Raw genomic sequence first — 227,899 nt, 5'->3', positions numbered from 1 at the left:
GTTGAAGTTGAAGTCGGGCGGCTCGTAGTGGAAGGCGTTCTCGGCCGCCCCGCAAAGCGCCATGATGTCCTCGCCGGCCTTGAACCACATCTCCTTCTCGCCACCGAGGACCAGGGTCAGTCCGAGCGCGATCTGGCCCTGGTTCTGCAGGACCACGCCCAGCCGGGCGACGCCGTACTTGCTGCGGAAGTTGTAGACCATGTCGGAGTCGATGTCGGCGCCGACGTACTCCGAGAGCAGGTCGAAGGCGACGGCCGGGGCAGGGTCGGTGAACGAGGGACGCCACTCCAGGGCGGTGGCCGCGGGGTACCCGGTCGTCGGCGCCAACGCCACGAGAGCGGACTTGGCCTTCTCCGCCTCCTGTCCGAAGCGGGCGTGGTCGGGGAGGGTGTCCCAGCCCTCGAGGATGGACTCGATCCGCTCCAGCCACGGCTGGTAGCAGGAGGTCCAGGGGTCGACCTGGCAGATGTAGCCCGGCAGGTTGTTGATCTCCTCCTCGCGCACCAGCGTGGTGCCGGGCGGGAAGCTGGCGGAGGTGAGGGCCGCGCCGTCCTCGCGGTCCCACTGGCCGTGGGCGTTCATCGACACCCCGGGCACGAAGAACTGGACGATGCCGGTCGGGCCGCTGACCGGGGGCAGGGTGTTCCCCGCGAGGGAGGGGTACGGGATCATCGACCCCTGGTTGAACCCGGTCGCGGCGTCCCCCTCCCAGCCGACGCCCTTCTCCTCGAACATCATCTTGATGGCGTTGTGGGCGATCGTCTTCTTGTAGTCGGTGATCGCCTGGCTCGAATAGGTCGGCGGCATGGGGGCTCCTCCGGTCGGGTTGCCTTGACTGCTGCCCGACAGGGCCGTGGCGAAACACCGGAGTTCGCGCAGGCGTTCGCTGACAGCGGACGGATCAGGGTCCCTGGGCCGGAACGCGTAGGGTGTGAGCGGGGTTGTAACCCGTGAACGACCCCGTGTGACGTGTGAGGAGCGTGCAATGTTCGAGCGGTTCACAGACCGTGCCCGCCGGGTGGTCGTGCTGGCCCAGGAAGAGGCCCGCATGCTCTCCCACAACTACATCGGGACCGAGCACATCCTGCTCGGCCTCATCCACGAGGGCGAGGGTGTCGCCGCCAAGGCGCTCGAGTCGCTGGACATCTCGCTGGAGGCCGTGCGCGCCCAGGTCGAGGAGATCATCGGCCAGGGCCAGCAGGCGCCGTCGGGCCACATCCCCTTCACCCCCCGCGCCAAGAAGGTCCTCGAGCTGTCCCTGCGCGAGGCGCTGCAGCTCGGCCACTCCTACATCGGCACCGAGCACATCCTGCTCGGCCTGATCCGCGAGGGCGAGGGTGTCGCCGCCCAGGTCCTGCAGAAGCTCGGCGCCGACCTCAACCGGGTCCGCCAGCAGGTCATCCAGCTGCTCTCCGGCTTCCAGGGCAAGGAGGGCACGGCCGCGGCTGCCAGCACCGGCAGCTCCGGCGGCGGCGACACGCCGTCGTCCTCGCTGGTGCTCGACCAGTTCGGCCGCAACCTGACCCAGGACGCCCGCGAGGGCAAGCTCGACCCCATCATCGGCCGCGCGCAGCAGATCGAGCGCGTGATGCAGGTGCTGTCGCGGCGCACCAAGAACAACCCGGTGCTCATCGGCGAGCCCGGCGTCGGCAAGACGTCGATCGTCGAGGGCCTGGCCCAGGACATCGTCAAGGGCAATGTGCCCGAGACGCTCAAGGACAAGCAGATCTACACCCTCGACCTGGGCGCGCTGGTCGCCGGCTCCCGCTACCGCGGTGACTTCGAGGAGCGCCTCAAGAAGGTGCTCAAGGAGATCCGCACCCGCGGCGACATCGTGCTGTTCATCGACGAGATCCACACCCTCGTCGGCGCCGGCGCGGCCGAGGGCGCCATCGACGCGGCCTCGATCCTCAAGCCGATGCTGGCCCGCGGCGAGCTGCAGACGATCGGCGCGACCACCCTCGACGAGTACCGCAAGTACCTCGAGAAGGATGCCGCGCTCGAGCGCCGCTTCCAGCCGATCCAGGTCCCCGAGCCGTCGATCGCCGACACGATCGAGATGCTCAAGGGCATCCGCGACCGCTACGAGGCGCACCACCGGGTGACCATCACCGACGAGGCACTGGTCTCCGCGGCGACGTTGGCCGACCGCTACATCTCCGACCGCTTCCTGCCCGACAAGGCGATCGACCTCATCGACGAGGCCGGCTCGCGGCTGCGCATCCGCCGGATGACCGCCCCCGCCGACCTGCGCGAGTACGACGACAAGATCGCCGACGTCCGCCAGCGCAAGGAGGCGGCCATCGACGGTCAGGACTTCGAGGCGGCCGCGCGCCTGCGCGACGAGGAGAAGCAGCTGATCCTGACCAAGTCCGAGCGCGAGAAGCAGTGGCGTGCCGGTGACATGGACGAGGTCGCCGAGGTCGACGAGGAGCTCATCGCCGAGGTGCTCGCCGTGGCGACCGGCATCCCGATCGTGAAGCTCTCCGAGGAGGAGTCCACGCGGCTGCTCAAGATGGAGGACGAGCTCCACAAGCGGGTCATCGGCCAGGAGGAGGCCGTCAAGGCACTCTCGCGGGCGATCCGTCGTACCCGCGCGGGGCTCAAGGACCCCAAGCGCCCCGGTGGCTCCTTCATCTTCGCCGGCCCGTCGGGTGTCGGTAAGACCTGGCTGTCCAAGACGCTCGCGGAGTTCCTGTTCGGCGACGAGGACGCGCTCATCCAGCTCGACATGTCGGAGTTCGGCGAGAAGCACACCGTCTCGCGGCTCTTCGGGTCGCCTCCGGGCTACGTCGGCTACGAGGAGGGCGGTCAGCTCACCGAGAAGGTGCGCCGCAAGCCGTTCTCCGTGGTTCTGTTCGACGAGGTCGAGAAGGCCCACCCCGACATCTTCAACAGCCTGCTGCAGATCCTCGAGGAAGGTCGCCTGACCGACTCGCAGGGTCGGGTCGTGGACTTCAAGAACACCGTCATCATCATGACCACCAACCTCGGCACCCGCGACATCGCCAAGGGCATCAACCTGGGCTTCAACCAGGCCGGTGACGCGGCGGGCTCCTACGAGCGGATGAAGGGCAAGGTCTCCGAGGAGCTCAAGCAGCACTTCCGCCCCGAGTTCCTCAACCGGGTCGACGAGATCATCGTCTTCCCGCCGCTCTCGCCGGAGCAGATCGTCGCGATGGTCGACAACATGATCGCGGCGGTCGAGGTCCGGATGCGCGACCGCGACATGCGCCTCGAGCTGACCCAGAAGGCCAAGAACCTGCTCGCTGAGCGGGGCTTCGACCCGGTCCTGGGCGCCCGGCCGCTGCGCCGGACCATCCAGCGCGAGATCGAGGACGTGCTGGCCGAGAAGATGCTCTACGGCGAGGTCGGTCCCGGCCAGATCGTGCTCGTGGACGTCGACGGCGAGGGTCCGAACGCGACCTTCACCTTCGAGGGGCAGAAGGTCGGCGAGCTGCCGGACCTGCCGCCGCTCGAGACCGTCGCCGAGACGATCGCCGCCGAGACGGTCGCCGACGCGGGTGACGCCACGGAGGGCGACCTGCCCGCCACCGGCAACGACTGACCCGTCGCATCTGTACGCCTGATCCGCATCGACCCGTCGCGTTTGAACGCGACGGGTCGATGCGGAATTACGGAAGGGCGTAGCGGCCGTCGGGGTGCACCGCGACCAGCCCGTCGGCAATGAGGGAGGCCAACGCCCGCTCGCGCTGCTCCGCCTGGTCCCAGGCCGCGTCGAGACGACTCTTCGCCACCGCGCCGGGGGCGTCGCGGAGCACCGCGAGGAGCCGGCCGCGGCACTGGCGGTCGGTGCCGGCGTAGGCCTGCACGGGGCGCGGCGGACCGTCGTACGCCGGGGCGCCGGCCCGCTGCCACGCGCACCGCTCGGCGACCGGGCAGCCGCCGCAGCGCGGCCGGTCGGCCGTGCAGACGAGGGCGCCGAGCTCCATCACCGCCACTGACCAGGTCGCGGCGGTCGGCGGGTCCGTCGGGAGCAGTTCGGCGCCGAGGTCGCGTTCCGCGCGGGTGACCGAGCGGGGCGGGAACTCGGTGCCGGTCACCGTCCGGGCCAGCACCCGGCGCACGTTGGTGTCGAGGACGACCTGGCGCTGTCCGTACGCGAACGCCGCGACCGCCGCGGCGGTGTAGTCGCCGATGCCCGGCAGCGCCAGCAGGTCGTCGTAGGCCGACGGGACCTCACCGCCGTGCTGCTCGGTGATCGCGGCGGCCGCCGCGTGCAGCCGCAGCGCCCGGCGCGGATACCCCAGCCGACCCCAGGCCCGGACCGCCTCGCCGGACGTCTCGGCGGCCAGGGCGGCCGGCGTCGGCCAGCGGGTCAGCCAGGCCTCGTGGACGGGCAGCACCCGGGCCACCGGCGTCTGCTGCAGCATGAACTCGCTGACCAGCACCGACCATGGCGTCGCATCCGGGCGGCGCCAGGGCAGGTCGCGGGCGTGCTCGTCGTACCAGCGCAGGATCGGCTCGACCAAGGTGCTCGTCGTCATAGTGGGTCTATGGTGACCTGTCGCTCACAGCCCCTCGGCACGAGCCTCGGCGGGTCAGCGTGGATCGCGGGCCGCGGCTGACTACGGTCGTGTCATGCCGTCCAGGTCTGGGTCCCGCCGCCCGAGCCCCGCTCGCGGTACGGCGGCCCGCCGGTCGCTCCCGGCCGGCGTGTACTGGCGGCGACGGGTGTTCGTGCTCGGCGTCGCGTTCGCCCTCGTCTTCGTGACCGCCCGGCTGCTCACCGCAGGCAGCGACGCCCGCTCCGGCGACCAGGCGGCCGCGGAACAGGCCGGCGGCCGGGTCGGGGCGGGCTCGACCGAGTCGACCGAGTCGACCGGAGCGGACGGCGCCGGGGAACAGGCCGGCCAGCAGGGCGAGGGGGCCGAGGCCGGCGACGGGACCGGCGCGACCGCGCCGACGGAGCCGGTCACGCCGGCGCTCGCCGAGCCGCAGGGTGAGTGCGACCCGGCGGACGTCATCGTCACCCCGTCCGTGGCCGAGGGAGCCGTGGCCGGTCGCGACGTACCGGTGATCCTGACCCTGCAGACCCGCGAGTCGCCGGCCTGCACCTGGCAGGTCAACGCCAGCACGGTGGTGGTCAAGGTCGCCCGCGACAGTGGCGACGTGTGGACCACCCGGCAGTGCCCGCAGGCGCTCGCCGACCAGCCGGTCGTCGTACGGCAGGCGGTGACCGCCACGGTCCAGGTGATCTGGGCCGAGGCGCGGGAGTCCACGGACGGCTGCACCCGTCGCGCGGGCTGGGTGAAGCCGGGCAGCTTCACCGTGGCGGCCGCGGCGCTCGGCGGCGAGCCGGCCCACGCGGACTTCGCGCTGGGTGCGCCGGCTCCGGAGACCATCCAGGTCACGCCGAAGGCGAAGCACACCAAGAAGGCCAAGCAGCCGAAGACGCCGACCAACTGACCTGCCCCTTCCGCTGTTTGGGGGGCGGGCGAGCGGGGAGGACCGGCACGTGGACCTCTCACGGATTCTCGGGACCGGAGCAGCCGCGCTGCTGCTCGCCACCACCCTCACCGGATGCGGCGGCTCGCCGGGTGACGCGAGCACGGAGGACTTCTGCGCGGTCTGGGCAGGAGGCTCCGGCAACAGTGTCGACGCCGCGCACGACCGGGCGGCGGCGCTCGACGAGGTCGGCACCCCCGACGACATCGACGGCGACGCGCGGTCCGGGTTCGAGGTCTTCGTCGAGCAGCTCGGCGAGGTCGACGAGGCGCAGCTGCGGGAGCTGGACCAGGTCGCGGCCGAGGCCGCCAGCCTCGCGGAGGTCTACGGGATCGACGAGGACGACGCCGCCGACGTCCTCGCCTTCTTCAGCTACGCGAACCGGGCCTGTGCGAGCTCGACCGACCGAGCTGGCTCACCGCCCGCCGATTCTTCTCCCGCCGGTCCTTCTCCCGACGACTCGGACGGTGCCGCCGAGGAGGCGCTGACCACCTTCGCCGAGAGCTATCTCGCGGCCCTCACCAAGCCGGACAGCGCCGCCGCGGACCAGCTCGCCTGCGACGGGACCTCGACGCTGCACGATGTCGTCTCCGCCGTCGAGGGTGGCGACTGGGAGCTCGGCCCGGTCAGCGTCGCCGGCGAGGACCGCGGGTTCGCCGAACTGCGTGAGACCGTCGGGGACACGGCCCTGGGGGTGCAGGCGGAGCTCCGCGACGGCGCCTGGTGCGCCGTGCAGTGACCGGCGGCTGTGCCACCGGCCTCTGCGGGACTACACGTAGCGCTCGAGGATGGTCGACTCGGCCAGCCGGCTGAGCCCCTCGCGGACACTCCGGGCGCGGAGCTCGCCGACGCCCTCGACCGCCTGGAGGTCGTCGATGCCCGCGGAGAGCAGCTTCTGCAGGGTGCCGAAGTGGTCGACCAGGCCCTCCACGACGCTGGCCGGCAGACGCGGCACCTTGGTCAGCAGACGGTACCCGCGCGGGGCGACGGCGCCGTCGAGGTGCTCGCCGGTGCCGATGCCGAGCACCTTGGCCACCGCCGACGGATCGACCAGGTCGGTGGAGGAGAGCTGCTCCAGCTTCGAGAGCAGGTCGCCGGGCTCGCGACTGCGGCGCCGGGACGGGACGTAGTCGCGGATCACCAGGGCGCGCTCGGTGTCGACGCCGGTCACCAGCTCCTCGAGCTGGAGGGCGAGCAGCCGGCCGTCGGTGCCGAGCTCGAGCACGTAGTCCTCGATCTCGCGGGCGATCCGGCTGACCATCTCCAGGCGCTGGGCGACCACCGCGACGTCGCGGACCGTCACCAGGTCCTCGATCTCCAGCGCCGACAACGTGCTGGAGACCTCGTCGAGGCGCAGCTTGTAGCGCTCCAGGGTCGCCAGCGCCTGATTCGCGCGGGACAGGATCTGGCCGGAGTCCTCGAGGACGTGACGGGTCTCCCCGACGTACGCCGCGATGATCTGCATCGACTGCGACACCGAGATCACCGGGTGGCCGGTCTGTTTCGCGACCCGGTCGGCGGTGCGGTGGCGGGTGCCGGTCTCCTCCGACGGGATCGACTGGTCGGGCATCAGGTGCACGGCCGCGCGGACGATCCGGTTGACCGGGCCGTCGACGATGATCGCGCCATCCATCTTGGCCAGCTCGCGCAGGCCGGTCGCCGTGAAGGGGACGTCGAGCTCGAAGCCGCCGGTGCACAGGCTGTCGACCAGCCGGTCCTGGCCGAGCACGATGAGCGCGCCGGTGCGGCCGCGCAGGATCCGTTCGAGGCCATCGCGAAGGGGAGTGCCGGGGGCGATGGACGCGAGCGCCTCGCGGAGTCGGAGATCGGCCGACGTGACCACTGGTGGTGCTCCCTGCTCGTGTGCTGCCCGGACGAGGTCACCCTATCCGCGCCGAGCCTGCCTCATGCCTGGATATTCGACAGCCGGCCTCGTCGGTGGGGTGTGTATGGGTCCTACTCGACCACCTCCAGCGCGTGCTTCGTCCGCTGGTCGAGGTGCAGCACGCGCAGCGCGGCGCCGACGTCGGGCACCTCGACCACGCGCATGCCGTCGACGGTCCGCTCGCTCCCGGTGCGTCGCACGCCCTGCGCGGTGCCCGGGTCGGCAGGGACCACGGCCATCGCGAAGCCCAGCCGAGCGGCCTCGGCGAGTCGCTGCGGGAGATCGCGGACCCGGCGCAGCTCGCCCGACAGCCCGATCTCGCCGAGCGCGACCACGCCGGCCGGAGGCGCGCTGACGAAGTGGGCCGACGCGATGGCGATGGCCAGGGCGAGGTCGGCCGCGGGGTCGCTGAGCCGCGCGCCGCCGACCGTGGAGGCGAAGACGTCGTGCTGGTGGAGCCGGAGCCCGCAGTGCTGTTGGAGGACGGCGAGGACCATCGCGAGCCGGGAGCCGTCGATGCCCGAGGTGGTCCGGCGCGGGCGCTCGGCGGGCGAGAGCGTGACCAGGCCCTGCACCTCGGCCAGCAGCGGCCGCCGGCCCTCCATGGAGACCGCGACGCAGGTGCCGGGAACCCGGCCGTGGTGACGCTCGACGAAGATGCCGGTCGGGTCGTCGACGGTGCGGATGCCGTCGGGGCCGAGGTCGAAACAGCCCACCTCGTCGACCGGGCCGAACCGGTTCTTGACCGCGCGCAGCATCCGGAACCGGGAGTTGCGCTCGCCCTCGAAGTGGAGGACGACGTCGACGAGGTGCTCCAGGACCCGCGGGCCGGCGATCGCGCCGTCCTTGGTGACGTGCCCGATCATCACCACGGTGATGTCGCGGCTCTTCGCCATCCGCACCAGCGCCTGGGCCACCTCCTTGACCTGGGTGACGCCACCCGGCACCCCGTCGACCCCGGAGGCACCGATGGTCTGCACGGAGTCGATCACCACCGTGCTGGGCCGGACCTGCTCGATGTGGGTGAGCACCGCACCGAGGTCGGTCTCGGCGGCGAGGTAGAGCTGGTCGTGGATGCCGCCCGTGCGGTCGGCGCGCAGCCGGACCTGCGCGGCCGACTCCTCGCCGGTGACGTAGAGCGTGCGCTGGCGGGTGCCGGCGGTGCGGGCGGCCACCTCGAGCAGCAGGGTCGACTTGCCGACGCCGGGCTCGCCGGCGAGGAGCACGGCGGCACCCGGCACCAGGCCGCCGCCGAGGACGCGGTCGAGCTCGGGCACGCCGGAGCGGTGGTGGACGGCGCGCTCCGCCGAGACCTGCCCGATCGGGATCGCGGCACTCGTGACGGGCGCGGCCGTCGTACGACTCGAGGACGTGGCGCTCGCGACAGCCGTCTCGGACACCGAGCCCCACGCCTGGCACTCGCCGCAGCGGCCGACCCAGCGCGCAGTGGACCAGCCGCACTCGCTGCAGCGGTAAGTCGAACGTGTTTTCGAACCAGCCATGGCACGACAGTAGAGCAGGGGGCCGACGCATCCACCCTGGCGCGCGGTGGCGGTGGAGAACGACATGGGAGAATCGCGTGATGGACGTCCCCCGACCGCCGGCCACCCTCGCCGACGTCGCCGAGCGGGCCGGCGTCTCCCGGCAGACGGTCTCCAACGCCATCAACAACCCTGATCTGCTGCGGCCCGACACCCTCGTCCGCGTGCAGGAGGCCATCGAGCACCTCGACTACACGCCCAATCAGGCGGCCCGGCACCTGCGGACCCGCTCCTCGCACCTGGTCGGTCTGCGGCTGAGTCCGCCCCAGGAGTTCACCGCCAACATGGCGATGGACCGGTTCGTGCACGCGCTCGTGGAGGCCTCACGTGAGGCCGGCTACCACGTGCTGCTGTTCTCAGGCGGCCGGGTGGCGGAGGGGGAGCGGCCCGATCCGCTCGGCGGCTACGACGACCTGCTCCGCTCGACCGCCGTCGACGCGTTCGTCGTGACCGACACCTACCTCGGCAACCCGCAGACGATCGGGCTGGCGCAGCGGCGGGCTCCCTTCGTGGCCTTCGGGCGGCCCTGGGACGACCCGGCGGCGAGCCACCCGTGGGTGGACGTCGACGGCGCGGCCGGCGTCCAGGCGGCGACCGAGCACCTGCGCGGCCAGGGCCACGAGCGGATCGCGTGGCTGGGCTGGCAGCCGGGCTCACGGATCGGCGAGGACCGGAGGTCCGGCTGGCACCGGGCGATGGCCGCCCTCGACCTGCCGACGGCCGGTCTGGAGGCCGCGGTCGAGGACGACGTGCTCGCCGGCGGCCGGGCCGCGGCGTCACTGCTCGAGTCGAGCGCGCCGACGGCGTTCGTCTGCGCGTCCGACACGCTCGCGGTCGGCGTGCTCGGCGCCCTGTCCGACCGGGGCCTGGCGCCCGGCCGCGACATCGCGGTCGTCGGCTTCGACGACTCCCAGGTCGCCCAGGTGATGGGGCTGTCCTCGGTACGTCAGCCGCTGGAGGAGGTCGCCGTCCACCTGGTGGCCGCGCTGCGGGTCCTGCTCGCGCCCGCGCACGCCACCGCCGACGGCGTGCTGTTGCAGCCGGAGCTGCAGATCAGGGCGTCGAGCACGCGGTAGCCGTGCCGGCGCGAGCCGTGGGCAGCGAGGTCCGTGCGGCGCCCTCGATCGGCGACACGCTCGGCCGATTCAACTCAGAACGTCCTCGACCAGAGGTTGACCGCGTAGTCCACCTCGAGCCCGTCGTGCTCGCGCAGCAGCTCGTCGGCGATCTCGCGGGTGAACTCGATACGTACGACGGCCTCCAGGTCCGCGCGGGACGCGAACCGCCAGCCCATGTCCACCCGGTCGAGGGTCCACCCGCGCAGGCGCCAGAACCGCTCGGTCTCGGCGGGCGGGTCGAGGTGGGGATAGCCCCGGCGGAACCAGCCGCCGAAGGTGGAGCGCGAGCCGTCGTTGTCGATGACCAGCGCGACGCCGCCCCGTCGTACGACGCGGTCCAGCTCGGCGAGCCCGGGCTCGCTGCCGCGGCCGAAGAAGTAGGCCCACCGGGCGTGCACCACGTCGACCGACGCGTCCGGCAACGGGACGGCCTGGGCCGTGCCGCGCAGCACCTCGCCGTGCGCGACGCCGCGGGTGCGCAGCCGCCGTGTCGCGAGCTTGGCGAGACCGGCATGGGGCTCGACGCCGATCACCCGCGCCGCCGTCTCGGCGAACCGCGGGAGGTGGAAGCCGGTGCCGCAGCCCAGGTCGAGCACGACCCGGTCGGCCCAATCCGCGCGCTCGCGCATCGCCGCCCAGAGTCGGCCGTCGGGATCGGCGGCGCGGTTCTCGATCTCGTAGGTCGCCGTGTGGTTCCAGATGTTGGGGCTCGGGATCGTGCCCCGGGGCTGCATCGGCAGGATCAGATGCGGACGACGCCGCCGGGCGTCAGCACCTGCGCGGCGAGGATGCCGGGCGTGCCGTGCGGGGCGACCCACTCGACCTTGACGTCCTCCAGCGGCGCCTCGACGGTCTCGCCGAGCCACTCGCTGACCCGCTGCGGGTCGCCGGCGATCTCGATGCCCGCCAGCGACAGGGTGCCGTCGGCGCCGGTCGAGGGGTGCAGGTCGGACGGGATGTCCCACTGCAGGAAGAACGGCAGCTGCGGGTCGGCGATGAGGCCGTTGATGCCGATCTGCTTCCAGCGCAGCTCGGTGCCGTCGGGGCGGTGCCGCGAGCCGGGGACCGCAGGGCGGCCCAGGCGCTCCTCGACGACGGCGATGTCCGGGACCGCCACGGCCCAGCCGAGCCACCCGCCACCGAGGGCGGAGCGGGCCTTGACGGCCTGGCCGAAGGGCGCCTTGTCGGACGCCGGGTGGTCGAGCGCCTCGACGACCTCGAGATAGGTGCCGTCGGTCAGCGGGAGGATCATGTTGCGGGTGCCGAAGCGGGGGTGGACCCCGCCGTCGAGGAACTCCCTCCCGATCGCCGCGCCCAGGCGAGCGGCCGTGCTCGCAAGTCCGTCGGGGCCGGCGGCATAGGAGAGATGATCCAGGTGCATGCCAGACATTCTGAGCATGCCGGGAGAGGTCCGACGAATCGGGGTCACTGTCTCTTGATGTCGAGACGTGGAGGCGGTGCTGCCGGAGCGCTTGTAACTAAGGGTTACAGCGCCGAAATCACCGCAATAGCGCCGAGGTAGTGGGCATAGCGCCCGGGTAGATGACTTGGGACCCGGGATTGCGCCCTCGGGTGCCTGTCGAGCGCCTCGGTGCGGGCGTCGAGGCATCTACCCGGGCGCTATGACCACTACCCGGGTGCTGTTGCACCCAAATGCGCGCTGTAACCCTTAGTTACAAGCGCGGGGCAGCGGGGGTCAGCGGGGGTCAGCGGGGTGCAGGGCGAGTGCCGAGCGCGAGCGCAGGTGGGCCTCGCAGTGGCGCACCAGCTCGTCGTACGCCTCCTGCCCCATGAGGGCGACGAGCTCGGGCTCGTTGGTGACGTAGACCGGCTCGACGCCGACATGGGCCTCGGTGTTGCCGGAGCAGTACCAGTCCAGGTCGTGGCCGCCGGGGCCCCAACCGCGCCGGTCGTACTCGGTGATCGTCACCTCGACGTACGACGTGCCGTCCATCCGCTCGATCTCGCGGAAGGTGCGCCGGATCGGCAGCTGCCAGCACACGTCCGGCTTGGTCTCCAGCGGGTTGCGCCCGAGCTCGAGGGCGAGGCCGTGCAGGGCGCAGCCGGCGCCACCCGCGAAGCCCGGCCGGTTGGAGAACACGCACGAGCGCTGGCCGTCGACCTCGTGCATCCGGGTCTTCCGCTCGCCGTCCTCGTCCTTCTCGATCCAGTCCTTGCGCTTGACCGGGCGGCCCGGATGGGCCTGCCAGTGCTCCGGCGTCAGCTGGTCGACGAAGGCCTTGACCCGCAGCTCGTCGTCCTTGTCGGCGAAGTGGGCGCCGAGGGTGCAGCAGCCCACGTCGGGGGAGTCGGCGTAGATGCCGGCGCAGCCGCTGCCGAAGATGCAGGTGAAGGACGACGTGAGCCAGGTGAGGTCGCACTTGAGGACCTCGGACTCGTCGGCCGGATTGGTGAACTCCACCCACGCACGGGGGAAGTCGAGCGAGACCTCGGGCACTTTCGTCCTCTCTGGGATCAGACCGACCAACGATAGTCGAGTGCCCGACGGTCGAGAGGACCGACCGACCTCCACCGTGTGACGGTCAGTGGTGAAGGACGCGGGCGGGTGCGACGTCTTTCGGCCACCCCACAATGGAGGGCGGCAGCTCGAGGACGTTCGAGTTCTGGAGATAGGAGGTGGCCCGCATCCGCACGGGGTTTCCACTCGGGCCCAAGGAGCCGGCGCATCCGTTGGGAATCCTGATGGTCACCCGATGGCGGCGCACCTGGGCGTTGATGCCGGGACAGTCATCCGGCCCGGCGGATCCCCACCTGGTGGAGTAGAGGCGAGCACTCGGCCGTCCCTGGACGTCGAAGGCCACCGCGCCGTACCAGTCTTCGGCACAGGGCTCGGCGCTGAAGCCGCACTTCGTGACGTGCAGATCGATCCCGACGCGCGGGCTTCGCCTCAGTTTGGGGATGTGGACGACGGCCTCGTAGTAGGTCGGCTCGCTCACGTAGCGGACCGATCGAATATCGATGATCCGGCGCACGCCCTCACTGGGGTCGCGGTCACGGACGGTCTTCTGCTCGGCGTCGGCCGGCGCGGGTACGGCGAGGAGCAGGGTGACACAACTGAGCAGGGTGATGAGGACGCGGGTCGGGGCGCGGAGCGGGAGCGGCACCCTGCCACTCTAGGTGTCACGAGCTCCGGCTGTTCGCGGCTAGTACCGTGGTCGTATGCGTCTGGGTGTGCTCGACATCGGCTCGAACACCGGCCACCTCCTGGTGGTCGACGCCCACGGCGGTGCGGCGCCGCTCCCGGCGTACTCCTACAAGGAGCCGCTGCGCCTCGCCGAGCACCTCGACGTCGACGGCGACGTGTCGCCCACCGGCATCGCGGCACTGACCGCGTTCACCGCGCAGGCCCTGGTCGTGGCGGAGGAGAAGGGCTGCGAGGAGATGCTGCCGTTCGCCACCTCCGCCGTGCGCGACGCCGGCAACTCCGAGGCGGTGCTGGCCCACGTCGAGGCCCAGACCGGCGTTCGGATCGCGGTGCTGCCGGGCGAGGACGAGGCACGGCTGACCTTCCTCGCCGTACGCCGGTGGTTCGGCTGGTCCGCCGGGCGGCTGGCTGTCTTCGACATCGGCGGCGGCTCGCTGGAGATCGCGGCGGGATCCGACGAGCGGCCCGACGTCGCGTGGTCGCTGCCGCTGGGCGCGGCGCGTCTGGCCCGTGCGGAGTTCGCCGCGCAGCCCGACGAGGACCAGCTGCGCCAGATCCGGCGCCGCATCCGCGCCGACATCGCGCGCGACGCGGGCCACCTGCTGCGCGCCGGTACGACGCACCGTGCATCCGCGACCTCGAAGACCTTCCGTTCCCTGGCCCGGATCTGCGGCGCCGCACCGTCCGGTGACGGGCCTCTCGTGGCGCGGACGCTGCCGCTGACCGAGCTGCGCCAGTGGATCCCCAAGCTGGTGGCCATGACTCCGGAGGAGATGGCCGCGCTGCCGGGCGTCTCCTCGGATCGCGCGCACCAGATCGTGCCGGGCGCGCTCGTCGCCGAGGCGTGCATGGACATCTTCGACCTCGCCGAGCTGGAGATCTGCCCGTGGGCCCTGCGTGAGGGCGTGATCCTCGAGCGGATCGACAAGCTCAGCGTCAACGACCCGTCATGACCGCGGGGGCTCCGGGCCGTCCCCGGATCGGGCTCTCCACGAGCTCGGTCTACCCTGAGTCGACGGCCCACGCGTTCGGGTACGCCGCCGCGGTCGGCTACGAGGCGGTCGAGGTGATGGTCGGCATCGATGCGCTCTCGCAGCAGGTCGACGCCGTCCGACAGCTCTCCGAGCACCACGAGATCCCGATCAACGCCATCCACGCGCCCTGTCTGCTGTTCACCCAGCGGGTCTGGGGGGTCGAGCCGTGGGGCAAGCTCGAGCGCTCCGCCGCCATGGCGCGCGCCGTGGGCGCCGAGGTGGTCGTGGTGCACCCGCCGTTCCGGTGGCAGCGGGAGTACGCCCGCGACTTCGTCAACGGGATCGCCGCCCTGGAGGAGTCCTCCGGCATCGCGTTCGCGGTGGAGAACATGTACCCGTGGCGCGCCTCGCGGCGCCGGATGGAGATGTACCTCCCCGGTTGGGATCCCTCCGCGGAGCCCTACGCCAACACCACGATCGACCTGTCCCACGCGGCGATCGCCCAGTCCGACCCGGTCGCGATGGCCGAGCGGCTCGGCCCACGGCTGCGGCACGTCCACCTGACCGACGGCACCGACTCCGCCAAGGACGAGCATCTCGTCCCGGGCCGCGGCACCATCGGCGCGGACGTCTTCCTTCGGCATCTCGCGGCCACCGACTTCGCGGGCGAGGTCGTGCTGGAGATCAACACGCGTCGCTGCACCACCCGGGAGGAGCGGGAGGCCGACCTGCGCGCGTCCCTCGAGTTCGCGGTCGAGCACCTCGCCGGCGTACCGGTGGCGCCGGCCGACGCGGGGGACGGCGCGTGACGGCGTCGGTGCGGGGGCGGCGCCGCGGCAGTCCCGACACGCGCGCGGCCATCCTCGCCGCGGCCCGGGAGCGATTCGCGGAGGCGGGCTTCGCCGGTACGACGATCCGCGGTGTCGCCGGCGCCGCGGGTGTGGACCCGGCCTTGGTGCACCACTACTTCGGGTCGAAGGACGACCTGTTCGTCGCGGCGCTCGAGCTTCCCGTGGACCCGCGAGCGGTCCTGGCCGAGCAGGTCGTCGGGCCCGTCACGGGCGCGGGCGAGCGGCTGCTACGGGCGCTGATCGGCGTCTGGGACGACCCAGCCGTGCGGCCGGCGCTGCTGGCGATGGTGCGCCGGCTGATCGAGCCCGGCGGGGAGGCGCTGTTCCGCGGTGGTTTCCTGCCCGTCGTCCTGGTGCCGCTGGGTGAGGCGCTCGGCATCGACGCGCCCGAGCGGCGCATGCAGCTGGTCGCGAGCCAGGTGATCGGTGTGATCGTGATGCGCTACGTGGTCCGCGCCGAGGCGATCGTCGCGATGGACGTCGACGCGCTGGTAGCGGCGTACGCCCCGGTGCTGGACGGGTTTCTCTCCGGCCCGCTGTAGTCGGTCCGCAGTAACACGCCGTCCACCCGACTACCTGGCGGTCATCAGCAGGAACACGGCGGTCGGAACGTTCCCATGACGCGTGGACGGCGTGTTACTTGCCCGGTCGGGGCTTGCACATCCGCCCGTGCAGGCGCATTATTCAACACATGATGAATTCGGTCGTGGTGATCGAGGGCCTCCGCGTCGTCCGAGGCGGCCGGACGGTGCTCGACGGCCTCGACCTGCGGATCGGCCCCGGCGTGACCGGGCTGCTCGGACCGTCCGGCTGCGGCAAGTCCACGCTGCTGCGGAGCATCGTCGGCGTCCAACGGGTCGCCGCGGGCACGGTCACGGTGCTGCGCGAGCCGGCGGGCAGCGCGCCGCTGCGCGACCGGGTCGGCTACCAGACCCAGTCCGCCAGCACGTACGACGACCTGACGGTCCTCGAGAACCTGCGCTTCTTCGCGCGAGTGCTGGGACTGCCGACCGCCGCGGCCGAGGAGAGCCTGGCGGCGGTGGATCTGACCGGTCACCGCGACGCGGTGGCCGGCCGGCTCAGCGGCGGCCAGCGCTCGCGTGTGGGCCTGGCCGTGGCCCTGCTGGGCACCCCCGCACTGCTGGTGCTCGATGAGCCGACAGTCGGACTCGACCCAGTGCTGCGTCGCGACCTGTGGGCGCTCTTCCACCGGATCGCCGACGCCGGGACGGCGGTCCTCGTCTCCAGCCACGTCATGGACGAGGCGGAGCGCTGCGACGCACTGCTGCTGATGCGGGAGGGCCGGATCATCGCCCACGGCACGCCCTCCGAGATCAAGGAGTCGCAGGGCGCTGTCGACATCGAGTCGGCGTTCCTCGCCCTCGTCGAGGGCGCGGCGGGCGGGGACGCGGCATGACGCCCCGGGTGACCCTGGCGATCGCCGTCCGCGTCCTCACCCAGCTGCGTCGCGACCACCGCACGCTGGCGATGCTGCTGGTGCTGCCGTGCCTGCTGCAGGCGCTGCTGTGGTGGATCTTCCAGGACACGCCGTTGGTGTTCGACCGGATCGGCCCCGCGCTGCTGGCGATCTTCCCGTTCTTCGTGATGTTCCTCGTCACCAGCATCACCACGCTCCGGGAGCGTTCCGGCGGCACCCTGGAGCGGCTCTTCACGATGCCGATGGGCCGCCTCGACTTCCTGGTCGGCTATGCGCTGGCCTTCGGCGCGATCGCCGCCGTGCAGGCGGCCCTCGCCGCCGGTGTCGCGATCGGGTTCCTCGACCTCGACCTGCGCGGACCGGACGCGCTGCTGGTGGTGGTCGGCGTCGCCGACGCGGTGCTCGGCACGGCGCTCGGGCTGTTCGTCTCGGCGTTCGCCCGGACCGAGTTCCAGGCGGTGCAGTTCCTGCCGGCCGTGGTGGTGCCGCAGATCCTGCTCTGCGGGCTGATCGTCCCGCGGGACCGGCTGCCGGAGGTGCTCGAGGCGGTGGCCAATGTGCTGCCGCTGACCTGGGCGGTCGACGCGATGGAGCATCTCGCCACGACCACCCGCACCGGTGAGGTCTGGCGCGACGTCGGCATCGTGATGGCCTTCGCCCTCGCGGCGCTCGCGCTCGGCGCCGCGACCCTGCGACGTCGTACCGACTGAGCCGTGCCGCCGGAAACCCGTAGTTTTGGGCCATGCGACCGCTGCAGGGCTCCCTGACGCTGCTGTCCCGCAGCGCGGCGGTCGGCCGGATCGGACGGCGGTTCGTCGCGGGTGAGCGGGTCGAGGACGCCGTCGGCGTCGCCGCCGGGCTGAGGGTGGACGGCTTCGAGGTCGGCTTCGACCACCTGGTGGCCCCGGCGCGGTCGGAGGCGCAGACGGTCGCGGCGGTCGCGGCGTACCGGACCCTCATCGATCGGCTCGCCGACGCCGGCCTCGCGGCCGGTGCGGACGTGACCCTCCGCCCGGAGGTGCTCGGTGAGCCGCTGCTCGACAACGCCCGGAAGGTCTGCCGCACCGCGCACCGAGCGGGCGCCACCGTGACCGTCGCGCGGCCCGAGCCGGGGAACGTCGACGCGGCTCTCGTCCTCGTGGCCGAGCTGCGACAGGAGTTCCCCGACGTCGGGGTGACCCTCCGCGCCGCAGAGCCACGGACCGAGGACGACTGCCGGGCGCTGTCGGGCCGCGGCAGTCGGGTGCGGCTGGGGCGCGGCTCGGGCGACGACCCGGCCGAGGTCGACACGGCCTACGTCCGCTGCCTCAAGGTGCTGCTCGCCGGCGACGGCTACCCGATGATCGCGACCCACCACCCGCGGCTGATCGAGATCGCGGGCGCACTCGCGAGTCGCTACGGCCGCGCACCGGCGACCTACGAGCTCCAGCTGCACTACGGCGTCCGGGCAGTCGAGCAGCGGCGGTTGGCGGCCAGCGGGAGCAGGTGCGGATCCAGCTGCCGTACGGCGCCGAGCGGTACGCCGACCTGATGCGGCGACTGGCGGAGGGCCCCGGCAACCTGAGACTCTTCCTCACGTCGTTGGTCCCAGGACGGTGACCACCCAGGACAGGAATGAGCAGGGCGTGGGCGAGAAGCGGACCGCTGTCATCGGCGCGGGTGTGATGGGGGAGACCCTGCTGTCCGGCCTGATCCGGGCCGGCCGGAGCGTGGCGTCGCTCGTGGTCGTCGAGAAGCGAGCCGAGCGCGCGGCCGAGCTCGCGGAGCGGTACGCCGTCCGCGTGGTCGACGACATCACCGCCGCCGCGGCGGCCGACACCGTGCTGCTCGTGGTCAAGCCACAGGACATGGCCGACGTCCTCACCGAGCTCGGCCCGGCCCTGCGCCCCGGCCAACTCCTGGTGTCCCTCGCCGCCGGCATCACGACCGGCTTCGTCGAGTCCCGCGTCCCCGACGGCGTCGCCGTCGTCCGGGTCATGCCGAACACGCCCGCGCTCGTCGACCAGGGCATGGCGGCGATCTCGCCCGGCACCCACTGCGACGACGGCCACCTCGCCGAGGCCGAGGAGCTGATGGCCTCGGTCGGCCGCGTCGTGCAGGTGCCCGAGAAGCAGCAGGACGCCGTCACGGCGATCAGCGGCTCCGGGCCGGCGTACGTCTTCTTCATGGTCGAGTCGATGATCGAGGCGGGCGTCCACCTGGGTCTGCCGCGCACCATCGCGCAGGAGCTGGTGATCCAGACCCTTGTGGGCTCGGCCACCATGCTGCGCGAGACCGGTGAGCATCCCGCGGTGCTGCGCGAGCAGGTCACCTCGCCCGGAGGTACGACGGCCGCGGCTCTGCGCGAGCTCGAGGTGCACCGGGTCCGGGCGGCCTTCCTGGCCGCGCTGGAGGCGGCGCGGGATCGCTCGCGCGAGCTCGGCAGCTGACTCGATCCCGAAGGTCGGTGGCTCAGGCGACCTCGGCCAGGCTGCGCACGGTCCGCACGCGGATGCCCGTACGCCGGGCGTCGTGGCGGCCGTAGCGGTCGAGCAGCCGGGCCTGCAGCCCGGCCCGCTGCGCACCGACCACGTCGTGGCGCAGCGAGTCGCCGACCATGAGCGTCGTGGCGGGTGCGGCGCCCAGGCGCGCGCACGCGGCGAGATAGGAGCGCGGGTCGGGCTTGGCTGCCGGCAGCGCGGAGGAGGCGAACACCGGCACGTCGGAGCGGAGCAGGCCGGTGCGGCGCAGCTTCTCGGTCTGGACGGCCAGCTCGCCGTTGGTGAGGATGCCGACCGGGAGCCCGGCCGCCCGAGCGCGGGCGATCGCCGCGGCCGCGTCGTCGAAGGCCCGCCAGGCGGCGCGGTAGTAGCCGAGGAAGCCGGCGTAGACGTCGTCGGCGAGCGTGTCGTCGGACAGGTCCCAGCCCGGCAGGAAGTCGCGGATCCGGGCCCGGCGGTGCTCGGTGTAGCTCACCTCGCCGCGCTGGGCCCGCTCGTAGTGGCGCGCCTCGAGCACGAACCAGCGCTCGACATGGGCCTCCAGGTCGGTCGCCGACTCCGCCAGGCCGAGCCCGGACAGCCACGAGCGAAGCCCGCGGTCGGCCGCGCCCCGGTGGTCGACCAGGGTGTCGTCCAGGTCGAGGAGCAGCGCCTGGAACGTCATGCGGAGCAGTCTGCCAGCGGCCTCCGACAGCTCTCACAGCCCCATCGCGCTCCTCGCCGCGGCGACCACGGGGGCGGTCACCTCGCGGCACCGCTCCGCCCCGCGGGCATACACCTCGGTCACGTGGACCGGGTCCGCGGCGAGGGCGCGGTAGCGCTCCTGGAGCGGCTCCAGCTCGGCCACCACCGCGTCGGTCACGGCCGCCTTGAGGGCGCCGTAGGTCGTGATCGCGTCCGCCGACCCGCCACAGGCGACCAGGATCTCGATCAGGTTGGTGACGCCCGCCTTGGCCTCCCGGTCCGCGCGGACGGCGCCCGGCCCCGTCTCGGAGTCGGTCACGGCGCGGGCGACCTTCCGGCGGACGACGTCCGGCGGGTCGAGCAGCGCGATCGACCCGGCGTCGGGACCCGACTTGCTCATCTTGCGGGTCGGCTCGGCGAGGTCCATCACCCGGGCGCCGGCGGGCGGAACGGTGATCTCGGGGAGCGCGAACACCTCCCCGTAGGTCGTGTTGAACCGCTGGGCGAGGTCGCGAGCGAGCTCGAGGTGCTGGCGCTGGTCGTCGCCGACCGGCACCTGTGCGGGCCGGTAGAGCAGGATGTCGGCCGCCATCAGGACGGGGTAGGTGAACAGCGAGGTGCGCACCGACTCCTGACGGCGCGACTTCTCCTTGAACTGGATCATTCGGCCGAGTTCGCCGGTGGTCGCGACGCACTCGAGCAGGTACGCGAGCTCGGTGTGCGCCGGCACCCGGCTCTGCCGGAACAGCGTGCTGTCGTCGAGCCCCGCCGCCAGCATCAGCGTCGCCTGCTCGGTGATCGCGGCGCGCAGCGTCTCGGGGGAGCGCGGCGTCGTGAGCGCGTGCAGGTCGGAGATGCCGTAGAAGCAGTCGGCCCCGGCCTGGGCGGCGCGCATCGGGCGCAGGGCGCCGAGCAGGTTGCCGAGGGTCAGCCGACCACTCGGGGTGAGGAGGGACAGACGTCGGGACATGGGTGCTCCTGGGGATGAGGCCCACAGGCGCCGGCACCGTCCGGAGGAGTACGACGGCCGCCCGTGGGCGGCCGGTGGTGAAGGTGTCGAGGGGCGGCCGCCGTCAGGCGGGCCACCAGGTGAAGGTCATCGGGCTCGACACCCGCACAGTGTCGCAGATCATCGCGCGGCCCGCAGCGCGTCGACGTCGGGGACCACCTGGCCCGCCGGGGTCAGCAGACCGAGCATCGTCGCCGCGATCGCCCGGGCGGCGTCGGCGGCAGGCAGTTCCTCGGCGTACACCGACGTCGCGGCGGCGTGGGTGACGGTGTGCATCGCCGTCACCAGCCAGGACACCGGGAGATCGGTGCGGAACCGGCCGAGCTCGCGGCCGTGGTCGATCAGCCGCCGGGCCCGCTCGCGGGGCTCGCTGTGGGCCGCGGCCATCTCGGCCACCGGCATGCTCTTCTCGGCGGCGACCACCAGGGCCCCATACCGGAGGGTGACCTGCCAGGTCGCGTCGATCAGTCGGACCAGGGCGGCGGCCGGGTCGCCCGCGAGGTCGACGTCGCGTAGCGCCGCCTCCGACTCCCGCATCGCCCGCTCCACGACGGCGGCCACCAGGACGCCGCGGTTCTCGAAGTGCCCGTAGAGGGTCACCCGGCCGACGCCGGCGGCCTTCGCGATGTCGTTGATGCTGGCGTCCGGGTCGCGGGCGAGGGTGGCGGTGGCGGCGTCGAGGATCGCCTCCACGTTGCGGCGCGCGTCGGCACGGAGGGGGCGGGTGGTCACGAGGCCATCATCGTGGACGCCCGGTCGGGCCCGTCGCGGCGCGGGGCGTGGCAGCCGGCGTACTCCTGCCAGCGCCAGGCCATCGCGGCCAGCATCAGCACGAACATCGCGACGTGGCCGACCAGCATCAGCCCGCCCCCGTCGAGGACGCCGGCCCAGTGGAGGGGCAGCGCGACCGCGAAGCCGGCGTACATGACGGCGCACATCTCGACGACCGGCGCCCAGCGATGGCCCCGGAAGCGCATCCAGCCGGCCATGGGGAGTGCCATCGTCGTCGCCATCACGAGGGTCTCGACGCTCGCCGAGCGGAGCCAGGACCCGTCGCCCGCGGCGCCGGTCGCGAGCATCCAAACCGGCCAGAGCAGCATCATGCCGATCAGCATCGCGGCGACCATCTCGCCGTAGTGGAGCGCGAACCTGCGGATCTGTCGGGTGCTCATCAGTGCAGACCTCCGGTGGGGTGGGTGGCGCCGGGCGAGCGCCCGGGCACGGACACGAGGCAGAGCGGTGCGGCGACCGCCGCGACGCCCGCGGCCACGGCGAACCCGTGGACGAAGCCGGTGGTGGTACTTCCGGCGATGCTGGCCGCGGCGACGCTCGAGATCACCGCGGCACCCAGTGATGCGCCGAACTCGTGGAACGTGCTGACGATCCCCGAGACGATCCCGGACTCGTGGGCCTGGACGTGCCCGAGCGCGGTGGCGGACGCGGCGACGAACAGGGCGCCCAGGCCGAGCGCGGCCCCGGTGATGCCGAGGACCACGGCGGCCGACCCGTCGACCAGCGCCGGTACGGCGAACCCGGTCCCCGCGACCACGAAGCCCGCCGTCGCGAGCGCCCGGGCGCCGACCCGACCGATCAGCCGTCCGCCGGCCGTGGCACCGACGACGGTGGCCACCGCGATCGGGAGGAACAGCAGGCCGGTCACGAGTGCGCCCCGACCGGCGTGGTGCTGGAGGTAGAAGGTGCCGAGGAAGAAGCCGGCGACCATCAGCGCGGTCGCCGCCACGATGAGGAAGGTGCCGCTCGCGACGGGGCGCCGGGTGAGCAGGCGCAGGTCCATCAGGGGAGAGGCGGCGGTGTGCTGGCGCAGCCCGAACAGCACGTAGAGCCCGACCGCACCGGCCAGCAGGCCGAGCGTGCGACCGCTGAGCCAGCCATGGTCACCCGCGCCGATGAGGGCGTAGATCGCGGTGCCGGTCGCCGCGGTGACCAGCGCTGCTCCGAGCAGGTCGAGCCGCGCGGGGGCCGCTGTCGTCGTACGGGTGGGGGTGGCGGGAAGGCGCCGGGCCAGGCCGAGGGCGACCACGATCCCGATCGGGACGTTGACGAAGAAGACCCACGGCCAGCCAGGACCGGCGGTCAGCACACCGCCGAGGAGGACGCCGAGGGCGGCGCCCCCGCCGCCGAGCGCCGACCATACGCCGAGGGCCCGGTTGCGCTCCTCGCCCTCGAAGAGCCGCAGCACCGCGGCCAGGGCGGCTGGGGAGAGCAGCGCCGCGCCGAGGCCCTGGGCGATCCGGCTGCCGACGAGTACCTCGGCGGAGTCGGCCAGGCCGGCGGCGAGGGAGGCCGCGGTGAACAGGGTGAGTCCGGTGAGGACCACCGGCCGCGAGCCCAGCAGGTCGGTGACCCGGCCGCCGAGCAGCATCAGGCCGCCGAACGCGAGCGTGTAGGCGCTGATCACCCAGGTCGTGGCGGCCCGGGAGAGGTCGAGGTCGGTGCCGACGTGGGGGAGCGCGATGGCGACGACGGTCACGTCGACGATCAGCATCAGCTGGGCGGCGCCCAGGAAGGCGAGCGTGCTCCAGCGGCGGGGATCGGGCGTTCCGGTCCCCGGCGTCGGGGCGGTGGCGGTGGCGTGGGACATCCGGACTCCTAAATTGAACAGTGACGTTCAAGATCATAAGTCGAACATGTGTGTACGACAAGGCCCCGGCGCGCGGGCGTATGCGCCCCGGGGTACTCCGGGCCGCGCCAAGCGCCCAGGGTGGCGCCGACGGGGGAGCGGGAACGGTGTGCCAGATGTGGTCGGGACGACGTCCCGGGCCAGGCTCGGGTCAAGCCGACACGCCGGGCCGAGAAAGTTTCACTGGCGAATCTCTTCCCCACGAGTCACATCTGGCCCTATTGTCACGCAAGTGGCGTCCGGTGTTCACAGCTGGGGAAGGCGGTGACGGGCGCTCAACAGAAAGCGTGGTTGGTCATGGCTCCTACGTCGCGCGAGCGCGCCGAGTCCCTCCCGGACCCGAAGTTCCTCACGATCGCCGAGGTCGCCTCGGTCATGCGCGTCTCCAAGATGACGGTCTACCGCCTGGTGCACGGTGGCGAGCTCCCGGCCGTCCGGGTCGGTCGCTCGTTCCGCGTCACCGAGGAGGACGTCAACGAGTACCTGCGCAAGTCCTTCTACTCGGCCGGGTAGCCGAGCGCGTCGCCCTATCGAGGCCGTCGCACGGGCGGTGGATCGGGGCGACGTGGCGGTACGCCTGGCCGGGCGATGTCGGTGGCCGGTGCAGGAATCGCCGGTCGACCGGTTGTTCCTGCACTTGTCGGGCGTTGCAACGGCCGCCAAGTGCAGGTTTCGCCGGTCGACCGGCGATTCCGCACCCGGCGGACCGGCCCGCGAGCGGTGCGATCTTCGTCCCATCTCCCGCGCTGATTCTCCGCGCTCACGCCGGTCCGGATAGGCTGACCGATGCTCCGGGGTCTCCCGGGGCGTCGTACGTCACGCCGGGAGCGAGTGCGCCCGGCGATCTGGAGAGGTTCCACGTGGGTTCTGTCATCAAGAAGCGCCGCAAGCGCATGGCGAAGAAGAAGCACCGCAAGCTGCTGAAGAAGACGCGCGTCCAGCGTCGCAAGCTCGGCAAGTGACCCGAGCGAGCCAGTAGCTCACGCAGTCTCGCCTCGTCGGCGCCCGGGTGCGCCGGCCTGATCCGAGGAGTCGGTGGAGATGGGCGCCGGACGCACGGTCCTGGTCACAGGGGTCTCGCGAGACCTCGGCCGCACCCTTGCGCGCACCCTGGCCACCGATCCCGGGATCGATCGGGTCATCGGCGTCGACGTCATCCCCCCGCGGGGCGACCTCGGCGACGTCACGTTCGTGCGCGCCGACATCCGCAACCCGGTCATCGCGAAGGTCATCGCGAAGGAGGACGTCGACACCGTCGTCCACATGAGCGTGATCGCGACCCCCGGCTCCGCCGGTGCCCGCGGCACCATGAAGGAACTCAACGTCATCGGGACGATGCAGCTCCTGGCGGCCTGCCAGAAGGCCGAGGGACTGCGCACCCTGGTGGTGAAGTCCTCGACCACGGCGTACGGCGCCAGCAGCCGCGACCCGGCCATGTTCACCGAGGACATGGAGCCGCGCCGGCCCGCGCGCACCGGCTACGCCAAGGACGTCGTCGAGGTCGAGCAGTACGTCCGCGGCTTCGCCCGCCGCCGTCCCGACGTGACGGTCACCCTGCTGCGCTGCGCCAACGTGATCGGCCCGCGGGTGGTGAGTCCGCTGGCGTCGTACTTCCGGCTGCCGGTGATCCCCACGGTCCTCGGCTTCGACCCGCGGCTGCAGTTCCTGCACGAGACGGATCTCTACCGCGTGCTGCGTCACGCGGTCCGCGAGGACCGCGGCGGCACCTTCAACGTCGCCGGCGACGGCCTGCTCATGCTCTCCCAGGCGCTGCGCCGGGCCGGCCGCCCCAATGCTCCGGTCCCCGGGTTCGCCTTCGGCAGCCTCGGCTCGGCACTGAAGTCGGTGCGCCGCGCCGACCTGTCGCCCGAGCTGGTGGCGTTCCTGACCTACGGCCGGGGGGTCGACACCACGCGGATGCGCAGCGAGCTCGGGTTCGAGCCGCAGTACACCACCTCCTCCGCCTTCGCCGAGTTCGCCGCCTCCCTCCCACCGCCGGCGCGCCGTACCGAACGCGCGCTCGGCTCGCTCGCCGAGCGGCTCCCCGCGGTCGACGACGACCGTCCCGCCCGGCTCGCGCTCGCTGGAGGCACGGATGGCTGACGCCGAGATCATCCCGATCGGCACCCGCGGCCAGCCCGGCCGCGGCACCGGCAAGCGGCCCTCCGCCGCGGCCCGCGGCCTGGCGCCCAAGTCCGGTACGCCACGCAAGGCCCCGGCCCCCAAGCCCGAGCCCGCAGAGCTCCCTGACGCGGCGACCCCTGACCGTGGCGCGGACGAGACGGTGGCCGAGCAGCCGGTGCCCGCGCCGGCACAGCCCCCGGTGGCCGAGCCGGCACCTGAGCAGCGCCCCGCCGCGCGCGCCGAGGAGCGCGGCCTGAGCCCGCTCGCGGGGATCCCCGTCGGCGACTGGCTCGCCGCCTTCCAGCACGCCAGCAAGGAGCTGTTCGGCGACCAGTGGGAGCCCCAGCTGGCCCGCTTCCTCGCCTTCCTGCGGCGCCGGCTGACCGGCGAGTACGCCGTGGACGAGTACGGCTTCGACGCCGAGGTCACCGAGCGCTTCTTCATGGCGGCGCTGCGGCCGGTGGCGCAGAAGTGGTTCCGGATCGAGGTGCGCGGGATCGACAACATCCCGGCGGAGGGCGGCGCCCTGGTCGTCTCCAACCACTCCGGAACCATCCCGGTCGACGGCCTGATGACGATGGTGTCGATCCACGACCACACCGGCCGATTCCTGCGGCCGCTCGGCGCCGACCTGGTGTTCCGGCTGCCCCTGGTCGGCTCCGTGGCCCGCAAGGGTGGCGCGACCCTGGCCTGCAGCGAGGACGCCGAGCGGATGCTGCGCGGCGGCGAGCTGGTGGGCGTGTGGCCCGAGGGCTTCAAGGGCATCGGGAAGCCGTTCTCCGAGCGCTACAAGCTCCAGCGCTTCGGCCGCGGCGGCTTCGTGTCCGCCGCCCTGCGCACCGGCGTCCCGATCGTGCCGCTCTCGGTGGTCGGCGCCGAGGAGATCTATCCGCTGGTCGGCAACATCCCGTCGCTGGCCCGCCTGCTCGGGGTGCCGTACATCCCGATCACGCCGCTCTTCCCGCTCCTCGGCCCGCTCGGGCTGGTGCCGCTGCCGTCGAAGTGGCTGCTCGAGTTCGGCGAGCCGATCCGCACCGACGAGTACGACGCCGGCGCGGCCGAGGACCCGATGCTGGTCTTCAACGTGACCGACCAGGTCCGCGAGACCATCCAGCAGACGCTCTACAGCCTGCTCATGCAGCGCGAGTCAGTCTTCCGCTGAGATTCTCTCCTGCGCTCGCACTCCGCGGGCTGGGACGGGCTGTAACACGCCGTCCGCGCGACGAGGTGTCACTTCTCCGCACGAACGGGCCGAAAAGCGGCCGATACCTGCTGAAACGCGACGGGTAGTCGGGTGGACAGCGTGTTACAACTGCCCGGCCCGGCCCGGCCCGCGCGCCAGCGGAGCGTCAGGGCGTGGTGCCGAGGAGGCCGCCGAGCAGGCCGCTGACGCCCTCCACGAGCCCGCCCAGCAGGCCGGGGTCGGTGACCCCGTCGGTCGGCTGGGGCTGCCCGTCGAGCCCGAGGGTGCCGGTGAGGCCACGGGTGACCTCCTCAACCGTCTTGCCGACGGTCTTGGTGGGCTTGGGGTTGTCAGGCGGCTTCGGCTGCGTCGTCTCCGGAGGAGGCGGCGGCGGGACCTGGCCCGGCGGAGCGGTCGCGGTGGCCGGCGGCGGCGTGGTCGCAGCGGGCTCGTCCTTCTTCGCGGCCGGCGGCGGCAGCACCTGGGTCGCCGAGGCGCTGATGTCGCCGCTGAGCACCGCGCTGAGCGGCAGGGTGGCGAAGGAGGGGATCTCGGCGACGCCACCCTCGGCGCAACTCGGGCAGGCATTCCAGGCGGCGGCGTCGATCTGGCGGATCGTCTGGGTCGCGGTGATCAGGATCGAGCGGCTGTCGGAGGGGACGACCGGGCCGAGGTCGCCGAGCACGTCCATGCTGTCGCCGGCGAAGGCGCGCAGGTCGGCGATCCGGTCGGCCTTGCCGGTGGCGGCGTAGTCGTCGAGTGCGAACTCGGACGCCTGGCGCGCCTGGTCGGTGAAGTCCTGGAGCGTCTTGTTGATCGCGTCGGCGCTCGCGTCACGCGCCACCAGCGAGCGGAACTCGCCGAGGCGGGACTCGGCGTGGGAGATGAGAGCCTCGGCCTTGGCGGCGCCGTCGGGCTGGAGGTTGGTCTGCGCGTTCTCGATCGCCCGCTTGACGGGGTAGAGGACGTCGCCGGGAAGCGCGTCCTGCGAGGCCATCGCCATCGACCCGGTGGCGGACACCACGGCGAAGCCGCCGATCACGGCGGCGAGGCGACGCTCGCGGGAGCCGCGGCGCTGGCGCGGGGTGAGCCGGACGGCCAGCGCCTCCTCGGCCCGGGCCGGCTCCCTCTCGGCGGCCGCGACCAGCTGGGAGCGCAGGGAGGACACGAACTCGGGACGCGCGGTGACCGGCGGGACGGCGCGCAGGGCGGCGACGAGCTCGAGCAGCTCGGCCTGCGTCTCGTGGTCGGCCGCGGCGTCCGCGCCGCGACCGGAGACCAGCGCGTCGAACTCCTCCGCGCCGCGCGACCAGCCGTTGCCCCGCATCACCATGACCGTCCTCGTGTCGGGAGGGTCGCCAGGGCCCTCGAGCTCTCTCGGAGGTCCAACGACGGGTCGGTCCCGGTGGTTACGGTCCGGACGGACGGAGCGGAGTAGTCCGAATTGACCAGGCGCCCGATCATCGGATCCCCTCCGGCATCAGCTTCGCCAGGTTGCGCACGCCACGCAGCTGGAGCTGCTTGATGGCGCCGTCGCTGCGGCCGAGCGCCGCGGCCGTCTCGGCGATGCTCAGGCCCTGCAGGAAGCGCATGATGAGACAGTCGCGCTGCTCGTTGGGGAGCTTGGTCAGCGCATCGAGCAGGATCTCGTTGGTGAGGCTGGCGAGGACGGCGTTCTCGGGGCCCTCGGTGGCGTCGTCGTGCTGGCCCATGTCCTCGGTGGTCAGCTCGAGGCGGGTCCGGCCGGCCTTGAAGTGGTCGGTCGCGAGGTTGCGGGCGATGGTCATCAGCCAGGCGCCGAAGTCCTTGCCCTGCCACCGGAAGGACGACATGTTGCGCAGCGCGCGGAAGAAGGTCTCCGAGCAGAGATCCTCGGCCACGACGACCGACCGGGTGCGGTAGTAGAGGAAGCGGTAGACCGACGGCTGGTAGTGGTCGTAGAGCAGCCCGAACGCTTCCGCGTCGCCGCCGCGAGCCAGCTCGACCAGCCCGATCAGGCGCTCGCGGGCCTCGGGGGAGTCCTCCGACGAGGTCGCCAGCGTGGCGTCGCCGAACTCGCCCGAGCCGTCGCGATCGAAGCCGTCGGTCCCGGTCGGTCCGGCGGAGGTCTCGGCGCTCGCCTCGCTCAGCAGTCGGTGGTCGCGTCGGGCCGGCGCGCCGAACGGTCCGGCCGCGGGGAGTCCGGCCGCGGGGAATCCGGCCAGGGCCGGGATCGGGTCCGGGGACAGCGCAGCGAGCACGGCCACGCGCAGGGCCTCGAGCCCTCGCGACAGGTCAGTGCGCTGCCAGGTCATGCTGGTTCCCTCCCAACTGCCCCCGGTGGGGATCCTACGGTGGATCCGCCGACCGTGGTACCGGAACGCCAGAACCGGTCCGGGCGAGCCCTCATCGCCCCACTTACCGGAAGGTTACCGTCCAGTAAGGAGGATCGCCATGGTTCGCCCGAAACGGTCAGGGGCGCAGCCGTTGGCGACGTACGACGGCCCCCGCGATCGCGGCGCCGGCGGCGGCCGATCCCACCACGATGCCGGCGCGGGCGGCCTTGCGGCCGGTCCGGTAGTCGCGGATCCGCCAGCCGTGGGCGCGGGCGTGGGCGCGCAGCTTGGCGTCGGGGTTGATGGCGCACGGGTCGCCGACCAGGCTGAGCATGGGCAGGTCGTTGGCGGAGTCGCTGTAGGCCGAGCAGAGCGAGAGGTCGAGGCCCTCGCGCTCGGCGAGCGCGGTCACGGCGACCGCCTTGGCCGGCCCGTGCAGCATGTCGCCGACCAGCCGGCCGGTGTAGACGCCGTCGACGTGCTCGGCGACCGTGCCGAGGGCCCCGGTCAGCCCGAGCCGGCGCGCGATCAGGCCGGCGATCTCGATCGGGGCCGCGGTCACCAGCCAGACCCGCTGCCCCTGGTCGAGGTGCATCTGGGCGAGCGCGCGGGTGCCCGGCCAGATCCGGTGCGCCATCGCCTCGTCGAAGATCTCCTCGCCGACGTCCTCGATCTCCTGCACGGTGTGCCCGGCGATGAACGCGAGCGCGGAGTTGCGGGCCTCGGCGACATGCTCGGGGTCCTCGACGCCGACGATGCGGAAGTACGCCTGCTTGTACGCCGCCCCGAGGATGTCGCGCGTCGTGAAGAACTTGCGCCGGTAGAGACCCCGGGCCAGGTGGAAGATGCTCGCGCCCTGCATGACGGTGTTGTCGACGTCGAAGAACGCCGCCGCCCGTGGATCGGTGGGGTGGGCCAGCGCGGTCTCGACCTCGGCGGCCGCGGCCGCCGCCTCGCCCGCCAGGCGCGACCGTTGCTGCAGGTTCAGCCGTCGGGGACGGTCGGCGGGCGGCACCATGGGCCCACCCTAGAAGAAATGCACCCGCGTAGGATCCCTCCATGTCGTTGTCGGACGAGACGAGCGCCGCTCCCGACGTGGCTGCCCTCGTCGCGTCCGCCGCCGTCGAGCATCCCGAGCGGCTCGCTGTCGTCGAGGCCGGCGGTCGCGGCCTGACCTGGGCCGAGCTCGAGGACGAGGTCGGCCGGCTGGCGACCGGGCTCGGCCGCGCCGGCGTCCTCGCCGGGCACCGGGTGCTGCTGGTCCTCGGCAACCGGCTCGAGTTCGTGACCTCCTATCTCGGCGTGCTGCGCGCCCAGGCCGTCGCGGTGCCGGTCAACCCGGGCTCCACGCCCGCCGAGCTCGCGGCGATGCTGGTCGACTGCGGCGCCCGGTTGGCGGTGGCAGACGGGCAGACGGCCGGTGCGGTGCGGGACGCCGCCGGGCGGCCCGAGGTCGCCGCGGCCGCCCGCGACGAGCAGCGGCCGGAGCCGCGCGTCGTCCTCGTCGGCGCCGACCCGCACGACGGCGAGAGCCGGTACGACGACCTCCGCGCCGAGCCCGCCGTCCCGGTGCCACCACTCCAGGATCCCGAGAAGCTCGCCGTCCTGCTCTACACGAGCGGTACGTCGGGGCGCCCGCGTGCGGCGATGCTCACCCACCGCGCCCTGCTGGCGAACGTCGACCAGGTCGCCGCCGTACGCCCGCCGATGATCCACTCCGACGACGTCGTGCTCGGCGTGCTGCCGCTGTTCCATGTCTACGGGCTCGGGGCGGTGCTGGGCGGGGTGATCCGGCACCGCGCCAAGCTGGTGCTCACGGAGCGGTTCGACCCGGAGGGGACCCTCGACCTCGTCGAGGACGAGGCCTGCAGCGTCGTTCCGGTCGCGCCGCCGGTGTTCGCGGCCTGGCGGGGCGTGGAGGCACTCGCCGAGCGGCTCGGCCCGGTCCGGATGATCCTGTCCGGCTCGGCGCCGCTCGCCGCCGAGACCGTCGAGGAGTTCGGCGCGCTGACCAAGGTGCCGATCCACCAGGGCTACGGCCTGACCGAGGCGTCGCCCGTGGTCACCAGCACCCTGCGCTCGGCCGAGATCAAGCCGGGTTCCGTGGGCGCGGCGCTCGACGGCATCGACATCCGGCTGGTCGACGACGAGGGCCGACCGCTCGAGGAGGCGGCCGCCGACGACCCCGGCGAGATCCAGATCCGCGGCCGCAACCTGTTCAGCGGCTACTGGCCCGACGGCCAGGACGGCCCCGCCGACGACGGCTGGTGGTCCACCGGCGACGTCGGCTTCCTCGACGCCGACGGCGACCTGTTCCTGGTCGACCGGGTCAAGGAGCTGATCATCGTGTCCGGCTTCAACGTCTACCCCACCGAGGTCGAGGCGATCCTCGAGGAGGTCCCCGGCGTGCGCCAGGCCGCGGTCCTCGGGGTGCCCGACGAACAGACCGGCGAGGCCGTCGTCGCCTACGTCGTGCCCGACGCGGGCGTCGTCGCCGGCGCCGCGGCCGACACCGTGGTGGCCGCGGCCGAGGCGGCGGCGCGGGAGCGGCTGGCGCCGTACAAGCGGCCGGTCCGGGTCGAGGTCGTCGACGCTCTGCCCCGGACCGTGACCGGCAAGATCCGCAAGGGCGTGCTGCGCGGCGCCGAGCGGCGCAAGGCCCTGGGGATCCTGGAGTGAGCGGCGTGAGCGACGTGCGCGCCGCCCGGGTGACCCTCTACGGCCGCTCCGGCTGCCACCTGTGCGACGACGCCCGTGCGGTCATCGAGGCTGTGTGCGCCGAGCTGGGGGAGAGCTACGAGGAGCTGTCGATCGACGACGACCCCGAGCTCGCCGACAGGTTCGCCAACGAGATCCCGGTGACCTTCGTCGACGGTCGCCAGCACGACTTCTGGCGGGTCAGCGCGGACCGGCTGCGCGCGGCGCTGCGCGGCTGATCTGGTTTCTGCGGTTCAACTACCGAGTTTGTCGTCAACCCGCGCGCACGACGACGAATTCGGTAGTTGAACCGCAAATCGACCCGCCCCGAGCCGGTCCCGGTGTGACGTACCTGTCGCCCCGTCGAGTTGCGCTTCCGCCCATTTTGTTCTCACGTTCACAAACTCCTACAGTGATCGAGCCGCGCCACTGACGTTCGGTAGAGCGGCTGGAAAGTGGAGCTGTGACCACACGTAGTTCGACGGATGCCGCCCGGGTCATCCCGGAGGCCACGGTCGCCCGCCTGCCCGTCTACCTGCGGGCGCTGACGGCGCTGGCCGACAACGGGATCCGCACCTGCTCGAGCGAGGACCTCGCGACCGCCGCGGGCGTCAACAGCGCCAAGCTGCGCAAGGACCTGTCCTACCTCGGCAGCTACGGCACCCGGGGCGTCGGGTACGACGTCGACTACCTCCGCTACCAGATCGCCCGCGAGATCGGTGTCACCCAGGACTGGCCGGTCGTCATCGTCGGCATCGGCAACCTCGGTCACGCCCTCGCCAACTACTCCGGCTTCCGCAGCCGCGGCTTCCGGGTCGTGGCGCTGCTCGACGCCGACCCGGGCCTCGCCGGGCAGACCGTGGCGGGCGTCGTCGTCCGCCCCTTCGACGACCTCGAGGAGATCGTCCGCGAGCACGACGTCGCGATCGGCGTGATCGCCACCCCTGCCGTCGCCGCGCAGGACGTCGCCGACCGGATGGTCGCCATCGGCATCACCAGCATCCTCAACTTCGCCCCGGCCGTCGTGGCCGTGCCTGAGGGCGTCGACGTGCGCAAGGTCGACCTGTCGATCGAGCTGCAGATCCTCGCCTACCACGAGCAGCGCAAGGCCAACGGCGCCGACGCAGCGGCCGCGGTCGAGACCGGGGGAGGCGCGGCATGAGTGTGCTGGTCGTGGGCATCTCCCACAACTCCGCCCCGGTCTCCCTGCTCGAGCGTGTCGCGCTCGACCACGACGGCGTCCAGAAGCTGATCGCCGACGCCGCGTCGTGCGAGCACGTCAGCGAGGCGACGGTCATCGCCACGTGCAACCGGCTCGAGATCTACACCGAGGTCGAGCGCTTCCACGGCAGCATCGAGCAGATCTCGCGACTCCTCGTCGACCGTGCAGGCGAGTCGACCGAGGCGATGCTCCCGCACCTCTACGTCCACTATGACGACGGGGCGATCTCCCACCTGTTCCAGGTGGCCGCGGGCCTGGACTCCATGGCGGTCGGCGAGGGCCAGATCCTCGGCCAGACGCGGGAGGCGCTGCGGCGCGGCCAGGAGCTCGGCACCGTGGGACCCGCGCTCAACCTGCTCTTCCAGCAGGCCCTGCGGGTCGGCAAGCGCACCCGCGCCGAGACCGAGATCGACCAGGTCGCGCCGACCCTGGTCAGCGCTGCCCTGGATGAGACGGCCAAGCTGGTCGGGACCGTCGAGGGCAAGCACGTCGTCGTGGTGGGGGCCGGCGCGATGGCCGGGCTCGCGACCGCGACCGCCAGCCGCCTCGGCGCCGGGCGGCTCTCGATCGTCAATCGGTCCGTGGACCGGGCGGTGCGCCTGGCCGTGCAGTACGCCGGCGAGGCGGTCCGGCTGGCCGATCTCGGCGACGAGCTGGCCCGCGCCGACATCGTGATCAGCTGCACCGGATCGTCCGGAACGATCATCGACCGCGCGCTGATGACCCGGGTCCGCCGCGGCGCCGGGCGCCCGCTCGCGCTGATCGACCTCGCGCTGCCCCACGACATCGCTCCCGACGTCGCCGACCTGCCCGACGTCCGTCTGGTCGGCCTGGCCGAGCTCGCCGAGCTGCTCCACGGCGGAGCGACGGGCCGCGAGGTCCAGGAGGTGCGCCGGATCCTCGGTGAGGAGGTCACGGCCTTCCTCGCCGCGCGCCGCCAGGCCAGCGTCACGCCCACCGTCGTCGCGCTCCGCTCGATGGCCACCAACGTCGTCGACGCCGAGATGACCCGGCTCGAGGGCCGGCTGCCCGAGCTCGACGAGGCGACCCGCGAGGAGATCCGGCACGCCGTCCGCCGGGTCGCCGACAAGCTGCTCCACGAGCCGACCGTCCGGGTCAAGGAGCTCGCCAACGAGCAGGGCGCCGTCTCGTACGCCGCCGCGCTCGCCGAGCTCTTCGCGCTCGACCCCGACGCGGTCGACGCCGTCACCCGGCCCGTCGTCAGTGAGGAGGGGCGCTCATGACCGCCACGCCGCCGCTGCGCATCGGCACCCGCCGCAGCGCCCTCGCGACGACCCAGTGCGGGCACGTCGCGTCGGCCATCGAGGCGCTGGGCGTCGCCACCGAGCTGGTCGAGATCACCACCGACGGCGACCGCAGCCAGGCCACCGGCACGCCGCTCGCGGGCGGCTCGTCGACCGGGGTCTTCGTCAGCGCCCTGCGCGACGCGCTGCTGGCCGGCGAGGTCGACGTCGCCGTCCACTCCCTCAAGGACGTCCCGACCTACCTCACCGAGGGCATCACGCTGGCCGCCGTACCCCCGCGGGAGGATCCGCGCGACGTCCTCGTCGCCCGCGACGGACTCACGCTCGGCGAGCTGCCGCCCGGCAGCAAGGTCGCCACCGGGTCGCCCCGCCGGGTCGCCCAGCTGGAGGCGCTCGGCCTCGGCATCGAGCTGGTCGGGGTCCGCGGCAACGTCGACACCCGGATCGGCCGCATCCGCGAGGGCGGGTACGACGCCGTGGTGCTCGCCCGCGCCGGCCTGGCCCGGCTCGGGCGACTCGACGACGTCACCGAGGTCCTCGACCCGCTGCGGGTGCTGCCCGCCCCGGGCCAGGGCGCCCTGGCCGTGGAGTGCCGCAGCGACGACAGCGCCACGCTCGCCCTGCTCGCCCGGCTCGACGACGGCGCGACCCGCGCCGCCGTCACTGCCGAGCGGACCCTGATGGCCCGGCTCGAGGGCGGCTGCACCGCACCGATCGGCGCCCTCGCCGAGGTCGCCGAGGGCGATGCAGGCCCCGAGCTGTGGCTGCGCGCCGTCATCCTGTCCGAGGACGGTGTGCTCGCCGTACGCCGCTCCGCCTCCGTCGCCCTCGATGCCGACCCGGCGTCCTGGCCCGCCACCGCCGCCCAGCTCGGCGGCGACCTCGGCGCCGAGATGCTGGCCGACGGCGCCGACGAGCTGATGGCCCAGCTCAACCGCTCCACCGACTCGAACGCCCACCCGTCCGCACGATCTGCAGAGGTGCCCAACCCATGACGCGAGCCACGCCAGCCAAGAAGGCTGCTTCGACTCCCGCCGCCGTCCAGGTCCAGCCCGGAGGCCCCGGCTTCACGGCCTTCGTCGGTACCGGTCCCGGCGACCCCGACCTGCTCACCGTGCGCGCCGTCAGGTTGATCCAGGACGCGGACGTCGTCATCACCGAGGATCCCCGCCACACCGACCTGGTCGCCGTGGTGCGGGCCCGGGCCGAGCGGGTCGGCGACGAGGTCGTCGCCGAGCCGGAGATCATCGACGGCGGCTTCGGCGAGGACGGCCAGCCGCTCACCCACGCCGCCCGCGCGAAGGTGGTCGTGAAGCAGGCCAAGCGCGGCCTGCGGGTGGTCCGGCTCCTCGGCGGGGACCCGTTCCTCTACGCCTCCGGGCCCGAGGAGGCCCAGGCGGTCGCCAAGGCCAACCTCGCCTTCGAGGTCGTCCCGGGCGTCTCGTCGGTCGGCGCCGTGCCCGCGTACGCCGGCATCCCGCTGACGACCAAGGACCACCGCGAGATGGCCGTCGTCACCTGCGGCGAGAAGGTCGACTGGACCCGGTACGCCGACACCCCGACTCTCGTCCTGCTCTCGGCCGTCGGCCAGATCGGCGACATCGCCAAGCAGCTGATCGCCAACGGCCGATCGCCGCAGACCCCCGTCGCGATGACCCGGGTCGGCACCACCACCGAGCAGCAGACGATCACCTCCACTCTGGAGCGGATCGCCGCCGACGCCCGCGCCGCCCGGATCGCCCCGCCGGCGATCACGGTCATCGGCGCCGTCGTCGACCTGCGCGAGAAGCTGTCCTGGTTCGAGACCAAGCCGCTGTTCGGCTGGCGGGTGCTGGTGCCCCGCACCAAGGAGCAGTCCGCGTCGCTCTCCGAGCGGATCCGCGAGTTCGGCGGCGTACCGGAGGAGGTCCCGACGATCTCCGTCGAGCCGCCGCGCAACCCGCAGCAGATGGACAAGGCCGTCCGCGGCCTGGTCGAGGGTCGCTACGAGTGGATCGCGTTCACGTCGGTCAACGCGGTGAAGGCCGTCCGCGAGAAGTTCGAGGAGTACGGGCTCGACGCGCGCGCGTTCTCCGGGCTCAAGATCGCAGCGGTCGGCGACAAGACCGCCCAGGCGATCGCCGACTGGGGCCTGCGGGCCGACCTCATCCCCTCCGGTGAGCAGTCCGCCGCGGGGCTCCTCGCGGACTGGCCGGAGTACGACGAGCAGCTGGACCCGATCAACCGGGTGTTCCTGCCGCGCGCCGACATCGCGACCGAGAACCTCGTCGCCGGCCTGATCGACCTCGGCTGGGAGTGCGACGACGTCACGGCGTACCGCACCGTGCGGGCCGCCCCGCCGCCGGCGCCGACCCGCGACGCGATCAAGACCGGCAAGTTCGACGCGGTCGTGTTCACGTCGTCCTCGACCGTGCGCAACCTGGTCGGCATCGCCGGCAAGCCGCACCCGTCGACGATCATCGCGGTGATCGGGCCCGCCACGGCCAAGACGGCCGAGGAGCACGGCCTGCGGGTCGACGTCCTGGCGCCCAAGCCGGACGTCGAGCTGCTCGTCGAGGCGCTGGCCGGCTTCGGCGCCAGCCGCCGGGTCGCGATGCTGGAGGCCGGCGAGCCGGTCACCAAGCCGAGCGACCGCAAGCCGTCGTCGCGTCGCAAGAAGGCCTGATCGAGCGGGGCACGTTCATGTAACTAAGTGTTACAGCACGGTTATCCACCACAGGGGCCCCATGCGTCCCAAATTCGTGCTGTAACCCTTAGTTACAAGCGATCCGCGTGCAACCTGGGCGCGGGGTCACTGCGTTGAGGCGGTCATGGAGCGGATGACCGATGCGTGACGAGGACGAGTTCGTCGCCTTCGCCCAGGGGGCGCGCGACCGGTTGCGCCGTACGGCGTACCTGATGTGCGGTGACTGGGAGCGGGCGGCGGACCATGTCCAGGACGCGCTGATCCGGGTGTACGTCGCCTGGCCGCGGCTGACCCGGGCCGGACGCGAGTACGCCTACGCCCGCCGGGCCCTGGTGAGCGTCGTGCTCGACCACACCCGGCGGCGGTCGAGCACGGAGCTGGTCGTCGCGGCCGATCCCCGGCGACCGGCCGATCTCGACGTCGCCGAGCTGGTGAGCGCCCGCGCGACCCTGCTGCAGGTCATGGCCGAGCTGCCGCCCCGGCAGCGGGCGTGCGTCGTGCTGCGGTACTTCGACGACCTCAGCGTCGCCGACACCGCACGGGCGCTGGGCTGCAGCGAGGGCACCGTCAAGAGCCAGACCGCGCGTGCGCTGGACCGGCTCCGCTCCGTGTTCGAGGACTCGTCGCTCGGCGAGCTGACCCTGGGATCCGGAAAGTGGTGACGACCGTGGAGCTGACCGTGGAGATGACATGGTGAACGAGATGCGTGCCCTGCTGCACGAGGCGGCGTCGACGCCGCCGGCCGACGACATCGACCTGGCCGCGGTCCTCAGCGGCGGCCGGCGCCGGGTACGCCGGCGCCGGGCTCGGTTCGCGGGCGGCCTCGCGGTGGCCGTGGTCGGCGTGGTGGCCGCCGGCGGCCTGGTCAGCCAGGGGGCCGACGGTCGGGACACGCCGGCCGCGAGCGTCGTACCCCGCCCCGACGGACCGGTGGTCCGGCTCTCCGACGCGCGGCAGGCGCAGGAGGGGACCGACTACGACCTCCTGACGAGCTACACCAACGAGGACCTGGACGCGGCGAACGGGCAGTACTACGACGGCGTCACCGACGACGGGCTGATCCTGTTCCGCGACGGGCCGCACGGCCCCGAGAACAAGATCCGCTACGCCCTGCTCGACCCCGCCACGGGCGAGAAGGACTGGCTGCCGCCGATGGGCTTCGCCGACCAGATCTGGCCGGCCGAGCTCGGCGCTGACCGGCTGGTGCTGACCTCCACCCGGGCCGGCGACGGCGCCGATCTGAGCGGCCGGCTCCAGGCACACGTCTACGACCGCTCGACGCGTTCCTGGTCGAGCGTCACCTGGCCCGGACTGCCCGACATCACCGGGCTCCAGAGCCCGGTGCCGGGTCCCGGCGGCCGGTTGTACGTCGGCGCGCCGGCGACGAAGGGCTCGCCGCCGCCCGGCGGCTGGCCGATGGGGCCCGATGGCGAGGCGGACGACGCGGGGGCGGAGGGCGACACCTACGACCTGTGGTCGGTGTCGCCGACGGACCCGGCCGACGTACGCGACGAGGGCCTGCGGTTCGGTGCAGTCGCGTTCACCGAGGACGCGATGGTCTGGACTGCCCGGACCAACGGCAAGAACGACCGGATCCACGTCCGCGACCTGGCCACCGGTGCCGAGCACGACTTCGACCCGCGGTCGGGGGAGCGGTGCAACCTGCTCGGCTTCGGGGCGCTCGACGACCGGATCGTGCTCAGCCAGTACTGCGGCACCTACGACAACGGCCGCGACGACCGGATCCAGATCCTCACGACCGACGGGGACCTGGTCACCACGATCCAGGACGACGGCGTCAGCGGCTGGGTGACCGGTGGCGTGGTGCGGGTGGCGTCCTACGCCCGGAAGCGGGCCGGGACGTACGTCTACGAGCCCGACTCGGGGAGCTTCGCGCGGGTCTCCGATGCCAACTCGTCGTACGGGCTCGGCGGTCCGACGCCGGACGGCTATCTCCTGTGGGACACCCCGGTCGGCGAGGCGGCCGGCCCGCAGGAGCCGATCCCCGGCGCGACCCAGTGGCTCGCGCGCTGGCGCTGAGCCCGCGCCGAGGGGCCTGCGCGACAATGGGGACGTGAACCACCCCACGAAGTTCTGCGCCTCCTCCGCTGCGCTCCTCCGTCGCACAACGTCGCGGGGACCCCGATGAACGAGAGCCTGCGCCCCATCGTCCGTCCCCGACGCCTGCGGACCACGGCGGCGACGCGCGACCTCGTCGCGGAGACGACGCTGCGACCCAGCCAGCTGGTGCTGCCGGCCTTCGTCCGCGAGGGCGCCGCGGAGCCGATCCCGATCGGCTCGATGCCGGGCGTCGTCCAGCACTCCCGGGACTCGCTGCGCAAGGCGGCGGCGGAGGCGGCGGAGGCCGGGCTGCGCGGCATCATGCTGTTCGGCGTACCGGAGACCAAGGACGCGACCGGCACCGGCGCCACCGACCCCGACGGCATCCTCAACGTCGCCATCGCCGACATCGTCGGTGAGGTCGGCGACGCGCTGGTCGTGATGGGCGACCTGTGCCTCGACGAGTTCACCGACCACGGCCACTGCGGCGTCCTCGACGCGACCGGCCGGGTCGACAACGACGCGACCCTGGAGCGGTACGCCGACATGGCGGTCGTGCAGGCGCGCGCCGGTGCCGGCATGGTCGGTCCCAGCGGCATGATGGACGGTCAGGTCGCCGTGATCCGCGACGCCCTGGACCGAGCTGGGTTCACCGACACGGGGATCCTCGCCTACTCCGCGAAGTACGCGTCGGCCTTCTTCGGTCCCTTCCGCGAGGCCGTCGACAGCGCGCTGCAGGGCGACCGCCGGACCTATCAGCAGGACGGCCGCCGCAACGCGGGCGAGGGCGTCCGTGAGGCGCTGCTCGATATCGAGGAGGGCGCCGACATCGTCATGGTGAAGCCGGCCCTGGCCTATCTCGACGTGCTGCGCAGGGTGGCCGACGCCGTGTCCGAGCTCGGCGTGCCGACGGCGGCGTACAACATCTCGGGTGAGTACTCCATGCTCGAGGCCGCCGCAGCCCGGGGCTGGATCGAGCGCGAGCCGGCCATCCTCGAGACGCTCACCTCGATCCGGCGGGCCGGCGCCGACATCATCCTCACCTACTGGGCCACCGAGGCCGCAGGGATGCTGCGTTAGATCGGCCGAGCGTGTCGCCTATCGAAGGCCGCGCACGGACCCTCCGGGCCCATGCTCGCCTCCGATGCGCTGCGCGCGGGCGCCACGCTGCCGGCCACGCGGTCGAGTCGCGTAGGTCCACCGTCCGCCTGGCGGCACGACGGGTCGTCTGGGCCGAGCGGGTCGCCTATCGAAGGCCGCGCACGGACCCTCCGGGCCCATGCTCGCCTCCGATGCGCTGCGCGCGGGCGCCACGCTGCCGGCCACGCGGTCGAGTCGCGTAGGTCCACCGTCCGCCTGGCGGCAAGACCGAGTCGTTGGGGCCGAGCGTGTCGGAGATCGAGCCCTACCGGTCGCGCCGGCCGGTGAGCCGGCGCAGGGGCGCGGTGAGTCGCCAGGAGCGCGACGCCCGCAGGGTCGCCAGCTCCTCGGCCAGGGCGGCGTTGCTGCGGCGCAGCCGAGTCGTGCGGCGCCGCAGCTTGCGGATCCGGGCTCGCCGGCGCAGGCTCACCTGTCGCTGACGTCCGGCCTCCTCACCGGCCCCCACGAATGCCGCGTGGGTGGCTTCGAGCTGCGTCGTGAGGTGGGCGATCTCGGCGACGGCACGGTCGTGGGCGTCGTGCAGCTGGTCGCGGTGGGTCACCGCGGTGTCCAGATGCGTCCACAGGTCGGCGATCGCACGCTGCCGGAAGTCGTCACGGGCCCCCGCCGAGCCGAGCAGCCCGGCGGCGACCCGCCGGCTCTCCGCGGCACGCTCCGCCAGGTCGGCGTCGGTGCGCTCGGCAGCCGGCAGGCTGACGCCCTGCACCGAGAACCGGGTCGCCAGCCGGAGCCCGGGGGTGTCGAGGAAGGCCCGCCACATGTACAGGTCGCTCCACAGGTCCGGTGGCGCGGGCTCCCAGCCGTGGACCAGCCGGCGGTACGCCGCGAGGCGATAGCCCGCCACACTCGGGCCGAAGAAGTTGAACCGCTCGGTGCGCATCCGCTCCCGGGTCCGCGGGTCGGCCAGGTCGCCGTGGTGCACCGCCACGGCCCCGTCCGGTGTCAGCCGCGCCTGCAGCAGGTTGCCGAAGTCGACCTCGGCCAGCAGCCGGTCGAGCTCGGCCAGGTGCTCGGGGAACCACAGGTCGTCGTCGGCGAGCTGGGCCACCAGCGGCCGCTCCACCTCGTCGGCCTCCGCGAGCACCCGGTGCCGGTGCGCCTCGCCGTGACGCTCGCCCTTGGGCAGGTCGAGGACCCGGACCCGGACGTCGCGGGCGGCGTACTCCGCGGCGCAGGCGGCGGTCTCGGGCGGAGCGCCGTCGCAGATCACCACGAGGTCGAAGTCGGTCACCGTCTGGGCCAGCACCGACTCGATCGCCAGCGGCAGCATCGCCGGCGGACGGTGGACGGGTAGCAGCACGGTGAAGCCGCTCAACAGGTCGCTCCGGAGAGCCCGGCCATGGTCCGCAGCGTGGCGATCGCGCGGACGACGGACAGGGCGTCGGCCGCGCTGGAGCGGGGTGGCGGCCCGCCCGCCAGGTGCTCGAGGAAGGCCCGCAGCTCCGCCTCCAGCGGGAGCTCGGCGCCGACCGCGCGCTCGCGGTTGTCGGGGGTGATCTCGACGCCGTCGACGGTCCCGGCCAGCAGGATCCGGTCGTCCCAGGAGTCCGCGAGCTGGCCGGAGCCGTGCTCCCCGACCACGACGACCGTGCGCCGGTTGACCGGGTGGGCGGCGGAGACCTCGCAGGTGACCAGCGGGCCGTCCGCGTCGCGCAGCACCGCCAGCAGTCCGCTGCCCGCGGCGTCCGGCGCCGCCGCATAGCGCGGCTCCGGGAGCGTGCCGAGGATCTCGACCGCGATCGACAGGTCGTGGGGGAGCAGGATCCACACGGCATCGACGTCCCGGTGGGGATTGCCCCAGCCGAGTCGGTGGCTGGTGACGCTGCGGATCGGGCCGAAGGCGCCGGTCCGGGCCAGCCGGGCGAGCTCGACGATCCCGGGGTGGTAGCGCCACTTGTCCATCACGAAGATCCGCTCGCCCGCCGTCGCGACCAGCTCGGCGGCCGATACCGGGTCGGCGGTGAGCGGCTTCTCCACGAACATCGGGCGGCCGCGGGGGAGGAGCGCCCGCACCGCCTCGGCGTGCCGGACGGTGACGGGGGCGACGACATAGCCGTCGGCGTCGGGCAGCTCGCCGGCCGTGGCGGCGACGGACACGGCCCCCGCCGCCACCGCAGCGGCCCGGGACGCCTCCGACGGTACGGCGACGTGCACCTCGGCGCCCAGGGCGCGCAGGTCGCGGAAGATCAGCCGGCCCCAGCGGCCGAAGCCGACCAGGCCGATGATGGGGGTGCTCACCGGGAGCTCGCCGCGAGGTACGCCGCGCGCATGGTCGTGAGATCCGGCGCGACCCGGTCGCGCTCGGAGAGCAGCGGCTCGCCGGCGACCGGCCAGTCGAGACCGAGCGCCGCGTCGTCGTACCGGCAGCCGAGCTCGTCGTCGACGTTCCAGTACCGGTCCACGCCGTACAGGTGCACGCTCGGCTCCGGGAACCAGAACCCGTGGCCGACGCCGGGTGGGATGGCGACGGCCACCGGGGCGTCGGCGTCGATGGTCAGCATCGAGGAGCGCCCGGTGGAGGGGCTGTCGGGCCGCAGGTCGTGCAGGCCGAGGACCAGGGTGCCGGCCAGGACGGTGAGGTAGTCGTGGTGGCTGACGTGGACGTGCACGCCGCGCATCACGCCGGCGCGCGAGCGGACCGCGTTCCACTGCACGGGGCGCAGCCCAGTGTCCCACTCGTCCCGGAACACCTCGACGAACCGGCCACGCTCGTCGGCGTGCGCGGTGAGCGGCACGATCCGCACCCCGGCCAGGCCGGTCTCCTCGCTCGTGATCGCCACCGTCGCCTCCTCGCCGTCCGCGTGACGGGTGCACACGCTAGCGGTCCGTCGGCCGGCGCGGACCAGGACCCGTGATCTCGTCCGGACAAGGCAGGAGCCCCGGGCTGGGGGGTCAGGTCCGGGGCTCCTGCGGGTCGTGCGGGGTGACTACGGCGTCTTGAGGCCGTAGCTCAGCAGGCAGTTCAGCAGCTGCACCGTCTGGGTGAGCTTCGGGAACTCCTTCTGGCAGGCGGCTGCGGCCTCCTGCTTGGTGAGCAGGCCGAGGACACCGCTGATGACGTTCGAGGTGACCGCGCCGACGCCCTCGTCGACGCCGGTGACGACATCGTCGAGCGGGGCCGGGAGCGCCGGGACCGACGGGGTGCCGGGCTTGGGCTGGGTGGGCTTCTCGCCGCCGGTCCCGCCGCCGCTGCCACCGCTGCCACCGCTGCCGGCGCCCGCGGGCGGCGCGGGGACGGTCGGGTCGGCGCTCGGGGTGCCGGTGCTGGTCGAGCCCTTGGCGCCCTTGTCCTTCGTGATCGCGCCCGGGCTGCGGACGTCGAAGCTGGGCGGCTCGGGCACGACGTAGCCCGCGGCGGTCGCGTTGTTGGGGACCGAGGTGAAGTCGCCCTCGAGGTAGGCGTTCATGATCTTGAGGACCAGGTCGACGTAGGCCTGGCTGTGGTTGTAGCGGTAGACCGCGGCACGCTGGCCGACGACCGTGGAGAGGTCGCCGTCGCCGGAGCAGAGGTAGACCGCGGCGGCGAGGGCCGCGTCGTCGATGTCCTGCGGGTTGCGGGCGGCGTCGTCGTCGGCGTCGACGCCCACGACCTGCCAGGTCGACGGGATGAACTGCATCGGGCCGACCGCGCGGTCCCACTGGGTGTCGTTGTCGTAGACGCCCGCGTCGGTGTCGGAGATCGCCTTGACGCCGTTCTGGCCGTCGAGCGCCGGACCGTAGATGCCCGGCGTGGCGACGCCGTCGTTGTCGAGGACGTTGCCGCCGACGCGGCCGTGGTTGGACTCGACCCGACCGATCGCGGCGATCAGCTGCCAGGTGATGTTGCAGGACTCGTCGGCCGAGTTGATGACGGTCTCGGCCCGCTGGTAGGCGGCCAGCGCCGCGGCGGGGATCGCGTTGGTCGACGCGGCGGAGACGATGCCCGCCTCGTTGCCGTCCTCGAGGCCCTCCACCGAGGCCGGGTCGGAGAGACTCGCCGGGTCGTCGATCGACTCCTCGGGAACGCTGGTGCCGTCGGTCACCTGACCGGGGGTCTCCGCGGCCTGGACGGGCGAGCCGACGCCGCCGATGCCGGCGACCGAGGCGGTCCAGGCTGCCGACAGCAGAGCGAGCGGAATGATGGTGGCGACGCGCTGCAGCCGCCCCAGACGCTTCCTCGACATGTCTTGACTCTCTCCCCTGGCCACGAGTGGCCCCATCGCGTGGGCTCTCCCTCAGTGCCCACCTGTGCACTGAGTCAACGAATCGTGACACACCGACGTTACGGGTGTCACATGATCCGGCGCACAACTCGGTCGACGTGCTATGGGCCGCGTCGCGCGCCGCACGCACGAAGACCGACGGCGATGACGGGTCGTTGGGACCCATCGGCGACAATGGCGCGGTGTCCGCACTCCCGACATCGACCTCCGAGGCCCTCTTCGCCCGGGCGCGTGAGGTGACCCCCGGCGGCGTCAACTCCCCGGTCCGAGCGTTCAACGCGGTCGGCGGCACGCCCCGCTTCATCCGCTCGGCGACCGGACCGTGGCTGACCGACGCCGACGGCAACGAGTACGTCGACCTGATCTGCTCCTGGGGCCCGATGCTGCTCGGCCACGGGCACCCCGCGGTCGTCGAGGCGGTGCAGGCGGCGGTGGGCCGCGGGACGTCGTACGGCACGCCGACCGAGGGCGAGGTCGCCCTGGTCGAGGCGATCGTCACGCGCACCCCGGTCGAGCGGCTGCGCCTGGTCTCGTCGGGCACCGAGGCGACCATGTCGGCGATCCGGCTCGCGCGCGGATTCACGGGCCGCGACGTCGTGGTCAAGTTCGCCGGCTGCTACCACGGTCACGTCGACTCGCTGCTGGCCGCGGCCGGCTCGGGCCTGACCACCTTCTCCATCCCCGGTACGCCGGGCGTGCCGGCCAGTTCGACCGAGCTGACCCTCGTGCTGCCCTACAACGACCGGGAGGCGGTCGCCGCGGCGTTCGCCGAGCACGGCGACCGGATCGCGTGCCTGATCACGGAGGCGGCGCCGGGCAACATGGGCGTCGTCCCGCCCGCGCCGGGCTTCAACCGGTTCCTCGCCGAGACCTGCCGGGCCCACGGCGCGCTGTTCGTCAGCGACGAGGTGATGACCGGCTTCCGGGTGTCGAAGGCCGGTCAGTGGGGCACCGACGGCGCCGTCGAGGGCTGGATCCCCGACCTGATGACCTTCGGCAAGGTGATGGGCGGCGGCTTCCCCGCCGCGGCGTTCGGCGGCCGGGCCGACGTGATGGCCCACCTCGCCCCCGAGGGCCCGGTCTACCAGGCCGGCACGCTCGCCGGGAACCCCGTCGCGACCGCGGCAGGCCTCGCGACGCTGAGCGCCGCGACCGACGAGGTCTACGCCCGCCTCGACGTCGTCGCCGACGCGCTGCGGGCCGGGATCGCCCGGTCCTTCGCCGCCGCCGGGCTGCCGCACGTCATCCAGTCGACCGGGTCCATGTTCTCGGTGTTCCTCACCGAGGACCCGGTGACGGACTTCGCGCAGGCACAGCGCACCAGCGTGCCGGCGTACGCCGCGCTCTTCCACGCGATGCTCGACCAGGGCGTGCACCTCCCGCCGTCGGCCTTCGAGGCCTGGTTCGTGTCCTCGTCCCACGACGACCGGGCCGTCCAGCGGGTCCTGGACGCCCTCCCCGCGGCCGCCCGCGCCGCCGCCGCGGCCCGTGAGGAGAACGCATGACCGCCGACACGGTCGTCCACCTGGTCCGCCACGGCGAGGTCCACAACCCGGAGGGCATCCTCTACGGGCGTCGCGACGGCTTCCACCTCTCCGCCCGCGGCCGGGCGATGGCCGATCGGGTCGCCGAGGCGCTCAAGGGCAACGACATCACCGTGATCCGGTCCTCGCCGCTGGAGCGCGCGCAGGAGACCGCCGCCCCGCTGGCCGCCGCCCTCGGCCTCGAGGTCGGGCGCGAGGCGCGGGTCATCGAGTCGGAGAACCGGTTCGAGGGGATGACCTTCGGCCGGGGCAACAACGCGCTGCGCAACCCCCTGCTGTGGCGCCACCTCTACAACCCCTTCCGGCCGTCCTGGGGCGAGCCCTACCGGGCGATCGTCGAGCGGATGATGGCCGCCGTCCACGACGCCCGCCGCGACGCCGCCGGCCACGAGGCGGTCCTCGTCTCCCACCAACTGCCGATCTGGACCACCCGCCTGGCCGCGGAGAAGCGCTCCTTCCTGCACGATCCCCGCAAGCGGCAGTGCACGCTGTGCTCGGTCACCTCCTTCGGTTTCGCCGGCGAGGACCTGGTCGAGATCTCGTACGCCGAGCCGGCGATCGACCTGATCCCGACCGGTGACATCGCGGCGCCGTTCTCCGCCGGTGACGCGCCCGAGGAGAACCGGCCCGAGGGGACGCCTCCGGCATGAGACGCGTCGCCTGTGCGGTGGCCGTCCTGGCCGCCCTGCTCCTGTCGTCCGCCTGCTCGGACCTCGGGGGCACCGGCGACCTCGACTACATCGCCGGCAGCGGGAAGGTCGTGGAGATCCCCGACGACGAGCGCGAGGCGCCGGTCGACATCAGCGGGACGACGATCCAGGGCGAGGCGCTCGACCTCGCCGACCTGCGGGGCAAGGTCGTGGTCCTCAACGTGTGGTGGTCGCTGTGCGGACCGTGCATCAAGGAGATGCCCATGCTCGTCGAGGCCGAGACCGAGCTCGGTGACGACGTCGCCTTCGTCGGCATCAACATCCGTGACCTGGCGAAGGAGAACGCCGCCGCCTTCGAGCGCGCCCGGGGCGTCGACTACCCGTCGTTCTACGACCCGGGCAGCGAGACGCTGCTCGACCTGGGTCGGTTCGCGCCGCCCTCGATGCCGGCCACCCTGGTCCTCGACGCGACCGGCCGGGTCGCGGCCCTGGTCAACGGGCCGATCCCCTCGAAGAGCACGCTGACCACGGTCGTCGAGTCCGTCCTGGCGGAGGGCGACGGCTGATGGGCGAATGGCTCCAGGAGCAGGCGGCCGCCGGCTCGCTCGGCCTCGCGGTGCCCGTGGCCGTCTTCGTCGGCCTCGTCTCCTTCTTCTCCCCGTGCGTGCTGCCGCTGCTCCCGGGCTACCTCTCCTATGCGACCGGGCTCTCCGGTGCCGACATCGTCTCCGGGGAGGCCGGCAAGCGGCGCGGCCGGATGCTGCTGGGCTCGGTGCTGTTCGTGCTGGGCTTCGCCGTCGTCTTCGTGCTCATGGGCGCCGCCTTCGGCTCGGTCGGCCAGACCCTGCGCCGCTGGGACGACGAGATCCAGATGGGTCTCGGAGTGGTCCTGGTCGTGCTCGGCCTGGTCTTCGCCGGCGCGCTGCCCTGGCTGCAGCGTGACCTGCGGATCCACCGGATCCCGGCCGTCGGGCTCGGTGCCGCGCCGCTGCTCGGCGCGCTGTTCGCGATCGGCTGGCAGCCCTGTGTCGGCCCGACCTACGGCGTCATCGTCAACCTCACCTTCGTCGACGCCACCGCGATGCGCGGCGCGCTGCTCTCCCTGTGCTACGCCCTCGGGCTCGGCATCCCCTTCATCGTCGCCGGACTCGCCTACCGCCGTACCCTCGCACTCACCGGCTTCGTCCGGCGGCACCAGAAGTGGGTGATGCGGATCGGGGGAGCGTTCCTGATCCTGATCGGCATCCTCATGCTCACCGGCTGGTGGGGCCACCTCGTCCAATGGATGCAGCTCCAGCTCGTGCAGAACTTCGAGGTCTCCGTATGAGCACCCCACGACGCCCCGACCCCGCGCGGCGCCCGGGCGAGCTGACCGCGCGCGAGCTGCTGCGCTGGGCGTGGCGCCAGGTCACCTCGATGCGGACGGCGCTGCTCCTGCTCCTGCTGCTCGCGCTCGCAGCCATCCCCGGCTCGGTGATCCCGCAGGCCGACGTCGACTCGCTCGCCGTCACCCGCTGGAAGGACGAGCACCCGAAACTGACGCCGGTCTACGAGAAGCTCGACCTGTTCTCGGTCTACAGCTCGCCATGGTTCTCCGCGATCTACCTGCTGCTGGTGCTCTCGCTCGTCGGCTGCATCATCCCGCGCCTGTTCGTCTACTACCGGGCCCTGCGCGCCGAGCCGCCGCAGGCACCGCGCAATCTCAGCCGGATGCCGGTGCAGGCGTCGTACACCACGGACCTCGCGCCGGCCGACGTCCTCGACCGGGCACGCTCGGTGCTCGGCCGGAGGCACCGGATCCGCCGGGCCGCCGTCGGCGACGACTTCGTCGCCGCCGAGCGCGGCTACCTCCGTGAGGCCGGCAACCTGGTCTTCCACCTCTCCCTGCTGATCGTGCTCGCGGGGGTCGCGATGGGCGGCCTGCGGGGCTACCAGGGCGGCGTCATCCTGGTGCAGGGCAGCACGTTCAGCAACAACCTCACGCAGTACGACGACTTCAAGCCCGGCGGCCTGTTCGGGCAGGGCCAGATGAAGAACTTCCGCTTCAGCGTCGACGACTTCTCCGTCGACTGGCTCAAGGACGGGCCGCGCTTCGGTCAGGCCCGGAAGTTCGAGGCCGCGTTGACCTATCGCGTGGGGAAGGGCGAGCCGAGGAAGTACAACCTCCGGGTCAACCACCCGCTCGAGCTCGACGGCACCGACGTCTTCCTGATCGGCCACGGCTACGCGCCGGTCATCACCATCCGCGACGGCTCGGGCGAGATCGTCTGCACCGGACCGACGGTGTTCCTGCCGCGCGACGCCAGCTTCCTGTCGTACGGCGTCGTGAAGTGCCCCGACGCCAAGCCCGGCCAGATCGGGCTCGACGGGCTGTTCTTCCCGACCTTCGACATGATCGACGGCAACCCCGTCACGGTGTTCGGCGACGACCTCAACCCGACGCTGTCGATGCTCGCCTACACCGGCGACCTGGGCCTCGACGACGGCAGCCCCCAGTCGGTCTACGTGCTCGACAAGTCGAAGGCCACCCCGATCACCCAGGAGGACGGCAAGCCGCTGCGCATCGACCTCCAGCCGGGTGGCAAGGTCGACCTGCCCGACGGGCTCGGCTCGGTCACCTTCGAGCGGGTCGACCCCTGGATCCGGGTGCAGATCAGCCAGACCCCCGGCAAGGAGATCGCGCTGCTCGGCGTGATCCTCGCGCTCATCGGCCTGTGCGGCTCGCTGTTCATCCGGCCGCGCCGGGTGTGGGTGCGGGCGGTCCCGGTCGGCCCCGGCGACCCCGGTGACCCCACGGACGCGGACGCAGGCACAATGGACGGAACCGGCGGCACTGAGCCGATGACCACCAGGGTCGAGGTCGCCGTACTCGATCGCTCCGGCAACGGTGAGATGGACGAGATCCTGACCGCCGTACTGTCGCAGCTCCAGGAGGCATCCGAGATCGTGAGGCAGTCGTGAGCAACACCGCGTGGGAGACGCTGAGCAACCAGGCCGTGGGGGCGGCGGGGATCATCTACTTCGTCGCCCTGGTCGTCTACCTCGCCGAGTGGGCCGCGCTGCGCCAGCCGGCGGCCGAGCGCGCCCTCGTCGGCGCGGGCGGACCGGACGTCGAGGGTACGGCCGCGGAGGAGGCCGGCGCCGGGGACGCGCCGTCCGCGCGGCGTACCCAGCGGGTGGCCTTCCTCGGTCGCCTCGGCGTGCTGCTCACGGCGATCGCCTGTGCGGCGCACCTCGTGGCCCTCGTGGGGCGCGGCATGGCCGCCGATCCCAACCGGGTGCCCTGGGGCAATATGTACGAGTTCACGCTCTCCGGGACGTTCGTGGTCGCACTGCTCTACCTGGTGCTCTACAAGAAGTTCGCGCTCGGCTGGATGGGACCGCTCGTCGTCGGCTTCGTCGTCGCGACCCTCATGGTCGCGGTGATCTGGCTCTACGACGCCGTTGCGCCGCTGACCGAGTCGCTCAACTCGCCGTGGCTGGTCATCCACGTCGTCTCCGCCGTGATCGCCACCGGCGCCTTCACCCTCGGCGGCATCATCTCGATCGTCTACCTCGTCCGGATGCGCGCGCAGCGCCGGGCCGCCGCCGCGGGCACCGAGCTCGGCGGCTGGCTGGCGCGGGTCCCGCAGCTCGACGCCCTCGACCGCCTGGCCTACCGCGTGCACGCGTTCGCGTTCCCCGTGTGGACCTTCGCCGTCCTCATCACCGGGCCGATCTGGGCGCACGAGGCGTGGTCGCGCTACTGGAACTGGGACCCCAAGGAGGTGTGGGCGTTCATCACCTGGGTCGTCTACGCCGGGTACCTCCACGCCCGTGCCACCGCCGGCTGGAAGGGCCGCAAGGCCGCCATGCTCGCCCTGGTCGGCATGGCCACCCTGTGGTTCAACTTCATCGGCATCAACTACTTCTCGACCACGAGCCAGCACTCGTATGCCGCCGAGCGGGTGGTCGACGCAACGACCGGATCTGTCGCAGAACCGCGGTTCTGACGACGAATCCGGTAGGTGAACCGCCGGCAGGCCGGCTCAGGCGTCCGGGCTGTCCGGCGGCTGCGGCTGGTCCTTGTGCCGCTCCTGCTGGCGGCGTCGCCACTCCAGGTCGCGCAGGAAGCCCTCGTCGTCGTCGGGGGCGACCGGACGGGTCGGCGGCTTCGGCTTCGGCGTACGCCGGCGGGCGGGCTCGTCGCCGTACCCGCGGTCCTGGAGCCAGCGGACCGCGAGGTAGGTCAGCGCCGCGAACACGAGGACGACGAGCAACAGCTTCACCTCTCCAGAGTAGGCGGTCGCCGGTTGCTTCGTGGTGGGTCCCGATGACCGCGGACGAACCGCGCGCGCCTAGGCTGGTGGGGTGAAGGAGTTCTGGATCTACACCGCCCTGCGAGCCGGCCTGTTCATCGGCGCGTTCTGCCTGGTGGCGGGGGTGTGGCTGCTGGTCGCCGACTCGGTCAACGTGCTGTGGATCATCGTGATCGCCTTCCTGGTCAGCGGTGTCGCGTCGTACGTCCTGCTGGCGCGGCAGCGCTCGGCTTTCGCCGCCAAGGTCGAGGGGCGCGCGGACCGGATCTCCCGCAAGTACGAGGAGATGCGGTCCCGTGAGGACCAAGACGACTGAGTTGGATGGCTGCGGCTTCATCACGTGATGTAGCCGAAGCGCCACTGCTGTAGTGGAACTCCGCTACAGCAGTGCGGGTTGGCCTACATACCGTGATGAAGCGGCGACCCGGCCGGCGGGCGGCCCGTGAGAGAGGTGGCCTCAGCCGACGACGAGCCCGAGGCCGGCGAGGACGGCCCAGGCCAGCTCGGCGACACCGGTCTTCTGCAGCACCGGGATGAGGGCCGGGCCCTGGGCCCCGCCGAGCACGATGCGTGCGGCCGCGATGCCGGGCAGCAGGAAGCCGAGGCCGAGCAGGGCCCACCAGGTGGTGAGCGCGGCGAGGACCACGACGGCGGCGGCGGAGAGCCCGAGGAGGACCGCGTAGAAGGCGCGGGTACGACGGTCGCCGAGTCGCACGGCGAGGGTCATCTTGCCGGCGACGCGGTCGGTGGGGATGTCGCGCAGGTTGTTGGCGACCAGGATCGCGCAGGCCAGGGCACCGACCCCGGCACCGGCGGCGACCGAGGCCCAGCCCGGGGTCCGCCAGGTCTCGGTCTGCACCCAGGTGGTGCCGACGACCGCGACCAGGCCGAAGAACACGAACACCATCACCTCGCCGAGCCCGAGGTAGCCGTAGGGCTTCGAGCCGCCGGTGTAGTACCAGGCCGCGAGCACGCTGAGCGCGCCGACGAGGACCAGCCACCACGACGTGGTGGCGGCGAGCACGAGTCCGGCCACGGCGGCGACGCCGAAGGAGAGGAACGCCGCCCGCTTCACCGCGGCGGGGGTGGCGAGCCCGGAGCCGACCAGGCGCAGGGGGCCGACCCGCTCGTCGTCGGTGCCGCGGATGCCGTCGGAGTAGTCGTTGGCGTAGTTGACGCCGACCTGGAGGGCCAGGCTGACCACGGCGGCGAGCAGCGCCTTCCACCAGACGCCGCGGTCGGCGTACACCGCGACGGCGGTGCCGACGACGACCGGGGCGACCGCTGCCGGGAGAGTGCGGACGCGGGCGCCCGCGATCCAGTGCGCTGCTGTGGCCATAGCCGTCGATTCAAGCAGGCGGCGGCGCCCGCGCGCGCAGTCGGGTGCCGTCCGGTCCCCGGACCGGCGTCGCGGTGCGGGCGATAGCGTCTGTGCGGTGGAACCCTGGACCGTGCGTGGTGGGCCCGCCGAGGTCGTCGAGCGGACCCGGCGCTGGCTCTCCGCCGACGACGACGCGCCGCTCGTGGTCGAGACCTCCGGCTCCACGGGTACGCCGAAGCGGGTGCTGCTGAGCCGCGCCGCGGTCCGCTCCTCGGTGCAGGCCTCCGCGGCCCGGCTGGGTGCGAGCGGCCCCTGGGTGCTGACCCTCCCGCCGACGTACGTCGCGGGGCTGCAGGTGATCGTCCGGTCCCTGGTCGCCGGCCACCCGCCGGCCCTGCACGACCGCGACGGCTGGCCGGCGGGCGAGGGCTGGTTCGTCTCCCTGGTCCCGACCCAGCTGACCCGGCTGCTGGCCTCGTCGCCCGACGTCGCCGCGCTCCGGCGGGCGCACACCGTGCTGCTCGGCGGCGGCCCGATCGGAGCCTCGCTGCGTGGGCGCGCGGCCGAGGCGGGGGTGCGCGTCGTGGCGACGTACGGCTCGGCGGAGACCGCCGGCGGCTGTGTCTACGACGGCCTGCCGCTCGACGGGGTCGCGGTCGCGCTGGGGGAGGGCGGCCGGATCCGGATCGCCGGCCCCACCCTCTTCAGCGGCTACGACGGGCAGCCCGACCTGACCGCCGAGGTGCTGGTCGACGGCTGGTTCCTGACCTCCGATGCCGGCCGGATCGACGAGGACGGCCGGCTGGCCGTGATCGGGCGGGTCGACGACGTCATCGTGACCGGCGGGCTCAACGTGCCGGGACCGGCGGTGGCCGAGCGGCTGCGGCAGCACCCCGACGTGGTCGCGGCCGAGGTGCTCGGCGTACCGGATGTCGAGTGGGGGAACCGGGTCGTCGCGTTCGTCGTGGGGCCGGTCGGGCCGGACGAGGCGCGGGCGTGGGTGGCCGACGCGCACCCGCGTGCCTGGGCGCCCCGGCAACTGGTCCGGCTCGACGCGATCCCGCTGCTGGCCAACGGCAAGCCCGACCGGCAGGCGCTGCTGAGGCTCGCGGAGGCGGCGCGGTGAGCGCGATCCGGGTGGTGTCCATCCCGATGCGCACGCGCTTCCGCGGCATCACCGTCCGTGAGGCGGCACTGATCGAGGGTCCGGCGGGGTGGGGGGAGTGGAGCCCGTTCCTGGAGTACCCGCCCGAGGTCGCCCAGCCCTGGCTGCGCTGCGCCGAGGAGGCCGCGGCGGGAGCATGGCCGGCACCGGTGCGCGACCGGGTCCCGGTCAACGTGACCGTGCCCGCCGTCGGGCCCGAGCGGGCCCACGAGATCGTGCTCGCCGGCGGCTGCCGCACCGCGAAGGTCAAGGTGGCCGAGCCCGGCCAGGGCACCGCCGAGGACGAGGCCCGGCTGGAGGCGGTCCGCGACGCGCTCGACGCGGGCGGGCCGGGCGGCCGGATCCGGGTCGACGCCAACGGCGGCTGGTCGGTCGACGAGGCGGTCGCCGCGATCGGCCGGCTGGACCGCGCGGCCGGCGGGCTGGAGTACGCCGAGCAGCCGGTCGCCACGGTCGAGGACCTCGCGCTCGTCCGGCGCCGGGTCGACGTACCGATCGCGGCCGACGAGTCGATCCGCCGTGCCGAGGACCCCTACCGGGTCCGGGACCTGGCGGCCGCCGACATCGCGGTGCTCAAGGTGCAGCCGCTCGGCGGGGTCCGCGCGTGCCTGGAGATCGCCGAGCGGATCGGGCTGCCGGTCGTGGTGTCGAGCGCCCTGGAGACCTCGGTCGGGATCGCCGCGGGCGTGGCGCTCGCCGCCTCCCTCCCCGAGTTGCCGTACGCCTGCGGGCTGGCGACGGTCCAGTTGCTCACCTCCGACGTGGTGGCCGCGCCCCTGCTGCCGGTCGACGGCGCGCTGCCCGTCGTCCGCCCGCTGGTGGACGCCGGGCGGCTCGCCGCCGTCGCCGCCGATCCCGCGCGGGTCCGCCACTGGGAGGCCCGGCTGGCCGCCGTACGGGCGCTGGGGAAGGATCTCGGTCCATGACGGACAGCTCGTTCGCTCTCGCGGACGCCCTCGTCGACCGGCTCCGGCGGGCCGGCGTGACCGACGTCGTGGTCGCACCCGGCTCGCGCAACGCCCCTGCCGCGATGGCGCTGTGGGCGGCCGCGCAGGCCGGCGCCCTGCGGCTGCACACCCGCATCGACGAGCGCACCGCCGGCTTCCTGGCGCTCGGCCTGACCAAGACGGGAGCGCGGGCGGCGGTCCTGACGACCTCCGGCACGGCCGTCGCCAACCTGCACCCGGCCGTCCTCGAGGCCGCGCACGCCGGGGTCGGCCTGGTCGTCGTCTCGGCCGACCGTCCCGCCCGGCTCCGCGGAACCGGCGCCAACCAGACCACCGATCAGGTCGGCATCTTCGGCGCGCTGGTCCCCTCCCACGACGTGGCGTCCGTCGCCGAGCTCTCCGTCGTCCCGCTGGCGGGGGACGCCGTGGTCCACCTCAACCTGCAGCTCGACGCCCCGCTGGTGCCGGATGTCCCCGTCGTACCGGACATTCCTGTCGCGAATCCGCCCGATTCGCGACAGGAATGTCCGGTACGACGACCCACCCGGCTGCCGCAGGGACCACGGACGGTCGTGGTGGCGGGTGACGACGCCGGGCCGCCCGCGCGACAGCTGGCCGAGGCGGCGGGGTGGCCGCTGCTGGCCGAGCCGTCGAGCGGCGCGCGGACCGGCGAGAACGCCCTGCGCACCTACCGGCTGCTGCTCGCCACCGAGCTGGGCGAGCGGATCGAGCGGGTCGTGGTGTTCGGCCGGCCGACCCTGTCCCGGCCGGTGACCCGGCTCCTGGAGCGCGCCGGCGTCGAGGTGCTCGTCGTGCCGGGACCCGGCGTGTGGCCGGTCCGGCCCGCGGGCTCGCGCACGATCGAGGCGCCGTCCTGGTCCGACGCCGCGCCCGACGACCTGGCCTGGCTCGACGCCTGGCGCACGGCCGACCGCGACCTCGGCCGGCGGGTCGACCGGCTGCTCGCGGAGCAGCCCGCCCTCACGCCGTACGACGTCGCGGCGCTCACGCACGCCGCCCTGCCCGCCGGGGGGCTGCTGGTCGTGGGCGCCTCCAGCCCGATCCGGGACCTCGATCTCATGGTCCGCCCGCCCGCCGTCGGGACCCGTCGCAAGGTGATCGCCAACCGCGGCCTGGCCGGCATCGACGGCACGATCAGCACCGCGATCGGCGCCGCGCTGGGCCGGCACGGGTCGACCAGGAACCTCGCCCTGATGGGCGACCTGACCTTCCTCCACGACCAGACCGCGCTCGTGCTCGGGCCCGACGAGCCGCGGCCGGACCTGACGATCGTCGTACCGAACGACGACGGGGGCGCCATCTTCTCCATGCTGGAGCAGGGGGCGCCGGCGCACGCCGCCTCCTTCGAGCGGCTCTTCGGCACGCCCCACGGCCACGACCTTGCGAGCCTGTGCGCCGCGGCGCGGGTCCCGCACCTGCGGGTCGCCTCGCGTCCCGAGCTCGACCAGGCGCTCGCCAGCCCCAACGGGGGCATCGAGGTGATCGAGGCCGTTGTCGGCCGCGACGACCGCCGCGACCTGGACCGGCGGATCCGGGACCTCGCGGTCACGCACTAGGCTTGCCCGGTGGCCAGCGACACCTGTTCGCCGTCGACCTCCGAGGAGCGCGAGCCGGACCTGCCGCGGGACCAACGCGTCGCCCCGCCGCTGCGGCACTTCATCCACACCGAGGCCGCGAGCGCGGGCCTGCTGGTCGTGGTCGCCCTGGTCGCGCTGGGGTGGGCGAACTCGCCGTGGTCCGACAGCTACGAGCGGCTCTGGCACCAGACGCTCGAGCTGACCTTCGCCGGCGGCGGGCTCAGCATGGACCTGCACCACTGGGTCAACGACGGCCTGATGGTCGTCTTCTTCTTCGTCATCGGACTCGAGGTGCGCCGGGAGTTCTCGGTCGGCGAGCTGACCGAGCGCAGCCGGCTCGTCGTCCCGGTCATCGCGGGCGTCGGCGGCATGGTGGTCCCCGCGCTGCTCTACCTCGCGCTCAACCCGTCCGGCGACAGCGCCGCCGGCTGGGGTGTGGTGATCGGCACCGACACCGCCTTCCTGCTCGGCACCCTCGCCCTCGTCGGGCCCAGCGTGTCGACGCAGCTGCGGATCTTCCTGCTCACCCTGACCGTCATCGACGACATCGTCGCCGTCACCGTCATCGGGGTGGTCTACTCCGACTCGATCGACCTCACCGCCCTCGCCGTCGCCGGCGGGTGCCTGGTGGCGCTGGTCGTGCTCGACCGCGTGGGGGAGTGGCGCGCGTCGCCGTACGTCGCCGCGGTGGTGGTGCTCTGGGTCGCCACGCTCGAGTCCGGCATCCACGCCTCGATCGCCGGCATGCTCTCGGGCCTGCTGGTGCCCGCGGCCGATCCCGACCGCGGGCTGGTCCGCCAGGCGGCTGAGCGGGTGCGCCGCTTCCAGCAGTCCCCGCTGCCGGAGGTGCAGCGCCAGGCCCGGCAGAGCCTCAACCGCGCGGTGTCGGTCAACGAGCGGCTGCAGGAGGTGCTGCACGGCTGGACCAGCTTCGTCATCGTGCCGGTGTTCGCGCTCGCCAACGCCGGCATCGACCTGCGCGACGGCGTCCTCGGCGACGCGCTGGGCTCGCCGGTCACCTGGGGTGTGGTCGCCGGTCTCGTGCTCGGCAAGTTCCTCGGCATCGGGGCGGGTGCCCTCGGCGCCGTCCGGCTGCGGCTGGGCGCCCTGCCCGAAGGCGTCGCCGCCGGCCACACCCTCGGCGGCGCCGCGCTGTCCGGCATCGGGTTCACCGTCTCCCTCCTCATCGTCGGGCTCGCGTTCACCGACCAGCGGCTGCAGGACCAGGCCAAGGTCGGTGTGCTGCTGGCCGCGGTGCTCGCCGCGCTGCTCGGCTGGTTGGTGTTCGCCATCGCCGCCCGGTTCTTCGACCAGCGCGACGCCGGCCTGCCGACACGCCTGAGCGAGCCGGTGGACCCGGCGGTCGACCACGTGCGGGGACCGGTCGACGCGCCGCTGACCCTCGTGGAGTACCTCGACTTCGAGTGCCCCTTCTGCGCGCGCGCCACCGGCGCCGCGCGTGAGGTGCGCGAGCACTTCGGGGACCGGTTGCGCTACGTGCCGCGCCATCTCCCCCTCGACGCCCACCCGCATGCCGTTCTGGCCGGGATCGCGGCCGAGGCCGCCGGGCGACAGGACCGCTACTGGGACATGCACGAGCTGTTGTTCACGCGGCAGGACCGTCTGGAGCGCGACGACCTGGTCGGGTACGCTGGTGAGCTCGGTCTCGACGTCGAGCGGTTCGTCGCCGACCTCGACGATCCCGCCCTCGTGGCCCACCTGCAGCGCGATCTCGCCAGCGCCGGCGCCAGCGGGGTGCGCGGCACCCCGACCTTCTTCGTGGGCGAGCGCCGTCACCAGGGTCCGTACGACGCCCGGAGCCTGATCGCCGCCCTCGAAGCCGTCGAGCACACCGGAACCCGGCCGCGGGAGGCGCGCTGATGGAGATCGCCATCTTCCTCGTCGCCATCGCGGTGACGGTGCTGGCGTTCACCGCGGTCTCCGAGCGCTACGACCTGCCCGCGCCCCTGGTCCTCGTCGTCGTGGGCGTTGGCGCGGCCTACGTGCCGGGCGTCCCGGTGGTGCACCTGGAGCCCGAGGTGGTGCTGCTGGGCCTGCTGCCACCGCTGCTCTACTCCGCGGCGGTGACCACCTCGCTCGTCGACTTCAACGCCAACCGCCGCCCGATCCTGCTGCTGTCTGTGGGGCTCGTCGCGTTCACCACCGTCGGCGTCGCGGCCGTCGTCCGGCTGGTCATTCCCGAGATCGGCTGGCCGCTCGCGCTGGCGATCGGCGCGGTGGTGGCCCCGCCCGACGCGGTCGCCGCGACGGCGATCGGCCGGCGGATCGGCCTGCCGCGCCGGATCGTCACCATCCTCGAGGGCGAGTCGCTGCTCAACGACGCCAGTGCCCTGGTCGCCCTGCGCACCGCCGTCGCGGCGATCAGCGGGACCGTGGCCGCCTGGGAGGTCGGGAGCGACTTCGCCCTGGCCGCCGGCGGCGGGGTCGCGGTCGGTCTGCTGACCTTCGTCGTGGTGGGCTTCCTGCGCAAGAAGGTCACCGATCCGCTGCTGGACACCGCGATCTCGCTGGTGATCCCGTTCGCGGCGTACCTCCTGGCCGAGGAGATCCACGCGTCCGGCGTGGTCGCGGTCGTCGTCGCCGGCCTCGCCCTCGGGCACGTCGCGCCGGTGCTGCAGTCGGCGCAGTCGCGGATCGCCGAGCGGATCAACTGGCGCACGATCGCCTACGTCCTCGAGAACACCGTCTTCCTCCTCATCGGGCTCCAGGCGGACTGGCTGTTCGGCGAGGTCGGCGAGAGCGAGTTCGGCGTCGCCACGGTGGCCACCGCCTGCGTGGCGGCCCTGGTCGCGGTGGTGCTGCTCCGGCTGGTCTGGGTGTTCGCGGCGAAGGCACTGCTGCTGCGGTCCGGACCCGATCCGGTGACCGGCGAGGTCGCCTCCTGGCGGTACTCCTTCCTCATCGGCTGGGCCGGCATGCGCGGCGTGGTCACGCTGGCGGCCGCGTTCACCGTCCCGGCCGACACCGAGCACCGTGAGATCCTGCTGATCATCGCGTTCACGGTGGTCGCCGGCACCCTGCTCGGCCAAGGCATGACCCTGCCGTGGATGGCCCGGCGGCTCCGGGTCCCCTCGCCCGACCCCCACGACGACGCGCTCGCGCGGGCCACTCTGCTCCAGCAGGCGGCCAAGGCCGGCCTGCACCGGCTCGACGAGCTCGCCGCCGAGTGCGACGACCCGCACCAGGTCCGCTCCCTGATCGTCCAGCGCATCGAGCAGCGCAACTTCGCCGCCTGGGAGCGGCTCGGCACGACCGCCGGCGAGGAGAGTCCGAGCGACCTCTACTCCCGCTGGCGCGGTGACATGATCGGGGCCGAGCGCCGGCGGGTGCTGGAGATCCGCTCCACCGGATCCGTCCCGTCCGAGATCGTCAGCGAGGTGCTCGCCATGCTCGACGTGGAGGAGTCGATGCTCGACGCCGCCGACGCCGCGCGTGCCGATCTGCGCAGCACGAGCCGGGTCCAGCGCGGCGACGGCTGCGAGCATCTTGCCGGCACACCGCTGCTGGACCCACCCGACGAGCTCGTCTGCACGGCCTGCCTCGCCGAGGGCACCCGGTGGGTCGCGCTGCGGATGTGCCTGTCCTGCGGCGAGATCGGCTGCTGCGACTCCTCGCCGAGCCGCCACGCCACCGCCCACTTCCGGGAGAGTCAGCACCCCGTCATGCGCTCGGTCGAGCCCGACGAGGACTGGCGGTGGTGCTACGTGCACCACCAGACCGGCTGAGCCGGCCCCGGACTACGGTGGGGCCATGCGCCTCACGAAGTTCGGCCACTCCGCGGTCCGGATCGAGCACGACGGGACGACGATCGTCCTCGACCCCGGCGTGTGGAGCCAGCGCGAGTCCGTCGACGGCGTCGACGCGGTGCTCGTCACCCACGAGCACCTGGACCACTACGCCCCGGAGCTGCTGCGCGCGACCGACGCCCCGATCTTCACGATCGACGCGGTCGCGGCGCAGATCCGCGACGGGGCGCCGGACCTGGTCGAGAGGGTCACGGTGGTAGCGCCGGAGCAGACCTGGTCGGTCGGCGGCATCGAGGTGCGGGCGGTGGGCGAGCTGCACGCCGTGATCCATCCGGAGCTGCCGCGCTTCCACAACAGCGGCTACCTCCTCACCGCGGGGGAGAGCACGGTCTTCCATCCCGGGGATGCGCTGACCGGGCCGGGGGTCCCTGTCGACGTACTCCTCGCCCCGGTGTGCGCCCCGTGGATGCGGGTCTCCGAGGGGGTCGACTTCGCCCGCGAGGTCGGTGCGGCCCGCAACGTCGCGATCCACGACCGGGTGTTCTCGCCCGAGGGGCTGGGCGTCGTCGACACGCAGTTCGGCCGGTTCCTCGAGGCGGCCGGGCAGGAGTACGCGCGGCTCGCCGACGGCACCGATCTCTGACCGCTCGGCGAGCGGGCCGGTGGCACGGCCGGTGGGCGGGCCGGTCAGCCGGCGCTCAGGTGGACCGGGCATGATGGCCCGATGCCGATCGCTCGATCCACCGTCGTGGGCGCCACCACCGGCGTCCTCCTCCTCGCCGGAGCCGTGGGCTTCGGCGTCGGCCTTCCCAAGGTCGTCGACGACCCGTCGGTCGCCTCCGCCGCCGACCTCCCCACGCTCCCGGACCGGCTCGACGACCGGATGGTCGCGCTGTCCGCGGTGACGGCCGAGGACGCGGGACTCACCGACCCGGCCGACCTCGAGGCGATCGAGCAGGTCAGCGACCGCGCCGCGACCGGCGACACCGAGGCGTCGAGCGACCTGTCCGCCATCTACGGCGCCGCGCGGGTCCGCGCGTACGTCGACGCCCAGGTGATGGGCCAGGCCGATGCGCAGGTGGCGCCGGCCCAGATCGCGGTCACCATCAGCGCCGGCGGGGCCGGCCTGGTCATCCCGAGCGGCCCGTTCAAGATCGACCAGCAGGGCGGATCGCACTACGAGCTGCGCGCGATCGGCGGTCACCGCTGCGCCGTCGCCTGGCAGGAGGGCGCCGATCCCACGACAGGGGCGCCCACCGCCGGCGAGGTCCCGGCGGCCAACTACCAGGCCGAGTGCCGTGCCGAGCGCGACGGCCTCAGCTACGACGTCTACGCGACCGGGCTCGCGCCCGAGGAGGTCGCGTCGTACGTCGACCGCGTGCTCGAGCTCACCGAGGAGGGCTGAGCGCGCCCATGACCCGCGCCGAGCTCGACAAGCAGCCCGCCGACGTACGACGGATGTTCGACGCCGTCGCCCGGCGCTACGACCTGACCAACGACATCCTGTCCTTCGGCCAGGACCGCCGCTGGCGCCGTGAGGTGCTCGCCGCCGTCGACCCGGCGTACGGCGACCGGGTGCTCGATCTCGCGGCCGGCACCGGGACGTCCAGCCAGCCGTTCCTCGACGCCGGCGCCGAGGTCGTGCCCTGCGACTTCTCGATCGGCATGCTCCAGGTCGGCAAGCGGCAGCTGCCCCATCTGCCCTTCACCGCCGGCGACGGCACCCGGCTGCCCTTCCGGGACGGAACCTTCGACGCCGTCACGATCTCCTTCGGGCTGCGCAATATCGTCGACCCGCTCGCCGGTCTCGCCGAGATGCGCCGGGTCACCAGGCCCGGCGGACGACTGGTCGTCGCCGAGTTCAGCCACCCCACGTGGGCCCCGTGGCGCACCGTCTACATCGAGTACCTCATGAAGGCGCTGCCGGCCGTCGCCCGCACCGTCTCCTCCTCGCCCGACGCGTACGTCTACCTCGCCGAGTCGATCCGGGCCTGGCCCGACCAGCGCGGCCTCGCCGACCTGATCGCCGAGGCCGGCTGGGATCGGCCGCAGTGGCGCAACCTGTCCGGCGGCATCGTCGCGCTGCACCGCGCGACGGCCTGACGGGACTGCCACCAACGGTCCGACGAAACCGTTACCAGCCACCCGACGAAACCGCCAGTGCCTGGTTGACGAAACCGCTATTCGCGCGTTCACACGAATTACGCAACCCTCGCATGCGCTAAATCTGCAGGTCAGCGGCGGTTTTCGCCGTTCCAGCCGTGGCTGGACCGGCATTGCCGACCCCCCTGTGCCGGCGTCCCGGATGGGTGGCAATATGTGCCTCACGCCACTAGTGATTCTGTTCACAAGATCACGAGAGGGAGGCTCATGGAGCTCTACACGCCGGTGCTGGTCCTGGCGGCGCTGGCCGCGTTGTTCGCGGTCGGGTCGGTCGTCATGAGCACGATGGTGGGGCCGCGGAGATACAACCGCGCCAAGTTCGACTCCTACGAGTGCGGCATCGAGCCCACCCCCCAGGCGCTGACGGGCCGCTTCCCGGTGAAGTACTACATCACCGCGATGCTCTTCATCGTCTTCGACATCGAGATCATCTTCCTCTACCCCTGGGCCGTCCGCTTCGACGCGATGGCCTGGTTCGGGCTGGTCGAGATGGTCCTGTTCATCGCCACGGTCTTCGTGGCCTACGCGTACGTCTGGCGTCGCGGCGGATTGGATTGGGACTGACCATGGGTGTCGAGGAGAAACTCCCCAGCGGAGTCCTGCTGAGCACGGTCGAGGGGCTGGCCGGCTACATGCGCAAGGCCAGCTTCTGGCCGGCGACCTTCGGTCTCGCGTGCTGCGCGATCGAGATGATGACGTCCGGCGGCCCGAAGTACGACCTCGCCCGGTTCGGCATGGAGGTCTTCCGGGCCAGCCCCCGGCAGGCCGACCTGATGATCGTGGCCGGGCGGGTCAGCCAGAAGATGGCGCCGGTGCTGCGCCAGATCTACGACCAGATGGCCGAGCCCAAGTGGGTGCTGGCGATGGGCGTGTGCGCCAGCAGCGGCGGCATGTTCAACAACTACGCGATCGTCCAGGGCGTCGACCACGTGGTGCCCGTCGACATGTACCTCCCCGGTTGCCCGCCGCGACCCGAGATGCTCATCGACGCGATCCTCAAGCTCCACGACAAGGTCCAGCACACGCCGCTCGGCGCCAACCGCCAGGCCCAGATCCGCGAGCTCGAGGCCGAGGGCCTCGCCGCGCTCCCGACCAGCGACATGAGGGGGATGCTGCGATGAGCGACGACAAGTCCGTCGGTCCCGACAAGGCCGTCGAGCAGCCCGCGACCGAGCAGTCGCCCGAGAACGCCCCCGAGGCCCTCGGTGAGCCCGGCCTCGAGATCCGCGCGGTCGGCGAGCGCCAGGGCATGTTCGGCGTCCAGGGATCCGGCGACACCAGCGGGTACGGCGGCCTGGTGGCCCCCGTCGTGCTGCCGGGTGCCGCGCAGCGGCCCTACGGCGGCTGGTTCGACACGGTCGCCGACGGGCTGGACCCGCTCATCGAGCAGGTCGTCATCCACCGCGGCGAGATCACCTTCCACATCCACCGCGACAACCTGCTGGCCGCGGCCCGCAAGCTCCGCGACGAGCCCGACCTGCGCTTCGAGCTGCTCTCCGGCGTCAGCGGCGTGCACTATCCGGGCGACGCCGGCCGTGAGCTGCACGCGGTCTACCACCTGATGTCCTTCACCTGGAATCGCCGGGTCCGGGTCGAGGTCAGCGCCCCCGACACCGACCCGCACCTGCCGAGCCTGGTGCCGATCTACCCCGCGGCCGACTGGCACGAGCGGGAGACCTGGGACATGTTCGGCATCCAGTTCGACGGGCACCCGGCCCTGACCCGGATCCTGATGCCCGACGACTGGCCGGGCCACCCGCAGCGCAAGGACTACCCCCTGGGCGGCATCCCCGTCGAGTACAAGGGCGCGAGCGTCCCGCCGCCGGACCAGCGGAGGAGCTACAACTGATGGCACCCCACGACGTTCTTCACCTCCTCCGCTTCGCTCCCCCGGCGAACGACGCCGCGGGGACCCCGCCACTTCAGGGGGATCTCGTATGAGCACCGACTTCTACGCCGACGGCACCGACACCGCCGAGGGCAAGGTCTTCACCGTCACCGGCCAGGACTGGGACGAGATCGCCGCCGACATGGGCGACAGCGACGCCGCGGAGCGGATCGTCGTCAACATGGGCCCGCAGCACCCCTCGACCCACGGGGTGCTCCGGCTGATCCTCGAGATCGAGGGCGAGACGGTCACCGAGGCGCGCTGCGGCATCGGCTACCTCCACACCGGCATCGAGAAGAACATGGAGTACCGCTCCTGGACGCAGGGCGTCACGTTCTGCACCCGGATGGACTACCTCAGCCCGTTCTTCAACGAGATGACCTACGTGCTGGGGGTCGAGCGGCTGCTCGACATCGAGGACCAGATCCCCGAGAAGGCCCAGATCATGCGGGTCCTGCTCATGGAGCTCAACCGGATCTCCTCCCACCTGGTCTGCATCGCCACCGGCGGCATGGAGATCGGCGCGCTGACCGTGATGACGATCGGCTTCCGCGAGCGGGAGCTGGTGCTCGACCTGTTCGAGCTGATCACCGGGCTGCGGATGAACCACGCGTTCATCCGCCCCGGCGGTGTCGCGCAGGACCTCCCGCCGGGCGCGCTCGACGAGATCCGGTCCTTCGTCGCCCTGATGAAGAAGCGCCTCCCCGAGTACGCCGCGCTGTGCAACGCGAACCCGATCTTCAAGGCCCGCCTCGAGAACGTCGGCCACCTCGACCTCGAGGGCTGCATGGCGCTCGGGCTGACCGGCCCGGTCCTGCGCAGCACCGGCTACGGCTACGACCTGCGCAAGGCCCAGCCCTACTGCGGCTACGAGACCTACGACTTCGACGTCCAGACCTGGGACACGGCCGACTCCTACGGCCGGTTCCGGCTCCGCCTCAACGAGATGCACGAGTCGCTGAAGATCATCGAGCAGGCGGCCGACCGGCTGGCCCGGCTCGAGGGTGCACCGGTCATGGTCGCCGACAAGAAGGTCGCCTGGCCCAGCCAGCTCTCCATCGGCAGCGACGGTATGGGCAACAGCCTCGACCACATCCGCCACATCATGGGCGAGTCGATGGAGGCGTTGATCCACCACTTCAAGCTGGTGACCGAGGGATTCCGGGTCCCGGCCGGCCAGGCGTACGTGCCGGTCGAGTCCCCCCGCGGCGAGCTCGGGGCGCACGTCGTCTCCGACGGCGGCACCCGCCCCTTCCGGGCGCACTTCCGCGACCCGTCGTTCAACAACCTCCAGGCGATGGGCGTGATGAGCGAGGGCGGCCAGATCGCCGACGTCATCGTCGCCATCGCGAGCATCGACCCCGTGATGGGAGGCGTCGACCGATGAGCACTCCACCGTTGGACGACAAGACACTCGCCGAGCTGCGCGAGATCGCGGCCCGCTACCCCGAGCCGCGCTCGGGCCTGCTGCCCATGCTGCACCTCGTGCAGTCGGCCCAGGGCCGGATCACGCCGGAGGGCATCGAGGCGTGCGCGGCGATCCTCGAGATCAGCGCGGCCGAGGTCAACGGCGTCGCGACCTTCTACACCATGTACAAGCGGCACGGCGTCGGCGACTACCACGTCGGCGTGTGCACCAACACGCTGTGCGCGGTGATGGGCGGCGACGCGATCCTGCAGCGGCTCAAGGACCACCTCGAGATCGGCAACGACGAGGTCGCGGTCCAGCGCCAGGGCGACTCCCACACCGTCAGCCTCGAGCACATCGAGTGCAACGCCGCCTGCGACTACGCGCCGGTGATGATGGTCAACTGGGAGTTCATGGACAACCAGACCCCCGAGTCGGCGGTCCAGATGGTCGAGGCGCTCCGAGCCGGCCACGAGGTCAGCTCGACGCGCGGACCCCGGCTGTGCACCTGGCGCGAGGCCGAGCGGGTGCTCGCCGGCTTCCCCGACGGCCGGGTCGACGAGGGACCGTCCGCCGGGCCCGCGTCCCTGGCGGGTCTCGAGATCGCCCGCGAGCACGGCTGGAGCGCACCGGACCCGGCGGCGACGCCGGCGGTCGAGGCGGCGCAGAAGGAGGAGAGCGGCGCATGACCGACGTGCTGACCCCGGTCCTGACGGACATCTGGGACGCCGAGCAGTCCTGGAAGCTGGCGACCTACGCCGGCCAGGGCGGGTACGCCGCCCTCGACACCGCCTTCGCGATGAGTCCCGACGACATCATCACCGCTGTCAAGGACAGCGGCCTGCGCGGTCGCGGCGGCGCCGGCTTCCCGACCGGCATGAAGTGGTCGTTCATCCCCCAGGACAACCCGAAGCCCAAGTATCTCGTCGTCAACGCCGACGAGTCCGAGCCGGGCACCTGCAAGGACATCCCGCTGATGATGGGCAACCCCCACGTCCTCGTCGAGGGCGTCATCATCAGCTCCTACGCCATCCGTGCCAACAAGGCGTTCATCTACATCCGTGGCGAGGTCGTCCACGTCATCCGCCGGGTGCAGGCCGCGGTCGAGGAGGCGTACGCCGCGGGTCACCTCGGCAAGGACATCCACGGTTCCGGCTACGACCTCGACGTCGTCGTCCACGCGGGCGCCGGCGCCTACATCTGCGGCGAGGAGACCGCGCTGCTCGAGGGTCTCGAGGGCCGCCGCGGCCAGCCCCGGCTGCGCCCACCGTTCCCCGCCGTGGCCGGTCTCTACGCCAGCCCGACGGTCATCAACAACGTCGAGTCCATCGCCTCGGTGCCCGCCATCGTCAAGAACGGCGCGGCCTGGTTCGGAGCCATGGGCACCGAGAAGTCCAAGGGCCACGGCATCTTCTCGCTCTCGGGGCACGTGCGGAAGCCCGGCCAGTACGAGGCACCGCTCGGCATCACGTTGCGTGAGCTGCTCGACCTCGCGGGCGGCGTACGCGAGGGTCACCAGCTCAAGTTCTGGACCCCGGGCGGGTCCAGCACCCCGCTGTTCACCGATGCGCACCTCGACGTGCCCCTCGACTTCGAGGGCGTCGCCGGTGCCGGTTCGATGCTGGGCACCCGCGCGCTGCAGATCTTCGACGACTCGGTCTGCGTGGTCCGCGCCGTCCTGCGCTGGACGGAGTTCTACCAGCACGAGTCCTGCGGCAAGTGCACGCCGTGCCGCGAGGGCACCTGGTGGCTGACGCAGGCGCTCACCCGGCTCGAGAACGGGCAGGGGAGCGAGGAGGACCTCGACCAGCTCATCGACCAGTGCGACAACATCCTGGGCCGTGCGTTCTGTGCCCTGGGCGACGGCGCCACCAGCCCGGTGACCAGCTCGATCCAGTACTTCCGCGAGGAGTACCTCGCCCACCTGAGCAACGGCGGCTGCCCGTTCGACCCCGCCCGGTCGACCGCCTGGGCCGGAACGGAGGTCTCGGCATGAGCGCCCCGGAGATCGAGCGGACCGACCTCGTCACCGTCACCATCGACGGTGTCGAGGTCAGCGTCCCCAAGGACACCCTGGTGATCCGCGCCGCCGAGCAGATCGGCGTACAGATCCCGCGGTTCTGCGACCACCCGCTGCTCGCGCCCGTCGGCGCCTGCCGCCAGTGCCTGGTCGACGTCCCCGACGCCGGCAACGGCCGCGGCTTCCCCAAGCCGCAGGCGTCCTGCACCCTTCCCGTCGCCGAGGGCATGGTCGTCAGCACCCAGGTCAGCAGCCCGGTCGCCGACAAGGCTCAGCAGGGCGTGATGGAGCTGCTGCTCATCAACCACCCGCTCGACTGCCCGGTCTGCGACAAGGGCGGCGAATGCCCGTTGCAGAACCAGGCGATGTCCAACGGCCGCGGCGAGTCGCGCTTCTCCGACGAGCGCAACCGCGGCGTCAAGCGCACCTTTCCCAAGCCGATCAACCTCTCGCCGATGGTGCTCCTCGACCGGGAGCGCTGCATCGTGTGCCAGCGCTGCACCCGGTTCGCCGACGAGATCGCGGGCGACCCGTTCATCGCCCTGGTCGAGCGGGGTGTCCAGCAGCAGATCGGCATCGCCGACGACGCGCCCTTCCTGTCGTACTTCTCCGGCAACGTCATCCAGATCTGCCCGGTCGGCGCGCTGACCTCCGAGCAGTACCGCTTCCGCTCCCGCCCCTTCGACCTGGTCTCCTCGCCCGGCGTCGCCGAGCACGACGCGTGCGGCTCCGCGATCCGGGTCGACCACCGCCGGGGCACCGTGCTGCGTCGCCAGGCCGGCGACGACCCGGCCGTCAACGAGGAGTGGATCAGCGACAAGGACCGGTTCGCCTTCGCCTATGCGCAGGCCGACGACCGGCTCACCTATCCGCAGGTCCGCGACGCCGACAGCCCCGACGGCGCGCTGCGCCCGGCGTCGTGGCCCGAGGCCTTCGCTGTCGCGGCTCGCGGCCTGGCGGCGGCCAAGGACGCCGGCGGCGTCGGGGTCCTGACCGGTGGCCGGCTGAGTGCCGAGGACGCCTACGCCTACGCCAAGTTCGCCCGGGTCGCGCTCGACACCAACGACATCGACTTCCGGGCCCGACCGCTGTCGGCCGAGGAGACGGACTTCCTCGCCTCGAACGTCGTGCTCACCGGCCCGGAGGCCGGCGGGGTCACCTACGCCGACCTCGAGTCCGCGGCCACCGTCGTCCTCGTCGGCCTGGAGCCGGAGGACGAGGCGGCGGCGGTCTTCCTGCGGCTGCGCAAGTCGGTCCGCGCCGGGGGCACCCGGGTGGTCAGCCTCGCGCCGTTCACGACCCGCGGCCTCGACAAGCTCGCGGCCCGGCTGGTCCCGACCGCGCCCGGCGACGAGCCGGCCGCGCTGCGGACCCTGGTCGGCGAGCTCGACGCGTCGTCGGTGCTGTTGGTCGGCGAGCGGATGGCCGTCGTCCCCGGTGCGTTGAGCGCGGCCGCCGAGGTCGCCGCGGCCACCGGTGCCCGGCTGGCCTGGGTGCCGCGCCGGGCCGGCGACCGCGGCGCGATCGAGGCCGGCTGCCTGCCGACCCTCCTGCCCGGCGGCCGGCCGGTCGCCGACGCCGGCGCCCGGGTCGACGTCGCCACCGCGTGGGGCGCCGCCGCGCTCCCGGAGACGCCGGGCCGCGACGCGGACGGCATCGTGGCCGCGCTCGCCGGGGGCACGCTGGGTGGTCTGCTCGTCGGCGGCGTGGACCCCGACGACACCACCGACCCGGCAGCAACCCGCGCCGCGATCGACGCGGCCGGTTTCGTGGTCGCCCTCGACCTGCGCCGCACGGAGGTCACCGACCGGGCCGACGTGGTCTTCCCGGTCGCGCCGACCACCGACAAGTCCGGCACCTTCGTCAACTGGGAGGGGCGGGTCCGCTCCTGGGAGGCGGCCCTGCACAACCCGGCCTCGCTGCCCGAGCTGCGGGCGTTGGCGGGCATCGCCGACGAGCTGGCCCAGCTCGGTCAGGGGCGTCCGCTCGGCTTCCGCACCGTCGACGAGGTCCGCGCCGAGATGGCGCAGCTCGGCCCCTGGGACGGCCCGCGCCCCGAGTCGCCTGCGACGCGCGTCGAGTCTGCGGCAACTCAACAGCGAGAAAGCGGCAACTCAACGGTCCGACTGGCCACCTGGAAGCAGCTGCTCGACAACGGGTCGATGCAGGACGGCGACAAGTACCTCAAGTCGACGGCTCGGACCCCGGTGGCGCTGGTCACCCCGGACGCCTACGACCGGTACGGACCGACCGTCACCCTGACCGGTGACCGCGGCTCGATGACCCTGCCGGCCGAGATCTGCGACGACCTCGTCGACGGCGTGGTCTGGGTGCCGGCCAACTCGGTCGGCGCCGGTGTGCTCGCCGACCTGGCGTCGCCGGGCGCCACGGTCACCATCGCGGGAGCGGAAGGAGTGCACGGGTGAGCGAGTCTCTGTCGGCCTTCGGCAACGACCCGTGGTGGGTCATCGGCCTCAAGGCCCTGCTGATCTTCGTCGTCCTGGTGCTGCTGACGCTGTTCAACATCTGGTGGGAGCGCCGGGTCGTGGCCCGGATGCAGCACCGGATCGGCCCCAATGTGCACGGCCCCTTCGGCCTGCTGCAGTCGCTGGCCGACGGCGTGAAGCTGGCGTTCAAGGAGGATCTGATCCCCAAGGCCGCCGACAAGGTGGTCTTCATCCTGGCCCCCGTGATCGTCGTGGTGCCGGCGTTCGTGACGTTCAGCGTCATCCCCTTCGGGCCCGAGGTGAGCTTCTTCGGGCACCAGACCCCGCTGCAGCTGACCGACATGCCGGTCGCCGTGCTCTTCGTGATGGCGATCGCGTCGATTGGCATCTACGGCATCGTCCTCGGCGGCTGGTCCAGCGGGTCGACGTACTCCCTGCTCGGCGGCCTGCGCTCCAGCGCCCAGATGATCTCCTACGAGGTCGCCATGGGCCTCGCCCTCGTCGCGGTGTTCATGTACGCCGGCTCGATGTCGACCAGCGAGATCGTCGCCGCCCAGGACGACCTGTGGTTCGGGCTGATCCTGCTGCCGTCCTTCGTGATCTACGCGATCGCCATGGTCGGTGAGACCAACCGCGCGCCGTTCGACCTCCCCGAGGCCGAGGGCGAGCTGGTCGGCGGCTTCCACACCGAGTACTCCAGCCTGAAGTTCGCCCTCTTCTTCCTCGCCGAGTACATCAACATGGCCACGGTCTCCGCGCTCGCGGCGACCCTCTTCCTCGGCGGCTGGCACGCCCCGTTCTGGATCGACGAGGTCTGGGCCGGTGCCAACGAGGGCTACTGGCCGGTGCTGTGGTTCTTCGGCAAGGTCTTCTTCTTCATCTTCATCTTCATCTGGCTGCGCGGCTCCCTGCCGCGGCTGCGCTACGACCAGTTCATGGCCTTCGGCTGGAAGCGGCTGATCCCGATCTCGCTGGTGTGGATCGTCGCGGTCGCGACGATGCGGGTCGCCCGCAACGAGGGCGTCTTCGACGAGGGCTTCAGCGGGAACCCGCAGTTCTGGCTGATCCTCGTCGGTGTGGTCCTGGTCGTCCTGCTGCTGACCTTCCTCGTCCCCGACAAGGGCTCGAAGGAGGGCGACGACGAGCTCGAGACCGCCACGCCACGCACCGGCGGCTTCCCGGTCCCGCCGATGCCGGCGGGAGGCGCCGTCCGCGGTGCCGCCGCGCCGCTCGTGTTCCGTACGGCCCAGGACACCGTCAGTGAATCCGTCCGCGACTCAGGGGTGAGCAATGGCTGACCAGCACGGTTCGACGAGGGCAGAGGACAAGGGTCCGTCCCTCAAGGAGCAGCTCTGGGACCCGGTCGCCGGGTTCGGGGTCACCTTCCGGACCATGTTCCGCAAGGTCGTCACCGAGCAGTACCCCAAGGAGAAGCTGCCGACGGCGCCGCGCTTCCACGGGCGGCACCAGCTCAACCGTTGGCCCGACGGCCTGGAGAAGTGCGTCGGCTGCGAGCTGTGCGCCTGGGCCTGCCCGGCCGACGCGATCTACGTCGAGGGCGCCGAGAACACCGATGACACCGGCACCCTCCGCGCCGACGGGACCAGGGAGTCGGGCCGCTACTCGGCGGGGGAGCGCTACGGCCGCGTCTACCAGATCAACTACCTGCGCTGCATCCTGTGCGGGCTGTGCATCGAGGCCTGCCCGACCCGAGCGCTGACGATGACCAACGAGTACGAGCTCGCCGACGACAGCCGCGCCAGCCTGATCTACGAGAAGTCCGACCTGCTGGCCCCGCTGCTGCCGGGCATGGAGCAGCCGCCGCACGCGCAGCTGCTCGGCAGCGACGACGACTACTACCGCGGCGACTTCCAGCAGCCGGTTCCCGTGCCGGTCGTGCCCGCGGACGAGGGGGCCGGCTCGTGACCGCCTTCTGGATCCTCGCGCCGATCATGGTGATCGCCGCGCTCGGCCTGCTGTTCGTCCGCAAGGCGGTCCACGCCGCGCTGCTGCTGGCGGTCGTGATGATCAGTCTCGCCGTGCTGTACGCCGTCCTCGAGGCGCCGTTCCTGTTCGCGGTCCAGATCATCGTCTACACCGGCGCGATCCTGATGCTGTTCCTGTTCGTGCTGATGCTCGTCGGCGTCGACGCCTCCGACTCGCTGGTCGAGACGATCAAGGGCCAGCGGGTGCTGGCCTGGCTGATCGGCCTGGCGTTCGTCGTGGTGATGGTCGTCGGGCTGTCCCAGCTCACCCTCGGCACGGCGGTCGGCCTCGAGGAGGCCAACCAGGGCGGCAACGTCCAGGCCCTCGCCGACCTGCTGTTCTCGCGCTACGTCTTCATCTTCGAGGCCGCCAGCGCCCTGCTCATCACCGCGGCCGTCGGCGCGATGGTGCTGACCCACCGCGAGCGGCTCACCCCGAAGCGCACCCAGCCGGTCCTCGCCGCCGAGCGGATCCGGGCGTACGGCGAGTCCGGGGCCCACCTCGGCCCGCTGCCGCCGCCGGGCGTCTACGCCCGCCACAACGCGGTCGACACCCCGGCGCTGCTGCCCGACGGCAGCCCGGCGGCCGCCTCGGTCTCCCGGGTGCTCGCCGCCCGCGGCACCATGCGCCCGGCCGGCCTCACCGACATCGAGGCGATCAAGGAGCAGCTCGGCGTGGATCCCACGGCGAAGCCCGAGGAGGCCGGGAAGACCGGCGCCACCGCGTCCAGCGAAGAGGACCCGGCATGACCGAATACGTCGTTCTGTCCGCCATCCTGTTCACCATCGGCGGCATCGGGGTGCTCACCCGGCGCAACGCGATCGTCGTGTTCATGTGCGTCGAGCTGATGCTCAACGCCTGCAACCTGGCGTTCATCGCCTTCGCCCGCCAGCACGGCAACCTCGACGGCCAGATCGCCGCCTTCTTCGTGATGGTGGTGGCCGCGGCCGAGGTCGTGGTCGGGCTCGCGATCATCATGACCATCTTCCGGACCCGTCGCTCGGCCTCGGTCGACGACGTGAGCCTGCTGAAGTTCTGAGGACGAGACGATGAACGCACTCACCGCGCTGACCCTCAAGGCCAGCGAGACCTCCATCCCCGTCGTCTCGCCGACCGACGCCGACGGCCCGTTCACGCTGCTGTGGCTGATCATCGCGCTGCCGCTGCTCGGCGCGGCGGTGCTGCTCCTCGGCGGCCGCTACACCGACAGGTGGGGCCACCTGCTCGGTACGGCGACCTCCGCGACGTCGTTCGTCATCAGCCTGGTCCTCTTCATCACCCTGCTGGGGCGCGACGAGGGCGAGCGCCAGATCAGCCAGCACCTCTACGACTGGATCGAGGCGGGCGGCCTGCACATCGGGCTCGACCTGCTCTACGACCCGCTGTCGGCGCTGTTCCTGCTGCTGATCACCGGTGTCGGCTCGCTGATCCACGTCTACTCGATCGGCTACATGGCCCACGACCCGCGCCGGCGCCGGTTCTTCGCCTACCTGAACCTCTTCGTCGCGGCGATGCTCATGCTGATCCTCTCGGAGAACTACGTCGGCCTGTTCCTCGGCTGGGAGGGTGTCGGCCTCGCGTCGTACCTCCTCATCGGCTTCTGGCAGCACAAGCCGTCCGCGGCGGCCGCGGCCAAGAAGGCGTTCGTCATCAACCGGGTCGGCGACATGGGGCTGGGCCTGGCCATCTTCTTGATGATCGTCACCTTCGGCACGACCAGCTTCAGCGGCATCAGCGCGATGTCGGGAGGCGCCACCGAGACGACGCTGAACTGGATCGGCGTGCTGCTGCTCGTCGGCGCCTGCGGCAAGTCGGCCCAGGTGCCGCTCCAGGCCTGGCTCCTGGACGCGATGGAGGGCCCGACGCCGGTGTCCGCGCTGATCCACGCGGCGACCATGGTCACGGCCGGCGTCTACCTGATCACCCGCTCCAACTTCGTCTTCGAGCTGGCCCCGACCGCGCAGACCGCGGTCGTCATCGTCGCCACCGTCACGCTGCTGTGGGGCGCGATCATCGGGTGCGCCAAGGACGACATCAAGAAGGGCCTGGCCGGCTCCACGATGAGCCAGATCGGCTACATGATGCTCGGCGCCGGCCTCGGCGTCGCGGGCTACGCCTTCGCGATCTTCCACCTGCTGACCCACGGCTTCTTCAAGGCCAACATGTTCCTCGGCGCCGGCTCGGTCATGCACGCCATGGACGACGACGTCGACATGCGCCACTACGGCGCGCTCAACAAGATGCTGCCGGTCACCTTCCTGACCTTCGCGATGGGCTACCTGGCGATCATCGGCTTCCCCGGCTTCTCGGGCTTCTGGTCCAAGGACAAGATCATCGAGACCGCGCTGGTCGAGAACCCGGTCGTCGGCGTCTGCGCCCTGCTGGGCGCGGGCATCACCGGCTTCTACATGACCCGGATGATGCTGATGACCTTCTTCACCGACAAGCGGTGGGAGAAGGGCGTCCACCCCCACGAGAGCCCGAAGGTGATGACGATCCCGCTGATCGTCCTCGCCGCGCTGTCGGTCCTCGGCGGCCTGATGCTGGCCGGCAACTGGATCGTCGACTGGCTCAGCCCCGTCGTCGGCCACGCCGAGCACCACGAGCCGCCCGTGCCGGTCATCGTCCTCACCCTGCTCACGGTCGCGGTCGTCGCCGTCGGCGTCGCGGCGGCCTGGTTCCTGGTCGGCAGACGGGAGGTGCCGCGGGTCGCGCCGGCGGACGTCTCGATCGCGACGAGGGCCGCCCGTGCGGACCTCTACGGCGACGCCATCAACGAGGGCCTGGTCGTCACGCCCGGCAAGGCCGCGGTGAGCAGCCTCACCGCCGGCGACCGCTCGATCGTCGACGGTCTCTTCACCGGTGGTACGACGGTGCTGGCCGGCACCGGTGAGCTGCTGCGGCGGCTCCAGAACGGCTACGTCCGGTCCTACGCCCTCGGCATCCTCGGCGGCGCACTGCTCCTCGTCCTGACCCTGGTGGTGGTGAACTGATGTTGTCGCTGCTCATCTGGCTGCCGATCGCCGGCGCGGTCGCCGTCGCGCTGCTGCCGCGCACGCTCAGCAAGACCGTCGGCCTCGGCGTCGCGCTGGCGACCCTGGTCGTGGGCGTGGTCGTCGCGGCGTCGTACGAGCTCGACGGCGGGCGGCAGCTCACCGAAGAGCACGAGTGGATCGAGGCGTTCGGGGTCCACTACGCCCTCGGCGTCGACGGGCTCGGCCTGCTGCTGGTCCTGCTGACGGTGCTGCTCGTCCCGCTGGTGCTCGGCGCCGAGTGGTTCAAGGCCGACGCCCCCGGCTCGGCCGGAGCGCGCTCCTTCGTCGCCTGGACCCTCGCGCTGGAGGGGCTCTCGCTCGCGGTGTTCTGCGCGACCGATGTGTTCTTGTTCTATGTCGTCTTCGAGGCGACGCTGATCCCGGCGTACTTCCTGGTCGGCGGCTTCGGCCGCGACGGCCGGGGCGCGGCGGCACTGAAGTTCCTGATGTTCCAGCTGGCCGGCGGTCTGGTGCTGCTGGCGTCGGTGATCGGCCTGTACGTCGTCTCCGCCCAGCAGGGCGAGCCGTCGTACCTCCTCTCCGACCTCGAGAAGCTCGACATCGGCACCGAGGCCGGGCGCTGGCTGTTCTTCGGCTTCTTCATCGCCTTCGCGGTCAAGGCACCGCTGTTCCCGCTGCACACCTGGCTGGCCGACACCACCGAGAAGGCGACGCCCGGCACCGGTGTGCTGCTGGTGTGCATCCTCGACAAGATCGGCACCTTCGGGATGATGCGGTTCTGCCTGGGCATCTTCCCGGAGGCTTCGCAATGGGCGACGCCGCTGGTGATCACCCTCGCGCTGATCTCCGTCGTCTACGGCGCCCTGGTCGCGATCGGGCAGGACGACATCTTCCGGCTCATCGGTCTCACCTCGCTGAGCCACTTCGGCCTGATCACGCTCGGCGTCTTCACCATGACCAGCCAGGGCGGCACCGGCGCGATCCTCTACATGGTCAACCACGGTCTCGGCACCGCTGCGCTCTTCCTGGTGGCCGGCTACCTCTACGACCGCAGCGGCACCGCCTCGATCCGCGAGATGCGCGGGGTGGAGAAGGTCGCCCCCGTGCTGGCCGGTCTGCTGCTCGTCGCCGGCCTGGCCACGCTCGGCCTGCCGGGGCTCTCGCCCTTCATCAGCGAGTTCCTGGTGTTCGTGGCGGCCTTCGACTACGGCTGGTGGGTCGGCGCCATCGCGGTCACCGCGGTCGTCCTGTCGGCCATCTACGTGCTGTGGCTGTACCAGCGCACGATGACCGGCCCGACACCGCCGGAGATCGAGGGCACCCGCGACCTCGGCGTACGCGAGATCGCCGCGGTGGCCCCGCTCATGGCCGCGCTGGTGTTCTTCGGGTTCTACCCGGCGCCGCTGCTCGACGTGAGCAACCCGATGGTGGGTGACCTGATGCAGCAGGTCGGGGTGCAGGACGACGCGCCGACGGTCGCCCATGCCGGGTCCGAGGGAGAGGGTGACCACTGATGGAGTTCGTGAAGCCCGAGCTCGAGTACGCCGAGCTGCTGCCGCTCCTCATCGTCTTCGGCGGTGCCTGCGTCGGCGTCGCGCTGGAGGCCATCCTCCCGCGCGGGACCCGCCGCCTCCCGCAGGTCGGTCTCGCGCTGGTCACCGTCGCGGCGGCGCTGGTCGCCACGGTCGTGGTCGGCGTGAACCTCGACGAGCACACCGGCGCCGCCGGCGCCGAGGGGCGCGGACTGGTCGGCGCGATGGGCAGCATCGTGGTCGACGGCCCGACGGTCTACCTGTGGGGGCTGCTGCTGGTCTTCGCCCTCGGTGGCGTCGCGCTCTTCGGCGAGCAGCGCCTCGAGGGCGGGGTGTCGGCCTTCACCGGCCAGGCGGCCGCGCTGCCCGGCACCGAGAGCGAGCGCGAGGCCTCGACCCGCGGCCTGGAGCACACCGAGGTCTACCCGCTGCTCCTGTTCGCGGTCTTCGGCATGCTGCTCTTCCCGGCCTCCGGCGACCTGCTGACCATGTTCGTCGCCCTCGAGGTGCTCTCGCTGCCGCTCTACCTGCTCTGCGGCCTGGCCCGCCGGCGCCGCCTGCTGAGCCAGGAGGCGGCGATGAAGTACTTCCTCCTCGGCGCCTTCGCCTCCGGCTTCTTCCTGTACGGCGCCGCGCTGGTCTACGGCTACGCCGGCTCGGTCAGCTTCGCCGGCATCAACGAGGCGGTCCGTGCCGGTTCGGCCAACCACGGCCTGCTGCTGGCGGGCATCGGGCTGCTCGCGGTCGGCCTGCTGTTCAAGGTCGGCGCCGCGCCCTTCCAGGCGTGGACCCCGGACGTCTACCAGGGCGCGCCCACCGCGGTGACCGCGTTCATGGCGGCCGGCACCAAGGTCGCCGCCTTCGGTGCGCTGCTGCGCCTGCTCTACGTCGCCTTCGGCGGCGAGCGCTGGAGCTGGCAGCCGACGTTGTGGGTGATCGCGATCGCGTCGATGCTCCTCGGCGCCGTCCTCGCCATCGTGCAGAACGACGTGAAGCGGATGCTGGCCTACTCCTCGGTGGCCCACACCGGATTCATCCTGGTCGGCGTGCTCGGCGTCCAGAGTGCGGGCGACCTCGCCGAGGGGCAGTACACCTCGCTGGAGGGCGTGCTCTTCTACCTCACCACCTACGGCTTCGCCATGATCGGCGCCTTCGCCATCGTCACCCTGGTCCGCGACGCCGGGGGCGAGGCGACGGCGTACGACCGCTGGGCGGGCCTCGGGCGGACCTCGCCGCTGGTGGCGGGCGCGTTCGCGTTCTTCCTCCTCTCGATGGCCGGGATCCCGCTCACCGCGGGCTTCATCGGCAAGTGGGCGGTGTTCACCTCGGCGCTGTCGGCGGGCGCCTGGCCGGTGGTCCTGGTGGCGATCGCGTGCAGCATCCTGGCGATCACGTTCTACGTCCGGCACATCCGGCTGATGTTCTTCACCGAGCCCAGTCAGGACGGCGCCGGCGTGGTCACCCGGTCCTCGCTGCTCACCTCGGGCACCATCGTGGTGTGTCTGGTGGCGACCCTGGTGATGGGTGTCGTGCCGGGCCCGGTTCTCGATCTCGTCACCAGTGCGGGAGACTTCATCAGGTGAGCCCTGATGCGCGTCCCGCCGACCTGGCGCTGCCGATCGACGACACCGCCCTGGCCGACCGGCTGCGGGCACGGATGGCCACGGTCGAGGAGGCGCTCTACGGGCACGCGTCCAGCCGCGCGCCGTACGTCACGGAGGCGGCGCGCCATCTGCTGGCCGCCGGTGGGAAGCGGTTCCGGCCGTTGCTGGTCCTGCTGGCGGCTGAGGCGGGGCCGCGGCCCGACGCCGAGGAGGTGCTCACCGCCGCCTGCGTCGTGGAGATCACCCATGTCGGCTCGCTCTACCACGACGACGTCATGGACGAGGCAGCGCTGCGCCGTGGCGAGGACTCCGCCAACGCCCGCTACGACAACCTGGTCGCGATCCTCACCGGCGACTGGCTCTTCGCCAAGTCATCGGAGCTGACCGCTCAGCTCGGGCCCGAGGCCGTGCGCATCCAGGCCGAGACCTTCACCCGGTTGGTCGAGGGGCAGATCCTCGAGACCGTCGAGCCGGGACCCGAGGACGACGCGCTCGCCCACCACCTCGAGGTCGTCGCCGGCAAGACCGGCTCGCTGATCGCCACCTCGGCGCACTACGGCGCCCTCTTCTCGGGTGCCTCGCCGGAGGTGGTCGCCGCGCTGACGGCGTACGGCGAGCTGGTCGGCACCGCGTTCCAGCTCTCCGACGACATCCTCGACATCGCCTCCGACAGCGAGGAGTCCGGGAAGACGCCCGGCACCGACCTCAAGGAGGGGGTCCCGACGCTGCCGGTGCTGATGGCGCGCGCCTCCACCGACCCGGCCGACGCCCGCCTGCTCGAGCTGCTCGACCCCGCGCGCACCGATCTCGCCGGCGACGCGGACCTCCACGCCGAGGCGCTCGACCTGCTCCGCAAGCATCCCGCGATGGAGCAGGCCCGGGCCTATGTCATCGCCCGTGCCCAGGAGGCCAAGCGGCTGCTCGCGGCGCTGCCCGAGGGCTCGGTGCGCTCCGCGCTGGAGGCGTTCGCCGACGTCGTGGCGGTCCGCTCCGCCTGAGCCAGGTCTTTCAGCACGCCGGCTGCCAGGCTGAGCACACCCGAACCGGCACGCCGTACGACACGTCAAGGAACCCCACGCGTTCGCGGAACGTGTTGATTTTTCGGCGTTCATTTAACAGATAGGTCGGATCTGTTGACAGAGTTGACGTGTGGTCTGGAATCCCGAGATCCCCTTCAACGACCTTCCGGAACTGCCTCCGGTCGGGCTCGACCTCGAGCCGAAAGAGGTGCTCAAGGCCGCTATCGAAGCGCGCGCTGCCTTGGCGACGCTGGCTCAGGCGGGACGACTGCTGCCGAACCCGAACGTGCTGATCCACGCCGTGCCGCTGCTCGAGGCGCAAGCGAGTTCGGAGATCGAGAACATCGTGACGACGGCGGACGAGCTGTTCAAGCACGTCGACTCCGGTGGTGGTGACCATGCCACCAAGGAGGCGCTGCGCTACCGCACCGCTCTCTTCGCCGGGGTCGATGCCATCCGGAGCAGCCCTCTCTCCGCCACGACGGCAGCGACCATCTGTTCTCGCCTCCAAGGGCGGGACATGGACATTCGGGCGGTTCCTGGCACGCGGATCGTGAACCCCGGCACTCGTGAGGTGGTCGACGCGCCTCCTGAGGGAGCGGACGTGATCCGCGAGAAGCTGGCTGCCTGGGAACGCTTCGTCCATGGCGAGGAGGACCTCGATCCGTTGGTGCGCATGGCGGTCGCGCACTATCAGTTCGAGGCGATCCACCCGTTCCACGACGGCGACGGGCGCACCGGGCGCGTCATCAACATCCTCATGCTCATCCAGTCGGGTCTGTTGGACGAGCCGATCCTCTACCTCTCACGGTCGATCATCGCGCGGAAGCACGACTACTACCGTCTCCTGCGCGCGGTCAGCGCTGAGGGTGCCTGGATCGAATGGGTCTGCCACATGCTGGAGGTCGTGCGGGAGTCGGCAACCTCGACCACGCGGAAGATCGGCTCCATCCGTGCCTGCCAGAACGAGATCGCCGAGCGGGCGCGTGCCGCCACGCCGGGTGGTCGTGATGCCCGGTTCCTGTCGGTCCTCTTCGAGCAGCCCTACTGCCGCATCGGCTCTGTCGTGGAGCGGTGCGATGTGTCGAGACAGATCGCTTCGACCTGGCTGCACGCCCTCGTCAGCGCGGGCCTTCTCTACGAGGCCAAGGTGGGGCGGGAGCTGCTGTTCGTCAACCATGAGTTCCTCGACGTGCTCACGCGCCCGGAGTGAGGTCCGGCGCCGACGTGTCCGACCACCTCAGAGTGCGCAGGACTCGGCCGCGAGGGCGAGCTGGCGGCGTCGGTGACGTAGGGCGTCGACGGTGAACGCGACCAGCGCGAGCCAGACCAGCCCGAACCCGACCCACCGCCCGGCCGGCATCGCCTCGCCGACCACCGTGATGCCGAGGGCGAACTGCAGGATCGGGGTGAGGTACTGCAGCAGCCCGAGACTGGTCATCGACACCCGGGTCGCCGCGGCGCTGAAGCACAGCAACGGTACGGCGGTGATGATGCCGCTCGCGATCAGGAGCGCGACGTGGCCGGTCCCCTCGTCGGCGAAGTGCCCGCGCCCGGCCGCACCCAGCCACACCAGGTAGGACAGGGCGACGGGCGCGATCACCGCGGTCTCGAAGGCCAGGCTCTCGATCGCGCCGACGCCGGCGGACTTCTTCGCGAGGCCGTAGGTGCCGAAGGACATCGCCAACGCGAGCGCGATCACCGGTGGCCGGCCGTAGTCCACGGTCAGCACGACGACCGCGACGGCCCCCACGGCGAGTGCCGCCCACTGGACCGGCCGGAGCCGCTCCCCGAGCACCAGCACACCGAGCAACACGGTGACGAGGGGGTTGATGAAGTAGCCCAGGGATCCCTCGACGACGCGGTCGCTGTTGACCGCGTAGATGTAGATGCCCCAGTTGCCGGTGATCACGACGGCCGCGGCGAGGAGCAGGGCGGTCCGGCGCCGGTCGCGCAGGACGGCACGCAGGGCGGCCCCCCGGCGCAGAGCCAGGACGAGCAGCCCCATGACGACCACCGACCAGACGATGCGATGAGCCAGGATCTCCACGGCGCCACTGGGTTTGAGCAGGGGCCAGTAGAGGGGAAAGGCACCCCAGAGCAGGTAGGCGAGGAACCCGAGGGCGAGCCCGCGACGCTGGTCCGACACACTGGGACCCTAGCGGCGTGTTCCGGCTCGCGGGGGCGAGGTGGTTTCAGGTAGCGCCCATGCGGGCACGAAGGCCGTGTCCACGAACGATCCTGATCACGAGGGGGAGTCCCTATGCGATTCATTCGCACCATCTCCGTCCTGGTGGCCGCCGTCACGGCTGCCCTGCTGGGACTGACGCTCGCACCGACGGCCGCGCAGGCCGATTCCATCCAGGTCCAGCCCGGCCAGGTCGTCGCCGCCAAGGGCGTCACGCCGCGTACGGTCCTGATCGGCGACTGCGGTCCGCACCCCGCGGCTGGCTGCTACGGCAAGCGTCTCTGGGCCAAGTTCGCGACCGACCCGCTCGCCGCGGGCGTCAAGATGAAGGTCTACGTCAAGCGCAACGGCCGTTGGGTCCGCATCGCCAAGGTCAAGACCAAGGGCGATGGCCTCACCAAGAAGGTCTTCGTCCGCGCCGAGAAGGGCAAGAAGACCAAGTACAAGGTCATCGCCAAGGGCGACGCGGTCTACGCCAAGGCCAGCTACAAGTTCACCGTCAGCCGTCGCTGAATGCGGTGACACCCGACGCGAAGCGCCGCCGAGCTCCTGCTCGGCGGCGCTTCGCTTTGTCCGCGGGGTCCGGGCCGGGTGGGCCGGCCGGTCAGTCGACGGTCCAGGTGTCCCCGGCGCCGATCAGGGCGGCGAGCCGCTCCTCTGGCGTCCCCCGGTCGGCGACGGCCTGGGTCGCGGTGGCGACCTGGGCCCGGGCCTGGTCGTCGTACGTCGGGCGGTCGACCTGGCGGAAGATCCCGATCGGGCTGCGGTTGAGGTAGCCGGCGTCGGTCAGCCGGCTGACCGCGAACGCCGTCGACGGGTCCGGGTCGTGGGCGTCGTGGACGAGGATCGCGTCGGCGGGCACGGAGGCCGTGTCGGCGACCTCGACGCCGCCGGCGGCGCGGACCAGGGCCTTGTCGCCCAGCCCGGTGGCCTCGTCGCGGGTGCCGAAGGTGATCGGCTCGCCGTGGACCAGCGGGATGATCGCGTGGGCCTTGGTGTCGTTGTCCTTGATCGCGTCGAAGGCGCCGTCGTTGAAGATCGGGCAGTTCTGGTAGATCTCGACCAGCGAGGTGCCGCGGTGGGCGGCGGCGGCGGCGAGGACGGCGGTGAGGTGCTTGCGGTCGGAGTCGATGGTCCGCGCCACGAACGACGCCTCGGCACCGAGCGCGAGCGAGACCGGGTTGAACGGGTGGTCGATCGAGCCCACGGGGGTGGACTTGGTGACCTTGCCGGTCTCGGAGGTGGGGGAGTACTGGCCCTTGGTCAGGCCGTAGATCCGGTTGTTGAACAGCAGGATCGTCATGTTCACGTTGCGGCGCAGGGCGTGGATCAGGTGGTTGCCGCCGATGGACAGTGCGTCGCCGTCACCGGTGACGACCCAGACGTTGAGGTCCTCGCGGGCGGTGGCGATGCCGGTGGCGATCGACGGCGCGCGGCCGTGGATCGAGTGCATGCCGTAGGTGTCGAGGTAGTAGGGGAAGCGTGAGGAGCAGCCGATGCCGGAGACGAACACGATGTTCTCGCGGCGCAGGCCCAGGTCGGGGAGGAAGGACTGGACGGCCTTGAGGACGGCGTAGTCGCCGCAGCCGGGGCACCAGCGGACCTCCTGGTCGCTGGAGAAGTCCTTGCCGGTCTGGGTCTCTCCCTCGCCGAGCGAGGGGACCAGCTCGGTGCCGGAGCGCAGGGACGGGTTGCCGAGGTCGATGGTGGTCACTTGACCGGAGCCTCCTCGTGGTCGGCGGGGACGTTCGTTCCGTGCTCACCGAGGTCGACGTCGCGACCTTCGGCCTGGCCGACGAGCGCGCCGACGGCCTCGGCGAGCTCGGCGGCCTTGAGCGGCAGGCCGTAGACGTGGTTGTAGCCGATGGCGTCGACGAGGTACTCCGCGCGCAGCAGGCGGGAGAGCTGGCCGAGGTTCATCTCGGGGACCAGGACCTTGTCGTAGCGCTTGAGGATCTCGCCGAGGTCCTTGGGGAACGGGTTGAGGTGGCGCAGGTGGACCTGGGCGACGTCGTAGCCGGCGCGGCGCACGCGGCGGCATGCGGCGCCGATCGGCCCGTACGTCGAGCCCCAGCCGATCACGAGGACCTTGGCCTCGCCGGAGGGGTCGTCGACCTCGAGCGGCGGGAGGGAGTCGGCGATGCGTTGGACCTTCTCGGCGCGGATCCGGACCATCGCGTCGTGGTTGGCGGGGTCGTAGGAGATGTTGCCGTGACCCTCGTCGATGGTGCCGGCCTTCTCCAGCCCACCGATGCGGTGCTCGAGGCCGGCGGTGCCCGGGATCGCCCACGGCCGGGCCAGCGTCTCCTCGTCGCGCAGGTAGGGCCAGAACTCCGTACCCTTGGCCCCCTCGTGGTTGGGCGCGGTGGCGAAGCCGGGGTCGATCGTGGGGAGATCCTCGATCGAGGGGATCTCCCAGGGCTCGGAGCCGTTGGCGAGGTAGCCGTCGGAGAGCAGGAAGACCGGAGTGCGGTAGGTGATCGCGATCCGAGCGGCCTCGACCGCGGCGGCGAAGCAGTCGCCGGGGGACTGGGGCGCGACGATCGGGACGGGGGCCTCGCCGTTGCGGCCGTACATGGCCTGGAGCAGGTCGGCCTGCTCGGTCTTGGTCGGCAGGCCGGTCGAGGGACCGCCGCGCTGGACGTTGACCACGAGCAGGGGCAGCTCGGTCATCACGGCCAGGCCGATCGCCTCGGACTTGAGGGCGATGCCGGGGCCGGAGGTGGTGGTGACGGCGAGCTGGCCGGCGAAGGAGGCACCGATCGCGGCGCCGATGCCGGCGATCTCGTCCTCGGCCTGGAGGGTGGTGACGCCGAAGCCCTTGTGCTTGCTCAGCTCGTGAAGGATGTCGGAGGCGGGGGTGATCGGGTAGGAGCCCAGGAAGACCGGCAGCTGGGAGCGGACGCCGGCGGCGACGAGGCCGTAGGACAGGGCCAGGTTGCCGGTGATGTTGCGGTACGTCCCGGGACGCATCTTGGCGGGCTTGATCTCGTACTGGACCACGAAGGTCTCGGTGGTCTCGCCGTAGTTCCAGCCGGCCTTGAAGGCGGCGAGGTTGGCGCCCAGGATGTCGGCGACCTTGGCGAACTTCTTCTCCAGGAACGCGATCGTGGGCTCGGTCGGGCGCCCGTACATCCACGAGAGCAGGCCCAGGGCGAACATGTTCTTCGCGCGGGCGGCGTCCTTGCGGGAGAGGCCGAACTCCTTGACGGCCTCGACGGTGATGCCGGTCAGGTCGACGGGCTGGACCTGGAAGCCGGCCAGGATGTCATCGACCTCGCCCAGCTTGTCGAGCGGGTTCGAGGTGTAGCCGGCCTTGTCGAGGTTGCGCTTGGTGAAGTCGTGGGTGTCCACGATGATCGTCGCGCCCTTGGGCAGGTCGCCCAGGTTGGCCTTCAGCGCGGCGGGGTTCATCGCGACCAGGACGTCGGGCCGGTCGCCGGCGGTGAGGATGTCGTGGTCGGCGAAGTGGACCTGGAACGACGACACGCCCGGGATGGTGCCCTGGGGGGCGCGGATCTCGGCGGGGAAGTTGGGCAGGGTCACCAGGTCGTTGCCGAACACGGCCGACTCCTGGGTGAACCGGTCACCGGTCAGCTGCATGCCGTCACCGGAGTCTCCGGCGAACCGGATGATCACCCGGTCCAGCTGCTTGACCTGCTTGGTCTGGCTCACACCTGCTCCACTTCTCTCGACATCGATGGCGGCCTCGCGCGCGATGACAGCTTCAGGTGAGCCGATTCTAGAGCCAATCTAGAACACGTTCCACTTCTTGGGTGGACACCTGTCCTGCTCGCGCCGGCCGCCGGATCGACGCGGCTCGACGAACGCTCACCACGATAGTCCGCCGCCGTGGCGCAGCGGTGGCCGCGCCGCCTGATGGGCGCTCCGGCGGCCTCCGTGGGGGTGTGAGGTCGGTCATGGCGGCTCGTCGATTTGTCTAGTGAGCGAGTCTCTTAATTCTCTTATATGTATTATTCCGATCTAGTTTGATGGAACTGGCCCCCGAGAGGCCGGCCCGGACAGCAAGGAATGAGTGCGATGAAGCGAGTCATCAAGGCCGCCGCCCTGGCGGTCACCGGAGCGTTGGCGCTGACTGCGTGCGCGAGCGCCGACGGGGGCAACGGCAGTGGAGACGGCGAGACGGTCAATATCGTCGGCTTCGCGGTCCCGGAGGCCGGCAACAAGGCCGCCGCGGCGGAGTTCAACAAGACCGACGCCGGCAAGGGCGTGACCTTCTCGGGCTCGTACGGCGCCTCGGGTGACCAGAGCCGCAAGGTGGTGGACACCAAGGGCAAGGACGTCGACTATGTCGTCTTCTCGCTCGAGCCGGACCTGACCCGGCTGGTCGACGCCGGTCTCGTCGCCGACGACTGGAACGCCGGGCCGACCCGGGGCATCGTCTCCAGCTCGGTCGCGGTGATCGCCACGCAGGCGGGCAACCCGCTGGGCATCGAGGACTGGGACGACCTCACCCGCGACGACGTCACCATCGTCACGCCGGACCCGGCCAGCTCCGGCTCGGCGAAGTGGAACATCCTCGCGCTCTACACCTACGCCAAGCAGAACGGCGCGACCGAGGAGGAGGCGGACGCCTTCTTGAAGAAGGTGTTCTCCAACGTGACGACCTGGGCGGCCAGCGGTCGCGAGGCGACCGAGGCCTTCAAGAAGGGCGTCGGCAACGTGCTGCTCACCTACGAGAACGAGGCCATCCTCGCCAAGCAGAACGGCGAGGATCTCGACTACATCGTCCCGGACCACACCTTCCTCATCGAGAACCCGGGCGCCGTCCTGAAGGACGCCAACCCGGTCGCGCAGGACTGGTTGGACTTCATCCTCAGCGACGCGGGCCAGACCGCGTTCGTGAAGAAGGGCTTCCGGCCGGTCGGCGACCTGGACATCTCCGGCATCGAGGTCGAGGGCGCGAACGACCCGGCCGACCCGTTCCCGACGCCGGCGTCCCTGAGCACGGCCGCCGACCTCGGCGGCTGGAGCGCGATCAACGCCGAGTGGTTCGGCAAGGACGGCGAGAAGCTCCGCTTCGACCAGCTGTACGCCGAGGCGACCAAGCAGTGACCGACACCCTCGTCGCTCCCGTTGGGCCGGCTCGCACCACGAGCCGGCCCAGCGGGCTGTTCCGCCTCACGCCGACCTCGGGCGTGGGGCTGGGCGTGGCGCTGGTCTGGTTCAGCGTCCTCGTGCTGCTGCCGCTCGCCGCGGTCGTGGGGGCCGCCGCGGACGGCGGGTTCGACCGCTTCTGGGGCACGCTGACCGACGCCCAGACCTTCGCGGCCCTGCGACTCACGGTCGTCGAGGCGCTGTTGGTGACCGCGGTGAACGCCGTGCTCGGCACCATCGTGGCCTGGGTGCTCGTCCGCGACCAGTTCCCGGGCAAGCGGATCCTCGACGTCGTCATCGACATCCCGTTCGCGCTGCCGACCATCGTCGCGGGCCTCGTCCTGCTCAGCCTCTGGGGCCCCGAGAGCCCGGTCGGCATCAACATCGTGAACACCCGCCAGGGCATCTTCCTGGCGCTGCTGTTCGTGACCCTGCCCTTCGTCGTCCGTACCGTCCAGCCCGTCCTCATCGAGCTCGACGCCGACGTGGAGGAGGCGGCGGCCTCGCTCGGTGCGTCGCGGGCCACCACCTTCCGGCGGATCATCCTGCCCAGCCTGGTCCCGGCGATCGCGGCGGGCTCGTCGCTCGGGTTCGCCCGGGCGATCAGCGAGTTCGGCTCCCTCGTCCTCATCTCCGGCAACACGCCCTACGAGACCGAGGTCGCGTCGCTGAAGATCCTCAAGTTCCTCGAGGGCGACAACCAGGCGGGCGCGGCGGCGGTCGCCGTCCTGCTGCTGGTCGTGGCGATCGTGACGATCGTGATCCTCGACCTCATCTCGAGGCGGGTGGCGCGCCGTGGCTGACACCCGATCGATCCGGAGCCGCAAGGGCCCGGTGACCTATGTCCTGCGGGCGTTCGTGATCGCCTATCTCGCGGTGCTGGTGATCTGGCCGCTCTTCGAGGTCGGCAAGCAGACCTTCGCCCCGGCCGACCGCGGCGCCGAGGGCGGGTTCGCGGCCTTCTGGGAGCGGCTCAGCGACCCGTCGGTGACCTACGCCTTCAACCTCACCGTCACGGTCGCGTTCTGGGCCGTCGTCATCAACACCCTGTTCGGCGTGGGCATCTCGCTGCTGCTCGTCCGCTACCAGTTCCCCGGGCGGCGCATCCTCTCGGTGCTCATCGACCTGCCGATGTCGGTCTCCCCGGTCGTCGTCGGCCTGGCGCTCGTGCTGGCCTACAGCACCGGCAAGGGCTGGTTCGGCGAGGCGCTGGAGTCGGTCGGCTTCTATGTCATCGGCACCACCCCGGGCCTGATCATGGCGACCGCGTTCGTCAGCCTGCCGCTGGTGATCCGCGAGATCGTGCCGGTGCTCGAGGAGATTGGCACCGATGCCGAGCTCGCGGCCAGCAGCCTCGGGGCCAGCGGCTGGCAGACCTTCCGGCGGATCACGCTGCCCAGCATCAAGTGGGCGGTCGTGTACGGCGTGGTGCTGAGCATGGCCCGCTCGCTCGGCGAGTTCGGCGCGGTCAAGATCGTCAGTCCGGGCGCCGAGTTCCGCGGCGAGACCGCCACCCTCCTCATCCAGAACCGCTACAACAACTACGAGGAGCCCACGGCGTACGCCGCCGCGTTCGTGCTCGTGCTGGCCTCCGTGCTGGCTCTCGTGGTCGTCTCCCTGATCCGCAAGGAGGATCGTTCATGAGCATCGAAGTCAGGGGTGTCGGCAAGCGCTACGGCGACTTCGTCGCGCTCGACGACATCAACGTGTCCCTGCCCACCGGTCAGCTGACCGCCCTGCTGGGGCCCAGCGGCGGCGGCAAGTCCACCCTGCTGCGGATCATCGCCGGCCTGGAGTCCGCCGACGGCGGCTCGGTCGAGATCGAGGGCGTGGACGCCACGAGGCTGCCGCCGCAGAAGCGCAACGTCGGCTTCGTGTTCCAGCACTACGCCGTGTTCAAGCACATGACGGTGGCCAAGAACGTCGCCTTCGGCCTGGAGATCAGGAAGCGGCCCAAGGCCGAGGTGAAGGCGAAGGTGGCCGAGCTGCTCGAGCTCGTGCACCTCTCGCAGTTCGCGCACCGGCTGCCCTCGCAGCTCTCCGGCGGCCAGCGGCAGCGGCTCGCGCTCGCGCGGGCGCTCGCCGTGGAGCCCTCGGTGCTGCTGCTGGACGAGCCGTTCGGCGCGCTCGACGCGAAAGTCCGCAAGGAGCTGCGCGACTGGCTCCGCCGGCTGCACGACGAGGTGCACGTGACCACGGTGTTCGTGACCCACGACCAGGAGGAGGCCCTGGAGGTCGCCGACGAGATCGTGGTCATCAACGAGGGCCGGATCGAGCAGATCGGCAGTCCCGACGAGCTGTACGACGAGCCCGCGAACGACTTCGTGATGGGTTTCCTCGGCGCCGTCACCCGGCTCGGCCCGCTGCGGCTGCGTCCGCACGACATCGAGGTGGCGGTGACGCCCGGCGTACCGGGGTCGTCGGCCGGTGTCGTGCTCCGGGCGCTGCGGGTCGGCTTCGAGGTGCGGCTCACCGTCGAGGTGGAGGGGCAGCAGGAGCCGGTCCTGGTCGTCCTCTCCCGCACCCACGCGCGGGCGCTCGACCTGGAGCTCGGCAGCCGGGTCTGGCTGAGCCCCACCACGGGAGCGACGGCCGTGCCGGTGCTCGGAGCCGCCACGGCCTGAGGCCACGCCCCTTGTAACTAAGTGTTACGTCATCTACCAGGGTGCTGTGGTGCCGAAAACGGCGCAACAGCACCCGGGTGGATGACCGAACACTTAGTTACAAGTGCCGGGCCGCCCGGTCCCGTCTCCTAGTCTGGGCGGGTGAGCTATCTGCGGGCGACCAGGGTCCTGTGCTGGCTGCTCGGGATCGCGGTGCTGGTGTCGGTCGTGCACTACGTCGACAACTACGTCAACTACGACGACTACCCGGTGCCCGATCCCGACGCGGCGGTACCGGCTCCGTCCGCCACGCTGGTGGCGGTCGGCTGGTTCGTGTTCACGGCCTTCGGCGCGGTGGGGCTGCTGCTGTGGTTCCGCCGGCACATCACGACCGCCGCGATCGCGCTCACCGGGTACTCCCTGTCGGGGCTCATCGGCATCGCGCACTACACCGTGCCCGGGGCCACGGACATGGCCTGGTGGCGCCAGACCCACGTCGTGGTCGACATCGTCTGCGGCGCTGCGGTGTTCGGCTTCGCGCTGTGGGCGGCGAAGAACGCCTCCGAGCTCATCCCTCCCGCCGCGAAGCAGCAGTCCGCTCCGCCCTCGCCTTGAGCCCCTCGGCATGGCGGCGGAAGCCGTCGGCCACCCGCCCCGGCCCGGCGAGGCGGACGAGGGGACCGCGGAACTCCTCGACGGTCTCGTACGTCGTGGGCCCGCCCGGCCGCTGGGTGAGCCGCTGGTGGCGCACCCCCCTGACCAGGCCCAGCCTCGCGGGCAGGCCCTCGTAGACGTAGGACATCAGCGCCGTCGTCGTACCGGTCGCGGGGTCGGTGACCGGGCCGTCGAGGGCGGTGATCCGCTCGGGCGAGCGGGTGCGGCCGCCGCCGGCCCAGACCACGTGCAGCACGATCGGGTTGCCGACCGCGGGCGGCTGCGCGGTCTCGGCGCGCTCGACGAAGGGGTTCCACTCGGCGTACCGCTCGGTGTCGGTCATGACCGACCAGACGACGTCCAGCGGCGCGTCGATGTCGATCCGCGCGGAGGGGTTCATGGGCCCATCATGGCCGAGCGGGCCGGTCGGGGAGGATGGTTCCGTGGGTGCGGGCACGATCGGGATCGTCGGCGGCGGGATCCTCGGCCTCGCCGTCGGGCGTGAGCTGGTCCGTCGACGGCCGGGCGTGCGGGTGGTGGTGCTGGAGAAGGAGGCGCGGCTGGCCGCGCACCAGACCGGCCACAACTCCGGCGTCGTGCACGCCGGCATCTACTACCGGCCCGGCAGTCTCAAGGCCGAGCTGTGCACCCGCGGCCGGGCGCTGCTGCGCGAGTACTGCGCCGAGCACGCCATCGCGTACGACGCGTGCGGCAAGCTGGTGGTCGCGGTCGACGAGGCCGAGCTGCCGCGGTTCGAGGCGCTGGCGCGGACCGCGCGTGAGAACGGCGTGCCTGGGCTGCGCCGGCTCGACGCCGCAGCGATCCGGGAGGTCGAGCCGCACGCAGCCGGCCTCGCCGCGCTGCACTCGCCGCACACCGCGATCACCGACTATGTCGCGGTGGCCGAGGCGCTGGCCGCCGAGATCGTCGCCGCCGGGGGAGCGGTGCACCTGGGGGCCGAGGTGACCTCCGTCGACCGGGTGCCCGGCGCCCTCGAGGTCGGTACGGCGACCGGGCGGCACCGGGTGGACGAGCTGGTGCTGTGCGGCGGACTCCAGTCCGACCGGCTCGGCCGGCTGGTCGGCGGTCCGGCGACGCCGCGGATCGTGCCCTTCCGGGGCGAGTACATGGCAGTCGCACCGGCCAAGCAGGACCTCGTGCGCGGCATGGTCTACCCGGTGCCCGATCCGGCGTACCCGTTCCTGGGCGTGCACTTCACCCGGCGGGTCGGCGGGGGCCTGGAGGTGGGGCCGAACGCCTTCCTCGCCCTCAGTCGCGACCGCTACGGCCGGGCGTCGGTCTCGCCTCGCGATCTCGCCGACACCGTGTCGTACGGCGGATTCTGGCGGTTCGCGCGCCGGCACTGGCGCACCGGGGTCGGCGAGCTGCGCGGCGTGCTGTCGCGCGCGGCGTACATGCGCGTGGCACAGCGCTACGTCCCCGCCATCGGCCCGGAGGACGTGACCCGCGCGGGGCTGGGGCTGCGCGCCCAGGCCGTCGAGGCGGACGGCTCACTGGTCGACGACTTCGTCATCCACCGCGCCCACGGCGTCACCGCCATCCGCAACGCGCCGTCGCCGGCGGCGACCTCCAGCCTGGCGATCGCGGAGTACGTCGTGGATCAGCTGGACGCGCGCGACGCGTAGACGTTCGCCAGGTCGGCGATGTCGGCGACATAGGCGTCGGAGTGGTTGAAGCTGAAGATCGCGCGGCGCCAGGTCTCGGGCGCGGTGAGGTCGCCGGCGTGGCACAGGTAGCGGGCGGCGGCCAGCGCCGCGTCGTCGATCTGGTGGGGGTCGGCCACGCCGTCCCCGTCGCCGTCGGCGCCCCAGCGCTCCCAGGTGGAGGGGATGAACTGCATCGGGCCGATCGCGCGGTCCCAGGTGCGGTCGCCGTCGAGCGCGCCGCCGTCGGTGTCGCGAACCGCGCCGAACGCGCCGCCGTCGAGCACCGGGCCGAGGATCGCCGGCCGGGCCACGCCGTCGTCGCCGAGGGCCGACCCGTGCACGCTGCCGTGGGTGGACTCGACGCCGCCGATCGCGGCCAGGCTGTTCCATGCCACCCGACACCCCGGCTGCTCGGCGGCGACCCGCAGATGCGCCCGGGCGTACGCCGTGAGGGCCCGCAGCGGGATGCCCGTGCGGCCGGCCACCTGTGCCAGCCAGGCGGCGTCGGGCCGGTACGGGTCGGGTGCCGTCGCCGGCAGGGCGGGCGCGGCCGGCCGGACCGGTGCGGCGCCGGTGACGGCGGGCGCCACGCCGGTCGCCTCGGCCAGCGGGGTGCGCCGCGCGGAGCCGGCGTCGTACGCGAACGCCACGCCGACGCCGATCACCAGCGCGACCATGAGGACCGCGAGGGTGACCGCGCCGACCAGGTAGCGGTCGGGACGGGGCATGGGGCGGGTCCGGCGTCAGCGGTAGTTGGTGAACTGCACCGCGAAGTCGTAGTCCTGCGCCTTGACCAGCGCCTGCACGGCCTGGAGGTCGTCGCGCTTCTTGGAGGAGATCCGCAGCTCGTCGCCCTGGATCTGCGCCTTGACGCCCTTGGGGCCCTCGTCGCGGATCAGCTTGGAGACCTTCTTGGCGTCCTCGGAGCTGATCCCCTCCTTGAGGGTGATCCCGATCTTCGAGACCTGGCCCGACGGGCGCGGCTCGGAGGCGTCGAGGATCTTCAGCGACTGGTTGCGCTTGATCAGCTTGTCCTGGAAGACGCTGAGCACCGCGCTGGCGCGGTCGTCGGCGGACGCGCTGATCTCGATCGCGTGCTCGCCCTTCCACTCGATCGTGGCGCCCGTGCCCTTGAAGTCGAAGCGGGTCGCGATCTCCCGGGCGGTCTGTCCGAGAGCGTTGTCGACCTCCTGGCGGTCGATCTTGCTGACGATGTCGAAGGAGGAGTCGGCCATGGTGTCACCTGCGCTGTTTTCGGTCCGGCGGGGCTGCTGCGCTATTGTTTCGCGTCGTCGCCCACGCGCCAACTCAGGGTCCTCCGAGGGCCCGGACGAGGCCGTGTCGACAGCCCGGCAGGTTGCCCGAGCGGCCAAAGGGAGCTGACTGTAAATCAGCCGGCAATGCCTACAGTGGTTCGAATCCACTACCTGCCACAGTGGCCCCGACCAGCGCATGCGCACGGTCGGGGCCGCTCGGTTTCTCCGGCACCCGGGGGCCGGGCGGCGGCATCGGCCGACCGCCGGGCCGGGCCGGGCCGACTCGCCGTATGCTGACCCGTCAGTCAATCGTGAGGAGAGACATGGCCCGCCCCAGCGCCGTCGCCGAGCGTCGCCGCGAGATCCTCGAGGCGACCTGTGAGGTGGTCTCCGAGCGGGGCTTCCGCGACCTGCGGATCGTCGACGTGGCCAAGAAGGCCGGCTACAGCACCGGCACGGTGCACTACTACTTCGACTCGAAGGAGGAGCTGCTCCGCGAGGCGTTCCGCTTCGAGTACGAGAAGTCGCGGATCCGGCGCGAGGCCGTGGTGACACCGGGCCTGGACCCGGTTGCCCGGCTCCGCGCCCTGGCCGAAGCGTACCTGCCGTCCTCGCCGGCCTCGGTGCGGTCCTGGCGGGTCTGGATGGAGCTGTGGATCTCGGCGCTGCGCGACCCGTCGATGGGACAGGTCAACGACGTCTACTACGGCGAGTGGCGTCAGGCCGTGCTCGACGCGATGCGCGAGGGGCAGGAGAAGGGGCTGATCGAGGTGGCCGACCCCCAGCTGTTCGCCAACATGTACGTCTCGATGATGGACGGCCTGGCGATCCAGGTGCTCGCCGGCGCCGAGGGGATCAGCCTCGCCGACATGCAGGCGACCTGCCGCGCGTTCGTCGACTCGGTCGCAGTCAGCCGTTAGCGGGCGTGAGGTCGAAGGGTCGGTAGCCGGGAGCGGTGCGCGGCCAGGGGTGCGCCCGCTCCCAGGTCGCGGCGACCTCGAGCAGGGTGCGGTCGTGCCAGCGGCCGGCGAGCACCTGCAGGCCCCAGGGCAGGCCGAGGTCGGAGCGGCCGGCGGGCAGGGAGATCGCCGGATGCCCGGTCAGGTTGGCCAGCACGGTCTGGGTCAGTCCGTGGGGGCTGCCGGCGTCGGCGTGGCCGGGCGCGCGGCCGTCGGGCCGGTAGCCCGGTCCGTCGAGCACGCAGGTCGCGAGCAGCGTTCCCGGCGGCAGCGCGCGGTCGAGGACCGCGCGGGTGTGGGCGCAGCGGCGTCGGACAGCGAGGTAGTCGCCGGCGGTGACCTGCAGGCCGTGCTCCAGGGCCGCCCGGAAGGACGGGTCCCAGGCGTCGGCGTGCCGGCGGACGACGTCGGGTCCGAGCAGGTGGGCCTGTTCGGCCGAGGTGGCGGCGTACCAGTCCGGCTCCCAGCGCGACACCAGCTCGGGAGCGGCGGCGAAGAGCTCGTCGACGGACGTGGTGACGACCCGCACCTGCGCGCCCTGGGCGTCCGCGAGCGCGTCGGCCAGGCGCCGGGTGGCGTCGAGGAGCTCGCTGCCGAGAGTGCCGCCGAGGCCGCCGCTGCCGTGCAGGCGGGGGACGGCCAGGACGGTGCGGACCGGCGTCGCGGGGGCGAGCGCGACCGGCCCGGGGGCGGCCGAGCCGGGGACCGCGCCACCGATCACGTCGAGGAGCAGCGCCAGGTCGGCGGCGTCGGTGGCCAGCAGCGCATCGGTGTGCAGATCGAGCCAGGCGGGCGTCGGCGCGGAGCCGATCACGCCGTTGGTCGGCTTGAGCCCGAGCAGCCCGCACAGCGAGGCCGGGATCCGGACCGAGCCGCCACCATCGCTGGCGGTCGCCAGCGGTACGAGCCCCGCGGCGAGCGCGGCCGCCGAGCCGCCGCTGGATCCGCCCGGCGACCACGCCGGCTGCCACGGGTTGCGGGTGGCGCCGTGGAGCCGGTTGGCGGTGTAGCCCTCGTGGGCGAACTCGCAGGTGTTGGTCCGCCCGAGCACGATCGCGCCCGCGGCCCGCAGCCGGGCGACGACGGGGGAGTCGGCATCCGCCGGGGCGGCGTGCGCGAACGGCACCGAACCGTACGTCGTCGGGCGGCCGGCGACGTCCTCGATGTCCTTCACCAGCAGGGGCAGGCCGAGCAGCGGGGTGTCGGCGGGGGCGGGCGCGGCGTCGATCTCCCGGGCCCGGGCGAGGGCCGCGTCGACGTCGAGCGACGTCACCGCGCCGAGGGCCGGCTCGGCCGCCGCGATTCGCCCGGCCGCCGCACCGACCAGCTCCTCGGCGGTGGCCCGGCCGCGCCGGACGGCGTCGGCGAGTACGGCGAGCATTCCGGTCCTCCTCTATTGACTGATCGTCCAGTTAATCATAACGTGCTCCACGTCACTCCGCTTCCGGTGACCCGTGCCACGCCGAACGGCCGCTGGCCCGACCCCTGTGACCACCCGGCCGAGACCGGACCGATCGTGAGGACCTGATGACGTCGCTGTCCATCCAAGCCCTGGTGCATGCGCCCACCGACGGCCTGGCCGTCCATGAGCTGACCCTGCGCGCGCCGCGGGGGAGCGAGGTCCGGGTCCAGGTGAAGGCCTCGGGCGTGTGCCACTCCGACCTCCACCTCATCGACGGCGACTGGCCCTCGGGTGAGCGGCTGGTGCCCGGACACGAGGCCGCCGGGATCGTGGAGGCGGTCGGCGAGGAGGTCACCGGACTCGCGGTCGGCGACCACGTCGTCCTGTCCTGGTTCCCGCCGTGCCACGCGTGTGCGGCCTGCCGGCGCGGCGAGCAGTGGCTCTGCACGGGCAATATGTGCAACGAGCACCGCCTGCCCGACGGCGGCACCGCGCTCAGCCAGGACGGCGCCGAGGTCTACCCGTTCATCGGCGTCGGCGCCCTCGCCGAGTACGTCGTCGTCCCCGAGTCCGCCGCGATCAAGGTGCCCGACACGCTGCCCTTCGCGATCGGCGCCCTCATCGGGTGCAGCGTCGCCACCGGCGTCGGTGCGGTGCTCAACACCGCAGGGGTGCGTCCCGGCCAGGCGGCAGCCGTGCTCGGCTGCGGCGGTGTCGGCCAGGCCACCATCGCGGGCCTGGTGCTCGCCGGTGCCGACCCGGTCGTCGCGATCGACCTGTCCGCCGACCGGCTCGCGCTGGCCCGTGAGGTCGGCGCCACGCACGCCCTCGCCGGCGACGCTCCCGACCTCGCGGCCGCGATCGCGCAGGCCGCGCCCGACGGCCTCGACTACGTCTTCGAGGCGATCGGGCGGGTGGAGACGATCAACCAGGCGATCGAGCTGGTCAACCCCGGTGGCGCCGTCGTCCTCGAGGGCCTGACCTCGCTCGACGCCCGGGTCCCGCTCGACGCCTACACCCTGGCCGCCGAGGGCAAGCGGCTGCTCGGCTGCAACTACGGGTCGAGCGTCGCCAGCCGGGACTTCCCCGCCCTGGCCGAGCGCTACCTGGCCGGCGAGCTGCCGCTCGACGCGCTCGTCGGCCCCGCGATCACGCTGGCCGGCGCGATCGACGCCTTCGAGGACATGCGGCACGCCCGTGGCGGCCGCGCCGTCGTCGTCTTCGACTGACCCCTGCCGGCGGCCGCCACCGGCCGCTGCCTTCGCACGAGAGGAACTCACATGCCGGACCCGACCTTCGACGAGGAGCTGGAGCGCCGCCTCCGCCTCCTCGAGGACCCTGCCTCGTCCGAGCAGGTCCTCGACGACCTCCCCGGGCGCGACGTCGCCCTCGCCGCGCTCGGCCTGGCCGTGCTCGCCGTCGTCCTGCTGATCTGGGGGTATCCGCGATGACCGCGCCGCAGGCGACCTCTCACGCCTCCGACGTCGGCGCGGGGGAGAGCGACCTCCCGCTGCTCCGCGCCGAGCGGATCTGGAACCTCCGCCGGTTCTCGGGCATGAACGTGAGCCTGGCGATCGCCACCTGGGCCTTCCTCCAGGGTGGAGCCGTCGCGCTCTATGTCGGGGCCGAGGCCGCCATCGCCGCCATCGTGATCGGCTACGGCATCAGCACCCTGCTGGTGGCGCTCGCGCCCTGCGTGCCGGGCGCGAAGTACGGCGTGGAGATGTACACCGGCCTGCGCAGCGTCTTCGGCGTCGTCGGCGCCAAGGTGGTCATGCTGGTGATGACGGTGCTGGTGATGGCGGCCTGGACCGCGCTCCTCGGCATCATGTTCGGGCACGCCGTCGCCAATGTGATGGACGAGATCGCCGACACCAGCCTGGCGACGTCCAGCGTCGCGATCGCGGTCTTCGCCCTGATCGCCGTGGCCGTCGCCTGGGTGCTGCTGGTCGGTGGCCCGGAGCGGGTCGGCAAGGTCGGCAATATCGCGGCGCCGGTGATGATCGTGATCACCCTCGGCATGCTGGTGCTGATCTTCGCGCGCACCTCGTGGTCGGAGATCGCGGGTGCGGCGCCGCTCTATCCGATGGAGGACCAGCACCTGGCGTTCATGCTGGCGGTCGAGCTCAACGTCGCCGGTGGTCTGGCGTGGTACCCGATGATCGGGAACCTGGCGCGGCTGACCGATACTCCCCGCGCCTCCTTCTGGTCCAACGCCTTCGGCCTCTTCGCCGCCTCCTCGGTCGCGGCCGTGGTGGGAGTCTTCGCCGCTCTGGCGCTGGGCTCCGACGACCCGACGGTGTGGATGATCCCCCTCGGTGGGGCCGTCATGGGCGTCGCCGTGCTCGCGTTCATCGCCTTCGCCAACCTGACCAGCATGGTCGCGGAGGCCTACTCCGGCATCTCGGCGATCATCGGTGTGAGCAAGAAGGTGCGCAGCATCGCCTGGCCGGTGCTGAGCGCGGTCTTCCTGGTGCCTGTGGTGGTGATCTGCCTCTTCCCGGAGTCGGTCTACAACAACTACGGACGGTTCCTGAGCTGGGTGGCGATCCTGGTGGCGCCGATGTGCGGCGTCCAGGTCGTCGACTACTTCGTGCTGCGCCGGGCCCGGCTGAGCCTGCGTGACCTCTACCTGCCGCCGCAGCAGTCGGCGTACGGCTTCTGGGGTGGGTGGAACTGGGTCGCGTTCGTCGCGGTCGCGCTCGGTGCCCTCACCTATGTCGCGCTGCTGCACCCAGTCAACTACGAGCCCAACAGCGGCTTCGAGTACGTCGGTGCGTCGATCCCGGCGCTGGTCGTGGCGGGCGCCGTGCACTGGCTGGGCACCCACCTCGTCGTACGCCGGAGCGGTCGCGGCGGCTACCGGGACGAGCGGGTCGGCTGAGCGCGTCGGGAACGGGTCCCCGCTGGGCGTTGACCGGCGGGGCCGCTTCCTCCTAGTATTTAACTGACGAGTCAATCAATAAAGGGAGAATCGTGCAGACCCCCACCGACCGGACGCGCCTCGGCGACCTCCGATCGTTCCGTGACCCCCGCTCGGTCGCTGTCGTCGGCGCCTCCGACGACCCTGCCAAGTGGGGCTACTGGATCGCCCAGGGCGCCCTCCTGGGAGCGCACCGCCGCGCCGTGTGGCTGGTCAACCGGTCCGCCGGCACGGTGCAGGGACAGCCGGCGCACACGTCCGTCGCGGCGCTGCCGGGCACGCCCGAGCTCGTCGTCCTGTGCGTGCCGGCCGCGCACGTCGAGGCCGTCGTCGAGGAGAGCCTCGAGCGCGGAGTGCGGGCCTTCCTCGCGATCACCGCGGGTGTCGCCGCCGACGACCGGCTCCGCGAGCGGCTCGCCGCCGCGGGCGCCCGCCTGGTCGGCCCCAACAGCCTCGGCCTGTTCGACGCCGACACCGACCTGCAGCTGGCCTGGGGGCACTTCACCCCCGGGCGGATCGGGATCGTCTCCCAGAGCGGCCAGCTCGGCTCGGAGATCGCGAACCTCGCGGCCCGGGCCGGACTCGGCGTCTCGCGGTTCGTCTCGGTCGGCAACCAGTACGACGTCCGCGCGCCCGAGCTGCTCGAGGACCTCATCGACCACGACGCCACGCGGATCGTCGCGCTCTACCTGGAGAGCTTCGCCGGAGGCGACGACCTGGTCGGGATCCTGCGGCGGCTGCGCGCCGCGGGCAAGCACACCTTGGTGCTGGCCACCGGCGCCAGCGAGGGCAGCAAGCGCCTCGCGGCCAGCCACACCGGCTCGATGACCTCGGCGATCGACGTCGTCGACGCCGCATGCCGGGCCGCCGGGGCGGTGCGGGTGACCACACCGACCGAACTGGTCGAGGTGGCCCGTTTCCTGTCCGTGGCCGAGGCGCCGGCAGGTGTCCGGGTCGCGGTCGTCAGCGACAGCGGGGGGCAGGGCGGCGTCGCCGCCGACGTCGCCGGCGCGCTCGGGCTGGACACCCCGGTCTTCTCCGCCGCGCTCCAGGCCGATCTCGCCGGCCTGCTGCCCGCGGGCGCGTCGGTCGCCAACCCGATCGACCTCGCCGGCGCCGGCGAGGCCGACCTGATGACCTATGCCGTGCTCTGCGAGCGGCTGGTCGCCTCCGGCGAGGTCGACGCCGTGCTGCTGTCGGGCTACCTCGGCTGCTACGGCGAGGACACGCCCGCCCTGCTCGACCAGGAGCTCGCCGTCGTCGACCGGCTCGCCCGGATGGCCCAGGACTCCCACGTCCCGCTCGTCGTGCACACGATGAGCGCCGGCTCCGGCGCGGTCGCGCGGATGTGGGAGCACGACATCCCGACCTACCCCGCCGTCGAGTCGGCACTGCGAGCGGTGGCCCGCGCGCACCACCTCGCGGCGTACCCGGGTCGTGACCTCGACCGACCCGCGTCGCGCGACCTCGGCGCCCGGCCCGGCTACTGGGCCGCGCGCGACCTGCTCGGCCGGATCGGCGTCCCGCTGCCGCCCGGCGTCCTCGTCGGCACGGTGGGCGAGGCCCGGGCCGCGGCCGGCGTGCTGCGCGCGCCGTACGTGCTCAAGGCCGGCTGGCTCGCCCACAAGAGCGAGCATGGCGGCGTGGTGCTGGGGCTTGGCTCGGCCGACGATCTCGCCGGTGCGTTCGCCGAGATGCACGGTCGACTCGGCGACGGCGAGTACGTCGTCGAGGAGCAGGACCGGCGCGGGGACGTCGTCGAATTCCTCGTCGGCGCCCGCCGCGACCGCGACTTCGGGCCGCTCGTCACCGTCGGCGCCGGAGGCACCGAGGCCGAGCTGTGGCGCGACGTCCGCACCGAGCTCGCCCCCGTCGACCGGGCCACGGCGACCGCGATGGTCGACGCCCTGCGCAGCCGCCCGCTGCTCGCCGGCTGGCGCGGCCGGCCCGCGGTCGACGTCGATGCCCTGGTCGACGTGATCGTGGCCGCCGGCGCGGCCCTCGCCGCCGACCCGGGCGTCGCCGAACTGGAGATCAACCCGGTGCGGGTCTCGCCGGCCGGGCTGCTCGCCGTCGACGGTCTCGTCGCCGCACGTGACGAGGAGGCGGGACGATGAGCACGAGCTGGTCGCGTGACGACGCGCTCGTCGGCGGACGCTGGATCCGGCCGGGATCGGTGATCGAGGTCGAGAACCCCGCGACCGGCGCGCTCGTCGGCTCCGGTGCCCGTTGCGGACGGGCCGAGGTCGACCTGGCCGTGGCCGCGGCCCGCGCGGCCCACGGCGACTGGTCCGCGCTCACTCCGGCGGCCCGCGCCGACCACCTCGATGCGCTCGTCGCCGAGCTCCGCGCCCGGCGCGACGAGCTGGTCGCGATGACCGTCGCCGAGGTCGGCGCCCCGGTCACGGTCGCGGCGACCTGGCACGTCGACGTGTCCCTCGACATCCTCGCCTCCGCGGCGCGGCACGCCCGCACCCATCCGTTCGTCCAGGAGCACGGCGCTCTCGTCCTGCACCGCCGCTCGGCGGGCGTGGCCGCGCTGATCACGCCCTGGAACTACCCGCTCTACCAGCTCGCGGCCAAGGCCGGCTCGGCCCTGGCCGCCGGCTGCACGGTGGTGCACAAGCCCTCCGAGCTGACGCCGCTGTCGGCGTACGCCTTCGCGGAGGCTGCGATGCGCGCCGGGTTGCCCGCCGGGGTCGTCAACCTGGTGCCCGGCACCGGTGCCGAGGTGGGTGTGCCGCTGGTCGCCGACGACCGGGTCGACGTCGTCTCCTTCACCGGCTCGACCACGGTCGGCCGCCGGGTCGCGGCGTCGGCGGTCGACCATCTGGCCCGGGTCACCCTCGAGCTCGGCGGCAAGTCCGCCAGCATCGTGTGCGACGACGCCGACCTGGACAGCGCGGTGCGCTGGTCGGTCGACGCCTGCATGCTCAACTCCGGGCAGACCTGCAGCGCCTGGACCCGGCTGCTGGTCCCGTCCGACCGGCTCGACGAGGCCGTCGCGATCGCGGCCGCCCGGGCCGACGAGCTGGTCGTCGGCGACCCGACCGACCCGGCCACCGAGCTGGGCCCGCTGATCAGCGCCGACCAGCACGCGAAGGTCGCGGCCGTGGTCTCCGGCGCCGTCGCCCGCGGCGCCCGGGTCGCGACCCGGGTCACCGATGTGCCCTCAGGCGGCCACTACCTGCGCCCGGTCGTGCTCGCCGATCTGCCCGTCGACGACCCCGCCAGCCAGCAGGAGATCTTCGGCCCGGTCCTCGTCGTCCACCCCTACGCCGACGACGAGGACGCGCTGCGCATCGCCAACGGCACCGTGTACGGCCTGTCCGGCGCGGTGTGGTCCGCCGACCGCGACCGGGCCCGGCGCCTGGCCGCCCGGTTCGACGCCGGCCAGGTCTTCGTCAACGAGGCCGACTACGACGTCGAGGCGCCCTTCGGCGGCTGGAAGCACTCCGGTTCCGGCCGCGAGTTCGGCGTCGAGGGCCTCCTCGAGTTCACCGAGCTCACCGTCGTCCACCTCTGATCCCGCCCCACCCCACCAGGAGAAGCCATGCCCCAGCCCAACGTCGAGTACTGGCCGCTGACCCAGGAGCAGCGCGACATCGTCGAGCTCTGCACCACCTTTGCCGCCGAGGAGATCCGGCCCCGCGGGCGCGAGGTCGACGAGGCCGACGTGGTGTCGCCGGTCGACATCTTCGAGAAGGCCGCGAAGGTCGGCATCACCGACTTCATGCTCCCCGAGGAGTACGGCGGCGGTGGGTTCACCGACGTCTTCACCCAGTGTCTGGTCCAGGAGGTGCTGTGCTGGGGCGACCCCGGCATCGGCAACTTCGTGTGCTCCAACGGCTTCTTCGCCGACCCCCTGCTCGCGCTCGGCACCGAGGAGCAGAAGGAGCGCTGGCTGCGTCCGCTGACCGGGGAGGAGCCGCGCTACACCGCGCTCGCCACCACCGAGCCGGGCTCCGGCTCCGACGCCGCCTCGATCGTCACCCGCGCCGACAAGGTGCCGGGCGGCTACGAGATCACCGGCCAGAAGGCGTGGATCTCCAATGCCGGCCTGGCCGACCAGTACGTCGTCTTCGCCAAGACCGACCCGAGCCAGCGCTCCCGCGGCGTCACCGCCTTCCTGTTCACCAAGGACACGCCCGGCGTCACCTTCGGCGAGCCGATGAAGAAGATGGGCCAGCGCGCGATCGTGTGCCGGGAGATCTTCTTCGACAAGGCGTTCATCCCCGAGGAGAACCGGCTCGGCGACGAGGGCCAGGGGTTCATCGGCCTCATGAAGACCTTCGACGTCTCCCGCGTCGTCCTGGCCGCCGCCGCGACCGGCGCCGCGCGCGCGGCGTACGAGTTCGCGCTGGACTACGCGCGCACCCGCACCCAGTTCGGCAGGCCGATCATCGAGCACCAGGCGGTCGCCTTCCGGCTCGCCGACATGGCCACCCGGATCGAGTCGGCCTGGCTGATGACGCTCCACGCCGCCCGGCGCCTCGACGCCGGCCACGACGTGAACGGGTTGGCCGCGATGGCGAAGCTGCAGGCGTCGGAGACCGCGATGTTCGTGACCCACGCGGCCGTGCAGACCCTGGGCGGCTGGGGCTACTCGCGCGAGTACCCGGTCGAGCAGTGGATGCGCGACGTCAAGCTGGAGGAGATCGAGGAGGGGACCTCGGACATCATGCGCCTGGTCATCTCCCGCAACCTCTGACCGACCGCCCCCACGACCCACCCGACGCAGAGGAGAGCCCCCATGATCCGTACCCCCTTCACCGAGATGTTCGGCGTCGAGCACCCGCTGGTGTGCGGCGGCATGACCGGACTGGGCACCGCCGAGCTGATCGCCCCGGTCGCGCAGGCCGGTGCGCTGGGCTTCCTGACGGCACTCACCCAGCCGACGCCCGAGGCGCTGGTCGCCGAGATCGCGCGCACCCGCGAGCTGACCGACCGGCCCTTCGGCGTGAACCTGACGATCCTGCCCACCCGCGACCCGGTGCCGTACGACGAGTACCGCGCCGCCATCGTCGAGTCGGGGGTGCGGGTGGTGGAGACCGCCGGATCGAGTCCGGAGCCGCACCTGCCGGACTTCCAGGCGGCCGGCATCAAGGTGATCCACAAGGCGACCAGCGTGCGGCACGCGCTCTCCGCGCAGCGCAAGGGCGTCGACGCGATCAGCATCGACGGCTTCGAGTGCGCCGGGCACCCGGGCGAGGACGACGTGCCCGGACTGATCCTCATCCCGGCGGCGGCCCGGGCGCTCGACATCCCGGTCATCGCCTCGGGCGGGCTGGCGACCGGGGCGGGCCTGGTCGCCGCCCTCGCGCTCGGTGCCTGCGCGGCCAACATGGGCACCCGGTTCATGGCCACCGACGAGGCGCCGATCCACGCCAACGTCAAGCAGCAGCTGGTCGCCAACGACGAGCGCGACACCGTGCTGGTGTTCCGCGAGTTCCGCAACACCGCGCGGGTCGCGCGCAACGCGATCTCCGAGAAGATCAAGGAGATCGGCGCCCGGCCGGGAGCGACCTTCGCCGACGTCGCCGACCTCGCGTCCGGCGTCCGCGGCCGCGAGCGGGTCCTCGCCGAGGGCGACCTCGAGGACGGCATGTGGTGGGCCGGGCAGGCGCAGGGGCTGATCCACGAGGTGGCGCCGGTCGCCGAGGTGGTCGCCACGATCATGGCCGACGCCGAGGAACTGCTCGATACGACGCTGCCGAGGCTGGTCCGGTGAGCGCGCGGCGCACCGGCTGGGTCTGGCATGAGCTCTACGGCTGGCACGACACCGGTCGTGCGGCCGGCTATGTGCTGGGCGCGCCCGGTGTGCAGCCGTACGGGCACTTCGAGTCCGCGGAGTCGAAGACCCGGTTCGCCTCGCTGGTCGAGGTGAGCGGGCTGCGCGAGCACCTGGTCGACGTCCGGCCGCGGGCGGCCGCGGAGGAGGACCTGCTCCGTGTGCACACCGAGGCGCACGTGCGCTCCATGCAGGAGCAGAGCCGGCGGCGTGAGGGCGGCGACATGGGCGACGGCACCTCGCCGTTCGGCTGGAACGGCTACGAGGTGGCCGCACTCGCGGCCGGCGGCACGGTGCACGCGGTCCGGGCGGTGCTCGACGGCACGGTCGACAACGCCTACGCCCTCGTGCGGCCGCCGGGCCACCACGCCGTCGCCGACCGGGGGATGGGCTTCTGCATGTTCGCCAATGTCGCGGTCGCGATCGAGCACGCCCGCGCGTACTACGGGCTGCGCCGGTTCGCGGTGGTCGACTGGGACGTGCACCACGGCAACGGCACGGAATCGATCTTCCTCGACGACCCGGACGTGCTGACGATCTCGCTGCACCAGGACGGCAACTACCCCGCCGACACCGGCGCGATCGAGGACCGCGGCCGTGGCGACGCGCTCGGCACCGCGGTCAACGTGCCGCTGCCGCCGGGATCGGGCAACGGCGCCTACCTGGCGGCCTTCGACCAGGTCGTCGTGCCGGCGGTCGAGGCGTTCGCGCCGGAGCTGATCGTGGTGGCCTGCGGCTTCGACGCCTGCAACGCCGACCCGCTCGCGACCATGATGGTGACCTCGTCGACGTACCGCACGATGACGGCCGGCCTGGTCGCCCTGGCCGACCGGGTCTGCGCGGGGCGACTGGTGATGAGTCACGAGGGCGGCTACTCGCCGATCTACGTGCCCTTCTGCGGCCTGGCCGTGGTCGAGGCGCTCAGCGGGCGCGACACCGGGATCGCCGATCCCTTCGAGCCGGACTGGATCGGCTGGCCGGGCCAGGAGGTCCAGCCGCACCAGCAGGCGGTGATCGACCGCGCCCGCGCCCTGCTCGGTCCGGGGGCGAGCAGGTGAGCGGCGCGCTGCCCGCCCGGGCGTCGGTGGTCGTGGTCGGGGCGGGTTACGCCGGACTCACCGCGGCGCTCGCGCTGCGCGACGCCGGGGTCGACGTGGTCGTCCTCGAGGCGGCGGACCGGCCCGGGGGCCGGGTCTGGTCGGTGCCACACCCGCGGGCGCACGCCGTCGACCACGGCGGGCAGTGGGTCGGCCCGACGCAGACCCGCCTGCTGGCACTGGCCGACCGCTTCGGCTGCGCGCGCTTCCCGACCCACGACGAGGGCTCGCACCTCGAGCTGTGGCACGACGGCACCCTCCACGAGGGCACGTCGGAGCGGGACTCGACGGCCCCGGGACACGCGGAGTACGCCGCCGCCGTCGCCGACATCGAGGCGCTGGCCGCGCGGGTGGAGCTCGACGATCCGGCCGCGACGCCGGACGCCGAGCGGCTCGACGCCACCACCGTCGCCTCCTGGCTCGACGGCGTGCCCGAGGTCGCCCGGCCCCGGCTCGCACTCGCCGTCCAGGGCGTCTGGGCCGTCGAGCCACGGGACCTCTCCCTGCTCCACCTGGCGTTCTACGTCGCCTCGGCAGGTGGCTGGGACCAGCTGATGCGCACCCGCGGTCACGCCCAGGACCAGCGCTTCGTGGATGGCGCGCAGGCGCCGGCGCTCGCGATGGCGGCGCATCTCGGCGACCGGGTGCACCTGAGCACGCCGGTGCGCGCCGTGCGCGACGGCCTCGTCGAGACAGACCGGGGCACGGTCCGGGCCGAGCGGGTGGTCGTCGCCACCACGCCGCCGGCAGCCCGGGCGATCGTCTTCGAGCCGCCGCTCCCGGCGCCGCGGCGGCGCTGGCTCGAGCGCAGCGTGATGGGTGACGTCGCCAAGATCCACGTGGTCTACGACCGGCCCTTCTGGCGCGCCGACGGGCGTTCGGGCCAGGCATCCCTCTACACCGCGCACGACCTGCCCGGTGTCGTCTTCGACAACTCCCCGGCCGACGGCGCCTGCGGCGTCCTCGTCGCCTTCGTCTACGGCGACCGGCTGCGCACCTGGGCGGCCCTCGCTCCCGAGCGGCAGCGCGCCGCGCTGCTGGACACGCTCGGCCGGCTCTTCGGCGCTGCGGCCACCCGGCCGACGGACCTGCTCGTGCAGGACTGGGTCGCCGACCCGTGGGCGGGCGGCGCCTACGCCGCGGTGCCCGCTCCCGGCGCGTGGATCGAGTACGGCGAGCACGGCTGGCGTGCGCCGTCCGGCACGGTCCACTGGGCAGGCAGTGAGACGTCGAGCCTCTGGCACGGCTACATCGACGGCGCGATCCGATCCGGGGAGCGCGCCGCGGCCGAGGTGCTCGCCGCCCTCGACCATCCCGCACGAGGACAGGAGGACAGCTGATGCGCGTCGCCGCCGTCCAGCACCCGTCGGTCTTCGGGGACCGGGCCGCCGCCGTCGAGCGCTGCGCCGCCCTGGTCGCCGAGGCGGCCGCCGCCGGCGCCGAGCTGGTGGCCTTCCCCGAGACCTGGCTCGGGGGCTACCCGGCCTGGTGCTTCGGCGCCGCCGCCTGGGAGGACCCGTTGGGTCGCCGGCTCTACCGGCAGCTGCTGGACTCCAGCGTTCTCGTCGGCGGCGCCGACGACCAGCTCGGCCCGGTGCGGGACGCGGCCCGGGAGGGCTCCGTGGTCGTCGTGCTCGGGCTCAACGAGCTGGCTGGACCGGGCTCGGGCACCGTCTACAACAGCCAGGTGGTCATCGACAGCGACGGCACGCTGGTCAACCACCACCGCAAGCTCGTCCCGACGTCCACGGAGAAGAACGTGTGGTCGCCGGGCGACGCCGCCGGGCTGCGGGTGGTCACCACCGGCGCCGGCCGGGTCGGTGGCCTGATCTGCTGGGAGCACTGGAACCCGCTGGCCCGCCAGGTCCTCCACGCGGGTCACGAGGACGTCCACGTCGCCGCGTGGCCGGACCTCGCGGAGGCGCACGAGCTCGCCAGCCGGACCTACGCGATCGAGGGCCGCTGCTATGTCATCGTCGCGGCCAACGTGGCCCGGGTCGAGGACGTCCCGGAGGAGATGCGCGCGGCCTTCCGGCAGGGCCTCGACCCCGGTGACCCCGGTGACCCCGGTGACCCCGGTGACGTCTTGTTCGACGGCGGGTCCGGCGTGATCGGCCCCGACGGCGCCTGGCTGGTCGGGCCGGAGCGGGGCACGGTCGGACTGGTGCTCGCCGACATCGAGCCGGCCTCACTGGGGGAGTGGCGGTTCACGGCCGACGTGGCGGGGCACTACCAGCGTCCCGACGTCTTCCAGCTCCGGGTCGACGCCGCGCGGCGCCCCAGTGGCGCGGTGACCTATGTCGAGGACGTCAGCTCGGCGCCAGGAGCACGCTGAAGGTGAGGGCGGCGTTGCCGCTGGCGTCCGCGGTGGCGGTGAGTCCGCCCTGGGCCCCGGCGGGCACCGGGCCGGCGCTGTCGCCGAGGACGGCGGTGATGTGGCCGCCTCCGCTGCTGGAGGCCGTCGAACGGGAGGCGACGCCCCCCGGCAGGGTCCAGGCCGTCCCGTCGCTGGTCTTCTCGGCCCAGTAGCTGACCAGCCAGTGCGCGCCGTCCGGCGCCTCGACCGCGGGCGTGACCTGGGCGGCGCCGCTGCTGGTGCGAACCGCGAGGGCGCTGGCGGAGACCGCGGTAGCGCCACGGTAGGCGACGAGCGTCAGCACGCTCTTCGCGTAGGCGTCGGAGGTGACCGTGACCGTGCTGCCGGCATCGGCCGCGGTGGCGACCCGGCTGTAGAGCCGGCCCACCGCCTTCGTCCCGGCGCTGGCGGACTCGAGCGGGGTCCAGCCCGCCGGGCCGGTGTACCCCGGGGCGGTGGTGTTGGCGACGAAGAAGGCGAGCAGCAGGTCGCCGGGCTGCACGGACGCGGGAACGGTCGCCGTGTGGGCGATCCGGTTCCCGCTGGTCGAGGTCGCGGCGACGACCGCCGTCGCGGTGCCGCCCTGCGAGGGCTGGGCGATGCGGGTCGTCGTCCCGGTCGCGTCGCCGTCGTCGGTGACCGTGAGGGTGACCGAGACGGCGCCACCGGTCGCATAGGTGTGACTCGTGGTCGGGCCACCCGTCCCGCTCTGGCCGTCGCCGAAGCTCCAGGCGTAGTCGGTGATCGAGCCGCCGCCCGTGTCGCTCGATCCGCCGGCGTCGAAGGAGCAGGTGAGGCCGGTGCAGGAGACGCTGAAGGACGCCGTCGGCGGGTCGTTCACCGGGGGTGCGACAGGCGGGCCCTGGTAGAGGAACATCGCCCGTGAGGCCCAGCCGCTGCCGGCGGCCGGGAGCGTGGTGGCGGTCCCGGCGACCGCGCCGTGGACCCCCCAGTCGGCTCGGCTGAGGGAGCCGTTGCTGGAGGCGAACCACAGCCTGCCGTCCGCGACGAAGGCGCCGCGCATGGCGCTGTAGCTCACGCCGGCCACCGCCGGAACCGAGAAGAGCTGCTGTCCGATCACGCCGGACTCCGGCTCGAAGCCGCGTCGGTAGAGCTGGTTCGAGCCCGACTTGGTGAAGTAGATCCAGCCACGGTCGTAGAACAGGCTGGTGATCGCGGGGATGTCGCCGTTGTGCCAGTCGTCCTGATAGACGAGCTGGTCGGCGGCGTTGACCGTGGTCGCCGGGCCGTAGGTCGTGCCGTCGAAGGTGCGCCGGGTCAGGGTCCGGTTGGCGTAGGCCGTGTAGAGGTCGCCGTTCACCATGAAGGCGCCGACCGTCGTACCCCAGCCGGTGTCGTTCGGGGCGTCGGAGGCCGCGGTCACCTGGGTTCCGTCGAAGTCGCGCCGCAGCAGCTGCGACTGACCACCGGCCACCCGGAAGACGGTGCCCGGCAGCGTCCCGTCCTGCCGGGGCGGCAGCGCCGAGCCGGAGGCCAGGGGCACGAAGGCGATCCGGCGGTGCGTCTCGCCGGCGAACACGTCCGTGTCGGAGCCGACGAACAGCCCCTCCGGGGTGGCGATCATGTCCCGGACGCCGGCACCCAGCGTGCGGGTCGGGTTCCAGGAGTACGGCATGCCGGTATGGGTGCTGAGCGCCGCGATGCCCGGCCTCGACACCGCGCCCTCGTCCGCAGCGTCGCCGCGCGCCGGGTTGTTCTGCCAGCGCATGTGCCCCCCGGTGTAGACGACGTCGTCGGTGACCTCGACCGTCCAGGTCGTGTCGCCGCCCGTGTACGCCGTCCACGTGGGCCGCACGTTCGTGCCGCTGGCGCCGGACTCGAACCGGGCCACGACGTCGCAGCCGCTGGTGCCGGCCATGCTGCCGCTGTAGCCGCCGTACGCGCCGGTGGTGGAGACCACGAAGAAGCTGCCGTCGGGGGAGAACTCGACGTCGGTCATGTAGGTCTCGAAGGACGCGCTGCAGGCCGACTCGAACTGCGTCGTGTAGTACGGCGCGAGCGCGAGCGCCCCGCCCGCGATGTCGAAGACGGCGAACTGGTGGCGCTTGGCGCCGTTGACGGTGTCGAAGTTGCCGATCGCCACGAGACGTCCGTTGCCCGGATCGGTCGCGATCTTCTGCACATTCGTCGTGGTGCCGCGGTGCACGCCCGCGAGAACGGCCGTGTAGTACGGGTCGCGGGCGCCGCTCGTGGCGTCGAGGGTGCCGAGGCCGCGGCTGGGCTGGCCCTGCAGGTGGGTGAACTTCCCGGCGACCCAGAGCCGGTTCCCTGTCACCGACACGTCGCGGACCTGGCCGTTGATCGTGCCCGGCTGGAAGGCGGCGACGCGGTTGCCGGTGGCGACGCTGGCCTTGTAGAGACGGCTGACGGCGAGGCTCGCTCCGCCGGACGTCACGCTGGTGAACGCGCCGCCGACATAGACCGAGGCTCCGTCGGATGCCGGCTCGAGGGTGTAGACGCGGTCGTTCGGGTTCGGCGCGAAGGTCGTGCTGACCTGGCCGGTGAAGGCGTCGAAGGCGAACAGGTTCCGCCGAGGCAGGTCGGTGGAGCTGCCCGCGTTACGGACCCGGGTGAAGGTGCCGCCCACGACGATCGTGTTGCCGACCCGGGTCATCGTGAACACGTCCCCGTCCATGACGTGCGGCGTGAACGACACGGGGTCGTCGTCGACGATGCGACCCGGCTGCGGTGCCGGGTTGCCCGTGTCGGCCGCCTGGGCCGGTGGTGCCGCCCCGGCGAGCATGGCCCCGACGAGGGCGCCGACGGAGAGCAGGGAGCACAACGTTCTGCGGGCGATCACCCACACATCCGACCTGTTTCCCGCGGTGGGCGAATGACCCTTATTGGTGAATTCCCAGTCGGAACGGGAGCTGCGGTGTCAGGCCGAGCGCGACGGACTCGCGGATCTGATCGGCGAGCTGGTCGAGGTCAACGGGCCGGGCCTCTCGACGCTGAGCAGTCTCGGCCACTGACGGAGCGGCTCAGGGGGATGGCCGAGCGGGTCGTGGCGGTGGAGTTGACTCCGTCCGGGGGTGATCGCAGCCGACAACATCCGTGAACAAACCGCGACAAGGCCCCGCGGGGTGGTGGGCTTTTGAGGTGGTCCTCAGTGCCTACGTGTCGCTGCTCTCGATGGCTGCGACCGGGTCGGTATCGCTGGTGTCGTCGATCTTGGCCATCGACCCCTCGGACAGGTAGCGCCGGTCTCCGGCGATCCACTCGTCGCGCATGTCGATCAGCACCGCGCCGACCAGCCGGAGGACCGCCGCGGCGTTGGGAAAGAGGTCCACGACCTGGGAGCGGCGCTTGATCTCCTTGTTGACCCGCTCGAGCGGGCTGGTTGACCAGATCTTGCGCCAGTGCTCGCGTGGGAACGAGGTGAATACCAGCACCTTGGCCTTGGGTCTGGAGTGCGTCGCGGGGTCGGCGACTGCCCCGGACGGCTCAGTCCTCGAAGCAGGGCGATCTGCTCAGCGCCCAGGGCAGCGTGGCGTGCTCGGCTGCGCGTCGGTCCAGCGCGGCCGCGACCTCCTCGGGCCACGGCGCGGAGCGGCGGGTGGCCATCGTGACGTGCACGAAGGCGGCCTCCATGGCGAAGCAGACCGTGTGCCGGTGGTGGTCGAGCAGGTAGCCGACGAGTCGTCCCGATCGCGGTCCGCGGGCGACCAGCCGGTGGTGGAAGGTCAGCTCGGTGCCGACGGACACCTCGCTGAGGAAGTGCAGGTGCTGGTCGACGGTGAAGACGCCGTGCCCGGCAGTGGTCGGCCAGTCGCGCGGGATCCCGAGGCCGTCGAGTGCCTCCTCGACGCCCTCGACGCAGGTGGTCAGGTAGCGGGTCGCGCTCATGTGGCCGTTGGCGTCCTGGAACTCCGTCGGCACGTGCAGGCGCAGCGTCTCGGGCAGGGCCGCGACCTCCTCGAACGCGGGTACGACGAAGCCCGCGGTCGGGGGTCCGGTCACCGGCCGGCGACGGCGGGGTCGCCCAGGCTGCCCTCGGCGACGCCGGCACGGAGCTCGACCTTGCGGATCTTGCCCGACGGGGTCATCGGGAGCTCGTCGACGAAGTACCAGAAGCGCGGCGTCTTGAAGGGGGCGAGCGACGTACGGCACACGGCGTGGAGCTCGTCGACGGGCGGGGGAGTGCCGTGCGGCCGGATCACCGCCGCGACCTGCTCGCCCCAGTGGGTATCGGGGATGCCGATCACGGCTACCTCGGCGACGCCGGGGTGGTGGACGAGCAGCTCCTCGATCTCGAGCGGATGGATGTTCTCGCCGCCCCGGATGATGATGTCCTTGATCCGGCCGGCGATCTGCAGGTAGCCGCGCCCGTCCATGGTCCCGACGTCGCCGCTGCGGAGCCAGCCGTCGCGGTCGATGGTCGCGGCGGTCGCGTCGTCCATCCGGAAGTACTCGCGCATCGCCTGGTAGCCGCGCGCGCAGATCTCACCGGACCCGCCGATCGGCACCGGCTCGCCGGTGACCGGGTCGGCGATCTTGACCTCGACGTGGGCGAGTGGGATGCCGAGGGTCGTGGCCTGGTCCTCGGGGGTGTCCGTCGGCAGGGTCTGGGTCAGCACGCCGTGCATCTCGGCCTGTCCGAACAGGATCGAGAAGTCGCAGCCCACGATCTCCTTGGTACGGCGGACCAGGTCCTCAGGCACCTTGGCGCCACCGCACATGATCGTGCGCATGCTCGACAGGTCCCGTGCGGGCCGCTCGGGGTGGTCGAGGAGGGCCAGCAGGATCGTGGGCACGGTGACGATCAGGTTGCCGCGCTCGCTCTCGATCAGGTCGAGCACCAGCCCCGGCTCGAACTGCGGTACGACGACCTGCCGGCCGCGGCGGGCGAGGGTGCCGACGCTGCCCAGCACGCCACCGCCGGTGTGGAAGAGGGGGATCGGGTTGATCCAGCAGTCGCCGTCGCGGAAGTTCGCGCGCTCGGCCGAGAGGCGGGAGGCGTTGACGACGCCACGGTGGTGGAGCAGTGCGCCCTTCGCGAAGCCGGTCGTGCCGGAGGTGTAGATGATCATGCAGTCGTCATCGGGGGAGATCTCGGGGAAGTCGCGCCGCCCGGTGCCGCTGGCGAGGAAGCGATCCCAGTCGGCGAAGCGGATGACGTGGCGCACCCGCGGCACGGACGGCACGGCGCGGGCGACCAGGTCGGTCATCGACACTCCGCGGTGCTCGTCGCCGTGCACGATCCCCGACACGTCGGCCTGCTCGAGCACGTAGCTGAGCTCGTCGATGCGGTACTGCGGGTTGACCGTCACCACCACGATCCCGGCCAGCGCGGCGCCGTACTGGAGCATCACCCACTCGGGCCGATTGATCTCCCAGATCGCCACCCGCTCGCCCGGCTCGAACCGGGTGAGGAGGGCGTCGGCGACCTGCTCGGCGATGGCGAGCAGCTCGGCGTACGTCCAGCGGCGCCGGTCGGCGGGGTCGGTCGCCCCGTCCACGAGTGCGACCCGGTCGGGCGCGGTCGCCGCCGCTCGGCGGAGCAGCTCGCCGACCGTCGTGTGGTCGAGCGCGACGCTCGCGTCGGCGGGCCAGTAGCTGACGGCGAGCGGTTCGTCGGTCGCGATCACCGCGGTGGCGTTGGTGCAGCTCATGGCCTCGGTCCCTCTCGTGTGGTCGCCAGTATCGGGGCTGGACGGCCGATGTGATGTGCGTCATCATAGGCCGAGAATGAACTTGACGTCAATGTCAGATCCGGCTTACGGTGCCGATGTGAGCGACCACCTTCAGCCCGACGCCGGGGCATCGGCGAGCGAGCTCGAGCGGCGCCTGGCCGCAGCCACGCCGCAGCCGCGTGGCACCCGCAGTCACACCGCGCTCGGCCGGGCCCAGCTGCTGTGCGACGCCGACTCGTTCGTCCCGACCGGCCTGCTGCGCCAGAGCACCAGCCGCCAGGCCGACAAGCTGTACGACGGCGACGGCGTCGTCACCGGCTTCGGAGCCATCGAGGGGCGGACCGTCGCCGTCGCGAGCCATGAGTTCTCCCACGGCGGCGGATCGATCGGGTCCGGCTTCGCCGCGAAGGTCGCGGCCCTCCAGGACCGGGCGATCGAGCTGCGGGTCCCGATCGTCTACCTGAACGACTCCGGTGGCGCGCGGATCAACGAGGGCATCGACTCGCTCGACGGCTGTGGCCAGATCTTCCGCCGCAACGTGCGGGCCAAGGGACTGGTGCCCCAGATCTCGGTGATCCTCGGCCCCTGCGCCGGCGCCGCGGCCTACTCGCCGGCACTCACCGACTGGACGATCATGGTCCGCGAGACCAGCCACATGTTCCTGACCGGGCCCGACGTCGTGCGCGCGGCGATCGGCGAGGAGGTGTCCTCGGCCGACCTCGGCGGCGCCGAGCTGCACACCATCCGCAGCGGCGTCGCCCATCTGGCTGTCGACACCGAGGAGGACGCCTTCGCGGAGGTACGACGGCTGCTGTCCTTCCTGCCCGCCCACGCCGCGGCGGACCTCCCACTCGCTGCGACCGAGGAACCGGCGCCGGCGGACGTGCGCGTCCTGGGAGGCATCGTCCCGCGCCGCGGCAGCGAGGTGTTCGACATGCGCCGGCTGGTCCGCGCGGTCGTCGACGGCGGGGAGCCCTTCGAGATCATGCCGGCCTACGGCCCGAGCGTGATCACCGCGTTCGCACGCCTCGGCGGCGTCCCGGTCGGGATCGTGGCGTCGCAGCCGGACCGGCGCGGCGGCATCCTCGAGATCCCCAGCTCCCGGAAGATCGCGCGGTTCGTGCGCTTCTGCGGCCGGTTCCACCTCCCGGTCGTCACGCTGGTCGACGTCCCGGGGTTCATGCCAGGCACCGGCCAGGAGGGCGGCGGCATCATCACCGAGGGGGCCGAGGTACTCGACGCCTATGTCGGCGCGGAGAGCCCGCGGCTGACCGTGGTCGTGCGCAAGGCGTACGGCGGCGCGTTCATCGCGATGGGCTCGAAGTCCCTGGGCGCCGACTTCTCCTGGGCCTACCCCGACTCCGAGCTCGCGGTGATGGGCCCGGGTGGAGCGGTCAACATCCTGCACCGCCGTGAGCTGGCGGCGGCCGAGGACCCGGCGGCCCTGCGTGCCCAGCTGGCCGACGAGTACCGCGAGACCGTGACCCGGCCGTTCGCGGCCGCGGAGGCGGGGATCATCGACGACATCATCCGGCCCGAGGACACCCGGGCCACGCTGGTGGCCGCACTGCGGCTGTGGCACCCGTCCGCGGCCGTCGCGGCGCCCGCCGCGACCCCGGCCCGGCTGGTCGAGCCGCGGGAGGACTCCGCGGCGACCTCGCGGACGGGGGCGGCATGACCGTCTTCGCCTCACGCGCCGAGCTGCTCGCCGGAGCGGGGACCGAGCTCGGGACCTCCGCCTGGACGGTGATCGACCAGGACCGGATCGACCTGTTCGCCGACGCGACCGGCGACCACCAGTGGATCCACGTCGACCCCGAGCGGGCGGCGGCCGGGCCGTTCGGGCGCACCATCGCCCACGGCTACCTGTCGCTGTCCTACCTGGCGGGCCTTCTCGACCAGCTCCTCGGCGTCCCGACCGCGTCGATGGGCATCAACTACGGCCTCGACAAGGTCCGGTTCCCGACGCCGGTGCCCGTCGACAGCCGAGTCCGCTGCCACGCCCGGCTCGCGGAGGTCGTCGAGACGGGCGACGGCGGCATCCAGGTCGGCCTCGACCTCACCGTCGAGGTCGACGGCACCGACCGGCCGGCGTGCGTGGCACGGATGCTCGCCCGCTTCTACTTCGCGGAGGACGCGTGATCCCGCTCGACGAGTTCTGTGCCGAGGCGGAGGCGTTCCTCGCGGGCAGCGGCCTGGCGCGTCGTACCGACGAGGAGAAGGTCGTCTGGGGCGAGGGCGAGCTCGACGTGTCGGTCTTCCACGACCTCGGCTTCGCCGAGGAGTCGGCGCTGATCGAGGAGCTCAAGGACTGGCAGCGCCGCAAGTTCCAGGCGGGCTTCGGTGCGATCACCTGGGAGCCGGAGTACGGCGGCCGCGGGCTCGCCGCCGAGTACCTCGACGCCTATGACGAGCTCGAGCTGCGCTACCGGACTCCCCGTCCGCACGAGACCTTCTCGGTCACCCAGCACCTGATCGCCCCGACGGTGCGCCTCTTCGGCACCGACGCGATGCGGGCCGACCTGGTCCCGGCGTTCCTGCGCGGCGAGCAGATCTGCTGCCAGCTGTTCTCCGAGCCGTCCGCGGGGTCCGACCTTGCCGCGCTGGGCACCCGCGCCGTCCGGGAGGACGACGCGTGGGTCGTCAACGGGCAGAAGGTGTGGAGCTCGGGCGCGCAGTTCGCCGACTGGGGCGAGCTGATCTGCCGCACCGACCCCACGCTGCCGAAGCACGCGGGGATGACGGCGTTCATGATCCCGATGGACTGGCCGGGGGTGGAGGTCCGCCCACTGCGCCAGATGTCGGGTGGAACCAGCTTCAACGAGGTGTTCCTGACCGATGTGCGGCTGCCCGACGAGTACCGCATCGGCGAGGTCGGCCAGGGGTGGGAGGTCGCGCTGACCACGCTCGGCTTCGAGCGACAGGCGGCCAACAACAACGCCCACGTCGGGGGCAACTGGCGCCAGCTGCTCGCCGCCGCGCAATGGGCAGGAGTCCTCGACGACCCGTTCGTCCGCCAGGACCTCGCCCGCGCGATGGTCAGCGAGCGCCTCGGTGCCGTCGCCGTCGCCCGCGACCAGGCGGCCCGTGAGAGCGGCCGTCCGATGGGCGCGATCGGCTCGGTGCGGATGATGCAGTGGGTCGGGCGGATGCTCGACGTCACCGCCGCTGCCCGCCGGATCCTGGGACCCCGGCTGGTCGTCGACGACGGCGAGTGGGGCACCTACGTCTGGGGGCAGCACGTGCTCGGCGCCCCGGGCTATCGCATCGCCGGTGGCTCCGACGAGATCCAGCGCACGATCATCGCCGAGCGCTGGCTCGGCATGCCGCCCGAGCCGCGGGCGGACAAGGACACCCCCTGGAAGGACCTGCCCCGGTGACGACCGAACCGAACCCCTCCCTCTCTCTTCTCGGCAAGGTCGCGCTCGTGACCGGCGGCAGTCGCGGCCTCGGCCGGGCCATGGTCCGCGGTCTGGCCGAGGCCGGCGCCGACGTCGTGATCACCAGCCGCAAGCTCGAGGACTGCCGCGCCCTGGCCACCGAGATCGAGCAGGACCACGGCCGCCGCGCCCTGCCCCTCGCCCTCCACGTCGGCCACTGGGACGAGATCGACGCGGTCGTCGAGACCGTGTACGCCGAGCTGGGCCGGATCGACGTGCTGATCAACAACGCGGGGCTGGCGCCGACGTACCCGAGCCTCGACCAGGTCAGCGAGGAGCTCTTCGACAAGGTCGTCGGCGTCAACCTCAAGGGCCCGTTCCGACTCAGCGCGCTCGTCGCGGCCCGGATGGCCCGGGGCGACGGCGGCTCGATCATCAACATCAGCAGCAGCGCGGCCGTGCGGCCGATGACCAGCGACCTGCCGTACGCCGCCGCGAAGGGCGGGCTGAACGTGCTGACCGCGGGCTTCGCGCAGGCCTACGGCCCGAAGGTGCGGGTCAACACGATCATGGCCGGCCCGTTCCTCACCGACATGGCGCGCGGCTGGGACCTGGACGCACTGGCCGGCGACCTCGCGCACTACCCGATGCGCCGGGCCGGCGACCCGGCCGAGGTCGTGGGCGCCGCCCTCTACTTCGCGAGCGACGCGTCGTCGTACACGACCGGGGCGGTGCTGCCGGTCGACGGCGGCCGCGGAGTCGTCAGCTTCGGCTCGGCCTGAGCGCATCCCATCCCGGAAGGAGAACCGATGACCACCACCCGCCTCGTCGACGACGCGCTCTTCGCGAGCGACGCGCACGACCCCGGCCACGAAGGGGTCCCGAGCCTGGTCGGCTCGCGGTGCGACGCCTGCGGCACGACCACCTTCCCGCGCCAGGAGGGCTGCCCACGGTGCGGCGGCGCCGGCATGGCGGACGCCGTCCTGCCCCGGAGCGGCACCATCTGGTCGGCGACCGTCCAGCACTTCGAGCCCAAGGCGCCGTACCGCCACGACGGCGACTTCGTGCCCTTCGGCATGGGCTACGTCGACCTGGGCGACGTCATCGTCGTCGCCCGGCTCACCGAGAACGATCCCGCGCGCCTCGGCATCGGCGCCGCGGTCACGCTGTGCACCCTGCCGGCGTGGACGGACGAGGACGGCACCCAGGTGCTGACCTACGGCTTCCGGGTCGAGCACCCGGCCGGACAGGAGGGCTGATCGATGGGCAACGACGTCGCGATCGTCGGGATCGGGATGACCAGGTTCGGGCGCCAGCCGGGGGTCACGGGGCGCCAGATGGCGGTGGCCGCGGTCCGCGAGGCCTGCGCCGACGCCGGCGTCTCGTGGTCCGACATGCAGTTCGCCTTCGGCGGCACCTACTCCTGCGGCGACGCCGACACCCTCATCTCGTTGCTGGGGCTCACCGGCGCGCCCTTCATCAACGTCTACAACGGGTGCGGCACCGGGGGATCGTCGCTGATCTCGGCGGCCAACGCGATCAAGTCGGGTGAACGGGAGCTCGGCCTGGTCCTCGGCTTCGACAAGCACCCGCCGGGTGCGTTCAACGAGTCGCCGGAGAACGTCGGCCTCGGCGCCTGGTACGGCGAGACCGGCTTCATGGTCACCACCCAGTTCTTCGCCACCAAGATCCAGCGCTACCTCCACGAGTGGGGCATCGCGCCGTCGGCGCTGTCCCTGGTCGCGGAGAAGGCCTATCGCAACGGTGCGCTGAGCGAGAAGGCCTGGCGGCAGCAGCCGGTCCCGGCCGAGGTCATCGGCGAGTCGACGATGGTGAACGACCCGTTGACCAAGCTGATGTTCTGCTCGCCGGGGGAGGGAGCGGTCGCCCTGGTGGTGGCGAGCCCGGAGAAGGCGCGCTCCCTGACGAGCAGTCCGGTCTACCTGAGCTCCGCGGAGCTGCGTTCGCGTCGGTTCGGCTCGTTCGAGGTCTACAGCCCATGGCTCTCGCCGACCCGCGTCGACAGTGTCACCACGGACGCGTCCCGCGCCGCCTTCGAGGCCGCCGGCGTCGCGCCGGCCGACGTCCGGGTCGCCCAGATCCAGGACACCGAGTCCGGCGCCGAGATCATGCACATGGCCGAGACCGGTCTGTGCGAGCACGGCGAGCAGGAGAAGCTGCTCGTCGACGGGGAGACCGAGATCGGCGGCCGGATCCCGGTCAACACCGACGGCGGTGTGCTCGCGAACGGCGAGCCGATCGGCGCCTCCGGGCTGCGGCAGGTGCACGAGATCGTGCTCCAGCTCCGCGGTCAGGCCGGGGCGCGCCAGGTGCCCGGCGACCCGAGCGTCGGCTTCACCCAGGTGTACGGCGCCCCCGGCATCTCCGCCTGCACCGTGCTCACCCGCTGATCCCACCCGCAGCCCCGCGCTGCCCGAGCCCGAGGAGGCCGCTCCCGTGTGGAGTTTCGAGACCGATGAGGACTACCAGGAGCAGCTCGCCTGGGTCGACGCGTTCGTCCGGACCGAGGTCGAGCCGGTCGACCACCTGATCGAGCATGCCTGGGACGTGCGCGACCCGCTGCGCAACCGGCTGGTCAGGCCGCTGCAGGAGCAGGTACGCGAGCGCGGCCTGTGGGCCTGCCACCTCGGACCCGAGCTGGGCGGACCCGGCTACGGCCAGCTCAAGCTGGCCCTCCTCAACGAGATCCTCGGTCGCAGTCACAGCGCCCCCGTGGTCTTCGGCTGCCACGCGCCGGACTCCGGCAACGCCGAGATCCTGGCGCACTACGGCACTCCCGAGCTCAAGCGCCGCTACCTCGACCCGCTCCTCGCCAACGAGATCGTGTCCTGCTACTCGATGACCGAGCCGACCGGTGGGTCGGACCCGACGGCGTTCGTCACCCGGGCCGAGCTCGACGGCGACGACTGGGTCATCAACGGCGAGAAGTGGTTCTCCTCGCATGCCAGCTTCGCGTCGTTCTACATCACCATGGCCGTCACCGACCCCGATGCCGAGCGACACGGGCGCGCGTCGATGTTCGTCGTGCCGGCCGACACCCCCGGCATCACCATCGTCCGTGACGTGGGGGTGTGGGGTCACGACGAGGACGAGGGTCACCACGCCTACGTGCGCTACGAGGACGTGCGCATCCCGCGCGACCACCTCCTCGGCGAGCGTGGTCAGGGCTTCGCGGTCGCGCAGACCCGGCTGGGCGGCGGGCGCATCCACCACGCGATGCGCACCGTCGGTCTGGTGCGGGCATCGCTCGACATGATGCTCGAGCGGGCCGTCTCGCGGCGCAGCGGCACCGGCACCCTGGCCGACCGTCAGCTGGTCCAGGAGCTGATCGCCGACTCGTGGATCCAGCTGGAGCAGTTCCGGCTGCTGGTGCTGCAGACCGCCTGGAAGATCGACCGCTACCAGGACTACCGCAAGGTGATCGCCGACATCAGCGCGGTCAAGGCGGCGATGCCGAAGGTGCTGCTCGACGTCGCCGGCCGCGCCATCCAGATCCACGGCTCGCTCGGCATCTCCACGGAGATGCCGTTCGGCAAGTGGGTGCTGGAGAGCTTCCACATGGGGCTCGCGGACGGCGCGACCGAGCTGCACAAGATGGCCGTGGCCAAGCAGCTGCTCAAGGGTGCCCAGCCGGCGCCCGGGCTGTTCCCGACCGGCCACCTGATCGCCGCCAAGGACGCCGCCCGTGCGCGGTTCGCCGCCGAGCTCGACGCGGCGGTCCTGTCGTCGTGAGCGGCGCGCCCCTCGGCTCGGCCACCACCGACCATCCGGAGCTGGCCCCGGTGCGGCCGGGCGAGGAGCTCGACTGGGTCGCGCTCGAGCGGCACCTCAAGGAGCACCTGCCCGAGCTCGGCGGTCCCCTGTCCGTGCTGCAGTTCCCCAACGGGTCGGCCAACCTGACCTACCAGGTCACGGTCGGCGAGCGCCGCCTCGTCGTACGCCGGCCGCCGTTCGGCAAGCTCGCGCCGGGCGCGCACGACATGGCCCGCGAGCACCGGGTGCTGTCGCGCCTGCACCGTGCCTACCCGCGTGCTCCGCGGGCGCTGCTGTACTGCGAGGACGAGTCGGTCGTCGGCTCGCGCTTCTTCGTCTCCGAGTACCGCCCGGGCATCGTCGTGTGGGACACGGTCCCGGCGCAGCTGGCCGGGCCCGACGCGGGCCACCGGATCGGGCTGGCGGTCGTCGACGCGCTCGCCGACCTGCACCTCGTGGACCCGGCGTCCTGCGACCTGGGCGACCTGGGTCGGCCCGCCGGCTATCTCGAGCGCCAGCTCCGCGGCTGGCTCGGCCGGTGGGAGGCCGTGTCGCCGGAGCCCGGCACCGCCGTCGAGCGCGCCGGCGCCGCCCTGGTCACGGCACTGCCCGCGACCGCACGCGACGCCATCGTCCACAACGACTTCAAGACCGACAACTGCCAGTTCGCTCCAGGCGACCCGGACGTCGTGGTGTCCGTCTTCGACTGGGACATGGCGACCCTCGGCGACCCGTTGGTCGACCTCGGCACCCTGCTCAACTACTGGCCGGGTGACGACGGCTCGCCGGCGCTCGCGATCCCGGGCCTGGAGAACCTCGGTCTCCCGACCAAGGGCGAGGTCGTGGCGAGGTACGCCGAGCGGTCGGGGCTGGACGTCGACCGTGCCACCGTCGACTGGTACGAGGCCTTCGGCTGCTGGAAGACGGCCGTGATCATGCAGCAGCTCTACGACCGGCATCTGCGCGGCGAGACCAGCGATCCGCGGATGGCCGAGCGTGGTGCCCAGGTGCAGTCCCTCGGTGAGCGCGCTCTCGCCCTGCTGGGGGTGTCGTCATGATCCTGCGCGACGAGGACCTGCTGATCTGGCAGGGCGTGGTGCGGGACTTCCTCGCCACCGTCGAGGTGCGCGACCGCCCACCGGGCGCGCGGATCGACCGCGAGCTGTGGCGTCGCGCGTGCGACCAGCTGGGCGTGGCGGGCCTGGACCTACCCGAGGATCTCGGCGGTGCGGCCTCCGGCTTCGGGGCGCTCGCCGTCGTGCTGCGCGAGTGTGGACGCGTGCTGGCGCCGCTGCCGGTGCTCGGCTCGGTCGTGCTGGGTCAGGGCCTGCTGCTGGCCGCGGGGGACGACGCCGCCCTCGCCGAGCTCCTGCCCGGACTGCTGGGTGGGGAGCTGGTCCTTGCCGCGGTGCTGGACGCACCGGACCTGGAGGTGGTCGCCGAGGGGGCGGACGGTCGGCTGACCGGCCGGCTCGGCGAGGTCGTCGACGGCATGTCCGCCGATCTCCTGCTCGTCGTCGACGGCTCCGGGCGGCTGTGGCTGGTCGGTCCGGAGGACGACGGCGTGGACCGCAGGACGATGCCGTCGATGGACCTGGTCCGCGACTTCGCCGTGGTCACGCTCACGAGCGCGCCCGCGCGGCGCGTCGGCGACCGGCTCGCGGCCGATGCGCTCGCCAGGTTGCGCCGTGCCCGGACGGCCGCGGTCGCCTGCGAGCAGCACGGAGGAGCGGAGGCGGTACTCGCTGCCACGGTCGCCTACACCCTGGACCGGGTGCAGTTCGGGCGTCGGATCGGCTCCTTCCAAGCGGTCAAGCACCGTTGCGCGGATCTCGCCATCGAGCTCGACCTCAGCCTGTCCGCCGTGGAGCACGCGGCCTGGGCGGTCCAGGAGGACGCGGACGTCGCGCCGCTCGCCGTCGCCATGGCCGGTGCGACCTGCGGGCCGGCGTACCTGCGCTGCGCACTGGAGAACGTCCAGCTGCACGGCGGGATCGGCTTCACCTGGGAGCACTCAGCGCACCTGCACGTGCGGCGCGCGGAGTCGGACCTGGCGCTGTTCGGCGACGCGGAGCGGCATCGCGAGGCGGTGCTGGAAAGTCTCGTGCCAAGTACTTGATATTGACGTCAAGTTCATTCTACGGTGTGGCGGACGCCACATGACCCGATGCATGTGCTGGACCCCTTGTGAGGATGAGATGACCCGTTTCACGACCGCGCGACGCTCGCTGGTCGCGGCAATCGCTCTCGGATCGATGCTGACCGTCGCCGCCTGCGGCACCGGCGAGGCCGGCACGGCCTCCGGCAGCGGCGGCGGCAGCGCCGACGACCCGCTCCGGGTCGGCCTGCTGTTCTCGCTGACCGGCCCCGCCGCGCCGTACGGCATCAGTGAGCGCAATGGCGCACGCGTCGTCCTCGACGACATCAACGCCGACGGCGGGATCAACGGCAAGAAGATCGAGATCTTCGAGGCCGACGACAAGACCGACCCGACCACGGCCGCCCAGGAGGCGCGCAAGCTGATCACCCAGGACAAGGTCGACGTCATCATCGGCACCACCGCCGGCGGCAACACGCTGGCCTACGCGCCGATCGCGGCCGGTCTCAAGACGCCGATCCTGGCGACCAATGGCACCATCTCGGTGACCGACAAGGCCAACGACTTCTGGCCCTGGATCTTCCGATCGGCGCCGAGCGACCTCGTCACGATGCAGGCGATGCTCGACCAGGTGGTGGCCGAGGGCAAGACCAAGGTCGGCATCTTCGCCGAGCAGTCGGCGTACGGCGACTCCAGCGTCGCCTACATCGAGGAGCAGGCCGACGACCTCGGCCTCGACCTCGTCGGCACGACCAGCGCGGCGGTGACCGACACCGACTTCACCGCCCAGGCGACCAAGCTCCGCAACGCCGACCCCGACGTCGTGCTGCTGGTCACCGGCGCCACCGCGCTGGGAGTCGGCATCGCCCGCGCCGTCCGCCAGGGTGGCTCGGACGTCGACCTGTGGGGTGGGATCGGACTGGCCCAGCAGGGCTTCATCGACGGCGCCGGCGAGGCCGCCGAGGGCGTGCACATGGTCGCGATGAACAACTGGAACAACCCGTCCGAGGACGAGAAGCGGCTCAAGGACCTGCTCGAGGCGGCCGGGTACGACGCCACGTCGTACGAGGCCGCGGGCGCCAACGGTGCCCAGGTGGTGGCCGCGGGCGCGGAGAAGATCGACGGGGAGATCACCGGCGAGAAGCTGCGCGACGCCATGGAGAACGTCTGTGACCTCGACACCTACGCCATCGGCGCGTCGGTCTGCTACACGAAGGACGAGCGGGACGGGATGGGCACCGACGCCCTGGCCCTGCTCGTGGTCGAGGACGGCGCGTTCGCGACCTACCAGCCCGGGTCCTGACCGACCCGGTCGGACGACGGACGAGGCCCCGGCGGGTGGAACCCGCCGGGGCCTCGGCATGCCTGGACAGGTCCGGTCAGTGGGTCGGCGGCCAGGCGAGCTCGGGTTGCGGGACGGCGGCCAGCGCGGTCAGGACCCGGGCGAGGACGTCCTGCTCGAGGCCCGCCGCGCGCAGCACCGCCTCGGTGCGGTCGGTGCCGTCCGTCCAGCCGTTGGCGGCCAGCCAGTCGACGCGCGGGAACAGGTCCGCGGGCGCGACCTCGGCGCCCTGGGGGAGCCGGTCGCGGTGGTGGGGATGGTGGCGCACCTCGTCCGGGGCGAGCACCGGGGTGAGGCAGCACTCGTCGTTCGCGAGCGCGGCCCACGTGTCGCGAGTGCGGGTGGCGAACACCGCCTCGAGGCGGGCGCCGAGCTCCGGCCATCGCGCGGGGTCGAGGTGGTCGGGCGGGTCCCCGGGCAGGCCGAGCAGCCGCCAGAGCTCGGCGAAGAAGCGGGGCTCGATGGCGCCGACGGCGACCCAGGCGCCGTCGGCGCAGCGGTAGCAGCGGTAGAACGGCGCCTGGCCGCTCATCAGCCCCTCGCCCCGCGCCGGCAGCACGCTGGTGCCCCAGGCGGTCAGCCAGGTGCCCATCATGGAGAGCACGCCGTCGACCATCGAGGCGTCGACGTAGCGCCCGGCGCCGGTCCGCTCGCGCTCGTGCAGCGCCGCGAGGATGCCGAAGGCCGCCCACAGCCCGCCGCCGCCCATGTCGGCGACCAGGTTGATCGGCGGTACGGCGGGCTCGTCCGCCGGCCCGAGACAGCCCAGGACGCCCGTCACGGCGAGATAGTTGAGGTCGTGGCCGGCGGCCGCGCGCAGCGGCCCGGACTGGCCGTAGCCGGTGAGCGCGCAGTGCACCAGGCGCGGGTTGATCCGGGAGAGCCGGTCGTAGCCGACACCGAGCCGGTCCAGGACGCCGGGCCGGAACGACTCCAGCAGCACGTCGGCGCCGGCGACCAGCGTCTCCAGCGCGCGGGCGCCGTCGGGCGTTCGGATGTCGAGGGTGATCCGGCGCTTGCCGGCGGCCAGCTCGGGCAGCGCCTCGCCGGTGCGTCCGCCGGCGACCGTGACCACGTCCGCGCCCAGTCGGGCCAGCAGCATCGAGGCGTAGGGGCCGGGAGCGTTGCGCGACAGGTCGACGACGCGGATGCCCGCGAGCGCGCCGGCGCCGCTCACGGCAGCACGCCGATGGCGCCGCCCGCCGTCTCCTCCTGGTACGCCGCGGCCGGCGCGACCAGGCGCCCGGCACTGATGTGCAGCACGCGATCGGCCAGGCTGGTGGCGAAGCGCTGGTTCTGCTCGGCGAGCACCACGGTGATGCCCGAGGGGCGCAGTGCCCGCAGCGCCTGCTCGATGTCGCGCAGCACCGAGGGCGCCAGTCCCTGGGACGGCTCGTCGAGGAGGATCACCTTCGGATCCGCCAGCAGGGCCATGGCGATCGCCAGCATCTGCTGCTCGCCACCGCTGAGCAGGCCGGACGCGCGGTCGGCGTACGTCTCCAGTGCGGGGAAGACCTCCTGCGCCATGGCGTGGCGCAGGCGCCGTCGCTCGGTCGGTGTCGAGCGTCCCGCGATGGCGAGGTTCTCGCGGACGGTCATGGTGGCGAAGATGTTGCCGCGGGTCTCGGGGACGAAGGCGATGCCGGCGCGAGCCCGCGCGGTCGCGCGCCTGCGGCTGACGTCGACCTCGCCGAGACGGACGGTCCCCGCCTTCTGGGTGATCCCGGCCAGTGCCTGCAGCAGGGTGCTCTTGCCGGCGCCGTTGGGGCCCAGGATCGCGAGCAGCCCGCCGGGCTCGACGGTGAGTTCGATGTCGCGGCACACCACCATCCGTCCGTAGCCCGCGTCGAGCGCGGTGCACGAGAGTCCACTGCTCATCAGGCGACCTCCTCCATGCCGAGGTAGACACGTTGCACCGCCGGGTCGACGGCGACCTCCGCCGCCGTGCCCTCGGTGAGCACCCGGCCGCGCTCGAGCACCAGGATCCGGTGGCACATCCGCACCACCAGGTCGAAGTTGTGCTCCACCAGCAAGACGCCGACCCCCGCCCCGGCGAGTCGGGTGAGCTCGCTCGCGAGCAGCTCCTGCTCGTCGACGGCGAGTCCCGCGGCGGGTTCGTCGAGCAGCAGGTAGCGCGGCGCCATGGCCATCGCGCGGGCCACCTCGACCAGGCGCACCCGGCCGAGGGGGAGCTCGCCGATCGTCGCGTCGCGCGCGTCGTCGAGCCGGAAGTCCGCGAGCAGGGCATCGGTGCGCTCGGCGGTGGCCCGCTCGGCCCGGCTCACCCAGGGTGCCCACAGCAGGGACGGCAGCAGACCGCGTCCCGACGTGGGGTAGAAGCCGCAGGCCACGGCCTGCCACACGGTCGTGGCCGGGTCGAAGCGGGGGGTCTGGAAGGTGCGGGCCAGGCCGAGGTGGATCCGCCGGTGGGTCGCCACGCCGCTGATGTCGCGCTCGTCGAGGACGACGGTGCCGCGGTCGGGCCGGATCAGGCCGGTCAGGCAGTTGAACATGGTGCTCTTGCCCGAGCCGTTGGGCCCGATCACCCCGTGCACGGTTCCGGGCTCCAAGGTGAGGCCGACCCCGGCGAGCGCGCTGACGCCGCCGAAGCTGATGGCGAGGTCGGTGGCGACGAGACTCATCGGGTCACCTCGGCAGGCTCGTCGGACCGGGTCGTCGGGGACGCCGACTCCGGCGCCTCCGATCTCGCCGGAGGGGAGAGCCGCGGAGCCGGCCGGCGCCCGATGGCGCGACGGGCCTGGTCGGCCAGACCGAGCAGGCCCTGCGGCGCCACGATCAGCGCGACGACCAGCGCGGCGCCGTACAGCAGGCCTTGGGCCTCCTCCGACGGAAGCGCGTCGTTGACGTAGAACAGCACGGCGGTGCCGACGATAGGTCCCAGGACGTAGCGGGTGCCGCCGACGACCGCCATCAGGATGGCGGTGATCGAGAGGGCGCTCGGCAGCGACTCCGGGGCCAGGAAGGTGACGTAGTGGGCATAGAGCCAGCCGGCCAGGCCGGCGACGGCGGCCGAGAGGCTGAACACGCCCGCCACCCGGGCCGGTACGTCGACCCCGTCGGCCCGCGCGCGCAGCGTGTCCCAGCGGATGGTCTGCAGCGCCCGGCCGTGACTGCTCCCCACCAGGTTCGCGTAGAGAGCCACGACGACGATGACCGCGACCCACGAGAAGATCGCGTAGTTCTTCAGGTCCAGCGCCCAGGGCAGGGGCGGGATCCCGGAGATGCCGATGTAGCCGCCGGTGAGGTCGCCGCCCTCGCGCAGCAGGATCACGACGATCTCGCCGAAGACCAACGTGGCGATGGCCAGCGCCAGGTGGGAGAGCCGCCCGACCAGGCGGGACAGGGGGTAGGCGACCAGGGCGGGCACGAGGACCGCGCCGACCAGGCCGAGCACCGGGCTCAGCTCCCACCGGGTGGTGAGGATCGCGCTCGCGTACGCGCCGAGCGCGGCGAAGGCGGCCTGCGCGACGGAGAGGATCCCGGCCTGGCCGTAGGAGATCGCCACCGAGAGCGCGAGCAGGGCGAAGACCGCGATGGTGATCGCGGCGTCGACCCTCGCCGGGTCCTGCCCGATCACGATCATCAGGGCCACGACCGCGGCGGTGAGGACGAGGGTGGGGCGCTGGCGCCGAACCATGACGGGGACACCTCCGGTGCTCATGCGCGGGCCACCGCGGCGGTGGAGCGGCCCAGGGTCAGGGCCAGGAAGATGAAGAGGTACGGGACCGCCGCGGCGACGCCGGTCTCGGCGTACCCGGCGACCAGGGCCTGGACCACGCCGAACAGCAGACCTCCCACGAAGCCGTGGATGGGGCCGCGGAAGCCGAAGACCACGGCGGCGCCGATCGCCGTCAGCGTGATCGAGAGGCCGGAGGAGTAGCTCACGCCGGTCGTGTAGAGGAGCAGGATGCCCGCCACCGAGGCGAGTCCGCCGCCGATCAGGATGGCGGTGGTCTGGAGCCGTCGTACGGACAGGCCGGTGAGCTGGGCGCCGAGCGGGTTGTCGGCGCAGGCGCGCAACGACCGGCCCAGGGGGGTGCGGGCCAGCACCAGGGCGATGGCGGCCATCGCGACCAGGCCGAACGCGAGGTTGAGCGCCGACTGCGGGTTGACCGAGATGCCCAGCAGGTCCCAGTTGGCGCTGAACCCGTGGCCGACGACCGGCTCGCGGCCGTGCCAGAGCAGCACCAGCGCCTGCAGCGCGAAGGCGATGCCGAAGGTGGCCAGCACGATGGTGATCGGGTCGACCGAGCCGCGACCGCGCAGGATCAGATAGGTCGCCGCCACGACCCCCGTCGTGACGAGGCCCGCGCCGATCCCGACGACGATGCCGACCGGGCCCCCGATGGCGGCGGCCGTGGTCGCGGCGACCACCGCATGGCTGCCGACCGCGGCGTCGATGGAGTGGGTGGTGGCATAGACGATGCTGATGGGGAGCGCGACCAGGCCGTAGGCCGAGCCGATCAGGATCCCCTGGACGATGTACTCCACGAGCTCGCTCATGCGGTGCTGCCTTTCGCGGCTGCTGTCGGTCGTTGTCCGGTGTGGTCCGTGGACCCACGCAGGGTGCGGATGGAGAGTCCCGCCGCCTTGTAGTCCCAGGTGCCCGAGGTGACGCCGCGCTCGCGCAGCTCCCGCTTGCGCACCTTGTTGGTGGGCGTGCGGGGCAGTGCGTCGAGGCGCTCGACGTAGCGCGGGACCATGTGGTGCGGGAGCTCGGCGACGAGATGGCGGAAGAGCGCCTCGGGGTCGAAGCTCCCGCGGGTCGCGACCACGAGCTTGATCTCGTCGTCCGACGGCGTGACGGGTACGCCGACCGCCGCCGCCTCGGTCACGCCGGGGTGGCTGCCGGCGGCGACCTCGATGTCGTAGGACGAGATGTTCTCGGCCTTGCGGCGGATCCGGTCGCCGAGGCGGTCGACGAAGTGCAGCCAGCCGTCGTCGTCGAGGAAGCCGGCGTCGCCGCTGTGGAAGCGCAGGTTGCGCCAGGCGCGCACGGTCTCCTCGGGCATGCCGAGGTAGCCCTGCATGAGCAGCCAGGGATGGCGCGGGCGCACCGTGATCTCGCCGACCTGTCCGGCCGGAAGCGGCTCGTCGGTCACCGGGTCGACCACGGTGATCTCGACCAGCTCGTCGAGGGGGCGGCCGGCCGCCCCCAACCGGAGCGGGGCGTCGTACGGACGCCAGCAGCAGGCGGTCACCTCGGTCATGCCCCATGTCTCGAGGGCGACGACGCCGAAGCGCTCCTCGAAGTCGGCGCCGATCGCCGCCGGCAGGGGAGCGGCGAGCACCGCGCGCAGCGCGGTCGTGGCGTCGTCGGGGCGGCGCTCGGTCGCGTGCACCATCTCGATCATCGGGCCGTGGGCGATGGTGACCGTCGCACCGCAGGCCCGGATCCGGTCGATCCAGCGCTCAGGGGCGAAGCCGACGTCGAGGCACACCCGGGCCCCGGTGATCAGCGCGGCGTAGAGCGCGCCGAACCGGCCGGCCATGTGGAACAGCGGATGGAAGCAGTAGAAGACGTCCTCGGCGCCCATCCGCAGACCCTCCGCGCACTCCCGAGCGATCGCGTGCGTCTGGGCGTTGGTCATCATCACGCCCTTGGCCGGTCCCGTGGTGCCGGAGGTGAGCAGCACCGTGGACAGGTCGCTGTGGGCAGGGGCGGCCGGCTCCCAGTCCGTGGCGACGGGGAGCTCGTCGAGGTCCTCGGCGACGACCACGGCGAGGTCGCCCGTGATCCTGTCGCGCACCTGGGCGAGCTCGGGGGCGAGCGCGCGGCTCAGCACGATCACCCGGGCGCCGGAGAGGTTGACCGCGTGCGCCAGGGACTCGCCGCGGAAGGCGTCGTTCAGGGGGATGTCGACCAGGCCGAGGAGCTTCGCGCCGAGCCAGCCGTGGACCGCCTCGCCGCAGGTGGGGAGGAAGAACAGCACCCGGTCGCCGGCGCGCAGGCCGAGTGACCAGAACCGGCCGGCGGTCCGCTCGGCCTCGGCGGCGACCTCCGCGAAGGCCAGCGCGGGCGCGTCGCCGACGGCGACGTACGGCGCTCGCGGCCGCTCCACGGCCTGACGCCGAAGCTGGGTACCGACGTTCCACGCGGAGGTCGGTCCCCAGCGGGCCTCCAGCGCCGTCGGCCGTGTGCTGTCGGTCACAGTGCGACCCTAGAATCAACTGACATTGACGTCAAGTTCGATTCAGGCGAAGGTCGACTCCGGCCGGACGCCCCAGGTGTCGGCGTTCGGGGCCGCGTCGGAGACGAAGGCCGGCAGGGAGTAGGTGAGCTCGTCGACGGTCCACCGGGCTCCCTTGTCCTCGCCGGGGCCGGCGGCCCAGCCCTCGGCGACACTGACCCGACCGCCCCAGACGTTGAAGACGCGGCCGGTGATCCCGGCCGAGCGGCTGCTGGCGAGGAAGGCGATGAGCGGGGAGACGTTCTCGGGCGCCATCTCGTCGAACCCGCCGTCGGCATCGGTCGTGGCGCCATCGAGCACGGCGAGGTTCTCCGTCATCCGGGTGCGGGCGCCCGGTGCGATGGCGTTGACGGTGATGCCGTAGCGGGCGAGCTCACTCGCGGTGATGATCGTGAACGCCGCGATGCCGGCCTTCGCCGCTCCGTAGTTGCTCTGCCCGAGGTTGCCGTACAGCCCCGACGGTGAGGAGGTGTTGATGACCCGGGCGTCCACCTCGCGTCCCGCGCGGGACTCCTCGCGCCAGTGCGCGACGGCGTGCTTGGTGCAGGAGAAGGTCGTGCGCAGGTGCCCGCGGATGCAGTCGTCCCACTCCTCGACCGACATGTTCACGAACATCCGGTCGCGCAGGATGCCTGCGTTGTTGACCAGGGAGTCGAGGCGGCCATAGGCCTCGAGCGCGTCGGACACGATGCTCGCCGCGCCCTCCCAGTCGGCGGCGTCGGCGTAGTTCGCGACGGCCTCGCCGCCCAGTGCCCGGATCTCCTCGACGACCAGGTCCGCCACGGCCCGGTCGGCGCCGGTGCCGTGGACGTCGCCGCCGGTGTCGTTGACGACGACGCGCGCGCCCTGGCGGGCGAGCTCGAGCGCATGGGCTCGGCCGAGGCCGCGGCCCGCTCCGGTCACGATGGCGACGCGGCCACTGCAGATGCCGTCCATGAGAGGTCCCTTCGGGGTAGGTCGATGGCGAGCCCGACGGCTCAGGCCACCCAGGTGGAGTTCCGGGCCGGGTCGAGGTACTCGTCGAGCCGGGAGATGAGCCCGTTCTCGTCGACCTCGGCGACCACGCAGGCCGTGAAGTCGCGGGTGCTGCCGTCCGCCCGCGCGAAGCGCACGACGTGCTGCTCGCAGAAGCCGTGGTCGTCGACGATCAGCCGGGGGTGCAGGTACTGCCACTGGCCCATCCGCTCGTGCATCGTCCGGATGCCCTCGATCGCCTCGACGAACGGGCTCGGCGGCTCGCCGCCGCTCTGCCAGGCGGTCATCCCGGGCGCGGCCAGTGCCAGCATCCCGTCGAAGTCGCCGGCCTGGGAGCGGCGCGACCACTCCGCGGCGCACCCGGCGACGACATCGCGCCGGGTCGGGGTGGTGGGGGTGGTCTGCTGGTCGCTCATGCTCGCCTCACGATGATCGAGGAGTTCTGGCCACCGAACCCGAAGGCGTTGACCTGGACGGTGTGGAAGTCCGCGACCGCGGGCTTCTCGGTGACGATGTGGAAGCGGGCGCCGTCCTCCACCTCGTGGGTGGTCGGGATGTGCGCGAGGCGCCCGGTCGCGATGGCATGCAGCGCGAGGAGCAGCCCCATGCCGCCGGACGCGGCGCCGGTGTGTCCGACGCTGCCCTTGATCGAGGTGACGTGCAGGTCGTCGTCCCGTTCGCCGAACACCTGGTTGATCGCGCTGATCTCGACGGTGTCGCCCTTGGGGGTGCTGGTCGCGTGGGCCACCAGGCCGGTGACCTCGTCCGGCGTCACGCCGGCCATCCGCTGCGCGTCGCGCATCGCCTGGGCCTCGTAGGAGCCGCTCGGGTCCGGGGACGAGGGGTGCGAGCCGTCGGAGAGCGAGCCGTAGCCCGCCAGCACGCCATGGATCGTCGCGCCGCGCTCGCGGGCGCGCTCCAGGTTCTCCAGGACGACGATCGCGGCACCCTCGCCCTCGACCAGCCCGGTCCGGCGCCGGTCGAACGGCATCGTCGACAGCATCGGGTCGGTGACCTGGTTGGTCATGCCGTAGCTGGCCTGCGAGTGGTGCAGGACCTCGCACAGGCCGCGCTCGGTGCCGCCGGCGATCACGACGTCGGCGCGGCCGGTCTGGATCATGCCCAGGGCGGTGCCGATGGCGTCGATGCTCGACGCGCAGGCGGTGGACACCGTGAGGAGCGGACCGTGCAGGGCGTACCTGATCGCGATCTGGCCCGCGGCCATGTTCGGCCAGGCCTGGATGTTGAGCTTGCGCGGCACCGCCTCGGGGCCGACCAGGTCGAGCCGGCGCTGGGCCTCGGTGAGCGAGGTGACGCCGGCCATCGTCGTACCGATGACGACGCCGGTGCCCGGCTCCAGCGGCTGGCCGTGGTCCTCGACCGCCTGCTGAGCCGCCGCGAGGGCGTACTGCGCGAAGAGGTCGGTGCCGTCGGCCAGGCGCGGGTCCATCCAGTCGAGCGGGTCGAAGCCGCTGACGGTCGAGGCCCAGGACGCGGGGGACCCGGGGTCGGCCCAGGCGGCGGGGAAGAGGGCGGTACGACCCTCGTCCAGTGCCGCGGTGAACTCCGCCGGGCTGTGCCCGAGTGCGGTGATCGCCCCGATCCCGGTGATCGCGACGCCCGCGTTCTCTCGGCTCATGGTGATCGGTCTCCATCCGTGTCATCGGTGCTGCCGGTGCTGCGAGGCTATTAGAAATTGACGTCAGTTTCAATAGATTCTCCGAGTAAAATGAAGTTGACGTCAGAATCAATAAATGGTGTGATCTCGGTCCCAGGCGTCCGTGGATCTCCACGCACGCACCCTTGTCAGGCAGGAGTTCCCGCGTGTCTCGATCGCCCCTTCCTCTCGCCGTGATCGGCGTCCTCGCTCTCGGGTCCCTCGCCGCCTGTGGCGGCTCCGACGGCGGTGCCGCCGACGGTGAGTGTGTCGTCAAGATCGGCTCGATCTTCAGCCAGACCGGCGCCGCCTCGGCGTTCGGGGCCGACGGTGAGCGTGCCATCGAGCTCGCGGTCAAGGACGCGAACGCCGCCGGCTTCCAGGTCGACGGCAAGGACTGCACGATCGACTACAAGGCGGTCGACCTCGCCAGCGACCCGAACAAGGCCGCGGGGCTTACCCAGGACCTGATCACCGGCTTCGGCGCGAAGTTCGTCTTCGGGCCCGACATGGCGGCCGCCGTCCCGCCTGCAGCGACCGCCGTCCAGCGCGCCGGCGACGTGATGATGCTGTCCGTCTCGACAGGCATGGACGCGTACGCCGGCAAGGGCGACCCGTTCTTCCGGCTCTCGCCCAACGACACGACCATGGTCAACGACGGCTACATCCCGGCCGCCGTCGAGCAGCTGCCCGACGTCAAGGACATCGCGATGCTGATGACCGACGACGACACGGGCAAGGCGCTCGCCGAGGGCTACGCCGCCTCCTTCGAGAACAACGGCGTCACCGTCTCCCAGACCGAGTTCTACGACCCCGCCTCGACCAACTTCGCGCCGATCGTCCAGCGGATCAAGGACGGCGTGCAGGGCATCTTCATCGGCTACAACAACGACAGCGCAGCGTCCGCGATCATGGACGCCGCGGCCGAGGCCGGGCTGCCGCAGGTCTACCTCACCCGCGGCATCTCCGCGCAGCCCGGCGTCGCGCGCGAGGACACGCTGGACGCCTACACCTGGCTGGTGCTGGGCGCCGACCCGCTCTACCCGGCCGACGACGAGCAGAAGCAGTTCATCGCGAAGTTCACCGACGCCTACGACATCCCCGACGGCGAGATGACCTACTTCCCCTTCGTCCACTACGACTACGTCGGCATGCTGGTCCAGGCCATGGAGGAGGCCGGCACCACCACCGACGTGGAGGCGATCTCCGAGGCGCTGCGCGGGTCGTCGTACGACGGGGTCGTGCGGCTCTCCTTCGACGCCGACGGTCTCAACACCAGCCCGATGGGCCTGGGTGTCCTGCGCGAGGGCCAGGGCGAGGTCGTGTCGTTCGGAGGGCAGTGACGTCATGGACTACACGTTGGCGGACATGGTCGGAATGGTGGCCCGCAGCCGGCCGGACCAGGTCGCTGCCACGGTGCTCGGCGCCACGTCCACGGCGTATACCTTCGCTCAGCTGTGGGACCGCGTCGGCGACCTCGCCGACGCGGTCTCCGCGACGGCCGGGGGAGAGCACGGGCCGATGGTCGCGACGCTGCTCCCGAACGGGCTGGACGCGCTGGCGTCCTACCTCGCCTGCCAGCGGGCGGGGGTCGGCGCGGTGCCGCTCAACAACCGGCTCGCGGACCGCGAGCTGCAGCACATCCTCGCGGACTCCGAGGCACGGACCGTCCTCGCCGCGGGCGAGTACGTCGAGGTGGCCCGCCGGATCGCGGCGCCCGGAGTCCGGGTCGTCGACGCGGACACCGTCGTCCCGGGGGAGCGGGGCCGCGACCTGATCGAGGATCCCGCGCGCGGCGAGCGGGTGGCGGTGGTGTTCTACACCTCCGGCACCACCGGTCTGCCCAAGGGCGCGGCCGTGCGCAACGACGACTGGATCGTCAACACCATGCGCTGGGGCTGGCAGCTGCGGATCCAGTGGGACGAGCGGACGCTCGTCCCGGGGCCGCTGTTCCACATGTCCTACTCCAGCTTCGCGCTGGCGACCTGGCTGATGGGCGGCGAGGTCCGGATCATGCCGTCCTTCTCGGCCGCCGAGGCGTACGACGAGTTCGCCGAGCGCGCGACGTTCGCCTTCCTGGTGCCGTCGATGACGCAGATGATCCACGACGAGTGGGTCGTCCGCGGCCGGGCGCCGATGCGGACCGCCCGCTCGATCATGACGTCCGGCGCCGCCGCCGCGGCGGACCTCGTCGAGGCGGCCTTCGACATGTTCCCCGACGCCACCATCCAGGAGACCTACGGCTGGACCGAGGCCGGCTTCGCGACCATGGAGGTCAAGTCCCGCGACACCGTGCGGCGCGGTACCGTGGGCTACAGCACCGTCGGCTCCGACGTCGCGGTCTTCGACGACGACGGCCGTCCATGCCCACCCGGGCAGCGCGGCGAGGTCGGCATCCGCACCATCGCGGCGTCGATCGGCTACCTCTCCCCGCAGGCCGCGGGCGCCGACACCCGGCGCGGCCCCTGGATCCTGTCGGGTGACATCGGCTCCTTCGACGACGCCGGCCGGTTGACCATCGTCGACCGCAAGCACGGGATGATCATCAGCGGTGGCGAGAACGTCTACGCCGCCGAGGTCGAGCAGGTCGTCGACAGGCATCCCGCCGTGCACGAGTGCGTCGTGGTCGGCCGGCCGAGCCGGCAGTGGGGCGAGGAGATCGTCGCTGTCGCCGTCCTCGAGGACGGCGCGGAGCTGCAGAGAGACGACCTGCGCGCCTACTGTCGCGAGCACCTCGCCGACTACAAGGTGCCCCGCGACCTCGTCGTCGTCGCCGCGCTGCCGCGCAACTCGATGGGAAAGCTGCAGCGCTTCGAGGTCAAGCGGGTGCTGGAGGCGGCCGGGTGAGCGACCTCCTCCTGACCCTGCTGCTGGGCCTCATGCAGGCCGGCCTGTACACGCTGGTCGGCCTCGGCCTGACCATCACCTTCGGCGTCACCCACATCCTCAACTTCGCGCACGGCGAGTTCGTGACGATCGGCGCCTACTCGGTGATCGGGTTCGCGGTGCTCGCCCCGACCGCGCTGGCGATCCCGCTCGCTCTGCTGGTGGCGGTCGCCGTCGCCGCGGTGGTCTACCTGGTCGGCTTCGCGTTCACCATCGGCGACCACCTGCAGGGGCTGGCCTTCTCGCTCGGCCTCCTGCTGTTCAGCGAGAACCTCTTCCTCCAGCTCTTCTCCGCGATCCCGCGCACCGGTCCGCGCGTCGAGGGCACGCTCAGCCTGCCCGGCGGCGACCAGATCGCCTGGGCCCGGATCGTCGTGATCCTGGTGACCGCGGCCATCGTGATCGGCTGCGCGGTCGCGCTCAAGCGGACCTGGGTCGGCCTCGCCCTGCGCGCGACCGGCGACGAGCGGTTCGCCGCCGCGACCCTGGGGCTCTCGGCGCGCCGGGTCGGGCTCTACGCCTTCGTGGTCGCCGGGGTGCTCGCCGCGATCGCGGGCCTGTGCATCGCGTCGGTCACGCCGGTGACGCCGTCGATCGGGATGAGCTTCCTGCTCACCGGCTTCGTCGTCGCGATCATCGGTGGCCTCGGCTCGCCGGTCGGCGTCCTGGTCGCCTCGCTCCTGCTCGGCCTCGTCGAGGCCTTCGCGGCGAGGTACGCCGACCCGTCCATGACGAGCGTCTACACCTTCACCGCGATGATCGTCGTCCTCCTCGTGATGCCGCAGGGCCTTTTCAACAGGAAGCAGGTGCGCGCGGGATGAGGACCGTCGCCCTCCGCCGCTCCGGCCTCGCCCTCGCCGTCGCCGTCGTCCTCGTGGTCCTGGCGTGCAGCGTCCCGGACAACCGGGTCGTCCTCCTCAACACCTTCCTGGCGTACGGCGCCCTGGTGCTGAGCCTCGACCTGATGGTCGGCAACCTCAACCTGCTGCCCGCGGGCCACGCCGCGTTCTTCGGGGCAGGCGCCTATGCCTCCGTCGTGCTGAACGAGACCGCCGGCTGGCCGCTGCCGCTCGCCGGTCTCGCCGCGGTGCTGGGCTGTGGCGTCGTGGCCGCCCTGATCGGCTTCCCGGTCGTGGGGCGGACCGCGGGCATGTCCTTCGCGGTCGTCACCTTCGCCATCGGCGAGCTGATGGTGCGCGTCGTCGCCAAGTCGCCCGACCTGCTCGGCGGAACCGAGGGGCTGACGGTGATGTGGGGCGTGGGCGACGAGATGCCGTTCGGGTTCAGCATCTACCGCTACTTCTCGTTGTGGCTGGTCGTCGTGTTCCTGGTGGTGCTGCTCGTCGTGATCTGGATCCGCAGCTCCCACTGGGGTCTGCGGCTGACCGCGATCCGCGACGACGAGAACGCGTCGCGTGGCCTCGGCCTCGACCCGGTCGTCTACAAGACGGTGATCTTCGGTGTCGCCTCCGCGCTCGCGGCGGCCGTCGGCGTCGCCTGGGCGCCGATGGTCGGCTACATCGGCCCGGACTCCATGGCGACCAGCGAGTCGATCTTCCTGCTCAGCCTGCTCATCGTGGGCGGCGTCCGCTCGGTGGGTGGCGCGCTCGCGGGCGTTTTCCTCCTCATGATCCTGCCGCTCTACCTCGAGGTGGAGCCGTCGCTGCGGATCGCATTCGTCGGCGGCGCCCTCGCCCTGATCGCGCTGGTCGAGCCAGGCGGCATCGCCGGCCTCACCCGGCGCGGCCGCTCCCTCCTCGCCCGTCGCAGGAGCCCCGCATGAGCCCGTCCACGGCCCACCCCGTCCTCGAGGTCAACGACGTCACCGTCCGGCTGGGCGGGGTCGAGGTCCTCGCCGACATCGATCTCGCGGTGGCCCGCGGCGACTGCGTCGGCATCATCGGTCCCAATGGCGCCGGCAAGACCACCCTGTTCAACGTGATCAGCGGGTTCATGCCGCCCACCCAGGGCGAGGTCCGCCTGCAGGGCAGGCGGATCGACGGCGTCAAGCCGCACCGCATCGCCCGGCGCGGGCTGGTCCGCACCTTCCAGAACGTCGGTGGGTTCGGAGACCTGAGCGTCGAGCAGAACCTGCTCCTCGCCACCCGAGGAAAGGCTCCCGACCAGGTGGAGCGGGTGCGCGAGATGCTCGGGCTGGCGGACTCCTGGCGCATGCTGGTCAAGGACTGCTCGCTCGCGAGCCGCAAGCTGGTGGGCATCGCGATCGCCGTCGTCCGCGCGCCGTCGGTGCTGCTGCTCGACGAGCCACTCGCGGGCCTCGCGACCGAGGACCGCGACCATGTCGTCGAGATGATCCGCCGGGTGCACGCCGCGGGCACCACGATCTGCCTGATCGAGCACGACATCGGGCGTACCCGGGCTCTCTCCGACCGGCTCGTCGTCCTCGACGCGGGTCGCAAGGTCGCCGAGGGAGCCACGGCGGAGCTCGCGTCCCGAACCGACCTCGTGGAGGCCTACCTGACATGACCGGACACGACACGGCAGCACCCGTGCTCACGGTGCACGACCTCGCGGTCCGCTACGGGCGCGCGGTGGCGATCGAGCGCATGTCCCTGATGGTGGCCGCGGGGGAGTGTCTCGCGGTCGTCGGCGCCAACGGCGCCGGCAAGAGCACTCTGGGCAAGGCGGTCGCGGGTCTCGTCCCGGCGGCCTCCGGCCGGATCGAGTACGCCGGTGCCCCGGTCGCTCGGACTGCGGTCCGCGACGGGATCGTCTACGTCCCCGAGGGCCGGATGGTCTTCCCGCAGCTCAGCGTCGAGGAGAACCTCAAGGTCGGCGCGTTCGTCCGCCGCCGCCACGGCGACTGGCAGGAGCGTCGGGATGCGATGTACGCCCTGGTGCCGCGTCTCGAGGCCCGTGCCCGGGTGCGCGCCGGCCTGCTCAGCGGAGGCGAGCAGCAACTGCTGGCCATCGCGCGCGCGCTGATGGCCGAGCCCCGGCTGCTCATCCTCGACGAGCCGTCGCTGGGGCTGTCGCCCTCGGCGATCGGCACGGTCACCGAGTTCCTCGGCGGACTGCGCAGGGAGGGCGCGCTCAGCATCCTGCTCCTCGAGCAGAACACCGCCTTCGCCGCGCGTCTCGCCGACCGTGGCCTGACGGCCAAGCTCGGGCGCATCGACCGCGACGGACTGAGCCAGCGCGAGCTCGCCGAGATCTCGGTGTTCCAGGGCTGATCCAGGGCTGTTCCAGGGCTGAGCTTGGCTCAGCCCTGGTCCATCCGCAGCGCGTTGGCCCACAGCCGGGTCAGGCTGTCGACAGCCTTCTCGAGGTCGTAGTCGAGGCCCTGGCCGAACCAGGAGTAGGCGAACCGGTAGACCATCCCGGTCAGCGCGCGGGCGGCGTACTGCGGGTCGAGCGCGGCGTCGGCTCGGCCCTCGCCCTGTAGACGGATGATCTGCCGCTCGCTGCGGTCGACGTACTTCTGCAGGCCCTGGTCGAGGCGCGCCTTGGCGCCCTCGTGATGGGTGGCGAGTTCCTCCCACAGGGCGATCAGGCGGCCGTTGTCGCGGTAGACCTTGAGGTACTCGCGGTTGCTGCGCTCGAGTCGCTCGATCGGCTGGAGGTTGCTGTGCTCGCGGGCGGTGCCCGGATCCTCGTTCTCATGGAAGAGGTCGGCGATCATCTCGTCGACCAGCGCCAGGAAGACGCTCTCCTTCGAGTCGAAGTAGGTGTAGAAGGTGCCATGGGCCACCTTCGCGCCGTCGGCGATGTCGGTGATCCGGGCGTTGTGGAAGCCGTCGCGCTCGAAGACCGCACGCGCCGAGACCAGCAGGGCTGCGCGGGTGCGCTGGGCGCGCGGCGTCAGCGTGGTGACGGACGTGTCGCCGTCGGTATCGGTCATGAGACCTCCTCGGATCCTGGTCGGCCCCTCGGGGTCGAGCCTAGACGTTCATTGAACCTGACGTCAAAGTCAGTTAAGATCACCATCGTGTCTGCGGAACAGCTCAGCATGCCCGATGACTCTGATGACGTGGTGATCGTAGAGCGGCGTGGTGACGTCCGCTGGGTCATCTTGAACCGTCCGGAGGTGCTCAACGCCTACGACACGGCACTGTGTCGAGGGCTGGCCGCCGCGGTCCTCGACTACCAGCGCAGTGACGAGGAGCGGGTGATGGTGCTCGCCGGCGCCGGGCGCGCCTTCTGCGTCGGCGGTGACGTCCGCAGTGAGGCGGAGGCGATCGAGGGGGAGGAGCGACAGCTCGGGCACGGCATGGTGATGCGCGAGGGCATGCACGCCGTCAACCGCCTGCTGCACGCCCTGGACAAGCCGGTCGTCGCGCTCGTCCACGGTCACGCCGTCGCTGGAGGACTGTCGCTCGCGCTGCTGTGCGACTTCCGGATCGCGGCCGAGAGCGCGAAGCTCGGCGACACCAGCGGGCGGGTCGGGCTGCTCCCCGACGAGGGTGGGGCCTGGCTCTTCCCGCGGGCGATGGGACACGACGCCGCGTTGCGGATGACCCTGCTCGGCGAGGTCTACGACGCCCGCGAGGCCCTTCGGCTCGGCCTGGTGACCGAGGTCGTGCCCGACGACCGGCTGCAGGAGCGCGGCGCCGAGCTCGCCGCGCTGCTGGCGGCCAAGGCGCCGCTGGCGGTGCGGATGGCCAAGCGGATGATGCGCCGCGCCCGCCAGCAGAGCTTCGAGGAGGCGCTGGTCGACGCGGAGTACGCCGTCGAGGTGGTCAACCACAGCGACGACGTCCGCAAGGGGGTCGAGGCCTTCGTGGCCCGGCGTCCCGCGCACTTCACGGGGCGCTGACGGCGCGCCGGATGGAGCCGCTGCGCGTCTGGCACTTCGAGGACTTCGAGGTGGGCCAGGTCTTCTCGGGGCAGGGCCGCACGATCACCGAGTCGGACATCGTCTGGTTCGCGGGCTGGTCGTGGGACACGAACCCGCCGCACACCGACGCCGTGCACATGGCCGGCTCGCGGTTCGGCGAGCGGATCGCGCACGGCGTGCTCGGCCTGTCGGTCGCGATGGGTCTCGCTTCGCGCCTCGGCGTCTTCGAGGGCTGCTCGATCGCCTTGCTCGGGGTCGACGACTGGCGGTTCCGGGCGCCGGTCGTCGTGGGTGACACGGTCCGGGTCCGGGTGGAGATCGCCGGCGCCCGACTGACCTCGCGTCGCGACGCCGGTGTGCTCGAGCGTCGCTTCGAGCTGCTCAACCAGCGCGACGAGCTGGTCCAGTCCGGTTCGATCCCGCTGCTCGTCTCGCTCGGTCATTGAATTTGACGTCAATGTCAATTCCTGTCTACGCTGACGCCATGTCCGAAGCAGTGAGCGTCGACGTGCTCGCCGAGTTGCCGGGGAACATCTGGAAGGTCGAGGTCGCGACCGGGACGCGGGTCGAGTCCGGTCAGTGCCTCCTGGTCATGGAGACCATGAAGATGGAGATCCCCGTCCACGCCGAGTCCGCGGCGTACGTCGCCGAGGTGCGGGTGCACCCCGGCGACCAGGTCGCCGCGGGCGACGTGCTGGTGGTGCTGGCTCCGTGACGAGAAGCGAGGAGGGGATGATGGACGAGCCGATGGTGCTCAGTGATCGGATCGGTGCGGTGCGGATGATCTCACTGAACCGGCCGACCCGGCTGAACGCGATGACCAAGAGCCTGGTCGCCGCCCTCATCCCGGTGCTCGAGGACGCCGCCGTCGACCCGGCCGTGCGCTGCGTCGTACTCACTGGCGTGGGTCGGGGCTTCTGCGCCGGTGGCGACCTGGGCGAGGTCGGCGACATCGCCGACGGCATCGACGTCGCCGCCGAGGAGTCCGACCTCCGCCGCCTCCACCACTCCAGCAGACTGCTGCACGAGATGGCGAAGCCCACGATCGCCGCCGTCAACGGCCCCTGCGCCGGCGCCGGCCTCTCCTGGGCCTGCGCCTGCGACCTTCGGATCGCCGCCACCTCCGCGGTCTTCCGCTCCTCCTTCGTCTCCGCCGGCCTCACCGGCGACTTCGGCTCCACCTGGACCCTGCCCCGCATCGTCGGCGCCGGCAAGGCCCGCGAGCTGTGCCTGCTCAACCTCAAGATCGACGCCGCCGAGGCCCAGCGCATCGGGCTGGTCAGCGAGGTCGTTCCTGACGACAGCTTCCGCGACCGCGTCCTCGAGCTCGCCACCCGGCTCGCTGCCCAGGCGCCTCTCGCCCTAGCCGGCATGAAGGCCAACCTCAACGACGGAGAGCGCCACGACTTCGGCGAGCTCCTCGACCGCGAAGCCGCCCGCCAGGCCGCCGCCACCGCGTCGTCCGACTGCGTCGAGGCGGCCACGGCGTTCATCGAGCGCCGCGCTCCCGTGTTCACCGGAGCCTGATCGGCAGGCCAACGTGCGCAGCGACGCTCTCGCTGGCGGCGCTGCTGGTCGCCGACCCGGCTGAGGGGATGGCTCCGCGGCCGGTCGCGACGCGAACGCCGAGCCTGTGCGGAGCCTCATGAGAGGAGCCTCAGTACGCACCACGGCCGCTGAGGACCGCGCCCGCGGTCCGCAGCAGGATCCGCGCGTCGAGAAGGAGCGACCAGTTGTCGACGTACTGCTGGTCGAGCTGGACGGCGTCCTCCCAGGAGAGGTCGGAGCGGCCGGACACCTGCCACAGGCCGGTCATGCCGGGGCGGACGACCAGCCGGTGGCGGACGTCGGGGAGATAGGCCGCGACCTCCGACGGCAGCGCCGGCCGCGGACCCACCAGGGACATGTGACCGAGCGCGACGTTGATCAACTGGGGCAGTTCGTCGAGCGAGGTACGCCGCAACCAGCGCCCCACGCGGGTGATCCGCGGGTCCTGGTGGATCTTGAACAGCGGGCCGCCCGCCTCGTTGAGATCGAGCAGACCGGCCACGGCCTCGCTCGCTCCACACGACATCGTGCGCAGCTTCCACATCGTGAAGGGCGCGTCGCCCCGGCCGATCCGGGTCTGCCGGAAGAAGGCCGGTCCCGGGGAGTCGAGGCGCACGGCGAGGGCGAGCGCCAGCAGCGCCGGCGCGAGCAGCAGGAGCGCCACCGTCGCCACGGCCCGGTCGAGGACGTGCTTGACCAGGTGGGAGGGGCCGAGGCGGCGAGGCGCGCCGAGGTGGAGCAGCGGCAGCCGCTCGCCGACGTCGAGGTGGAGGCGGCCGGCGGTCGAGCTGAGCAGTCCGGTCCACATGAAGATGGCCACGCCGGCGTCTTCCAGGCACCAGCACAGGCGCTGCAGGTCGGTGGCGGGGATCGTCGGATCGGGGGCGAGGATCACGGCGTCGGCGCCGCTCATCCGCGCGGTCGGGACGCACGCGGCGATCCCGGACACGACGGGCACGCCGTCCAGTGCGGGCGGGCCGCCTGCCTCGCCCGCGGCGACGCAGGCGCCGACCACCGCGAAGCGGTGGGTGCGCGACTGGTGGAGGCGATCGACCAGGCCGGGCAGGGTGTCGGCGGTCCCCGCCAGCACGACGCGGTGGGTCACGCCACTGAGGTGGACACCACGGCGGGCCGCCACGGCGACGGCGCCCCGCGCCAGTGCGCCCAGGCCGGCGCTGGCGACGCATACCGACGTCACGACCGCGGCGGACACCGGGTAGCCGATCGCCTCCGCGGTCAGCAGCGTCGCCGTGGGCAGCACCAGCGCGGCGACGGCGAGCCGCCGGGCGCGGGCCGTCAGGTGGCCGGGCAGCCGGTAGTCCCCGGTCGCGGACACGGCGGCCACCCACAGCGGCACGAACAGGAAGGCCGGCCCCGTGCGGGAGATCGCATCCGGGACCAGGACCGCCGCGAGGACGACGACCGCCGCGGCCACGGCATCGGCGCCGGCCAGCACCCGGCCGGTGCGGTGGACCGTCGCCCGGCCGCGCGTCGCCACGCGGCCGGGCGTCGCCAGCGTCGTCGCGCGGGCCGAGAGGAGGGTCATCGGTGGACTAGCTCCTCGGCCAGCGCCTCGAACCGCGCGAGCGTGGGCGAGGGGCGGTGGGCGGCGCGGCTGCGCCGACCGGTGAGGACGGCGAGCGAGAGCCGGGCGGCGAGCTCCTGCTCGTCGTACGCCGTGACGATCAGGCCGGTGCGCGCGAGGAAGCGCGCGAACCGCTGCTGGTGGTCGTCGACGTGCTCCCCGAGTCGCGGGTCGCGGGGAACCACGACAGGCAGGTGCCCGTGCTCGCGCGCGTCCATGATCGAGCCCGGACCGCCATGGGTGACGACCGCGTCGGCCCGGTCGAGCAGCTCGGCCAGCGGGACCGGACCCAGCAGCGCGGCTCCGGCCAGGATCGGCGGCAGCGGCGTGGCGCCGTACTGCACGTGGAACCGGAAGGCTCCCTGCCCCTGGAGCCGGCCGGCCCAGTCGAGGAGTCGGTCGAAGCGGTGGTGGTCGGTGCCGAGGAAGACCGCCACGAGGGGCGCCTGTCCGCTCACCACAGCTCCCCGACCAGGACGGAGGAGCGGTAGAGGCGCTGCTGCTCGGGCCACTGGACCAGGAAGAGGTCGGTGGCGGGTCGGCACAGCCGGCCGGTGACGGTCCGGGTCTCCACCCGGTCGTAGACCTCGAGATAGATCGACGAGGTGTGCCGGCGGCGTCGCAGCCAGAAGTACGGGACGGCGACGGCGGCACCGGTGGAGACCACGAGGTCCGGGGCGTAGCGGGCGAGCACCGTGCGTGCCTGCGCCGAGTTGCGGGCCAGGTTGACCAGGTTGCGCGTGGTCGGGTGGTGCGCCCAGGTCACGTCCTCGCCCTCGAGCTTCGCGACGGCGTCCTCGGTGTCGAAGGTGACCCAGTGCCGGTCATGCTTCTCCCACCACGGCCGCAGGCACATCAGCTGCGCGAGGTGTCCTCCCGAGGAGGAGACGAGAAGCACCCGCATGACGCGCTCCCGGAGCTTGGTGGCTGATGGGCGCTCCCGACCCTAGGGAGGCGTCAGGGGCCTGACATGCCCCCAATGCGGTATGTCCGTGGCCGCGCCGGGGCGTCCAGGCTCAGCCCTGGGGCGGATGCCAGCCGACCTTGTACGCCGCGCCGACGGCGGCGAGCTGGGAGCTCATCTCCAGCTTGGCCAGGATCGACTTCACCTGGGTCCGCACCGTCGCCTCGGAGACCACGCTGGCGCGGGCGATCTCGCGCACCGGCGCACCCCGCATCAGGGCGCCGAGAACCTCCATCTCGCGCCGGGTGAGGCGGTCCAGCCGGGTCCGGATGTCGCGGACCTCGTCGCGGTCGTGGAGAGCGAGCTCGATGAGGGAGCCGCGCTCCTGTGGGTTCATCAGGGGCAGCCCGTCCCGCGCCCGGCGGACGGTGGAGACCACCTCGTGCAGCGGGCAGGTCTTGACCAGCACCGCCTTCGCGCCGCGGCGCAGGCACTCGCCGCGGCGGGCGCCCTCGCTGCTGCCGGTCACGACCACCACCGCGACGCCGGCCGCGGTGAGTGGGGTGATCAGCCGCATGCCGTCGCCGACGTGCCCGAGGTCGAGGTCGAGCAGGACCACCCGGGGCGCGCTGCGCAGGGCGGTGGCGAGCACCGTCGCGAGCGTGGTGTGCTCGTCGGTCAGGTCGATCCGGCGGACCAGGTAGCCCTCCGCCTCCAGGGTGAGCGCGACCGACTCGGCGAAGAGGGCGTGGTCGTCGATGATGGTGATCCGCATCGGCCGCGGTTGCCCGGTCGTCATCGGCGTGAGCCGGCGACGGCGGCCGGGACGGTGACGGGGGCCGCGGCGGGGGCCGGGACCGGTGGGGGCGGCGCCGTCACGTCCGGGGAGAACAGCGTCGGCTCCGCGTCCGCGTCGGCGTTGTGCAGGGTCACCACGAAGGTCGTGCCGCCGGAGTCCGCATCGGGCGGCTCGTGCCGCAGGGATCCGCCCAGCTCGAGCATCAGCCGATGGGCGCGCTGCAGGCCGATGCCCTGCCCGGTGGACGTGCTGCCGCGCGCGCCCCACTGGAAGAGCCGGTCCTGCAGGCCGGGCTCGATCCCGGGGCCGCGGTCCGACACCCGCAGCTCGACGACGTCGCCGACCGCCCGCGAGGTCACGGCGGTCGCGTGCCCGCGGGCGTGGTGGTGCGCATTGGTCAGCAGCACGTTGAGGACCTCGGTGAGGGCGTCGTGACGGCCCACCACGCGGTGCCCGCCGGGCTGCCAGGCGACCGGGTGGCCGAGGGCGTCCTGCGCGACGACGAGGGGGCCGATCAGGTCGTCGACACCGAGCGCGTCGAGCTCTTCCGCGCTGTCGGCGAAGCTGCGGCCCAGCCGGGCCGCCTCGACGTCGACCATGTGGGTCAGGGCCAGCCGACGGGGGCCGGGCGGCACCGTGTCGCCGGTCAACAGGTGGACGCCGGCGACGATGCCGGCCGTCGCGGCACGCATCTCGTGGACCACCTCGCGGTCGTGCTGCACCGTCGCCTCGGCCTGCGCGGCCCGCAGCAGCAACCGGGTCTCGCGGACCGCGGTGTCGTGGAGCGTCGCGAGCAGGAGGCCGACCACCGTGGTGGCGAGGAGAGCACTGCAGAGGACCACGCCGACCATCGCCGGCAGCGGGGGCTCGGTCGCCTCGAACAGGGTCGACCACACCCGGGCGCCGAAGACCGCGAAGATGCCGCAGCTGACCCGCACCGCCGCCCACCGCGGCAGCGACGAGCGCAGCAGGGCGAGCGCGATCAGGACCATCCCGAGGGTGACCACGGCCAGCACCGCCAGGTCGGCGCCCCGCTTGACGGACAGGAAGGGCGAGGGGTCGAGGACGAGCAGGCTGAGCCGGACGGCGAGCACGACGCCGCCGAGGAGGAGCCCGCCCAGCAGCGGGCTGAACCGTGGCGGATGCTGGTCGCGGATCCGGACGGTGAAGACCAGGAGCACCACGAGCACCGTCGCCACGTGGCCGGTGGTCAGCCGGTAGCTGTGGCCGCCGTGCGTCGGATCGGCCACCGAGATGACCAGCAGCGGAAGGTCCTGGACCGCGACGAGGGTGGCGGCGGTGGCCATCCGGGCCCGGATCAGGCTGCGTCGCAGGCGGGCGTCGAAGGACAGGACCAGCGCACTGCCGAGCAGGACGAGATCCGCGAGCACCATGCAGATGTGACCGGCCGTCGTCATCGGGTCGATCGACGGGTCCTCCATGAGGAGGACGGCGTACGGGTGCAGCATCAGTCCCGCGAGCAACAGGGCCCACCACAGGGGCGCGCGCTCGTTCGAGACTTCCTGGAAAGGCGATGACCGTCGAGTGACCGCCCGAGAAACCCCCCACGGGTGACGGAACTGACGGCCCGGTTGAGGACGCGTCATGACGCGATTATGCGCGGCCTGCCGGATTCTCGCCGGTGAAGGTGGGAACGTACCCAATTTTTGACTGTCCGGTCCGTCTCCTGGTGGAGCATCACCACCTCAGGGTGCCGTGACCACCACCTGTCGGGTGGCGGTCGTGGCGGCGCCCCAGCCGTCGGTGACCGTCAGCGTCACGGTGTAGGTCCCGGCCGCGGGGAAGGTGTGCGCGGCGGAGGAGGACGTCGAGTTCGGCGTGCCGTCGCCCCAGACCCAGCGGTAGCCGATGGTGTCCCCGGTGTCGGGGTCGGCCGAGCCGACCGCGGAGAAGTTGCAGGACAGCCCGGCGCAGGCCGGCGGGTTGAGGACGGCGACGGGCGGCCGGTTGGTCGGGGGAGTCGTGATGGTCACCGTCTGGCTGGCGGTGGCGGTGACCCCCCACTCGTCCCGCGCGGTCAGCGTCACCGTGAAGGTGCCCGGCGCGGTGTAGGTGCGGGTCGGGACCGGGCCCGAGCCGCTGCCGTTGCCGAAGCTCCAGGAGTAGGTCAGCGTGGCCGGGCTCTCGTCGGTCGACCCGCGGGCGTCGAAGGAGCAGACGTTGGCCGTGCAGGTGGTGGTGAAGCTCGCGACCGGCGGGTCGTTCGGCGGATGTACGACGGTCGCATGGCGCTCGTAGATCGCGCTGACGAAGTCGTGCTGGTCGATGGCGCGCACCCGGACGGTGTAGGCGCCGGGCGGGATGACGGGGGTCGTGTAGGAGAAGTTCGAGCCGGGCGTGCCGGGGCTGTTGAGGAACGCCGTGCGCCAGCTCGCGTTCGTGCTGGTGAACGTCCCGGAGGAGCTCATGTACTGGCCCGCGGCGTTGACGATCGCGACCTCGACCTCCTGCATCGCCTGGTCGTCCTCGGCGCGTCCGCTCACGAAGATCTTGCCGTCGAGGAACTCCGTGCCCTCGATCGGGTTGAGCAGCGCCTCGTTCATGACGGGCGGCTGGTCACCCGGGTAGATCGGGTAGCGGGACGTCGCGCCGCTCGTCGACGGATCCTGTTGTCCGGCGCTGTCCCAGGCGTACGCCGTCACCGCCCAGTCGCCCTGGGTCGGCAGGGGGACGTTCAAGGTCCAGGTCGTACTGGTGGCGCCCGGGTCGGCCAGGGTGGCGTCGAGGGTCGCGAGATTCGCCGACAGGGTGCCGTTGGGCTGCAGGTAGCGGCTGGTGTCGCGGTCCTGGATCGCCACGCCGACCCGGGCCACGCCCTTGTCGTCGGTGGCGGTGCCGGCGAGGTTCAGCAGCAGCACCTGCTGGCCGTTGATCGTCCCGGTCGGCGTGATCGTCGCGTTCGGCGGGCTGTCCCCGGGGATGGCCGCGTTGAGGGTGAGCCGTCCCTGCATGTTCGACGGCGTGCTCAGGCCGATGTCGTCGGAGGCGCTGACGGTGAACGCGTAGGTGCCGGGGCTGAGGTTGAACGGCGTCGTGTAGCTCCAGTTGTAGCTCGCCTGGGTGAGGTTCACCGGCGACACCCGGTACGACCCGGCGATCACGCTGGTGCCCCAGGACCCGTCGGCGGCGAGTCGCTCGCCGGTGGAGTTGTTGCGCAGCGTGATCCAGACCTCGTTCAGGCCCTCGTCGTCGTTCGCGGAGCCGGCGAAGGTGACCGGGCTGCCCGGCGTCACCGTGACGGTCTGCACCGTCGTCGGTGGCACCATGGTCGCCGGCTGGGTGATCGACACCGTCGGTGGCTGCCCGTTCTCGGTCACGATCCAGCGCCGGTCGGCGGTGTCGAGGTCGGACTGTCCGGCGGTGTCGGTGGCCCGCGCCTGCGCCCACCACTCGTCCTCGTAGGGCACGGTGATCTCGTAGGACCAGGTGGTGCTGGTGGCGCCGACGACGTCGGGGTCGACCTGGAAGGTGTGGTAGGTGCCCGAGACGGTGCCGTCGTCCTGCAGGTAGCGGTTCTGGCTGTCGCGCAGCGTGAAGCTGACGCCGTTGACGCCGAAGTCGTCGGTGGCGCTACCGGTGATGGTGAAGGTCAGCGCGGCGACCGGGCTGCCGGGACCGGTGACGGTGGTGTTGGGCGGCTGGTCCGCCGTGCCGAAGGTCTCGAACTTCTTCGTGGCCTTCGTGTTGTCCGCGGTGCCGTTCCCGGCGACCGCCCGAGCGCGGACCAGGAGCTCGCGGTTGGCGGTCATCGTCAGCGGCAGCCGCCAGGTCCGGGTGGTCCCGGCGCCCGGGTCCAGGGTCGCGTTGAACGTGTTGGAGGTCGTCGAGCCCCAGGTCGTCAGGTCGTCGGCGAGATAGCGGCCCGAGTTGCGGTCCATCACCTCGAGCTCGACGCGCTGGACGCCCGAGGCCGCGGTCGCCGTACCGGTGAGCTCGAAGGCCTCGTCGACGGGCTCGATCCGGCCCTCGATCGGCGCCGTGACGACCGTCTGCGTGCCGTTCTGGGCGGGGACGTTGGCGAAGTCGAAGAAGGCCACGCGCCCGACGTTGTAGCTGCCCTTGGTGTTGCCGTCGCCGCCGACGAAGAGTCCGCGCGGCGTGGCCTCGAGGTGCTTGTCGCCCTCGTAGGAGTTGGACGGCGCGAACCACTCCAGGGCGTGCCCGTCCGTCGGGTCGAGGGCGGCCAGGTGGAAGCGCTTGACCACCGCGTCCCCGAGTGCGTACGCCGACAGGCCCTGTCCGGTGCCGTAGCCGACGTCGTCCAGCCCCGGCCACGGGACCGGCGCGGTCGCCGACTCGGCCCACTGGAAGTGACCGCCGATGTAGATGCCGGCCTCCGTCGCGGCGACGGAGTAGACCGAGTCGAAGTGGCGCGAGATCCACAGCGGCTGGGCGTTGCTGTCGTCGTCGAGTGCGTAGGCGATGACCGTGTCGTTGATCGGCGGCCGGTCGCCGCCGGAGCCGCTGGTCACGACGAAGTAGGAGTCGTCGGGGCCGATGTCGCCGCCGTACGCGCGCTGGATGCCTCCGACGAACTGCAGGTTGTCCTCCCACAGGCTGGTCTTCCACGGCGTCAGCTTGTTGGTACGGGTGTTGATGATCGCGACGCCGTACCGGTCCTTGCCGTTGACCTGCCGACCCGTGTGGACCACGAGCAGGCGACCCTCGTCGTGGGTGAGCTTGAGCCGCTGCACGGCGAGCTCGCCGTTGGTGCCGATGCCGCCGGTGATGTTGTTGACGAAGTCCGCGCGCACGGTGCCGTTCGTGCCGTCCAGGGCGGCGAGCGCACCGCGCGGCACGTTGTTGATCGTGGTGAACCGGCCACCGGCGTACACCGTCGAGTTCGTGACGGCGAGCTCGTTGACCTTGCCGTTGGCGTTCGCGGTGAACGTGTCGATCGGGGCGCCCGTCGTCGGGTTGATCCGGGCGATCGCCTTGCGGCTGAGGCCGTTGACCGTGCCGAAGTTGCCCGCGATGTAGAGCTTGGTGCCGTCCGGCGATGCCTCGACGGCGTCGACCTGGCCGTTGGTGAACGTCGGCCGGAAGGTCGTGTCGACCTGCCCCGTGCTCCAGTTGTACGCCGCCAGGTAGGCCTGGTTGATGGTCGTGCCGTTGTTGGGCTGGCGGATCGAGGTGAACGAGCCGGCGACGTAGACGCGGTTACCGACCACTTCGATGTCCCAGACCTCACCGGAGGTGATGGTCGGCTGGTTGGTGCGCGGGGTGTCCGGCACCACCGCGGTGTGGCCGGGCGGCGGGTTGGGCGGCACGGCCGTCGCGCTGCTCGTGGCCTGGTCGGTGTGGCCGTTGCCGTCGTCGACGGTGAGCGTCACCGTCCGGGTGCCGGGCGTGGCGTAGGTGTGCGTCGGGTTCACGCCGGTGCCGGTCTGGCCGTCGCCGTACTGCCAGGTGTAGCTCAGCGGGTCCTTGTCGACGTCGAAGGAGTGGGCGGCGTCGAACTCGCAGGTGAGCCCGGCGCATCCGGTCGCGAACTCGGCGACCGGCGGCTCGTTCGTCTCCGTGGCGTCGACGCCCGGGTCGAGCACGATCGAGAACAGCGTCGACCGCGAGGCCGTGGTGCTGGTGGTGGCCGTGCGACCGGCCAGCGGACCCACAGGCACGGCGCCGTCGGAGTCGCCGAGGATCGCGCTGACCTTGCCGGTGCCGGTCGCCGTCGCCTGGGTGCGCGTGGGCGTGCCGGCCGGCAGGGTCCAGGTGGTCGGGTCGGTGGACTTCTCGCTCCACACGCTGACCAGCCAGGAGTTGGCGTGGGTCGCCGTCGTGGCGGGGGTGGTGTGGCTGGTGGCCGGGGCGTCCGCACCCCCGACGGCGGAGGCTCCGATCACGGCCGGTCCGGTGCTGCGGTAGGCCGCGACCGTCATCACGGACTTCACGTAGGCGCTGCCGGAGACGGTGACCGTGCGGCCCGCGTCGGCCGCGGTCGCGGCGCGGGTCCAGGCCCGGCCACGCATGCCGTTGCCGTCGCGGGACCGCAACAGGTCCCAGCCGGGCAGGGTGTCCTCGATCGTGCTCGTGGTGGAGTTCGTGACGAGGAACAGGACCAGCCGGTCACCCGGTTCGACCGTTGTGGGGACGGTGACCGAGTGACCGGGGCGGTTGCCGGCGGTGCTGGCGGCGCCGACGTAGGTGACCTGGCCGGCCGTGACCGTGACGTCCGGACTGACCTGACGGGTCGCGGTGTCCTGGTGGCTCCCGTCGCTGACGGTCAGCGTCACGGTTCGGGGACCGGCGGTGGCGTAGGTGTGCTGCGGCGCGCTGCCGGTGCCGGTGGCGCCGTCGCCGAACGCCCAGGCGTAGGTGAGGGCGTCGCTGTCGGGATCCTGCGAGCCGGAGGCGTCGAAGGAGCAGACCAGCCCGCTGCAGCTCGCGGTGAAGGAGGCGTCCGGCGGACTGTCGGTCAGGTCGCCGGGCGCGATCACGACGGAGTACGTCGCCGAGCGCGACACGGCCGTGCTCGTCGTGGCGGTCCGTGCGGGTGCGGTGCCGGTGGCGACCGGTCCGGCGGAGTCGCCCCAGACGCCGCTCACCTTGCCGCTGCCGGTCGCTGCCGCCGTACTGCGCTGGGTGACGCCGGCGGGCAACGTCCAGGTGGTGTCGGTCGAGGACTTCTCGGCCCAGACGCTGACCAGCCAGGATCCGGCGCCGGCCACCGGGACGGCGGGCGCCACGTGGTCGGTGCCGGAGGTGTCGGCGCCGCCCGCGACGGCGGTCACCGACGGGGTGGCGCCGGTGCTGCGGTACGCGGCCACGGTGAGGACCGACTTGGCCGCGGCGCTCGTCGTGACGGTGACATTGGCGTTGCCGTCGGTGGCGGTGGCGGTCCGCGACCACAGCCGGCTGCGGATGCCGTTGCCGTCCCGGCCGGCGACGGAGGTCCAGCCGGCCAGCGGGTCCACGATGGTGCTGGCCGTCGTGTTCGTGGTGAGCGACAGCAGCAGCACGTCGCCCGCCCGGACCTCGACGGGGACGCGCACGGTGTGCGCGGTCCGGTTGCCGGCCGTGCTGGCCGCGGCCACGAAGGAGATCTCGCCGGGCGCCGCCCCGACGGGCGGTGCCAGTGGCGCGAGTGCGGGGACGATCACGAAGGCGGTGATGATGGGGACGACCGCCCGGGCGACGCGTCGCCATCGTCGGCTTGGGACCGGTTGACGCCGACTGGTGGTGGTTGAACGCATCTGCCTCACCGTCCCCGCACTCGCACGGCCCTCGGTCCCGAGGGCGTCTGGCAGGCCAGATCGTGTCAACCGCCGGGGCTCGCGGCATGACCGATATTGGGCAGGATTCGCGCGTTCCGGTCCGCGCCGCGGGCCGGCGAACGCCGCCCATCCCACAAATTGGGGGTATCCGCGCACCTGTCCTTCCGGAGCCGTCGGCGCGTCCCATAGTGGGTCGGTCGTCGTGAGGATGACCGCAGGTGGGGGAGGTGCGATGGGACAGCGCCGCGCAACACGGCTCGTACTCGTCGCCGTGCTGGTGGCCGGGCTCAGCGGGGCGGCCGCGGTGGCGTGGGCGCGCCACCGCCAGGGTGAGCACGTCGCGACGGCGGTGATCATGCTGCACCCGCTGGAGGGCAACGCCTACAGTCCGGGCGGCCGGGGCGACGACCTCGTCAACCTGGAGACCGAGGCGCAGGTGCTGCGCTCGGACGCCGTGGCCCGTGCGGTCCTCGACCAGCTGGGCGCGAAGGGACAGCCGAGCGACCTGCTCGCCGCGGTCTCCGTCGTGGTCCCGCCGAACACCCAGCTCCTGCAGATCACCGCCCGCGGGTCGGACGATATGACCGCGGTCGCCCGGGCCTCCGCCTTCGCCGACGTCTATCTCCGGTTCCGCAGGTCCCGCACGGAGTCGGCCGTGTACGAGCGGACCTCGCGGCTGGAGGAGCTCGTCAGCCTGCGTGAGGGCGAGCGGGACGCCGCGCTGAAGCGCCTCGACAAGCTCGCCGCCGCCGCACCGGAGCGGGAGCTGATCGAGCAGCAGGTCCAGGAGGTCGTCGTCCAGATCAGCTCGCTGCGCGCACAGCTCGCCGCGGCCCAGGCCGTCGGCCTGGACCCCGGGCAGCTGGTGACGCCCGGCCAGGTCGTCAGCGCCGGGCCGTGGGCGGACCCGGTCCGCTCCGGCCTCGTCGCGGCCTGTCTCGGCGCGCTCCTCGTCCTGTCCGTGGCGGTCGCCCGCGCCCGGCGTCCGGCGGATCTCGGCCTGACCGACCTCGCCGAGGGCGGGGAAGGAGGCCTGGTCCCGCTCGGTGTCCTCCGGGCCCCGGTCCGGGCCGACAGCGACGTGATCGCCCACGTGCGGTCCGTGGTGCTCGCTGTCGGCTCGGACCGGCCTCCGGTCGTGACCGTCGCGGTCCCCGGTCACAGGTACCCGCTGGCGTTCGCCGCCCTGGCCGAGTCCCTGACCCGCGCCCGCTACGAGGTCGTGACCGTGGACCTCGCCCTCCCGGCCGTGATGGCCGCGATGACGGAGCTGGTCCTGCAGGAGGCGGTGGTCGACGACGTCCTCGTCGCCGACGGCGACTTCCACAGCCGGCTGCAGCCGGTGACCGAGACGACCGGGCCGCCCGCGGAGTTTGCCGACCTCGCCGCCTCCGCCGAGATGCGGCGCAGTCTGGCCGAGCTCGCGAAGCGGGCGGACCTCGTCCTGGTCCGCTCGCCCGGACTCGGCACGCCCGTCGGCCGGGCGGTGCTGGCTGCCTCGACGGCCGTCGTCGTGGAGGTCGGGGCGCGCACCGCGACCCGGGCCGACCTGGCCGCCGTCCTGGCCGAGGCACAGCGGGTGTCGACCCATGTCGTCGGCGTCGTCGAGGTGGACTCGTGAGTCCCGCCCGGCCTCCCCGTACGCCGCCGGTGACCGACGGCGAGCACCGGCACCTCCGTGCCGTCGCCCGGGGGAGCGCTGCCACGCTGGCGGGTGCGGTGCTCAGCACGCTCGCGGGCTTCGGTCTGGTCCTCGTGGTCACCCGCAGCGTGCCGCCCGACACCGCCGGGCGCTTCTTCGCGGCGACCGCGGTCTTCCTGGTCGCGCTCGCGACCGCCGGGCTCGGCACCGACACCGGCCTCGCCCGCTTCGTGCTGCGCGACGACCGGCCCGACGTCGTACGGCACCTGGTGCGGGTCGCCGGCATCCCGGTGCTGCTGGTCGCGTGCGGCCTGGCGCTCGTGCTCGCCGCGGCCATGCCGGACGCCCGGCCCCTGGTGTGGGCGCTGCCGCTCGCCGCGTCGGCCGACCTGTGCCTGGCCGCCGTGCGGGCGCACGCCCTGTTCCGCTCCACCGTCGTCGTCGACCGGATCGTGCGCCCCGGCCTGCAGGTCCTGCTCGTCGCCGTCGTGCTCCTCCTCGGGCTGCCGGGGGCGTGGCTGGCAGTCGCCTGGGCGGCGGCGTACGCCGGGAGCGCGGTGCTCGCGGGGCGCGCCCTCGCGGCCGTCACCGGCCCGGCCGGACGCGGGGCGGGCGAGCGCGGGCAGGTCGGGCCGCGCGCCTTCTGGTCCTTCACCTGGCCGCGGGCCGTCGCCCGGATCGCCCAGGTCGCCGTGCAGCGGCTGGACATCGTGCTCGTCGCCTGGCTGCTCTCCCCGTCCCACGCGGCGGTCTACACGGTAGCCACCCGCTTCGTCGTGTTCGGCCAGCTCGCCAACCAGGCGGTCTCGACGGTCGTGCAGCCGCGGTTCACGATGATCCTGGCCGGGCCGCCCGACGAGGCGCCGGGCCTCGTCAACCGGGTCTTCGGCGTGACCACGGGCTGGAGCATCCTGCTGGCCTGGCCGGTGTACCTCGCGGTCGCGGGGGCGCCGGCCGCCTATCTCGGCTGGTTCGGGTCGTCGTACGTCGTGGGGGAGGCGGTCGCCGTCGCGCTGGTGATGGCCGTGGGGATGCTGGTCGCCGTCGCCTCCGGGCCCGTCGACACGCTGCTGCTGATGACCGGCCGCAGCGGCCGCAGCCTGGCGAACACGCTCGTCGCGCTGGCGCTCGACGTCGGGCTGTGCCTGGCGCTCGTGCCGCGGATGGGCATCGCCGGCGCCGCCGTGGCGTGGGTGGCGGCCGTGGTGGTCCGCTGCCTGCTCGCCGTCGTCCAGCTCCGCGCGGAGATCGGGCTGGCGCCGCGGATCGGTCCGCTGCTCCTCGCCGCGGCGCTGCCGGTCGGCTGCGTCGGCCTGCCAGTCGCCCTCGCCGGGCTGGCCGGCCTCTCGCCGTCGGCCTGGCTCGTGGCCTGCGTCCTCGCCGGCGGTGGGTACGCCGCCGTCGTCTGGCGGCTGCGCGCCCGGCTGGCCGTCGACGTGTTCGCCGCCGGGCTGCGTCCGGCCCGGAGCCTGGCGGTGGCGGCATGATCCGTGCCCTGGCCGGCCGGCTGCGCCCGGTGCTCCCGCCGCCGCTGCGCCGTGCCGCCCGGGCCGTGCTGTTGGCCTGGGGCTGGCTGACGGCCGACCTGCGCCAGGAGCCGGACATCGTCGTCGTCGGTGCCCAGCGGGCCGGGACCACGACCCTGTTCCGGTTGCTCAGCGAGCACCCCGACCTGTGCCGGCCGACGGTGGACAAGGGCACCGGCTACTTCGACGACGGCTACCGGCACGGCCGGCGCTGGTACCGCGCGCACTTCCCACTGCGCCGGACCGCACGCGGTCGGCGTACCTTCGAGTGCAGCGGCTACTACCTCTTCCACCCGCTCGCCGCCGACCGGCTCGCCCGCGACCTGCCGGGCTGCCAGGTCGTCGCCCTGGTCCGCGATCCCGTGGCCCGCGCCCACTCCGCCCACCGCCACGAGAGCGCCCGCGGCTTCGAGAACCTGCCCTTCGCCGACGCGGTCGCGCTGGAGGCCGTGCGCACCGCCGGCCAGGCGCACCTGCTCGTCACGGACCCGGGCGCGGCCAGCTTCGCCCACCGCCACCACGCCTACCTGCAGCGGGGCGAGTACGCCGTCCAGCTCGCCCGCTACGTCACGGCCCTCGGCCGCGAGCGGGTGCACGTGGTCGACGCCGGCGCCCTGTTCGCCGATCCGGTGGGGGTCTACGTCGACCTCCAGCGGCGGCTCGGCCTGACCGTCCACCGGCCCGACGAGGTCGGGCGCTGGAACGAGCGGCCCGGCGACCCGCTGCCGCCCGACCTGGCGGCCGCTCTGCGCCGCCGCTTCGACGGTCCCGACGCCGCCCTGGCCGAGCTCCTCGGCAGGACACCCAGCTGGCGAGAGGAAGCCTCGTGCCGCGATCCGCGGCCGGGCGCCTGCGACGCGACACCCGAGCGGCCCGTCGGCGGCGTTGCCGTCGCTCGACAGACGCCCAGTCCACCTTCGCGTCGGCGCCTTGCCGACGCACCCCTCTGGCGCCGCTCGCAACGACGCCCCACCACGGATCGAGGCACGAAATGACCGATCTCCTGCACCGCCCCCGGCTCACTGCGGCCGGCCGGCACCGGCTGGCCCGGGTGACCCGGTGGCGGCCGGGACTGCGCGAGGTGCCGGTGGCCAAGCTCCTGCTCGGCGGCCAGAACGGCATGAGCGCGACCACGTTCGCCACCGCGGTGGAGGACCCGTTGTGGCCCTCGCGGCGGGTGGTGGAGGGCCCGCACGCGGGGCTGCTCGCCCTCGCCGACCGGCACGGCGGCCTGTCCGACGCGCAGCTGCTGGCCACGCCGTACGCGCGGATGGCGCGGACCTGCATCCGGCGCACCGGCCGCTACTTCGCGGCCCAGGACGCGAGCGGGATCCTCACGCAGGCGCGGGGGTTCCTCGCCGCCGGCGAGACGGGGGAGGCTGCGCCGGCGCCGGGCGACCTGCACTCGCCACCGGGGCAGCCGGTGCTCGTCGTACCGATCGCCCACTCCGACTGCTACCAGGTCCTCGACGGCCACCACCGGGTGGCGCGCGCCGCCGCCGAGGGGGCGGTGACGCTCCCGGTGCGGGTCCGCCGTGGCACGGTGACCACGCCGCTGCAGGATCTGCTGGGGCGGATGACGTGGCTCGACGGCGGGCGCCAGCTCTACCAGCCCGTGGACGCGCCGGAGCTCGCCGCGCAGTGGCCGACGGTGCGCTGCTGCGTCGACCGGCTCGAGGCGATGGACGCGTTCCTGCGCCGGGCGATCGGTCCCACGCTCGCCGGGAGCTATCTCGACGTCGCCAGCTGCTACGGGTGGTTCGTCGCACAGATGGGCAGTCTGGGCTTCGAGGCCGAGGGGATGGAGCGGGACCCACTGGGGGCGACGCTCGGGCGGCTCGTCTACGGCCTCGACCCGGAGCGCATCCGGATCGGCGACGCGGTCCAGCTGCTGCGGGGCACCCGCGAGACCTGGGACGTCGTGTCGTGCTTCAGCCTGCTGCACCACTTCGTGCTCGGGCGCGGCAGCTGCGACGAGGTGGAGCTGGTCCGGCTCCTCGACCGCGCGACCGGGCGGGTGCTCTTCCTCGACACCGGTCAGGAGCACGAGCGCTGGTTCCGGTCGTCGCTGCGCGGCTGGAACCCCGACCACATCCGGGCGTTCCTGCACGAGCACACGACCTTCGACCGGATCCTCGATCTCGGCCCGGACCGGGACGCGGTCGGCCCCTACGCCGACAACTACGGGCGGCACCTGTTCGTCTGCGTCCGCACCGATCCGGCGGCCTGAGATGGGCGCGGCCACCGGATCCACCGACCTGCTCGACGCGGCCGCCGAGCTGTGGCCGGGGGCTGAGCTGGTCCCGGCGGGAACGGCCCGCGACGGACGGCCGGTGCGCGCCCGGTACGCCGTGATCAGCCGCGGCAGCAGCCCTGTGGTGCTGGTGCCGGTCGAGTCGCCGGTCGCGGCCGGGGCCTCGCTGCGCCGGATCAGCACCGCCTCGACCTGGTGGGACACCACCGCGCGGGTCGCCGCGGGGGCGATGGTCCGTGCCGTGCCTCGGTTGCTGCGGCACCGGGTGGAGGTCCGCGGCGGCGCGGACGGCCTCGCCGAGCACCTCTCCGACGTCCTCGGCATGCCGGTCAGCTTCAGCATCACCATCGGCACGGCGCGGGTGAACCGGAAGCCGGTGCTCCAGGTGTTCGACGACCAGGGTTGCTGCCGGGCGTTCGTCAAGGTCGGCTGGTCCGACAACACCTGCGCCGACGTGACCGCGGAGGGCCGCGCGCTCGCAGCCGTGACCGCCCGGCCCTACCGGTACGTCGTCCCGCCGCAGCTCCTCGCCCGTACGTCGTGGCGGGGCCGGCCGGTCCTGGTGGTCAGCCCGCTCGAGCCGTCACCGTGGCGCCGGCACCGGAGCTCGTGGACGCCGCCCGGTGCGGCGATGGACGAGCTCGCGGCGCGGTTCGCCTCGCCCGACCGCGAGCTCGCGGCGGCCGACTGGTGGCATCGCCAGTGGCAGGCCACCGGCGCGCTGGCCGACCCGGTGTCGCGCAGCCGGTTCGGTCGCGCGCTGGAGCGGGTGGCCGCGATCGCCGGGCGACGCGAGCTCAGCTGGGGCGCCTGGCACGGGGACTGGACGCCGTGGAACATGGCACCCGCGGGAGAGCGGGTGCTGCTGTGGGACTGGGAGCGCTTCGAGACCGGCGTCCCGCGCGGCCTCGACGCCCTGCACTACGTCGTCAACGCGGTCAACTCGGGCACACCCGCGTCGGCGGAGGGGGTGCTGCGGGCACTGGCGCTGGCGTCGTACCGGGACCGGAGCCCGGGGGGCGAGCCGCATGTGCAGAGCCTGCTCTACCTGGTCGCGATCCTGACCCGCTACCTGCGGCTCGTCGACGTCCCGGGGGGCGAGCACATCTCCTCGCGGGCGATGCAGACGCTGGTCGCGCTGGAGCACCTGGCCGACGTCTAGGGATGTTCGGACGTCGGCCAGGTGCCCGCATCTACCCGGGTGCTGTTGCTACTGCCCGGGTGTTGTTGCACCTGAAATCGTGCGGTAACCCTTAGTTACAAGCGCTGGCGGCGCTACTTCAGGGAGGGCGAGCCGGCGAGGGCCTGGGCGAAGCCGGCGCGCTTGGCCGGGGTGCCCAGGGTCCACGGCGCGACGCTGTTGAGGGCGCTGTCGAAGTAGCTGTAGGCGATGCCGCCGTAGTCCTCCATCAGCCGGACCGCGTCCGCGATCGCCGCGGGCCGCGCATCGGCGGCCACGTCGGTCACGCCCGTCTCGCCGAGTGCCCAGTCGACGCCGATGCTGCGGGACCAGGTCGAGATCGCGCGGTAGTACTGCTCGAAGTCGGTCCACTTGGTCGTCGTGCTGCCGTTCTTGACGACGCCGTACTGCTGGTAGATGTCGAAGCCGGCCACGTCGACCTTGACGCCGCGCGGCCAGATCTGGGCGAGGCTGTACTGCGCGTCGCCGTAGAACTGGTTCCAGCCGGTCATCACGACCGTGAACGCCACATTGGGCGCGGCGGCCCGCACGAGCGGGGCGAGGTGCTCCTGCATCCGGCGCCACTCCTGGATGTCGCCGTCGCCCTCGGGCTCGTGGTGGAAGGCGACCCAGACCGGGCCGCCGACCGCGGCCAGGCGCTGGGCGAGGTCGGTCGCCCAGGCGTCGCCCTTGCCGTCGGCCATCTCGGTCCACGAGTAGGGCAGCTTGAAGCTCACCCAGGGCAGCCGTCCGGCCGCCAGGTCCGCCTGCGCGGTGCGCACCGCGCTCGCGACACCGGTCGAGGTGAAGTAGGTGCGCCGCAGGGCCAGGCGGTCGCCGAGCTGCTGCTCCAGGGCGCTGGGGTCGGTGTTCGAGCCGTGCGCGGCGCCGACGTAGGTACCGCAGGAGGGGATGCCCCGGGCCGTGCGGCCGCAGCCGTTGGTCAGCGTCCCGGCCATGCCCTCGGACGTGCCGGCGTCGCCCTTCGGGGCCACGCTCAGGTCGTCGACGAGCACCTTGGTGCCGGCCGGCACGCGCGGGGCGCGGATGCGCAGCCTCAGCGCCGAGTCGCGCTTCTTGGTGGTGACCCGCACCTTGAGCCGGGTCCACGAGCCCGCCTTGGCGGTGCCCCGCGCGGTCCGTGCCTGGACCTTCTTCCCGTGGGCGACCTCGCGCACCCGCAGCGCGACCTGACGCCCGCCCGCGGTCCGCACCCACACCCGCACGACGTACGCCGTCCCGGCGGCGTGCGCGCCGGCGAAGCGGTGCTTGCTGACCGTGGTCGCCTTCCCGCCTCGCGGCGTCCGCACGACCATGGCGCGGCTGTCGTTGCGTCCCGCGCCGTCGCGGGACAGCGCGACCCGGCTGCCGTCCACCCCGGCGAAGCCGTCCAGATGGGTCTCGAAGTCGCCGGCCGGCAGGTTCTCGCCCGCCGCGGCCCGGGACGGGGAGGGCGCCACGGCCGCCGCGCTCCCGATCATCACGGTGGCCAGCGCCACGGCCAGCCAGGTCCAACGTCTGTAGGCGTTCTGCATGACGCCACCTCCCGAAATCCGGCCGCGGGGAGCATCGTGCACGGCCCTCGTCATCTCTTGCTCGATCGGCTCGATTGCACCCGGACCGAGGGATCGGGGCCAATCCCGTCCCCCAAATGGGGGAGCGGACGAGGGTGGCCGGTCGGGTCAGATCCCGTGTCCGCGCCGGTGTGCCAGGTCCAGCAGCCGCTCGGCGCTGACCACGCGCAGGGCCACGAGGGCGGCCAGGTAGGCGCGCGGCTCGCGGGGGGAGGTGCGCAGCGTGCGCGCGGCCCAGCGCAGCGCGTCGCGGCGACCGAGCGCGGCGAGCGCGAACGACTTGCGGCCCAGCAGGCGGGCCAGGGCGCGGCGGTCCTCGTGGAAGACCGGGTGCTTGGCCAGGCCGTAGTCGATGGCCGCGACGATGGTCGCCCACTGGCGGGAGAACTGCGAGCCGCCCCAGCGGACCCGGACCAGGGGAGCGGGCACCACGTGGAAGCCGCCGGCACCGGCCGCGCGGAGCATCCAGTCGAAGTCCTCGCCGTAGCTGCCGGGGATCTCCTCGTCGACCAGCCCGATCGTCGAGAGCAGCTCGGGTCGCCGGACGACCACCGTCGAGGGGTGCGCCTCCATGACCCGGCGCCGGGCGAGGCTGCGCAGCTCGAGGGCGGCGGCCGTGGGGACCCGGATGGTCGTGGTGCCGGCGTAGTCGACCTCGATCCCGGTGACGCAGGTCGGCGGGCCGCCCTCGCGGAGGGCACGGACCTGGAGGTCGAGCTTGCCGGGGAGCCAGACGTCGTCGTCGTCGCAGAAGGCGACGAGCTCGCCGTCCCCCTCGAGCACGCCGCTGTTGCGGGCGCCGGCGAGCCCGGGGCTGCGGTGGTTCCCGATCACGTCCACCACCCGGCCGTCGCCGGCGTCGGCGCGGACCAGGGCGGGGTCGGGGGTCGAGCGGTCGAAGACCACGATGCAGCGGATCCGCCCGGCGTACTCCTGCCCGACGACGGCCGCGATCGCCTCCCGGACCAGGACCGGCCGGTCGTGGGTCGCGATCACGACGTCGACGTCCGGCAGTCTGAGGTGACGGCTCACGACGCCCCCTTCCCGCCCGGCTCCCGGGCCCGTACGACGTCGAGGGCTGTCGCGATCCGCCAGCTCCGGCGCAGGTTGACGACGGTGGCGATGAGGTAGAAGGCGAGCCCCACCAGCAGTCCGGCCGCCGCGGGCCGCGGGCCGGCCAGCGGGAGCAGGCCGAGGACCAGCGTCTCGGCCTCCACCGCCCACGGCACCGGGCTCATCCCGAGGCGCCGGCAGATCCGCAGCCACGGGTCGAGCAGGGGCAGGTCGGTCCGCCGCAGCAGGCCGGAGCCGCCGTCGCCCAGCCCGGCCAGCGCGGCGAGGTGCTTGCGGTGGGCCAGGGCCCAGCCGTAGGCGCCCAGGGCGGCCAGCAAACCCACCGCGACCGCGATCTCGACGCGGTCGGCGCGGACCGCCCACCAGGCCAGTCCCGCATAGGCCGCCGTCACGCACACGACGTCCGTGCCGACGTCGAGCAGCGCGCCGCGCGCGGAGCTCGAGCCCTGCAGCCGGGCGATCTTGCCGTCGAGGCAGTCGGCGAAGAAGCGGAGCAGGAACAGCAGGCCGCCGAGCCGCAGCCACCCGGCGGCCAGGCAGGCGGCGGCCGCGACGCCGAGGAGGCCGGAGAACGCGGTCACCCGGTTCGGGGTGACCGCGGGGTGCGGTGCGAGGACGCGGGCGAGCGGGTCCGCCAGCGGGTCGACGACCAGCCGGGTCCACACGTCGCGGGGCCGGGGACTCACCGTCGCCACCGTCGCCACCGCCACTGCCGCCGTGGCGGCCGGATGCGGACCAGCGCGAGCCCGGCCAGCCCGCCCACGGCCAGACCGCTGGTGACCGGGACGCCCCGCTCGGTGCCCACGACCCGCGCGGGGCCGACCCGGATCACGCTGCCCACCTCGGGCCGGTGGGTCGTGAGGTGGTCGATCGCCGCCCGCAGGTAGGTGCGGGTGGCCGCCCACGCGGGGTCGCCGGGGTCCACGGCGGCCAGCCGTTCGCCCAGCCGGGCGACGAGGTCGGTCCGGCGCGTCTCGAGGAAGCGGGAGCGCTCGGCGAGGTACTCCTCGGCCACGGCGAGCGCGGCGGCCGCCGCGTCGGTCCGGCGCGACGTGGTCACCGTGAGGTCCAGGACGGTCGAGAGGGGCGGCGCGGCCACCCCGATGTCGGCGCGCAGGGTGGCGGGAGCCAGGCCGACCCGCTGCCCGGCACGCTCCATCGCGCTCTCGGAGCGCAGCAGCGCGGCCTCGGTGTCGATCGTCGCGGGATCGGGCGGTCGGACGAGGGTGCCGCTGTCCGCCTCGCGCGCGACGTCGCCGACGTCGAGGTAGGTGGGCGACGGGGTGAGGGCGACCGTCACGGTGCTGGCGACGTGGCTGTCCTCCCCGCGGGTCGCGGCGGCGCCGACGGCGCCGCCGAGGACCGCCACCGCCACCGCGGCGGCGGCGACCAGAGCCCGGCCGGAGGGACGGCGCAGCGACGTACCCGACCGCTCCTCGCGCCAGGCGAGGGCCACCGCGGTCATCACGATCATCATCGGCAGGCCGAGGGTGTCGTAGACGGTCAACTGGAGCAGGAAGATCACGAGGACGAAGGTCGCGACGGTCTGGTTCAGGGTCCGACAGCGCCAGGTCCGGCGCAGCGCCAGCACGAAGAACGCCAGGAAGAACAGCGTCCCGATCCATCCCTGGGAGAAGAGCACCAGCCACAGCTGCCCCTGGGTCCCGAGTGGTGGTACGCCGCACGCCGGGCAGCTCGGCGTGGCGCCGCCGGCGATGGAGGTGAAGGTGCCCGCGACGTCACGGGTGCTGCCGAAGCCGACGACCGGCGACCCGCGGGTCATCGAGTCGACCGTGGTCACCAGGAGCTGCGAGCGCCGCTCGTTGCTGTGCGGGTTGTCGAGGCGCGAGGAGACCGTGTCGCCCAGCGAGGTCGACGTGACGGCGATGCCGCCGACGACCACGACGGCGATCAGGGCCGCGAGCGCCGCGTGGTGCCGGCGCAGTGCCAGCAGCACCAGGAGCCCGAGGGCCCCGACCCCGAGGGCGAGCCACAGCCCGCGGTTGAGGCTGAGCACGACGGGCACCGCCGCGACGGCGAGCACCGGCCCGGCCAGCCAGCGCGCGCGGGACCGGCTGGTCACGGCGGCCGCGACGAAGAAGACCAGCGTCAGGGAGATGACGCTGCCCCAGGTGTTGGTGAAGGGGAACGGCGCCTTGGGACGGGGCTCCGGATCCCCGAGTACCTTCTGGATGTCGGCGGTCTCGGCCGAGACGAGCGTGCTCACGAAGCCGTTGCTCCGCAGCCCGCCGGGGAGCATCCGCTCGGCCAGTGTCGTGATCGCCAGGTCCGGCGCGAGCAGGCCGAGCAGGCCGCCGGCGACCGCGACGACGAACACCCACGCGAGGATCCGATGCACGACCCGGTCGGGGAGCCGGTCGGCCGGCGTGTTGCCGATCCAGACCAGCAGCACTGTGCAGGAGAGGTACCACGCCAGCCGGTAGCCGAACACGAGCAGCCGACCGGTGCCGCCGTCGTCGACGGCTTGGGGCGCCGCGGCCCAGAGCGTGCCGAGGCCGAGCAGGACCCAGAGCAGGAACAGCAGCCACCAGCCGGCATGCGGCGGCAGGGACACCCGGCGCCGGGAGCGCAGGTCCCAGCAGAGCGGGACGGCGAGGGCGAGCGGGACCAGGGACGCGACGCCCAGCAGCCACCACAGCGGCAGGCCGGCGATGCCGATCACGAAGCACCGCTCGGCGATGAGGCCGCGCCTGGGGTCTCCCCGCCTGCTGCGCGGCGTTTCGCATCCGATCTGGCTGCGTTGGCGTCGCTCGAAGGGCGATCCAGCACGTCGTCGCTCCGCCGCCTTGCCAGATCGGCGCGAAGCGCCGCTCGCGACGGCGCCGAGACTCCAGGCACGGCCCCGCCCGGGCCGGTCCCCCGGTGGCGTGGCGGACGTCATCCTCCTAGGAGACCCCGCGCCCACCCGGTCCCGGCTCACCAATTTTGGGGGACTAACTCCGCGCGCGGCGCGGGTCCCGACGCAGCGTCCTACTGTCGCCTGAACCCCGGTGATCGGCCGGCGGGGAGGGGAGGCCCCATGCGCAGCACTGCCGCCGTGCTCCTCTGCTGCCTGGCCCTGGGGTGGTCCTCGGCCCTGGTGGCGCCGGCCTCGGCGACCACCGAACCGGGCGGCGCCCTGGTCGGCGAGGAGCCGGTCCCGGGCACCCCGCACGTGCTCGACGGCGAGGTCCTCTCGGTGGTCCAGGTGGGGGGGACGATCATCCTGGGCGGAACCTTCACCCGCGCCCGCGACGACGGCAGTACGACGGAGCTACCGCGCCGCGGGCTGCTCGCCTTCGACGCCGCCACCGGCCGGATCGACCCCGCCTTCCGTCCGGACCCGGACGGCGCGGTCCGCGCCGTCGCGCCCGGCCGCGACGGCACCGTGTACGTCGGGGGCGAGTTCACCCGCGTCGCCGGCCAGCCGCGGCAGCGGGTCGCGCAGATCGCCCTGGCGGACGGCTCCGTCGTACCGCGCTTCGACGCCGGCCGGGTGGACGGCCCGGTCCGCGACCTGCGGCTGCAGCGGAACCGGCTGTGGGTCGCCGGCTCGTTCTCCCGGATCGGCGGCCACCGCCACCGGGCGCTCGCGCTCCTCGCGGCGCGCACCGGCACCGCCCACGCGGTCGACGTCGCGGTCGCCGGCCGAGCCCGGCGTGGCCTGGGGCGCACGACCGTGGCGCAGATCGAGTTGAGTCCCCACGGACGCCGGCTGGTGGCGATCGGCAACTTCCGGTCCGTCCTGGGCCAGAGCCGGCGCCAGCTCGCCGTGCTCGACCTCACGCGGCGCGGCGCCGTGTTGTCGCGGTTCCGCACCCGGTTCTACGCCGCCGAGTGCGAGGCCATCTACTACAGCTACGTGCGCGACGTGGCCTTCGCGCCCGACGGCTCCTTCTTCGTGGTCGCGACGTCGGGCGGCCCGGGTGGCCCGTCGTCGCCCTGCGACACCGTCGCCCGGTTCGAGACCCGCGGCAGCGACCGCTGGGTCAGGCCGTCCTGGATCGCGTCGACCGGGGGCGACACGGTCCAGGCGGTCGAGGTGACCCCCGCGGCCGTCTACGTCGGTGGCCACCAGCGCTGGTTCAACAACCCCTTCGGCTCGAACACGCCCGGCCCGGGCACCGTCGCCCGCGAGGGCATCGCCGCGCTCAGCCCGGTCAACGGGCTCCCCTTCACCTGGAACCCCGGACGCAGCAAGGGGATCGGCGTCGGGGACCTGCTCGCGACGGGGGCCGGGCTCTGGGTCGGCTCCGACACCGACCGGATCGGTCACGACCAGCTGCGCTCCCGGATCGCCCTCCTGCCGGCGGCCGGGGCGGCCTACCCGGCACTGGCGACGCCCCGGCGGGCCGCGACGCTCTACCTCGCGCAGGGGAGCGACCTGACCCGGCGTACCCATCGCGGCACGCGCGTCGGGCCGCCGGCGACGGTGTCGGCCGGCACGCAGGAGGGGAGCCCGGACTGGCGGGCGGTCGCCGGCGCCTTCGTGCTCGGCGACCGGCTCTACGTCGCGGGCCGCGACGGCACCTTCACGCGCCGCACCTTCGACGGCGCCTCCTATGGACCGGCGGTGCCGGTCGACGGGGCCGACGGCGTGGTCCCGCTGGCCGCGTGGCGCGCGGAGCTGGCGTCGATGACGGGTCTGTTCTACGACCGTGGCCGGCTCTACTTCACATTGGCGGGCTCCCGGGCCCTGCACTACCGCTACTTCAACCCGGAGAGCGGCATCGTCGGCGCGGTGCGGTCGGTGGCGTCGCGGCGGGTCGGCGGCTTCGACCCACGGCGGGTCCGCGCCCTGTTCGCGGCCGGGAGACGGCTGTACTGGACCACTGCCGACGGGCGCCTGCGGCGTACCGGCTGGACGCAGACGGCCGCGGCGGCGGTCCCGACCGGCGCGGTGGTCGACGTCGGCGGTCCGGGCGTCGACGGGGTCCGCTGGGGACCGGGCACCGTCTTCGTCGGTCCCGTGACCGGACGGGGCGGTTGAGCCGTGCCGGCGCGGAGACACGCCCTGGTCCTGCTCGCTCTCGGCGTGGCCGGTGGGTGCGGGGTCAGCGACGGCGCCGTGGCGCCACCGCCGCACGACCCTGCACGCGGCCTGCGCGGCGTCGACCTCGGTCTCGGCTTCGATCAGGTGGTGGTGCCGGGAGACCTGGTCCCGGGAGCCGTCAACGACGGCACGGCCCCGGTCGACATCTCCGTGGTCACCCAGGGCGGCGGCCGGCTCACCTGGACGCCGGGCCGGAACGGCGGCGCGGCCGTGCGGACGCCGGTGTACGCGGAGCAGGGTCCGGTCCCGGCGGCGGCGATCGTGGTCCGGACCGACCCCACCGTCCCCGACCCGCTCGACCCGGGTCCGCGCGATCTCGTGGTGGGGGTGGACTTCCGCGCCGATCCGGCCACCGCGGGCCGGCCCGAGGACGACGGCGACAATCTCGTCCAGCGCGGCCGGTTCGGCGACCCGGCCCAGCTCAAGATCCAGCTCGACCACGGCGTCCCCTCGTGCCGTCTGGCCGGCACCCTGGGCGAGATCGTGGTGGCCGGTGACCAGCCGGTCGAGCCCGGCCGGTGGTACCGCCTGACCTGTACCCGCACGGCGGGCTCCGTGCGGCTGCGGCTGGCGGACCTCGAGGGCACCACCGAGCCGCGGGAATGGACGGCGGCGGGCGACCCCGGGGAGATCGTCTTCGCGCACGTCCCCCTGTCGATCGGCGCGAAGGTCACCGCCCGCGGCCGGATCCCCGACAGCACCGGCGACTCCACCGACCAGTTCCACGGAACGATCGACCGTGTCGTCGTCGATGTCCGCTGAGGAGCCGGTCCGGCGGATCGCCCTCGTCGCCGAGCGCCGTCTGGTGGGTCAGGCGATCGCGGCGGCGCTGCGCGGCCGGGGCCTGGCGCCGGTGCTCTTCGACTGGCCCGAGCGCGGCGGGCGGCTCTCGTTCCGTCGCGCCCTCGCCCGCAGCGGCGCGTCGGTCGGCGTGATCCTGTGCGACCTGCGCACCCCCGACCTGCTGCACGACGTCGAGCTGCTCGTCGCGCGCGGGCCGATCCGCTGGCTGGTGCTCACCGACAGCGAGTTCGGCCCGCGCTGGGGCACGGTCCTGGACGCGGGGGCGCTGGGCGTGCTGCCGACCACGACGACCACGGCCAGTCTCGCGAAGGCCCTCCGCGACACGATGGCGGGCCGGTCGCCGACGCCCGCGGCACTGCGCGAGCGGGCCCTGGCCGCGTGGGAGAGCGTCGCGGAGGAGCAGCGCGAGCTGATCCGGCGGATGGAGCTGCTCACGCACCGGGAGTACGAGATCCTCGGCTCGCTCTACGACGGCAGGTCGGTGCGCCGGATCGCCGAGGCGTCGGGGGTGGCCGAGGCGACGGTGCGCAGCCAGGTGAAGTCGCTGCGCCGCAAGCTGGACGTGGACTCGCAGCTCGGGGCCGTCGCGCTGTACCGGCGCTCGCTGGAGGTGTTCCCGCGCGCCCGACGCTGATCAGCGGGAGATCCGGCCCTCCGCGCGGGGCAGGGTGATCACGAAGACGGTGCCCCGGGCCCCGGGATCGTCCACCAGCTCCAGCGTCCCGCCCTGCTCGAGGACCAGCCGGTGGGCGCGGTGCAGCCCGATCCCCTGCCCCGCCGACAGGCTGCGATGGGCACCCCACTGGAACAGGCTGGCGCGGATGTCCGGATCGATGCCCGGCCCGTCGTCGGAGACGACGATGATCACCCGGTCGCCGATCGCGGCCGAGAGGATCGTCGTACCCCGGCCGCCGGCGTGGTCGGCGGCGTTGTTGACGAGGGTGACGAGCACCTCCACCAGCGCATCCCTGCGGGCGACGACCCGGTGTCCGCCGGGGGTCCAGGTCACTCGGTGGCCGAGAGCATCCTGGGCGACGACGAGGGGGGAGACCACCTCGTCGACCGCGACGACGGTCAGGGGGCCGGGCTGGGCGGCGACGGTACGCCGCAGCCGGGCGGCCTCGCTGTCGACCATGTCCTGGAGGGCGTCGCGCCGGGGGCCGGGAGGTACCTGTCCGCTGGCCAGCAGGCGGGCGGCCGCGGCGATGCCGGCGGCCGTCGACCGTACGTCGTGGGCCACTTCGCGGTCCTGCTTGACCTCCGCCTGGGCCTCGGCCGCGATCCGCGCGTAGTGGGCGACCCGGTCGCTGGTCTGCTCCAGGGAGAGCCGCAGCAGCGCCGCGGCTGTCGTCGCGGTCAGCGCGCTGAACACCGCGACGCCGGCGACCGCCGCCGGCGGCGGGGTGGTCGCGGCTGTCAGCGTCGCCCACAGGCGGGCCGCGAAGATGGCGAGGATCCCGACGCCGATCCGGCTGGAGGCCCAGGCGGGCAGTGGCGAGTGACGCAGCTGCAGTCCGATCGCCGCGAGGACGACGCCGATCAGGACCATCAGCGCGACGTCGAACGGGTCGCCGGTACACAGGAATCCCGAGCCGTGGTCCAGCGCGGTGGAGAGGGCGTGCAGGCCCAGGGTCGTGCCCAGCGCCGCGAGTCCGAGCAGCACGCCGGCGGCGATCGGCCGCTGCACCGGCGTCACCGCGCGGCGGGCCCGGTGCAGCACGACCAGCACGATGAGCACGGTGACCAGGTGGCCGGTGGTCAGCCGGTAGGAGTGGCTGCCGAGCGCCGGGTCGATCATCGCCAGCACCACCAGGGGCGCGTCCTGGATCGCCACCAGGGTGGCCGCGACCGCCATACCGGCGCGGAGCGGGTCGCGGGTGAGGCGGGCGTCGACGGCGAGGGCGATCCCGGCGCCGAGCACCAGCAGGTCGGCGAGGAGGATCGAGGAGCGCCCGGCCAGGGCGAGCCGGGTGTCGCCGCCCTCGCCGAGGAGCGCGACGACGAGGTACGGGTGGAGCAACAGCCCGGCGACGGCCGCGCTCCACCACCACGACGCGCGAGCACGAGGCTGCCCGTCGTGGCGAACCCGCCGCCGGGAGCGGGCCCGCGCGGGGTCCCGATCCCGACGGCCCCCCGGATGCGCCGTCACCCCTTCATTGTGGGGAGCGGACGTGCGTTGCGGTGGGTTTCCGGGCGATGGGGAGCGTCGGATCGGTGGGTGGGTGGCCGGGCCCCGGCTGTAACACGCTGTCCACCCGGCCACCCGGCGGTTGTCAGCACGAGACGCGGGAATTCGCGCGGTTTTCTGCGGAGAACCGGCGACCAGTCGGGCGGACGGCGTGTTACAGCCCCTCCGGGCCCCCGGACACCCCGCCCGGAAAGGCGATCACGTCCCCGACGACCGCCACCCGGACCCGGTCGCCGGGGACCGGGACGGTGTCGGCGGGGGTGCGGGCGGTGACCTGCTCACCGGAGGCGAGTCGGACCCGGATGGTCGCGTCGTGGCCGAAGAAGCTGACGTCGACGACCTCGCCGGAGACCCCGGAGGAGTCCGCATCCGAGGAGCGGACCTGCAGTTGCTCGGAGCGGACGGCGAACCGGGCCGGCCCGGCCGGCGTCCGTACGGCGCGCAGGGCGAGCTCGCCGAGGGCGCAGCGGCCCCGGCCCTCGGCGGTCACCTCGCCGGGCAGCAGCGAGGCATGGCCGATGAAGCCGGCGACGCGAGGGTCGGCCGGGGCGAGATAGACCTCCGCGGGGGCGGCGACCTGCAGGAACTGGCCGGCGACCATGACGGCGACCTGGTCGGCGAGGGAGAGCGCCTCGCCCTGGTCGTGGGTGACCAGGACGGCGGCGGCGCCGGCCGCCCGCAGGGCGCGGACCACCGCGCGACCGGTCTCCTCGCGTAGCGACGCGTCGAGGGAGGAGAAGGGCTCGTCGAGCAGGACCAGGGCGGGTCGCGGGGCGAGGGCGCGGGCCAGGGCCACCCGCTGCTGCTGTCCGCCGGAGAGCTCGTGCGGGTAGCGCTCGGCGAGCCCGGGGTCGATCTCGACCAGCTCCAGGGCCGCGGCGACGTCCGCCCCGGCGTCGCGGCGCTGCGCGCGGGGGAGGCCGAAGGCGACATTGCGGGCGACGCTCAGGTGCGGGAAGAGCGCGCCCTCCTGGGGGACGTAGCCGATGCCGCGGCTGCGGGCCGGCACCGTCCGGCCACCGCCCACGACCCGACGCCCCGCCACGTCGATCGTGCCGGAGCGGGGCTCGACGAAGCCCGCGACCGCCCGCAGCAGCGTGGTCTTGCCACAGCCCGACGAGCCGAGGATCGCGGTCACGCCCGACGCGACCCGCAGGTCGACGCCCTGCAGCACCGTCGTGCGGCCGTAGCCGGCCTCCAGCCCGTGGATCTCGAGTGCGGTCATCGGGTGCTCCTCGGGGCCCGGATGCTGAGTCGGGCCAGCAGCCAGGTGGACGGGACGGACAGGACGATCAGGGCGAGCGCATAGGGCGCGGCGGCGCCGTACGCGATCGAGGAGCCGTAGGACCAGAACTTCGTCGCCAGGGTCTCGGTGCCCAGCGGGGCGAGGAGGAGGGTGGCGGTGAGCTCGGTCGAGATGGCGAGGGCGACCAGGGCCGCCCCCGACGCCAGTCCGGGTACGACGAGCGGGAGGGTCACCCGGCGCGCCACCTCCGGTCCGCTGCAGCCCAGGCTGCGGGCGACCTCCTCCAGGCCGGGCGGCACCAGCTCGAAGGTGCCCCGCACGCTGACCACCGCGCGGGGGAGGAACAGGATCAGGTAGCCGACGAGCAGCAGGGCGAGGGTCTGGTACAGGTCCGGCACGACCCGGATCGACACGGTGACCAGGGCCAGGGCGATCACGATGCCGGGCATCGCGCTGGCGGTGTAGACGCTGCGCTCGATCGCTGTCGTGAGCAGGCCGCGGTGGCGCACCGCGAGCCACACGACGGGGACCGCGGCGGCGGTGGTGAGCGCGCCGCCCAGGACGGCGAGCAGCAGGGTGTTGCCGAGCGCGCTGGTCAGCTCCCCGGTCTCCAGGCCCGTCGACGTGCCCCGGACGAGCCAGCGCACCAGGCTGGCGAGCGGGACGCCGAGCGCCCAGACGGCGAGCCCGGCCAGCCCGGCCACGACGACCGGCCGGCGTCGCCCGAGCCGGATCCGCGCCACCTCCCGACTGGTGCCCGCGCCGACCCGCGACCGGGGCCGCCGGCCGCGCAGCAGCAGCTCGATGCCCAGCAGGAGCAGGCAGAAGGTGACCAGGACCAGCGCCAGCAGGGTGGCCTCGGGGCCGTTGAAGACGGTCGCGTACTGCTGGAGGATCGCGGTCGTCAGGGTGGGGTAGTTGAGCAGCTGCAGGGCGCCGTACTCCGCCAGCAGGTGCAGGCCCACCAACAGCGCGCCGCCGAGCACGGCCGGGCTGATCGCCGGCAGGGTGACCCGGACGAACACCTGCCACGGGCCCTTGCCGAGGGCGGTGGCGACCTCCTCGACAGCCGGGTCCAGGCGCCGCAGCGCGGCGACGGTCGGCAGATAGACGAGCGGGTAGTACGACAGCGTCACGACCATCACGGCGCCGGGGAACGACTGCACCGCGTGGGTCGTCGAGACCCAGCCGAAGCCGTTGACGAAGGCGGGTACGGCGAGCGGCGCGCACAGCAGGCCGTGCCACCAGCCGCGTCCCGGCACGTCGGTCCGCTCGACCACCCACGCTCCCGCCACGCCGACGACGGCACTGGTCAGCACCCCGGCGACCAGGAGCCGGCTGGTGTTCCACAGCAGCTCGCCGATGCGGGGCCGCCACAGGAAGTCGGCGGCCTCGCCGGGGCCGAGCTCGGCCGTGGTCCACAGCACGTACCCGAGCGGCACGAGCGCGAGCCCGGCGATGGCCAGGCCGACGAGGAGGAGGGCGGGGGTCGAGCGCGACGCCCCCGGGGCGCGGGGTGGGCTCAGAGGAAGCCGACCTCCGTCATCAGGTCGACCACAGCCTCGGCGTCGAGGTCGGAGACGTTGACCTGCGGCGGCTGGAGCTCGCTGAACTGCTTCGTCACGCCCTCCAGCTCCACGGCCGGGTTCAGCGGGTACTCCAGGGCGTAGCTGTCGGCGAGGACCTGCTGGCCGGTCTCGTTCACCAGGAACTCGACGAACTCGCGGGCCTCCTTCTTCATGTCGCTCGACTTCAGGACGCCGGCGCCGGAGACGCTGACGAAGGCACCCGGGTCGCCTCCGGTGAAGTAGTGCTGCGCGCTCTGGTCGCTGACGTCGCCGTTCTCCTTGCGGTCGCGCTCCCAGTAGTAGTGGTAGACGATGCCGACCTCGACCTGGCCGGAGTCGACGGCCTCGAGCACGAGGTTGTTGCCGTCGTACACGGTGCCGTTGGCCTTGATGCCCTCCAGCCACGCCTTCGTCGCCTCGGGGCCCTCGAGCTCGAGCACGGCGGCGACGATCGCCTGGAAGTCGGCGCCGGTGGGCGAGAAGGAGATCCGGTCCTTCCACTCCGGCTTCGCCAGGTCGAGCAGCGAGGTCGGCAGCTCGGCCTCCTGGATCTGCTCGGTGTTGTAGACGAGCACGGTCGAGCGGGCCACGAATCCGGTCCACAGGCCGCTGACCGGCCGGAACTGCGCGGGGATCACGTCGAGGATGTCGGCGGGCAGCTGGTCGAACAGGCCGGCCGCCTCCACCTGCGACATGGCCGGCGAGTTCTCGGTGAGGAAGACGTCGGCGGGCGAGGCCTTGCCCTCCTGGACGAGCTGGTTGGACAGCTCGAGGTCCTTGCCGTTGCGCAGCTCGACCTCGATGCCCGTCTCCTTGGTGAACTCCGGGGCGAGCTCCTTGAGGAGGGGCTCGTGCTGGGCGTTGTAGATCACCAGCTTCGGCTCGTCCTCGCCGCAGGCGGCGAGGAGCGGGGAGACCAGGGTGAGGGCGGTGACGCCGAGGACGAGCTGCTTCTTCATCGGGCTTCCTGTCGGAGTGGTTGGACGGGAGAGTAGTGAGGCCGCGGCAGGGCCGGGACGGCGGCCACGCGGTGGGCCCAGGCGGGCGCGCGGTTGACGAGCTGCCAGGTCAGGACGCCGACGGCCAGCGAGGCGATCAGCCCGCCGAGCGGCCAGCGGCTCTCGAACCACGGATAGACCTGCCAGTGGGTCAGGTAGACGTAGAGCGAGGCGCTCGCGATCACCCCGGTGGGCCCGACCAGCACCCGCGGCCAGGGCACGCTCGGCACCCACACGAGGACGAGGCAGCCGGCGGCGATGAGCAGGTCGCGCTCAGTGCTGCCGGTGAAGCCCCAGCAGCCGGCGAGCAGGACCACGCTGGCCAGGACCCGGTCGCGCGGTCCGCGGGCGACAGCCGCCGCCCAGCCGCCGAGGAAGAGCCAGGCGACGAAGACCGAGGAGTGGATCACGTCCCCGCCGTACGATGCCAGGTCGGCCCATGTCCGCGGCACGAGCGCGAGGGCGGCCAGCCCCAGGGCCAGCGGGAACCGGTGGCGCCGCTCGAGGGCCATCACCCGCGGCACGGCGGTGAGCAGGCCCGCGCCGAGCGCGAGCAGGAGGACCACCTCGACGAACCAGTAGTACCAGGCCGGCTCGGACCAGTCGCGCGGACCGAGCACGTCGTTGAGCAGGAACACACTGCGCCAGCCCGGCCGGCCGGTGAGCAGGGCGACCGCCCCGATCCAGAGCACCGCCGGCACGGCGACCCGGCCCGCGGCCCGCGCGACCCGCCGCAGCCGTTCGCGCGGTCCCTCGTCGGCGAGGTGGAAGCGCGCGAAGTTCACGCCCGCGACGGCGAGCAGCACGTGGGCACCACCCAGCACGACCCACAGGTCGGTGTGGGAGCCGACGACGAGCACGATCGCCAGCGCGCGCAGCACGATCGTGGTGTCGACCCGCGCCCAGCGCGGCCGGCGGGCCGGGACGGGAACGGCGTCGTGGCGCGCGGCGAGCTCGGCCACGGTCCAGGTCTGCCAGTCGGCCGGCAGCCGGCCGATCCGGCTCTCCAGGCGCAGCGAGAGCTCGACGTAGGACAGCGAGTCGCCGCCGAGGCCGACGAAGGAGGCGTCCGGGCCGACCTGCTCGTGACCGAGGATCCGGCCGTAGAGCCGGGCGATCGAGGCCGCCGTCGAGCCGGGTGCGGAGCCGGTCTCGGCAGCGGTCGGCGGCTGGAGCCGTGCCAGCGCCTGCTGGTCCAGCTTGCCGTTGGGCAGCCGTGGCAGCCCCGCGACGGGTACGCCGAGCACCGCATGCTCCGGCAGACCGGTGGCCGCCGCGGCAGCGGTGACCACCTCGGCCACCGTCGCCGGGTCGGGCGCGCCCGGAACGGCCACGACGAGGTGCGTGCCGTCGGCGGACTCGGCGCACCCGGCGTCGTACCCGCCCAGGCCGAGGAGGGTCTGCAGCCGGTCGAGGTCGATCCGCTGGCCGAAGAGCTTCGCGAAGCGGGACCGCCGCCCCACGATCTCGACCAGCCCCTCGGGCCCGAACCGGGCCAGGTCCCCGGTGCGCAGCTCGTCGGGACCGGCGCCGCGGGCGAGATCGGTGGGTGCCTCGGCGTACCCCATCATCACGTTCGGGCCGCGGTAGACGAGCTCGCCGACGCCGGGCCCGGCACCGGCGACCGGATCGAGTCGGAACTCCCCGCCGGGGATCGCGACGCCGACCGCGCCGGGGTGGCGGGCGGCGAGCTCGGGCGGCAGGAAGGCCATCCGGGCGGTGGCCTCGGTCTGGCCGTACATCACGACCAGCTCCCAGCCCTCGCGGTGGCCCTGCTCGGCGAGCGCGCGGACCCGCTCCGGAGCCAGGCGCCCGCCTGCCTGGGTGACCTGACGCAGGGTCGGCAGGTCGGGCCAGCCGGCGGTGCCGAGCAGGTCGAAGGTGTAGGGCACGCCCGCGAAGGAGGTGACGCCCTCGGCGCGGGCGCGGTCCCACAGGGCCGGGTCGGTGACCGAGCGGTCGTCGAGGACGACGGCGGCGCCGGCGAGCAGGTGGCTGTGCAGCACCGAGAGGCCGTAGCAGTAGTCGAGGGGCAGTGTGGTCAGCGCGACGTCGTCGCCGGTGAGGCCGAGGTAGTCGGCGATGGCGGCGGCGTTGGCGTCCAGGTTGGCCGCCGAGAGTCGCACCAGCTTGGGCGATCCGGTCGAGCCCGAGGTGCTCAGCAGCAGCCGCAGGTCGGGGTGGAGGTCGGGGGCGGGGCGCCCCGTGGCCCGCCAGGAGCCGCCGTCGTGGGTCGCGGAGACGGCGTACGCACGGGCCAGGCCCTCGTCGTGGGTGAGCAGGACCGGGTGTCCTCCGGAGAGGGCGGCCAGCCAGGCCACGACGAACTCGGTGGTCGCGGCCGGCCGCAGGTGCACGAGCTGTCGGCGACCGGCGCCGAGCGCGTCGAGGGTCGCCCGCGCGTCGGCCACGCGGGTGGCGAGCTCGGCGTAGCTGACCGGGCCGCTCGTCGTCCGGAGCGCGGGGTGGGCGCCGTGCCGGGCGAGGTCGTCGGCGATGCGTGCCGCGACCTGTGCACCCGCTGTGCCTTCCCCCACGGGGAAAGGCTAAAGCAAGGCTGCCCTTGGCTCGGCCAGGCTGTCCTTACTGAGACGGGTCCTGGGGATGCAACAGGAAGACCGGGATCACCCGGTCGGTCCACTCGACGTACTTCGCATAGTTCGGCCAGATCGTCAGCATGTGCCCCCAGGCCCGCTCCTTCTCCTCGCCGGTCAGCTCGCGCCAGGTGCAGCGGTGGTGTCGGCGGCGGTAGTCGATCTCGACCGTCTCCGCCGCGCGCAGGTTCGCCGACCACACCGGCGGCTTCGGGGCGCCGAAGGAGGACCCGGCGATCAGCCAGCCGCCCTGCCAGGGCACGCACAGGAGCGGCGTCGAGCGCGGGATGCCCGTCTTGCGCCCACGCACCGTCAGCAGCAGGCTCGGCAGCCCGGCGAGCCCGACCAGACTGACCCGGCGGCCGGTGAGGCGCTGCAGGCGCTGATCGGTCCAGGTGATCTGGGGGAGCAGCCTCGGCATCCACGGCTGGGAGCCGAGCTTGATCGCGACGGGGGTGAACAGGCCCATGGCCGAACCCTAGAACGTGTTCTCGGGTCGGCGGGTGGGGACCGGCCCGGACGTGCCACGGGGCGCCCTCCGCGAAGGAGGACGCCCCGGTCGTACGGCGGGTGCTGCGGTCAGCCGACCTGCACGACGCGGGTGCCGCCCGCGAACTTGTCGTGCCAGCCCTGGTGCTCGGGCTGGTCGCCGTTGAGCGTCACGGCGATGTAGATGACCGCCGCCAGGGTGCCGAGGCTCGCGATGACCGGGCCGATGAACGGGATCACGCTGATCAGGTTGAGCGCGACGTAGCCGTTGCGCTTGAGCGCCTGCTCCAGGGTCGGGTTCGAGACGCCGTCCGGGCCGTAGGTGCGCAGCTTGAGCAGCATCTTGCCGACCGTCTGGCCCCGGTTGGACTCCATCAGGCCGAAGTAGGCCAGGTTGATCGCCACCGAGACGACCGACAGGAACAGGTAGAAGAGGAACCACTCGCCCGTGGAGTGGACGAAGCCGGTCAGGAACATCGCGGTGAAGACGCTCCACAGGATGCCGAACACGATGCCGAGCAGCACGTGGTCGATCAGGCGGGCCAGGAAGCGGTTGAGCAGCTCTCCGGGTCGCGGGACGCCGGCCGGCGCGCCGCCGTAGCCGGGCTGCGGCGCGCCGCCGTAGCCACCCGGCGGGGGCGGCGGGGTCCCGCCCGGCGGGGGCGGGGGAGGCGGCTGGTTCTCGGACATGGGGTCTCCTCGTGTCATGGTGCAGGGGGCGCACCGGGATGGCAGCAATCTAGTGCCCTGGACGGCCTCCGAGCAGGCATTGCGAGCGTTCTTGCCCTGTTGCCCGGGCGTTCAACCCCGCGACAGCGCCTCCACCTACCTTCCGAGCGTGATCGCTCGCGGAACGATCGGCAGCCTCCTCGTGCTGCTCGGGGGACTCGTCACGGCCACGCTGCCCGCGTCCACGCCGGTGCTCCGGCTCGGCCCGCTGGAGGCGCTGCGGGCCCACGAGATCGGCCGGATGGCCGGACTGGTGGTGGTCCTGGTGGGCCTGGGGCTGCTGGCCAACGCCTGGCTGCGGCTGTGCCGCACGGTCGCCGTCGGCGACCGCGAGACCGCCGACCCGGCCGAGGGCGTGGCGCTGGTGCGCTTCGCCGCCGTCGTCTGGTCGGTCCCGCTGCTGCTCGCGCCGCCGCTGTTCTCCCGGGACGGATGGTCGTACGCCGCCCAGGGCATGCTCGCCGAGGTGGGGCTCTCGCCGTACCTCGTCGGGCCGGGGGCGCTCGCCCCCGCCACCTTCCTCCCGCTGCCGGGCTGGGTCACCGGGCCGCCGATCGTGCAGGCGGTCGACCCGATGTGGTGGGACACCGCGACGCCGTACGGGCCGGTGCCGGTGTTCCTCGGCGCGATCGTCGCCGGCGTCACCGGCAACCCGTGGATCCTCGTCATCGCGCACCGGGGGTTCGCGCTGGCGGGCCTGGTCCTGCTGGCCTGGGCGGTGCCGCGCCTCGCGCACTGGGGCGGGGCGAACCCCGCCGTCGCGACCGCGCTGGTCGTGGTCTCGCCGCTGATGATGGCCAACGGCGTCGCCGGACTGCACAACGACCTGCTCATGGTCGGGCTGATGGCCGCCGCGCTCGTCGTGGCCGTCGAGCGCGGCTGGGCGTGGGGCGCGGTGCTCGCCGGCCTCGCCGCGGGCGTCAAGGTTCCCGGCGGGCTGGTCTGCGTCGGGATCGTGCTCGTGTCCCTGCCCGTGGGCGCGTCGCTGGTCGCGCGGCTGCGGCGCCTCGGCGCCGTCGCCGCGGTCTCGCTCGGCACCCTGCTCGGGCTCGGCGTCGTCACCGGCGTCGGCAACGGCTGGCTGCGGGCCCTCACCGTCCCCGGCGAGGTCAACACCCCGCTGTCCGCCACCACCCTGGTCGGCGGCGTCCTCGACTGGATCGCCCTGCACCTCGGCGTCGACACTGCTCCCGCCTTCTTCCGCGACCTGGTCCGCGCCCTTGGGCTGCTCGCCGCGGCGGGGATCGGCGGGTGGGTCGCGCTGCGCTGGCGCACCGGCTCCCGGCGTACCGCGCTCGCGGCGGTCGCCGCCACCGGCGCGGCGTTCGTGCTGCTCTCGCCCGTCGTGCACCTGTGGTACTTCCTGATGCTGCCGCCCTTCCTCGCCGCCCAACGACTCCCGCGGCACGCCACCGGCGCCCTCGTCGCCGTCTCCGTCCTGCTCGGCCTGGTCGCCCCGCTGGACTCCTCGCTCCACGGCGCCTACTACGCCATCGTGATCGGCTGCATGACCGTCGCCCTCCTACTCCCCGTCCTGTTGCTCACCCCGCCCGCTCGCGAGCGTCTGGCCCGGATCGTCGCCCCGCTCGCCCCGCCGCTTGTAACTAAGGGTTACAGCGCGAAAACCAGTGCAACAACGCCCGGGTAGTAGCCACAGCACCCGGGTAGTCGCGTCGCGCGCGGGCCGACCGAGCACCCGTCGTACGCGGTTGTCCACAGCCTGCGAACTCGATGTGTCGGGGCCGCCCCGGGCGGCAACCGTCCGGAGCATGCATCCCAGGATCCTGGCCGTGATGGCCGCCAACGGTGGCTTGATCACCCGTCATGAGCTGCACGACCTCGGCATCGGACCGGGCCAGGTCCGCTCGATGCTGCGTCGCCGCCGCCACGAGGACGAACCGCGCCTGCGCGTGCTGAGGCGCGGGATCTTCACCGCGACCGAGTACTGGAACGCCCTCGACGAGTACGTCGGACGGCCACTGCTCCTGGCGCGAGCCGCGGGTCTCGCCGCGAAGCGGGACTGGGTGCTGAGCCACGACTCCTCTGCCCACCTCCAGCAGCTGCCGATCCTGCGTCCGCGGGACCCGCTGGTGCATCTGACCCGTCCGGGGTGGACCAACGCCTGGACGGAGTACGGCGTCAAGCACCACCTCGCCCGGTTCGATCCCGCTCAGGTGGTCGTCGTGGACGGACTCCGCGCGCTCGACCTCGCCCGGACGGCGGTCGACATCGCCCGCGAGCACGGCTTCCGGCACGGCCTGGTGGCGTGCGACGCCGCCCTGAGACGGGGCGTCGGTCGGGCGGAGTTACGGCTGGCGATGGAGGGCATGACGTGCTGGCCGGGCGTGAAACAGGCACGCGCCGCCGTCGACCTCGCTGACCCTGGCGCCGAGAGCGCCCTCGAGAGCCTGGCGCGCGAGCTCGTCGTCGAAGCAGGGATCGGGGACCCGGAGACGCAGTTCCCCGTGCGTACGACGCGCGGCGTCGCGTGGTGCGACCTCCGCGTCGGCAACCTGATGATCGAGGCGGACGGGGAGGTCAAGCTCACCGCGGTGGCGGACGGAGGGCTGTCGGAGGATCCGCAACGGACCTGGTTCGACGAGAAGCTCCGCGAGCGGGCTGTCACCGACCGTGGGGTGATCGTGGTCCGCGTCGTCAACGACGACATCTGGAAGGGCCGCCGCCGCGCTGAGGCGATCCATCGGATCCGGCGCGGACACGCCGAGTCGGTCCAGCGATTCGGCGCCGAGCTGCACCCCGAACTGGCGCGCGAGGCCGCCGAGCTGCGCCGGGAGTACGGCGACCGACGGTCGGCCTGAGTCCATCTACCCGGGTGCTGTGGCTACTACCCGGGCGTTGTTGCAGCGGTTTTCGCGCTGTAACCCTTAGTTACAAGCGGTCAGGCGCTCAGCGCGCCGAGGCGGTCGCCGGCGTGCAACGCGAGCATCCGCGCGACGGCGCGGCCCCAGCTGTACTGCTCGGCCCGCCGCCGGGCAGCGGTACGACGGCGCGACTCGGGCTGCTCCAGCAGCAGTCGCAGCACGGCGTCGGCCAGCGCGGTCGGGGTGGGTGCCGCCCACGCCCCGCAGGACGCGTCGACCAGCTCCCGGGCGCCGCCGCGGTCGGCGGTGACGACGGGAGTGCCGCAGGCCAGCGCCTCCAGCACGGCGAGTCCGAACGTCTCGCCGGGGCACACGGACAGGGACACGTCGGCGGCCGCGAGCCGGTCGCGCAGGGCGGCCCGTCCGTCGACGTACCCGTGGAAGTGGACGGGGGCGTCGCCGGCGAGCTCCTCGAGCTCGTCGCGGTGCGGACCCTCGCCGTACACGTCGAGGCGCACCGGCACACCACGGCGGTGCAGCTCGACCGCGGTGGCGACGGCCAGGTGCGGGGACTTCTCCCGGGACAGCCGGCCGGCGTGCACCAGCCGGAGCAGGCCGCCAGCAGCGGGGGCCGCGGGAGCAGCGGGCCGGAAGGTCGTCAGGTCCACGCCCAGCGGCACCCGCGCGACCGGACAGCCGGCGGCGTTCGCGACCGTCCGGAACTCGGTCTCGGCGTACGCCGAGGTCACGACCACGACTTCGAAGCTGCGCACGATCAGCCGGTTGAGCAGGCCGATGGAGACCTTGGAGGTGGTCTCCAGGCCGGTGCGCATCGCGACCATGTCGCCCATCCGCTCGTGCGACAGGAGCACCGACCGCACGCCGTTGCGCCGCGCCCACCAGGCGACGGGCAGCAGGGTCAGCTTGTCGCTCCACTCCACGCTGGTCGGCGCGAACCGCTCGAGCACGTCGGTGACCCGCCACGGCTCGACGATCAGCCGGTAGCCGCCGCCCACCCGCGGCGCCCGGACCTGGACCACGTCCCCGAGCGACGTGGTCCGTACGGCGTCCACCGGTCCGGGGATCACGAGCAGGCGCTCGGCTCCGGCGGCGACGTACCCGCGGCCCAGCTGCTCGATCGCGGTCCGCATGCCTCCGGACGTCGCGCCGACGAAGTTGGCCAGCTGGGCGATCCGCACGGGCACACCCTTGCGGCGGGGGGTGAACCCTCGCCGACCACGCGGTTGACGGGCGCGGAAGGATGGAGCACATGAGCAATCCGGACGCCCAGCCCGACGAGGTGATCTGCGAGGGCCGGCAGGCCGCCGGCATCGAGCTGATGGAGCCCCGCGAGGTGCCGCTCGGCGGGCCCCGTGCGATGCCGGTACGCCGCACCCTGCCGCAGCGGCAGCGCTCGCTGATCGGCGCCTGGTGCTTCCTCGACCACTACGGTCCGGACCTCGTGAGCGAGAGCGGCGGCATGGAGGTCGCGCCGCACCCGCACACCGGCCTGCAGACCGTGAGCTGGCTGTTCACCGGCGAGATCGAGCATCGCGACAGCGCCGGCAATGTCGCGATGGTGCGGCCGAAGGAGGTCAACCTGATGACCGCCGGCCGCGGCATCAGCCACTCCGAGGTGTCGACCCCGGAGACCACGGTGCTGCACGGTGCCCAGCTGTGGGTCGCGCTGCCCGATGCCGACCGTGACACCGACCCCGGCTTCCAGCACTACGCGCCCGCCGAGGTCCGCGGGGACGGCTGGCGGGCCCATGTCTTCCTCGGCTCGCTGCTCGGCGACAGCTCGCCGGTGGCGACCTTCACGCCGCTGCTGGGGGCCGAGCTCGTGCTCGACCCGGGTACGACGCTCACCGTCCCCGTCGACGCGTCGTACGAGCACGGGGTGCTGGTCGACGTCGGCGGTGTCACCATCGGCGGTGTCACGGCGGAGGTGGCCGACCTGGCCTACGTCCCGCCGGGCGCGGACGAGCTCACCCTGACCGCGGGCGACGCCGGGGCCCGGCTGCTGGTGCTCGGCGGGCCGCCGTTCGGCGAGTCGATCGTGATGTGGTGGAACTTCGTGGGCCGCACCCACGACGAGGTCGTCTCCTATCGCGCGGCTTGGCAGGACCAGATCACCGGCGCCGACGGCGAAGTCGTCCCCGACAGCCGCCAGGTCGCACCGGGCCGCTTCGGCGTCGTCCCCGACCAGCCGCTGCGCCCGATCCCCGCCCCAGGGCTGCCCAACGCGCGGCTCCGCGAACGCCGGTGATCACCGGCCTCACCTGGTTGCTCGCCTTCCAGGTGCTCGGGGAGGTGATCGTGCGGGTCCTCGACGTCACCGTGCCCGGACCCGTCGTCGGGATGCTGCTGCTGTTCGTCTTCCTCCGCGTGCGGCGGTACGACGACAGCGGCTCCATCGTGCGCGCGGGATCCGCCCTGCTCCGGCACCTGCAGCTGTTCTTCGTCCCTGCCGGGGTGGGGATCGTGGCCTATCTCGGCCTGCTCGGCGAGCACGCCCTGCCGATCTCCGTGGCCCTGCTCGGCTCCTGGCTCCTCGGCCTCACCGTCGTCGGCTGGACGGCGGTCGGACTGGAGCGGCTGCTCGGCGCCCCGCGCGATGACCTGCCCGGGGCGGGCGGCGCGGCCGGGGCGGGCGAGACGGGGGAGACGACGTGAGGGACGACCTCCTCGAGCTGGCCCGCTCGCCGCTGACCCTGCTGCTCGTGACCCTCGCGGGCTATCAGGCCGGCCGCTGGCTCCAGACCCGTACCGGCGGCCACGCGCTGGCGCAGCCGGTGATCGTCGCGATCGCCGTGGCCGGTACGGCGATCACGGTGCTCGACGTCGACTACGCCGACTACCGCGGCGCCACCGAGCTGATCGCCTTCTGGCTCGGCCCGGCGACGGTCGCCCTGGCCATCCCGTTGCACCGACAGGCCGACCGGCTCAAGGGATTCATCGTACCGCTGCTCGTCGCGGTGCTCGTCGGGGCGGCGACGTCGATCGTCTCGGCCGTTCTCCTCGCCCGCCTGCTCGGTGCCGACGAGGCGCTGGAGAAGACGCTGTCCACCAAGGCGGCCACGACACCCGTCGCGATCGCGCTCACCGAGACGCTCGGCGGCATCCCGCCGCTCGCGGCCGTCTTCGCGATCGTGACCGGCATCGTCAGCGCCATCATCGCCCCGGCCGTGCTCAACCTGCTCCGCATCCGCGACCGCCGGGCCCGCGGTCTCGCCGTCGGCGCGGTCAGCCACGGCATCGGCGCCTCACGGATGCTGCGCGAGGACGAGACCGAGGGCGCCTTCGCCGGTCTCGCGATGGGACTCTCCGCGCTCGCGATCAGCCTGCTCGTGCCGGTCCTGGCGCTCGTTCTGTTCTGACGGGTGCCGGTGTGTGCGCGGTTCAACTACCGGATTTGTCGTCGTGCCCGCGGGTAGACGACAAATCCGGTAGTTGAACCGAACCCGCCGACCCCGCACCCCGCACCCCGAACCTCCGACCCTGGTCGGACGCCAGGAGTCGGAGGAGCGGCTAGGTTCCCCTGCATGCGCGTGCATGCCTTCACCGACGATGCCCTCGGCGACCTCGACGCGGTCGGCCTGGCCGAACACCTCGCCGCGGGCAAGGTCTCCCCGCAGGAGGCCGTCGACGCGGCGATCGCCCGGGTCGAGGCCGTCGACGGCGACCTCAACGCGATGGCGTACGACGCCTTCGACCGGGCCCGCGCCGAGGCCCGCACCCCGCGGCCGGGGTTCCTGTCCGGCGTACCCACGCTGGTCAAGGACAACGTCGACGTGGCCGGCATGCCGACCCGGTCGGGCACCGACGCCTGGGAGCCGCGGCCGGCCAAGCGCAACGGCGACTTCGCGGACATGTACCTCGCCACCGGCCTGGTGCCGCTCGGCAAGAGCCAGCTCTCGGAGTACGGCTTCAGCGCGTCCGCCGAGCACCCTCGGCTCGGCGCCGTCCGGACCCCGTGGGACACCGAGCGGACCGCCGGCGCGTCCAGCTCCGGCTCGGGCGCGCTGGTCGCCGCGGGCGCCGTACCCATCGCCCACGCCAACGACGGCGGCGGCTCGATCCGGATCCCCGCCGCGGTCAACGGGCTGGTCGGCCTCAAGCCGACCCGCGGGCGGCTCGCGCAGGACAAGCTGTTCCGCGACATGCCGATCCGGATCATCTCCGACGGCGTGGTCACCCGCTCGGTGCGCGACACCGCGGCGTTCTATCGCGAGGCCGAGCGGCACTACCGCAACCTCAACCTGCCGCCGATCGGCGATCTGACCCGGCCGATCAGGCGACGGCTGCGGATCGCTCTCAACACCAGCGGGGTCGGCCGCAGCGCAGACGCCGAGACCCGGGCCTTGACCGAGCAGACCGCGAGCCTGCTGGAGGACCTCGGCCACACCGTCACCGAGACCGAGGCCCCGGTGGCCCCGAGCTTCGTCGACGACTTCCTGCTCTACTGGGCGCTGCTCGCCGAGGTCATGCTCGCCACCGGGCGTCCGTTCCACGGCCGGACGTGGGACCGGACCAGGCACGACAACCTGACCCTCGGCCTGGCCCGGCACGCCCGCCGCAACCTGCACCGCGTCCCCGGCGCCATCACCCGCCTCAAGCGCGCCAACGCCCACGCCGAGGCCTACTACGAGCGGTACGACGTCGCGCTGACCCCGACCCTGGCGATGGCCACGCCCAAGGTCGGTCATCTCGACCCGACCCAGGACTACGCCACGATCATGGACCGGCTGCTCGACTGGGTCGCGTTCACGCCCTGGCAGAACATCACCGGTGCCCCAGCCGTCTCCCTGCCGCTCGCGAGCACCGCCGCGGGGCTGCCGCAGGGCATGATGTTCGGGGCCGCGCCGGGTCAGGAGGCGGTCCTCATCGAGCTCGCCTACGAGCTCGAACAGGCCCGCCCGTTCGCCTCGATCCGGGGCTGATCGCCCCGAGTGGGGCGCCGATTTCGCACCGCCCGACGACGCGTGTATCGTTTCGCGGCGTTGCCCCTTTAGCTCAGTCGGCAGAGCGTCTCCATGGTAAGGAGAAGGTCTACGGTTCGATTCCGTAAAGGGGCTCTGAGATGGGGCGCCGCCGCACGACCCGCCCGGGGATACTGGGCGGGAGACGCGGAGGGCGCCCTCCTCACGTGGCGGGATAGCTCAGACGGTTAGAGCGCACGACTCATAATCGTGAGGTCACGGGTTCGATCCCCGTTCCCGCTACCGAGTACCCGGCACCACCACCAGCAACTCAAAGGACTTCCTGTGGCCAGCAAGAGCAGCGACGTTCGCCCCAAGATCACGCTCGCGTGCGTGGACTGCAAGGAGCGCAACTACATCACCAAGAAGAACCGCCGCAACGACCCCGACCGCATCGAGCTGTCGAAGTTCTGCCCGCGGTGCCGCAAGCACACCGCGCACCGCGAGACCCGCTGAGTCTGCGGTTCGCACGGTCATGGAAGCCCGTCTCCCTGGGGGAGGCGGGCTTTCAGTCTTCTCCCGTGGCGGGGCAGGTCGACGGCTCCCAGCGGGCGAGGTCGCGTAGGTCGTACTGCGCCAGGGCCGGGACGACGGGACGCCCGCCCCGCCGGAAGTACGGCGCCGCCGTCGACTCGCTCACGACCCACACCTTCCCGCGGGCGACCGCCAGGCCCTCGGCGCCGGGCAGGAAGGCGAAGCGTCGTCGGCTCCCGCCCCACAGCTCGCCGCAGGACGTCGTGGAGCGGGTGAACCACACCTGGGCCGGGCCGGGGCCGAGGTCGGCCCAGACCGCGCCCTGCGCGTCCGGCGGTCCCGATCGGATCTCCTCGGCGTCGTCCGGTCCGACCTCGAGCCGGCCCGGCTCGAGCAGCACGGCCGGGTCGAGCCAGTGCAGCGGCCGGCTCCGCTCGCTGTGGAAGCCGCCGAAGCCGAGCCGGCCGCTCGGGTCGGTCACCAGGTAGGAGCCGCGCAGCCGGCCGGTCAGGCTCCAGCCTCGCCGGACGTCCAGTGTCTCCGGATCGAGCAGCCACGCCTTGCGCCGCTGCGCGAGCCACAGTCCGTGCCGGTCGAGAGCCAGTCCGCCGGCGTGCTGGCAGCTCGGGGTGCCGGGTCGCCAGACACCGGCGACGGCGGCCCGATGCCGGATCTCCTCGCCTGTGCGGAGGTCGACCACGATCACCCGGCAGGTGTCACCGCCCGCTGCCCGGCTGCGATGGTTGTAGCCACTCACCCAGGCGCGATGGCCGCGCACGACCAGGCCCTGCGGCACGAACCGGGCGCCGGTCGCCGGCAGCCACCGGCCGCGGCACAGCGCGTGGGCGTTGGGGATCTCGGCGAGCGGCCCGTCGACGTACGACGGCGCCGGGCCGCGCACGTCGTCGTAGCGAACCGGGCCGCACCCGCCGGCCCCGGCGACAGTCCCGGCGCCGGCCCGCGGAGGGATGGACTCCCGCCCTGCGGCGTCGGTGCACGCGCTCGTCACGAGGCCGAGCACGACCGCGAGCGCTGCTGCTCCGCCCTGGACCGACATGGAGCGAGTATGCGGCAGGGCACCCCATAGACTCCTCGCATGCCGATCGACGCCGCCCTGGTCGGGCGCGCCTTCCCCCCGACCGCGCCCGTGCCGGTGACCGCGGAGTCCGTCGCCGCCTTCGCCGCCTCCGTCGGTGGCGGCACCGGCGGGCCGGTCCCGCCGACGTACCCGATCGTCGTCACCTTCGCCGCCCTCCAGGACTTCCTGGCGGCCGAGCAGGTCGAGCTGTCCCGGATCGTGCACGGCGACCAGCGGTTCCGCTACGCGCGCCCGGTCGTCGTCGGCGACGAGCTCACCGCGACCCTCACCGTCACCGGCGTGCGCTCCATCGGCGGCAACGACATCGTGAGCACCTCCAGCGAGATCACCGACGCGACCGGAGCCGTCGTGTGTACGGCGACCGCCACCCTCGTCCACCGCGGAGGTGCCGCATGAATCACCCCACGAAGTTCTGCACTTCCCCCGCTTCGCTCCTCCAGCCCACAACTTCGCGGGGACCCCGATGACCACCCTGTCCCCGGGCGCCGCGCTGGAGCCGCTCACCTTCGAGATCACCCGTGCCGACCTGGTCGCCTACGCCGCCGCCAGCGGCGACCACAACCCGATCCACCAGGACGAGGAGATCGCGCTCGCGGTCGGCCTGCCCGGCGTGATCGCCCACGGCATGTACACCCTGGCGCTGGTCGGGCGTGCCGTCGGTGCGTGGACCGGGGACGCCGAGGTCGTCGAGCTCGGGGCGAAGTTCGTCGCGCCCGTCGTCGTACCCGCCTCGGGGGCGGCGCGGGTCACGGTCGCCGGCACCGTCGGCGAGCGCAACGACGACGGCCTGCTCGCCCTCGCCCTGCAGATCACGGTCGACGGCACCAAGGTGCTCGGCGCCCCCAAGGTCCTGGTCCGTGCCTGAGACCGCTCTGGCGGATCTCACCACGCTCCGGGTCGGCGGCCCGGCGCGGCGCTATGTCGCCGCTCCCGACGCCGACGCCCTGGTCGCCGCCGTCACCGAGGCCGACGGGGCCGGCGAGCCGGTCCTCGTGGTCGGTGGCGGCAGCAACCTGGTCGTCGCCGACGAGGGCTTCGCCGGCACCGTCGTCCACCTCACCGGCGGGGGAGTCCGGGTGGGGGAACGGTTCAACGACCGAATTCGTCGTGATCAGCGCGATCTGACGACCAATTCGGTAGGTGAACCGTCGGTGGCGGTGACCGTGGCGGCGGGGGAGTCGTGGGACGCCTTCGTCGCGCGCGCGGTCGCCGAGGGCTGGGTCGGCGTGGAGGCGCTCTCCGGCATCCCCGGAACCACCGGTGCCACCCCGATCCAGAACGTCGGCGCCTACGGTCAGGAGGTCGCGCAGACGATCACCGCGGTCCGGGTCTGGGACCGGATGCTCCGCGGCGAGCGGACCTTCTCCGGAGAGGAGTGCCGCTTCTCCTACCGGCACTCCCGGTTCAAGGCGGACCCCGGACGCCATCTCGTGCTGGACGTGACCTTCCGCCTCGGCCGCGGCGACCTGTCGGCCCCCGTCGGGTACGCCGAGCTCGCCCGCACCCTCGACGTCGCCGTGGGGGAGCGCGCCCCGCTGGCCGCCGTACGCGAGGCGGTGCTGGGGCTGCGGCGCGGCAAGGGCATGGTCCTCGACGCCACCGACCACGACACGTGGAGCGCCGGCTCGTTCTTCACCAACCCGTTCGTCGATCCCGACCGAGTGCCCGACGGCGCGCCGTCGTACCCGCAGCCGGACGGGCGGGTGAAGACGAGCGCCGCCTGGCTGATCGAGCACGCGGGTTTCGGCAAGGGCTTCGGCCTCGACCGGCCGGACGCACGGGTGTCGCTGTCGACGAAGCACACCCTGGCGCTGACCAACCGCGGCGGCGCGTCCACCGCCGCGCTCCTCGACCTGGCCCGCGAGGTGCGCGCCGGTGTGCTGGACCGGTTCGGGATCGAGTTGGTCAACGAGCCGGTGCTCATCGGCTGCGCGCTCTGAGGGGCGCGGCTGGTTTGACCGGTCGCGCGGGCTGGCAGATAGGGGGAGCGCGATGCCGTGGGGCGTCCGTTCGTTCGCATCTCGAGGAGAGCCCGTGACCAGTCCTGCCCTGCGGCGTACCGCCGCTTCCTTCGCCCTCGTCGGCCTCGCCACCGCCGGCCTGACCGCTGTCGCGAGTCCCGCCGGCGCCGCCCTCGAGTACGGGTCGGTGGGTGGATCCTTCTACACCTACGAGTCCGAGGGTGGACCGTCGTGCACCACTCCGACGCCTGTGAGCGGCAGCGATAACGCCGAGTGGGTCGACAACGGCGTGCCCGTGACCAAGAGCTACAGCAGCACCACGACCTACACCCGGACCGATGCCGCGACCGACAAGGTGGTCGTGCAGACGTCGGGCACGGCCACCGTGGCCGCCGGCCCCATCTCGGGCGGCGCAGCCCCCGCCACCATCACCGGATCGGCCAACGTCACGGCGAGCGCCACCTCGACGTTGGCCTCCACCGGTTGCGCCGTGAGCGGCAATGGCCGGCGCGGCGCGAGCGGTTCCTTCACCCTCACCCAGCCGATGTGGGCCACGGTGTCGGGATCGGGCAACGGCACCGGCACCGGCTCGATCTACATCCGCGACGAGACGAGCGGCACCGGGATCGAGCTGGGCAACCGCGGCTCCGGAAGCACCACCGTCTTGGTGGTCCCGGGTGACGTTTACGTCGACTTCGAGGTCTACGCCGATGTCTATGCGACCGGTTCGCGGGAGGAGAGCAAGGCCTACTCCGGCACCTTCCGCATCGACCTGCAGCCGGTGGGCGCTGCGGGCGCGCCGAGCGGCAAGGCGGCCGGCTACGTCCAGTTCGGCGCCCGGGACTGCGCCACCGGCAATGTCGCCGCGGTCGTCACGAAGAAGGCCAAGAAGAAGGCGCGCAGCGTGCTGATCAAGGCCAACGGCGCCAAGGTCGCGAAGCTCAAGGGCAAGAAGCTCAAGCCCAAGACGCTCGCCCTTCCCGCCGCGGGCGGTGCCGCGGCCACCGTGACGGCGAAGGTCGTGCTGAAGAACGGCAAGAAGGCGACCGTCACCCGGTCGTACCTGGCCTGCTCGTGAGCGGGGCGGGCCCGGCCGCCGGCCGGGCCCGCGCCGACGGCTGCCCGGGTGACCGACCGGGTGACCTCCAGGGCGACAATCCTGGCGAACGCTCGCCGAGAGGTTCGCGGTAGCCCTAGTCTGCGCTCAGTAGGCGGCTGCCGCTCCCGTGCGCCGTCGTGCCTTCTCGAGGAGCTCCCCCATGAAGAACCATCTCGTTCGGCGCAGCGTCGCGGCACTCGCGCTCGGATCCCTCGCCGCGGTCGGACTGGCCAGTGTCCCGTCGCCTGCGCGCGCCGCCGTAGAAGACGGCGAGATCGGCGGCTGGTCCAGCATCTTGGCCGACGGCTGCGAGGGCCCCGAGGAGGATGAGTTCGAGCCGGACGTGGTGTCCTGGACCGACAACAACGTGACGGTTTCCAAGAACACCTCCGCCTCCTCGACGTTCACCGTGGGCGAGGACTCCGTCGACGCGACGACCTCCACCAGCGCCTCGATCAGCGCCTCGCCGATCGGCAGCGCCCCGGCCACCATCACGGGCTCGGCGACCGCGACGACCTCCGTTCGCCCGAGCAGTGTCGACGTCGATTGCTTCGTGAGAACGCAGGCGGCAGCGGTGAGTCAGGGCTATTTCACGCTGACGCAGCCGATGTGGGTCACTCTCACTGCCACCGGTCAGGGGCAACGCGAGGGTGAGACCCTCGGCACCAGCATTGTCGGGATCGGCAGCGCTGACCTGCTCGGCGGATCGGGCTGGGAGAGCCTGCTCTTCTTCGGTGGCCTGGGAGGCGACGGCCTGGTGGTGTCGGCCGGCAACCGCGGCTCGGCGGTCTCGAGCACTCTGCTGCCGCCCGGCAAGTACGGCGTGGGCTTCAGCGCCCTCGCGGTCGCCTCGACCCATCAGTTGACCGGCGAGTCCGAAAGCGCGGCGGCGGCGCGCAGCAGCGCGTCGCACACGGGCAGCTTCAAGGTCGAGCTGAAGCCCGCCGGCACCGCGTCGGCGGTCACCGGCAAGGGAGCACCGCTGGTCCAGTTCGGCGAGCGCGACTGCACCAACGGCAATGTGACGGTCGCGCTCAGCAAGAAGACCGTGAAGAAGGCCAAGCGCGTGAAGTTCAAGGTTGACGGGGCGAAGGCCGCCGTGCTCAAGGGCAAGGGCCTCAAGGGCAAGAAGCCGAAGGCCAGGACGGTCGTCCTGCCGACCTCGGCGTCAGGCGTGACCAAGGTCAAGGTCAAGCTCGTCCTGGCCAACGGCCGCCGGATGCAGGCCACGAGGTCGTACCTGCCCTGCACGTGAGCGGGTGATTGGCCGGGCGACATTCGGCGTCGGAGCGGGCCTGGTCCTAACGGACCAGGCCCGCTGCCGTTGGGCGGGCGTCGACCCCCCGATCTCGAGGAGCACCCCGTGAAGAACCAACTCGTACGCCGCGGCGCGCTCGGCCTCGCCGCCGGAGCCCTGGCCGTCACCGGACTCAGCGCCCTCCCGACGCCGGCAGGAGCGGCCGTCGAGTACGCCGAGGTCCGGGCTGCCGTCGACTTCAGCAGCTGGGACCCGGCGGTGTGCGACATCTCGGAGCCGAGCCATCCGGGCGGCATCGAGCTCGTCGACAACGGGGTCCCGGTGTCGCAGTCGTGGAACGCCGCGGCGACGGTGACCCACACCGACGACGAGACCGACGTGACCGAGCTGTCCGGGTCGGGCCAGGTCACCGCGTCGATGACGCCGATCGGCGCCGGTCCGGCCACCATCAAGGCCAGCGTCGCGGCCTCGGCCTCGGCGCATGCCCAGCGTGAGGATGGGGCCTGCTGGGCCAACGCGACCGCACGACCGGGGGCCGAGGCGTCATTCGAGCTCCCCCAGCCGATGTGGGCGACCATCAGCGGAAGCGGAGACGGATCCGGTCTCGCGCAGGCGATGGTGGACGACACGCAGGACGGCGTCGTGGCACTCGTCGTGGGGCCGCAGAGCAAGGGATCGGTGTCGGCACTGATTCCCGCCGGGCCGGTCTACGTCCAGATCCAGGCGGAGGCTCAGGTGGACAACGACGACACGGTCGGCTCCCGCAGCTACGCCGGCTCCTTCACCATCGAGCTCACGCCGGTCGGTGCTACGCCGGCGCCCGCGGGCCCCGGCGGCGCGGCCTCGCCCGTCTCCGGCAAGAGCAAGGGCGTCGTCGCCCTCGGTGCCCGGGACTGCGCCACCGGCGGCGTCGCCGTCGACCTCACCAAGAAGGCGAGGAAGAAGGCCAAGCAGGTCACGATCAGTGTGAACGGCGCCAAGGCCGCGAAGCTCAAGGGCAAGAAGCTGAAGCCGCGCACCATCGTGCTCCCCGCCGCGAAGGCGGCTCCTGCCGAGGTCGTGGTCCGGATCAAGCTGAAGAGCGGCAAGAAGGCCACCGTCACCCGGTCCTACCAGGCCTGCTCCTGATCACCTGACCGCTCGAACGACAGTGGGGCCCGGCTGATCGGCCGGGCCCCACTGTCGCGAACTGTCGGAGGTAAAGGAAATCTCGAAGTCGCGCCGGAGGCGCCCGCGGCGCACTAGCGTCGCCGGTTGACTCCCAGACGGCGCTGGACCGAGGTGCCGTCGAACCTCTCGAGGAGCTTTGATGAAGCGACTTCTCGTCCGGCGCGGTGCCGTCGGACTCACCCTGGGTGCCTTGGCGGCCACCGGCCTGGCCAGCGTGCCGACGCTGGCCCACGCGGCGATCGTGAACGCCGATGTCTACGCGTGGTCCGGCTTGGGCGATGATGGCAGTGACCCGACCTGTGTGGCGAACGTGTCGTCCAACACAACTCCAGATCTTCCGTGGAGTGACAACGGGGTTGCGGTCACCGCTACGGAGTCCGACTCCGGCACGCTGACTGCGCCGGGTGAGAGCACTGCGCTCAGCGCGTCTGCGGTGACCACGGTCAGCTCGACTCCCGTCGCAGGCGGGCCGGCGACGATCAAGTTCGCGACGACAATGAACGCTAGTGCCGTGCCGAGCAAGGAGGGCACGGTCTGCGAGGGCTACGCGTCGGTCGAGGGTGAGGCTCAGGGTGACTTCACGCTGGCGCAGCCGATGTGGGCCACAATGACCTGGACCACGGGCGGCAAGGGGGCCAGCGGGTCCGGGTATGTGGAGCTGGACCTGCCGGACGGCGTTATTCGCGTCAACATGCCGGTCCGAACCTCCGGAAGCATGACGGCACTGCTTCCGGCCGGTCTGATCGAGATGGATCTCTACGGTGAGACTGACGCATACGCGGCGGACCCGCAGAACCGCACCGCCTCGTTCACCTCGTCAGTGAACATCGAGCTCCAGCCGATGGGAGCCGCTACCGCTCCCACCGGTAAGGGGGGCGGCTACACCCAGTTCGGCGCGCGCGACTGCGCGACGGGCAATGTGGCTGCGGCGATCACGAAGAAGGCCAAGAAGAAGGCCAAGCAGGTCGTGATCACGGTCAACGGCGCGAAGGTCGCGAAGTTCAAGGGCAAGAAGCTGAAGAAGCGTGCGCTGGTGCTGCCGGCTGCTCCGGCGTCGGCCGCTGAGGTGGTCGCGACGATCAAGCTGAAGAACGGCAAGAAGGTGACGGTGACCAGGTCGTACCTGGCCTGTTCCTGAGCCGCTGACTCACGCTTGAACGCCGCGGGCCCGGTCGATGTCGACCGGGCCCGCGGTGCGTCACGGGTCACTCAGCAGCCTGCGCCAGCCAGCTGTCGATCGCGGCCAGTCCCGCGTCGATGACGTCCTTGGGCGCCCGGCTGGCACGGAAGGACATCCGCGCCAGCTCGGCGAGCTGGTCGTCGGAGAGCTCGTGGGCGGCGCGCATGGTGGCGTACTGGCCGGCGAGGCGCGAGCCGAAGAGCAGGGGGTCGTCCGCGCCGAGGGCGACCGTCGCGCCCGCCTCCAGCAACGTGGGCAGCGGCACGGAGGTGAGGTCGGAGTAGACGCCCAGGGCGACGTTCGACACCGGACAGACCTCCAGGGCGACCCCGGCGTCGACGATCCGGGCGAGGAGGTCCGCGTCCTCCGCCGCGCGTACGCCGTGACCGAGCCGCCCCGCGTGCAACTCGTCGAGACACAGCCGGATGTGCTCGGGTCCGCGCAGCTCGCCGCCGTGGGGGGCGAGGAGCAGTCCCGCCCGCTCGGCGATCGAGAAGGCGCCCGCGAAGTCGGCGGTGCGACCGCGACGCTCGTCGTTGGAGAGGCCGAACCCGACGACGCCGCGGTCGACGTACTGGCTGGCCAGCCGGGCCAGGGTCCGGGCGTCGAGCGGGTGGCGGGTGCGGTTGGCGGCGATGATGACGGCGATGCCGAGGCCGGTGCGGGCCGAGGCGTCGCGGACCGCGTCGAGCACCAGGTCGGTGAAGGCGGTGATGCCGCCGAAGCGGGCGGCGTAGCCGCTGGGGTCCACCTGGATCTCCAGCCAGCGCCCGCCGTCGGCGACGTCGTCCTCCGCGGCCTCCAGGACCAGCCTGCGCACGTCGGCCTCGGTGCGCAGCACCGAGCGGGCCACGTCGTAGAGGCGCTGGAAGCGGAACCAGCCCTTCTCGTCGGCCGCGGTCAGCTGGGGCGGCCACTCCTCGACGAGCGCGTCGGGGAGGTGGATCCGGTCGCGGGCGGCGAGCTCGAGCAGCGTCGAGTGCCGCATCGATCCGGTGAAGTGCAGGTGGAGGTGCGCCTTGGGCAACGCCTTGATATCCCGCACGCCGTCATCCTAGGGCTCGCCTCCGCAGCGCGCCCGATCGCCGGGCGGGCCCGGTCCTCAGTCGGGCTGGGCGACCAGGCCGACCGCCGCGATGCCGGCCAGTGCGGCCGCCTCGTCGTTGTCCGACAGGTCGCCGGTGACGCCGACGGCGCCGAGCACGGCACCACCCTCGTCCTTGACCAGCACGCCGCCCGGAACGGGGACGAGCGCCCCGCCGATGGCCGAGCCCACGGCGGCGATGAAGTAGCCCTGCTGCTCGGCGCGGGCCATGAGGGCGCGGGTCCCCATGCCGAGCGCCACCGCGCCGTGGGCCTTGCCGTGCGCGATCTCGAACCGCTTGGCGGACGACCCGTCGGAGCGCTCGGCGGCGACGACATGGCCGCCGGCGTCGAGGACGACGACCGTCAGCGGCTTGAAGCCCGCCTTCGCGGCGTGCTCGAGGGTGGCGGCGATCATCGCGCGCGCCGTGGTGAGGGGGAGGGACATCAGTGTGCTCCTTGGGAGATGTGCTTCTTGGTGGTGGACCGGCGGCGGTGCAGGATCGGCTCGGTGTAGCCGCTGGGCTGCTCCGCGCCCCGGAAGATGAGCTCGCGCGCGGCCAGGAATGCCTCGCCGTCGTAGGCCGGTGCCATCGGGATGTACGCCGGGTCGCCGGCGTTCTGGCCGTCGACGACGGCGGCCATCCGGCGCAGGGTCTCCTCGACCTGCTCGACGGTGACGATGCCGTGGGCCAGCCAGTTCGCGACGTGCTGCGACGAGATCCGGCAGGTGGCGCGGTCCTCCATCAGCGCGACGCCGTGGATGTCGGGCACCTTGGAGCAGCCGACGCCCGCGTCGATCCAGCGCACGACGTACCCCAGGGTGCCCTGGATGTTGTTGTCGAGCTCGGCCTGCCGGTCGGCCGGCGACCAGGCGGCCGGGTCGCCCAGCGGCACGGTCAGCAGTTCGGCCCGCGAGGCGCGGCGCTGTCCGGCCAGCTCGCGCTGCACCTGGTGCACGTCGACCTGGTGGTAGTGGATCGCGTGCAGGGTCGCCGCGGTCGGTGAGGGCACCCACGCGCAGGTCGCACCGGCCTGCGGGTGCCCGATCTTCTGCTCGAGCATCTCGGCCATGTTGTCGGGCGCGGCCCACATGCCCTTGCCGATCTGCGCTCGGCCGGGGAGCCCGCAGGCCAGGCCGATGTCGACATTGGACGCCTCGTAGGCGCGGATCCAGGTCTCGCCGCGCATGTCGCTCTTGCGGACCATCGGCCCGGCCTGCGTCGAGGTGTGGATCTCGTCGCCCGTACGGTCCAGGAAACCGGTGTTGATGAAGGCGACCCGGTCGCGTGCCGCGGCGATGCAGGCCTTGAGGTTGAGGCTGGTGCGGCGCTCCTCGTCCATGATCCCGATCTTGATCGTGAGCGGGGCGAGGCCGAGCACCTCCTCGACCCGGCCGAACAGCTCGCAGGTGAAGGCGACCTCGTCGGGGCCGTGCAGCTTGGGCTTGACGACGTACATCGAGCCGGTGCGGGAGTTGCCCAGCCGGGTGTTGCCGCGCAGGTCGTGGACGCTGCCGAGGGCGGTGACCAGCGCATCGAGGATGCCCTCGGGGATCTCGTCGCCGTGCTCGTCGAGCACCGCGTCGGTCGTCATCAGGAGCCCGACCTGGCGGATGAAGAGCAGCGAGCGGCCGTGGAGCCGCACGGTCTGGCCGTCGGGCGCGGTGCACTCCCGGTCCGGGTTCATGGCGCGGGTGAACGTGCGCCCGTCCTTGGTGACCTCCTCGGCCAGCGTGCCCTGCATCAGCCGCAGCCAGTTGCGATAGCCGAGCACCTTGTCCTCGGCATCGACCGCCGCGACCGAGTCCTCGAGGTCCATGATCGTCGAGACCGCCGACTCCAGCACCAGGTCCTTGACGCCGGCTGCGTCGGTCGCGCCGATCGGGTCGGTCCGGTCGATGAGGATCTCGAGGTGCAGTCCGTGGTGCACCAGGACGATCGCCTCCGGCTCGTCGGCCGGTCCGCGGTGGCCGACCAGCTGGGTCGGATCGGCCAGGCGCAGCACCTCGCCCTTGACGCCGACCGCCAAGCCGTCCGCGTCGATCGTGTACGACGTCGCGTCGGCGTGCGAGCCGCCGGCGAGACCGACGTGGGCATCGAGAAGGGCCCGTCCGCGGGCGACGACCTCGGCGCCGCGCACGGCGTTGTAGTCGGTACCGCGGGCGAGCGGGCCGTCTTCCGCGATGACGTCGGTGCCGTACAGCGCGTCGTACAGCGAGCCCCAGCGAGCGTTCGCGGCGTTGGTCGCGAACCGGGCGTTGAGCAGGGGGACGACGAGCTGGGGGCCGGCCTGCTCGGCGATCTCGGTGTCGATGCCCGAGGTGGTGACGGTGACGTCGGCGGGCTCCTCGACCAGGTAGCCGATCTCCTCGAGGAACCGGGTGTAGGCGGCAGTGTCCGGCGCTCCCGGGTGCGCCCGGTGGTGGTCGTCGATCGCCTGCTGCAGCTCGACGCGCCGCGCGAGCAGTGCGGCGTTACGGCCGGAGAGGTCGTGGACGATCGCGTCGGCGCCGGCCCAGAACCGGTCCGGCTCCACCCCGGAGCCCGGCAGCGCCTCCTCGACGATGAACCGATGCAGCGTCTCCGCGACGCTCAGCCGTCCGACGCGTACTCGATCTGTCATGCCAGCCCCTTGCGTAACTTTCCATGATGTGGAAATCTCTATGCGTATAGTGGAAACTTGACAGGGCATGGGCCGATTGTCAAACGGCTCGGGCGAGGCTCGAGGGCCGAGGAAGGGGGTGCCGCCGATGGCGGCTCCGGACGGTGGTTCGCGCCGCGGCAGTGGTGGCGTGCAGTCGGTGCACCGCGCACTGGACCTGCTGGAGATCGTGGCGGCGGGCGGGGGGCACCTGGCGATCGGTGAGATCGCCGCGGCCTCCGACATCCCTTTGCCCACGATCCACCGCCTGCTACAGACGCTCGTCGACCGCGGGTACATGCGACAGATGCCGAACCGCCGCTACGCCCTCGGCTTCCGCCTGGTCCCGCTGGGCAGCACCGCCAGCTCGCTGGTCGGGGTCAACACCCAGACCATCCTCGGCGAGTTGGTCGACGCGCTGGGGGAGACGGCGAACCTCGCGATCCTGACCGGCGCGCATGCCGAGTACGTCGCCCAGGTGCCCTCCCGTCATGCGATGCGGATGTTCACCGAGGTCGGCCGTCAGGTCGAGCTGCACTGCAGTGGCGTCGGCAAGGCGCTGCTCGCCCAACTGGGCGACGACCAGATCCGCAGCGTGATCGACCGGGTCGGCCTGCCGGGCTACACGCCCCACACGCTGACCACCGAGACGGCGCTCTTCGCCGACCTGGCGGAGATCCGCCGCCGCGGCTATGCGATGGACGAGGAGGAGAAGGAGATCGGCGTGCGCTGTGTCGCCGTCCCGATCAAGGCCGAGCGCCTGTCCTGGATGGCCGTCTCGGTGTCGGGTCCGCGGGCGCGGATGACCGACGACATCGTCGCGCGCGCGGTGCCGCTGCTCCAGGGCGCGGCCGAGCGGTTGGCCGGTGAGATGGCGGTCGGCGGCGCCGGCCCGGCGAAGGGGTGAAAGGCGTCCCGACACGACGTCGACTTTCTCGAAGATCGGAATTCTCTCGACCTAGTGCCAGGTCTTCTCGATAAGGCCGGGGCGCGCTCGGAGCGCGCTCGGAAATAGGGATTATCACTGCTGCCGCAGCGCAGGCGATCACGCCTGCGCGGCGGCTTTTTTCGCACTTTTCACGCCCCGCGAAAAGTCTTGAAATGACCTCTAGACAGCGGCGGTCATCTCGCCCTACGGTACGTTGAATCGCGATGTGAGACGGACCACAGCGAATTCAACGCTGGTTCGTTTCCCGTGATCTGTTTCGAAATCGAAGTCCCCTGATGGAAGGGTCGTGCAGACCATGGACCACACATACATTCAGCCCATTGATTCCCAGGCCGCCTGGGTCGGCCCCGATGTGGCCGATTCGCCCGAGGTCACCGTCGTTCTCGAGCAGGAGCACCTCGACGAGCTGCTGCAGTCCGTGGAAGCGGCCAAGGCCAGCGGCGCGCCGCTGGGGGAGATCACCCGTGAGGACCACCCGCTGCCGCGCACGCAGCCGCTGATCGCCGAGGTCCTGCACCAGTTGACCGACGGGTACGGGTTCTCGCTGGTGCGCGGTCTCCCGGTCTTCGAGCTGAGCGAGCACGAGTCCGAGCTGGCCTACTGGATCCTCGGCTCGCACATCGGCATCCCGCTGCCGCAGAACGCCCGCAACGACCTCCTGGTCCACGTGCGCGACCAGGGCAAGGACTACCAGGACCCCGAGGTGCGGGGCTACCAGACCACCGCGACCCTCGACTACCACGTCGACGGCTCCGACGTCGTCGCGCTGCTGTGCCGCCGGGCCGCCAAGAGCGGCGGCGCCAGCCGCATCGCGAGCTCCTCGGCGATCCACAACGAGATGCTGCGTCGCGACCCCGAGCTCGTGGCCGAGCTCTATCGGAGCTTCGCCTTCGACAAGCGGCTCCCGCTCGACGCCGAGGGCCCGGGCTTCCAGCTCTCGCCGATCTTCAGCCCCCACCAGGGCCGGCTCAGCGCGCGCTACGGCCGCAGCTACATCGAGTCGTCACAGCGCCACGAGGACGCGCCGCGCCTGACGGAGAAGGCGATCGCCGCCCTCGACATGTTCGACGAGGTGGCCAGCTCGCCGTCCATCTACCTCGACATGATCTTCCAGCCGGGCGACATGCAGTTCCTCAACAACCACCTGATCGTCCACTCGCGCACGGAGTACGAGGACCACGAGGCCTACGACCTGAAGCGAGACCTGATCCGGTTCTGGGTCACCCTGCGCGACTACTACGAGTTCGCACCCGAGTACGCCGTCAGCAACGTGACCTACCAGGCCTAGTCCGTCCGGCCGTTCCCGCCGGCTGGCTCGGGCCGGCCGGCCTCCGGCGTGCGCCGCGATCGCGCCGCGCCGTACCGGCGCCCCGTCGCGGGCTCCTCCACAGAAGCGGGTTTCCCATGTATCCAGAGCCAACAACCGACCCCGGGGTCGTCGCAGCGACATCGGAGACCGTCCCGATGCTCCGCGTCGACGGCCTCTCGAAGCAGTACCCCTCCAAGCGCGGCACGGTCCAGGCCATCGAGCAGATCGACCTCACCGTGTATCCGGGCGAGTTCGTCTCGATCGTCGGACCGTCGGGCTGCGGCAAGACGACCCTGCTCAACTGCCTGTCCGGGCTGATCCGGCCCACGACGGGCGAGCTGGCGCTCGACGGTCGCTCCTACTCCAGTCCGCCCGAGGAGCTGTCGATCGTCTTCCAGGACTACAGCCGCTCGCTGTTCCCGTGGATGAGCGTGGAGCAGAACATCGCGGTGCCGATCCGCGACACGACCGGCAAGGCGGAGCGTCGGGAGAGTGTGTACCGCCTCCTCGCGCAGGTCGGGCTGCCCGAGAAGACCGGCCCGATGTACCCCTGGCAGCTCTCGGGCGGCATGCAGCAGCGGGTGGCGATCGCGCGGGCACTCGTCTCGCGTCCCAAGGTCCTGCTCATGGACGAGCCGTTCGCCTCGGTGGACGCGCAGACCAGGAACGTTCTCGAGGACCTGGTCCTCGACGTGTGGCAGGAGTGGAACAAGACGATCATCTTCGTCACCCACGACATCGACGAGGCGGTCTACCTGTCCGACCGGGTCGTCGTGCTCTCGGGGTCGCCCGCCTCGACGATCGCCGACCTGGAGGTCCCGATCAGCCGGCCGCGCGACCAGCTCGTGTCCAAGCAGGACCCGCGCTTCGGAGAGATCCGGGCCGAGCTCTACGAGCTGATCATGGGCGCCAACAAGGTCGAGCGCAGGGCGTCATGAGCGACCTGATGGAACGCCCCGGCGCTCCGGCGGGGGCTGCGGGGCCTGCTGCCGGGTCGGCGGCGGAGACGAGATCGCGCAGCGCACCACTGCTGTTCCTGCTGCGCGACCCCCTCCTGGGCACGGTGGGGATCGGCCTCCTGCTGTTCGGCTGGTGGGCGGTGACCCGCGGTGACCTGGTGGATCCTTCCTCCCTGCCGCCGCCGGACGAGGTCGCCGGCGGCGTCGTGCACCTGCTCGGGGAGAGTGGCTACCGCGCCGAGATCCTCGACACGATCCGGGCCTGGGCGCTCGCGATGGTGCTGGGTGTGGCGATCGCGGTACCGCTGGGCCTGGTCGCCGGCGCGGTCGCTGCCCTGCGCAAGCCGAGCCTCGCCGTCGTCCACGCCTGCCGCGCCGTGCCGCTCGTGGCACTGATCCCCGTCGCGGTGCTGGTGCTGGGGCTGGGCACCAACATGAAGGTCGCCCTCACCGTCACCTCGATCAGCTGGCTGATCCTGCTCAACACGATCTATGGCGTCAGCAACACCGAGCCCCAGCTGCTGACCGTGGCCAAGAGCCTGCAGTGGAGCAGGGGCAAGGTGCTGCGCAAGGTCGTGCTGCCTTCCGCGCTGCCGATGATCGCGACCGGGATCCGGGTGGCCGGCAGCGTCGCGCTGATCGTGATCCTGAGCGTCGAGATCGTCGCGGCCGGCTCGGGACTGGGCCACCTGATCATCAAGTTCCAGGCGGACATCCCCACGCATCCGGACTACGCCTACGCCGGGATCGCCATCACGGGGACCCTCGGCTTCATCCAGTACACGGTGTTCATGCTGCTCGAGCGCAGGTTCGTCCCGTGGTCCCACGCGAACCGCCGGCAGCGGTCATGACAGGAGGTGGTCGGTCCATGTCGCAGACATTGATCCGGTCGGACAGGGGCGTCCTGCCCACGGGAGGGAGCCTGCGGCGCTCCGGGCAGGCGGCCCGCAGCGCGGCGATCGAGGTGGGCAGCCACCTCTGGCTCGGCGTCGCCCTGCTCGTGTTGTGGGAGATCGTCGCCCGCCTGTGGGCGACGCCCTTCGTCCCGCCGATCTCACAGATCCTGGCGCACCTGCGCGACAACTGGTTCACGGGCGGGGTCGGGACGCTCTTCCTCGACGACGTGGTGCGCGAGCACCTGGTCGCCAGCGTCGGACGGTTCGCGGAGGGCTGGGCGATCAGCATCCTGCTCGGTGTGTCCCTCGGGATGCTGCTCGGGATGAACCGCACGGCGTACGCGTTGATGGCACCGATCGTCAGGTTCGGCATCGCCATCCCCGCGACTGCCCTGCTGCCGGTGGCGATCATGCTCTTCGGGATCGGCAACGGCATGAACATCACGATCGTCGTCCTCGGCACCTTCTGGACGATCCTCGTGAACACGATGGACAGCGCCCGCTCGATCGACGAGGGCTACCTGCGCTCGGCCAAGAGCCTGCGGATGAAGCGGTCGTCCTACTTCCGGCGGATCGTCCTCCCGGCCGCCAGCCCGGGGATCCTGGCCGGCCTGCGGGTCAGCCTCGGCATCGCACTCATCCTGGTGGTCGTCTCGGAGATGTTCGCCGCGTCGGAGGGCATCGGCGCGTACGTCGTCTTGTCGAGCAACCAGTTCCGCTTCCTCGACACCTGGAGCGGCGTCGTGATGATCGCGTGCTTCGGCATCGTCGCCAACCTGCTGTTCAGCCTTCTCGAGGCACGGCTCCTGCGCTGGGTCCCCACCGCCCGCGAGGGGACCGCCCTGTGACGCCGGATCCGGCGGCCGACTCCGGTGCGGCCCCGGCGCCCGGCACCCCCAACGGAAATCAACGGACAAGAGGAACACATCGATGAAGAGGTACAGCTCAACGCCGCGGGTCGTCCGCGGCGGATCGGTCGCGGCGCTCGCCGTCACGCTTCTGCTCGCTGCCGGCTGCGGCAGCGACGGGTCGGACGGCGGCGGATCGTCCGACGGCACGCTCAAGGTCAGCTCGCTGGGCTACTGCAGCGAGATCCCGCTGTGGTGGGCCGAGGAGAAGGGCCTGTTCGACGATCGCGGTCTCGACGTCGAACTCGTCGAGGCCGGCGGTGGCGGCTCGACGACGATCGCCGCGGCGGTCGGCGGCTCGGTCGATGTCGCCTTCACTGCGCCGGGGGAGGTCATCCAGGCCATCCAGGGCGGTACGCCGCTGACCTGGATCGCCACGGCGTACGGCTTCCCGACCGACGAGGAGGCGGCGACCTCGGGCGCCATGGTCAAGGACGGCAGCTCGATCGAGCGTTTCAGTGACCTGGAGGGCAGGACGGTCGCCCTGACCGCGGTCGGAGGAGTCAGCGAGGCGACGGTCGCCGGTGCGATCCGCGCCGACGGCGGCGACCCCTCGTCGGTCAAGTGGGTGGCCCTGCCCGGTGGCCAGCTGCTGCAGGCCGTGCTCTCGGGCAAGGTCGACGTCGCGCAGACCCCGCTGCCGGTCGCGTCGATGGAGGGGCTGCGCAATATCGGCAGCCCGCACACGCTGGTGACCGGCGGGGTCTCGATGCCCTTCGCCGGATACGCCCAGACGACCGACTTCTACACGTCCCACGAGAAGCAGGCCGAGGACTTCTACGACGCCTTGACCCAGGCCGGCGAGGAGCTCAACGACCCGGCGAATGCGGACGAGATGTACCGCATCATGGCCGAGCGCTGCGGCCAGACCGTCGAGGCGCTGAAGCAGACGCCGATGAACCCGATCATGGCGGACGTCAACATGCCCGGCCTCGAGAAGTACGTCGACATCCTGGTCCAGGGGAAGGTCGTCCGGGAGGACTCGCTGCCCGACCTGGAGGAGCTGGTCGCCCCGTTCGCGCAATCGGGTTCCTGACCGGCGGGCTCACCCCGGGGTCGGTGGACGGAGGATCCCGCCCACCGACCCCGGGTTGTAACGTCGAGGGCCCCCAGCGCCAAGAGAGGGCATGAACCAGCAACGAGCCGATGATCCGGACCCGGTCCGCCGCATCGGCCACGACCCCGACGCCTTCGAGGCGTTCTACCGCGACCATCTCGACCTGGTGCAGCGCTTCGTCGCGCGCCGGGTCGACGACCCGCACCTCGCCGCGGACCTCACCGCCGACGTCTTCGTCGCCGCCGTGGACGGGGCGAGCGGCTACCGCCCCGACCGGGGCAATCCCGCCGCCTGGGTGACCGGGGTCGCCCGCAATGTCGTGGCCGCCGAGTTCCGGCGCCAGGGCCGGCAGCGGGCCGCCGTCCGCAAGGTCGCGGGCCGGCGCCTGCTCGACCCCGACAGCCTGGCCCGCATCGAGGAGCGGATCGACGCCGAGCGCCAGACCCGGCGTCTGTACGACGCTCTGGGCGTCCTGCGCCCGCGGGACCGCGCGCTCATGGAGCTGGTCGCCGTCGAGGGCCTGCCCGTCGCGGACGCAGCCGCCGTGCTGGGGGTGAAGCCGGCCACCGCGCGGGTCCGGCTGCACCGCAGCCGGCGCCTGGTCCAGTCCCATCTGCTGCCCCCGCAGTCCGCCGTGGAGGCCGCACTCTCACCGGAGGTCCCGTCATGACCCGCACCCTCGATCCCTTCGAGCAGTCCCTGCTCACCGAGCTCCGCCGGCACGTCTCCGAGCGCGACGCCGTACCCGTCCGCAGGGGGCGCCGCCGCCTCGCCGCCGTCGGGGCGGGTGTCCTCGCCGCCGGCTCGGTCGCCACCACGGCGGTGCTGTTGCAGCCCGACTCGGCGTTCGCGGTCCACGAGGAGGGCGACGGCGACGTCGTCGTCACCATCTCCAGCCTGAAGGACGCCGACGGCCTCGAACGGGCGCTCGCCGAGCACGGGGTGGAGGCCGACGTCTCGTACGACGCCGAGGCGTTCCCCGACGTAGCGCCGATCCCGCCTCCGGGCGAGGGGAGTGGCACCGTCGCGTCCGGCACGGACAGCGGCCCGAGCCTCGAGTCCCACGGCGTCCCGCCGGCGGCGGGGGAGCGTCCCTGCGGCGCCATCGCCGTCGAGACGGACGGCGACGGCATCACATTCCGGCTGCCCGCCTCCGCCATCGCCGCCGCGTCCCCGCTGCGCATCCGGCTGGCCGGCGAGGACCTCGGCTGGGCCTCCGTCGGGATCCAGTGGGAGCAGCCCGTCTGCTGACCGCGCCCCTCGGTGCCGGCGGCCGCGCCGGCGCCGGGGAGGTCAGGAGTCAGGAGGAGAGGTGGTGGAACTCGCGGCGGGTGCGCACGAGATGGGCCCGCATCAACCGCTTCGCGCGGGCCGTGTCGTGGGCGAGCACCGCCTCCAGGATCTCCTCGTGCTCGGCGATGCCCTGGCGGGGGTCCTCGTGCAGCGCCGAGCGCAGCATCCACTGCGCACGCAGCTCCAGCGTCCCGAGGAGATCGGAGAGCAGCTGGTTGTCCGAGAGGCCGGCCAGCGCGGTGTGGAACAGGCGGTTCGCGTCGCTCAGCCCGCTCTCGTCGCCGGAGTCCGCACAGCGGTGGGCGGTCGCGATGAGATCCCTGATCGGCTCGCTGTTGGCCAGCGAGATCCGGGCCACGGCAAGCCGGACCGCCTCGAGCTCGAGCGGCAGGCGTACGTCGAAGAGGTCGTTGATGTCCTTGGCGGTGGGCACCCGGACCCGTACGCCGGCGCCGGGCACCCGCTCCGCCCAGCCCTGCTCCGCGAGGCGGTGGATCGCCTCGCGGACCGGGACGCGCGACGTACCGAACTGCTCGGCGATCGCCACCTCGCGTAGCGGCTGGCCCGGCTCGATCTCACCGTTGAGGATGAGCTGCGACAGCTGGTGATGGACCCAGTCGGAGAGGGAGCCGTCGCCGGGAGCGAGACGCTGACTCCTCACGGTGCTCCTCAACACTGATCTCCGACGGCTCTCCGACGGCCGCGGTCCGGGCGGCCCGATCGTACAGGTAGACCGTGGCCTGCCGGGGGAGTCCTAGACTCGGCGGGCCGGATCCACGAACTCCAGAGGTGAGCGGGAAATGTCAACGTCGGGGTCGCCGCTGGCCAGCCTGTGTCGCGAGGCATTGGAGGAGCTGGGCGGCCTGACCGACCGGTTCGTCGCGCGGGTGTGGCAGCTGGACCCTTACCGTGACGACGTCGTCGACCGGAGCGAGGTCGCTCGCGACGCGGAGGCCTCCTTCGAGCTCCTGCTCCGCTCCATCGGCGGCCTGCGGATCCCCGACCGACTGTCGGGGATCAGCGAGGACATCGGTCGCCGCCGAGCGCGCAGCGGTGTGCCGCTGGAGGTGATCCTCCAGGCGATCCGGATCGATTTCCAGCTGCTGTGGGACCTCCTGGTCGCCAAGGGCGAGGCCGCGGGCGACGTCCTGCTGCGCTCGGCGCCGCTCGTGTGGCAGGCGTTGGAGGCGCACACCCTCACGCTGCAGCGGGGCTACCTGGACGAGGCCGCGCTGATGGCCCACGAGCAGCACCGGGTCCGTGAGGACCTGGTACGCCGGCTCGTGGTCAGTACGTCGCCGGGCCGATCGCTCCAACGCCAGGTGGAGTCCGCGCTCGATGCCGTCGGTGGCCGGCCGTGGCTGGTCCTCACCGCTCACCTGGGCCAGCTCGACGCGCTGGGCGTCCGCGCCGCGCAGCTGCGTGAGCGGGGGCTCGCCGCCCACGCGCAGGAGCTGTTCCACCAGGCGTTCCTGATCGTCGAGCAGCAGGGCGGGCGCCGCGACGCGGTCGCACTCGTGCCGGGCATCGTCGGGGGCTACTCCTGGTGCGCGGAGCTCGCCGACCTCGCCGACGCGGTGTCGACCGCCCGCAAGGTGCTCCGGGCGCTGCCGCCGACGGCGACCGGACCACTCGGACCGGAGGACGTGTGGGCCGCGCTCGTCGCTGACGAGATCGGCTCCGTCGGCGACGCGATCGTCACCACGGTGCTCGACGACTTCCAGCGGATGCCGGACGTCGACCAGCGCCTGCTGCACGAGACCTTCCTCGCGTACTTCACGACCGGTTCGTCGTCGCGGGCCGGCGAGCTGCTGCACGTGCACCGCAACACGACCATCAACCGGCTGCAGAAGGTCCACAAGATCACGGGGATGAACCCCTTCGTGCCGTCCGACGCGGCCCTGCTCCATGTCGCCTTCGAGTGTGCTGCCTCCGGAGGTGCCGAGCCGATCCGGCCGCTCGGCCCGGCCGCGCCTGACCGGGGTCAGCCGACGGTGTAGTGGAAGGTGGCGCGGATGAGCTCGGCGCTCGCCTCGCTGAGCTCGACCGTCTCGCCGTACGACGCCAGGCAGATGCGCCCGCCGCTACGTCGGGCGAACACCGCCTCGCCCTCGGCCGCGCCGACCCGGCGCAGTGCCGAGGCCAGCGACGACGCCCGCAGCGTCGGTCCGACGTGCTCGATGCCGATCTTGACCCACCCCGCGGTGTCGGCGAGGACCGTCGGGAGCGGGCCCGGCTGCGGAGCGCCGGAGATCGCGCGGTGACCCGTCATGAGGCCGGCTCCGTCGCGGGCAGGCAGTTCTCGGCGCAGGTCCTGAGGTGGATCACGGCAGGCCCCTGGAAGGCCAGGGCGGCGCGGAGCGCGGCCCCGGCGTCGGCGTCGTCGCTCACGGTCGCTCCGAAGCCGCCGAACGCCTCGGCCATGGCGGCGAAGGAGGGGTTCTCGAGTACGGTGCCGCTGCGGCGGCCGGGGAACCGGGTCTCCTGGTGGGAGCGGATCGTCCCGTACTGACCGTTGTCGACCACGAGGATCAGCGGGGACAGGCCGTACTGCACCGCGGTGGCGAGCTCCTGGCCGTTCATCAGGAAGCAGCCGTCGCCCGCGAAGGAGACGACCGTGCGCTCGGGGGCGGCGAGCTGGGCTGCCACGGCGGCCGGGATGCCGTAGCCCATCGTCCCGTTGCGGGGCGCGAGCAGCGAGGGGAAGGTGCGGTGGCGGAGGTGCCGCTGCGCCCACAGCGCGTAGTTCCCGGCCCCGTAGGTGATGACCGCGTCGGCGGGCAACAGCCGGTCGAGGTCGCCGACCAGGCGCCCGAGATCGACGCCGGGGTGCGGGCACGGTGCGGGCGGGCTCCCGAAGTCCAGCCAGGCGCGGTGGGCCGTGTCGAGGGCGGACGTGCTGCGGGGGCCCCCGGGTTCCGGGAGCTGGGCGACCAGATCCCGGGGCGACCCGGCCACGTGCAGGTCGACGCGGCGCAGGTGGCCGAGGAGGTCGGGGTCCGTGCCGACGGCCACGACCGCGGCGCTGTCGTGCCGGAGCAGCGCGCCGCCGTCCAGCGCGACGTCGTCGAGCACGCAACCGAGCAGAAGGACGAGATCCGCGCCGTCCAGGAGCCGGGCGGCCGCCTCCGGCCGCCCGAACCCGAGGTGTCCGGCATAGACCGGTGAGGTGTTGTCGACGAGATCGTGACGGCGGAAGTCGGCGAGCACCGGGATCCCGTGACGGACGGCCCACCGCTCCAGCAGCCGCGCCGCCTCGGCGTCCCAGTCGGAGCCGCCTGCCACCACCACGGGAGAGGTCGCCGCGTCGAGGAGCTCGGCGATCCGGCGTGACTGCCGGGCTGGGATGGCGGCGTCGGCGCGCCCCAGGGGGCGCACCGGACCGCCGGCCGCCGCCGCCTCGAAGAGCATGTCCTCGGGGAGTCCGATCACCACCGGACCGCGCCGGCCCGACAGGGCGCAGTGGTGGGCGCGGGCGAATTCGTGGCCGATCCGCGCGGGATCGTCGACGACGGTGACCATCTTCGCGGTCGAGCCGAACCATGCGGTGAGGTCGAAGTCCTGGAACGTCTCGGTGAAGCGCTCGCCGCGGGGGACCAGACCCACCAACAGGATCATCGGCACCGCGTGCTGCCAGGCGGCATGCACGCCGACGAGGGCGTTCGCCGCGCCGGGGCCCCGGGTCACCATGGCGACACCGGGCGATCCGGTGAAGCGACCGGTGGCCTCGGCCATATAGCTCGCGCCGCCCTCGTGGCGGCACACGACCGTGGCGATCGACGAGTCGTGGAGCGCGTCGAGGACGGGAAGGTAGCTCTCGCCGGGGACGCAGAAGATCCGCGAGATGCCGTGCGCCTCCATGGCGCGGACGAGCGCGTGGCCCGCGTGGCCCGCGTGGCCCGCCTGGCCCGCGTGGCCCGCCTGGCCCGCGTGGCCCGCCTGGCCCGCGTGGTCGGGGTGGTCGGGGTGGTCGGGGTGGCTCATCGTCGGCTCCTCGGGCTGGGCGGTCATCGGACCGACGTCAGTGGCGCGACGTCGGGGTCGACGGGGGCGGCGTCGCCGGCGTACACGCACCGTCCGCCGACGAAGGTGGCGAGCACGCGGATGCCGTCCAGGTCGCGGGACGCGACGGCGAGCGGGTCGGCGTCGAGGACGACGAAGTCCGCCAGGCGACCGCGGGTCAGCCGACCGCGCAGCTGCTCCTCGTGGTCGACCCATGCCGCGTCGACGGTGTACGCACGCAGTGCGGTCGCGACGTCGACGCGCTCGTCGGCACCGATCGCGCGACCGGCCGCCGACAGCCGCTCGACCATCGACCGGATCCCCAGCAGCGGCGCGCCGGAGGCGACCGGCCGGTCGGAGCTGCCGGGGACCCGCATCCCGGCCTCGAGGAAGGACCGGTGGCGATAGAGCCAGTCGACGCGATCGGGACCGACGGCGGTCGCCATGGCGTCGCCGAACTCGTGCAGGAACCGCGGCTGGGGCACCGGGACGGCGCCGACCTCGGCCATCGCCCGGATCTGGTCGGGCCGCACGAGTCCGGCGTGCTCGATGCGGTGACGGGCGTCGGGGCGGGGGTGGACGCGCTGGGCGGTGGCGAGCGTGTCCACGGCGAGGTCGACCGCGCGGTCGCCGATCGCGTGGGCGGCGATCTGCCAGCCCGATCGGTGTGCGTCGACGAGGAGGGTCTTCATCTCCTCGGGGTCGGCGGCGAGGTACCCGCAGCCGCAGCCGTCGTCGTACCCGGGTTCGGAGATGGCGGCGGACTTCCCCAGCATCGAACCGTCCAGCCACATCTTGACGGCGCCGAGCTTGAGGTGGTCGTTCCCGAAGCCGCTGTGCAGGCCGAGGTCGAGCGCGACCTCCGGCCGCTCACCGACGGGATCGCCCAGGCGTCGCAGGGTGTCGGCCGCGGGCATCAGAGTCACCCGGACGGTCAGCCCACCGGACCGCAGCGCCTCCTGGTAGGCCCCTGCCTCGAACGGGCTCCGCCCGACGAGGCCACCGCCGATGCCGCACTCGGTGACGTGGGTCAGTCCCTCGGAGGCGTAGATCGCACTGGCCCGGGCCAGTGCCGCGGCCAGCTCGGCGCGGGTGGCGGGAGGGATGAGGTCGGTCGCCAGCCTCATCGCCGCCTCTTGGAGTCCTCCGCTCGGCGCGTCCCCCGGATCGCGGATCACGGTCCCGCCCGGCACGGTACGTCCCGGCTCGGCGAGGATCCCGGCGTCGCGGAGCACGCGGGTGCTCGCGACCCCCTCGTGACCGGACCGATGCTTGAGCCACACCCGTCGTCCGCCGCTCGCGCGGTCCAGATCCTCGTGGTGGAGTGCTCCGCCGAGCACCTCGTGGTCGAAGCCGTGTCCGATCAGCCACCGGTCCGCGGCCAGGTCGCGACTGGCGCGGTGGACCCGCCGGTACACCTCGTCGGGCGAGGTGCAGGTCGTGAGATCGAGCTCGCCCTGGCTCCGGCCGAACCACAGCATGTGGTTGTGGGCATCCCCGAAGCCGGGGACGACCACGGCGCCGCCGCAGTGCACCGTCCGAGCGGCCGGAGGATCGCCGCCCAGCTCCTCGTCGACGCCCACGATCCGTCCCCCCACGACGCCGAGACGGGAGGCGGTCGGCCGGTCGGCCGACAGGGTGTGGATGCGGGCATGGGTGAGCAGGAGATCGAGCACAGGATCGCTTTCGGGCGCGCGGACGGAAGTCGACGGATGCGACCGCGCGGTCCGGCGGCCGAGCATTGTCGAGAGCGCCGGGAGGGCGGCGGGAGGCCGGGCCGGCTGGTCTCCATCCTGGTCGTGCGCGTCGTCGCGAGGCAATGGTTGTTTGCCTATATTCCGCCCGATCATTTTGTGCATCTGCAAAATCGCCGGAGCGCGATGGGTTGGATCGAGGGGCGCTTCTGATCCGCGCGAGCGGACCAAGGAACGCCTGTTCATGCAGGTCAGACCCCATATGCGCGGCGAGTTGCCCGGGCTGCTGGAGTCGTCCTGGTGGAAGGTGAGGTGGCGATCGGGGAGGAGATGTTGTGCAGTTGACGCGTTCTGGTGTCCGGGGTCACAATCCGTCGAACCCGAGGCAAGTACGTCAGAAATGGATGACCGATGTTCAGATATCGCTTCGCCGCCGTCTCTTCAGGTGCACGGCGTGCCCGTCGTCAGGCGGGAGCGCGTTCGCGTGCGCTGGCCGTCACCGTGACCCTCGCCGCCGTCGCGACCGTCGCTGCCGCGTGCGCCGGCTCCGACGGCGCGGGCGGTGGCGACGACGACACCGTCACGATGGGCAACCTCTACGGTTTCGTCACCTTCGACCCGGCATTGACGCCGCCGCCGGCGCTCGACTACCTCTCGCCGGTCTATGACAGCCTCGTGGTCCGCAAGGGCATCGACACCTTCGAGCCGGGCCTCGCGACGGAGTGGGAGTACGACGGCAAGGCCAGGACGCTGCGCCTGGTCCTGCGTGCCGGCGTGGTGTTCACCGATGGCGCTCCGTTCGACGCGGAGGCGGTGGCCAAGAACTTCGAGCATGGCAAGACGGCGACCTCCGGTAGCTGGTTTGATGTATACAATGCCATGGAAGCAATCGAGGTGGTGTCTGACAAGGAGCTGGTGATCACCTTCTCGTCGGCGCAGCCCGCGATCGTCGAGACCCTCGCCGCCCCACCGGGGATGATGGTGAGCCCACGCGCGCTCGAGGACCCCGACTCGCTGGGCACCACGCCGGTCGGCACCGGGCCGTGGCGGCTGGACGCCGAGCGGACCGTCGCCAACGACTCCTACGTGTTCGTGAGGAACGAGGACTACTGGGACCCGGCGGTCCAGCGGGTCGACCGGGTCGTCATCAAGCCGCTGGTCGAGCCGTCGACCATGGTCAACGCGCTGAAGGCCGGGCAGGTCGACGTCATCGGGATCACCGGCGGGGAGGCCAAGTCCCTCGAGGGACAGGGCTACGTCGTGGGATCGATGGGAGCCGCGATGGAGGTGCTCGTCCTGGCGGACGGCCGCGGCGAGGTGAGCAAGCCGCTCGCCGACGTCGACGTGCGCCGGGCCCTGGGCTACTCCCTCGACCGTCCTTCGATCCTCGACGCCACCTTCGGCGGCCGGGGGACCTCGAGCGTCAACCCCTTCGAGGAAGGGTCCGTCGGCTACAGCGAGCGGCTGGACGGTGCCTACGACCGGGACGTCGAGCAGGCCAGAGCCCTGCTCGCCGGGGCCGGATATCCCGACGGCTTCACCGTCGAGACCTACATCACCCCGGCCCACAGCCTGATCGCCGAGGCCGTCGCGGGCCAGCTGGCCGACATCGGCGTGGAGCTCAAGGTGAACGTCGTGGAGAACGCCGGGGCGCTGAGCGACCGGATCGCCAAGAAGCAGTCGCCCGTCCTGGTCAACGCGACCGGGATCCGCAGCGCCTACGAGTTCTACACGGCCTTCGCCGGTCCCGGCGGCCGGTACAACCCGTTCGGCAGCACCAGTCCGAGGCTCGAGGAACTGGCCGCCGAGGTCCGCCAGCTCGGCACCAACGACCGCGCCGAGGCGACCCGGGTCTACGGCGAGCTCTTCGACGAGCTCATCTACGGCGAGGCGCTCGTCATCCCGGTCTTCCGGCAGGAGCTGCCCGTCGTGATGCGCAAGGGCGTCGAGGCCGAGCTGGACACCTACGCCGGAACCATCCCCAATCCCCGCAACCTGACGATCGACGGAGAGTAGTTCTGAGATGACGACGACAAGCATCGACGCCGGGCTGAGCCACAGCCTGACCGAGACCGGCCGCGGCACCAAGATGGGAGAGTGGCTGCGGCGCTACTGGTGGCCGATCGCGGTCGACGCCGACCTGAAGGCGAAGCCGACCTTCATCAAGATCCTGGGCGAGGAGCTGGTGCTGTTCCGCACCAAGCGCGGCAAGGTCGGACTGCTCGACTCGCGGTGCGCCCACCGGCGGGCCAACCTGTGCCTCGGGCAGTCGCTCGCCGACGGAGTGGCCTGCCGCTACCACGGCTGGGTCTTCAGCCCGGAGGGCAAGGTCCTCGAGACTCCCGGCGAGCCGGACGAGACCTTCAAGGAGCGTGTCCAGCAGCGCTCGTATCCCACGCAGACCATGGGCGGGCTCATCTTCGCCTACTTCGGCAAGGGCGAGCCGCCGGCGTTGCCGCGCTTCGACTTCCTCGACGGTCCCGGCGTCCACAAGGCGCGCTTCATCGGCACGTCGCGGGGCAACTGGATGCAGATCAACGAGAACGCGATGGACCCGCTGCACCTGAGCTTCACCCACGCACCGACCTGGACCGCGATGTCGGCGCTCCCGGAGATGTGGTTCGACGAGACCGAGTTCGGGGTCGCCTACCTCTCGCTGCGCACGACCGAGGACCCCGAGAAGTGGCACCTGCGGGTCAACAACCTGATCCTGCCGAGCATCGGCCTGACGGGTGCGACCAGCTTCTGGTTCCCCCGCGCCAAGGGGTCGAGCAACCCGCCGATCACGGCGCGCTTCAGCGTCCCGATGGACGACACGAGCACCGTGATGTTCCGGGTGATGTACATCCCCGAGGAGTTCGCCGAGTTCGCGGACGAGATCGACGACCACCTCGAGCACCTCAAGTGGGACACGCCCTGGCAGACCGAGCGGATCGAGCCGTACCTGGAGTACAACGAGAGCGTCCGCACCGGTGAGCCCGTCGAGCTCGGCTACACGATCCCGGAGGGCGCCGGTCACGAGGACGCGACGGTCGTCGGCAGCATGCCGGAGCGCGTCGACCGGGAGAACGAGAACATGCTCCCCGTCGGGGACGGCGGCATCACCTTCATGCGGGACGTCATCATCAGCTCCGTCGAGGAGGTGGCCAACGGCGGCGAGGCGAAGGGCACCGTCCCGGCGAGTCGTGCGCAGGAGCTCTTCTTGATGCCGACAGGGGAGAGGTTCCTCAACCGCGAGGGCGTCGAGGAGCTTCGCCAGGGCCTGCGGGCGCGCGACGCGCTCAAGCTCCCGGGCTGATCCAGTGCGGGGCGGGCCGCCCACGTGGCGGCTCGCCCGGACCGCCCGCCCCGTCCCAGAGAAGGAAACAGATGGTGTCATTCGCCCGGTTCTTCGTGGCGCGATGCGCGACCAGCCTCGGTCTGCTGCTGTCGGTCGCCCTGGTCGTGTTCACGGCCACGGCGCTGATGCCCAGGCATCCCGAGGCCAACCTGCTCGGTCCGACCGCGTCGGAGGAGTCGATCCGAGAGCTGCGGCGCTCCCTGGGGCTCGAGGACTCCCTGCCCCAGCAGTTCTGGGACTGGCTGAGCGGCCTGCCGCGGGGCGACTTCGGTCGCTCCTGGAGCAACAGCCAGGCGGTGGCCGAGCAGCTGGGGCCGGCGCTCACGCGCACGGTGTCCCTGTTCGTCGTGGCGTTCGCGGTCGCTGCCCTCGCCGGAGTGGCAGCGGGCCTGGTCGCCGGCACCAAGCCGAACGGCGTACTGGACCGGGTCATCTCGACGGTGACCGCCGCGCTGCAGGCGGTCCCGGAGTTCTGGCTCTCCCTGATGCTGATCAGTGCCTTCGCCGTCATGCTCCGGTGGTTCCCGGGTTCGGGCTATGTGGACATCGCAGTGTCCCCGGCCGATTGGATCCACTCCATCACGCTTCCGGCGCTGGCCCTCGGACTCCCCATCGCGGCCTCGATCTGTCGCCATGTGCGCAGCGCCGTCATTCTGGAGCTGACCCGTGACTACGTGCGGACGGCGGTGATCCAGGGGTTCTCGCGCGGCTGGATCCTGCGCACCCTGGTGCTCCGCAACTCGCTGCCCTCGGTCATCACCATCCTGGGACTCCAGGCGCTGATCCTGATCAGCGTGTCGGTGATCGTGGAGAACATCTTCGCGATCCGCGGGATCGGCACCCTCATCGTCAACGCGCTCTCCGAGCAGGACACGCCGATGCTGCTGGGCGGTGTGGTCGTCTTCACCGCGCTGGTGGTCCTCATCTCCCTGGCGGCCGAGATCCTGCGCGTCGTCTCCGACCCGACGACGAGAGGACGGGCGCTGTGAGCACGCGCACCGAGCGCCCGCCGGTACGCCGCCGCGGCCTGCTCCCGCTCCTTGCCCTGGCCGCCATCGTCGCCGTCGGTGTGATCGGTCCCCTGGTGGTCGCGGCCGACCCGGCGGCGCAGGACCTGTCCCGTCGGCTGCTCCACCCCGGTGCCGATCACCTGCTGGGCACCGACGAGCTCGGCAGGGACCTGCTCTCCCGGCTGCTCCACGGCCTGAGGTTGAGTCTCGCCTCGATGGCCGCGGCGCTGGTCGTCTCCCTCGGGATCGGCATCCCGCTGGGGCTGCTCGGCGGGCTCGGGCCGGCGTCGGTCCGCAAGGTCGTCCGCTGGCTGGCCGACATGATGTTCTCGATCCCGGCCGTGGTGCTGGTGCTCCTGGTCGTCGGCATGACGGGTCGCGGCCTCCTGCCCGCGATGCTCGGGCTGGGTATCGCGTTCTCCCCGATCTACGTGCGGCTCGTGGCCGACGAGGCGCACGCGCTCAAGGACGCGCCCTTCGTCCGTGCCGCTCGCGTGGGCGGAGCGACCCGCTGGTCGCTCGTGCGGCGGCACATCGGACCCAGCCTGGCCCGTCCCCTCACCATCCAGAGCGCGATGACGCTGCGCGCGGCGATCCTCACCGAGGCGGCGCTGAGCTATCTGGGCTTCGGGGCCCAGCCTCCGCACGTCAGCCTCGGCTCGATGCTGAAGTCGGCGCAGAACGTCGTGCTGGACGCGCCGTGGCAGGTGCTGCCGCCCGGCCTCACCCTCTTCGTCATCGTGCTGGCGCTGAACTCGCTGGCCGACGGATGGACCGGCGGCCTGCAGCGGCGGTCGGGATATGCGCATCTTCTGGTCCGGTCGCGCCACCGGAGGGCCGGGGCGCCGCGGGCCGCGGAGGAGCCGGGCGCAGCCACGGCGGTACGCCTGGACCGCCTCGACGCGGACCTGACGGGCGGACCGGAGCGGGTGCCGATCGTCGAAGGCCTCTCGCTCGAGGTCGCCGCCGGCGAGATCGTGGCGATCGTCGGTGAGTCGGGATCCGGCAAGTCGATGACGGCGATGGCTGTCGCGGGCATCCTGCCGGCCGGCATCGAGGCGGATCCCGCTCGGATCGTGGTCGGCGGCACGCCCCTCGTCGATCTCGACGAAGCCGGTCGGCGGACCCATCTGGCCCGCGAGCTGGGTGTCGTCTTCCAGGACCCGATCAGTTGCCTCGACCCGATGCGGACCGTCGGGACCTCCCTCGCCGCCCCGCTCAGGGTGCTACGCGGCCTCTCCCGTGCCGAGGCGCGGGAACGGGTTCGGGCGGCACTGGTCGATGCGGGCGTTGCCGACGTCGACGCCGTGATCGACCGCTACCCGCATCAGCTCTCGGGAGGCATCGCGCAGCGGGTCATGATCGCGAACGCGCTGATCGCCGAGCCGCGGGTCCTCATCGCCGATGAGGCGACGAGCGCCCTGGACGCGACGGTCCAGCTCCGGGTGCTCAGCCTGTTGCGGAGGCTGTGCGACGAGCGCGGTCTCGCGGTGCTCCTGATCACCCACGACATGGGTGTCGTCTCCGCGGTCGCCGACCGGGTGCTGGTGCTCTACGCGGGCCGCGCCATGGAGCAGGGCGATGCCGCCGAGGTGCTCGCCCGGCCCGGCCATCCCTACACCCGGGCCCTCAAGGAGGCCGTGCTCGGACCCGAGCACGCCGGGCGTCCGCTGCCCGTCGTCCCCGGCTCCACGCCGCAACCCGGCGCGCGGCCGCCCGGGTGCCCGTTCGCGCCCCGGTGCGCACGCGCCACCCAGCGCTGCGCGGAGCCTGTCCCCACGCTCACCCTCGGACCGGCGCACACGGTGTCCTGCGTGCATCCGCACACGGAGCCCGTCCCGTCGTCCACCACCCTCCCCGATCCCGACAGCCAAGGAGCTGGCCTGCCATGACCGACCGACGCTTCGTCCACCTCCCGCAGTACGGCGAGCTCGATCTCGGCCTCAGCTCAGGCGTTCGCGCCGGCGACCTGATGTTCATCAGCGGCCAGGCCCCGATCGGGCCCGGGGAGACGATCCTGGGCGACACGATCGAGGAGCAGACCGCCATCGTGATGGACAACTTCGTCCAGACCCTCCAGGGTGCCGGTCTCGACACCGCCGACGTCGTCAAGACGACGGTGTTCCTGCGCAGCGCCGCCGACTTCCCGGGGATGGACCGGGTCTACGCCGGCTACTTCGGCGCGGACCGCCCCGCCCGCAGCACCCTGCAGGCGGTCCTGATGCACCCGGACCTGCGGGTGGAGATCGAGGGCATCGCCGTACGCCGGCCGCCGGCTCCGGTGCCGGAGACGTCGTGGCTGCTCGACGGCCCGGACGGCTTCCACCTGCGGCTCGCGCGGCCCTCCGACGCCGCAGAGCTGACCCGACATCGCCGCACGATCTTCGAGGGACATCCTCAGGAGTCCGAGGTCGCGTGGCTGGTGAGCAGCCAGAGCTATCTGGCCGACCGGCTCGGGCGCGAGGACTCCGGGCTGTGTGCCGTAGTCGTCGAGGAGCCGGACGGCACCTCGCTGGTCGCCTCCGCCATCGGCTGGATCGACCAGCACCTGCCGGCGCCGATGGGGATGGACGGCCGGATGGGCCACATCGGCTCCGTGGTCACCGACCCGGAGCATCGGGGACGAGGTCTGGCCTCGGCGCTGGTGCGGTCGGTGCTGGCCTGGTTCGACCTGCAGGGGGTCGCGCGGGTCGAGCTGCAGACCACCCCCATGGCGACCGCGCTCTACCGGTCGCTGGGCTTCGAGGAGGTCCGGAGCCCGGTGCTGCGGCGCCACACCGATCGGGGATCCGCATGACGGTGGTCGAGGTCGACGCGTTGAGCGTCGACTACCTGCCCCGGCGGCGCAACGGCACCGTGGTGCATGCGCTGAGCGAGGTGTCGGTGCGCGTCGAGATGGGCCAGACCCTCGGCGTGGTCGGCGAGTCCGGGTCGGGGAAGTCGACCCTGGGCCGGGTGATCGCGGGCCTGGAGCCGGTGACGTCCGGCCGGGTCGTCGTCGCAGGTCGCGAGGTGCACCGGTTCGGTCGGGTCACCCCTCGGGAGTTCTGGCGCGACGTGCAGATGGTGTGGCAGGACCCGCTCACCAGCCTGACGCCGCACGCGACCATCGGGTTCGCCCTGGAGGAGGCGCTCCGGTTCGGTACGGCGGAGCGCGGTCCCCGTCCCGAACGGACGGCGGCCGCCCTGCTGGAGATGGTCGAGCTCTCGCCCCACCTGCTGGCCCGCTATCCCCACGAGCTCTCCGGCGGCCAGCGCCAGCGGGTGGCGATCGCGCGGGCGATGGCGCCCGGTCCTCAGGTCATCGTGCTGGACGAGGCCGTGAGCGCGTTGGACGTCCTCACCCAGATGCAGATCCTCGACCTGCTCACCCGCCTGCAGGGCGAGCTGGGCGTGGCACTCGTCTTCATCTCCCACGACCTCGGTGTGGTCGAGCACATGGCGAGCCGGATGCTGGTGCTCTACCGGGGGCACGCCCTGGAGTGCGGTGACACCGCGACGATCGCGCGCGAGCCGAGTCATCCCTACACCCGGGAGCTGTTCCGCTCGGTGCTGAGCGTCGGCGCGCGCCGCGACCTGGACCGGTCGGTCCCCGCCGTCGCGCCCGTGGTCACCACGACGGGATGCCCGTACGCGCCACGATGCGAGCGCCGGGTCGCGGCGTGCGAGGAGGCGGTTCCCGGCGACGTGGAGATCGCCCCTGGGCATCGGAGCCGCTGTCTCCTGGTCACACCTCTCCACCCGGTCGCTCCGCCGGCCGGAAGCGGAGGGAGCCTCCGATGCGGTTGATCCGCTATTCCCGCGGGGGTGCCGCGGCGCGGACCGGCCTCGTCTGCGCGGTGCACGAGAGCTGCCTGGTGGAGCTGCCCGCGCCCACCGCCACGGCTGCTCCCGCCGACGATTCCGGTCCGGAGCTGCTGCGTGCTCTGGCGCGGCTCGCGCCGGGTGGCGATCTCGCCGTGACACCTCGCGACGGCGAGCACCTGCCCTGGGCGACGGTCGAACTGCGGCCCGTCGTCGAACGCCCGGGCAAGGTGCTCGCCGTCGGCTGCAACTTCGTGTCGCATCGGGACGAGGCGCTGCGCGCCGGTGAGCAGCTACCCGAGCCCACCCGTCCGTACCTGTTCGCCAAGATGCCGTCGACCGTCGCCGCCGACGGCCAGGACGTCTTCGTGCCGCGCGGTGGCCGCTGCCTCGACTACGAGGTGGAGCTGACCGTGGTGATCGGCAGCACCTGCCGGGCCGTGGCGCCGGAGGAGGCACTGAGCCACGTCGCCGGCTACACCGTGGCCAACGACCTGACCCTGCGGGAGGTGCTGTTCACCGGGCAGGGTCTCTTCGAGGCCAAGAACTTCGACGGCTTCCTGCCGCTGAGCTCCGTCCTGGTGCCGACGGCGAGTGCCGGTGACCCCCGCGACCTCCGGTTGCGCACTCGCGTCAACGGCGACGTACGGCAGTCGGAGACGATGGCGGGGGCCTACTTCTCGTGCGCGGAGCTGGTCTCCTACGCGAGCCACCGGATGACCCTGGACCCGGGTGACCTGATCCTCTGTGGCACCCCGTCCGGAGTAGCGGCGTTCGCGGACGACCCGGCGTCGCAGTACCTCAACGACAGCGACCGGGTGGTCGCCGAGATCGAAGGAGTGGCCAGCGTGACGTCGATCGTCAGGACAGGGGGAGGGCTCAGTGTCGATTGAACTGGCCCGCCCCGAGATCGTGGGCTCGTTCGGATCGGTCGCCTCGACGCACTGGCTGGCGTCCCAGTGCGGGATGAGCGTGCTGGAGCGCGGGGGCAACGCCTTCGACGCGGCCGTGGCCGCGGGCCTGGTGCTCCAAGTGGTCGAGCCGCACCTCAACGGCTTGGGCGGCGAGGTGCCGATCCTGGGCTGGCTCGCCTCGGACGAGGATCCCTTCGTGCTGTGCGGCCAGGGCCCGGCCCCGGCCGACGCCTCGATCGCGGCCTTCGCAGAGCTCGGGCTCGAGCATGTCCCGGGGACCGGACTGCTCGCCGCGTGCGTGCCTGGCGCGTGGGGCGCCTGGATGACGCTGCTGCGCGATCACGGCACCTGGCGACTCGCCGACGTGCTCGCCTACCCGCTCGCGTACGCCGAGGGCGGCTTCCCCGTGCTGCCCGGCATCGTCACGGCGCTGGCCGGGTGCGAGGAGCACTTCGCCCGCCACTGGCCCTCGTCGTTCGCGCAGTGGCTCCCCGACGGCTCCCTCCCGCGCGCGGGCGCGACGATGCGCAACCCTGCTCTCGCGGCCACCTATCGGCTGCTCCTGGCGGGTTCCGGCCCGCGCGGGCGCGGGCGCGAGGGCGAGATCGACGCGGCGATCCGCGCCTTCTACCAGGGGCCGGTGGCCGAGGCGATCCACGACTTCTGCGCTCATGAGGAGGTGCTCGACTCCTCGGGGAGACGGCACCGCGGTCTCCTCGCGGCCGATGACCTCGCCGGCTGGACGGCCCGCTACGAGAGCCCGGTCTCGACCGGCTACCGGGGCCGGCAGGTCTTCAAGCCCGGCGCATGGACGCAGGGCCCGGTGATGCTGCAGCAGCTGGCCATCCTCGAGGGCTTCGAGCTGGACGAGTGCGATCCCGCCGGGGCCCGGTTCGTGCACCTGGTGGCGGAGGCGGCCAAGCTGGCGTTCGCCGACCGTGAGTTCTACTACGGCGACCCCGACCTGGTCGACGTACCGCTCGCGGCCCTGCTCGCGCCGGAGTACGCCGACCGTCGACGCGCCCAGATCGACCCGGACCTGGCCTACCGCGGGCCGCTGCGTCCGGGAGTGGTGCCGAGCGGGCTCCGGCCGGCGTCGCTGCCGGGCGCAGCGACCGTCGGCGTCGGCGTCGGCCTGGCGCCCGGTGTCGGCGAGCCCACCCACCAGCGTCCCGACGGGTCCCGCGGTGACACCTGTCATCTCGACGTGTGCGACCGCTGGGGCAACCTGGTGTCCGCGACGCCGAGCGGCGGCTGGTTCCAGAGCTCGCCCACCCTGCCCGGGTGGGGGTTCGCGCTCGGGACGCGCGCCCAGATGTTCTGGCTCGACCCGGAGCACCCGAACGCGCTCGCGTCGAGCAAGCGGCCACGCACCACCCTGACCGCGACCATGGTGCGCGACGACGGGCGCCGCCTCGCCTTCGGCACCCCCGGTGGTGACACCCAGGACCAGTGCTCGGTCCAGTTCCTGCTCCGCCACCTGCACGGGGGGCTGGGGATGCAGCAGGCGATCGAGTCCCCGGCCTTCTTCAGTGAGGACTTCCCCTCGTCCTTCTTCCCTCGTGAGCGCCACGAGGGACGGCTCGTCCTGGAGGGACGGTTCTCCCCGGACACTGTCGACGAGCTCAGGGGAGCGGGGCACGACGTGCTCACGGTCGATGGCTGGGCCATCGGCCGGCTGAGTGCCGTGAGCCGGACCGAGGACGGTGCGATCCGCGCCGCCGCCAACCCGAGAGGAGCCCAGGGCTATGCCGTCGGTCGCTAGGACGACCCCGCCGACACTGGACGCGACCCGGGCCCGCTATCTCGCGGTCCTCCTGTGCCTGACCAGTGGCAGTCTCGACGCGATCTCGTTCCTCGCGCTGGGCGAGGTGTTCGCCAGCGTGATGACCGGCAATGTGGTGTTCTCCGGCATCGCCCTGGTCTCCGGTGACGGCGCCGTGCTCCTCGCCTGCGCCCTGGCGCTGTGCAGCTATGTCGCCGGGGTCGTCGTCGGCAGCCGGCTGGCAGCCTCTCCGGGAGCCGAGGTCGAGGGCCAGCACTGGCCACCGGGAGTGACCCGCGCGCTCCGCTGCCAGCTCGGTCTGATGCTCCTGCTGTGCCTCGGCTGGGTCCTCGCCGATCCGGCGGCACACGACGAGGCGCGCCTGGCCCTGCTGGCCGGCAGCGCCGGCGCGATGGGCATCCAGGGTGCGGCGGTCCGACGGCTGGGGGTGACGGTGTCGACGACGTACATGACCGGCGCACTCACCACCGTCATCGAGTCGGTCGCGCTCGGGAAGGGCCTGCCGCCGGGGGAGCGGGCGGCGGCCCTCGGCCTCGTGCTGCTGTGCGTGGGCGCGGCGATCGGTGCGCTGGCAGTGACCGAGGCCAGCTGGCCGAGCTACCTGGTCCCGGCCACGTTCCTGGCGCTCACGCTGCTCATGCACGGCCTGGTCGCGCGCCGCTCCGGGCGCTCGGAGGCGCGGTCGAGCGTGCGGTGAGCGAGCCCCGCAGGGGATGACCAGAGACGGGGCGGCGCGCGATGCGCCGCCCCGTCTCGTCGTACCGGCGCCCGGGGCCCGGGGCCCGATCATGTCGCCGGGCCCCGGCACCCGGTCAGTGCCGGGTCATGACGTGCTTGATCCGGGTGTACTCCTCCAGCCCCCACATGGAGAGGTCCTTGCCGATGCCGGAGCGCTTGTAGCCGCCGTGTGGCATCTCCGAGACGACCAGGCCGTGGCAGTTCACCCAGACGCAGCCGAACTCGAGCCCGCGGGAGAAGCGGCTGAGGCGCGCGCTGTCGCGGCCCCACACGCTCGACGCCAGCCCGTAGCGGATGTCGTTGGCGAGCCGCAGCGCCTCGTCGTCGTCCTGGAAGGTCTGGACGGTCAGCACGGGACCGAAGACCTCCTCCTGGACGATCTCGTCGTGCTGGCGTACGCCGGTCACGACCGTCGGCTCGAGGAAGTAGCCGGGTCCCTCGCTGCGCCCACCGGTCACGACCGTCGCGTGCGGGGGCAGCCGGTCGAGGTAGCCCTGCACCGCGGCGAGATGGCGGGCGCTGTTGAGGGGGCCGAAGTAGGCACCGCTGTCGTCGGGTGCGCCCGGGCGCAGGGTGCTCATCGCGGACGTCAGCAGGTCGACGAACTCGGCGGCGACCGTCTCCTGGACCAGGAGGCGGGTCGGGGCCGTGCAGTCCTGTCCGGCGTTGAACAGGCCGATCTGCGCGAGGGTGGTGGCGGCCGTGGCGAGCTCCGCGTCGGACAACACCACGGCAGGGGCCTTGCCGCCGAGCTCGAGGTGGACGTTCTTGACGTCGTCGGCGGCGCTGCGCATGACCTCGCTGCCGGCGCGGGTGCTTCCGGTGATGGCCACCATGTCGGCTCGGGGATGGCGGACCAGCCGGGCGCCGACCTCGCCGTCGCCGCAGACCACGTTCAGTACGCCGGGCGGCAGGATGCCGGCGGACAGCTCGGCCAGCCGGACGGTGCTGAGCGGCGTCGTCTCCGCGGGCTTGAGCACGACGGTGTTGCCGGCGGCGATGGCCGGCGCGATCTTCCAGGCGGCCATCATCAGCGGGTAGTTCCACGGCGTGATCTGCGCGACCACGCCGACCGGCTCGCGCCGGATCGAGGACGAGTGGGCGGGGGCGTACTCCGTCTGCGGTGTGCCGTTCATCGTCCGGCAGGCGCCGGCGAAGAAGCGGATCTGGTCCAGGGCGGAGCCGAGCTCCACGTTGAGGGTCGCCGCCCGGGGCTTGCCGGTGTTGCGGACCTCGGCCTCCACCAGCTCCTCCGCATGCCGCTCGAGCCGGTCGGCAAGGCCCAGGAGGACGGCCTGCCGCTCGCGTGGCGTGCTGGTCGACCAGGTGGCCGCGGCCCGGTCGGCGGCGGCGAAGGCGGCGTCCACGTCGGCCTCCGTGGATTGCGGGGCCTGGCCGAGCACGGTGCCGGTGGCGGCCGCCATGAAGGGGATGGTGGCGCCGTCGCTGTCGGCCGACGCGCCGTCGATGAAGTTGCGGACACTGAGTGTCACGAGCCGGTACTCCTCACGTAAGTATGCAATTGGTTGTTTTGTATACTAGACCTCCCAGGCAGGCATGGAGAGGCAGGCGAACGTGCTCGAACTCGATCAGGACAAGTGCCAGGGCTACGGGATCTGCGCCCTCGCCGCGCCGGAGCTGCTCTCGCTCGACGACTACGGCATGGCGGTGCTCGACGGGCCCGCGGCGGAGGCGGCGCCGGAGCGGCTCCAGCGCCGCGCCGTGCTGTCCTGTCCCGCAGAGGCGATCCGGTTCGTCGACATGGCCGGCGCCGATGCTCCCGGGGGCGACGGAGCGGGCTGAGCCGCTGGGCCGTCGGCTACCCCAGGGCGAGCATCGCGGCCGCGACGTCCGGGACGGCGGGGACCGGGATCGCGGTCGAGGCGTCGTCGAGGACGAGCAGTCGAGCACCCGGGATCTCCCGGGCGAGCGCCTCACCGTTGCCGACGGGGAAGAACGGATCGCGGCGACCGTGGACGACCAGGCTCGGCAGGGTGAGCCCGGGCAGCCGCTCGCGCCAGCGCGGTGCGCAGTCGAGATGGGCGAACGCGATGCCCAGTTGGTTGGCCATCTGGACCGCGGGCTCCGGGCTCGGAGTCCGGTCCCAGACCCGGGCGGCGTTGGCGCGCGCGGCGGTGGGGTCGTCGCCGAGGATCGCGGCGCCCGCCGCGGCGAACTCCGCGACCGCGGTCCGGTCGGACCAGTCGGGCATCGGGTGTGCGAAGAGCTGAGCCATGGTCGCGGCGTCGTGGTCGGGCAGGTCGTCGTCGACCGGGCCGGGGGCGACGGGGCGCGTGCCGACGAGCGTGAGGGCGCCGAACGTGTCCGGGTGGTCGAGCGCGGCGACCTGGGCGACCATCCCGCCGACCCCGATGCCCGCGAGGTGGGCCGGCCGGTCGTCGAGGGCGCGGGCGAGGGCGGCGGCGTCGGCGGCCAGGTCCCGCAGGGTGTACGCCGGCGCCTCCGGATCGGCGGTGAGCGACGCCCCGGCGTCGCGCAGGTCGTAGCGCACGACGTGGCGCCCGCCGCGCGCGAGGGCCGCGCAGAGCTCGTCGGGCCACGAGAGCAGGGTGGGGCCGCCCGCGCACAGGACGAGCGGCGCGGTCTCGTCGCCGCAGTGCTCGATCCCGAGTGTCACGCCGTTCGCCTCGACGGTCGTCGCCTGCATGGGGCACCTCCAGGGTCGGGTCGTGGGCCGGGCCGGGCCACGAGACGGTGGACCGTCGGCCCGGACCGGAATCATCGGCCGGGCGGCGCCGGCCTACGAGGTCGGTCCGGCGGGCGGATCCGAGCGCGCCGGAGAGGGCCGGGTGCTCGCCGAGATCGGCGACGGCAGGACAGCCCTCCCCGGTCCACGCCTGGGACGCCCCGCGGCCGGCTGGGCCTGAGGCGCCGGCGGTCGGCGGCGGGGCGTCACGTCCCTGTCGCCGGTCGCCGACGGCGCGGGCCCTGGTCGGGGGGAGCGCCGGAGCCGTCGGTCTCCGCCTCCAGACTGGCGGCCCACAGGACGTCGAAGAGGTTGCGCTGCATCTCGGCGTACTCCTCGCTCTCGATGATCATCGCGAAGGTCTCGCGCGCCGACGACAGGTTGACCACCTGGTGCCCTCCGATCACGGCGGTCATGGTGAACTCGTACTCCGGCGGCGCGTGCCTGACGACGCGGTAGTCCGCGGCGCTGGTCAGCCAGCCCCGGGGCCAGTCGTGGTCGCGGGTGCGGATCACGCGCAGGACGAGCTCGCGCTCGCGCCGTCCGGCGATGTACTCGTCCATGGCGGTCTCGCCGGGCACGGCCATCAGGTCGCGCATCGAGAGGATGCCGCGGATCGGCGAGCGCCACTCGAGGGTCTCGAAGAGGGCGGCGCGGATGCCGGCGGCGCCCTCCAGGTAGCGGACCTTCGGGCGCGACCGGCTGGCCGAGAACAGTGCCCGCAGCTGTGGGACGACGTCGTCGAGGACGCGGCGCCGGTTGGCCCACTCGTCGAGCAGGTGCTCCGGGTCATTGGCGACGAGGTGGCTCTGCGTGCGCAGGTCCTCGTGGTCGCCGGGGCCGGACTCGACGCGGCCGATGAGGCCGCGGGCCTGCAGCCGGCGGGCGATGTCGTAGCCGCTCGTCCGGCTGACGTGGGCCTCGCGCGCCGCCTCGGCGACCGTCGTGCGGCCGCGGCGCAGCACGGCCAGGTAGAAATGAGCGTCCTTGGGGTCGAGGCCCGCCTCGACCAGCTCCTGCCACATTGCGCTGACCCCTCTTGTTGTCGAAAAGCGTCGACATACTTGCCGTAGACCTGGCTCGCCAAGCAGTCCTAGCGTCCGGTGACGTAGCCCACATCGCCGTCGACGGTCGACACAGTGTCGACTTCCGGCGACATAGTTAGCAAGGGATGTGTCCACCATGGTCAACGACCGTCTGCCCACCGTCCGGGTGGCTGCCGTCCAGGCGGCGCCGGTCTTCCTCGACCGCGACGCGACGCTCGACAAGGTCGAGTCGCTCGTCGCCGCAGCGGCTGCCGGAGGAGCCGAGCTGGTCGTCTTCGGCGAGAGCTTCGTCTCCGGCTTCCCGATCTGGGGGTCGGTGCTGCCGCCTGTCGACCAGCACGAGCTCCATCAGCGCCTCGTCGAGTCCACGATCACGGTCCCGGGCCCGCACGCGCGGCGCCTCGGCGAGATCGCGGCGCGGCACGGCGTCGTGCTGTCGATCGGCGTCAACGAGCGGGCCGCGCACAGCCTCGGCCAGGTGTTCAACGCCAACCTCCTCTTCGATCGGACCGGCGCCCTGGTGAACCACCGCCGCAAGCTCGTCGGGACCTGGCACGAGCGGCTCACCTGGTCGCACGGCGACGCTCACGGCCTCGAGCCGGTCGAGCTCGACGGCTGGTTCCTCGGCGCGCTCATCTGCGGGGAGAACACCAATACGCTCGCCAAGTACACGCTGCTCGCCCAGGGCGAGCGGCTGCACATCGCGACGTACCCGCCCGCCTGGCCGTTCGACCAGCGCACCGACGCGCCGGAGTACGACCTCGCGGAGAGCATCCGGCTGCGCAGCGCCGCGCACAGCTTCGAGGGCAAGGTCTTCACCGTCGTCGCCGCCACGGTCCTGGACGACGACGCCCTCGAGACGGTCGCCCGGGGCGACGAGCGTGTCGAGAAGCTGCTCCGCGCCACCCCGACCGTCTCGATGGTCGTCGGCCCCCGCGGCGAGGTCGTCGCCGGGCCGCCCACGACTGACGAGGGCATCGTCACCGCCACGGTCGACCTCAACGAGGAGATCGTCCTCAAGCGGGCGCACGACATCGTCGGCACCTACAACCGCTTCGACATCTTCGACGTCCGCGTCGACAAGCGCCGGCGGCCCGCGATCACGACGATCGAGGACGACAACGCTGGTGCTGTCGCTACTGCTCCCGCTGACGAGGAGGTGGGTCGCGATGTCCTCTGACGCCGAGATCCGCGAGACCGACCCGGTCCTCGCCCGCGAGGATGACCCCGAGTACCGCGCCAACGGCCGCAAGGCCCTGCGCGCCGCGATCGGCGGCTTCTTCGTCGACATGTACGACGTGTACCTGCCGGTCATCGCGCTCGCTCCGGCGATCGCGTACTTCATCCCGGACCACGCGTCGAAGACCCAGGCGGCCACGTTGACCGCGCTCATCTTCGCGGTCTCCCTGGTCGGGAGGCCGATCGGCTCGATCATCTTCGGCGTCCTCGGCGACCGGGTCGGGCGCCGGCGTACGACGGTGTGGGTGGCGGCCGGGTTCACGGTCTGCACCGGCCTCATCGCCCTGCTGCCGGGCTATGCGACCGCCGGTTGGTGGGCCGCGGGAGCACTGATCCTGCTGCGCCTCGTCGACGGCATCTTCCTCGGTGGCGAGTACACCGCGGCCAACCCGCTCGCCATGGAGTACGCGCCGCGCCGCCTGCGCGGCCTGTACGGAGCGCTGCTCAACATCGGATACCCGGCGGCGCTGGGCTTCATGACGCTGCTGACCATGCTCATCCTGAAGCTCATGCCCTCGGGCGACGCCGACGCGGCGTACAGCGTGTGGGGGTGGCGGATCCCGTTCGCCGTCGGCTTCGTGCTGTCGCTGATGGTGTTCTGGCACTACCTGCGCTCCGTTCCCGAGTCGGAGCTGTGGGCGGCCAGCGAGAACAGCACGACCAACCCGCTGCGCGCACTGCTGAGCGGCCAGAACCTGCGGAACTTCGCGGTCGCCTTCGTGACGTCCACCGGTGCCTGGCTCATCCTCGACGGCACCATCGGGGTCTTCGCCGGACACTTCAAGAAGCTGGGCACCGACCACGGCGTCGTCAACACGACCGTGCTCGTCTCGGCCGTGGTCGGCATGGCGCTGTTCCCGCTGATCGGCGCCGCCGGCCAGCGCTACGGGCGCCGGCACGTGATGATGGCGATCGCCCTGTTCAACCTGGTCCCCGGCACCATCGCCTTCGGCCTCGCCATCGGCGGCTTCGACTCGACCCTGACCGTCGTCGCCGGCGCCGCCGTCGCGATCGTCGGCGGACTGAGCGTGTTCGCGATGATCACCGCCTACATCATGGAGATGTTCCCGACCGAGGTCCGCTCGTCGGGGTACGGCATCGCCTACAGCCTGCCCAGCGTCGTCCCGGCGTTCTACCCGTACTACATGCTGTGGCTCGGCGGCGTCATGAGCTACGACTTCACGCCGCTGGTGATCCTGGCCGCCGGTGGCGTCTTCCTCTTCGTGGGCTCCTACATCAGCAAGGACCTGCGCCATGTCGACCTGTGACGGGCCCCGGGGGTCCGTCACGCCGGCACGGCTGCCCTTCGGGGTGGCCGTGCTCGGCGGGCCGACCACCGTGCTCGACGTCCTCGGCCGGCGCCTGGTCTGCGACCCGACCTTCGACCCGCCGACCGACTACGGGTACCTCCGGAAGACCGTCGGGCCGGCCGTGCCGGTGGCCGCGGTCGGCGTCCCCGATGTCGTGCTGGTCAGCCATGACCTGCACCCGGACAACCTCGACCACGCGGGCCGGTCGTTCGCCTCGGCGTCGCCCGTGGTGCTCGCCCCACGCTCCGCCGCCGGGCGACTCGGCGGTCCGGCGCTCGGCCTGGACGCCTGGTCGACCTGGACCGGCCCCGACGGGGTCCTGTCCGTGACCGCCGTCCCCGCCCGCCACGGGCCTGCCGACGGCGAGGTGGACGAGGACGGATTCGTCAACTGCGAGGTCGCCGGCTTCGTCGTCACCGCCGACGGCGCCCCCACCGTCTACGTCAGTGGCGACAACGCCTCCCTCGAGATCGTCCGCGACGTCCGCGACCGCCTCGGCGCCCCCGATGTCGCGGTCCTGTTCGCGGGCGGCGCCTCGGTCCCCTCGAAGTTCCGCGGCCGCCCGCTCAGCCTCACCGCCGACCGGGCCGCCGCCGCGGCGGAGATCCTCGGCAGCGCCCACGTCGTCGTCGCGCACCAACAGGGATGGGGACACTTCCGCGACGACGCGGCAGCCACCCGGCGGGCGTTCGACGACGCGGGCATCGCCGCTCGGCTCTGCCTCGCGGAGCTGGGGCACTGGTGCACGCCGACGGCACCTCGGTTCGACTCGGCCGGGCCGGAACCCGTAGACTCCCCGCTTGGTGGTTCTGCCACATGGTGAGTCGCGCCCTTGGGGCGGTCGGCACACTGGGGGCGG

Annotated in this window: 211 protein-coding genes, 3 tRNA genes and 1 pseudogene (1 of these 215 cut by a window edge); 143 read left to right on the top strand and 72 right to left on the bottom strand. The window is 72.4% G+C overall.

Annotated features, from left to right (window positions below; translation table 11 throughout):
- A protein-coding gene (locus tag QJ852_24010) for a hypothetical protein (protein WGX96200.1) crosses the window boundary here: on the bottom strand, positions 1-807 show its 5' portion. The gene continues 738 nt to the left of window position 1, outside the view; only the first 807 of its 1,545 coding nucleotides appear in the window; it begins with the start codon at positions 805-807; its stop codon lies off the left edge, out of view.
- Between the two features lie 178 nt (positions 808-985).
- On the opposite strand from QJ852_24010, the gene QJ852_24005 reads away from it, so the two are divergent.
- Complete coding sequence (locus QJ852_24005) at positions 986-3,568, top strand: ATP-dependent Clp protease ATP-binding subunit (GenBank protein ID WGX96199.1); 2,583 nt, start codon at positions 986-988, stop codon at positions 3,566-3,568.
- A gap of 67 nt (positions 3,569-3,635) precedes the next feature.
- On the opposite strand, the gene QJ852_24000 is transcribed toward QJ852_24005, so the two are convergent.
- The gene (locus tag QJ852_24000; GenBank protein ID WGX96198.1) at positions 3,636-4,508 is read right to left on the bottom strand and encodes an A/G-specific adenine glycosylase; all 873 of its coding nucleotides are present in this window, start codon (positions 4,506-4,508) and stop codon (positions 3,636-3,638) included.
- Between the two features lie 94 nt (positions 4,509-4,602).
- Between QJ852_24000 and QJ852_23995 the strand changes: the two genes are divergently transcribed.
- Positions 4,603-5,430 carry a hypothetical protein gene (locus QJ852_23995; protein WGX96197.1) on the top strand — a complete coding sequence of 276 codons (828 nt, stop codon included), beginning with the start codon at positions 4,603-4,605 and terminating at the stop codon, positions 5,428-5,430.
- 49 nt (positions 5,431-5,479) lie between these two features.
- Entirely contained in the window at positions 5,480-6,208 is a 729-nt protein-coding gene (locus QJ852_23990) for a hypothetical protein (GenBank protein ID WGX96196.1), read from the top strand.
- A 30-nt stretch (positions 6,209-6,238) separates the two neighbouring features.
- Here the strand turns inward: QJ852_23990 and disA are convergent, their stop codons facing one another.
- Positions 6,239-7,312 (bottom strand): DNA integrity scanning diadenylate cyclase DisA, encoded by a 1,074-nt coding sequence (gene disA, locus QJ852_23985; GenBank protein WGX96195.1) that lies wholly within the window; start codon positions 7,310-7,312, stop codon positions 6,239-6,241.
- Positions 7,313-7,425: 113 nt separating this feature from the next.
- The gene (gene radA / locus QJ852_23980) at positions 7,426-8,856 is read right to left on the bottom strand and encodes a DNA repair protein RadA (protein ID WGX96194.1); all 1,431 of its coding nucleotides are present in this window, start codon (positions 8,854-8,856) and stop codon (positions 7,426-7,428) included.
- A gap of 80 nt (positions 8,857-8,936) precedes the next feature.
- Here radA and QJ852_23975 point away from each other — a divergent pair, with 80 nt between their 5' ends.
- On the top strand, positions 8,937-9,971 hold the full coding sequence (locus QJ852_23975) for a LacI family DNA-binding transcriptional regulator (GenBank protein ID WGX96193.1): 1,035 nt from the start codon (positions 8,937-8,939) through the stop codon (positions 9,969-9,971).
- Positions 9,972-10,045: 74 nt separating this feature from the next.
- Here QJ852_23975 and QJ852_23970 read toward each other — a convergent pair whose 3' ends face one another.
- The 4 genes from QJ852_23970 to QJ852_23955 all read right to left on the bottom strand — a co-directional run bounded on the left by QJ852_23970 (position 10,046) and on the right by QJ852_23955 (position 13,138).
- The gene (locus QJ852_23970; GenBank protein ID WGX96192.1) at positions 10,046-10,747 is read right to left on the bottom strand and encodes a class I SAM-dependent methyltransferase; all 702 of its coding nucleotides are present in this window, start codon (positions 10,745-10,747) and stop codon (positions 10,046-10,048) included.
- 8 nt (positions 10,748-10,755) lie between these two features.
- Positions 10,756-11,394, bottom strand: a complete 639-nt coding sequence (locus tag QJ852_23965; GenBank protein ID WGX96191.1) for a VOC family protein — start codon at positions 11,392-11,394, stop codon at positions 10,756-10,758.
- Positions 11,395-11,709: 315 nt separating this feature from the next.
- On the bottom strand, positions 11,710-12,471 hold the full coding sequence (locus QJ852_23960; GenBank protein WGX96190.1) for a hypothetical protein: 762 nt from the start codon (positions 12,469-12,471) through the stop codon (positions 11,710-11,712).
- Between the two features lie 85 nt (positions 12,472-12,556).
- A complete protein-coding gene (locus tag QJ852_23955) occupies positions 12,557-13,138 on the bottom strand; it encodes a hypothetical protein (protein WGX96189.1) in 582 nt (193 codons plus the stop codon).
- Between the two features lie 55 nt (positions 13,139-13,193).
- Between QJ852_23955 and QJ852_23950 the strand changes: the two genes are divergently transcribed.
- From QJ852_23950 to proC, 7 genes are all read left to right on the top strand, one after another.
- Entirely contained in the window at positions 13,194-14,132 is a 939-nt protein-coding gene (locus QJ852_23950) for a Ppx/GppA phosphatase family protein (protein WGX96188.1), read from the top strand.
- Positions 14,129-14,962 (top strand): sugar phosphate isomerase/epimerase, encoded by an 834-nt coding sequence (locus QJ852_23945; GenBank protein WGX96187.1) that lies wholly within the window; start codon positions 14,129-14,131, stop codon positions 14,960-14,962. Before QJ852_23950 ends, QJ852_23945 begins: the two co-directional genes overlap by 4 nt.
- A complete protein-coding gene (locus QJ852_23940; protein ID WGX96186.1) occupies positions 14,959-15,546 on the top strand; it encodes a TetR family transcriptional regulator in 588 nt (195 codons plus the stop codon). Before QJ852_23945 ends, QJ852_23940 begins: the two co-directional genes overlap by 4 nt.
- A gap of 149 nt (positions 15,547-15,695) precedes the next feature.
- Positions 15,696-16,421, top strand: coding sequence for an ABC transporter ATP-binding protein (locus QJ852_23935; protein ID WGX96185.1), 726 nt, complete (start codon positions 15,696-15,698; stop codon positions 16,419-16,421).
- Positions 16,418-17,152 (top strand): ABC transporter permease, encoded by a 735-nt coding sequence (locus QJ852_23930; GenBank protein ID WGX96184.1) that lies wholly within the window; start codon positions 16,418-16,420, stop codon positions 17,150-17,152. Before QJ852_23935 ends, QJ852_23930 begins: the two co-directional genes overlap by 4 nt.
- A 32-nt stretch (positions 17,153-17,184) precedes the next feature.
- A complete protein-coding gene (locus QJ852_23925; GenBank protein WGX96183.1) occupies positions 17,185-17,973 on the top strand; it encodes a proline dehydrogenase in 789 nt (262 codons plus the stop codon).
- Positions 17,974-18,067: 94 nt separating this feature from the next.
- Positions 18,068-18,871 (top strand): pyrroline-5-carboxylate reductase, encoded by an 804-nt coding sequence (gene proC / locus QJ852_23920; GenBank protein ID WGX96182.1) that lies wholly within the window; start codon positions 18,068-18,070, stop codon positions 18,869-18,871.
- 22 nt (positions 18,872-18,893) lie between these two features.
- On the opposite strand, the gene QJ852_23915 is transcribed toward proC, so the two are convergent.
- The 5 genes from QJ852_23915 to QJ852_23895 form a co-directional block, all read right to left on the bottom strand.
- Positions 18,894-19,586, bottom strand: a complete 693-nt coding sequence (locus tag QJ852_23915) for an HAD family hydrolase (protein WGX96181.1) — start codon at positions 19,584-19,586, stop codon at positions 18,894-18,896.
- Positions 19,587-19,619: 33 nt separating this feature from the next.
- A complete protein-coding gene (gene trpS, locus QJ852_23910; protein WGX96180.1) occupies positions 19,620-20,576 on the bottom strand; it encodes a tryptophan--tRNA ligase in 957 nt (318 codons plus the stop codon).
- Between the two features lie 159 nt (positions 20,577-20,735).
- Positions 20,736-21,347, bottom strand: coding sequence for a TetR family transcriptional regulator (locus QJ852_23905; GenBank protein WGX96179.1), 612 nt, complete (start codon positions 21,345-21,347; stop codon positions 20,736-20,738).
- The gene (locus tag QJ852_23900; GenBank protein ID WGX96178.1) at positions 21,344-21,787 is read right to left on the bottom strand and encodes a hypothetical protein; all 444 of its coding nucleotides are present in this window, start codon (positions 21,785-21,787) and stop codon (positions 21,344-21,346) included. The genes QJ852_23905 and QJ852_23900 overlap by 4 nt, the downstream gene beginning before the upstream one ends.
- The gene (locus QJ852_23895; GenBank protein ID WGX96177.1) at positions 21,787-23,217 is read right to left on the bottom strand and encodes an MFS transporter; all 1,431 of its coding nucleotides are present in this window, start codon (positions 23,215-23,217) and stop codon (positions 21,787-21,789) included. The genes QJ852_23900 and QJ852_23895 overlap by 1 nt, the downstream gene beginning before the upstream one ends.
- 336 nt (positions 23,218-23,553) lie before the next feature.
- Between QJ852_23895 and QJ852_23890 the strand changes: the two genes are divergently transcribed.
- The 4 genes from QJ852_23890 (at position 23,554) to QJ852_23875 (ending at position 26,542) form a co-directional block, all read left to right on the top strand.
- Positions 23,554-23,769, top strand: a complete 216-nt coding sequence (locus tag QJ852_23890) for a helix-turn-helix domain-containing protein (protein ID WGX96176.1) — start codon at positions 23,554-23,556, stop codon at positions 23,767-23,769.
- 347 nt (positions 23,770-24,116) lie between these two features.
- Complete coding sequence (locus tag QJ852_23885; protein WGX96175.1) at positions 24,117-24,218, top strand: AURKAIP1/COX24 domain-containing protein; 102 nt, start codon at positions 24,117-24,119, stop codon at positions 24,216-24,218.
- Between the two features lie 79 nt (positions 24,219-24,297).
- Positions 24,298-25,359 (top strand): NAD-dependent epimerase/dehydratase family protein, encoded by a 1,062-nt coding sequence (locus QJ852_23880; protein WGX96174.1) that lies wholly within the window; start codon positions 24,298-24,300, stop codon positions 25,357-25,359.
- Positions 25,352-26,542: a lysophospholipid acyltransferase family protein gene (locus QJ852_23875; GenBank protein ID WGX96173.1), complete on the top strand. Its 1,191-nt coding sequence runs from the start codon at positions 25,352-25,354 to the stop codon at positions 26,540-26,542. Before QJ852_23880 ends, QJ852_23875 begins: the two co-directional genes overlap by 8 nt.
- A gap of 187 nt (positions 26,543-26,729) precedes the next feature.
- Here the strand turns inward: QJ852_23875 and QJ852_23870 are convergent, their stop codons facing one another.
- The 3 genes from QJ852_23870 to QJ852_23860 form a co-directional block, all read right to left on the bottom strand.
- Positions 26,730-27,896 carry a DUF5667 domain-containing protein gene (locus tag QJ852_23870; protein WGX96172.1) on the bottom strand — a complete coding sequence of 389 codons (1,167 nt, stop codon included), beginning with the start codon at positions 27,894-27,896 and terminating at the stop codon, positions 26,730-26,732.
- A gap of 127 nt (positions 27,897-28,023) precedes the next feature.
- Positions 28,024-28,857, bottom strand: coding sequence for a sigma-70 family RNA polymerase sigma factor (locus QJ852_23865; GenBank protein ID WGX96171.1), 834 nt, complete (start codon positions 28,855-28,857; stop codon positions 28,024-28,026).
- Positions 28,858-29,014: 157 nt separating this feature from the next.
- Positions 29,015-29,896, bottom strand: coding sequence for an HAD-IB family hydrolase (locus tag QJ852_23860; GenBank protein WGX96170.1), 882 nt, complete (start codon positions 29,894-29,896; stop codon positions 29,015-29,017).
- Positions 29,897-29,937: 41 nt separating this feature from the next.
- Here QJ852_23860 and QJ852_23855 point away from each other — a divergent pair, with 41 nt between their 5' ends.
- From QJ852_23855 to hemB, 9 genes are all read left to right on the top strand, one after another.
- Positions 29,938-31,557: an AMP-binding protein gene (locus QJ852_23855; protein WGX96169.1), complete on the top strand. Its 1,620-nt coding sequence runs from the start codon at positions 29,938-29,940 to the stop codon at positions 31,555-31,557.
- Positions 31,558-31,571: 14 nt separating this feature from the next.
- Positions 31,572-31,814, top strand: coding sequence for a glutaredoxin family protein (locus QJ852_23850; GenBank protein WGX99501.1), 243 nt, complete (start codon positions 31,572-31,574; stop codon positions 31,812-31,814).
- A gap of 224 nt (positions 31,815-32,038) precedes the next feature.
- A complete protein-coding gene (locus QJ852_23845) occupies positions 32,039-32,737 on the top strand; it encodes a redox-sensing transcriptional repressor Rex (GenBank protein ID WGX96168.1) in 699 nt (232 codons plus the stop codon).
- Entirely contained in the window at positions 32,734-34,041 is a 1,308-nt protein-coding gene (locus QJ852_23840) for a glutamyl-tRNA reductase (GenBank protein WGX96167.1), read from the top strand. The genes QJ852_23845 and QJ852_23840 overlap by 4 nt, the downstream gene beginning before the upstream one ends.
- The gene (hemC, locus tag QJ852_23835) at positions 34,038-35,057 is read left to right on the top strand and encodes a hydroxymethylbilane synthase (protein ID WGX96166.1); all 1,020 of its coding nucleotides are present in this window, start codon (positions 34,038-34,040) and stop codon (positions 35,055-35,057) included. Before QJ852_23840 ends, hemC begins: the two co-directional genes overlap by 4 nt.
- Positions 35,054-36,727 carry a uroporphyrinogen-III synthase gene (locus QJ852_23830; GenBank protein WGX96165.1) on the top strand — a complete coding sequence of 558 codons (1,674 nt, stop codon included), beginning with the start codon at positions 35,054-35,056 and terminating at the stop codon, positions 36,725-36,727. Before hemC ends, QJ852_23830 begins: the two co-directional genes overlap by 4 nt.
- Before the next feature lie 161 nt (positions 36,728-36,888).
- A complete protein-coding gene (locus QJ852_23825) occupies positions 36,889-37,410 on the top strand; it encodes a SigE family RNA polymerase sigma factor (protein WGX96164.1) in 522 nt (173 codons plus the stop codon).
- Positions 37,411-37,438: 28 nt separating this feature from the next.
- The gene (locus tag QJ852_23820) at positions 37,439-38,788 is read left to right on the top strand and encodes a hypothetical protein (GenBank protein ID WGX96163.1); all 1,350 of its coding nucleotides are present in this window, start codon (positions 37,439-37,441) and stop codon (positions 38,786-38,788) included.
- Positions 38,789-38,893: 105 nt separating this feature from the next.
- A complete protein-coding gene (gene hemB, locus QJ852_23815) occupies positions 38,894-39,889 on the top strand; it encodes a porphobilinogen synthase (GenBank protein WGX96162.1) in 996 nt (331 codons plus the stop codon).
- Between the two features lie 325 nt (positions 39,890-40,214).
- Here hemB and QJ852_23810 read toward each other — a convergent pair whose 3' ends face one another.
- The 4 genes from QJ852_23810 to QJ852_23795 form a co-directional block, all read right to left on the bottom strand.
- Positions 40,215-41,285, bottom strand: coding sequence for a glycosyltransferase family A protein (locus QJ852_23810; protein ID WGX96161.1), 1,071 nt, complete (start codon positions 41,283-41,285; stop codon positions 40,215-40,217).
- Entirely contained in the window at positions 41,282-42,208 is a 927-nt protein-coding gene (locus tag QJ852_23805; GenBank protein WGX96160.1) for a Gfo/Idh/MocA family oxidoreductase, read from the bottom strand. Before QJ852_23805 ends, QJ852_23810 begins: the two co-directional genes overlap by 4 nt.
- Positions 42,205-42,750, bottom strand: a complete 546-nt coding sequence (gene rfbC, locus QJ852_23800) for a dTDP-4-dehydrorhamnose 3,5-epimerase (protein WGX96159.1) — start codon at positions 42,748-42,750, stop codon at positions 42,205-42,207. Before rfbC ends, QJ852_23805 begins: the two co-directional genes overlap by 4 nt.
- Positions 42,751-42,897: 147 nt before the next feature.
- Positions 42,898-44,133, bottom strand: a complete 1,236-nt coding sequence (locus tag QJ852_23795) for a lytic murein transglycosylase (GenBank protein ID WGX96158.1) — start codon at positions 44,131-44,133, stop codon at positions 42,898-42,900.
- A 221-nt stretch (positions 44,134-44,354) separates the two neighbouring features.
- On the opposite strand from QJ852_23795, the gene hemL reads away from it, so the two are divergent.
- The 6 genes from hemL to ccsB are packed head-to-tail and all read left to right on the top strand — an operon-like array spanning position 44,355 to position 50,358.
- Entirely contained in the window at positions 44,355-45,677 is a 1,323-nt protein-coding gene (hemL, locus tag QJ852_23790; GenBank protein ID WGX96157.1) for a glutamate-1-semialdehyde 2,1-aminomutase, read from the top strand.
- Entirely contained in the window at positions 45,674-46,366 is a 693-nt protein-coding gene (locus tag QJ852_23785; GenBank protein ID WGX96156.1) for a histidine phosphatase family protein, read from the top strand. The genes hemL and QJ852_23785 overlap by 4 nt, the downstream gene beginning before the upstream one ends.
- Positions 46,363-46,932: a TlpA disulfide reductase family protein gene (locus QJ852_23780; GenBank protein WGX96155.1), complete on the top strand. Its 570-nt coding sequence runs from the start codon at positions 46,363-46,365 to the stop codon at positions 46,930-46,932. Before QJ852_23785 ends, QJ852_23780 begins: the two co-directional genes overlap by 4 nt.
- A complete protein-coding gene (locus QJ852_23775; protein WGX96154.1) occupies positions 46,932-47,693 on the top strand; it encodes a cytochrome c biogenesis protein CcdA in 762 nt (253 codons plus the stop codon). Before QJ852_23780 ends, QJ852_23775 begins: the two co-directional genes overlap by 1 nt.
- Complete coding sequence (locus tag QJ852_23770) at positions 47,690-49,327, top strand: cytochrome c biogenesis protein ResB (protein ID WGX96153.1); 1,638 nt, start codon at positions 47,690-47,692, stop codon at positions 49,325-49,327. The genes QJ852_23775 and QJ852_23770 overlap by 4 nt, the downstream gene beginning before the upstream one ends.
- Complete coding sequence (gene ccsB, locus QJ852_23765) at positions 49,324-50,358, top strand: c-type cytochrome biogenesis protein CcsB (protein ID WGX96152.1); 1,035 nt, start codon at positions 49,324-49,326, stop codon at positions 50,356-50,358. Before QJ852_23770 ends, ccsB begins: the two co-directional genes overlap by 4 nt.
- Positions 50,359-50,394: 36 nt before the next feature.
- On the opposite strand, the gene QJ852_23760 is transcribed toward ccsB, so the two are convergent.
- Positions 50,395-50,634, bottom strand: coding sequence for a hypothetical protein (locus QJ852_23760; protein ID WGX96151.1), 240 nt, complete (start codon positions 50,632-50,634; stop codon positions 50,395-50,397).
- 82 nt (positions 50,635-50,716) lie between these two features.
- Between QJ852_23760 and QJ852_23755 the strand changes: the two genes are divergently transcribed.
- A complete protein-coding gene (locus tag QJ852_23755) occupies positions 50,717-50,980 on the top strand; it encodes a DUF4229 domain-containing protein (GenBank protein WGX96150.1) in 264 nt (87 codons plus the stop codon).
- Positions 50,981-51,121: 141 nt separating this feature from the next.
- Here the strand turns inward: QJ852_23755 and QJ852_23750 are convergent, their stop codons facing one another.
- Positions 51,122-52,003 carry a 1,4-dihydroxy-2-naphthoate polyprenyltransferase gene (locus QJ852_23750; protein WGX96149.1) on the bottom strand — a complete coding sequence of 294 codons (882 nt, stop codon included), beginning with the start codon at positions 52,001-52,003 and terminating at the stop codon, positions 51,122-51,124.
- A gap of 97 nt (positions 52,004-52,100) precedes the next feature.
- Between QJ852_23750 and QJ852_23745 the strand changes: the two genes are divergently transcribed.
- The 24 genes from QJ852_23745 to QJ852_23630 all read left to right on the top strand — a co-directional run bounded on the left by QJ852_23745 (position 52,101) and on the right by QJ852_23630 (position 79,738).
- Positions 52,101-53,111 (top strand): AMP-binding protein, encoded by a 1,011-nt coding sequence (locus QJ852_23745; protein WGX96148.1) that lies wholly within the window; start codon positions 52,101-52,103, stop codon positions 53,109-53,111.
- A 5-nt stretch (positions 53,112-53,116) separates the two neighbouring features.
- Positions 53,117-54,076 carry an o-succinylbenzoate synthase gene (locus QJ852_23740; protein ID WGX99500.1) on the top strand — a complete coding sequence of 320 codons (960 nt, stop codon included), beginning with the start codon at positions 53,117-53,119 and terminating at the stop codon, positions 54,074-54,076.
- Positions 54,073-55,674 carry a 2-succinyl-5-enolpyruvyl-6-hydroxy-3-cyclohexene-1-carboxylic-acid synthase gene (menD, locus tag QJ852_23735; protein ID WGX96147.1) on the top strand — a complete coding sequence of 534 codons (1,602 nt, stop codon included), beginning with the start codon at positions 54,073-54,075 and terminating at the stop codon, positions 55,672-55,674. The genes QJ852_23740 and menD overlap by 4 nt, the downstream gene beginning before the upstream one ends.
- 9 nt (positions 55,675-55,683) lie before the next feature.
- Entirely contained in the window at positions 55,684-57,576 is a 1,893-nt protein-coding gene (nhaA, locus tag QJ852_23730; GenBank protein WGX96146.1) for a Na+/H+ antiporter NhaA, read from the top strand.
- Positions 57,576-59,441: a cation:proton antiporter gene (locus tag QJ852_23725; protein WGX96145.1), complete on the top strand. Its 1,866-nt coding sequence runs from the start codon at positions 57,576-57,578 to the stop codon at positions 59,439-59,441. The genes nhaA and QJ852_23725 overlap by 1 nt, the downstream gene beginning before the upstream one ends.
- 25 nt (positions 59,442-59,466) lie before the next feature.
- Positions 59,467-60,105, top strand: coding sequence for an MBL fold metallo-hydrolase (locus tag QJ852_23720; protein WGX96144.1), 639 nt, complete (start codon positions 59,467-59,469; stop codon positions 60,103-60,105).
- Positions 60,106-60,186: 81 nt separating this feature from the next.
- On the top strand, positions 60,187-60,867 hold the full coding sequence (locus QJ852_23715) for a hypothetical protein (GenBank protein ID WGX96143.1): 681 nt from the start codon (positions 60,187-60,189) through the stop codon (positions 60,865-60,867).
- An 8-nt stretch (positions 60,868-60,875) separates the two neighbouring features.
- Positions 60,876-61,565, top strand: coding sequence for a demethylmenaquinone methyltransferase (locus tag QJ852_23710; protein ID WGX96142.1), 690 nt, complete (start codon positions 60,876-60,878; stop codon positions 61,563-61,565).
- 267 nt (positions 61,566-61,832) lie between these two features.
- The gene (locus tag QJ852_23705) at positions 61,833-62,189 is read left to right on the top strand and encodes an NADH-quinone oxidoreductase subunit A (protein WGX96141.1); all 357 of its coding nucleotides are present in this window, start codon (positions 61,833-61,835) and stop codon (positions 62,187-62,189) included.
- A gap of 2 nt (positions 62,190-62,191) precedes the next feature.
- Complete coding sequence (locus tag QJ852_23700) at positions 62,192-62,746, top strand: NADH-quinone oxidoreductase subunit B family protein (protein WGX96140.1); 555 nt, start codon at positions 62,192-62,194, stop codon at positions 62,744-62,746.
- Positions 62,743-63,474 carry an NADH-quinone oxidoreductase subunit C gene (locus QJ852_23695; GenBank protein WGX96139.1) on the top strand — a complete coding sequence of 244 codons (732 nt, stop codon included), beginning with the start codon at positions 62,743-62,745 and terminating at the stop codon, positions 63,472-63,474. Before QJ852_23700 ends, QJ852_23695 begins: the two co-directional genes overlap by 4 nt.
- Positions 63,475-63,562: 88 nt before the next feature.
- Complete coding sequence (locus tag QJ852_23690) at positions 63,563-64,900, top strand: NADH-quinone oxidoreductase subunit D (GenBank protein WGX96138.1); 1,338 nt, start codon at positions 63,563-63,565, stop codon at positions 64,898-64,900.
- Positions 64,897-65,610 carry an NADH-quinone oxidoreductase subunit NuoE gene (nuoE, locus tag QJ852_23685; protein WGX96137.1) on the top strand — a complete coding sequence of 238 codons (714 nt, stop codon included), beginning with the start codon at positions 64,897-64,899 and terminating at the stop codon, positions 65,608-65,610. The genes QJ852_23690 and nuoE overlap by 4 nt, the downstream gene beginning before the upstream one ends.
- Positions 65,607-66,917 carry an NADH-quinone oxidoreductase subunit NuoF gene (nuoF, locus tag QJ852_23680; protein ID WGX96136.1) on the top strand — a complete coding sequence of 437 codons (1,311 nt, stop codon included), beginning with the start codon at positions 65,607-65,609 and terminating at the stop codon, positions 66,915-66,917. The genes nuoE and nuoF overlap by 4 nt, the downstream gene beginning before the upstream one ends.
- Complete coding sequence (locus tag QJ852_23675; protein ID WGX96135.1) at positions 66,914-69,367, top strand: NADH-quinone oxidoreductase subunit G; 2,454 nt, start codon at positions 66,914-66,916, stop codon at positions 69,365-69,367. Before nuoF ends, QJ852_23675 begins: the two co-directional genes overlap by 4 nt.
- Positions 69,364-70,686 carry an NADH-quinone oxidoreductase subunit NuoH gene (gene nuoH / locus QJ852_23670; protein ID WGX96134.1) on the top strand — a complete coding sequence of 441 codons (1,323 nt, stop codon included), beginning with the start codon at positions 69,364-69,366 and terminating at the stop codon, positions 70,684-70,686. Before QJ852_23675 ends, nuoH begins: the two co-directional genes overlap by 4 nt.
- Entirely contained in the window at positions 70,679-71,314 is a 636-nt protein-coding gene (gene nuoI / locus QJ852_23665) for an NADH-quinone oxidoreductase subunit NuoI (GenBank protein WGX96133.1), read from the top strand. The genes nuoH and nuoI overlap by 8 nt, the downstream gene beginning before the upstream one ends.
- Positions 71,311-72,123, top strand: coding sequence for an NADH-quinone oxidoreductase subunit J (locus tag QJ852_23660; GenBank protein ID WGX96132.1), 813 nt, complete (start codon positions 71,311-71,313; stop codon positions 72,121-72,123). Before nuoI ends, QJ852_23660 begins: the two co-directional genes overlap by 4 nt.
- Entirely contained in the window at positions 72,120-72,413 is a 294-nt protein-coding gene (gene nuoK / locus QJ852_23655; protein ID WGX96131.1) for an NADH-quinone oxidoreductase subunit NuoK, read from the top strand. Before QJ852_23660 ends, nuoK begins: the two co-directional genes overlap by 4 nt.
- Before the next feature lie 10 nt (positions 72,414-72,423).
- Positions 72,424-74,367: an NADH-quinone oxidoreductase subunit L gene (nuoL, locus tag QJ852_23650; GenBank protein WGX96130.1), complete on the top strand. Its 1,944-nt coding sequence runs from the start codon at positions 72,424-72,426 to the stop codon at positions 74,365-74,367.
- Positions 74,367-75,884 (top strand): NADH-quinone oxidoreductase subunit M, encoded by a 1,518-nt coding sequence (locus QJ852_23645; protein ID WGX96129.1) that lies wholly within the window; start codon positions 74,367-74,369, stop codon positions 75,882-75,884. The genes nuoL and QJ852_23645 overlap by 1 nt, the downstream gene beginning before the upstream one ends.
- On the top strand, positions 75,884-77,485 hold the full coding sequence (gene nuoN, locus QJ852_23640; GenBank protein WGX96128.1) for an NADH-quinone oxidoreductase subunit NuoN: 1,602 nt from the start codon (positions 75,884-75,886) through the stop codon (positions 77,483-77,485). Before QJ852_23645 ends, nuoN begins: the two co-directional genes overlap by 1 nt.
- 74 nt (positions 77,486-77,559) lie before the next feature.
- Positions 77,560-78,504, top strand: coding sequence for a polyprenyl synthetase family protein (locus QJ852_23635; protein ID WGX99499.1), 945 nt, complete (start codon positions 77,560-77,562; stop codon positions 78,502-78,504).
- Between the two features lie 151 nt (positions 78,505-78,655).
- Positions 78,656-79,738, top strand: coding sequence for a Fic/DOC family N-terminal domain-containing protein (locus QJ852_23630; GenBank protein ID WGX96127.1), 1,083 nt, complete (start codon positions 78,656-78,658; stop codon positions 79,736-79,738).
- A gap of 27 nt (positions 79,739-79,765) precedes the next feature.
- Here the strand turns inward: QJ852_23630 and rarD are convergent, their stop codons facing one another.
- Positions 79,766-80,674: an EamA family transporter RarD gene (gene rarD / locus QJ852_23625; protein WGX96126.1), complete on the bottom strand. Its 909-nt coding sequence runs from the start codon at positions 80,672-80,674 to the stop codon at positions 79,766-79,768.
- A 114-nt stretch (positions 80,675-80,788) separates the two neighbouring features.
- Between rarD and QJ852_23620 the strand changes: the two genes are divergently transcribed.
- On the top strand, positions 80,789-81,226 hold the full coding sequence (locus QJ852_23620) for a hypothetical protein (GenBank protein WGX96125.1): 438 nt from the start codon (positions 80,789-80,791) through the stop codon (positions 81,224-81,226).
- Positions 81,227-81,317: 91 nt separating this feature from the next.
- Here the strand turns inward: QJ852_23620 and QJ852_23615 are convergent, their stop codons facing one another.
- Together QJ852_23615 and QJ852_23610 are read right to left on the bottom strand one after the other, a co-directional pair.
- Complete coding sequence (locus tag QJ852_23615) at positions 81,318-82,397, bottom strand: 2-oxoacid:ferredoxin oxidoreductase subunit beta (GenBank protein ID WGX99498.1); 1,080 nt, start codon at positions 82,395-82,397, stop codon at positions 81,318-81,320.
- A gap of 26 nt (positions 82,398-82,423) precedes the next feature.
- Entirely contained in the window at positions 82,424-84,388 is a 1,965-nt protein-coding gene (locus tag QJ852_23610) for a 2-oxoacid:acceptor oxidoreductase subunit alpha (GenBank protein WGX96124.1), read from the bottom strand.
- A gap of 366 nt (positions 84,389-84,754) precedes the next feature.
- Here QJ852_23610 and QJ852_23605 point away from each other — a divergent pair, with 366 nt between their 5' ends.
- The 5 genes from QJ852_23605 to QJ852_23585 all read left to right on the top strand — a co-directional run bounded on the left by QJ852_23605 (position 84,755) and on the right by QJ852_23585 (position 89,049).
- On the top strand, positions 84,755-85,789 hold the full coding sequence (locus QJ852_23605; GenBank protein ID WGX96123.1) for an extracellular solute-binding protein: 1,035 nt from the start codon (positions 84,755-84,757) through the stop codon (positions 85,787-85,789).
- Complete coding sequence (gene cysT / locus QJ852_23600; protein WGX96122.1) at positions 85,786-86,634, top strand: sulfate ABC transporter permease subunit CysT; 849 nt, start codon at positions 85,786-85,788, stop codon at positions 86,632-86,634. The genes QJ852_23605 and cysT overlap by 4 nt, the downstream gene beginning before the upstream one ends.
- On the top strand, positions 86,627-87,475 hold the full coding sequence (locus QJ852_23595) for a sulfate ABC transporter permease subunit (GenBank protein WGX96121.1): 849 nt from the start codon (positions 86,627-86,629) through the stop codon (positions 87,473-87,475). Before cysT ends, QJ852_23595 begins: the two co-directional genes overlap by 8 nt.
- Positions 87,472-88,455 carry a sulfate ABC transporter ATP-binding protein gene (locus QJ852_23590; GenBank protein ID WGX96120.1) on the top strand — a complete coding sequence of 328 codons (984 nt, stop codon included), beginning with the start codon at positions 87,472-87,474 and terminating at the stop codon, positions 88,453-88,455. Before QJ852_23595 ends, QJ852_23590 begins: the two co-directional genes overlap by 4 nt.
- 141 nt (positions 88,456-88,596) lie before the next feature.
- Positions 88,597-89,049: a hypothetical protein gene (locus QJ852_23585; GenBank protein WGX96119.1), complete on the top strand. Its 453-nt coding sequence runs from the start codon at positions 88,597-88,599 to the stop codon at positions 89,047-89,049.
- Here the strand turns inward: QJ852_23585 and QJ852_23580 are convergent.
- Positions 89,003-89,488, bottom strand: coding sequence for an SRPBCC domain-containing protein (locus QJ852_23580; GenBank protein ID WGX96118.1), 486 nt, complete (start codon positions 89,486-89,488; stop codon positions 89,003-89,005). The genes QJ852_23585 and QJ852_23580 overlap by 47 nt on opposite strands.
- A gap of 43 nt (positions 89,489-89,531) precedes the next feature.
- Here QJ852_23580 and lhgO point away from each other — a divergent pair, with 43 nt between their 5' ends.
- Positions 89,532-90,734, top strand: coding sequence for an L-2-hydroxyglutarate oxidase (gene lhgO, locus QJ852_23575; protein WGX96117.1), 1,203 nt, complete (start codon positions 89,532-89,534; stop codon positions 90,732-90,734).
- On the opposite strand, the gene QJ852_23570 is transcribed toward lhgO, so the two are convergent.
- Complete coding sequence (locus tag QJ852_23570) at positions 90,710-91,483, bottom strand: lytic murein transglycosylase (GenBank protein ID WGX96116.1); 774 nt, start codon at positions 91,481-91,483, stop codon at positions 90,710-90,712. The two genes, lhgO and QJ852_23570, sit on opposite strands and share 25 nt — an antisense overlap.
- A gap of 15 nt (positions 91,484-91,498) precedes the next feature.
- A complete protein-coding gene (locus QJ852_23565; GenBank protein ID WGX96115.1) occupies positions 91,499-91,990 on the bottom strand; it encodes a YajQ family cyclic di-GMP-binding protein in 492 nt (163 codons plus the stop codon).
- Positions 91,991-92,106: 116 nt separating this feature from the next.
- Between QJ852_23565 and QJ852_23560 the strand changes: the two genes are divergently transcribed.
- Positions 92,107-92,188, top strand: a tRNA-Tyr gene (locus QJ852_23560).
- A 146-nt stretch (positions 92,189-92,334) separates the two neighbouring features.
- On the top strand, positions 92,335-92,931 hold the full coding sequence (locus QJ852_23555) for a TetR/AcrR family transcriptional regulator (protein WGX96114.1): 597 nt from the start codon (positions 92,335-92,337) through the stop codon (positions 92,929-92,931).
- Here the strand turns inward: QJ852_23555 and QJ852_23550 are convergent.
- Positions 92,921-94,351: an amidase gene (locus tag QJ852_23550; GenBank protein WGX96113.1), complete on the bottom strand. Its 1,431-nt coding sequence runs from the start codon at positions 94,349-94,351 to the stop codon at positions 92,921-92,923. The genes QJ852_23555 and QJ852_23550 overlap by 11 nt on opposite strands.
- A gap of 146 nt (positions 94,352-94,497) precedes the next feature.
- Here QJ852_23550 and QJ852_23545 point away from each other — a divergent pair, with 146 nt between their 5' ends.
- The 10 genes from QJ852_23545 (at position 94,498) to QJ852_23500 (ending at position 106,518) form a co-directional block, all read left to right on the top strand.
- Entirely contained in the window at positions 94,498-95,601 is a 1,104-nt protein-coding gene (locus tag QJ852_23545; protein WGX96112.1) for an alcohol dehydrogenase catalytic domain-containing protein, read from the top strand.
- Between the two features lie 51 nt (positions 95,602-95,652).
- Positions 95,653-95,823, top strand: coding sequence for a hypothetical protein (locus QJ852_23540; GenBank protein WGX96111.1), 171 nt, complete (start codon positions 95,653-95,655; stop codon positions 95,821-95,823).
- Positions 95,820-97,256: a cytosine permease gene (locus QJ852_23535; GenBank protein ID WGX96110.1), complete on the top strand. Its 1,437-nt coding sequence runs from the start codon at positions 95,820-95,822 to the stop codon at positions 97,254-97,256. Before QJ852_23540 ends, QJ852_23535 begins: the two co-directional genes overlap by 4 nt.
- Positions 97,257-97,348: 92 nt before the next feature.
- A complete protein-coding gene (locus QJ852_23530; protein ID WGX96109.1) occupies positions 97,349-99,412 on the top strand; it encodes an acetate--CoA ligase family protein in 2,064 nt (687 codons plus the stop codon).
- Entirely contained in the window at positions 99,409-100,821 is a 1,413-nt protein-coding gene (locus QJ852_23525) for an aldehyde dehydrogenase family protein (protein WGX96108.1), read from the top strand. The genes QJ852_23530 and QJ852_23525 overlap by 4 nt, the downstream gene beginning before the upstream one ends.
- A gap of 27 nt (positions 100,822-100,848) precedes the next feature.
- Positions 100,849-102,006: an acyl-CoA dehydrogenase family protein gene (locus QJ852_23520; GenBank protein WGX96107.1), complete on the top strand. Its 1,158-nt coding sequence runs from the start codon at positions 100,849-100,851 to the stop codon at positions 102,004-102,006.
- 42 nt (positions 102,007-102,048) lie between these two features.
- Positions 102,049-103,026: a nitronate monooxygenase family protein gene (locus QJ852_23515; GenBank protein ID WGX96106.1), complete on the top strand. Its 978-nt coding sequence runs from the start codon at positions 102,049-102,051 to the stop codon at positions 103,024-103,026.
- Entirely contained in the window at positions 103,023-104,144 is a 1,122-nt protein-coding gene (locus QJ852_23510; protein WGX96105.1) for a class II histone deacetylase, read from the top strand. Before QJ852_23515 ends, QJ852_23510 begins: the two co-directional genes overlap by 4 nt.
- Positions 104,141-105,523: an FAD-dependent oxidoreductase gene (locus QJ852_23505; protein WGX96104.1), complete on the top strand. Its 1,383-nt coding sequence runs from the start codon at positions 104,141-104,143 to the stop codon at positions 105,521-105,523. The genes QJ852_23510 and QJ852_23505 overlap by 4 nt, the downstream gene beginning before the upstream one ends.
- On the top strand, positions 105,523-106,518 hold the full coding sequence (locus QJ852_23500; GenBank protein ID WGX96103.1) for a carbon-nitrogen hydrolase family protein: 996 nt from the start codon (positions 105,523-105,525) through the stop codon (positions 106,516-106,518). The genes QJ852_23505 and QJ852_23500 overlap by 1 nt, the downstream gene beginning before the upstream one ends.
- Here QJ852_23500 and QJ852_23495 read toward each other — a convergent pair.
- Positions 106,493-109,360, bottom strand: a complete 2,868-nt coding sequence (locus QJ852_23495; GenBank protein WGX96102.1) for a PKD domain-containing protein — start codon at positions 109,358-109,360, stop codon at positions 106,493-106,495. The two genes, QJ852_23500 and QJ852_23495, sit on opposite strands and share 26 nt — an antisense overlap.
- Positions 109,361-109,406: 46 nt before the next feature.
- Between QJ852_23495 and QJ852_23490 the strand changes: the two genes are divergently transcribed.
- Entirely contained in the window at positions 109,407-109,532 is a 126-nt protein-coding gene (locus QJ852_23490) for a hypothetical protein (GenBank protein ID WGX96101.1), read from the top strand.
- Positions 109,533-109,673: 141 nt separating this feature from the next.
- Here the strand turns inward: QJ852_23490 and QJ852_23485 are convergent.
- From QJ852_23485 to QJ852_23475, 3 genes and pseudogenes are all read right to left on the bottom strand, one after another.
- A pseudogene (locus QJ852_23485) lies at positions 109,674-109,949 on the bottom strand (transposase).
- A gap of 55 nt (positions 109,950-110,004) precedes the next feature.
- Positions 110,005-110,520 (bottom strand): thioesterase family protein, encoded by a 516-nt coding sequence (locus QJ852_23480; GenBank protein ID WGX96100.1) that lies wholly within the window; start codon positions 110,518-110,520, stop codon positions 110,005-110,007.
- On the bottom strand, positions 110,517-112,172 hold the full coding sequence (locus tag QJ852_23475; GenBank protein WGX96099.1) for an AMP-binding protein: 1,656 nt from the start codon (positions 112,170-112,172) through the stop codon (positions 110,517-110,519). The genes QJ852_23480 and QJ852_23475 overlap by 4 nt, the downstream gene beginning before the upstream one ends.
- Before the next feature lie 118 nt (positions 112,173-112,290).
- Here QJ852_23475 and QJ852_23470 point away from each other — a divergent pair, with 118 nt between their 5' ends.
- From QJ852_23470 to QJ852_23425, 10 genes are all read left to right on the top strand, one after another.
- Positions 112,291-113,871, top strand: coding sequence for an acyl-CoA carboxylase subunit beta (locus QJ852_23470; GenBank protein ID WGX96098.1), 1,581 nt, complete (start codon positions 112,291-112,293; stop codon positions 113,869-113,871).
- Complete coding sequence (locus tag QJ852_23465) at positions 113,868-114,335, top strand: MaoC family dehydratase (protein ID WGX96097.1); 468 nt, start codon at positions 113,868-113,870, stop codon at positions 114,333-114,335. The genes QJ852_23470 and QJ852_23465 overlap by 4 nt, the downstream gene beginning before the upstream one ends.
- On the top strand, positions 114,332-115,573 hold the full coding sequence (locus QJ852_23460; protein ID WGX96096.1) for an acyl-CoA dehydrogenase family protein: 1,242 nt from the start codon (positions 114,332-114,334) through the stop codon (positions 115,571-115,573). The genes QJ852_23465 and QJ852_23460 overlap by 4 nt, the downstream gene beginning before the upstream one ends.
- On the top strand, positions 115,570-116,355 hold the full coding sequence (locus QJ852_23455; protein ID WGX96095.1) for an SDR family oxidoreductase: 786 nt from the start codon (positions 115,570-115,572) through the stop codon (positions 116,353-116,355). Before QJ852_23460 ends, QJ852_23455 begins: the two co-directional genes overlap by 4 nt.
- 27 nt (positions 116,356-116,382) lie before the next feature.
- Positions 116,383-116,832, top strand: a complete 450-nt coding sequence (locus QJ852_23450) for an OB-fold domain-containing protein (GenBank protein ID WGX96094.1) — start codon at positions 116,383-116,385, stop codon at positions 116,830-116,832.
- 3 nt (positions 116,833-116,835) lie between these two features.
- Complete coding sequence (locus QJ852_23445; protein ID WGX96093.1) at positions 116,836-117,984, top strand: thiolase family protein; 1,149 nt, start codon at positions 116,836-116,838, stop codon at positions 117,982-117,984.
- Positions 117,985-118,030: 46 nt separating this feature from the next.
- A complete protein-coding gene (locus QJ852_23440; protein ID WGX96092.1) occupies positions 118,031-119,326 on the top strand; it encodes an acyl-CoA dehydrogenase family protein in 1,296 nt (431 codons plus the stop codon).
- A complete protein-coding gene (locus QJ852_23435; protein ID WGX96091.1) occupies positions 119,323-120,405 on the top strand; it encodes a phosphotransferase family protein in 1,083 nt (360 codons plus the stop codon). The genes QJ852_23440 and QJ852_23435 overlap by 4 nt, the downstream gene beginning before the upstream one ends.
- Positions 120,402-121,466, top strand: coding sequence for an acyl-CoA dehydrogenase (locus QJ852_23430; GenBank protein ID WGX96090.1), 1,065 nt, complete (start codon positions 120,402-120,404; stop codon positions 121,464-121,466). The genes QJ852_23435 and QJ852_23430 overlap by 4 nt, the downstream gene beginning before the upstream one ends.
- Before the next feature lie 79 nt (positions 121,467-121,545).
- Positions 121,546-122,748 (top strand): ABC transporter substrate-binding protein, encoded by a 1,203-nt coding sequence (locus QJ852_23425; protein ID WGX96089.1) that lies wholly within the window; start codon positions 121,546-121,548, stop codon positions 122,746-122,748.
- 76 nt (positions 122,749-122,824) lie between these two features.
- Here the strand turns inward: QJ852_23425 and QJ852_23420 are convergent, their stop codons facing one another.
- Genes QJ852_23420 through QJ852_23380 form a run of 9 tightly spaced genes read right to left on the bottom strand, consistent with a single transcriptional unit; the run spans position 122,825 to position 131,613 of the window.
- On the bottom strand, positions 122,825-123,964 hold the full coding sequence (locus tag QJ852_23420; GenBank protein ID WGX96088.1) for a CaiB/BaiF CoA-transferase family protein: 1,140 nt from the start codon (positions 123,962-123,964) through the stop codon (positions 122,825-122,827).
- Positions 123,961-124,665: an ATP-binding cassette domain-containing protein gene (locus QJ852_23415; GenBank protein ID WGX96087.1), complete on the bottom strand. Its 705-nt coding sequence runs from the start codon at positions 124,663-124,665 to the stop codon at positions 123,961-123,963. Before QJ852_23415 ends, QJ852_23420 begins: the two co-directional genes overlap by 4 nt.
- Positions 124,665-125,429: an ABC transporter ATP-binding protein gene (locus QJ852_23410; GenBank protein WGX96086.1), complete on the bottom strand. Its 765-nt coding sequence runs from the start codon at positions 125,427-125,429 to the stop codon at positions 124,665-124,667. Before QJ852_23410 ends, QJ852_23415 begins: the two co-directional genes overlap by 1 nt.
- A complete protein-coding gene (locus QJ852_23405; GenBank protein ID WGX96085.1) occupies positions 125,426-126,469 on the bottom strand; it encodes a branched-chain amino acid ABC transporter permease in 1,044 nt (347 codons plus the stop codon). Before QJ852_23405 ends, QJ852_23410 begins: the two co-directional genes overlap by 4 nt.
- The gene (locus QJ852_23400; protein ID WGX96084.1) at positions 126,466-127,311 is read right to left on the bottom strand and encodes a branched-chain amino acid ABC transporter permease; all 846 of its coding nucleotides are present in this window, start codon (positions 127,309-127,311) and stop codon (positions 126,466-126,468) included. Before QJ852_23400 ends, QJ852_23405 begins: the two co-directional genes overlap by 4 nt.
- Positions 127,308-128,960 carry an AMP-binding protein gene (locus QJ852_23395; protein WGX96083.1) on the bottom strand — a complete coding sequence of 551 codons (1,653 nt, stop codon included), beginning with the start codon at positions 128,958-128,960 and terminating at the stop codon, positions 127,308-127,310. Before QJ852_23395 ends, QJ852_23400 begins: the two co-directional genes overlap by 4 nt.
- A 42-nt stretch (positions 128,961-129,002) precedes the next feature.
- The gene (locus QJ852_23390; GenBank protein WGX96082.1) at positions 129,003-129,935 is read right to left on the bottom strand and encodes an SDR family oxidoreductase; all 933 of its coding nucleotides are present in this window, start codon (positions 129,933-129,935) and stop codon (positions 129,003-129,005) included.
- Positions 129,936-129,976: 41 nt separating this feature from the next.
- Positions 129,977-130,390: a nuclear transport factor 2 family protein gene (locus QJ852_23385; protein ID WGX96081.1), complete on the bottom strand. Its 414-nt coding sequence runs from the start codon at positions 130,388-130,390 to the stop codon at positions 129,977-129,979.
- Positions 130,387-131,613, bottom strand: a complete 1,227-nt coding sequence (locus QJ852_23380; GenBank protein ID WGX96080.1) for a beta-ketoacyl-[acyl-carrier-protein] synthase family protein — start codon at positions 131,611-131,613, stop codon at positions 130,387-130,389. The genes QJ852_23385 and QJ852_23380 overlap by 4 nt, the downstream gene beginning before the upstream one ends.
- Positions 131,614-131,798: 185 nt before the next feature.
- Between QJ852_23380 and QJ852_23375 the strand changes: the two genes are divergently transcribed.
- The 6 genes from QJ852_23375 to QJ852_23350 are packed head-to-tail and all read left to right on the top strand — an operon-like array spanning position 131,799 to position 137,711.
- Positions 131,799-132,974 carry an ABC transporter substrate-binding protein gene (locus QJ852_23375; GenBank protein ID WGX96079.1) on the top strand — a complete coding sequence of 392 codons (1,176 nt, stop codon included), beginning with the start codon at positions 131,799-131,801 and terminating at the stop codon, positions 132,972-132,974.
- 4 nt (positions 132,975-132,978) lie between these two features.
- The gene (locus tag QJ852_23370; protein WGX96078.1) at positions 132,979-134,478 is read left to right on the top strand and encodes an AMP-binding protein; all 1,500 of its coding nucleotides are present in this window, start codon (positions 132,979-132,981) and stop codon (positions 134,476-134,478) included.
- Positions 134,475-135,338 carry a branched-chain amino acid ABC transporter permease gene (locus tag QJ852_23365; protein WGX96077.1) on the top strand — a complete coding sequence of 288 codons (864 nt, stop codon included), beginning with the start codon at positions 134,475-134,477 and terminating at the stop codon, positions 135,336-135,338. The genes QJ852_23370 and QJ852_23365 overlap by 4 nt, the downstream gene beginning before the upstream one ends.
- A complete protein-coding gene (locus QJ852_23360; protein WGX96076.1) occupies positions 135,335-136,300 on the top strand; it encodes a branched-chain amino acid ABC transporter permease in 966 nt (321 codons plus the stop codon). The genes QJ852_23365 and QJ852_23360 overlap by 4 nt, the downstream gene beginning before the upstream one ends.
- Entirely contained in the window at positions 136,297-137,004 is a 708-nt protein-coding gene (locus QJ852_23355; GenBank protein ID WGX96075.1) for an ATP-binding cassette domain-containing protein, read from the top strand. The genes QJ852_23360 and QJ852_23355 overlap by 4 nt, the downstream gene beginning before the upstream one ends.
- Positions 137,001-137,711 carry an ABC transporter ATP-binding protein gene (locus QJ852_23350; protein ID WGX96074.1) on the top strand — a complete coding sequence of 237 codons (711 nt, stop codon included), beginning with the start codon at positions 137,001-137,003 and terminating at the stop codon, positions 137,709-137,711. The genes QJ852_23355 and QJ852_23350 overlap by 4 nt, the downstream gene beginning before the upstream one ends.
- A 29-nt stretch (positions 137,712-137,740) precedes the next feature.
- Here QJ852_23350 and QJ852_23345 read toward each other — a convergent pair whose 3' ends face one another.
- Positions 137,741-138,379: a TetR/AcrR family transcriptional regulator gene (locus QJ852_23345; protein WGX96073.1), complete on the bottom strand. Its 639-nt coding sequence runs from the start codon at positions 138,377-138,379 to the stop codon at positions 137,741-137,743.
- Between the two features lie 129 nt (positions 138,380-138,508).
- Here QJ852_23345 and QJ852_23340 point away from each other — a divergent pair, with 129 nt between their 5' ends.
- From QJ852_23340 to QJ852_23325, 4 genes are read left to right on the top strand one after another with little or no spacing between them, the layout of a single operon-like run.
- Positions 138,509-139,294: an enoyl-CoA hydratase/isomerase family protein gene (locus QJ852_23340; protein WGX96072.1), complete on the top strand. Its 786-nt coding sequence runs from the start codon at positions 138,509-138,511 to the stop codon at positions 139,292-139,294.
- A gap of 11 nt (positions 139,295-139,305) precedes the next feature.
- Positions 139,306-139,761, top strand: a complete 456-nt coding sequence (locus tag QJ852_23335; protein ID WGX96071.1) for a MaoC/PaaZ C-terminal domain-containing protein — start codon at positions 139,306-139,308, stop codon at positions 139,759-139,761.
- 38 nt (positions 139,762-139,799) lie between these two features.
- Positions 139,800-140,030 carry an acetyl-CoA carboxylase biotin carboxyl carrier protein subunit gene (locus QJ852_23330; GenBank protein WGX96070.1) on the top strand — a complete coding sequence of 77 codons (231 nt, stop codon included), beginning with the start codon at positions 139,800-139,802 and terminating at the stop codon, positions 140,028-140,030.
- 20 nt (positions 140,031-140,050) lie between these two features.
- Positions 140,051-140,842: an enoyl-CoA hydratase-related protein gene (locus QJ852_23325; GenBank protein WGX96069.1), complete on the top strand. Its 792-nt coding sequence runs from the start codon at positions 140,051-140,053 to the stop codon at positions 140,840-140,842.
- 130 nt (positions 140,843-140,972) lie between these two features.
- Here QJ852_23325 and QJ852_23320 read toward each other — a convergent pair whose 3' ends face one another.
- The 6 genes from QJ852_23320 to QJ852_23295 form a co-directional block, all read right to left on the bottom strand.
- Positions 140,973-142,409 carry an exopolysaccharide biosynthesis polyprenyl glycosylphosphotransferase gene (locus tag QJ852_23320; protein WGX96068.1) on the bottom strand — a complete coding sequence of 479 codons (1,437 nt, stop codon included), beginning with the start codon at positions 142,407-142,409 and terminating at the stop codon, positions 140,973-140,975.
- Complete coding sequence (locus QJ852_23315) at positions 142,406-142,906, bottom strand: glycosyltransferase (protein WGX96067.1); 501 nt, start codon at positions 142,904-142,906, stop codon at positions 142,406-142,408. The genes QJ852_23320 and QJ852_23315 overlap by 4 nt, the downstream gene beginning before the upstream one ends.
- On the bottom strand, positions 142,903-143,352 hold the full coding sequence (locus tag QJ852_23310) for a UDP-N-acetylglucosamine--LPS N-acetylglucosamine transferase (GenBank protein ID WGX96066.1): 450 nt from the start codon (positions 143,350-143,352) through the stop codon (positions 142,903-142,905). The genes QJ852_23315 and QJ852_23310 overlap by 4 nt, the downstream gene beginning before the upstream one ends.
- A gap of 112 nt (positions 143,353-143,464) precedes the next feature.
- A complete protein-coding gene (locus tag QJ852_23305; protein WGX96065.1) occupies positions 143,465-144,151 on the bottom strand; it encodes a LuxR C-terminal-related transcriptional regulator in 687 nt (228 codons plus the stop codon).
- On the bottom strand, positions 144,148-145,635 hold the full coding sequence (locus tag QJ852_23300; GenBank protein WGX96064.1) for a sensor histidine kinase: 1,488 nt from the start codon (positions 145,633-145,635) through the stop codon (positions 144,148-144,150). The genes QJ852_23305 and QJ852_23300 overlap by 4 nt, the downstream gene beginning before the upstream one ends.
- A gap of 222 nt (positions 145,636-145,857) precedes the next feature.
- A complete protein-coding gene (locus QJ852_23295) occupies positions 145,858-151,275 on the bottom strand; it encodes a PKD domain-containing protein (protein ID WGX96063.1) in 5,418 nt (1,805 codons plus the stop codon).
- A 346-nt stretch (positions 151,276-151,621) separates the two neighbouring features.
- Here QJ852_23295 and QJ852_23290 point away from each other — a divergent pair, with 346 nt between their 5' ends.
- The 5 genes from QJ852_23290 to QJ852_23270 are packed head-to-tail and all read left to right on the top strand — an operon-like array spanning position 151,622 to position 157,973.
- Positions 151,622-153,010, top strand: a complete 1,389-nt coding sequence (locus QJ852_23290) for a hypothetical protein (GenBank protein WGX96062.1) — start codon at positions 151,622-151,624, stop codon at positions 153,008-153,010.
- A complete protein-coding gene (locus QJ852_23285; GenBank protein WGX96061.1) occupies positions 153,007-154,518 on the top strand; it encodes a lipopolysaccharide biosynthesis protein in 1,512 nt (503 codons plus the stop codon). Before QJ852_23290 ends, QJ852_23285 begins: the two co-directional genes overlap by 4 nt.
- Positions 154,515-155,552 carry a sulfotransferase gene (locus QJ852_23280; protein WGX96060.1) on the top strand — a complete coding sequence of 346 codons (1,038 nt, stop codon included), beginning with the start codon at positions 154,515-154,517 and terminating at the stop codon, positions 155,550-155,552. The genes QJ852_23285 and QJ852_23280 overlap by 4 nt, the downstream gene beginning before the upstream one ends.
- Entirely contained in the window at positions 155,549-156,787 is a 1,239-nt protein-coding gene (locus tag QJ852_23275) for a hypothetical protein (protein ID WGX96059.1), read from the top strand. Before QJ852_23280 ends, QJ852_23275 begins: the two co-directional genes overlap by 4 nt.
- Before the next feature lies 1 nt (position 156,788).
- Positions 156,789-157,973, top strand: a complete 1,185-nt coding sequence (locus QJ852_23270; protein WGX96058.1) for a hypothetical protein — start codon at positions 156,789-156,791, stop codon at positions 157,971-157,973.
- A 113-nt stretch (positions 157,974-158,086) separates the two neighbouring features.
- Here the strand turns inward: QJ852_23270 and QJ852_23265 are convergent, their stop codons facing one another.
- The 4 genes from QJ852_23265 to QJ852_23250 all read right to left on the bottom strand — a co-directional run bounded on the left by QJ852_23265 (position 158,087) and on the right by QJ852_23250 (position 163,322).
- Complete coding sequence (locus QJ852_23265) at positions 158,087-159,526, bottom strand: cellulase family glycosylhydrolase (GenBank protein WGX96057.1); 1,440 nt, start codon at positions 159,524-159,526, stop codon at positions 158,087-158,089.
- Positions 159,527-159,673: 147 nt separating this feature from the next.
- On the bottom strand, positions 159,674-160,597 hold the full coding sequence (locus QJ852_23260) for a glycosyltransferase family A protein (protein WGX96056.1): 924 nt from the start codon (positions 160,595-160,597) through the stop codon (positions 159,674-159,676).
- Positions 160,594-161,325, bottom strand: coding sequence for a CDP-alcohol phosphatidyltransferase family protein (locus tag QJ852_23255; protein WGX96055.1), 732 nt, complete (start codon positions 161,323-161,325; stop codon positions 160,594-160,596). The genes QJ852_23260 and QJ852_23255 overlap by 4 nt, the downstream gene beginning before the upstream one ends.
- A complete protein-coding gene (locus tag QJ852_23250; GenBank protein ID WGX96054.1) occupies positions 161,322-163,322 on the bottom strand; it encodes a hypothetical protein in 2,001 nt (666 codons plus the stop codon). Before QJ852_23250 ends, QJ852_23255 begins: the two co-directional genes overlap by 4 nt.
- A gap of 357 nt (positions 163,323-163,679) precedes the next feature.
- On the opposite strand from QJ852_23250, the gene QJ852_23245 reads away from it, so the two are divergent.
- The 3 genes from QJ852_23245 to QJ852_23235 are packed head-to-tail and all read left to right on the top strand — an operon-like array spanning position 163,680 to position 167,130.
- Positions 163,680-165,629, top strand: a complete 1,950-nt coding sequence (locus QJ852_23245) for a hypothetical protein (protein ID WGX96053.1) — start codon at positions 163,680-163,682, stop codon at positions 165,627-165,629.
- A 3-nt stretch (positions 165,630-165,632) separates the two neighbouring features.
- A complete protein-coding gene (locus tag QJ852_23240; GenBank protein WGX96052.1) occupies positions 165,633-166,454 on the top strand; it encodes a hypothetical protein in 822 nt (273 codons plus the stop codon).
- Positions 166,444-167,130: a LuxR C-terminal-related transcriptional regulator gene (locus tag QJ852_23235; GenBank protein WGX96051.1), complete on the top strand. Its 687-nt coding sequence runs from the start codon at positions 166,444-166,446 to the stop codon at positions 167,128-167,130. The genes QJ852_23240 and QJ852_23235 overlap by 11 nt, the downstream gene beginning before the upstream one ends.
- Here QJ852_23235 and QJ852_23230 read toward each other — a convergent pair whose 3' ends face one another.
- From QJ852_23230 to QJ852_23200, 7 genes are all read right to left on the bottom strand, one after another.
- Complete coding sequence (locus tag QJ852_23230) at positions 167,131-168,645, bottom strand: sensor histidine kinase (protein ID WGX96050.1); 1,515 nt, start codon at positions 168,643-168,645, stop codon at positions 167,131-167,133.
- Between the two features lie 193 nt (positions 168,646-168,838).
- Positions 168,839-169,909, bottom strand: coding sequence for an ABC transporter ATP-binding protein (locus tag QJ852_23225; GenBank protein WGX96049.1), 1,071 nt, complete (start codon positions 169,907-169,909; stop codon positions 168,839-168,841).
- On the bottom strand, positions 169,906-171,372 hold the full coding sequence (locus QJ852_23220) for an iron ABC transporter permease (GenBank protein ID WGX96048.1): 1,467 nt from the start codon (positions 171,370-171,372) through the stop codon (positions 169,906-169,908). The genes QJ852_23225 and QJ852_23220 overlap by 4 nt, the downstream gene beginning before the upstream one ends.
- A gap of 80 nt (positions 171,373-171,452) precedes the next feature.
- Positions 171,453-172,457 carry an iron ABC transporter substrate-binding protein gene (locus tag QJ852_23215; protein ID WGX96047.1) on the bottom strand — a complete coding sequence of 335 codons (1,005 nt, stop codon included), beginning with the start codon at positions 172,455-172,457 and terminating at the stop codon, positions 171,453-171,455.
- The gene (locus QJ852_23210) at positions 172,454-175,033 is read right to left on the bottom strand and encodes an AMP-binding protein (GenBank protein WGX96046.1); all 2,580 of its coding nucleotides are present in this window, start codon (positions 175,031-175,033) and stop codon (positions 172,454-172,456) included. The genes QJ852_23215 and QJ852_23210 overlap by 4 nt, the downstream gene beginning before the upstream one ends.
- 46 nt (positions 175,034-175,079) lie before the next feature.
- Positions 175,080-175,559, bottom strand: coding sequence for a nitroreductase family deazaflavin-dependent oxidoreductase (locus tag QJ852_23205; protein ID WGX96045.1), 480 nt, complete (start codon positions 175,557-175,559; stop codon positions 175,080-175,082).
- A gap of 110 nt (positions 175,560-175,669) precedes the next feature.
- Positions 175,670-176,269 (bottom strand): RDD family protein, encoded by a 600-nt coding sequence (locus QJ852_23200; GenBank protein ID WGX96044.1) that lies wholly within the window; start codon positions 176,267-176,269, stop codon positions 175,670-175,672.
- A gap of 148 nt (positions 176,270-176,417) precedes the next feature.
- On the opposite strand from QJ852_23200, the gene mptB reads away from it, so the two are divergent.
- Together mptB and QJ852_23190 are read left to right on the top strand one after the other, a co-directional pair.
- Positions 176,418-177,956: a polyprenol phosphomannose-dependent alpha 1,6 mannosyltransferase MptB gene (gene mptB / locus QJ852_23195; GenBank protein ID WGX96043.1), complete on the top strand. Its 1,539-nt coding sequence runs from the start codon at positions 176,418-176,420 to the stop codon at positions 177,954-177,956.
- A 121-nt stretch (positions 177,957-178,077) separates the two neighbouring features.
- Positions 178,078-179,127, top strand: coding sequence for a hypothetical protein (locus QJ852_23190; GenBank protein ID WGX96042.1), 1,050 nt, complete (start codon positions 178,078-178,080; stop codon positions 179,125-179,127).
- 80 nt (positions 179,128-179,207) lie between these two features.
- Here QJ852_23190 and QJ852_23185 read toward each other — a convergent pair whose 3' ends face one another.
- Positions 179,208-180,329: a glycosyltransferase gene (locus QJ852_23185; protein WGX96041.1), complete on the bottom strand. Its 1,122-nt coding sequence runs from the start codon at positions 180,327-180,329 to the stop codon at positions 179,208-179,210.
- A 71-nt stretch (positions 180,330-180,400) separates the two neighbouring features.
- Between QJ852_23185 and QJ852_23180 the strand changes: the two genes are divergently transcribed.
- From QJ852_23180 to rpmG, 7 genes are all read left to right on the top strand, one after another.
- Positions 180,401-181,399: a pirin family protein gene (locus QJ852_23180; protein ID WGX96040.1), complete on the top strand. Its 999-nt coding sequence runs from the start codon at positions 180,401-180,403 to the stop codon at positions 181,397-181,399.
- A complete protein-coding gene (locus QJ852_23175; GenBank protein ID WGX96039.1) occupies positions 181,396-181,806 on the top strand; it encodes a CidA/LrgA family protein in 411 nt (136 codons plus the stop codon). Before QJ852_23180 ends, QJ852_23175 begins: the two co-directional genes overlap by 4 nt.
- Positions 181,803-182,510 (top strand): LrgB family protein, encoded by a 708-nt coding sequence (locus QJ852_23170; GenBank protein ID WGX96038.1) that lies wholly within the window; start codon positions 181,803-181,805, stop codon positions 182,508-182,510. Before QJ852_23175 ends, QJ852_23170 begins: the two co-directional genes overlap by 4 nt.
- A gap of 165 nt (positions 182,511-182,675) precedes the next feature.
- Entirely contained in the window at positions 182,676-184,073 is a 1,398-nt protein-coding gene (locus QJ852_23165) for an amidase (GenBank protein WGX96037.1), read from the top strand.
- Between the two features lie 62 nt (positions 184,074-184,135).
- Positions 184,136-184,208: transfer RNA gene (locus tag QJ852_23160), tRNA-Thr, on the top strand.
- 73 nt (positions 184,209-184,281) lie between these two features.
- Positions 184,282-184,355, top strand: a tRNA-Met gene (locus QJ852_23155).
- A 42-nt stretch (positions 184,356-184,397) separates the two neighbouring features.
- Positions 184,398-184,568, top strand: coding sequence for a 50S ribosomal protein L33 (rpmG, locus tag QJ852_23150; GenBank protein WGX96036.1), 171 nt, complete (start codon positions 184,398-184,400; stop codon positions 184,566-184,568).
- 52 nt (positions 184,569-184,620) lie between these two features.
- Here the strand turns inward: rpmG and QJ852_23145 are convergent, their stop codons facing one another.
- Positions 184,621-185,643 carry a hypothetical protein gene (locus tag QJ852_23145; GenBank protein ID WGX96035.1) on the bottom strand — a complete coding sequence of 341 codons (1,023 nt, stop codon included), beginning with the start codon at positions 185,641-185,643 and terminating at the stop codon, positions 184,621-184,623.
- 39 nt (positions 185,644-185,682) lie between these two features.
- On the opposite strand from QJ852_23145, the gene QJ852_23140 reads away from it, so the two are divergent.
- From QJ852_23140 to QJ852_23110, 7 genes are all read left to right on the top strand, one after another.
- Complete coding sequence (locus QJ852_23140; GenBank protein WGX96034.1) at positions 185,683-186,081, top strand: MaoC family dehydratase N-terminal domain-containing protein; 399 nt, start codon at positions 185,683-185,685, stop codon at positions 186,079-186,081.
- Positions 186,082-186,148: 67 nt separating this feature from the next.
- The gene (locus QJ852_23135; protein WGX96033.1) at positions 186,149-186,550 is read left to right on the top strand and encodes a MaoC/PaaZ C-terminal domain-containing protein; all 402 of its coding nucleotides are present in this window, start codon (positions 186,149-186,151) and stop codon (positions 186,548-186,550) included.
- A complete protein-coding gene (locus QJ852_23130) occupies positions 186,543-187,625 on the top strand; it encodes a UDP-N-acetylmuramate dehydrogenase (GenBank protein ID WGX96032.1) in 1,083 nt (360 codons plus the stop codon). Before QJ852_23135 ends, QJ852_23130 begins: the two co-directional genes overlap by 8 nt.
- Positions 187,626-187,719: 94 nt before the next feature.
- On the top strand, positions 187,720-188,724 hold the full coding sequence (locus QJ852_23125; GenBank protein ID WGX96031.1) for a hypothetical protein: 1,005 nt from the start codon (positions 187,720-187,722) through the stop codon (positions 188,722-188,724).
- Between the two features lie 181 nt (positions 188,725-188,905).
- Positions 188,906-190,000 (top strand): hypothetical protein, encoded by a 1,095-nt coding sequence (locus tag QJ852_23120; protein WGX96030.1) that lies wholly within the window; start codon positions 188,906-188,908, stop codon positions 189,998-190,000.
- Between the two features lie 108 nt (positions 190,001-190,108).
- The gene (locus QJ852_23115) at positions 190,109-191,131 is read left to right on the top strand and encodes a hypothetical protein (protein ID WGX96029.1); all 1,023 of its coding nucleotides are present in this window, start codon (positions 190,109-190,111) and stop codon (positions 191,129-191,131) included.
- 181 nt (positions 191,132-191,312) lie between these two features.
- Positions 191,313-192,311: a hypothetical protein gene (locus tag QJ852_23110; protein WGX96028.1), complete on the top strand. Its 999-nt coding sequence runs from the start codon at positions 191,313-191,315 to the stop codon at positions 192,309-192,311.
- Positions 192,312-192,378: 67 nt separating this feature from the next.
- Here the strand turns inward: QJ852_23110 and QJ852_23105 are convergent, their stop codons facing one another.
- From QJ852_23105 to QJ852_23095, 3 genes are read right to left on the bottom strand one after another with little or no spacing between them, the layout of a single operon-like run.
- The gene (locus QJ852_23105; GenBank protein WGX96027.1) at positions 192,379-193,398 is read right to left on the bottom strand and encodes an adenosine deaminase; all 1,020 of its coding nucleotides are present in this window, start codon (positions 193,396-193,398) and stop codon (positions 192,379-192,381) included.
- A 57-nt stretch (positions 193,399-193,455) separates the two neighbouring features.
- Positions 193,456-193,884 (bottom strand): heme-binding protein, encoded by a 429-nt coding sequence (locus tag QJ852_23100; GenBank protein ID WGX96026.1) that lies wholly within the window; start codon positions 193,882-193,884, stop codon positions 193,456-193,458.
- Positions 193,884-196,061, bottom strand: coding sequence for a malate synthase G (locus QJ852_23095; GenBank protein ID WGX96025.1), 2,178 nt, complete (start codon positions 196,059-196,061; stop codon positions 193,884-193,886). Before QJ852_23095 ends, QJ852_23100 begins: the two co-directional genes overlap by 1 nt.
- Before the next feature lie 127 nt (positions 196,062-196,188).
- Here QJ852_23095 and QJ852_23090 point away from each other — a divergent pair, with 127 nt between their 5' ends.
- The 8 genes from QJ852_23090 (at position 196,189) to QJ852_23055 (ending at position 203,408) form a co-directional block, all read left to right on the top strand.
- Entirely contained in the window at positions 196,189-196,986 is a 798-nt protein-coding gene (locus QJ852_23090) for an IclR family transcriptional regulator (protein WGX96024.1), read from the top strand.
- A gap of 337 nt (positions 196,987-197,323) precedes the next feature.
- Positions 197,324-198,316 (top strand): TauD/TfdA family dioxygenase, encoded by a 993-nt coding sequence (locus tag QJ852_23085; GenBank protein ID WGX96023.1) that lies wholly within the window; start codon positions 197,324-197,326, stop codon positions 198,314-198,316.
- 176 nt (positions 198,317-198,492) lie between these two features.
- On the top strand, positions 198,493-199,275 hold the full coding sequence (locus tag QJ852_23080) for an ABC transporter ATP-binding protein (GenBank protein WGX96022.1): 783 nt from the start codon (positions 198,493-198,495) through the stop codon (positions 199,273-199,275).
- On the top strand, positions 199,272-200,147 hold the full coding sequence (locus QJ852_23075; GenBank protein ID WGX96021.1) for an ABC transporter permease: 876 nt from the start codon (positions 199,272-199,274) through the stop codon (positions 200,145-200,147). Before QJ852_23080 ends, QJ852_23075 begins: the two co-directional genes overlap by 4 nt.
- A gap of 17 nt (positions 200,148-200,164) precedes the next feature.
- Positions 200,165-201,040, top strand: coding sequence for an ABC transporter permease (locus QJ852_23070; GenBank protein ID WGX96020.1), 876 nt, complete (start codon positions 200,165-200,167; stop codon positions 201,038-201,040).
- 82 nt (positions 201,041-201,122) lie between these two features.
- Complete coding sequence (locus QJ852_23065) at positions 201,123-202,136, top strand: ABC transporter substrate-binding protein (protein WGX96019.1); 1,014 nt, start codon at positions 201,123-201,125, stop codon at positions 202,134-202,136.
- Between the two features lie 91 nt (positions 202,137-202,227).
- Positions 202,228-202,827 (top strand): sigma-70 family RNA polymerase sigma factor, encoded by a 600-nt coding sequence (locus tag QJ852_23060; protein ID WGX96018.1) that lies wholly within the window; start codon positions 202,228-202,230, stop codon positions 202,825-202,827.
- Positions 202,824-203,408 (top strand): hypothetical protein, encoded by a 585-nt coding sequence (locus QJ852_23055; GenBank protein WGX96017.1) that lies wholly within the window; start codon positions 202,824-202,826, stop codon positions 203,406-203,408. Before QJ852_23060 ends, QJ852_23055 begins: the two co-directional genes overlap by 4 nt.
- A gap of 49 nt (positions 203,409-203,457) precedes the next feature.
- Here QJ852_23055 and QJ852_23050 read toward each other — a convergent pair whose 3' ends face one another.
- On the bottom strand, positions 203,458-204,111 hold the full coding sequence (locus QJ852_23050; protein WGX96016.1) for a GntR family transcriptional regulator: 654 nt from the start codon (positions 204,109-204,111) through the stop codon (positions 203,458-203,460).
- 139 nt (positions 204,112-204,250) lie between these two features.
- On the opposite strand from QJ852_23050, the gene QJ852_23045 reads away from it, so the two are divergent.
- A complete protein-coding gene (locus QJ852_23045) occupies positions 204,251-205,450 on the top strand; it encodes a helix-turn-helix domain-containing protein (protein WGX96015.1) in 1,200 nt (399 codons plus the stop codon).
- Here the strand turns inward: QJ852_23045 and QJ852_23040 are convergent.
- Genes QJ852_23040 through QJ852_23030 form a run of 3 tightly spaced genes read right to left on the bottom strand, consistent with a single transcriptional unit; the run spans position 205,435 to position 209,128 of the window.
- Positions 205,435-205,722 carry a hypothetical protein gene (locus tag QJ852_23040; GenBank protein WGX96014.1) on the bottom strand — a complete coding sequence of 96 codons (288 nt, stop codon included), beginning with the start codon at positions 205,720-205,722 and terminating at the stop codon, positions 205,435-205,437. The genes QJ852_23045 and QJ852_23040 overlap by 16 nt on opposite strands.
- Positions 205,719-207,461, bottom strand: a complete 1,743-nt coding sequence (locus QJ852_23035) for a thiamine pyrophosphate-binding protein (protein WGX96013.1) — start codon at positions 207,459-207,461, stop codon at positions 205,719-205,721. Before QJ852_23035 ends, QJ852_23040 begins: the two co-directional genes overlap by 4 nt.
- Positions 207,458-209,128 (bottom strand): amidohydrolase, encoded by a 1,671-nt coding sequence (locus QJ852_23030; protein WGX96012.1) that lies wholly within the window; start codon positions 209,126-209,128, stop codon positions 207,458-207,460. The genes QJ852_23035 and QJ852_23030 overlap by 4 nt, the downstream gene beginning before the upstream one ends.
- Here QJ852_23030 and QJ852_23025 point away from each other — a divergent pair.
- The 10 genes from QJ852_23025 (at position 209,105) to QJ852_22980 (ending at position 220,697) form a co-directional block, all read left to right on the top strand.
- Positions 209,105-209,359 carry a hypothetical protein gene (locus QJ852_23025; GenBank protein WGX96011.1) on the top strand — a complete coding sequence of 85 codons (255 nt, stop codon included), beginning with the start codon at positions 209,105-209,107 and terminating at the stop codon, positions 209,357-209,359. The two genes, QJ852_23030 and QJ852_23025, sit on opposite strands and share 24 nt — an antisense overlap.
- A gap of 288 nt (positions 209,360-209,647) precedes the next feature.
- Positions 209,648-211,162 (top strand): ABC transporter substrate-binding protein, encoded by a 1,515-nt coding sequence (locus QJ852_23020; GenBank protein ID WGX96010.1) that lies wholly within the window; start codon positions 209,648-209,650, stop codon positions 211,160-211,162.
- 7 nt (positions 211,163-211,169) lie between these two features.
- Positions 211,170-212,444 carry an aromatic ring-hydroxylating dioxygenase subunit alpha gene (locus tag QJ852_23015; protein WGX96009.1) on the top strand — a complete coding sequence of 425 codons (1,275 nt, stop codon included), beginning with the start codon at positions 211,170-211,172 and terminating at the stop codon, positions 212,442-212,444.
- A gap of 71 nt (positions 212,445-212,515) precedes the next feature.
- Positions 212,516-213,475 carry an ABC transporter permease gene (locus tag QJ852_23010; protein WGX96008.1) on the top strand — a complete coding sequence of 320 codons (960 nt, stop codon included), beginning with the start codon at positions 212,516-212,518 and terminating at the stop codon, positions 213,473-213,475.
- Entirely contained in the window at positions 213,472-215,388 is a 1,917-nt protein-coding gene (locus QJ852_23005; GenBank protein WGX96007.1) for a dipeptide/oligopeptide/nickel ABC transporter permease/ATP-binding protein, read from the top strand. Before QJ852_23010 ends, QJ852_23005 begins: the two co-directional genes overlap by 4 nt.
- Positions 215,385-216,293 carry a GNAT family N-acetyltransferase gene (locus QJ852_23000; GenBank protein ID WGX96006.1) on the top strand — a complete coding sequence of 303 codons (909 nt, stop codon included), beginning with the start codon at positions 215,385-215,387 and terminating at the stop codon, positions 216,291-216,293. Before QJ852_23005 ends, QJ852_23000 begins: the two co-directional genes overlap by 4 nt.
- Complete coding sequence (locus tag QJ852_22995) at positions 216,290-217,285, top strand: ABC transporter ATP-binding protein (GenBank protein ID WGX96005.1); 996 nt, start codon at positions 216,290-216,292, stop codon at positions 217,283-217,285. Before QJ852_23000 ends, QJ852_22995 begins: the two co-directional genes overlap by 4 nt.
- The gene (locus QJ852_22990) at positions 217,276-218,193 is read left to right on the top strand and encodes a fumarylacetoacetate hydrolase family protein (protein ID WGX96004.1); all 918 of its coding nucleotides are present in this window, start codon (positions 217,276-217,278) and stop codon (positions 218,191-218,193) included. Before QJ852_22995 ends, QJ852_22990 begins: the two co-directional genes overlap by 10 nt.
- Positions 218,183-219,979 (top strand): gamma-glutamyltransferase family protein, encoded by a 1,797-nt coding sequence (locus tag QJ852_22985; GenBank protein ID WGX96003.1) that lies wholly within the window; start codon positions 218,183-218,185, stop codon positions 219,977-219,979. Before QJ852_22990 ends, QJ852_22985 begins: the two co-directional genes overlap by 11 nt.
- Positions 219,963-220,697 (top strand): YoaK family protein, encoded by a 735-nt coding sequence (locus QJ852_22980; GenBank protein WGX96002.1) that lies wholly within the window; start codon positions 219,963-219,965, stop codon positions 220,695-220,697. Before QJ852_22985 ends, QJ852_22980 begins: the two co-directional genes overlap by 17 nt.
- Positions 220,698-220,812: 115 nt before the next feature.
- On the opposite strand, the gene QJ852_22975 is transcribed toward QJ852_22980, so the two are convergent.
- Entirely contained in the window at positions 220,813-222,231 is a 1,419-nt protein-coding gene (locus QJ852_22975) for an aminobutyraldehyde dehydrogenase (protein ID WGX96001.1), read from the bottom strand.
- 82 nt (positions 222,232-222,313) lie between these two features.
- On the opposite strand from QJ852_22975, the gene QJ852_22970 reads away from it, so the two are divergent.
- Positions 222,314-222,541 (top strand): ferredoxin, encoded by a 228-nt coding sequence (locus QJ852_22970; GenBank protein ID WGX96000.1) that lies wholly within the window; start codon positions 222,314-222,316, stop codon positions 222,539-222,541.
- A gap of 16 nt (positions 222,542-222,557) precedes the next feature.
- Here QJ852_22970 and QJ852_22965 read toward each other — a convergent pair whose 3' ends face one another.
- Positions 222,558-223,406 carry an alpha/beta hydrolase gene (locus QJ852_22965; protein WGX95999.1) on the bottom strand — a complete coding sequence of 283 codons (849 nt, stop codon included), beginning with the start codon at positions 223,404-223,406 and terminating at the stop codon, positions 222,558-222,560.
- Here QJ852_22965 and QJ852_22960 point away from each other — a divergent pair.
- The gene (locus tag QJ852_22960; protein WGX95998.1) at positions 223,405-223,626 is read left to right on the top strand and encodes a hypothetical protein; all 222 of its coding nucleotides are present in this window, start codon (positions 223,405-223,407) and stop codon (positions 223,624-223,626) included. The genes QJ852_22965 and QJ852_22960 overlap by 2 nt on opposite strands.
- Before the next feature lie 25 nt (positions 223,627-223,651).
- Here the strand turns inward: QJ852_22960 and QJ852_22955 are convergent, their stop codons facing one another.
- Positions 223,652-224,470 (bottom strand): helix-turn-helix domain-containing protein, encoded by an 819-nt coding sequence (locus QJ852_22955; GenBank protein WGX95997.1) that lies wholly within the window; start codon positions 224,468-224,470, stop codon positions 223,652-223,654.
- Positions 224,471-224,627: 157 nt separating this feature from the next.
- Here QJ852_22955 and QJ852_22950 point away from each other — a divergent pair, with 157 nt between their 5' ends.
- The 3 genes from QJ852_22950 to QJ852_22940 are packed head-to-tail and all read left to right on the top strand — an operon-like array spanning position 224,628 to position 227,863.
- Positions 224,628-225,671: a carbon-nitrogen hydrolase family protein gene (locus QJ852_22950; GenBank protein WGX95996.1), complete on the top strand. Its 1,044-nt coding sequence runs from the start codon at positions 224,628-224,630 to the stop codon at positions 225,669-225,671.
- Positions 225,661-226,998: an MFS transporter gene (locus tag QJ852_22945; protein ID WGX95995.1), complete on the top strand. Its 1,338-nt coding sequence runs from the start codon at positions 225,661-225,663 to the stop codon at positions 226,996-226,998. Before QJ852_22950 ends, QJ852_22945 begins: the two co-directional genes overlap by 11 nt.
- Positions 226,985-227,863 carry an MBL fold metallo-hydrolase gene (locus QJ852_22940; GenBank protein ID WGX95994.1) on the top strand — a complete coding sequence of 293 codons (879 nt, stop codon included), beginning with the start codon at positions 226,985-226,987 and terminating at the stop codon, positions 227,861-227,863. Before QJ852_22945 ends, QJ852_22940 begins: the two co-directional genes overlap by 14 nt.
- Positions 227,864-227,899: the final 36 nt, after the last annotated feature.

This window comes from Nocardioides sp. L-11A, assembly GCA_029961745.1.
GTDB lineage: Bacteria > Actinomycetota > Actinomycetes > Propionibacteriales > Nocardioidaceae > Nocardioides.
Note: the sequence above shows the minus strand (reverse complement) of the source record. Positions and strands in the feature narration are given on the sequence as shown.

What these genes read in the sequence shown, in the direction of transcription:
- QJ852_23350 (WGX96074.1), top strand. Translation starts at nt 137,001, where the DNA reads ATGACCGGACACGACACGGCAGCACCCGTGCTCACGGTGCACGACCTC.
- QJ852_23860 (WGX96170.1), bottom strand. Translation starts at nt 29,896, where the DNA reads ATGGTGCCGCCCGCCGACCGTCCCCGACGGCTGAACCTGCAGCAACGG.
- QJ852_23190 (WGX96042.1), top strand. Translation starts at nt 178,078, where the DNA reads ATGCATCCCAGGATCCTGGCCGTGATGGCCGCCAACGGTGGCTTGATC.
- QJ852_23010 (WGX96008.1), top strand. Translation starts at nt 212,516, where the DNA reads ATGGTGTCATTCGCCCGGTTCTTCGTGGCGCGATGCGCGACCAGCCTC.
- QJ852_23545 (WGX96112.1), top strand. Translation starts at nt 94,498, where the DNA reads ATGACGTCGCTGTCCATCCAAGCCCTGGTGCATGCGCCCACCGACGGC.
- QJ852_23040 (WGX96014.1), bottom strand. Translation starts at nt 205,722, where the DNA reads ATGACGGGTCACCGCGCGATCTCCGGCGCTCCGCAGCCGGGCCCGCTC.
- QJ852_23225 (WGX96049.1), bottom strand. Translation starts at nt 169,909, where the DNA reads ATGACCGCACTCGAGATCCACGGGCTGGAGGCCGGCTACGGCCGCACG.
- QJ852_23335 (WGX96071.1), top strand. Translation starts at nt 139,306, where the DNA reads ATGGAGCCGCTGCGCGTCTGGCACTTCGAGGACTTCGAGGTGGGCCAG.
- QJ852_23245 (WGX96053.1), top strand. Translation starts at nt 163,680, where the DNA reads ATGCGCAGCACTGCCGCCGTGCTCCTCTGCTGCCTGGCCCTGGGGTGG.
- QJ852_24000 (WGX96198.1), bottom strand. Translation starts at nt 4,508, where the DNA reads ATGACGACGAGCACCTTGGTCGAGCCGATCCTGCGCTGGTACGACGAG.
- QJ852_23930 (WGX96184.1), top strand. Translation starts at nt 16,418, where the DNA reads ATGACGCCCCGGGTGACCCTGGCGATCGCCGTCCGCGTCCTCACCCAG.
- QJ852_23775 (WGX96154.1), top strand. Translation starts at nt 46,932, where the DNA reads ATGGGCGAATGGCTCCAGGAGCAGGCGGCCGCCGGCTCGCTCGGCCTC.
- QJ852_23515 (WGX96106.1), top strand. Translation starts at nt 102,049, where the DNA reads ATGATCCGTACCCCCTTCACCGAGATGTTCGGCGTCGAGCACCCGCTG.
- QJ852_23720 (WGX96144.1), top strand. Translation starts at nt 59,467, where the DNA reads ATGCGCCTCACGAAGTTCGGCCACTCCGCGGTCCGGATCGAGCACGAC.
- QJ852_23310 (WGX96066.1), bottom strand. Translation starts at nt 143,352, where the DNA reads ATGCGGGTGCTTCTCGTCTCCTCCTCGGGAGGACACCTCGCGCAGCTG.
- QJ852_23290 (WGX96062.1), top strand. Translation starts at nt 151,622, where the DNA reads ATGGGACAGCGCCGCGCAACACGGCTCGTACTCGTCGCCGTGCTGGTG.
- QJ852_23095 (WGX96025.1), bottom strand. Translation starts at nt 196,061, where the DNA reads ATGACAGATCGAGTACGCGTCGGACGGCTGAGCGTCGCGGAGACGCTG.
- QJ852_23830 (WGX96165.1), top strand. Translation starts at nt 35,054, where the DNA reads ATGACGCGAGCCACGCCAGCCAAGAAGGCTGCTTCGACTCCCGCCGCC.
- QJ852_23635 (WGX99499.1), top strand. Translation starts at nt 77,560, where the DNA reads ATGGCCACGGTCGAGGAGGCGCTCTACGGGCACGCGTCCAGCCGCGCG.
- QJ852_23870 (WGX96172.1), bottom strand. Translation starts at nt 27,896, where the DNA reads ATGGTGATGCGGGGCAACGGCTGGTCGCGCGGCGCGGAGGAGTTCGAC.
- QJ852_23550 (WGX96113.1), bottom strand. Translation starts at nt 94,351, where the DNA reads ATGCTCGCCGTACTCGCCGACGCCGTCCGGCGCGGCCGGGCCACCGCC.
- QJ852_23965 (WGX96191.1), bottom strand. Translation starts at nt 11,394, where the DNA reads ATGCACCTGGATCATCTCTCCTATGCCGCCGGCCCCGACGGACTTGCG.
- QJ852_23330 (WGX96070.1), top strand. Translation starts at nt 139,800, where the DNA reads ATGTCCGAAGCAGTGAGCGTCGACGTGCTCGCCGAGTTGCCGGGGAAC.
- nuoI (WGX96133.1), top strand. Translation starts at nt 70,679, where the DNA reads ATGGCTGACCAGCACGGTTCGACGAGGGCAGAGGACAAGGGTCCGTCC.
- QJ852_22955 (WGX95997.1), bottom strand. Translation starts at nt 224,470, where the DNA reads ATGTGGCAGGAGCTGGTCGAGGCGGGCCTCGACCCCAAGGACGCTCAT.
- QJ852_23525 (WGX96108.1), top strand. Translation starts at nt 99,409, where the DNA reads ATGAGCACGAGCTGGTCGCGTGACGACGCGCTCGTCGGCGGACGCTGG.
- QJ852_23465 (WGX96097.1), top strand. Translation starts at nt 113,868, where the DNA reads ATGACCGTCTTCGCCTCACGCGCCGAGCTGCTCGCCGGAGCGGGGACC.
- nuoK (WGX96131.1), top strand. Translation starts at nt 72,120, where the DNA reads ATGACCGAATACGTCGTTCTGTCCGCCATCCTGTTCACCATCGGCGGC.
- QJ852_23320 (WGX96068.1), bottom strand. Translation starts at nt 142,409, where the DNA reads ATGACCCTCCTCTCGGCCCGCGCGACGACGCTGGCGACGCCCGGCCGC.
- QJ852_23345 (WGX96073.1), bottom strand. Translation starts at nt 138,379, where the DNA reads ATGACCGATACCGACGGCGACACGTCCGTCACCACGCTGACGCCGCGC.
- QJ852_22940 (WGX95994.1), top strand. Translation starts at nt 226,985, where the DNA reads ATGTCGACCTGTGACGGGCCCCGGGGGTCCGTCACGCCGGCACGGCTG.
- QJ852_23750 (WGX96149.1), bottom strand. Translation starts at nt 52,003, where the DNA reads ATGGCCACAGCAGCGCACTGGATCGCGGGCGCCCGCGTCCGCACTCTC.
- QJ852_23590 (WGX96120.1), top strand. Translation starts at nt 87,472, where the DNA reads ATGAGCATCGAAGTCAGGGGTGTCGGCAAGCGCTACGGCGACTTCGTC.
- QJ852_23140 (WGX96034.1), top strand. Translation starts at nt 185,683, where the DNA reads ATGCCGATCGACGCCGCCCTGGTCGGGCGCGCCTTCCCCCCGACCGCG.
- QJ852_23145 (WGX96035.1), bottom strand. Translation starts at nt 185,643, where the DNA reads ATGTCGGTCCAGGGCGGAGCAGCAGCGCTCGCGGTCGTGCTCGGCCTC.
- QJ852_23035 (WGX96013.1), bottom strand. Translation starts at nt 207,461, where the DNA reads ATGACCGCCCAGCCCGAGGAGCCGACGATGAGCCACCCCGACCACCCC.
- QJ852_23355 (WGX96075.1), top strand. Translation starts at nt 136,297, where the DNA reads ATGAGCCCGTCCACGGCCCACCCCGTCCTCGAGGTCAACGACGTCACC.
- nuoL (WGX96130.1), top strand. Translation starts at nt 72,424, where the DNA reads ATGAACGCACTCACCGCGCTGACCCTCAAGGCCAGCGAGACCTCCATC.
- QJ852_23445 (WGX96093.1), top strand. Translation starts at nt 116,836, where the DNA reads ATGGGCAACGACGTCGCGATCGTCGGGATCGGGATGACCAGGTTCGGG.
- QJ852_23370 (WGX96078.1), top strand. Translation starts at nt 132,979, where the DNA reads ATGGACTACACGTTGGCGGACATGGTCGGAATGGTGGCCCGCAGCCGG.
- QJ852_23475 (WGX96099.1), bottom strand. Translation starts at nt 112,172, where the DNA reads ATGAGCTGCACCAACGCCACCGCGGTGATCGCGACCGACGAACCGCTC.
- QJ852_23725 (WGX96145.1), top strand. Translation starts at nt 57,576, where the DNA reads ATGGAGATCGCCATCTTCCTCGTCGCCATCGCGGTGACGGTGCTGGCG.
- QJ852_23950 (WGX96188.1), top strand. Translation starts at nt 13,194, where the DNA reads ATGCGTCTGGGTGTGCTCGACATCGGCTCGAACACCGGCCACCTCCTG.
- QJ852_23705 (WGX96141.1), top strand. Translation starts at nt 61,833, where the DNA reads ATGGAGCTCTACACGCCGGTGCTGGTCCTGGCGGCGCTGGCCGCGTTG.
- QJ852_23690 (WGX96138.1), top strand. Translation starts at nt 63,563, where the DNA reads ATGAGCACCGACTTCTACGCCGACGGCACCGACACCGCCGAGGGCAAG.
- QJ852_23380 (WGX96080.1), bottom strand. Translation starts at nt 131,613, where the DNA reads ATGAGCCGAGAGAACGCGGGCGTCGCGATCACCGGGATCGGGGCGATC.
- QJ852_23110 (WGX96028.1), top strand. Translation starts at nt 191,313, where the DNA reads ATGAAGCGACTTCTCGTCCGGCGCGGTGCCGTCGGACTCACCCTGGGT.
- QJ852_23605 (WGX96123.1), top strand. Translation starts at nt 84,755, where the DNA reads ATGAAGCGAGTCATCAAGGCCGCCGCCCTGGCGGTCACCGGAGCGTTG.
- trpS (WGX96180.1), bottom strand. Translation starts at nt 20,576, where the DNA reads ATGTCCCGACGTCTGTCCCTCCTCACCCCGAGTGGTCGGCTGACCCTC.
- QJ852_23120 (WGX96030.1), top strand. Translation starts at nt 188,906, where the DNA reads ATGAAGAACCATCTCGTTCGGCGCAGCGTCGCGGCACTCGCGCTCGGA.
- QJ852_23410 (WGX96086.1), bottom strand. Translation starts at nt 125,429, where the DNA reads ATGAGTCTCGTCGCCACCGACCTCGCCATCAGCTTCGGCGGCGTCAGC.
- QJ852_22950 (WGX95996.1), top strand. Translation starts at nt 224,628, where the DNA reads ATGGTCAACGACCGTCTGCCCACCGTCCGGGTGGCTGCCGTCCAGGCG.
- QJ852_23995 (WGX96197.1), top strand. Translation starts at nt 4,603, where the DNA reads ATGCCGTCCAGGTCTGGGTCCCGCCGCCCGAGCCCCGCTCGCGGTACG.
- QJ852_23390 (WGX96082.1), bottom strand. Translation starts at nt 129,935, where the DNA reads ATGGACGGCATCTGCAGTGGCCGCGTCGCCATCGTGACCGGAGCGGGC.
- QJ852_23075 (WGX96021.1), top strand. Translation starts at nt 199,272, where the DNA reads ATGAGCGACCTGATGGAACGCCCCGGCGCTCCGGCGGGGGCTGCGGGG.
- QJ852_23675 (WGX96135.1), top strand. Translation starts at nt 66,914, where the DNA reads ATGAGCGCCCCGGAGATCGAGCGGACCGACCTCGTCACCGTCACCATC.
- QJ852_23100 (WGX96026.1), bottom strand. Translation starts at nt 193,884, where the DNA reads ATGTCCCTCCCCCTCACCACGGCGCGCGCGATGATCGCCGCCACCCTC.
- QJ852_23715 (WGX96143.1), top strand. Translation starts at nt 60,187, where the DNA reads ATGCCGATCGCTCGATCCACCGTCGTGGGCGCCACCACCGGCGTCCTC.
- QJ852_22945 (WGX95995.1), top strand. Translation starts at nt 225,661, where the DNA reads ATGTCCTCTGACGCCGAGATCCGCGAGACCGACCCGGTCCTCGCCCGC.
- QJ852_23215 (WGX96047.1), bottom strand. Translation starts at nt 172,457, where the DNA reads ATGAAGAAGCAGCTCGTCCTCGGCGTCACCGCCCTCACCCTGGTCTCC.
- QJ852_23975 (WGX96193.1), top strand. Translation starts at nt 8,937, where the DNA reads ATGGACGTCCCCCGACCGCCGGCCACCCTCGCCGACGTCGCCGAGCGG.
- QJ852_23405 (WGX96085.1), bottom strand. Translation starts at nt 126,469, where the DNA reads ATGAGCACCGGAGGTGTCCCCGTCATGGTTCGGCGCCAGCGCCCCACC.
- QJ852_23535 (WGX96110.1), top strand. Translation starts at nt 95,820, where the DNA reads ATGACCGCGCCGCAGGCGACCTCTCACGCCTCCGACGTCGGCGCGGGG.
- QJ852_23085 (WGX96023.1), top strand. Translation starts at nt 197,324, where the DNA reads ATGGACCACACATACATTCAGCCCATTGATTCCCAGGCCGCCTGGGTC.
- QJ852_23825 (WGX96164.1), top strand. Translation starts at nt 36,889, where the DNA reads ATGCGTGACGAGGACGAGTTCGTCGCCTTCGCCCAGGGGGCGCGCGAC.
- QJ852_23780 (WGX96155.1), top strand. Translation starts at nt 46,363, where the DNA reads ATGAGACGCGTCGCCTGTGCGGTGGCCGTCCTGGCCGCCCTGCTCCTG.
- QJ852_23565 (WGX96115.1), bottom strand. Translation starts at nt 91,990, where the DNA reads ATGGCCGACTCCTCCTTCGACATCGTCAGCAAGATCGACCGCCAGGAG.
- QJ852_23865 (WGX96171.1), bottom strand. Translation starts at nt 28,857, where the DNA reads ATGACCTGGCAGCGCACTGACCTGTCGCGAGGGCTCGAGGCCCTGCGC.
- QJ852_23820 (WGX96163.1), top strand. Translation starts at nt 37,439, where the DNA reads ATGGTGAACGAGATGCGTGCCCTGCTGCACGAGGCGGCGTCGACGCCG.
- QJ852_23890 (WGX96176.1), top strand. Translation starts at nt 23,554, where the DNA reads ATGGCTCCTACGTCGCGCGAGCGCGCCGAGTCCCTCCCGGACCCGAAG.
- QJ852_24005 (WGX96199.1), top strand. Translation starts at nt 986, where the DNA reads ATGTTCGAGCGGTTCACAGACCGTGCCCGCCGGGTGGTCGTGCTGGCC.
- QJ852_23200 (WGX96044.1), bottom strand. Translation starts at nt 176,269, where the DNA reads ATGTCCGAGAACCAGCCGCCTCCCCCGCCCCCGCCGGGCGGGACCCCG.
- QJ852_23570 (WGX96116.1), bottom strand. Translation starts at nt 91,483, where the DNA reads ATGCCCCGTCCCGACCGCTACCTGGTCGGCGCGGTCACCCTCGCGGTC.
- QJ852_23540 (WGX96111.1), top strand. Translation starts at nt 95,653, where the DNA reads ATGCCGGACCCGACCTTCGACGAGGAGCTGGAGCGCCGCCTCCGCCTC.
- QJ852_23090 (WGX96024.1), top strand. Translation starts at nt 196,189, where the DNA reads ATGGCGGCTCCGGACGGTGGTTCGCGCCGCGGCAGTGGTGGCGTGCAG.
- QJ852_23925 (WGX96183.1), top strand. Translation starts at nt 17,185, where the DNA reads ATGCGACCGCTGCAGGGCTCCCTGACGCTGCTGTCCCGCAGCGCGGCG.
- QJ852_23425 (WGX96089.1), top strand. Translation starts at nt 121,546, where the DNA reads ATGACCCGTTTCACGACCGCGCGACGCTCGCTGGTCGCGGCAATCGCT.
- QJ852_22965 (WGX95999.1), bottom strand. Translation starts at nt 223,406, where the DNA reads ATGCAGGCGACGACCGTCGAGGCGAACGGCGTGACACTCGGGATCGAG.
- QJ852_23045 (WGX96015.1), top strand. Translation starts at nt 204,251, where the DNA reads ATGTCAACGTCGGGGTCGCCGCTGGCCAGCCTGTGTCGCGAGGCATTG.
- QJ852_23710 (WGX96142.1), top strand. Translation starts at nt 60,876, where the DNA reads ATGACCCGCGCCGAGCTCGACAAGCAGCCCGCCGACGTACGACGGATG.
- QJ852_23065 (WGX96019.1), top strand. Translation starts at nt 201,123, where the DNA reads ATGAAGAGGTACAGCTCAACGCCGCGGGTCGTCCGCGGCGGATCGGTC.
- QJ852_23060 (WGX96018.1), top strand. Translation starts at nt 202,228, where the DNA reads ATGAACCAGCAACGAGCCGATGATCCGGACCCGGTCCGCCGCATCGGC.
- QJ852_23895 (WGX96177.1), bottom strand. Translation starts at nt 23,217, where the DNA reads ATGTCCCACGCCACCGCCACCGCCCCGACGCCGGGGACCGGAACGCCC.
- nuoE (WGX96137.1), top strand. Translation starts at nt 64,897, where the DNA reads ATGAGCACTCCACCGTTGGACGACAAGACACTCGCCGAGCTGCGCGAG.
- QJ852_23770 (WGX96153.1), top strand. Translation starts at nt 47,690, where the DNA reads ATGAGCACCCCACGACGCCCCGACCCCGCGCGGCGCCCGGGCGAGCTG.
- QJ852_23305 (WGX96065.1), bottom strand. Translation starts at nt 144,151, where the DNA reads ATGACGACCGGGCAACCGCGGCCGATGCGGATCACCATCATCGACGAC.
- QJ852_23015 (WGX96009.1), top strand. Translation starts at nt 211,170, where the DNA reads ATGACGACGACAAGCATCGACGCCGGGCTGAGCCACAGCCTGACCGAG.
- QJ852_23360 (WGX96076.1), top strand. Translation starts at nt 135,335, where the DNA reads ATGAGGACCGTCGCCCTCCGCCGCTCCGGCCTCGCCCTCGCCGTCGCC.
- QJ852_23900 (WGX96178.1), bottom strand. Translation starts at nt 21,787, where the DNA reads ATGAGCACCCGACAGATCCGCAGGTTCGCGCTCCACTACGGCGAGATG.
- QJ852_23080 (WGX96022.1), top strand. Translation starts at nt 198,493, where the DNA reads ATGCTCCGCGTCGACGGCCTCTCGAAGCAGTACCCCTCCAAGCGCGGC.
- nuoN (WGX96128.1), top strand. Translation starts at nt 75,884, where the DNA reads ATGGAGTTCGTGAAGCCCGAGCTCGAGTACGCCGAGCTGCTGCCGCTC.
- QJ852_23700 (WGX96140.1), top strand. Translation starts at nt 62,192, where the DNA reads ATGGGTGTCGAGGAGAAACTCCCCAGCGGAGTCCTGCTGAGCACGGTC.
- QJ852_23580 (WGX96118.1), bottom strand. Translation starts at nt 89,488, where the DNA reads ATGAACCCCTCCGCGCGGATCGACATCGACGCGCCGCTGGACGTCGTC.
- menD (WGX96147.1), top strand. Translation starts at nt 54,073, where the DNA reads ATGACGGACAGCTCGTTCGCTCTCGCGGACGCCCTCGTCGACCGGCTC.
- QJ852_23385 (WGX96081.1), bottom strand. Translation starts at nt 130,390, where the DNA reads ATGAGCGACCAGCAGACCACCCCCACCACCCCGACCCGGCGCGATGTC.
- QJ852_23265 (WGX96057.1), bottom strand. Translation starts at nt 159,526, where the DNA reads ATGCAGAACGCCTACAGACGTTGGACCTGGCTGGCCGTGGCGCTGGCC.
- QJ852_23855 (WGX96169.1), top strand. Translation starts at nt 29,938, where the DNA reads ATGTCGTTGTCGGACGAGACGAGCGCCGCTCCCGACGTGGCTGCCCTC.
- QJ852_23915 (WGX96181.1), bottom strand. Translation starts at nt 19,586, where the DNA reads ATGACGTTCCAGGCGCTGCTCCTCGACCTGGACGACACCCTGGTCGAC.
- QJ852_23785 (WGX96156.1), top strand. Translation starts at nt 45,674, where the DNA reads ATGACCGCCGACACGGTCGTCCACCTGGTCCGCCACGGCGAGGTCCAC.
- QJ852_23025 (WGX96011.1), top strand. Translation starts at nt 209,105, where the DNA reads ATGGGTGAGCAGGAGATCGAGCACAGGATCGCTTTCGGGCGCGCGGAC.
- QJ852_23415 (WGX96087.1), bottom strand. Translation starts at nt 124,665, where the DNA reads ATGAGCAGTGGACTCTCGTGCACCGCGCTCGACGCGGGCTACGGACGG.
- QJ852_23620 (WGX96125.1), top strand. Translation starts at nt 80,789, where the DNA reads ATGCGATTCATTCGCACCATCTCCGTCCTGGTGGCCGCCGTCACGGCT.
- QJ852_22995 (WGX96005.1), top strand. Translation starts at nt 216,290, where the DNA reads ATGACGGTGGTCGAGGTCGACGCGTTGAGCGTCGACTACCTGCCCCGG.
- hemC (WGX96166.1), top strand. Translation starts at nt 34,038, where the DNA reads ATGACCGCCACGCCGCCGCTGCGCATCGGCACCCGCCGCAGCGCCCTC.
- QJ852_23450 (WGX96094.1), top strand. Translation starts at nt 116,383, where the DNA reads ATGACCACCACCCGCCTCGTCGACGACGCGCTCTTCGCGAGCGACGCG.
- QJ852_23555 (WGX96114.1), top strand. Translation starts at nt 92,335, where the DNA reads ATGGCCCGCCCCAGCGCCGTCGCCGAGCGTCGCCGCGAGATCCTCGAG.
- QJ852_23165 (WGX96037.1), top strand. Translation starts at nt 182,676, where the DNA reads ATGCGCGTGCATGCCTTCACCGACGATGCCCTCGGCGACCTCGACGCG.
- QJ852_23280 (WGX96060.1), top strand. Translation starts at nt 154,515, where the DNA reads ATGATCCGTGCCCTGGCCGGCCGGCTGCGCCCGGTGCTCCCGCCGCCG.
- QJ852_23880 (WGX96174.1), top strand. Translation starts at nt 24,298, where the DNA reads ATGGGCGCCGGACGCACGGTCCTGGTCACAGGGGTCTCGCGAGACCTC.
- QJ852_23970 (WGX96192.1), bottom strand. Translation starts at nt 10,747, where the DNA reads ATGCAGCCCCGGGGCACGATCCCGAGCCCCAACATCTGGAACCACACG.
- QJ852_23695 (WGX96139.1), top strand. Translation starts at nt 62,743, where the DNA reads ATGAGCGACGACAAGTCCGTCGGTCCCGACAAGGCCGTCGAGCAGCCC.
- QJ852_23935 (WGX96185.1), top strand. Translation starts at nt 15,696, where the DNA reads ATGATGAATTCGGTCGTGGTGATCGAGGGCCTCCGCGTCGTCCGAGGC.
- QJ852_22960 (WGX95998.1), top strand. Translation starts at nt 223,405, where the DNA reads ATGGGGCACCTCCAGGGTCGGGTCGTGGGCCGGGCCGGGCCACGAGAC.
- QJ852_23275 (WGX96059.1), top strand. Translation starts at nt 155,549, where the DNA reads ATGACCGATCTCCTGCACCGCCCCCGGCTCACTGCGGCCGGCCGGCAC.
- QJ852_23840 (WGX96167.1), top strand. Translation starts at nt 32,734, where the DNA reads ATGAGTGTGCTGGTCGTGGGCATCTCCCACAACTCCGCCCCGGTCTCC.
- nuoF (WGX96136.1), top strand. Translation starts at nt 65,607, where the DNA reads ATGACCGACGTGCTGACCCCGGTCCTGACGGACATCTGGGACGCCGAG.
- QJ852_23520 (WGX96107.1), top strand. Translation starts at nt 100,849, where the DNA reads ATGCCCCAGCCCAACGTCGAGTACTGGCCGCTGACCCAGGAGCAGCGC.
- QJ852_23205 (WGX96045.1), bottom strand. Translation starts at nt 175,559, where the DNA reads ATGGGCCTGTTCACCCCCGTCGCGATCAAGCTCGGCTCCCAGCCGTGG.
- QJ852_23180 (WGX96040.1), top strand. Translation starts at nt 180,401, where the DNA reads ATGAGCAATCCGGACGCCCAGCCCGACGAGGTGATCTGCGAGGGCCGG.
- QJ852_23645 (WGX96129.1), top strand. Translation starts at nt 74,367, where the DNA reads ATGTTGTCGCTGCTCATCTGGCTGCCGATCGCCGGCGCGGTCGCCGTC.
- QJ852_23400 (WGX96084.1), bottom strand. Translation starts at nt 127,311, where the DNA reads ATGAGCGAGCTCGTGGAGTACATCGTCCAGGGGATCCTGATCGGCTCG.
- QJ852_23235 (WGX96051.1), top strand. Translation starts at nt 166,444, where the DNA reads ATGTCCGCTGAGGAGCCGGTCCGGCGGATCGCCCTCGTCGCCGAGCGC.
- QJ852_23135 (WGX96033.1), top strand. Translation starts at nt 186,149, where the DNA reads ATGACCACCCTGTCCCCGGGCGCCGCGCTGGAGCCGCTCACCTTCGAG.
- radA (WGX96194.1), bottom strand. Translation starts at nt 8,856, where the DNA reads ATGGCTGGTTCGAAAACACGTTCGACTTACCGCTGCAGCGAGTGCGGC.
- QJ852_23945 (WGX96187.1), top strand. Translation starts at nt 14,129, where the DNA reads ATGACCGCGGGGGCTCCGGGCCGTCCCCGGATCGGGCTCTCCACGAGC.
- QJ852_23055 (WGX96017.1), top strand. Translation starts at nt 202,824, where the DNA reads ATGACCCGCACCCTCGATCCCTTCGAGCAGTCCCTGCTCACCGAGCTC.
- QJ852_23000 (WGX96006.1), top strand. Translation starts at nt 215,385, where the DNA reads ATGACCGACCGACGCTTCGTCCACCTCCCGCAGTACGGCGAGCTCGAT.
- QJ852_23500 (WGX96103.1), top strand. Translation starts at nt 105,523, where the DNA reads ATGCGCGTCGCCGCCGTCCAGCACCCGTCGGTCTTCGGGGACCGGGCC.
- QJ852_23430 (WGX96090.1), top strand. Translation starts at nt 120,402, where the DNA reads ATGATCCTGCGCGACGAGGACCTGCTGATCTGGCAGGGCGTGGTGCGG.
- QJ852_22980 (WGX96002.1), top strand. Translation starts at nt 219,963, where the DNA reads ATGCCGTCGGTCGCTAGGACGACCCCGCCGACACTGGACGCGACCCGG.
- QJ852_23325 (WGX96069.1), top strand. Translation starts at nt 140,051, where the DNA reads ATGGACGAGCCGATGGTGCTCAGTGATCGGATCGGTGCGGTGCGGATG.
- QJ852_23875 (WGX96173.1), top strand. Translation starts at nt 25,352, where the DNA reads ATGGCTGACGCCGAGATCATCCCGATCGGCACCCGCGGCCAGCCCGGC.
- QJ852_23070 (WGX96020.1), top strand. Translation starts at nt 200,165, where the DNA reads ATGTCGCAGACATTGATCCGGTCGGACAGGGGCGTCCTGCCCACGGGA.
- hemB (WGX96162.1), top strand. Translation starts at nt 38,894, where the DNA reads ATGAACGAGAGCCTGCGCCCCATCGTCCGTCCCCGACGCCTGCGGACC.
- QJ852_22990 (WGX96004.1), top strand. Translation starts at nt 217,276, where the DNA reads ATGCGGTTGATCCGCTATTCCCGCGGGGGTGCCGCGGCGCGGACCGGC.
- QJ852_23270 (WGX96058.1), top strand. Translation starts at nt 156,789, where the DNA reads ATGGGCGCGGCCACCGGATCCACCGACCTGCTCGACGCGGCCGCCGAG.
- QJ852_23795 (WGX96158.1), bottom strand. Translation starts at nt 44,133, where the DNA reads ATGTCGAGGAAGCGTCTGGGGCGGCTGCAGCGCGTCGCCACCATCATT.